Annotated in this window: 194 protein-coding genes, 2 pseudogenes and 1 riboswitch (2 of these 197 cut by a window edge); of the genes and pseudogenes, 111 read left to right on the top strand and 85 right to left on the bottom strand. The window is 33.8% G+C overall.

Translation table 11 applies throughout. The features are described from left to right. From HCQ94_RS02540 to uvrC, 32 genes are all read left to right on the top strand, one after another. A protein-coding gene (locus tag HCQ94_RS02540) for a phosphatidate cytidylyltransferase (protein ID WP_166977343.1) crosses the window boundary here: on the top strand, nt 1-447 show its 3' portion. 432 nt of this gene lie to the left of the window's left edge; 447 of the gene's 879 nt are visible here — the last part of the coding sequence; the start codon falls outside the window, past its left edge; the stop codon is at nt 445-447. A gap of 5 nt (nt 448-452) precedes the next feature. Next, nucleotides 453-1658: a dual-specificity RNA methyltransferase RlmN gene (gene rlmN / locus HCQ94_RS02545; RefSeq protein ID WP_166981580.1), complete on the top strand. Its 1206-nt coding sequence runs from the start codon at nt 453-455 to the stop codon at nt 1656-1658. Then, nucleotides 1655-2212, top strand: coding sequence for a DivIVA domain-containing protein (locus tag HCQ94_RS02550; protein WP_166977345.1), 558 nt, complete (start codon nt 1655-1657; stop codon nt 2210-2212). The genes rlmN and HCQ94_RS02550 overlap by 4 nt, the downstream gene beginning before the upstream one ends. A gap of 79 nt (nt 2213-2291) precedes the next feature. Continuing rightward, nucleotides 2292-3485 carry a 1-deoxy-D-xylulose-5-phosphate reductoisomerase gene (dxr, locus tag HCQ94_RS02555; protein WP_166981583.1) on the top strand — a complete coding sequence of 398 codons (1194 nt, stop codon included), beginning with the start codon at nt 2292-2294 and terminating at the stop codon, nt 3483-3485. Continuing rightward, nucleotides 3482-4720: a M50 family metallopeptidase gene (locus tag HCQ94_RS02560; RefSeq protein ID WP_166981585.1), complete on the top strand. Its 1239-nt coding sequence runs from the start codon at nt 3482-3484 to the stop codon at nt 4718-4720. The genes dxr and HCQ94_RS02560 overlap by 4 nt, the downstream gene beginning before the upstream one ends. A gap of 158 nt (nt 4721-4878) precedes the next feature. After that, nucleotides 4879-6093: a flavodoxin-dependent (E)-4-hydroxy-3-methylbut-2-enyl-diphosphate synthase gene (gene ispG / locus HCQ94_RS02565; RefSeq protein WP_166977348.1), complete on the top strand. Its 1215-nt coding sequence runs from the start codon at nt 4879-4881 to the stop codon at nt 6091-6093. Nucleotides 6094-6169: 76 nt separating this feature from the next. Then, the gene (locus tag HCQ94_RS02570; protein WP_166981588.1) at nt 6170-8269 is read left to right on the top strand and encodes a Cna B-type domain-containing protein; all 2100 of its coding nucleotides are present in this window, start codon (nt 6170-6172) and stop codon (nt 8267-8269) included. 406 nt (nt 8270-8675) lie between these two features. Then, nucleotides 8676-10496, top strand: coding sequence for a proline--tRNA ligase (locus HCQ94_RS02575; RefSeq protein WP_166981591.1), 1821 nt, complete (start codon nt 8676-8678; stop codon nt 10494-10496). Beyond that, nucleotides 10486-10971 carry a peptide deformylase gene (gene def / locus HCQ94_RS02580; RefSeq protein ID WP_166977352.1) on the top strand — a complete coding sequence of 162 codons (486 nt, stop codon included), beginning with the start codon at nt 10486-10488 and terminating at the stop codon, nt 10969-10971. Before HCQ94_RS02575 ends, def begins: the two co-directional genes overlap by 11 nt. Nucleotides 10972-11022: 51 nt before the next feature. Then, on the top strand, nt 11023-12357 hold the full coding sequence (locus HCQ94_RS02585) for a replication-associated recombination protein A (protein ID WP_166981594.1): 1335 nt from the start codon (nt 11023-11025) through the stop codon (nt 12355-12357). A 119-nt stretch (nt 12358-12476) separates the two neighbouring features. After that, nucleotides 12477-13100, top strand: coding sequence for a 30S ribosomal protein S4 (gene rpsD / locus HCQ94_RS02590; RefSeq protein ID WP_166977356.1), 624 nt, complete (start codon nt 12477-12479; stop codon nt 13098-13100). A 166-nt stretch (nt 13101-13266) separates the two neighbouring features. Continuing rightward, a complete protein-coding gene (locus tag HCQ94_RS02595; RefSeq protein ID WP_166977358.1) occupies nt 13267-13602 on the top strand; it encodes a DUF948 domain-containing protein in 336 nt (111 codons plus the stop codon). Further along, entirely contained in the window at nt 13602-13805 is a 204-nt protein-coding gene (locus tag HCQ94_RS02600) for a hypothetical protein (RefSeq protein ID WP_166977360.1), read from the top strand. Before HCQ94_RS02595 ends, HCQ94_RS02600 begins: the two co-directional genes overlap by 1 nt. A 49-nt stretch (nt 13806-13854) precedes the next feature. Continuing rightward, nucleotides 13855-16542, top strand: a complete 2688-nt coding sequence (gene alaS / locus HCQ94_RS02605) for an alanine--tRNA ligase (RefSeq protein WP_166977362.1) — start codon at nt 13855-13857, stop codon at nt 16540-16542. Nucleotide 16543: 1 nt separating this feature from the next. After that, entirely contained in the window at nt 16544-17014 is a 471-nt protein-coding gene (ruvX, locus tag HCQ94_RS02610; RefSeq protein WP_166981597.1) for a Holliday junction resolvase RuvX, read from the top strand. 10 nt (nt 17015-17024) lie between these two features. Continuing rightward, nucleotides 17025-18128, top strand: coding sequence for an endolytic transglycosylase MltG (mltG, locus tag HCQ94_RS02615; RefSeq protein ID WP_166981600.1), 1104 nt, complete (start codon nt 17025-17027; stop codon nt 18126-18128). Nucleotides 18129-18139: 11 nt separating this feature from the next. Beyond that, nucleotides 18140-19021, top strand: coding sequence for a hypothetical protein (locus HCQ94_RS02620; protein ID WP_166981603.1), 882 nt, complete (start codon nt 18140-18142; stop codon nt 19019-19021). 99 nt (nt 19022-19120) lie between these two features. Then, the gene (locus HCQ94_RS02625; protein WP_166981606.1) at nt 19121-19786 is read left to right on the top strand and encodes a prepilin peptidase; all 666 of its coding nucleotides are present in this window, start codon (nt 19121-19123) and stop codon (nt 19784-19786) included. Nucleotides 19787-19886: 100 nt separating this feature from the next. Further along, the gene (gene efp, locus HCQ94_RS02630; RefSeq protein ID WP_166977372.1) at nt 19887-20450 is read left to right on the top strand and encodes an elongation factor P; all 564 of its coding nucleotides are present in this window, start codon (nt 19887-19889) and stop codon (nt 20448-20450) included. Continuing rightward, nucleotides 20450-20884 (top strand): transcription antitermination factor NusB, encoded by a 435-nt coding sequence (gene nusB / locus HCQ94_RS02635; protein ID WP_166977374.1) that lies wholly within the window; start codon nt 20450-20452, stop codon nt 20882-20884. The genes efp and nusB overlap by 1 nt, the downstream gene beginning before the upstream one ends. Before the next feature lie 15 nt (nt 20885-20899). Beyond that, nucleotides 20900-21457: a guanylate kinase gene (gene gmk / locus HCQ94_RS02640; protein WP_166981609.1), complete on the top strand. Its 558-nt coding sequence runs from the start codon at nt 20900-20902 to the stop codon at nt 21455-21457. Between the two features lie 81 nt (nt 21458-21538). Beyond that, nucleotides 21539-21814, top strand: coding sequence for a DNA-directed RNA polymerase subunit omega (rpoZ, locus tag HCQ94_RS02645; protein ID WP_166977378.1), 276 nt, complete (start codon nt 21539-21541; stop codon nt 21812-21814). Nucleotides 21815-21827: 13 nt separating this feature from the next. Beyond that, nucleotides 21828-23045: a bifunctional phosphopantothenoylcysteine decarboxylase/phosphopantothenate--cysteine ligase CoaBC gene (gene coaBC / locus HCQ94_RS02650; protein ID WP_196373624.1), complete on the top strand. Its 1218-nt coding sequence runs from the start codon at nt 21828-21830 to the stop codon at nt 23043-23045. Between the two features lie 24 nt (nt 23046-23069). Continuing rightward, nucleotides 23070-25076 (top strand): primosomal protein N' family DNA-binding protein, encoded by a 2007-nt coding sequence (locus tag HCQ94_RS02655; RefSeq protein ID WP_166981615.1) that lies wholly within the window; start codon nt 23070-23072, stop codon nt 25074-25076. Nucleotides 25077-25112: 36 nt separating this feature from the next. Then, entirely contained in the window at nt 25113-26033 is a 921-nt protein-coding gene (gene fmt / locus HCQ94_RS02660) for a methionyl-tRNA formyltransferase (protein ID WP_166977384.1), read from the top strand. A 180-nt stretch (nt 26034-26213) separates the two neighbouring features. After that, nucleotides 26214-27641 (top strand): RsmB/NOP family class I SAM-dependent RNA methyltransferase, encoded by a 1428-nt coding sequence (locus tag HCQ94_RS02665; RefSeq protein ID WP_166977386.1) that lies wholly within the window; start codon nt 26214-26216, stop codon nt 27639-27641. A 306-nt stretch (nt 27642-27947) separates the two neighbouring features. Then, on the top strand, nt 27948-28616 hold the full coding sequence (gene rpe, locus HCQ94_RS02670) for a ribulose-phosphate 3-epimerase (protein WP_166977388.1): 669 nt from the start codon (nt 27948-27950) through the stop codon (nt 28614-28616). Nucleotides 28617-28797: 181 nt separating this feature from the next. Further along, nucleotides 28798-28935: riboswitch (FMN riboswitch) on the top strand. 77 nt (nt 28936-29012) lie between these two features. Continuing rightward, complete coding sequence (locus HCQ94_RS02675) at nt 29013-29807, top strand: ABC transporter permease (protein ID WP_166981618.1); 795 nt, start codon at nt 29013-29015, stop codon at nt 29805-29807. Between the two features lie 164 nt (nt 29808-29971). After that, nucleotides 29972-30910: an ABC transporter substrate-binding protein gene (locus HCQ94_RS02680; RefSeq protein WP_166977392.1), complete on the top strand. Its 939-nt coding sequence runs from the start codon at nt 29972-29974 to the stop codon at nt 30908-30910. A gap of 343 nt (nt 30911-31253) precedes the next feature. Then, the gene (locus tag HCQ94_RS02685) at nt 31254-32249 is read left to right on the top strand and encodes a TerC/Alx family metal homeostasis membrane protein (protein ID WP_166977394.1); all 996 of its coding nucleotides are present in this window, start codon (nt 31254-31256) and stop codon (nt 32247-32249) included. A gap of 49 nt (nt 32250-32298) precedes the next feature. Continuing rightward, entirely contained in the window at nt 32299-35133 is a 2835-nt protein-coding gene (gene uvrA / locus HCQ94_RS02690) for an excinuclease ABC subunit UvrA (RefSeq protein ID WP_166981621.1), read from the top strand. A gap of 50 nt (nt 35134-35183) precedes the next feature. Then, entirely contained in the window at nt 35184-37136 is a 1953-nt protein-coding gene (gene uvrC / locus HCQ94_RS02695) for an excinuclease ABC subunit UvrC (protein WP_166981624.1), read from the top strand. Between the two features lie 8 nt (nt 37137-37144). Here the strand turns inward: uvrC and HCQ94_RS02700 are convergent, their stop codons facing one another. Genes HCQ94_RS02700 through HCQ94_RS02720 form a run of 5 tightly spaced genes read right to left on the bottom strand, consistent with a single transcriptional unit; the run spans nt 37145 to nt 42311 of the window. Further along, on the bottom strand, nt 37145-38425 hold the full coding sequence (locus HCQ94_RS02700; RefSeq protein WP_166981627.1) for a DUF58 domain-containing protein: 1281 nt from the start codon (nt 38423-38425) through the stop codon (nt 37145-37147). Further along, nucleotides 38425-39405, bottom strand: a complete 981-nt coding sequence (locus HCQ94_RS02705; RefSeq protein ID WP_166977402.1) for an AAA family ATPase — start codon at nt 39403-39405, stop codon at nt 38425-38427. Before HCQ94_RS02705 ends, HCQ94_RS02700 begins: the two co-directional genes overlap by 1 nt. Then, nucleotides 39392-40543 (bottom strand): hypothetical protein, encoded by a 1152-nt coding sequence (locus HCQ94_RS02710; RefSeq protein WP_166977404.1) that lies wholly within the window; start codon nt 40541-40543, stop codon nt 39392-39394. Before HCQ94_RS02710 ends, HCQ94_RS02705 begins: the two co-directional genes overlap by 14 nt. After that, nucleotides 40543-41211: a DUF4129 domain-containing protein gene (locus HCQ94_RS02715; protein WP_166977406.1), complete on the bottom strand. Its 669-nt coding sequence runs from the start codon at nt 41209-41211 to the stop codon at nt 40543-40545. The genes HCQ94_RS02710 and HCQ94_RS02715 overlap by 1 nt, the downstream gene beginning before the upstream one ends. Next, a complete protein-coding gene (locus HCQ94_RS02720; protein WP_166977408.1) occupies nt 41208-42311 on the bottom strand; it encodes a hypothetical protein in 1104 nt (367 codons plus the stop codon). The genes HCQ94_RS02715 and HCQ94_RS02720 overlap by 4 nt, the downstream gene beginning before the upstream one ends. A gap of 213 nt (nt 42312-42524) precedes the next feature. Between HCQ94_RS02720 and mtrA the strand changes: the two genes are divergently transcribed. From mtrA to secA, 4 genes are all read left to right on the top strand, one after another. Then, nucleotides 42525-43202 carry an MtrAB system response regulator MtrA gene (gene mtrA / locus HCQ94_RS02725; protein WP_166977410.1) on the top strand — a complete coding sequence of 226 codons (678 nt, stop codon included), beginning with the start codon at nt 42525-42527 and terminating at the stop codon, nt 43200-43202. A 331-nt stretch (nt 43203-43533) separates the two neighbouring features. After that, nucleotides 43534-44268 (top strand): phosphoribosyltransferase, encoded by a 735-nt coding sequence (locus HCQ94_RS02730; protein WP_166981630.1) that lies wholly within the window; start codon nt 43534-43536, stop codon nt 44266-44268. Nucleotides 44269-44424: 156 nt separating this feature from the next. Further along, nucleotides 44425-45066, top strand: a complete 642-nt coding sequence (gene hpf / locus HCQ94_RS02735; RefSeq protein ID WP_166977414.1) for a ribosome hibernation-promoting factor, HPF/YfiA family — start codon at nt 44425-44427, stop codon at nt 45064-45066. A gap of 126 nt (nt 45067-45192) precedes the next feature. Further along, nucleotides 45193-47946: a preprotein translocase subunit SecA gene (secA, locus tag HCQ94_RS02740; RefSeq protein WP_166977416.1), complete on the top strand. Its 2754-nt coding sequence runs from the start codon at nt 45193-45195 to the stop codon at nt 47944-47946. A gap of 777 nt (nt 47947-48723) precedes the next feature. Here the strand turns inward: secA and HCQ94_RS02745 are convergent. The 3 genes from HCQ94_RS02745 to HCQ94_RS02755 form a co-directional block, all read right to left on the bottom strand. Beyond that, complete coding sequence (locus HCQ94_RS02745) at nt 48724-49362, bottom strand: superoxide dismutase (protein WP_166981633.1); 639 nt, start codon at nt 49360-49362, stop codon at nt 48724-48726. Nucleotides 49363-49533: 171 nt separating this feature from the next. After that, nucleotides 49534-54585 (bottom strand): DUF4132 domain-containing protein, encoded by a 5052-nt coding sequence (locus HCQ94_RS02750; RefSeq protein ID WP_166981636.1) that lies wholly within the window; start codon nt 54583-54585, stop codon nt 49534-49536. Nucleotides 54586-54587: 2 nt separating this feature from the next. Continuing rightward, a complete protein-coding gene (locus HCQ94_RS02755; RefSeq protein ID WP_166981639.1) occupies nt 54588-55019 on the bottom strand; it encodes a hypothetical protein in 432 nt (143 codons plus the stop codon). Nucleotides 55020-55249: 230 nt separating this feature from the next. Here HCQ94_RS02755 and HCQ94_RS02760 point away from each other — a divergent pair, with 230 nt between their 5' ends. From HCQ94_RS02760 to pknB, 5 genes are all read left to right on the top strand, one after another. Then, entirely contained in the window at nt 55250-55627 is a 378-nt protein-coding gene (locus HCQ94_RS02760) for a response regulator (RefSeq protein ID WP_166977423.1), read from the top strand. Continuing rightward, the gene (locus HCQ94_RS02765; RefSeq protein ID WP_166977425.1) at nt 55627-56559 is read left to right on the top strand and encodes an ROK family glucokinase; all 933 of its coding nucleotides are present in this window, start codon (nt 55627-55629) and stop codon (nt 56557-56559) included. The genes HCQ94_RS02760 and HCQ94_RS02765 overlap by 1 nt, the downstream gene beginning before the upstream one ends. Before the next feature lie 18 nt (nt 56560-56577). Then, on the top strand, nt 56578-57300 hold the full coding sequence (locus tag HCQ94_RS02770; RefSeq protein ID WP_196373625.1) for a lysophospholipid acyltransferase family protein: 723 nt from the start codon (nt 56578-56580) through the stop codon (nt 57298-57300). A gap of 42 nt (nt 57301-57342) precedes the next feature. Further along, the gene (locus tag HCQ94_RS02775; protein WP_166981642.1) at nt 57343-58551 is read left to right on the top strand and encodes a pyrophosphate--fructose-6-phosphate 1-phosphotransferase; all 1209 of its coding nucleotides are present in this window, start codon (nt 57343-57345) and stop codon (nt 58549-58551) included. An 817-nt stretch (nt 58552-59368) separates the two neighbouring features. After that, entirely contained in the window at nt 59369-61474 is a 2106-nt protein-coding gene (gene pknB / locus HCQ94_RS02780) for a Stk1 family PASTA domain-containing Ser/Thr kinase (protein ID WP_166981645.1), read from the top strand. Between the two features lie 67 nt (nt 61475-61541). Here the strand turns inward: pknB and HCQ94_RS02785 are convergent, their stop codons facing one another. Next, a complete protein-coding gene (locus HCQ94_RS02785; RefSeq protein ID WP_166981648.1) occupies nt 61542-62663 on the bottom strand; it encodes a polyprenyl synthetase family protein in 1122 nt (373 codons plus the stop codon). A gap of 70 nt (nt 62664-62733) precedes the next feature. Here HCQ94_RS02785 and HCQ94_RS02790 point away from each other — a divergent pair, with 70 nt between their 5' ends. From HCQ94_RS02790 to HCQ94_RS02810, 5 genes are all read left to right on the top strand, one after another. Beyond that, nucleotides 62734-63156: a universal stress protein gene (locus HCQ94_RS02790; protein WP_166977434.1), complete on the top strand. Its 423-nt coding sequence runs from the start codon at nt 62734-62736 to the stop codon at nt 63154-63156. 203 nt (nt 63157-63359) lie between these two features. After that, nucleotides 63360-64751: an RNA polymerase sigma factor gene (locus tag HCQ94_RS02795; protein WP_166977437.1), complete on the top strand. Its 1392-nt coding sequence runs from the start codon at nt 63360-63362 to the stop codon at nt 64749-64751. A gap of 8 nt (nt 64752-64759) precedes the next feature. Further along, on the top strand, nt 64760-66862 hold the full coding sequence (locus tag HCQ94_RS02800; protein WP_166981651.1) for a DNA gyrase/topoisomerase IV subunit B: 2103 nt from the start codon (nt 64760-64762) through the stop codon (nt 66860-66862). Nucleotides 66863-66986: 124 nt separating this feature from the next. Further along, complete coding sequence (locus HCQ94_RS02805) at nt 66987-68966, top strand: glycosyltransferase family 2 protein (RefSeq protein ID WP_166981654.1); 1980 nt, start codon at nt 66987-66989, stop codon at nt 68964-68966. Nucleotides 68967-69166: 200 nt separating this feature from the next. Then, nucleotides 69167-70171 (top strand): GNAT family N-acetyltransferase, encoded by a 1005-nt coding sequence (locus tag HCQ94_RS02810; RefSeq protein ID WP_166981657.1) that lies wholly within the window; start codon nt 69167-69169, stop codon nt 70169-70171. 114 nt (nt 70172-70285) lie between these two features. Here HCQ94_RS02810 and HCQ94_RS02815 read toward each other — a convergent pair whose 3' ends face one another. Further along, nucleotides 70286-72727, bottom strand: coding sequence for a DNA gyrase/topoisomerase IV subunit A (locus tag HCQ94_RS02815; protein ID WP_166981659.1), 2442 nt, complete (start codon nt 72725-72727; stop codon nt 70286-70288). Between the two features lie 68 nt (nt 72728-72795). Here HCQ94_RS02815 and HCQ94_RS02820 point away from each other — a divergent pair, with 68 nt between their 5' ends. Continuing rightward, nucleotides 72796-73950 (top strand): alkaline phosphatase family protein, encoded by a 1155-nt coding sequence (locus HCQ94_RS02820; RefSeq protein WP_166981662.1) that lies wholly within the window; start codon nt 72796-72798, stop codon nt 73948-73950. A gap of 212 nt (nt 73951-74162) precedes the next feature. On the opposite strand, the gene sepH is transcribed toward HCQ94_RS02820, so the two are convergent. Beyond that, nucleotides 74163-75173 carry a septation protein SepH gene (sepH, locus tag HCQ94_RS02825; protein ID WP_166981665.1) on the bottom strand — a complete coding sequence of 337 codons (1011 nt, stop codon included), beginning with the start codon at nt 75171-75173 and terminating at the stop codon, nt 74163-74165. Between the two features lie 164 nt (nt 75174-75337). On the opposite strand from sepH, the gene HCQ94_RS02830 reads away from it, so the two are divergent. From HCQ94_RS02830 to HCQ94_RS02845, 4 genes are read left to right on the top strand one after another with little or no spacing between them, the layout of a single operon-like run. After that, on the top strand, nt 75338-75637 hold the full coding sequence (locus HCQ94_RS02830; RefSeq protein WP_166977452.1) for a DUF4193 domain-containing protein: 300 nt from the start codon (nt 75338-75340) through the stop codon (nt 75635-75637). 17 nt (nt 75638-75654) lie between these two features. Further along, nucleotides 75655-76344: a DUF3710 domain-containing protein gene (locus HCQ94_RS02835; protein ID WP_166981668.1), complete on the top strand. Its 690-nt coding sequence runs from the start codon at nt 75655-75657 to the stop codon at nt 76342-76344. 2 nt (nt 76345-76346) lie between these two features. Beyond that, nucleotides 76347-76721: a single stranded DNA-binding domain-containing protein gene (locus HCQ94_RS02840; protein WP_166981671.1), complete on the top strand. Its 375-nt coding sequence runs from the start codon at nt 76347-76349 to the stop codon at nt 76719-76721. A 32-nt stretch (nt 76722-76753) separates the two neighbouring features. Then, entirely contained in the window at nt 76754-77395 is a 642-nt protein-coding gene (locus tag HCQ94_RS02845; RefSeq protein ID WP_166981674.1) for a DUF3159 domain-containing protein, read from the top strand. A 210-nt stretch (nt 77396-77605) separates the two neighbouring features. On the opposite strand, the gene HCQ94_RS02850 is transcribed toward HCQ94_RS02845, so the two are convergent. Together HCQ94_RS02850 and HCQ94_RS02855 are read right to left on the bottom strand one after the other, a co-directional pair. Then, nucleotides 77606-78328 (bottom strand): potassium channel family protein, encoded by a 723-nt coding sequence (locus HCQ94_RS02850; RefSeq protein WP_166981677.1) that lies wholly within the window; start codon nt 78326-78328, stop codon nt 77606-77608. Further along, entirely contained in the window at nt 78328-78999 is a 672-nt protein-coding gene (locus HCQ94_RS02855; RefSeq protein WP_198418110.1) for a potassium channel family protein, read from the bottom strand. The genes HCQ94_RS02850 and HCQ94_RS02855 overlap by 1 nt, the downstream gene beginning before the upstream one ends. A 282-nt stretch (nt 79000-79281) precedes the next feature. Here HCQ94_RS02855 and HCQ94_RS02860 point away from each other — a divergent pair, with 282 nt between their 5' ends. The 3 genes from HCQ94_RS02860 (at nt 79282) to HCQ94_RS02870 (ending at nt 84038) form a co-directional block, all read left to right on the top strand. Next, the gene (locus HCQ94_RS02860; protein ID WP_166981680.1) at nt 79282-81303 is read left to right on the top strand and encodes an APC family permease; all 2022 of its coding nucleotides are present in this window, start codon (nt 79282-79284) and stop codon (nt 81301-81303) included. Nucleotides 81304-81397: 94 nt separating this feature from the next. Then, nucleotides 81398-82150: a class I SAM-dependent methyltransferase gene (locus HCQ94_RS02865; RefSeq protein WP_166981683.1), complete on the top strand. Its 753-nt coding sequence runs from the start codon at nt 81398-81400 to the stop codon at nt 82148-82150. A gap of 508 nt (nt 82151-82658) precedes the next feature. Then, a complete protein-coding gene (locus HCQ94_RS02870; RefSeq protein ID WP_166981686.1) occupies nt 82659-84038 on the top strand; it encodes a class I SAM-dependent RNA methyltransferase in 1380 nt (459 codons plus the stop codon). A gap of 199 nt (nt 84039-84237) precedes the next feature. Here the strand turns inward: HCQ94_RS02870 and HCQ94_RS02875 are convergent, their stop codons facing one another. Continuing rightward, a complete protein-coding gene (locus HCQ94_RS02875) occupies nt 84238-84765 on the bottom strand; it encodes a TetR/AcrR family transcriptional regulator C-terminal domain-containing protein (protein WP_166981689.1) in 528 nt (175 codons plus the stop codon). 399 nt (nt 84766-85164) lie between these two features. Here HCQ94_RS02875 and HCQ94_RS02880 point away from each other — a divergent pair, with 399 nt between their 5' ends. The 3 genes from HCQ94_RS02880 (at nt 85165) to HCQ94_RS02890 (ending at nt 88704) form a co-directional block, all read left to right on the top strand. Beyond that, complete coding sequence (locus tag HCQ94_RS02880) at nt 85165-85977, top strand: alpha/beta fold hydrolase (protein ID WP_232525754.1); 813 nt, start codon at nt 85165-85167, stop codon at nt 85975-85977. Between the two features lie 261 nt (nt 85978-86238). Further along, nucleotides 86239-86745: an NUDIX hydrolase gene (locus tag HCQ94_RS02885; protein WP_198426298.1), complete on the top strand. Its 507-nt coding sequence runs from the start codon at nt 86239-86241 to the stop codon at nt 86743-86745. A 387-nt stretch (nt 86746-87132) separates the two neighbouring features. Further along, a complete protein-coding gene (locus HCQ94_RS02890; RefSeq protein WP_166981694.1) occupies nt 87133-88704 on the top strand; it encodes a hypothetical protein in 1572 nt (523 codons plus the stop codon). A 178-nt stretch (nt 88705-88882) separates the two neighbouring features. Here the strand turns inward: HCQ94_RS02890 and HCQ94_RS02895 are convergent, their stop codons facing one another. Then, nucleotides 88883-89473 carry a flavin reductase gene (locus HCQ94_RS02895; RefSeq protein ID WP_166977474.1) on the bottom strand — a complete coding sequence of 197 codons (591 nt, stop codon included), beginning with the start codon at nt 89471-89473 and terminating at the stop codon, nt 88883-88885. A 78-nt stretch (nt 89474-89551) separates the two neighbouring features. Between HCQ94_RS02895 and HCQ94_RS02900 the strand changes: the two genes are divergently transcribed. Then, a complete protein-coding gene (locus tag HCQ94_RS02900) occupies nt 89552-90238 on the top strand; it encodes an ArsR/SmtB family transcription factor (RefSeq protein WP_166981697.1) in 687 nt (228 codons plus the stop codon). 11 nt (nt 90239-90249) lie between these two features. On the opposite strand, the gene HCQ94_RS02905 is transcribed toward HCQ94_RS02900, so the two are convergent. Then, a complete protein-coding gene (locus HCQ94_RS02905; RefSeq protein ID WP_166981700.1) occupies nt 90250-91125 on the bottom strand; it encodes a LysR family transcriptional regulator in 876 nt (291 codons plus the stop codon). 593 nt (nt 91126-91718) lie between these two features. On the opposite strand from HCQ94_RS02905, the pseudogene HCQ94_RS06325 reads away from it, so the two are divergent. The 20 genes and pseudogenes from HCQ94_RS06325 to HCQ94_RS03005 all read left to right on the top strand — a co-directional run. Continuing rightward, nucleotides 91719-91871: pseudogene (locus tag HCQ94_RS06325) on the top strand (DapH/DapD/GlmU-related protein); the annotation flags it as partial. A gap of 33 nt (nt 91872-91904) precedes the next feature. Then, the gene (locus HCQ94_RS02915) at nt 91905-92888 is read left to right on the top strand and encodes an alpha/beta hydrolase (protein WP_166981703.1); all 984 of its coding nucleotides are present in this window, start codon (nt 91905-91907) and stop codon (nt 92886-92888) included. A 244-nt stretch (nt 92889-93132) separates the two neighbouring features. Further along, nucleotides 93133-96561: a MucBP domain-containing protein gene (locus HCQ94_RS02920; RefSeq protein ID WP_166981705.1), complete on the top strand. Its 3429-nt coding sequence runs from the start codon at nt 93133-93135 to the stop codon at nt 96559-96561. A 307-nt stretch (nt 96562-96868) separates the two neighbouring features. After that, nucleotides 96869-97372 carry a hypothetical protein gene (locus HCQ94_RS02925; protein WP_166977486.1) on the top strand — a complete coding sequence of 168 codons (504 nt, stop codon included), beginning with the start codon at nt 96869-96871 and terminating at the stop codon, nt 97370-97372. 382 nt (nt 97373-97754) lie between these two features. Continuing rightward, the gene (locus tag HCQ94_RS02930) at nt 97755-98402 is read left to right on the top strand and encodes an aspartate/glutamate racemase family protein (protein WP_166981708.1); all 648 of its coding nucleotides are present in this window, start codon (nt 97755-97757) and stop codon (nt 98400-98402) included. Between the two features lie 10 nt (nt 98403-98412). Continuing rightward, the gene (locus HCQ94_RS02935) at nt 98413-99117 is read left to right on the top strand and encodes a B3/B4 domain-containing protein (protein ID WP_166981710.1); all 705 of its coding nucleotides are present in this window, start codon (nt 98413-98415) and stop codon (nt 99115-99117) included. A gap of 164 nt (nt 99118-99281) precedes the next feature. After that, entirely contained in the window at nt 99282-100622 is a 1341-nt protein-coding gene (locus HCQ94_RS02940) for an exonuclease domain-containing protein (RefSeq protein ID WP_166981713.1), read from the top strand. Nucleotides 100623-100899: 277 nt separating this feature from the next. Further along, nucleotides 100900-101334 carry a MarR family winged helix-turn-helix transcriptional regulator gene (locus HCQ94_RS02945; RefSeq protein ID WP_166977504.1) on the top strand — a complete coding sequence of 145 codons (435 nt, stop codon included), beginning with the start codon at nt 100900-100902 and terminating at the stop codon, nt 101332-101334. 44 nt (nt 101335-101378) lie between these two features. Then, the gene (locus HCQ94_RS02950; RefSeq protein ID WP_198426299.1) at nt 101379-103151 is read left to right on the top strand and encodes an ABC transporter ATP-binding protein; all 1773 of its coding nucleotides are present in this window, start codon (nt 101379-101381) and stop codon (nt 103149-103151) included. Beyond that, nucleotides 103141-104910, top strand: coding sequence for an ABC transporter ATP-binding protein (locus HCQ94_RS02955; RefSeq protein WP_166981718.1), 1770 nt, complete (start codon nt 103141-103143; stop codon nt 104908-104910). Before HCQ94_RS02950 ends, HCQ94_RS02955 begins: the two co-directional genes overlap by 11 nt. A gap of 136 nt (nt 104911-105046) precedes the next feature. Continuing rightward, a pseudogene (locus tag HCQ94_RS06330) lies at nt 105047-105372 on the top strand (DUF1304 domain-containing protein). A 315-nt stretch (nt 105373-105687) separates the two neighbouring features. After that, nucleotides 105688-106716, top strand: coding sequence for an NAD(P)H-dependent glycerol-3-phosphate dehydrogenase (locus tag HCQ94_RS02965; protein WP_198426300.1), 1029 nt, complete (start codon nt 105688-105690; stop codon nt 106714-106716). Nucleotides 106717-106741: 25 nt separating this feature from the next. After that, the gene (locus HCQ94_RS02970) at nt 106742-107392 is read left to right on the top strand and encodes a YczE/YyaS/YitT family protein (protein WP_198426301.1); all 651 of its coding nucleotides are present in this window, start codon (nt 106742-106744) and stop codon (nt 107390-107392) included. Nucleotides 107393-107507: 115 nt separating this feature from the next. Next, nucleotides 107508-108518 carry a YdcF family protein gene (locus HCQ94_RS02975; RefSeq protein ID WP_166981721.1) on the top strand — a complete coding sequence of 337 codons (1011 nt, stop codon included), beginning with the start codon at nt 107508-107510 and terminating at the stop codon, nt 108516-108518. A gap of 333 nt (nt 108519-108851) precedes the next feature. Next, nucleotides 108852-110642: an aspartate--tRNA ligase gene (gene aspS / locus HCQ94_RS02980; protein WP_166977514.1), complete on the top strand. Its 1791-nt coding sequence runs from the start codon at nt 108852-108854 to the stop codon at nt 110640-110642. A 615-nt stretch (nt 110643-111257) separates the two neighbouring features. After that, nucleotides 111258-111737, top strand: coding sequence for a YraN family protein (locus HCQ94_RS02985; protein WP_166977516.1), 480 nt, complete (start codon nt 111258-111260; stop codon nt 111735-111737). After that, nucleotides 111727-113265: a YifB family Mg chelatase-like AAA ATPase gene (locus HCQ94_RS02990; protein ID WP_166981723.1), complete on the top strand. Its 1539-nt coding sequence runs from the start codon at nt 111727-111729 to the stop codon at nt 113263-113265. Before HCQ94_RS02985 ends, HCQ94_RS02990 begins: the two co-directional genes overlap by 11 nt. Before the next feature lie 18 nt (nt 113266-113283). Next, a complete protein-coding gene (gene dprA, locus HCQ94_RS02995) occupies nt 113284-114432 on the top strand; it encodes a DNA-processing protein DprA (RefSeq protein WP_166981726.1) in 1149 nt (382 codons plus the stop codon). Between the two features lie 54 nt (nt 114433-114486). Further along, nucleotides 114487-115422, top strand: coding sequence for a tyrosine recombinase XerC (locus HCQ94_RS03000; protein ID WP_166981728.1), 936 nt, complete (start codon nt 114487-114489; stop codon nt 115420-115422). 520 nt (nt 115423-115942) lie between these two features. Beyond that, nucleotides 115943-116422, top strand: coding sequence for a GNAT family N-acetyltransferase (locus HCQ94_RS03005; RefSeq protein WP_166981731.1), 480 nt, complete (start codon nt 115943-115945; stop codon nt 116420-116422). A gap of 671 nt (nt 116423-117093) precedes the next feature. On the opposite strand, the gene HCQ94_RS03010 is transcribed toward HCQ94_RS03005, so the two are convergent. Next, nucleotides 117094-117702 (bottom strand): M23 family metallopeptidase, encoded by a 609-nt coding sequence (locus HCQ94_RS03010; protein ID WP_166981733.1) that lies wholly within the window; start codon nt 117700-117702, stop codon nt 117094-117096. A gap of 339 nt (nt 117703-118041) precedes the next feature. Between HCQ94_RS03010 and HCQ94_RS03015 the strand changes: the two genes are divergently transcribed. From HCQ94_RS03015 to HCQ94_RS03050, 8 genes are all read left to right on the top strand, one after another. Continuing rightward, nucleotides 118042-118866 carry a ParA family protein gene (locus tag HCQ94_RS03015; protein ID WP_232525746.1) on the top strand — a complete coding sequence of 275 codons (825 nt, stop codon included), beginning with the start codon at nt 118042-118044 and terminating at the stop codon, nt 118864-118866. Between the two features lie 53 nt (nt 118867-118919). Continuing rightward, on the top strand, nt 118920-119666 hold the full coding sequence (locus HCQ94_RS03020; protein WP_166977530.1) for a pseudouridine synthase: 747 nt from the start codon (nt 118920-118922) through the stop codon (nt 119664-119666). Continuing rightward, nucleotides 119663-121777 carry a bifunctional cytidylate kinase/GTPase Der gene (gene der, locus HCQ94_RS03025; protein WP_166981736.1) on the top strand — a complete coding sequence of 705 codons (2115 nt, stop codon included), beginning with the start codon at nt 119663-119665 and terminating at the stop codon, nt 121775-121777. Before HCQ94_RS03020 ends, der begins: the two co-directional genes overlap by 4 nt. A gap of 201 nt (nt 121778-121978) precedes the next feature. Further along, nucleotides 121979-123814, top strand: a complete 1836-nt coding sequence (locus tag HCQ94_RS03030) for an ABC transporter ATP-binding protein/permease (protein WP_166981739.1) — start codon at nt 121979-121981, stop codon at nt 123812-123814. Next, nucleotides 123811-125541 carry an ABC transporter ATP-binding protein gene (locus HCQ94_RS03035; RefSeq protein ID WP_166981741.1) on the top strand — a complete coding sequence of 577 codons (1731 nt, stop codon included), beginning with the start codon at nt 123811-123813 and terminating at the stop codon, nt 125539-125541. Before HCQ94_RS03030 ends, HCQ94_RS03035 begins: the two co-directional genes overlap by 4 nt. Before the next feature lie 549 nt (nt 125542-126090). Continuing rightward, nucleotides 126091-126615, top strand: coding sequence for a helix-turn-helix domain-containing protein (locus tag HCQ94_RS03040; RefSeq protein ID WP_166981744.1), 525 nt, complete (start codon nt 126091-126093; stop codon nt 126613-126615). After that, nucleotides 126615-127196 carry a PIN domain-containing protein gene (locus HCQ94_RS03045; protein ID WP_166981746.1) on the top strand — a complete coding sequence of 194 codons (582 nt, stop codon included), beginning with the start codon at nt 126615-126617 and terminating at the stop codon, nt 127194-127196. Before HCQ94_RS03040 ends, HCQ94_RS03045 begins: the two co-directional genes overlap by 1 nt. Nucleotides 127197-127670: 474 nt before the next feature. After that, entirely contained in the window at nt 127671-128030 is a 360-nt protein-coding gene (locus HCQ94_RS03050; protein WP_166977540.1) for an RNA polymerase-binding protein RbpA, read from the top strand. Between the two features lie 156 nt (nt 128031-128186). Here HCQ94_RS03050 and HCQ94_RS03055 read toward each other — a convergent pair whose 3' ends face one another. The 10 genes from HCQ94_RS03055 to efeO all read right to left on the bottom strand — a co-directional run bounded on the left by HCQ94_RS03055 (nt 128187) and on the right by efeO (nt 138502). Further along, nucleotides 128187-128810 carry an alpha/beta fold hydrolase gene (locus tag HCQ94_RS03055; protein ID WP_166981749.1) on the bottom strand — a complete coding sequence of 208 codons (624 nt, stop codon included), beginning with the start codon at nt 128808-128810 and terminating at the stop codon, nt 128187-128189. Nucleotides 128811-128954: 144 nt separating this feature from the next. Further along, nucleotides 128955-129515, bottom strand: coding sequence for a MerR family transcriptional regulator (locus HCQ94_RS03060; RefSeq protein WP_166977544.1), 561 nt, complete (start codon nt 129513-129515; stop codon nt 128955-128957). Nucleotides 129516-129634: 119 nt separating this feature from the next. Then, on the bottom strand, nt 129635-130387 hold the full coding sequence (gene ftsR / locus HCQ94_RS03065) for a transcriptional regulator FtsR (RefSeq protein WP_166977546.1): 753 nt from the start codon (nt 130385-130387) through the stop codon (nt 129635-129637). Next, entirely contained in the window at nt 130380-130823 is a 444-nt protein-coding gene (locus HCQ94_RS03070) for an FHA domain-containing protein (RefSeq protein ID WP_166977548.1), read from the bottom strand. Before HCQ94_RS03070 ends, ftsR begins: the two co-directional genes overlap by 8 nt. A gap of 254 nt (nt 130824-131077) precedes the next feature. Next, a complete protein-coding gene (gene pepN / locus HCQ94_RS03075; protein ID WP_166981752.1) occupies nt 131078-133678 on the bottom strand; it encodes an aminopeptidase N in 2601 nt (866 codons plus the stop codon). Between the two features lie 123 nt (nt 133679-133801). Beyond that, nucleotides 133802-133996, bottom strand: coding sequence for a twin-arginine translocase TatA/TatE family subunit (gene tatA, locus HCQ94_RS03080; protein ID WP_166981754.1), 195 nt, complete (start codon nt 133994-133996; stop codon nt 133802-133804). 4 nt (nt 133997-134000) lie between these two features. Beyond that, complete coding sequence (gene tatC / locus HCQ94_RS03085; RefSeq protein WP_198426302.1) at nt 134001-134693, bottom strand: twin-arginine translocase subunit TatC; 693 nt, start codon at nt 134691-134693, stop codon at nt 134001-134003. A gap of 50 nt (nt 134694-134743) precedes the next feature. Then, nucleotides 134744-136441: an FTR1 family iron permease gene (locus HCQ94_RS03090; protein WP_166982218.1), complete on the bottom strand. Its 1698-nt coding sequence runs from the start codon at nt 136439-136441 to the stop codon at nt 134744-134746. Then, nucleotides 136419-137651 (bottom strand): iron uptake transporter deferrochelatase/peroxidase subunit, encoded by a 1233-nt coding sequence (gene efeB / locus HCQ94_RS03095; RefSeq protein WP_166977555.1) that lies wholly within the window; start codon nt 137649-137651, stop codon nt 136419-136421. Before efeB ends, HCQ94_RS03090 begins: the two co-directional genes overlap by 23 nt. Next, nucleotides 137651-138502, bottom strand: a complete 852-nt coding sequence (gene efeO, locus HCQ94_RS03100; protein WP_166981757.1) for an iron uptake system protein EfeO — start codon at nt 138500-138502, stop codon at nt 137651-137653. The genes efeB and efeO overlap by 1 nt, the downstream gene beginning before the upstream one ends. A 437-nt stretch (nt 138503-138939) precedes the next feature. Between efeO and HCQ94_RS03105 the strand changes: the two genes are divergently transcribed. Together HCQ94_RS03105 and HCQ94_RS03110 are read left to right on the top strand one after the other, a co-directional pair. Continuing rightward, nucleotides 138940-139707: an alpha/beta fold hydrolase gene (locus tag HCQ94_RS03105; RefSeq protein WP_166977559.1), complete on the top strand. Its 768-nt coding sequence runs from the start codon at nt 138940-138942 to the stop codon at nt 139705-139707. A 289-nt stretch (nt 139708-139996) separates the two neighbouring features. Further along, nucleotides 139997-140629 carry an SDR family oxidoreductase gene (locus tag HCQ94_RS03110; protein WP_166981760.1) on the top strand — a complete coding sequence of 211 codons (633 nt, stop codon included), beginning with the start codon at nt 139997-139999 and terminating at the stop codon, nt 140627-140629. Nucleotides 140630-140981: 352 nt separating this feature from the next. Here HCQ94_RS03110 and HCQ94_RS03115 read toward each other — a convergent pair whose 3' ends face one another. Both HCQ94_RS03115 and HCQ94_RS03120 read right to left on the bottom strand, forming a co-directional pair. Further along, nucleotides 140982-141656: an MmcQ/YjbR family DNA-binding protein gene (locus HCQ94_RS03115; protein WP_166981763.1), complete on the bottom strand. Its 675-nt coding sequence runs from the start codon at nt 141654-141656 to the stop codon at nt 140982-140984. An 83-nt stretch (nt 141657-141739) separates the two neighbouring features. Further along, on the bottom strand, nt 141740-142114 hold the full coding sequence (locus tag HCQ94_RS03120; RefSeq protein WP_166981766.1) for a DUF488 domain-containing protein: 375 nt from the start codon (nt 142112-142114) through the stop codon (nt 141740-141742). Between the two features lie 394 nt (nt 142115-142508). On the opposite strand from HCQ94_RS03120, the gene HCQ94_RS03125 reads away from it, so the two are divergent. Beyond that, nucleotides 142509-143540, top strand: coding sequence for an NADH:flavin oxidoreductase/NADH oxidase (locus tag HCQ94_RS03125; RefSeq protein ID WP_166981769.1), 1032 nt, complete (start codon nt 142509-142511; stop codon nt 143538-143540). A gap of 139 nt (nt 143541-143679) precedes the next feature. Here HCQ94_RS03125 and HCQ94_RS03130 read toward each other — a convergent pair whose 3' ends face one another. The 15 genes from HCQ94_RS03130 to HCQ94_RS06290 form a co-directional block, all read right to left on the bottom strand. Then, nucleotides 143680-144681: an NADP-dependent oxidoreductase gene (locus tag HCQ94_RS03130; protein WP_166981772.1), complete on the bottom strand. Its 1002-nt coding sequence runs from the start codon at nt 144679-144681 to the stop codon at nt 143680-143682. Nucleotides 144682-144870: 189 nt separating this feature from the next. Continuing rightward, on the bottom strand, nt 144871-145302 hold the full coding sequence (locus HCQ94_RS03135) for an Rrf2 family transcriptional regulator (protein ID WP_166981775.1): 432 nt from the start codon (nt 145300-145302) through the stop codon (nt 144871-144873). 145 nt (nt 145303-145447) lie between these two features. Further along, complete coding sequence (locus HCQ94_RS03140; protein WP_198426283.1) at nt 145448-146176, bottom strand: ATP-binding cassette domain-containing protein; 729 nt, start codon at nt 146174-146176, stop codon at nt 145448-145450. 8 nt (nt 146177-146184) lie between these two features. After that, nucleotides 146185-147714 (bottom strand): ABC transporter permease/substrate-binding protein, encoded by a 1530-nt coding sequence (locus HCQ94_RS03145; RefSeq protein ID WP_166981778.1) that lies wholly within the window; start codon nt 147712-147714, stop codon nt 146185-146187. A gap of 855 nt (nt 147715-148569) precedes the next feature. Continuing rightward, nucleotides 148570-149910: an ATP-binding protein gene (locus HCQ94_RS03150; RefSeq protein ID WP_196373595.1), complete on the bottom strand. Its 1341-nt coding sequence runs from the start codon at nt 149908-149910 to the stop codon at nt 148570-148572. A 267-nt stretch (nt 149911-150177) separates the two neighbouring features. Continuing rightward, nucleotides 150178-150369 (bottom strand): hypothetical protein, encoded by a 192-nt coding sequence (locus HCQ94_RS03155; RefSeq protein WP_166981784.1) that lies wholly within the window; start codon nt 150367-150369, stop codon nt 150178-150180. Nucleotides 150370-150474: 105 nt separating this feature from the next. Further along, nucleotides 150475-150891, bottom strand: coding sequence for a hypothetical protein (locus tag HCQ94_RS03160; protein ID WP_166981787.1), 417 nt, complete (start codon nt 150889-150891; stop codon nt 150475-150477). A 365-nt stretch (nt 150892-151256) separates the two neighbouring features. Continuing rightward, the gene (locus tag HCQ94_RS03165; RefSeq protein ID WP_166977578.1) at nt 151257-151898 is read right to left on the bottom strand and encodes an SDR family oxidoreductase; all 642 of its coding nucleotides are present in this window, start codon (nt 151896-151898) and stop codon (nt 151257-151259) included. Between the two features lie 268 nt (nt 151899-152166). Then, a complete protein-coding gene (locus HCQ94_RS03170) occupies nt 152167-152766 on the bottom strand; it encodes a response regulator transcription factor (RefSeq protein WP_166981790.1) in 600 nt (199 codons plus the stop codon). Nucleotide 152767: 1 nt separating this feature from the next. Beyond that, on the bottom strand, nt 152768-153580 hold the full coding sequence (locus HCQ94_RS03175) for a sensor histidine kinase (RefSeq protein ID WP_196373596.1): 813 nt from the start codon (nt 153578-153580) through the stop codon (nt 152768-152770). A 276-nt stretch (nt 153581-153856) separates the two neighbouring features. Beyond that, on the bottom strand, nt 153857-154591 hold the full coding sequence (locus tag HCQ94_RS03180; RefSeq protein ID WP_166981795.1) for an ABC transporter permease: 735 nt from the start codon (nt 154589-154591) through the stop codon (nt 153857-153859). Nucleotides 154592-154963: 372 nt separating this feature from the next. Continuing rightward, the gene (locus tag HCQ94_RS03185) at nt 154964-155860 is read right to left on the bottom strand and encodes an ABC transporter ATP-binding protein (protein WP_166981798.1); all 897 of its coding nucleotides are present in this window, start codon (nt 155858-155860) and stop codon (nt 154964-154966) included. A 523-nt stretch (nt 155861-156383) separates the two neighbouring features. Further along, entirely contained in the window at nt 156384-156791 is a 408-nt protein-coding gene (locus HCQ94_RS03190) for a helix-turn-helix domain-containing protein (RefSeq protein ID WP_166977588.1), read from the bottom strand. 220 nt (nt 156792-157011) lie between these two features. Continuing rightward, nucleotides 157012-157536, bottom strand: coding sequence for an Abi family protein (locus HCQ94_RS06285; protein WP_166981801.1), 525 nt, complete (start codon nt 157534-157536; stop codon nt 157012-157014). 37 nt (nt 157537-157573) lie between these two features. Then, nucleotides 157574-157921, bottom strand: a complete 348-nt coding sequence (locus HCQ94_RS06290) for an Abi family protein (protein ID WP_166981804.1) — start codon at nt 157919-157921, stop codon at nt 157574-157576. Between the two features lie 496 nt (nt 157922-158417). Here HCQ94_RS06290 and HCQ94_RS03205 point away from each other — a divergent pair, with 496 nt between their 5' ends. Continuing rightward, the gene (locus HCQ94_RS03205) at nt 158418-158753 is read left to right on the top strand and encodes a hypothetical protein (protein WP_198426284.1); all 336 of its coding nucleotides are present in this window, start codon (nt 158418-158420) and stop codon (nt 158751-158753) included. A 190-nt stretch (nt 158754-158943) separates the two neighbouring features. Here the strand turns inward: HCQ94_RS03205 and HCQ94_RS03210 are convergent, their stop codons facing one another. The 13 genes from HCQ94_RS03210 to rlmD all read right to left on the bottom strand — a co-directional run bounded on the left by HCQ94_RS03210 (nt 158944) and on the right by rlmD (nt 173541). Next, the gene (locus HCQ94_RS03210; protein ID WP_166981810.1) at nt 158944-159405 is read right to left on the bottom strand and encodes a GNAT family N-acetyltransferase; all 462 of its coding nucleotides are present in this window, start codon (nt 159403-159405) and stop codon (nt 158944-158946) included. Nucleotides 159406-159737: 332 nt separating this feature from the next. Further along, entirely contained in the window at nt 159738-160376 is a 639-nt protein-coding gene (locus HCQ94_RS03215; protein WP_166977594.1) for an ABC transporter ATP-binding protein, read from the bottom strand. A gap of 14 nt (nt 160377-160390) precedes the next feature. Beyond that, nucleotides 160391-161719: an ABC transporter permease gene (locus tag HCQ94_RS03220; protein WP_166981813.1), complete on the bottom strand. Its 1329-nt coding sequence runs from the start codon at nt 161717-161719 to the stop codon at nt 160391-160393. A gap of 382 nt (nt 161720-162101) precedes the next feature. Further along, on the bottom strand, nt 162102-163448 hold the full coding sequence (locus HCQ94_RS03225) for a HAMP domain-containing sensor histidine kinase (protein ID WP_166981816.1): 1347 nt from the start codon (nt 163446-163448) through the stop codon (nt 162102-162104). Nucleotides 163449-163495: 47 nt separating this feature from the next. Continuing rightward, nucleotides 163496-164161 carry a response regulator transcription factor gene (locus HCQ94_RS03230; protein WP_166977599.1) on the bottom strand — a complete coding sequence of 222 codons (666 nt, stop codon included), beginning with the start codon at nt 164159-164161 and terminating at the stop codon, nt 163496-163498. Nucleotides 164162-165580: 1419 nt separating this feature from the next. Continuing rightward, nucleotides 165581-165802: an SMODS-associated NUDIX domain-containing protein gene (locus HCQ94_RS06335; RefSeq protein WP_198426285.1), complete on the bottom strand. Its 222-nt coding sequence runs from the start codon at nt 165800-165802 to the stop codon at nt 165581-165583. A gap of 69 nt (nt 165803-165871) precedes the next feature. Continuing rightward, entirely contained in the window at nt 165872-168106 is a 2235-nt protein-coding gene (locus HCQ94_RS03245) for a S8 family peptidase (protein ID WP_166981819.1), read from the bottom strand. Next, nucleotides 168099-169166, bottom strand: coding sequence for an ATP-binding protein (locus HCQ94_RS03250; protein WP_166981822.1), 1068 nt, complete (start codon nt 169164-169166; stop codon nt 168099-168101). The genes HCQ94_RS03245 and HCQ94_RS03250 overlap by 8 nt, the downstream gene beginning before the upstream one ends. 815 nt (nt 169167-169981) lie before the next feature. Beyond that, nucleotides 169982-170215 (bottom strand): hypothetical protein, encoded by a 234-nt coding sequence (locus HCQ94_RS06215; RefSeq protein ID WP_198426286.1) that lies wholly within the window; start codon nt 170213-170215, stop codon nt 169982-169984. A gap of 284 nt (nt 170216-170499) precedes the next feature. Continuing rightward, the gene (locus HCQ94_RS03260; protein ID WP_232525699.1) at nt 170500-171102 is read right to left on the bottom strand and encodes a DNA alkylation repair protein; all 603 of its coding nucleotides are present in this window, start codon (nt 171100-171102) and stop codon (nt 170500-170502) included. 70 nt (nt 171103-171172) lie between these two features. After that, nucleotides 171173-171493: a TfoX/Sxy family protein gene (locus HCQ94_RS03265; protein ID WP_166981828.1), complete on the bottom strand. Its 321-nt coding sequence runs from the start codon at nt 171491-171493 to the stop codon at nt 171173-171175. Nucleotides 171494-171531: 38 nt separating this feature from the next. After that, nucleotides 171532-171696, bottom strand: a complete 165-nt coding sequence (locus HCQ94_RS06345; protein WP_232525700.1) for a CD1845 family protein — start codon at nt 171694-171696, stop codon at nt 171532-171534. A gap of 384 nt (nt 171697-172080) precedes the next feature. Continuing rightward, nucleotides 172081-173541, bottom strand: a complete 1461-nt coding sequence (rlmD, locus tag HCQ94_RS03270; protein ID WP_166981831.1) for a 23S rRNA (uracil(1939)-C(5))-methyltransferase RlmD — start codon at nt 173539-173541, stop codon at nt 172081-172083. Between the two features lie 531 nt (nt 173542-174072). Here rlmD and HCQ94_RS03275 point away from each other — a divergent pair. Continuing rightward, on the top strand, nt 174073-174798 hold the full coding sequence (locus HCQ94_RS03275; protein WP_166977604.1) for a MerR family transcriptional regulator: 726 nt from the start codon (nt 174073-174075) through the stop codon (nt 174796-174798). Nucleotides 174799-175073: 275 nt separating this feature from the next. On the opposite strand, the gene HCQ94_RS06350 is transcribed toward HCQ94_RS03275, so the two are convergent. From HCQ94_RS06350 to HCQ94_RS03290, 3 genes are all read right to left on the bottom strand, one after another. Then, nucleotides 175074-175256: a DUF1877 family protein gene (locus tag HCQ94_RS06350; RefSeq protein WP_166982222.1), complete on the bottom strand. Its 183-nt coding sequence runs from the start codon at nt 175254-175256 to the stop codon at nt 175074-175076. Between the two features lie 326 nt (nt 175257-175582). After that, nucleotides 175583-176092, bottom strand: coding sequence for an RDD family protein (locus HCQ94_RS03285; RefSeq protein WP_166981834.1), 510 nt, complete (start codon nt 176090-176092; stop codon nt 175583-175585). Nucleotides 176093-176553: 461 nt separating this feature from the next. Next, nucleotides 176554-176718: a hypothetical protein gene (locus HCQ94_RS03290; protein WP_166981837.1), complete on the bottom strand. Its 165-nt coding sequence runs from the start codon at nt 176716-176718 to the stop codon at nt 176554-176556. Nucleotides 176719-177167: 449 nt separating this feature from the next. On the opposite strand from HCQ94_RS03290, the gene HCQ94_RS03295 reads away from it, so the two are divergent. Both HCQ94_RS03295 and HCQ94_RS03300 read left to right on the top strand, forming a co-directional pair. Continuing rightward, nucleotides 177168-178553 (top strand): MFS transporter, encoded by a 1386-nt coding sequence (locus HCQ94_RS03295; protein ID WP_166977610.1) that lies wholly within the window; start codon nt 177168-177170, stop codon nt 178551-178553. Nucleotides 178554-178576: 23 nt separating this feature from the next. Then, nucleotides 178577-179125 carry a hypothetical protein gene (locus HCQ94_RS03300; RefSeq protein WP_166981840.1) on the top strand — a complete coding sequence of 183 codons (549 nt, stop codon included), beginning with the start codon at nt 178577-178579 and terminating at the stop codon, nt 179123-179125. A gap of 349 nt (nt 179126-179474) precedes the next feature. On the opposite strand, the gene pheT is transcribed toward HCQ94_RS03300, so the two are convergent. Then, entirely contained in the window at nt 179475-182051 is a 2577-nt protein-coding gene (gene pheT, locus HCQ94_RS03305) for a phenylalanine--tRNA ligase subunit beta (protein WP_166981842.1), read from the bottom strand. A 1-nt stretch (nt 182052) separates the two neighbouring features. Next, on the bottom strand, nt 182053-183135 hold the full coding sequence (gene pheS, locus HCQ94_RS03310) for a phenylalanine--tRNA ligase subunit alpha (protein ID WP_166981845.1): 1083 nt from the start codon (nt 183133-183135) through the stop codon (nt 182053-182055). Nucleotides 183136-183322: 187 nt separating this feature from the next. On the opposite strand from pheS, the gene HCQ94_RS03315 reads away from it, so the two are divergent. Then, the gene (locus HCQ94_RS03315) at nt 183323-183832 is read left to right on the top strand and encodes a GNAT family N-acetyltransferase (RefSeq protein ID WP_166981848.1); all 510 of its coding nucleotides are present in this window, start codon (nt 183323-183325) and stop codon (nt 183830-183832) included. Between the two features lie 139 nt (nt 183833-183971). Here the strand turns inward: HCQ94_RS03315 and HCQ94_RS03320 are convergent, their stop codons facing one another. Together HCQ94_RS03320 and HCQ94_RS03325 are read right to left on the bottom strand one after the other, a co-directional pair. Further along, a complete protein-coding gene (locus HCQ94_RS03320; protein WP_166981851.1) occupies nt 183972-185066 on the bottom strand; it encodes an ABC transporter permease in 1095 nt (364 codons plus the stop codon). After that, nucleotides 185066-185821 carry an ABC transporter ATP-binding protein gene (locus HCQ94_RS03325; RefSeq protein ID WP_166981854.1) on the bottom strand — a complete coding sequence of 252 codons (756 nt, stop codon included), beginning with the start codon at nt 185819-185821 and terminating at the stop codon, nt 185066-185068. The genes HCQ94_RS03320 and HCQ94_RS03325 overlap by 1 nt, the downstream gene beginning before the upstream one ends. A gap of 108 nt (nt 185822-185929) precedes the next feature. Between HCQ94_RS03325 and HCQ94_RS03330 the strand changes: the two genes are divergently transcribed. From HCQ94_RS03330 to msrC, 8 genes are all read left to right on the top strand, one after another. Further along, nucleotides 185930-186520: a TetR/AcrR family transcriptional regulator gene (locus HCQ94_RS03330; RefSeq protein ID WP_166981857.1), complete on the top strand. Its 591-nt coding sequence runs from the start codon at nt 185930-185932 to the stop codon at nt 186518-186520. A 124-nt stretch (nt 186521-186644) separates the two neighbouring features. Beyond that, complete coding sequence (nadE, locus tag HCQ94_RS03335; protein ID WP_166981860.1) at nt 186645-188225, top strand: NAD(+) synthase; 1581 nt, start codon at nt 186645-186647, stop codon at nt 188223-188225. A gap of 3 nt (nt 188226-188228) precedes the next feature. Beyond that, complete coding sequence (gene panB / locus HCQ94_RS03340; protein WP_166977630.1) at nt 188229-189035, top strand: 3-methyl-2-oxobutanoate hydroxymethyltransferase; 807 nt, start codon at nt 188229-188231, stop codon at nt 189033-189035. A 106-nt stretch (nt 189036-189141) separates the two neighbouring features. After that, nucleotides 189142-190002, top strand: a complete 861-nt coding sequence (map, locus tag HCQ94_RS03345) for a type I methionyl aminopeptidase (protein WP_166981863.1) — start codon at nt 189142-189144, stop codon at nt 190000-190002. Nucleotides 190003-190330: 328 nt separating this feature from the next. Then, nucleotides 190331-190660 carry a PadR family transcriptional regulator gene (locus tag HCQ94_RS03350; protein WP_166977634.1) on the top strand — a complete coding sequence of 110 codons (330 nt, stop codon included), beginning with the start codon at nt 190331-190333 and terminating at the stop codon, nt 190658-190660. A gap of 32 nt (nt 190661-190692) precedes the next feature. Further along, nucleotides 190693-190953, top strand: a complete 261-nt coding sequence (locus HCQ94_RS03355) for an HAAS signaling domain-containing protein (protein ID WP_166981866.1) — start codon at nt 190693-190695, stop codon at nt 190951-190953. Nucleotides 190954-191387: 434 nt separating this feature from the next. After that, nucleotides 191388-193328 carry an alpha/beta hydrolase family protein gene (locus tag HCQ94_RS03360; protein ID WP_166977638.1) on the top strand — a complete coding sequence of 647 codons (1941 nt, stop codon included), beginning with the start codon at nt 191388-191390 and terminating at the stop codon, nt 193326-193328. 62 nt (nt 193329-193390) lie between these two features. Next, nucleotides 193391-193840, top strand: coding sequence for a free L-methionine (R)-S-oxide reductase MsrC (gene msrC / locus HCQ94_RS03365; protein ID WP_166981869.1), 450 nt, complete (start codon nt 193391-193393; stop codon nt 193838-193840). A 113-nt stretch (nt 193841-193953) separates the two neighbouring features. On the opposite strand, the gene HCQ94_RS03370 is transcribed toward msrC, so the two are convergent. Then, nucleotides 193954-194886, bottom strand: coding sequence for a DMT family transporter (locus HCQ94_RS03370; RefSeq protein ID WP_166981872.1), 933 nt, complete (start codon nt 194884-194886; stop codon nt 193954-193956). 381 nt (nt 194887-195267) lie between these two features. Between HCQ94_RS03370 and asnB the strand changes: the two genes are divergently transcribed. The 3 genes from asnB (at nt 195268) to HCQ94_RS03385 (ending at nt 199031) form a co-directional block, all read left to right on the top strand. Then, complete coding sequence (asnB, locus tag HCQ94_RS03375; protein WP_166981875.1) at nt 195268-197097, top strand: asparagine synthase (glutamine-hydrolyzing); 1830 nt, start codon at nt 195268-195270, stop codon at nt 197095-197097. A 76-nt stretch (nt 197098-197173) separates the two neighbouring features. Next, complete coding sequence (locus HCQ94_RS03380) at nt 197174-198355, top strand: carboxylate--amine ligase (RefSeq protein WP_166981878.1); 1182 nt, start codon at nt 197174-197176, stop codon at nt 198353-198355. A 4-nt stretch (nt 198356-198359) separates the two neighbouring features. Then, nucleotides 198360-199031, top strand: coding sequence for an aspartate/glutamate racemase family protein (locus HCQ94_RS03385; protein ID WP_166981881.1), 672 nt, complete (start codon nt 198360-198362; stop codon nt 199029-199031). Between the two features lie 95 nt (nt 199032-199126). Here the strand turns inward: HCQ94_RS03385 and HCQ94_RS03390 are convergent, their stop codons facing one another. Then, nucleotides 199127-199660 carry a DUF6892 domain-containing protein gene (locus HCQ94_RS03390; RefSeq protein WP_198426287.1) on the bottom strand — a complete coding sequence of 178 codons (534 nt, stop codon included), beginning with the start codon at nt 199658-199660 and terminating at the stop codon, nt 199127-199129. Between the two features lie 96 nt (nt 199661-199756). Between HCQ94_RS03390 and HCQ94_RS03395 the strand changes: the two genes are divergently transcribed. Together HCQ94_RS03395 and HCQ94_RS03400 are read left to right on the top strand one after the other, a co-directional pair. After that, a complete protein-coding gene (locus HCQ94_RS03395) occupies nt 199757-201199 on the top strand; it encodes an MFS transporter (protein WP_232525701.1) in 1443 nt (480 codons plus the stop codon). A gap of 174 nt (nt 201200-201373) precedes the next feature. Beyond that, nucleotides 201374-203263, top strand: coding sequence for a DEAD/DEAH box helicase (locus HCQ94_RS03400; protein WP_166981887.1), 1890 nt, complete (start codon nt 201374-201376; stop codon nt 203261-203263). A gap of 276 nt (nt 203264-203539) precedes the next feature. Here the strand turns inward: HCQ94_RS03400 and HCQ94_RS03405 are convergent, their stop codons facing one another. From HCQ94_RS03405 to ilvA, 3 genes are all read right to left on the bottom strand, one after another. Continuing rightward, nucleotides 203540-204250 carry an MBL fold metallo-hydrolase gene (locus HCQ94_RS03405; RefSeq protein ID WP_166981890.1) on the bottom strand — a complete coding sequence of 237 codons (711 nt, stop codon included), beginning with the start codon at nt 204248-204250 and terminating at the stop codon, nt 203540-203542. 142 nt (nt 204251-204392) lie between these two features. Beyond that, nucleotides 204393-205922 carry an MFS transporter gene (locus HCQ94_RS03410; RefSeq protein WP_166981893.1) on the bottom strand — a complete coding sequence of 510 codons (1530 nt, stop codon included), beginning with the start codon at nt 205920-205922 and terminating at the stop codon, nt 204393-204395. Nucleotides 205923-206147: 225 nt separating this feature from the next. Further along, nucleotides 206148-207386, bottom strand: coding sequence for a threonine ammonia-lyase IlvA (gene ilvA / locus HCQ94_RS03415; protein WP_166977658.1), 1239 nt, complete (start codon nt 207384-207386; stop codon nt 206148-206150). 161 nt (nt 207387-207547) lie between these two features. Between ilvA and orn the strand changes: the two genes are divergently transcribed. After that, a complete protein-coding gene (gene orn, locus HCQ94_RS03420; protein ID WP_166977660.1) occupies nt 207548-208180 on the top strand; it encodes an oligoribonuclease in 633 nt (210 codons plus the stop codon). 130 nt (nt 208181-208310) lie between these two features. On the opposite strand, the gene dnaG is transcribed toward orn, so the two are convergent. Next, the gene (gene dnaG, locus HCQ94_RS03425; RefSeq protein ID WP_166981896.1) at nt 208311-210227 is read right to left on the bottom strand and encodes a DNA primase; all 1917 of its coding nucleotides are present in this window, start codon (nt 210225-210227) and stop codon (nt 208311-208313) included. A gap of 195 nt (nt 210228-210422) precedes the next feature. Here dnaG and HCQ94_RS03430 point away from each other — a divergent pair, with 195 nt between their 5' ends. Beyond that, complete coding sequence (locus tag HCQ94_RS03430; protein WP_166981899.1) at nt 210423-211730, top strand: DUF349 domain-containing protein; 1308 nt, start codon at nt 210423-210425, stop codon at nt 211728-211730. Between the two features lie 583 nt (nt 211731-212313). On the opposite strand, the gene HCQ94_RS03435 is transcribed toward HCQ94_RS03430, so the two are convergent. From HCQ94_RS03435 to coaE, 13 genes are all read right to left on the bottom strand, one after another. After that, complete coding sequence (locus HCQ94_RS03435; protein ID WP_166981902.1) at nt 212314-214614, bottom strand: RelA/SpoT family protein; 2301 nt, start codon at nt 214612-214614, stop codon at nt 212314-212316. 657 nt (nt 214615-215271) lie between these two features. Next, nucleotides 215272-215805 carry an adenine phosphoribosyltransferase gene (locus HCQ94_RS03440; protein ID WP_166981905.1) on the bottom strand — a complete coding sequence of 178 codons (534 nt, stop codon included), beginning with the start codon at nt 215803-215805 and terminating at the stop codon, nt 215272-215274. Next, nucleotides 215802-216890, bottom strand: coding sequence for a protein translocase subunit SecF (secF, locus tag HCQ94_RS03445; protein ID WP_166977670.1), 1089 nt, complete (start codon nt 216888-216890; stop codon nt 215802-215804). The genes HCQ94_RS03440 and secF overlap by 4 nt, the downstream gene beginning before the upstream one ends. Further along, nucleotides 216883-218664, bottom strand: a complete 1782-nt coding sequence (secD, locus tag HCQ94_RS03450) for a protein translocase subunit SecD (RefSeq protein WP_166981908.1) — start codon at nt 218662-218664, stop codon at nt 216883-216885. Before secD ends, secF begins: the two co-directional genes overlap by 8 nt. Nucleotides 218665-218708: 44 nt before the next feature. Continuing rightward, nucleotides 218709-219131, bottom strand: coding sequence for a preprotein translocase subunit YajC (locus HCQ94_RS03455; RefSeq protein WP_166977673.1), 423 nt, complete (start codon nt 219129-219131; stop codon nt 218709-218711). Nucleotides 219132-219600: 469 nt separating this feature from the next. After that, nucleotides 219601-220602, bottom strand: coding sequence for a Holliday junction branch migration DNA helicase RuvB (ruvB, locus tag HCQ94_RS03460; protein ID WP_166978027.1), 1002 nt, complete (start codon nt 220600-220602; stop codon nt 219601-219603). A 10-nt stretch (nt 220603-220612) separates the two neighbouring features. Beyond that, nucleotides 220613-221218 (bottom strand): Holliday junction branch migration protein RuvA, encoded by a 606-nt coding sequence (ruvA, locus tag HCQ94_RS03465; RefSeq protein WP_166981911.1) that lies wholly within the window; start codon nt 221216-221218, stop codon nt 220613-220615. A gap of 78 nt (nt 221219-221296) precedes the next feature. Continuing rightward, nucleotides 221297-221956, bottom strand: a complete 660-nt coding sequence (gene ruvC / locus HCQ94_RS03470; protein ID WP_166977676.1) for a crossover junction endodeoxyribonuclease RuvC — start codon at nt 221954-221956, stop codon at nt 221297-221299. A gap of 27 nt (nt 221957-221983) precedes the next feature. Then, nucleotides 221984-222739 carry a YebC/PmpR family DNA-binding transcriptional regulator gene (locus tag HCQ94_RS03475; RefSeq protein ID WP_166981914.1) on the bottom strand — a complete coding sequence of 252 codons (756 nt, stop codon included), beginning with the start codon at nt 222737-222739 and terminating at the stop codon, nt 221984-221986. A gap of 186 nt (nt 222740-222925) precedes the next feature. Then, nucleotides 222926-223387 (bottom strand): hypothetical protein, encoded by a 462-nt coding sequence (locus HCQ94_RS03480; protein ID WP_166981917.1) that lies wholly within the window; start codon nt 223385-223387, stop codon nt 222926-222928. 4 nt (nt 223388-223391) lie between these two features. Then, complete coding sequence (gene pdxT / locus HCQ94_RS03485) at nt 223392-223991, bottom strand: pyridoxal 5'-phosphate synthase glutaminase subunit PdxT (RefSeq protein ID WP_166981920.1); 600 nt, start codon at nt 223989-223991, stop codon at nt 223392-223394. 122 nt (nt 223992-224113) lie between these two features. After that, complete coding sequence (uvrB, locus tag HCQ94_RS03490; protein ID WP_166977682.1) at nt 224114-226153, bottom strand: excinuclease ABC subunit UvrB; 2040 nt, start codon at nt 226151-226153, stop codon at nt 224114-224116. A 177-nt stretch (nt 226154-226330) separates the two neighbouring features. Beyond that, on the bottom strand, nt 226331-226990 hold the full coding sequence (coaE, locus tag HCQ94_RS03495; RefSeq protein WP_166981923.1) for a dephospho-CoA kinase: 660 nt from the start codon (nt 226988-226990) through the stop codon (nt 226331-226333). A gap of 282 nt (nt 226991-227272) precedes the next feature. Here coaE and HCQ94_RS03500 point away from each other — a divergent pair, with 282 nt between their 5' ends. Beyond that, a complete protein-coding gene (locus HCQ94_RS03500; protein ID WP_166977685.1) occupies nt 227273-228709 on the top strand; it encodes a purine-cytosine permease family protein in 1437 nt (478 codons plus the stop codon). A 161-nt stretch (nt 228710-228870) separates the two neighbouring features. Further along, nucleotides 228871-229674 carry a purine-nucleoside phosphorylase gene (locus HCQ94_RS03505; RefSeq protein WP_166981926.1) on the top strand — a complete coding sequence of 268 codons (804 nt, stop codon included), beginning with the start codon at nt 228871-228873 and terminating at the stop codon, nt 229672-229674. Nucleotides 229675-229750: 76 nt separating this feature from the next. Here the strand turns inward: HCQ94_RS03505 and HCQ94_RS03510 are convergent, their stop codons facing one another. Together HCQ94_RS03510 and HCQ94_RS03515 are read right to left on the bottom strand one after the other, a co-directional pair. Beyond that, the gene (locus HCQ94_RS03510; RefSeq protein WP_166977687.1) at nt 229751-230071 is read right to left on the bottom strand and encodes an AzlD domain-containing protein; all 321 of its coding nucleotides are present in this window, start codon (nt 230069-230071) and stop codon (nt 229751-229753) included. Then, a protein-coding gene (locus tag HCQ94_RS03515) for an AzlC family ABC transporter permease (RefSeq protein WP_166981929.1) crosses the window boundary here: on the bottom strand, nt 230071-230686 show its 3' portion. It continues 212 nt past the right edge of the window; only the last 616 of its 828 coding nucleotides appear in the window; its start codon lies off the right edge, out of view — the gene reads right to left on this strand; it ends in the stop codon at nt 230071-230073. The genes HCQ94_RS03510 and HCQ94_RS03515 overlap by 1 nt, the downstream gene beginning before the upstream one ends.

Below are 230686 nucleotides of genomic sequence, written 5' to 3' on the forward strand. Positions count from 1 at the left end.
TGGATTAGTTTACTAGGATCTTTCTTAATTCTTTTCCTAATGCGTCCTTTAGGGAACTACTATGTTTTAGCTTTTATACTAATAGTTATTGCTAGCGACACAGGCGGATATGCTGTTGGTGTTTTGATAGGTAAACACCCAATGAGTAAGAAAATCAGCCCTAAAAAGTCATGGGAAGGCTTAATCGGATCTCTTACTTTTTCATCACTGGCAGCAGTTTCAACTATGCCATATTTAGGGTACTCATATAAAGAATCCGTTATTATCGGTATAATTACATCGATTGTGGCAGTAATAGGTGATTTGTGTGAATCACTGATTAAGCGTGACTTGAAGATGAAAGACATGGGGAACCTACTACCAGGACATGGCGGTGTACTAGACCGCACAGACGCAATATTAATTGCTACTATTCCGTATACAGCACTACTTTACTTTATGGGGTGAGAAAAATGGCTAAGAAGTACTTAACTAGTAGTGCATATATTCAGGTTCGTCCAACTGATCAACTTCCAGAAGGAGCAACTTCTCCAGACGCTAAGCCAACTATTAGCTTTGTGCCACAGAAAAAAGGTAAACCACCTGCACATTTAGTTGATTTTCCTATGAGTGAGAGGAAAAAATATGCTAAAGAGCAAGGATTTAAACCTTTCCGTATAGACCAGCTTTCAAGGCATTACTTTTCACACTATACTGCTGACGTAGAACAAATGACTGACTTTAACCGTGTTGAAGGACAAAAATTAGTCAATACGTTTTTACCTAAACTGATTACTCCTATTAGAGCTCTTTCTGCTGATAAAGGCAAAACGGTAAAACACTTGTGGGAAATGTATGACGGAGCTAGAGTTGAATCAGTATTGATGGGATATAAAGATAGAACTACTTTATGCATTTCTTCTCAAGCTGGCTGTGGTATGGGTTGTCCATTCTGTGCTACGGGTCAAATGGGATTAACTAGAAACTTATCCACTGCTGAAATCATTGAACAAGTGCGCTTAGCCAATCTTGCTTGTAAAAATGGTGAGTTACCAGGATCTGATAGAGTAACTAATATAGTTTTCATGGGAATGGGCGAACCTATGGCTAACTATAAAAATTTAATACAATCGTTACATTCTTTAATAGATGAACCACCCCATGGTTTTGGAATGAGTGCTAGAAATATTACAGTTTCAACTGTTGGCTTAGTGCCAGCAATAAATAAGTTAGCGGCAGAAAAAATACCAGTTACTTTAGCAGTTTCTTTGCATGCACCTGATGATGACTTACGTGACGAATTAATTCCAATTAACTCTAGATTCAAAGTTGGTCAACTATTAGATGCGGCTCGTAACTACTTTGAAGTTACAGGGCGTAGAGTTTCTATAGAATATGCTTTAATTAAGAATATGAACGACCATGCTTTTAGAGCACAGCTTTTAGCAGATGAATTGAATAAACGTGGTAAGGGGTGGGCCCACGTAAACCCTATTCCTTTGAACCCTACGCCTGGTTCAATTTGGACAGCTACAGAACCAGATGTTCAAGAGCTTTTCGTAAAAACATTGCGTAACAATGGAATATCAACGACAATTAGAGATACTCGTGGTAGTGATATTGATGGCGCTTGCGGTCAATTAGCTGCTGAAGTTTTACAACAGGAGCGTAAAGCATGACAAATAATATGTTTGGACGAGTCAGTTTCATTAAAATTGGCTACGATTGTGAACAAGTAGATGAGTTTTTTGCGCAAGCAAGAGCATCCTACGAAAACGCAGCCGGATCAAAAGAATTCACTGCAGAAAAAGTACGTGAAGCATCTTTTGATGAAAAATATCGCGGGTATGATCCTGATGAAGTAGATGCTGCATTAGATAGACTAGAATCAGCATTTTTGCAACGTGAAAGAGCTGACCATGTTTCAGTAAACGGACAGCAGGCTTGGCTTGACTTGGTGGCTGAACGAGCAACAACTCTTTACCCACGACTACGCCGTCCAAGTGGTGAAAAATTTGCTCACCCTCAAGGACGTGAAATTGGCTATAACATTGAAGAAGTTGATGCTTTTCTAGTAAAGATTGCTGATTTTTTTGATGATAAGAATGAACTAACTGTTGAAGAAGTACGAGCTGTAACTTTCTCACCAGCACGCAAAAATAAGGCTTATAAAGAAGGCCCAGTGGACGCTTATTTGTCACGTGCTATTGAAGTTTTGTTGGCAATACAATAATTTCTGTGTCACAAATACTGATAAATACTAGCGCACGACTTCTTATAGATGAGCTTTTGCTAGTCAAAATGGTGGAAAAATGCATAAAGTAATACTGTTAGGTTCTACAGGTTCAATTGGAACTCAAACTTTGCAAGTAATTGATAAGCATAGCGATAAATATGAAGTACTTGCGCTATCTGCTGGAAGTAATGTTGAACTACTGTATGAACAAGTCAGGAAATATAAACCCGAGTTTGTAGGTATTGCTGATGAAAACTCTGCCAGAAAATTTGAAAATTTGTTTCCTTGTAAGGACTATAAACCACAAGTATTTGTAGGAAATAAAGCAGCAAGTATTATTGCTGGACTAGATTCAAAGGCAATTGTTGTAAATGGTATTACAGGAGCTATAGGTCTTGAACCTACTATTGTTGCTTTAAAAAAAGGATCAAAGTTAGCATTAGCTAATAAAGAATCTTTAGTTGTCGGTGGGTCGTTAGTTAAACAAGCTCAAAAATTTCCAGCTCAAATAGTGCCAGTTGACTCTGAACATAGCGCAATTGCTCAATGTTTATCAGGTGGTAAGCATAATAGGGGAATGTGTGCTTTGAAAACAGATGGTAGCACTGAAGTTGACCATATTGTATTAACAGCTTCGGGTGGTCCATTTAGAGGTAAAACACGCAAAGAACTAGAAAACGTCAAAGCTGAACAAGCATTATCTCATCCTACTTGGAATATGGGAAATGTGGTTACAATTAACTCTTCTACACTAATGAATAAAGGGTTAGAGTTGATTGAAGCTCATCTTTTATTTGACATTCCTCCGGAGAAAATTGTTCCAGTAGTTCATCCTCAATCTATCATACATTCAATGGTCGCTTTTAAAGATGGATCTATTATAGCTCAAGCAAGTCCTCCTAACATGCAATTACCTATAGCTTTGGGGCTATCTTGGCCTGAAAGACTAGAGGGAATTTTACCAACTCTAGATTTTTCGTCACAAATGTCATGGGAATTTATGCCAGTTGACAATGACTCTTTTCCAGCCATAAACGTTTCTAAAGAATGCATTTTATCTTCACCTACTCATCCATGTGTTATGAATGCTAGTAATGAAGTATGTGTCGATTTATTCTTGAAAAATAAAATTAAATTTTTAGATATAGTAGATACTGTAATTAAAGTTTTAGATTCTTATAATCCAATTCTAAACATTGATTTAAAATCTTTGCAAAATATTGATATTTGGGCTAGAAATAAGACAAAACAAATCCTTGGAGTAGAATGAGTTTCATAATAGGTGTTTTCGTTTTCATAGTATTGATTTGTATATCTATATCGTTACATGAATTTGGACACTTTTTCTTCGCTAAAAAATTTAACGCATATATTAGTGAATATATGGTTGGATTTGGAAAAGTCTTATTATCTAAGAAAAAAGGTGAAACGACTTACGGTATAAAAGCCATATTACTAGGTGGATATGTAAAAATACTCGGTATGTTTGCCCCGGGGAAGGCTGACCGTAAAATCTATGATAAAAAAGGACGTATAACTCTTGCAGAACAGGCTCGTATTGCCAGCTTAGAAGAATTACCTAAAGATCATACGCATAGAGCTTTTTACCGTTTAAGCGTACCAAAGAAAATAATTGTTCTTATTGCTGGCCCTATGATGAACTTATTTTTATGCATTCTATCAGTAGTGGTAGCTGTAAATATTATCGGTATTAAACAGCCATCAACAGTTGTAGATAATGTTCATAAATGTATCGTAACTAATAGTAAAAATACTGATTCTAATAACTGTGAAAATAAATCACCAGCATATCTTGCTGGTATAAAATCTGGTGACAAGATTCTTAGCGTTGATAACCATTTAGTTAAATCTTGGAGCGACTTATCTAACAGTATTGCTAGAGATAAAGCAAAAGTAACTGAAATAGAGGTTGAAAGAAAAGGTAAAAAACTAAGATATAACCTTTCACCTATGAAAGTTGGCACTTCTTATAAAATAGGAGTAAGCCCACGTTTTGAGACTCAAAGATTAGACTTATTACACTCTGGTGAAGTTATTGCTGACATGGCAAAACAGACTTTTCAAATAGTAATGCGTTTACCACTTGCTGTATATGAAACAGGTAAAGATTGGTATGAGGGTAATAAACGTTCACCTAATTCTGTAACATCTATTATTGGAGTTGCTAAATTATCTGGAGACATAGCTAAAGTTGATGTCCCTTTTAATGAAAAAGTAGTTGCTAATTTGATGTTATTTGCTTCGTTAAACATGGCTTTGTTTATCTTTAACTTGTTGCCATTTACTCCTTTAGATGGGGGACACATACTTACATGTGTATGGGAAGCTATTATGCGTTTATACTACAAATATAGGTATAACAAAGAATTTGGATATGTGGATAATGCTAAAATGATGCCTTTGACCTATATTGTCGTAGGATTACTAGGAGCAATGACTATTTTTCTAATGATAGTTGATATTTTTAATCCTTTAAGTATTTAATATAAATTCTAGTTATTTATAAAACAGAGTGGGAGATATATTACTTATAGTTATGAGTGAGGAAAATATGAAACTTTATCGTTTGAATTTTGAATCACTAACCATTGAGAGTATATTTAGTTCTGTTAACTTTTTATAAGACGATAGTAGGTGCTACGATGACTGTTGATTTGGGAATTCCTCAGATAGTTCCTGTACCTGAAGTAATTTCACCTAGACGTAAAACTAGAAAAATTGCTGTAGGTAAGACATTCGTTGGTGGAGACGCTCCAATTACTGTTCAATCTATGACTACAACTAAGACCACAGACATTAACGGTACTTTGCAACAAATTGCACAGCTTACGGCTGCAGGGTGCGATATTGTACGTGTGGCTTGTCCGTCAGCTGACGATGCTGAAGCACTACCTATTATTGCTAAAAAGTCACCTATTCCTGTTATAGCCGATATACATTTTCAACCTAAATATGTCTTTGCCGCCATTGAAGGTGGCTGTGCTGGTGTACGCGTAAACCCTGGTAACATCCGAAAATTTGATGATCAGGTTAAAGAAATAGCTCAATGTGCTAAAGATCATGGGGTATCTATAAGAATTGGGGTAAATGCTGGGTCGTTGCATCCTTCGTTGCTTGAAAAATATGGCAGACCGACCCCTGAAGCTTTAGTAGAATCAGCTGTCTGGGAAGCGTCACTATTTGAAGAACACGATTTCCATGATTTCAAAATATCGGTTAAACATCACGATCCTGTAACAATGGTTCGAGCTTATCAACTACTGAGCGAAAAAGGGGACTGGCCATTGCACTTGGGAGTTACTGAAGCGGGACCAGCTTTCCAAGGAACTATAAAGTCTGCTACTGCTTTTGGGGCTTTACTATCTCAAGGTATTGGCGATACAATCCGTGTTTCGCTGTCTGCTGACCCCGTTGAAGAAGTTAAAGTTGGTATAGGTATTTTACAGTCTTTAGGGCTTCGTGAGAAAACTTTAGAAATTGTTTCTTGTCCTTCTTGTGGTCGTGCCCAAGTGGACGTATATACTTTGGCTGAAGAAGTAACTGAAGGGCTTAAAGGCATTACTTTTCCTTTGCGTGTAGCTGTTATGGGCTGTGTTGTAAACGGTCCTGGTGAAGCCAGGGAAGCTGACTTAGGTGTAGCGTCTGGTAACGGTAAGGGACAAATTTTTGTAAAAGGTAAAGTTGTTAAAACTGTTCCAGAAGAACAAATTGTTGATACCTTAATTGAACTTGCTGCCAAAGTTGCTGAAGAAGAAGGATTAGTAGAGGGCACTGGAAGTCCAACAGTTATTCCTGCTATAGCTACAAGTAAAAAAACTACAACTTTTAAAGCTTCTAGTTGGAGTAAAAAAGGGTAAATATGTAGAGCTTGCATACATATGATAAAATTTTATCGTTGTTGTGTATATTTTACACACGAAAAGGGGAAAATCGATGAAATTTTATAAAAATACTAGGTCGAAGGGGTTATATTTACTTACAATTGCAATACTATTTGCTTTAGTAATGCCTATTGTTAATTTGACTAGCCAACCTAAGGCCTATTCAGCTAATCCTAACCAATGTTCTTTTAAAAGTAATGCTTTTTGGTTAGATTTAGATGAAGACGATGACGATAACTATAAGGACTATGACGTTGTTTTGAAACGTAAAGCGGGTGATGGTCCTGTAGAAACTGTTGGTAGTAATAAAACTAACGGTCCGGAAGATCCTTATATTCTTGATGGAAATGATTATAAGTATTCTTTAATTTGGAAAAATCTTCCAGAAAAAAATGCTGACGGACTAAAATACAAATATTGGGTAGAATCAGAAAACGTTGATAGCATTTATAATGCAGGCAAGATTGATGATGCCAATATTTATGTACGTGAAAAGAAGAACACTAAACCATTAAAATTACCAGCAGGTTCTCATCTTGCTGAAGGCTTGAGTTGTCCAGGTTTTGCTTTTAGTGTCAGTACTTTTGGCATTAGAGACTCAGGAAACAAAATACCAAATCAAAGTGATTTACTATCTGGCGTAAAGACTAAACTTGTTTCCCAAAAAGATGGCACTGTATACAAAGAAATCGTGAATGGAGCTTCTCACACATATAAGAGCATACCGGCAGGTACCTATACTCTTACAGTTGAAAGTGTTCCAAATGAGTGGGTAAATGTAGTAAAGCCAATAACAGTTACTGTAACAGAAAAAGGAGAAGTATTTTTCAACGGTAAAAACGAAAATGGTGGGGATGGTCCTGCTCCTGGATCAACTGTACCTGGAAAAACTCCTTTCAAAATTTATATACCTAAAGTACCAAAGATTGTAAAAAGTATTGAGCACAATAATACTTCGCATACTACTTTGATAGCAGATCCATGTGATAACAAAACTTTATCTTTCAAGGTAAAAGCTCCAATCACAATGTATGCTAATTGGGGATTTAAAGCTGGAAAAGCTACTGATTTACATACGAATTTAGATTCATATTCTTTTAAAGATGTTATTGATCCAAAGTTGAAGATTCTATCTGTAACTGCTCGTGTTCTAAGTGAAGGAAAAGAATTATCTGTTCCGGTTGAAATAACTAATGTAAATAATGAGGTAACAGCTAAAATAACAGATTTCACTAATCTAAAAGTTGATGCTGCCGATTTTGCACACCCTAATTCTCCTATAAGAGAATTAGAATTAACTATTACTGTAAAACCAATTATTAATGACAGCGAAGAACTTGTATTTAAGAAACCTATTACAAATAGTGCTGACGTGTTGTTCAATGGTAAAAAGGTTAACACCTCTAATACTGTAACACTAAACCGAGAAGGTATTACAAAACAAGGTGTAAAGAAGTGGATAATAAGTGGGGATGTTAAAAAACCTAAAGTTAATTTGCAGCTCTTGAGAAATATTGAAGGACAAGAACCACAGCCAGTATCTTCAGCAGCACTTATGGATGTAAGTGGTTCTGATACTGTTACTGTTACGTGGAAAGATTTAGAAAAGACTAATAGTCAGTGTAAACCTTGGATATATTCAGTTAGAGAAGTTGATGAAAATGGTAAACCGTATGTGCCTAAAAACTTTACAAGCACTGTAAAAGGAATGGAAGTAACTAACACTTACGTTCCTCCAGCTCCTCCTGAGCCTCCAAAGCCACCTGCACCTCCAGTGCCACCAGTACCTCCAGTGCCACCAGTACCTCCAGTACCACCTGCACCTCCAGTACCTCCAGTACCACCTGTGCCACCTGCACCACCAGTACCTCCAGTACCACCTGCACCACCAGTACCTCCAGTACCACCTGTGCCACCAGTACCTCCAGTACCACCTGCACCACCAGTACCTCCAGTACCACCTGCGCCTCCGGTGACTCCGCCGTCTCCTCCTGAGACACCAAAGCCATCGGTACCATCAGTACCACCAAAGGTTGAAAAACCAAAATTGCCTGTTACAGGTATTTATATTGGAGACAACTTAGCATTGCTAGGTGCTATGGCCGCAATTGGTGCAGGAGCAGTTCTTGTGGCTCGTAAAAGAAAGAATTAATCTATTAATCTAATGTAGATTATGTAATTATTCTAAGAGCGTCTACTTTTAAATAGAGTGGGCGCTCTATCTTTTTAAAATTCAAATTTGCTGTAATAAAATGTGCATATAGAAAAGCTCATGTAACGACAAATACGTAAAGAAAAATCGAACTAAATGTGCACTTGAATACGCCTAATGTAGAAAGTAGTTTAAATTGGTTTGATAGTGTTCAATTTGCTTATACAAACTATGATTTATAAAAGTTTTAGTTTTACTAAACGAATAGATAAATTTAAAGCTGAAAGTACTATATCTTATTTTTCACTGAGCGAAACTCCCCATTTTAAACGGAAACATTGATAATACAGACGAATTGCTTGAAAATTAATGTGCCATTTTTAGTAAAAACATATAGAATAGCTTTATGTTAAAAAGTATGTCTAATATGTTTGTAAAGACTTTGCGTGAAGACCCAGCAGATGCTGAGGTCGCTAGTCATAAGTTGCTTGTCCGTGCTGGCTATATTCGCCGCGTTGCTCCAGGTATCTACACATGGTTACCGTTAGGATTGAGTGTTTTAGGTAAAATTGAAAATATTGTGCGTGAAGAAATGGCTTCTATCGGTGCACAAGAAGTACATTTCCCCGCTTTACTACCTCGCGAGCCTTATGAAGCAACTAATAGGTGGACAGAATACGGTCCTAATCTATTTAAGTTAAACGATCGCCGTGGTAACGACTATCTTCTAGCACCTACTCATGAAGAAATGTTTACTTTGCTAGTAAAAGATATGTATTCATCATATAAAGATTTGCCATGTACTTTATATCAAATACAGACAAAATATCGTGATGAAGCTCGCCCACGTGCTGGTTTATTACGTGGACGTGAATTTGTTATGAAAGACGCTTACTCTTTTGATATAGATGACGAAGGATTGAGTAAGTCATATGCGTCTGAGCGTGGTGCTTACGAGAAAATTTTTAAGCGTTTAGATTTGGAATACGTAATAGTTAAAGCGACATCTGGAGCTATGGGTGGTTCTCGTTCTGAAGAATTTTTACACCCAACAGAAATAGGTGAGGATACTTTTGTTCGTTCAGCAGGTGGCTACGTTGCCAACGTTGAAGCTGTCACAACTGTTGTCCCAGATGAAGTTGATGCTAGTAACATTGCTGAAGCTAAATGGCTAGAAACACCAAATGCTACCACAATCGATTTGCTAGTTGAACGATCAAATGAACTATATCCTAGGCAAGATCGTCCATGGGAAGCTAGCGATACCATGAAGGTATTGATAGTAGCTTTAAAGCACCCAGATGGTGAACGTGAACTTATAGCAGTTGGTATCCCAGGTAACCGTGAACTTGACTTGAAACGATTGGAAGCAAATGTTTCTCCAGCAGAAGTTGAGATGGCAACAGAGGAAGATATCAAAGCTCACCCTGAACTAGTAAAGGGCTATATTGGTTTTAAAAATGTTGGTCCAAACTCCCAAGAACGTACAGTTGATGAAAATGGCAACATTTGTGGTTCAATACGTTTCTTAGTTGATCCAAGAATTGTAAAAGGTACTTCTTGGATTATGGGTGGAGATAAAGCTGAACACCACGTTTACAATGCTGTTATGGGACGTGACTTTGAAGTTGACGGAACTATTGAAGCTAGTGAAGTCTTAGAAGGTGACTTAGCTCCAGATGGATCTGGACCTTTGTACCTAGACACAGGTATCGAAATTGGTCATATATTTGCTTTAGGTCGCAAATATGCTGAAGCTTTGGGTCTAACTGTTCTAGATCAAAATGGTAAGTCTCAAGTTGTTACTATGGGATCTTATGGTATTGGTATTTCACGTGTTCTAGCGGCTTTAGTTCAATCTCACCACGATGACAAGGGTATTATTTGGCCAGTTGCTGTTGCTCCTTTCAAAGTACACTTAGTTAGTGCTGGAAAAGGTGAAGAAATAGCGCAAGCTAGCGCTAAGCTGGCTGAATCTTTGGATAAAGCTGGACTAGATGTACTTGTAGACGATAGAGCTAAAGTTTCACCAGGTGTGAAATTTAAAGATGCTGAATTACTAGGAATTCCTTATATTCTAGTTGTTGGTCGTGGTCTAGAAAATGGCTTGGTAGAAATTAAAACTCGTGCAACTGGTGAGTCAATTGAAGTTCCAATTGAAGAAGCTGTATCTACTTTGGAAAAACTAGTTAATGATGCTTTAGAGGAGCTAGGTAATGGCAATTAGAGATATTCGTATAGTTGGAGATCCAGTATTACGCACACCTTGTGACTGGATTGAAAAAATTGATGAAAACATCGAATCACTAGTTACTGATTTGCTAGAAACCGTCGACATGGACGGTCGTGCAGGTCTTGCAGCTAACCAAATAGGTGTGGGTTTACGAGCATTTTCTTGGAATATTGATGGTGACATTGGCTACGTTTTGAATCCTCGCATGGTTGAGTTTTCTGAAGATGAATATCAAGACGGCGATGAGGGTTGCTTATCAGTCCCAGGTCTATGGTATCCAACTAAGCGTGCATGGTATGCAAAAGTAGTAGGTACTAACCTAAAGGGCGAAGAAGTTATTGTTGAAGGTGAAGAACTAATGGGTCGTTGCTTACAACACGAAATGGATCACCTAGAGGGTATGCTATATATTGATCGCCTAGATAAAGTTAATCGTAAGAATGCTATGCGAGCAATTCGTGATTTATAAAAACCACTCTTGATGTTTTAACTCAATATTTACATATAGTAGGCAGGTGCCATGGATTTATTTGATTCTTCCATATTGGATGATAAAGGTAGAGTTGACTACGATCCTATGGCGCCTCTTGCTGTACGTATGCGTCCTAAGAATATCGATGAAATAATTGGGCAAAAGCATATACTTGGGCCTTCTTCTGTAATGCGAAATCTCATAGAAGGCAACGTAAATCAGGCTTCTTCTGTTATCTTGTGGGGGCCTGCAGGGTGTGGAAAGACAACTTTAGCTTATCTAGTTGCTAATAACCCTATGCGAGAATTTGTTGAGTTATCAGCAGTTAGCTCTGGAGTAAAAGAAGTTCGTGACGTAATTGATAACGCTAAATATAAACTTATTGGTGAGAAAGTTCAGACAGTCTTATTTATAGATGAAATACACCGTTTTTCAAAAGCTCAGCAGGACGCGTTACTACCAGCTGTTGAAAATCATTGGGTAATTTTGATAGCTGCTACTACTGAAAATCCTCATTTTTCAATTAATTCACCTTTGCTATCGCGTTCAATATTACTTACTTTACAAGCACATACTGATGAGGATATTAAAACACTACTTCAGCGAGCTTTGGAAGATGAAAGAGGGCTGAATAAGACTATTCAGTATGAAGATGGTGCTTTAGAAATTATTGTGAGTTTGTCAGCAGGAGATTGCCGTAAAGCTTTGACTATTCTTGAGGCTTGTGCTGTTAAAGCTTCATCAGAAGCTAGCGTTTTGAATCGTGAGACTGTTTTATCTGTTTCAAATACTGCTGATGTTAAATACGATAAGGATCAGCATTACGACATTGTTTCAGCTTTTATAAAGTCCATTAGAGGTAGTGATGTAGATGCTGCTTTGCATTACTTAGCTAGAATGATTGAAGGTGGGGAAGATATAAGGTTTATCCTTAGGCGTATCATGATTTCAGCTAGTGAAGATATAGGTATGGCTAATCCTAACGCTTTGAATGTTGCTGTTTCAGCAGCTACTGCTTGTGACAAAGTAGGTTTTCCTGAAGCCCGTATTATTTTAACTCAAGCGGTTATTTATCTAACTTTGTCACCAAAATCTAATAGTGTTTACACTGCTATAGATAGCGCTATAAGTGATGTTCGTAAAGGGAAAGGTAAAACTGTTCCTTTACACTTAAAAGATGCACATTATAAAGGGGCTAAAGGTTTAGGACATGGTGTCGGATACAAATATCCGCATAGCTATCCAAATAATATTACTGATCAACAGTATTTGCCAGATGATTTACTCGGTACAGTTTATTATAGTCCTAGTGAAAACGGTGAAGAGAAAAAATTTAAGAATATAGTGTTTAATCTTCGAAATTTCTTGAAAAATAAGTTATAGTATATAAGTTGTGTTTACTATATCCGCAACCTGGGGTCTTGGCCTATAGGCTGACCCAATATTTTCCAAAATGGGAAATATGAACTTTTGTTAAGTACAGGAAGAATGAGGAAAAGAATATGGCATCAAGCCGTTCACGCCGTCAGGTGCGTATGTCTCGTGCTTTGGGTATTGCTTTGACACCTAAAGCTGTTCGTTATTTTGAAAAGCGTCCATATGGTCCAGGTGAACATGGTCGTGCTCGCAAGCGCAGTGAATCTGACTATGCTGTTCGTTTGAAGGAAAAGCAGCGTCTACGTGCACAGTACGGTATTCGTGAAGCACAAATGCGTCGTTACTTTGCTGAAGCTAACCGTACAACAGGTTTGACTGGTGAAGTTTTGGTTGAATTACTAGAGATGCGTTTGGATGCTCTTGTTCTACGCAGTGGTTTTGCTCGCACAATTGCACAGGCACGTCAGGCAGTTGTTCACCGTCACATTCTAGTTGATGGTAAACTTGTTGACCGCCCATCATTCCGCGTAAAGCCAGGACAGGTTATTCAGGTTAAAGCAAAGAGCCAGACAATGGTTCCATTCCAGGTTGCAGCAGCTGGTGCACACCGTGATGTTTTGCCAGATGTTCCTGAATATCTAGATGTTACTCTAGAAAAGCTTTCAGCTAAGCTAGTAGCTCGTCCAAAGCGTGTACAAGTTCCAGTAATTTGTGATGTTCAGCTTGTCGTTGAACACTATTCACGTTAATTCTTTTTTATAAAAAAGAGTCTCGAGAGTTACGAATGTGTTTTCTCGAGACTCTTTTCTTTTAAAGTATTTTCTTTGATGTTTGTAAAAACTCTAAAACCTATTAGAATAGTAGTAGAATTTCAGATAGATTCAATTTTACTGAATATTTAGAAAGAAAAGAGATATGTCTTTTTCAGAAATTGCACAGCTAATAGCTGCTATTGCATTTGCTATTTTTGTTATAGCTTGTGCTATACCTTTGATAAAACTTGGCAAAAGCATTGATGAGCTAACTATAGGTATTAGGAAAATATCTAATGAAGCCACTGAAACTATTGAGCTAGCAAATGGTCAGTTGGAAAATGTGGACGTTATTACACGTAGTGCTAGTGAAATTGCTCAAGATGCTTCTGCGATGTCAACTCTACTTTCGTCAACTGTGGGTAAACCTTTGATCAAAGTAGCTGCTTTTAGTTATGCAGTGCGTAAAACTATGCGTATTAACAAGGACGATAAGTAATGAAGAAATTAATTTTTTTAGGCGTATTGGTGGCTGGAGTTGGTGCAGTATTATCCACTCCGCAAGGTAGGAAATTTGTTAAGAAATATGCAGATGAGTTTAATCGTAACTACCATGAACATGAAGAAAAACTTTATGATGTATTTGCTCCCGTTGAACAATCAGTAGAAGAAGTAAATACTCGTATGAAATATACTGATTAATTTTAGTTTTATTTAGTAATTATCAATTTATTCTAGGACTAGAGGAACTATGCGTACAGCTGAGATTCGTAACAGATGGCTTGATTATTTTAAGAAAAATGGACACGAGATTTGCCCATCAGTACCCTTGATTTCACCGGATCCATCTATTTTATTCACTATTGCGGGCATGGTTCCGTTTATTCCTTACATTGTTGGCACACAGCCAGCTCCTTGGCCATGTGCTGCCAGCGTGCAAAAGTGTATTCGCACAAATGATATTGAAGAAGTTGGAAAAACTACACGCCACGGTACTTTCTTTCAAATGTGTGGTAACTTCTCATTTGGTGATTATTTCAAAGAAGGTGCTATTACCTATGCATGGGATTTGCTCACCGGTGATGTAAACGAAGGTAAATACGGTCTAGATGGCGATAAAATTTGGGTTACGATTTGGGAACAAGACGATGAAGCTGAATCCCTATGGTTGAATAAAATAGGATTAGATCCTGCTCACTTACAGAAACTACCGCGTGACGAAATTTTCTGGGATACAGGACAGCCCGGTCCTGCTGGTCCTTGTGCTGAATTACATTATGATCGTGGTCCTAGTTATGGTCCAGATGGGGGTCCACTTGTAGACAAAGCTGGTGATAGATTCCTAGAGGTCTGGAACCTAGTATTTGACCAGTATATGCGTGGTGAGGGAACTGGAAAAGACTATCCTTTGCTTGGCGAATTAGATGCAAAAGCTATTGATACAGGCTTAGGGCTTGAACGTTTAGCTTTCTTACTACAAGGCAAAGATAACATGTACGAAACTGATGAAGTTTTTCCTGTTATCGGAGCTGTTGAAGAAATTTCAGGTAAAAAATATGGCTTAGATACTTCATGCAAGAGTATAGATGATGTACGTATGCGTGTTGTAGCAGACCACGTACGTAGTGCTATGATGCTTATTAACGATGGTGTGCGTCCAGGCAATGATGGTCGTGGCTATGTTTTGCGTCGCCTAATACGTAGGGCAGTAAGGTCAATGAAACTACTTGGAGTAGATGCTGCTACATTACCAGATTTGCTACCAGTATCTATGAACTCCATGAAAGAGTCTTATCCTGAGCTTGAAACTAATTTTGAAACAATTTCAAATGTTGCTTTTGCTGAAGAAGAAGCATTCCGTAAGACTTTGAATGCTGGTACAACAATTCTGGATGTTGCTGTTGAAAAAGTTAAGAAAGACAACCAGACTTTGCTATCAGGTGAAGAAGCATTCCAATTGCACGATACTTATGGTTTCCCAATTGACTTGACTTTGGAAATGGCTGCTGAGCAGGGAGTAAAGGTTGACGAAAAGCGTTTCCGTGAGCTTATGACTGAGCAAAAAGAACGTGCTCGTGCTGATGCCTTGTCCAAGAAAACTGGTCACGTTGACTCTAGAGTTTACAACGAAATTATGCAAAATTTGGCTGAACCAGTTAAATTCCTAGGTTATACAGATAGTACAACTGAGAGCAAAGTTATCGCTATTTTAGTTGATGGAAAGCCAAGTCCGGTTGTTTCTGCTCCTGCTGAAGTAGAACTAGTACTAGATCAGACACCTTTCTATGCTGAGATGGGTGGACAGCTAGCAGACCAAGGTTATATCCGTTTTGCTGGTGGTGCTTTGGTTGAAGTTCACGATGTGCAAGCTCCAGTTAAAGGCGTTCCAGTACATCGCGGTACTTTGATTGAGGGAACTATTGCTTTGGATGAGAATGCTGTAGCCGAAATCGATACGAAGCGTCGTTTAGATATTGCTCGTGCACACACAGCCACACATATGGTACATGAAGTAATTATGGAGCACCTAGGTAAATCAGCAACACAGGCAGGTAGTGAAAACTCGCCATCACGTATGCGTTTTGACTTTAGGAATCCTAGTGCTTTAGGTACTTCTTTCGTAAATGATCTCGAAGAAGAAGTAAATGTTCGCTTAGCTGAAAACCTTGAAGTTACAGACGAAATTATGGATCTGGACGAAGCTAAAGCTCTAGGAGCACAGGCATTATTTGGTGAAAAATATGGCAAACGAGTACGTGTTGTCTCAATTGGTGGTGACTGGTCTAGAGAACTCTGTGGTGGTACACACGTAAAAAGAACTGGTGACATTGGTCGCATAACAGTGCTAGGCGAGTCTTCCATTGGTTCAGGTATACGTCGTATTGAAGCACTTGTTGGTGATGGAGCATACAGTTTCAATGCTAAAGAACACGCTCTAGTGTCCCAGCTTTCTTCCCTTCTTGGAGCAAGGCAAGATGAACTTGTATCACGTGTTGACAGCATAATGGCAAAGCTAAAAGAAACTGAAAAAGAACTTGACGCTTTACGTCAAAGCCAACTTTTGTCTCAAGTTGATTCAATAGTTGAAAAAGCTGTCAAAGTAAACGATGTTATTTGTGCTAGCTATAACGTAGGTAAAGTATCAAATATTGATGATTTACGTACGCTAGTTATGTCTTTGCGTGATAAGTTGCCAAATAGTGAAAAAACTGTTGTAGCTGTTGGTGGTGACTTGAATAATAAAGCAATGGTCGTTATAGCCACAAATGAAAATGCTCGTAAAGCTGGTATTAAAGCTGGTTTATTAGTCAAACAAGCAGCAACACGCCTAGGCGGCGGTGGCGGCGGTAAAGATGATATGGCACAAGGTGGAGGTCAAAACATAGGAGTTCTTGACCAAGCACTAGAAGCTGTATTGACTGACATAGCATCAATATAATATGACTGATATTCGTAAAGGTTGTCGTATCGGGCTTGATTTAGGTCAAGCCCGAATTGGCGTTGCTAAAACAGATATTGATGGAATTATGGCAGTACCTGTTGGAGTGATTAGACGATACGAATCTAATGAAGATGGTATCAAAACCATAGTAAAATATGTCAGAAAGTTTAACGCTTTTGAAATAGTAGTCGGTTACCCAGTATTATTAAGCGGTAAACAAGGGACTTCCGCTAAATCTGCTAAAAAATATGCAATAAAGTTGAAACAAGCTCTTCCTGAACTATCCGTCCGATTGGTGGATGAACGCCTAACTACTGTTAGTGCACACGCTAGTTTATTGGAAGCTGGAAAGCGTAGAAATACGCATAAGAGTATAATTGATCAAGTTGCTGCAACATATATTCTTGAAAATGCGTTAGAATATGAGAAGAAGAATAATCAGCCTGCAGGAATTGAAATATATTTGTAAGTGAGGAAAAGTGGATAATACTAATAGATATCCTTCACGTCGTGCTGCACATTCGGTACGTAAAAAAAAGAAGCACTCTAAGTTAGTTATACCTGTTGTATTTGTTTTTATACTATTTGCAGCGTTTTTCTCTTATACATTTTTAAAGGATTCGTTATTTGCTCCTTCTGACTATGCGGGACCTGGAACTGGTACTGTAAAAGTTACGATTCATAACAACGAAACTGGAACAGATATAGCTAATTCTTTGTATAATGCTAAGGTTGTTGCTTCCACAGATGTGTTTATTAAAGCTTTTACTTCTAATGCTGCTTCGGTTTCTATTCAACCTGGTGTTTATAAGTTAAAGAAACAAATGCGTGCAGTTGATGCTGTTGCAGCTTTGCTAGATCCAAAGAATAAGATTGACTTGAAAATTACTATTCCAGAAGGATTTGCTCTTGAACAAGTTATTAAACGCATTGTAAAAGTTGCTGGTTTTTCTGAAAAAGATATACGTGATGTAATTGCTAACCCTAACTCAATAGATCTTCCTGAAGAAGCTAATGGAAACCTTGAAGGTTGGATTGCTCCTAAGACTTATACTATTTCACCAGATGATAAGCCAGTTGATGTTTTGAAGAGCATGGTTGCAATTACTAAAAAGACTTTGGAAGATTTGAAAGTACCACATGACAAGTGGAAAGAAATTCTTACAAAAGCATCAATAATTGAACGTGAAGTAAACCAAGATAAGTACTATCCAATGGTTGCTCGAGTTATTGAGAATAGAATTTCAAGCGAGGACAATGAAGTACGTGGTAAGCTTCAGATGGATTCGACTGTTTTGTACGGTTTAGGCAAGTTTGGTGGTATACCTACAGCAGATGAAATTGCTAAGGACACTCCTTATAATACTTATATTCACACAGGTTTACCTCCTACACCTATCGGTGCTGTTAGTGAAAAAGCAATTAAAGCTGCTATGAGTCCATCCGATGGTAACTGGTTATACTTTGTAACAGTGGACTTGAATACAGGTGAAACTCTATTTGCTTCTACGCTTGATGAACAGAAAGCTAACACAGAAAAACTAAAAGAATTCTGTAAAACTCATGCAGATGTTTGTCAGTAGAAAATATTAAAATGTCTATTGAAAATAAAGATTGTTGTGTTCTAGTTACTTCATCTAGCTTGGAACACAACAATTTCTATAAGATACTAAAAGCTTTTTATGAGTTATATGATTTGAAAGTTCAGTTTAAAACTTTAACTTTGGACGAAGAATTTGAGTATAAATCTGATGATTTTTATAAGCAAGTCTTAGACAATATTGAACCAACTTGTAAAGCTTTACATATAGATTCTTGCCTTGCTGATAAGTTTATAAATTGTGTAGATTTTGCTGACGATTCAGTTAAACTTACACGTAATGCTAATTTGATTATAAATACTTCAGGTATGAAAACTGCTTTTAATACAAGTATTTACGGACTTAGCACTGCAATAGATCGAACTTGTGAGGAAAATAATAGGATTACTTCTTTTGATAAAGCTGTAATTATGGGAAATTCTGCTTGTATTTCTTCTGCTATAGTTAGTTGTGCTGAAAAACAAATAGGCAGTATTTATTTACTTTCAGAAAATTATGCTGGGAAAAATAACCCCTATGCTATAGCTAATAGAAATGGTATAGCTGTGGAGCCTTTACCTTATATTGCTCCTAATATTGTGAAAGACTTTCTAAATGAGGCTGACTTAATAATTAGTTATTTGAAAAATGATGAAAATACTTATTGGAAAAAACACTATAGCTCAAAGAAAAATAGTGTAGCTGTTCAGATAAGAACTGATACTTATCCTTCAGAGTTTATAGTCAAATCTATGCAAGATGGATCTAAAGTAGTTAGTCCATTTACAATTTTGTTTTACCAAACTTTAATGTCGTTAAAAGTAATATTTGGAGACATTTTTGAAGACGATATTAACGTAGTAAAAAAGAAAGTTTTTGAATTAGCCTTTAGATAGATTAGAATAAGAAAATTGTCAGAGTAGTATATCTGTTCTCGAATATGTACTATTTATATTTGTTACATTTGTAGACCCACCGCAGTTAAAGGAATGCCAATGAATGTTTTATTATCAATGTTATTAGTGACATTAATTGGTATAATTTCTTGCATATGTGGTGGAAACTATATTGATTCATATTTCAAGAAAAACGGCTTTCACAATCCCTTACCTAATCATAAATTTTTAATTGCTTTTTTCTTTTCTGTTTTTGCTAGCATATTTATAGCTTGGAGTTATGGGGATTACGCAAGTGTAATTGCAAGCGTTTTTCTTGGCATTTGTATACTTGTTAGCATAACTGATTTAAACATATACAAAGTACCTAATCTTTTATCTTATCTATCTATTATTACTGCTTTTATTAGTATTTTCATATACTCTTTTGTTCACCTAAGCACACACTATCTTATAAACGCTTTTATAGTATTTGTCATGTTGATAGTAATGACTTTAGTTGTAGTTTTTACGAAACTACATATTGGTATGGGGGATATAAAACTTTGTTTTGGCTACTTATTGTGGGTAGGTAGTTTTAGTTGGATATATGCAGTTTATGCTTATGGTTTTGCTCTTTTCTTGCTAATAATATATGTTATCTTGGCTAGTAAGTCTGTGAAAAAAGATATTGCTTTTGCTCCATTTATAACTGTTTCAGCGTTATGCGTTTGGCTTATAAATATTTCAAATACTTATACAATTTTAGAAATAGTTACACGATAATCCTGTTAAAAGCTTGGAAACTTTGATGTTGCAATTGAAAAAAAATGCTTAAAACTGTACCCTTTAATAGGTTAAATCTTGTATATAGTTAGGAAAAAAAGTGGCAACAACTAATGACTTGAAGAACGGTATGGTTCTAAATCTTGAAGGTCAACTATGGTCAGTAGTAGAATTTCAGCACGTAAAGCCAGGTAAAGGCCCAGCTTTCGTTCGTACAAAGATTAAGAATGTTCTTTCAGGAAAAATTGTAGATAAGACTTTCAATGCTGGTATCAAGGTCGAAACAGCAACAGTTGATCGTCGTGATATGACATACTTGTACCAAGATGGTAATGATTACGTATTCATGGATTCTGAGACTTTTGATCAGCTTTTGATTCCTTCTGATGTTATTGGTGACGCTCGTAACTTCTTGCTAGAAAATCAAGATGTTATTGTTGCAATGCACGAAGGTAATATTTTATTTGTTGACCTACCATCTTCTGTCGTAGTAGAAATTACTTACACAGAACCAGGTCTACAGGGTGACCGTTCATCAGCTGGTACAAAGCCTGCAACTATTTCAACAGGATACGAAATTCAGGTTCCTTTGTTCCTAGAAACAGGTACTAAGGTCAAAGTTGATACACGTACTGGCGAATATATCTCACGCGTAAACGACTAATGAGAAACACAAACTTTACATCTAGAACTAAAGCAAGGAAACGCGCTGTCGATATTATTTTTGAGGCTGATCAAAAAGGTATATGTGATAGTGCTGATTCAATCTTATCCTTGTTAGCAGAGCGCAAAATTTTGTCTCCAGCTATGAGTGACTTACCAGCTTTTGCTGAAGAAATCGTCTCAGGGGTTGCTGATAATATTTTGAAGATTGATGATACAATCTCAACTTATTTGATAAACCATGAGTTAGATCGTATAGCTAACGTAGATAGAGCTATTTTGCGTGTAGGTGTTTGGGAACTACTGTTTAATGACGATGTTGACGATGCTGTGGTGATTGACGAAGCAATTAGTATTGCCAAAGCAATTTCTACTGATCAGTCTCCAATCTTTATAAATGGTATCCTAGATGCTATAGCTAAAGCTGAAAAATAATTAATGGGGTAACTCGTGTCTGAAAAACTGTATGTTATTGCTGGTCCAAGTGGGGTTGGTAAAGGAACAATAGTAAGTAGGCTAATAGAGAGTTACCCTAATATTTTTCTCTCTATTTCAATGACTACTCGATTGCCTCGCCCTGGTGAACAAGACGGCGTACATTACTATTTTGTTGATAAAGAAAAGTTTGAGTTTTTAGTTAAAGAAAAGAAAATTTTAGAATACGCTTTTGTGCATGGACTAAACTATTATGGCACTCCTTTAGAGCCTGTTGAAAAAGCTTTAGAAAACGGTAAGCCTTGTATCCTCGAAATTGATTTAGATGGTGTTCGCCAAGTAAAAGAGATAATGGGTGAGCGTGCAACTTATATCTTTGTATCTCCACCTAGCTGGCAAGAGCTAGAAAAAAGACTAGTAGGGCGTGGGACTGAAGATATAGAAAATGTTACCAAACGTCTAGAAACAGCCAAAATTGAAATGGCAGCACAAGATGAGTTCGACTATGTAGTTGTCAATGATATCCTCGAAAACGCAGTGGACGAAATAGCAACTATTATGAATTTGAAATAGAACTTCATAGATTTTAATAAAGAAATATAGTAAAATAACCCAAGTAGAGTTATATAAAATAGAATAAATGAAGGCTGGGATATGTCGGGAGTACTACCTAAACCTGAAGGTGTTATTTATCCTCCAATTGACGATTTACTAAGAAACGTTGAGTCAAAGTATGCTTTAGTTGTGTACGCTGCAAAAAGAGCGCGTCAGATTAATACTTACAATCAGCAGCTTCAAGATGGCATGTTAGAAATGACAGGTCCTCTAGTACAAACAGATCCAGACTGCAAACCACTTTCGATCGCTTTGCGTGAAATTAATGAAGATAAACTAGAATTGATTTATCAAGAAGGTAATGCAGCTGAATAGAAAGAATTCTTTTATGGGTACCGCTCGAATAATACTTGGTGTTACGGGCGGTATTGCTGCGTTTAAAAGCTTAAATATTTTACGTCAGCTCAAAAAACAAGGTCATGAAGTAGTTGTAGTTCCAACTGAAAACGCTTTGAAAATGGTGGGGGAAACAAGTTTTAGGGCATTGTCTGATAATCCTGTTTCCCATGATATATTTGAGCATGTTCCTAATTATGGGCATATTGAACTAGCTAATTGGGCTGACTTAATTATAATTGCTCCAGCAACCGCTAACTTTATAGCGAAGATGGCTAGTGGTGTCGCTGACGATTTATTATCAGCAATACTATTAGCTACTAGCAAACCTATTAGTGTTGCGCCAGCTATGCATACAAATATGTATGAGCATCCTGCTACTAAACGAAATATAAAAACTTTGAAACAATTTGGAATCAATATTATTGATTCAGTAGTAGGTGAGCTTACCAATGGTGATATAGGTAAGGGTCGTTTAGCTGATGAGAACTATATAGTTGAGCAAAGTTTAGCTACTTTATACGACAAAGACTATACAGATAAAAGAATTCTTATAACTGCTGGAGGCACTAAAGAATACATCGATCCTGTTAGATTCATATCTAATAGTAGTAGCGGTAAACAAGGTATTGCTATAGCTAAGCAAGCACAAAAACGTGGCGCAAAAGTGACTTTGTTAGCTTGTAATATTAAAGATGATTTATTATCTGATATTTCAAATGATATTAGTATCTTAAAAGTTGAAACTGCAAGCGATTTGTATGATAGAGTTCTTGAACAATATGACGACCACGATATTATAGTGATGTGTGCTGCTGTTTCAGATTGGACTGTTAAATCTCCATCAGATACTAAAATAAAAAAGCAACATGACATAGATGAAATGAACTTAACTTTAGTAAAGACTAAGGACATTTTAAAAGAAGTTTCACTAAAAAATAGTTTAGATAAACAAAAAGTAATCGTTGGTTTTGCTGCAGAAACAGGGGACGAAGAAACGATTCTAAGCTATGGTAGGGAAAAAATTTCGCGTAAGAATTGTGATCTTTTAGTTATAAATCCTGTAGGTAAATCACAAGGCTTTGATAAAGATACCAATAGTGTATATATAATAAATAAAGAAGGCGAAGTGCTTTCACAAAATAATTCCACAAAAACAAATATTGCTACTACAATATTAGATACTTTACAAGATTACATTGAGGACTAAGAGTTTCATCGTTGTGAGGCGAGAATGTTTGATAAAGAAACAAACAATTTAAGTGCTGATACGATGGTGTCGCATACTTTATTTGACTATGCTCAAAACAAATCTAAACTGAAGAAATACGTAGTCAAAGTATTGTTAGATTTACCTATGCCACATATGGATAGGCTTTTCGATTATGAAGTCCCATCTGATAATGTAAATAGTATTGCTTTTGGAATTCCTGTTACTGTTCCTTTTTCTAATAGAAATTTGCAAGGCTGGATAATAGAACATGGATATACTTACGATTATCCAGAAAAACTTTTGCAAATAAAAAGTGTGGATTCAAAATACTCTTTACTCACACCTGAAATATATGAGTTAGCTAAAAAAACTGCTCAGCTGTATTTGACTAACACGAGTGAGATAGTAAAAATAGCTGTGCAAAACAGACAAATTAGAGTTGAAAAAAAATTTGCTCCTGACTTATCAGACTGTGAAGTAAATGTAGACGATATTCCTAAAGAAGCAATAACTCAGTATATAAATGGTGAAGTTTTGCTGAAAAACCTTGAAAATTCACTTCCTGTAAAAGCAACTATTACACTTAGATCTTATTATGGTACAGATTTGTTAAACTGGGTATATTCGATATTGCTACCGACTTTTATTACATTAAAGACTAATAAACAAGTAATCATATTGTTACCAACTAAAAAACAATCAGATCTAGTCCACTCTTTTTTGAAGAAATACATTTCAGATAAAAATATTGCAACAATATACTCAGAAGATACAGGTTCTGTAAAATATACGAACTTTTTAAAAGTTTTAACAGGGCAAGCTAGAGTAATTTTAGGCACGCAGAACGCTGTTTTTGCTCCTGCTCGAGATTTAGGCTTAATTATTTGTTTTGATGACGCTAACTTGAACTATCAAAGCCAAAAATCTCCTTATATAAATATTCGTCAAGTTGCAATTCAACGTAGTATAAATGAGAAACTAGCTTTAATACTTGCTGGTTTTAATAAGAGTATTTATATGCGTCAGCTTGAAAATTTAAAATGGGCTATTCCGCTAGAAATTACTCCGCAACACGCTAGGATGATAGCCCCAAAAATTGTATGTACACAACTACTCGACAATATAGAGCCTTACCATCGAATAAGCTCTTACTCATATGAAACTATAAAAAATGCTCTAGAAAAAGGTCCTGTATTAGTACAAGTTGGAACTAGAGGGTATTTTTCAAAAGTTGTGTGTAAAAAATGTTCTCTAGTACCTGTGTGTTCAAAATGTAAACATTTAGTATCAATGCAAAACGATAACTTATTTACCTGTATTAACTGTGGGAAAATTTACGATCACTATCAATGTAGTAAGTGTAAAAATGATGATTTTAAAGCCATTAGATCTGGTGATAATAAAACGATGCACGATTTAGGAAAAATGTTCCCATCTGTTCCAATCCTGCTTTCAAATGCAACTACTCCAATAACTGATTATATAGATGATAGAAGCAGAATAATAGTAGCAACACCAGGAGCAGAACCTATACCAATAAACGGCTATGCAGCTTCAATAATTTTAGATATAGAAACTATATATGAATTGCCAACATTTTGGGCACAAACAGAAAGTTTTAGGCGCTGGTATAACATTGTTGGACTAACTAGACAAAATGGTACAGTAGTTATTGATGGCAATATTGAAAATAATGTAGCTATAAACTTACAGACCTGGAACACAAATAAAATCTTAGATGAAATTTTGACTGAACGTAAAGAGCTACAATTACCGCCTCATAGCAAGTTTATTAGTTTATTCGGTAACCATCAGCAAATTACAGATTGTATTAAACATATTGAAGACAATGGTTTTGAAACCATAGGAGTGATTTCTAAACCTAATAATCAAGCTTTAACGATTTGTAAAAGCAGTATTGCTGAAAGTAAAAATTTACTTAACTTACTAAAAGAATATATAGCGTACAGAAGTTTGAAAAAATTACCTAGAATTAGGACTCAAGTAGACCCTATTCAGCTGTGGTAAATGTAAAAACCTAGTATTTTATGTTTTAATAGTTTAATGCGTATTTTATTTGCTGGAACACCAAAGAACGCAGTGCCTACTTTACAAGCGCTGATTGATAGTGAACATGAGATTGTTGCTGTTTTAACTAGACCACCTGCTCCTAGCGGTCGTGGTAGAAAACTTGTTGAATCAGAAGTTAGCATAAAGGCTAAAGAAAACAATATACCTGTACTCACATTAAAATCGTTAAAAGATGAACAGTCACAACAAATAATAAGTGATTTACACTGTGATGTAGCTGTAGTTGTGGCTTATGGTAATTTGATACCTAAAAAAGTTCTAGAAATGCCTAAATACGGCTGGATAAATCTGCATTTTTCTCTACTACCACGCTGGAGAGGAGCAGCTCCTGTGCAATACGCAGTTATGAATTCTGATACTGTAACTGGGGCTTGCGTTTTTCAACTTGAACAAGGGCTTGACACTGGACCTGTGTATGCTAGTTTACAAACGAGTGTGGGCGAGAAAACTTCTTCTGAGCTATTAGAAGAGTTGGGTAGTAGTGGAGCTGGGCTTGTGCTTGAGAGCCTAGATAAAATACTTGCTGGTCAAACACCACTTCCTCAACCAGAAGAAGGGGTTACTTTAGCTCCAAAAATTCCATCTAATATGGGAGAAATAGACTTTAATAAATCAGCTACAGAAATTGAAGCTTTAGTTAGGGCTGTTACTGACCAACCGGGAGCATATACTTTCATTGATAATAAACGCATAAAGATTGCCCCATTAACTTTGGCAGAAGAAAATGATTTAGCTCCTGGTGAATTAAAAATTACAAAGAGAAGTGTTTATGTTGGAACTAAAACTAATAATCTTCTTTTAACTAGGGTAGCACCTTCAGGAAAGTCTTGGATGAATGCCGCTGACTGGGCTAGAGGTCTTAGGGGAGAAAAGTACTTTGGAACTAATGACTAACTAACGTGTTGATAACTAGTAGTTTATTTGTTCCTAGCATTTGTGAAAGTAATCTAGAAATTTGATTAGCTCTTTTAGATTAGTTATATTTGTAGTTGACTCTATATTGTAAAGCTACTTGTGTAGAATTAATAGCAATAGGTTCTTGGAAAATTACATTTATTATAAATAAGGAAAAATATGGCAACAGCACCTAGGAAAAAATATTCAGATGGATATAGAGCTAAAGCTAAGGCTGTAGATAAAGCTAGGCTTGCTGCTTTTGAATGTTTAAGTGCTGTTCGTAAAGATGATGCATATGCGAATATAGTTTTACCAACAATTATTAAGAACAAATACTTAAATAAACGTGACGCCGCATTTGCCACAGAACTATCATATGGCACGATTAGAATGTTTGCTCTATACGATGAGATTATAAAAACAGCATATACTGGTAAAACTAAGCTCGATTCAACTGTTATAGATTTGCTTAGATTAGGGGCACATCAGCTATTTTCCATGCGTATTCCAACCCACGCTGCTGTTTCTGAGACAGTTGATTTAGCTAGACATATAACTACTGATGGTCCAGCTAGGACTATAAACGCTATAATGCGCAGAATGAGTGAGAGAACTCTACAAGAATGGGAAGAAATTGTCCTTAGTGGTAAACGTGAAGATGAAGTACTTAGCATTAAATACTCTCACCCTGCTTGGATAGTTAGAGCATTACAAGACAGCTTGGTGAAAAATGGTAGGCCAGCTGAAGAAGTAGTGGAATTGCTGGAAGCTAACTGTCAAAACCCATATGTTTGCTTAGTTGCTAGACCAAATCTTATACATCCTGCTGATTTAGCTGAACAAGCACAAAATATTTTACACACTAATGTTCGTCCCGGAATATTAAGCTATGACGCTGTAGTAATTGAAAACGGAACACCTGGGCGACTACCAGCAATCCGTGACGGGCTTGCTGCTGTTCAAGATGAGGGATCTCAGCTTTGCGCCCAGATTCTGGCAAATATCGAAACAGGGTCCGATGAAGGAAAATGGCTGGATATGTGTGCTGGACCAGGAGGAAAAGCGGCACTACTGGCTTGTTATGCTCAAGAACAAGGAATGTTCTTACTAGCAAATGAGTATTCAGCACATAGAGCTGAGCTTGTTGCTAAAACTTTGAAATCTGTAAATCCAAATACTTATGAAGTTGTTTGTAATGACGGCAGAGAGCTTGACGGACTGTATGACAAAATACTTGTTGATGCACCTTGTAGTGGATTAGGGGCTTTAAGACGCAGACCTGAGTCACGTTGGCGTAAAACTATAAAAGATTTAGCACAACTACGTATTTTGCAGCAAGAATTACTTGAAAATGCTTATAGATTACTAGCTCCTGGTGGGGTATTAGCATACGTTACTTGTTCTCCTCATATAGTTGAAACTCATGCACAGGTTAGTGCTTTTATGGAAAAACATGAGGACGCTATGGTTATTAATGCAGTTGAAGTTGCAAAAGACTTGATACCTGATAAAGAACTAGATTTAGGTGAGGGACCGTATTTGCAACTTTGGACACATATGCATGATAGTGACTGTATGTTTTTAGCGTTAATAGTCAAAAAATAAGCTTTACATTTCGTAAAACACATTTTCGTAAAACGTGACAGGTAGTAAATAAGTATTTAAAAATAATGAGCTGTATTTTAGCTAATTACTGACCAAATTTTGCTATTCTTCTATCTGCTTACGTTTGGTAGTGCATAAGTAAATTCTATCTATGGAAAGCACTTACCGTATTAAAACATATAGACCTAAGAGTTTACTAAAGTATATAAGCGCATATAACAACACTAGCTTGTAATTAGTGCTTATCCACTTTATGATAATTGTGTAACTTGTGGTTTAAATAACTAGTAAATAAAGGTGACAACGATGTCTGTAACTATTTCTCCATCAATTCTTAACTGTGATATAGCTAATTTACGTGGCGAGTTGGATAAAATTAGGAATGCTGATTTTGCGCATGTGGATGTAATGGATAATCATTTTGTGCCTAATTTATCATGGGGATTACCAGTAGTTGAAGCTGTAGTGAAAAGTAATATAATTCCAGTTGATGCTCATTTGATGATTGAAGATCCAGATCGTTGGGCTATAGAATATGCTGAGGTAGGTTGTGAATCTGTTACTTTCCACGCAGAAGCAGCAACAGCACCTATCAGATTGGCTCGTGAAATTCATAAAATCGGTTCCAAAGTTGGTTTAGCACTTAGACCAGCGACCCCTATAGAACCTTTCATCGATATTTTGCCTGAAATAGATATGTTACTAGTTATGACTGTTGAACCAGGATTTGGTGGACAAGCTTTCTTAGACTCAATGATGAATAAAGTACGTCGTACACGTAAAGCAATAAGCGAAGCAAACTTAGATGTAGTATTACAAGTTGATGGTGGAATAAATAGACAGACAATTGTTCAAGCTGCAGAAGCTGGAGCTAATGTATTTGTTGCTGGGTCTGCTGTTTATAAAGCAGAAGACGCATATAATGAAGTTGAAATTTTGCGTCAGCTTGGTAACAAACATTATTGTTGTAGCTAAAAACCATTATTATTGAATAACATATACTTATATAGATTTGTTGTTTTAAAACTTTCAGATAGAGTGTCTATTTTATAAAGTATTGCTACTTGTATAGTGTATGTATCTTAATATTTGTTTATAGTATTTTTATATAAAAGACCCTAGCTGTTTTTTAAAAAATAAATTAGTATTGATGTGTATAGATTTTCGGGGTCGGTGAAAGTCCGAACCGGTGGTTATAGTCCACGACCCGTAAGCTACTAATGCAAAGTAATTTACGGCTGATTTGGTGAAAATCCAAAACCGACGGTTAAAGTCCGGATGGGAGAAAATCATTATAAGACCACGTTTAAGTGTTATAACTTTTACGTGTGTTTTTGCTTACCCTGATTTTCTAACGAAAGGAGGGCAAGTATGACAAAACGTAAAGCTGTTACTAATAGCTTGAAATATAATATTTTTTATAAGTCAATTTCATTACTATCTATAACTGTTTCTTTACTAATCTGGTTTTTGATATCAAAACTTACAACTTTAGGTGAAATTTTTTTACCATCTCCCATAAAGGTATTTGAAAAATTTATTTCAGATATAACTAATCTGCAAACTCTGAATTATATTTTTGTGACTCTGGTAGAGTCAGCATTTGGTTCAATAATTGGGGCTTTTATAGGGGTAGCACTAGCGTTAACAGTGTATAAGAGTGTTATTGCTGATAAAGCAATTCATCCGTTCATTGCAATGAGCCAATCTATACCAGCAATTGCGCTTGCGCCTGTTTTAGTTCTATGGATAGGATATGGATTAATATCAATAATTATTTTATGTACACTGATAGTTTTCTTCCCAATATTTATCTCTACTTTGACTGGTTTTAAAACTATAGATAAAGAAGTCATAGAAGCAGCTAAACTAGACGGAGCTACAGGAATAAAACTAATAGCTGAAATTGAATTTCCTTTAGCTATTCCCAATTTCTTGAGTGGACTACGAAATGGTTTTACTTTGTCTATAACTGGGGCAATTGTTGGTGAAATGGTAATGGGAGGCAACGGTTTAGGCACACTTTTAACCGTATACAGAAATAATTTAGACATAGTTGGGATGTTCTCAACGATAATAATATTATGCGTACTATCGTTACTAATTTATCAGCTCTTATTATTCTTCGAAAGAAAAAGCAAAATAATGCTTTCGCTCATACCATAAAACTATAAAAATAGAATGAATTTACAGATTCTAGATACCTATTACGCAAATAAACAAATTCAAATTAGAAAAGGCACAATATAATGTATACAAATAAAGCAATTAAGAAATTACTTACAATATCGACTCTAATATTTGCCCTATTTACTTTAAGTTCTTGCAGCATGTCAACACAGAGTATAAACAAAAATGACTCTAAGACAAATACAACTGATACAGACATAACTCTAGGGTTAACGTACATTCCTAATATACAATTTGCTCCTTTTTATGTTGCTGAACAAAATAAATACTTCGGGTCAAACGTTAAACTACGTCACCATGGTGCTAGCGAAGGATTATTTGACGCTCTACTTGCTGGAAATGAAACTTTTGTGGTTGCTGGCGCAGATGAAACTTTAAAAGCAATGGATATGAACAAAAATCTAGATCTAGTAGTAGTATCTAACTACTATAAAAAATACCCTATTTCAATTTTTGCTTTAGAAGACAAAGGTATCAAAATCCCAGCTGATTTAAAAGGGAAAACAATAGGAATACCTGGAAAATTTGGGGAAAATTACTATGCACTACTACTATTCTTAAAAGAAAATAATATGCAAGAAAAAGACGTGCATATTAAAGAAGTAGGGTATACACAGTTAGCTGCAATGAAAACGCAGCAAGTTGATGCAGTTGTAGGATATACAAATAATGATTTGATACAACTTCAAGAAAATAATATAAAGGTTAAGACAATAGAAATTACGAATAAGGCTAATCCTTTGATCTCGGCTAGTTTAATAACTAAACGAGAATATGCTGAAAAAAATCCTAAACTAGTTGAAAAAATAAAAAAAGCTATGAAAAAGGGCATAGACTTTACTATAAAATCACCAGAAAAAGCCACAGATATAACAGCAAAACACTATGTTAAAGAGCTGGATAAAAGTAAAGACTTAGGATTAAAAATACTGAAAGCAACAAACATACTATTTGATCCTAAAGGACTAGGTAGTTTTGATACAACAATAGATAAAAATCAATGTGAAGCGATGAAAAAGTTTATGCTTGAAGAAAAAATATTGACACAGAGTACTGATAAGAAAATATGTCAACTATGACCGATATCTTCGATATCATACTTAAATACAAGAATAAACTATAAATAATATACTATATGGACAAAATATTTAGGAATAATATTTATAACTAAAATGTTTTAGTAAAATATATCCTATAAACGCAAAGTATCTAAGTAATAAATAAGAAAGTAGGGAGTGGATAATATTTATTTCTTGATTAGCATCAATGCGTAAATATTTAATGCTAAAAATAAAATGTTTTAGTATTATTTATTACTTAGAATAAAACTATTTGACTAGGTTTCTTACCAGAATATCAAAACTGACTTACAGTCGCTTAATTGCTAGAAAAGTACTTTCCACTAACACGGCGGGGGAATAAATGCACGTTACAACATTAGCTTGGTCTTTACTAATCGTTTTAGTTATAGGCTTATTAGTATTTGATTTCGTAGGACACGTAAGACATGCTCATACTCCTTCTCTAAAGGAAGCTACTATATGGTCAGTTGCTTATATATCATTAGCTGTTTGCTTCGGCTTTGTAATATACGGTGTATGGGGAATTGAATACGCAGCACAATACTGGGCAGGATGGGTAACAGAATGGAGCCTATCGATTGATAATTTATTCGTATTCCTCATAATTTTTAGTTCTTTTAGAGTACCTAGGCAATATCAACAAAAAGTACTACTAATTGGAATTACACTTGCACTTATATTCCGTGGAATATTCATTATATTGGGTAGTGCAATAATTTCACGTTTTTCTGCTATTTTCTATCTATTCGGATTCTTCCTAATATACACAGCAATAACACAGCTCAAACCGCATAAAGACAATGAAGATGAAGAATATAAAGAAACAACATTAACAAGGATTGTATGCAAAATTTTCCCAACAACACCAGGATATGTTGAAGGAAAAATGTTACATCGAAATGCTGGTAAAACATATATAACTCCTATGCTTATAGTTGTCATAGCTGTAGGAAGTGCTGACATAATGTTTGCTTTTGACTCAATACCAGCTATTTTTGGATTGACTAAAGAACCATACATTGTTTTTGCAGCCAACGCTTTTTCTTTGCTAGGATTACGTCAATTCTTCTTCTTAATTGATCGTCTAATGGAAAAACTTGTTTTCTTGAATTATGGTTTAGCTGCAATTTTAGGATTTATTGGTATAAAACTAATTATCCATGCAATGCATGAAAATAATCTTTCATTTATAAACGGTGGAGAAGGCGTGCATTGGATTAGTGAACCAAGTATTGCTTTTTCAATGATATATATTCTTAGCGTTTTAATTATTACAGCTGTTACATCAGTTATTTATGCAAAAAGAAAAGAAAAGCGCTTAGAAAGTAACAAATAACTATACTTATTACCAGTTCAAAACTGGTACCTACTAGTAAAAAGAAAATATGAGAGAAGAACTTATAGTAAAAGGTGCTAGAGAGCACAATCTAAAAAGTGTAGACATTAGTTTACCTAGAGAAAAATTTATTGTATTTACTGGATTATCAGGTTCAGGTAAATCGTCACTAGCATTTGACACAATATTTGCTGAAGGACAGAGAAGATACGTTGAATCTTTGTCTTCTTATGCACGTCAATTTTTAGGGCAAATGGATAAACCTGACGTGGATTTTATTGAAGGTCTATCTCCTGCAGTATCCATTGATCAGAAATCTACTTCTAAAAACCCTAGGTCAACTGTAGGAACTATAACAGAAATATATGACTATTTACGTTTACTATATGCTCGCGCAGGTAGCGCGTATTGTCCTATATGTGATGAAGAAGTTGTTGAACAGACAACTCAGCAAATTGTTGACAAAGTACTAGAACATCCACTTGGCACAAAACTTCAAGTTTTAGCTCCAGTTATTCGTGGACGCAAAGGGGAGTACATCGAGCTGTTTTCTCAGTTACTTACACAAGGATTTTCACGTGTAATGGTTGATGGACACCAATATAAGCTGGATAGTGTTCCGCCTTTAGAGAAAAAAGTCAAACATAACATTGAAGTAATTGTTGACAGAATAGTTCTAAAAGATAACTCCAAGACTCGTCTGACTGATTCAGTCGAAAGCTCTTTAAAACTTGCTGATGGTAGAGTAATAATAGATTACATTCAAGGTGAGACAAGCACTCAAACTCGTTTTTCTATACATAGAGCATGTCCAAATGAGCATGAACTAACTCTAGATGAAATAGAGCCAAGGACGTTTTCTTTCAATGCTCCACAAGGTGCTTGCTCTACTTGTTTGGGAATAGGAACTTATTTAGAAGTTGACCCTGAGTTAATACTGGGTGAGAGAACTTTGACTTTGCGTGAAAATGTAATTGGAATATGGGCAGGAAATGCTGATTATTTCCACAAACAACTAGCCTCTTTAGGAATAGAACATGGCTTCGATATTGACACGCCATGGAATGAGCTTTCAAAAGAAGCTAAAGAAATTATTTTGTATGGAAAAGACTATAAAGTAGAAGTTGAATACAGAAATAGATGGGGTAGACTACGTCAATATACTTCAGGTTTTGAAGGAGCTGTACAGTATTTAAAACGTAAGTATGCCGAAACTGAATCTGACATAATGCGTCAAAAATATGAAGCATATATGCGTGAAATTCCTTGTAAAGGCTGTAACGGTGCAAGACTGAAAAAAGAAGTTTTATCTGTAAAAATTGGTGGACTAAATATCGCACAATTCTGTGATCTGCCGATTAGTGAAGCTAAAGAATTTTTAGATAATCTAAGCTTGGATTCAAAGAGAGCCATTATAGCTAAAAGTGTGCTTGTTGAAATATTGGCACGCTTAAAATTCTTAGTAGATGTTGGTTTGACGTATTTAACTCTGTCACGTTCAGCTAAAACCCTCTCAGGTGGAGAAGCACAACGCATCCGCTTAGCTACACAAATAGGTTCAGGGCTTGTGGGAGTTTTATATGTACTAGACGAGCCTTCAATTGGTCTACATCAAAAAGATAACCAAAAACTTATTGAAGCATTAGTTGGGTTAAAAAATCTTGGTAATACACTTATTGTGGTTGAACATGATGAAGACACAATGAAAGCAGCTGATTGGATTGTAGATATAGGTCCAGGTGCTGGAGAATATGGCGGTAATATAATTCACAGCGGTACTTACGAAGAGCTGCTCAAAAATACAGACTCAATTACTGCTGACTACTTATCAGGACGTAAAGAAATCGCTATTCCATCTAAGCGTAGAAAAGTTGATATTGCTAACTCGGTTACTGTAGAAGGTGCCAAAGAAAATAACTTAAAGAATGTTAAAGCAACTATTCCTCTTGGAGTATTCACTGCTGTAACAGGGGTTAGCGGATCAGGTAAATCAACTTTAATAAACGGTATTTTATATCAAGCTCTGGTGAAAAAGTTGCATGGTGCTAGAACAGTGCCTGGAGCTCATAAAAAAGTTACTGGTATAGAAAATCTGGATAAAGTTGTGCACGTTGATCAATCTCCAATTGGACGTACCCCACGATCTAACCCAGCAACTTATACAGGTGTTTGGGATAATATTCGTAAGCTATTTGCACAAACTCCAGAAGCAAAAATGAGAGGGTATGGACCAGGTCGTTTTTCTTTCAACGTTGCTGGTGGACGCTGTGAGGCATGTAAGGGCGACGGAACTCTAAAAATTGAAATGAACTTTTTACCTGATGTATATGTGCCATGTGAACAATGTCATGGAGCTAGATACAATAGGGAAACCTTAGAAATAAGGTACAAAGGAAAAAATGTAGCTGATGTTTTAGATATGCCTATCAGCGCAGCTGTAGAATTTTTTGAACACATCCCTAGTATTGCTCGTCACCTAAGGACACTTACAGATGTAGGTCTGGGATACATAAGATTAGGGCAAAGTGCACCAACTCTATCAGGTGGTGAGGCACAAAGAGTAAAGCTTGCCTCTGAGCTACAAAAACGCTCTAATGGTAGAACAATTTACGTACTAGACGAACCTACTACTGGTCTACACATTGAAGATATCAACAAACTTTTAGTTGTATTGAATGGGCTGGTTGATAAGGGCAATACTGTGGTAGTAATTGAACATAACCTAGATGTTATTAAGTGTGCTGACTGGATAATAGATATGGGACCAGAAGGTGGAAGCCAAGGAGGTAAGATTGTCGCTAGCGGAGCACCAGAGAAAGTCGCCAAAACTAAAGGGTCATATACTGGAATGTTCTTGAAAGATATTTTAGCTAAGAAAAAATAAGTTTTTTGGTTAAAATATGAATAAATAATTTATTTCAAACGGTGAGGAAAATGAGCCAGCTTAGTTATAAACCTAAAACTAGTCAAATTCCAACTGACGCTGGCGTATACCGTTTTTTTGATAAAAATGGTGAAATTATATACGTAGGCAAAGCTAAAAGTTTACGTAATCGCCTCACTGATTATTTTCAAGATTTATCTAAACTTACTCCTAAAACTAGGGTAATGGTTACAACTGCTGTTCATGTAGACTGGACAGTGGTACAAAGTGAAATAGAAGCTTTAACTCTAGAGTACGCATGGATAAAAGAATATCAGCCACGTTTTAATATTATGTATCGTGATGATAAATCTTATCCTTATCTAGCTGTGACTATGAATGAAGAATTCCCTAGAGTAATGATAACCAGAGATGCTCATAAAAACGGAGTGAAATATTTTGGTCCGTATTCTAAAGTATGGGCTATACGTGAAACAATGGACAATTTATGCAAAGTATTTAAAACTAGGACTTGCTCTAATGCTGTTTTTAATAGTTCTAAATTGCGTAATCGTCCTTGTTTACTAGGGGATATAGGTAAATGTTCTGCACCGTGTGTGGGACGTATAAGTAAAGATAATTACTATAATGATGCTAAGAATTTGTGTTCTTTTGTATCAGGCAAAACAGGTAATTATTTTACTGAACGTAAAAAGGTAATGACTGAAGCAGCCAGTGAACTAAACTTTGAGAAAGCAGCCAGAATACGTGATGAAATCATTGCTCTTGAAAAAGTCTTAGAGAAAAATACTATTGTTTTATCAGATGAAACAGATGCTGATGTTTTTGCTATGAAATGTGATGAACTCACAGCTTCTATAGTGTTGTTTCACGTTCGTGCTGGCCGTATTCGAGCTACTAAGACTTGGATTGGTGAGCGTCTTGATGACAGTAATGAACATGAGCTATTATCAATGTTTTTAATTAATACTTACAGTGAGTATAACGAAAACGAAATTTCTAGATTACAGTCTACAAGTGTTGATGATAAAAATCATTACGGTATAGAAATTATTCCTAAAGAAATCTTAGTTTCTCATGAGTTAGAAGATAGTGCTTTGATAGAGTACTTATCTAATTTACGCAAAGCTAAAATACAAGTGCGTGTACCTGTACGCGGTGATAAGGCTACTTTGATGGACACTGCAATTAAAAATGCTTCACATACACTTGAAAGAGAAAAACTTAAACGATTAAATGACATAACTACGCGCTCTGTTGTATTAGAGCAGATGAGAGATATCTTTGAGATGGATACAGTGCCTTTGCGTATAGAATGCTATGATTCTTCACATATACAAGGTACAAACCATGTGGCTTCCATGGTAGTTTTTGAAGATGGGCTACCTAAGAAAAAAGATTATCGCTCTTATAGTATTTCTCTACAAGAAGACGGCAGTCTTAAAGATGACACTGCAGCTTTATATGAAGTGTTGTCTAGACGCTTTGCTAGATTACTAGAAGAAGAATCATCACCTATCGCCAGTATAGATGATAACGGTGTGAAAACTGTTAGAAGATTTTCTTATCGTCCAGACTTACTGGTAATAGATGGTGGATTGCCTCAAGTAAATACTGCTAAAAAAGTTCTTGATAACTTTGGTTTAGATATTCCAGTTATAGGTTTGGCTAAACGTCTAGAAGAAATATACTTTCCAAATGAAGATTTTCCTTTAATTCTTCCTCGCCGTAGTCAAATTCTTTATATGCTTCAGTATATACGTGACGAATCACATCGTTTTGCTATCACTCTGCACCGTAAAAAACGTACAAAAACAATGTTTTCTTCTGTACTAGACAACATAGATGGGGTAGGTAAAACTAGGAAAAAAGCTTTACTACAACATTTTGGTAGTATTTCAGCCATACGTAAAGCAAGTGTTAAAGAAATTGCTTCCGTAAAAGGTATTAGCGAGCAACTAGCTGAAAATATCTATTCTGTTTTGAAATCTCAGGATAAATAATAAAGGGTTTATATTAGACCTTTAGCCTTTATTTCTAAGTATTTATCGCAAACTTTTCCAGGTAAGGTTTCGCTATCTGCTTCAACTATATATATTTTATTCATCTGGAATTTTCGTTTTATTTCATTGCGTATTAGCTGGTTACTAGCAACAGCGGCTTTTTCATAAATATCAGATGTATTGTTAAGTAACTTAGATTCATCTATATAACAAGATGCAATAATTATAGAATTGCCTTTATTTAACATTAATGCGGTTTCTAATAGTCTATTAGTGTAAACAGTTTGATCTACAGGAGTTATAAATATTATTATTCCGCTGTTTTTCATTTTGGATTTTATAGTAGGTATGTGTTTGCTCCAAGTTACTTCTTTAAACTGTGCAAATACATCTGCAAACATATGTGCAATGTCTGAAATAATGTTTTGGCTATCATTTGGTACGTAGCTTTTATGGATTTGAGAGCTGACTAATAGAATTTCAACTTTGTCATGTGCATGATTAATTAGTGCTGATAAAAGCATACAAGTTTCGATATGAGAATCTAATCGTGGTTTATTGTTAGTTCGAATAGCGCTTAACCTAGAAACATCTACTACTATTAATACTTTTCTATACTGTTCTGGGTGCCAAGACTTTACAATTAAACTCTGTGTTTTAGCACTTGCACGCCAATCTATATCTCGTATATCGTCGCCTATGACATATTTCCTCATGCTGTCAAATTCTGAGCCTTTACCACGTAAATATGTAGCTGAAGTACCCTCAATATCTCTTAACTTTCTAAGCTTTGAAGGAAGCTGTTTGCGACTTTTAAATTCAGGTAGTATTGTTATTTTTGCTGGAGCATCGTAATTCGTTTGCTTTGCTATTAGTTTTAGTTTTCCAAAGAATCGGATTGTTACTTTTGCAGGACTTTTAGTTCCACGTCTGGTAGGGGTTAGAATAAAAGTTAAAACGGTTGTTTTTTCGGGTTCTATAATTGTGTTTTTTCGATCATTTTCACACCCTGCACTAGGTGACCAAGTATCACGCACTAATGCGAATATTTTAGTTTTAGTTGGATTTAGTATTCTAACCTCGCATATAAAACTTTCACCATTTCTAATACTGGAGGGAACGTGTCTAGTTACACTTATTTTTTTTGAAGAATACAAAGTGAAATAGTCAATTACGCATAATAATAAAACGCATAAAGTCCATATTGTTACAAAGTAATATGACTGAGTTATTATTGCGGGAATTATTCCTAATAGTATTAGTATTGCAGATCGAGGTGTTAGTATCATTATCTTGGTACCGTTATATTTTGGATAATTGATTGTATTACAGTGCTTGGCAAAACTCCTTCTATTTCTGCTTCAGAATGTAGTTTTATTCTGTGAGTTAGGGTAGGTTTAGCCATTATTTTTATGTCATCTGGAGTTACATAGTTTCTACCATTTAGCCAAGCCCAAGCTTTAGAGGCTTTTAATAATGTTATTGATCCACGAGGAGAAGCACCTAGTAAAATATTAGGGTTATTGCGTGTAGCTTGTATTATATCAACTATGTATCCTAGTAAATCAACACTTATTTTTACTGTTGACATTTGTGCTTTTGCTTCAGAAATCATATCTGCGTCAGCCAGTTTTAAAACCGCATTGAAGCTCTCACCATTTATAGATTTGTCTTGTTTAGATAATATTTCAAGCTCATCTTTTTTATTTGGTAATTGCATAGTGATTTTCATGGCAAAACGGTCAAGCTGTGCTTCAGGTAGCGCATATGTACCTTCATACTCTATTGGGTTTTGAGTAGCTATTACCATAAATGGTTTTGGAAGAGGAAGAGATTGTCCATTTACGCTCACTTGTCGTTCTTCCATTGCTTCAAGCAAAGCAGATTGTGTTTTTGCTGGTGTACGGTTTATTTCATCAGCTAAAACTATATTTGTAAAAATTGGTCCATGCTTTAAAACGAAGTCTTTTTCATTATCGTCATATAGTAAAGAGCCAGTTATGTCTGATGGCATTAAGTCGGGAGTAAATTGTATACGTTTAAAACTTAGGTTAAGAGTTTGAGCAAGTGTTTTAGCTAGCAAAGTTTTACCCACACCTGGTACGCCCTCGAGTAAAATATGTCCATCTATTAGTAGACCGATAACTAGACCAGTAAGAGCTGAATCTTGTCCAACAACTGTCTTTGATATTTGTGTGCGTATCTCTGAAAGTTGCTTACGTACATCAGTGTTTTGTTCTTGGGAGTTGTCTATATTATTGTTTTCCATCTTTTACCCTTTTTTCAATTGACTCTAAGTTTAATGATAGTATATTTAGTTCTTCATTTGATCTTATTGGCTGAGTGAAAAATATTTTTTCAAGATCTGTAATACTACTTCCGGTTTTCTTCGCCAAAGCATTTGTAAACTCTTCTAAAGAGGAACGTTCATTTATTATTAGTAGCTTCGATAATTTTTTCTTGTAGTATCTACGTAATATATTGGCTGTGTACTCTTGGTCGTTGCTCTTACGATACAAATTAGCTTTAGAGAAAATAATATCTTCGTGTTTTACAATTACTGGTAAATCTTCTTCAACAACTTTGCCTAAACGTATAGATTTACCTGATAAGTAAAATAATGTTGCTATGGCTAACAATATTACTAGTTGATATGTACCTGGAGGTAGTAGAGCATTAACACCTGTTTGTTTTTCCTCTGGTGAAGAAAAGTCTTCCAGATATGGTAAATACCAATATACAGTTTTGTATTTATTCAAGATATTCAAAGCAAGAGCAGCATTGCCTTCTTTAGTGATTTGTCCGTTTGTAAAAATCGAACCATCTGATATATAAGTAAGCGTATTATTGGCATTTTTCTTTTGAATTAAAGCGTAACTTGTTCCTTCTTTTCCCTTAATAGGAAAACAAACTGCAAGGTTAGTATTACTTACACTATCTGAAGAGTTTTTAGGTAGTAGACTGAATAAAGAGTGGGATATTTTAGTTTTATAGTTCAAGAAATCTAAAGTACAATCTGATGTGATTGGCTTAGTGCTGGAAGAGAAAGTTGTTTGAATATTGCTTAAATTTGCATTAGCAGTATTTATAAAAATAATGTCTTTTACTTTGTTATTTTCTATTGTTTTTAACTTTTTATCAGGTATCATATGTGGATTTAAAACAACTATTGCTGAATCTTCTTTAGATGATATATTTTTTATATTGGATACTCTGTTTATAGTTTTTATATATGTGCTTTTTTCTCGCAAAACTTCAGATAGTGCCATAGTCCCATTTTTACCTGGATTATCTATAGCATACGGTGTTGAAGACTTAGTATTATTGAAAATCATAGAAACGATAAATGCTATTATTAGTAACAAAGCAATTAGTATATATACATTTTTATCTTTTGAAGTTTTCATTAATGTATACCTCCATAGCCGAACCCTTCATAGGATTTTTCATATAGAGGATTTTTTTCCATAATGTCATTTAATAAATCATTTATAAAAATGTATTCTTCCCGATTTGCTAGTCTATTACCATACATAACTCTATTGAAAATTTGAGTTGCTTTATCTATGTTTTTAGCAAATTCAGGTTTTTCTGCTCCTATTTTTTCTGCTGCTTCATTTGGAGTCATATTTTTAGTGATAGTTAATACTTTTGACTCGTGAAGATACTTTATTATTGCCCTATATGTTTCTAAAACACCAATAGTGTAATCATTGTTATTTTTTACAGCATTTTTAGCTGAAAATATTAATTGTTGATAAGATCTATTATCTAGTAGGAACCCACCGCTTATTATCTTAGCTGGATAGTTTTTTCTAATCTTGTTAACCATATAAATAATGCCAGAAACTACTAAAACAAATAAGATTAACACGAGCCAATCAAGCAGACGTTGACTAGAGGTAGTGCTATTACCTAAAGAGAAACTAAAGAGTTGTCTTATATAGTCAATAATTATATCGAGTATATTCTTTTTCTCTTTATAAGTACTCTTAGATAGTTCCTGTTCTAATAGTTTCCTAGCATCATCGTCAGTAATGATGTCTTTAGGTACAAAAATACCTAAAATGTTCACATTTGTTCACTTTCGCTTTTACCAAGTGCTTCTCGAATATCTAAGTCTAAGGCTTCTTTTCTAATTCGTATATCAGTGTATATTAAGGAATAAATTATACCCCAAATTGGATATAACAAAGCCATGGTCATTGTGCTCAATATTTGTATTACAACGAAGAATATGTATGCATTAGACGAAAAAGCAGTAAGATAAAATATTATACCTGTAATGGCTGCAAGTGCCATATTGAGTACATATAGTAAAATTCCAGCAAGTATACTTATTCCTAATATTTTTAACAAAAAACCTTTGGAAAGAGTCCAAGATCTCTTTATAGCTTTTAGTATACCTATTTCTTCTAGTAACATTGCTTGTGTTGTAAGCCCCAACTTTAAGTATAAATAAAGTGAAAATATGACTATAAGCGGTGAACTTATAGCAACTACTGTAAAAATCATATCTAAATCGTAACTAAATAGCATAAAAGATATAAACGTAATTGTGATAATCCCAATAAAAACTACACTTAAAACTATGAGCGCAGATAGAATGTAAAGTATTACTATTTTATGCAGAGAACGTAACGTTTTTTTGAGATAGAATGCGGCAGGTTTCTTATCTCCCACTATCAAATCTGCGGTTACATATATTGCGGCACCCGTTATTATAGAAATACATAATAGAGTAATAAACGTTGCTATTAGTTGATTTCTGAACAATTCAAAAAGTGCAGATGTGGAGAGATTCTCTATAAGCGATGGGGTTGTAAGAAGACTTTCGTCAGCGGAGAATATAAATTGTATAATTCCAGCTATAACCGCAAATACTAAAGCAGATAAGAAATACGCTCTAGGGTTTTTCTTCAAAGCTTTAAAAGCACCATCTATTATATCTGATACGGAAAGTGGCTTTAGAGGAATAATTCCGTTTTCTATTTCAATAATAGAGTTAATTTCAGGTTTTGTAGGCGTTATATTGTATTGATTTAACTGGTTGTAAATTTTTTCTTTTTCTTCAGGTGAAGCCACACGACCATATTTTGGTTCAGGCTCTGGTTCTGTAGCAGGATTTTTTACTTGCGAATCATCCCAAACCCATTCGTTATTTTCATTGTTCATATGGTTATTCCTAAACTTAAAAGTATCTTAAATAGGGCATATAAAGTTAAAAAATAAATTTTAGCTTTGTCGCATATATTCAATATATTACCATTAATGGTTCGAAAACTTGCCATTTGAATATAACAATTAGTTTTAAAATATAAACACTGGTACACTGACACACGATACAAATGCAGTATCACTCTTTAATGCGGATCCTGAGGAAAAAATATGACTCATATACTTCTTATTGAGAGTGACGAAACATTGACTGAAATGTTCAGTGCGTTACTTGAATCCGTTGGATACACCACAACACTTTGTAACGATGGCGTTACAGCTATGTCTGTTTTTAATAGTACAAATCCAGACTTAGTCATTTTAGACGTTTCATTACCAGGGTTAAGTGGTTTGCAGATCTGTAAAAAGATCAGACTTATTAGTGACATTCCTATCATAATTGTCAGCGCTAAATGCAGTACTGATGATATTGTTACTGGACTTGAGGCAGGTGCTGATGACTATGTTATCAAACCTTTCAAGACTAAAGAATTGCTCGCTCGAATAAAAACTCGTTTGCGTACTTCTGATACGGTTGAAGAATCAATTATGTATGTTGCTAATATGGAAATTGATACGGTTGCTCATCAAGTTAAGAAACATGGTGAAATTATACAGCTAACTCCTCTAGAGTTTTTATTATTTTCTACACTTGCTTCTAAACCAGGTAAAGTTTTTACTCGTGAAGAATTACTTGAGATTGTTTGGGGATATAAGCATGTTGCAGATACAAGGTTAGTTAATGTTCACGTTCAAAGATTACGTTCAAAGATTGAAGATGACCCAGAAAATCCTAAGACTATTGTGACAATAAGAGGAATTGGGTATAGATGTGAGACTAGAAAATAATGTGTATAGACATATATAAGGTTGCTTTTTAAAAAGCAACCTTTTGTTATTTAAAGCTCTTTTATCATTAGGTTATAGTTTTATCGTTTCTAGAAAAATAGACGTATTCATCTTTATATAATTAATTACGGGAGAAGTAGTTAAGTTTTCCACAAAATTTATAATTCTTTAATTTATCTTATACTTTTAGAATTACTATGAATATATCTAAAGGAGGTGTAATGCATTTTATAGGTAAAAAGATACATTTTGCTAGGGAAATGGCAAAAGATTTTAGTCATACACTTTTTCTGACCTCGTGTTGTATATGTTCTAAAGAAGGAAATGCTATTTGCTCGACTTGTATGAGTCAAATATACGAGTCAGATTTTTTATTACCTATTTGCCTGAACAAGAATATGGGTTTAAAGCTTATAATCTAGCTCTTAGCAGTTATACCGATTTCTGGAGACAAATTATCCTTATTTTAAAACACAGCAAAATTTACAGTTATGATAATTTGATTCAAGTATTAGCAGAAGTTATATTCACTAATTTGTTAAAAATTGAAAATAAAAATATTTTATCATTTAGAAAAGGAAAAGTTATTTTAAGCTATATACCTTCAAGTTGGGGTAGACGTATTAAAGGTAGAAATAATAACTATTTTCTAGCTAAACAACTTTTACTTATGCTTAGAAAAGAAAGTGTTGATGTAGCTTTATCAAAGCTCATTGAGTTCAAATTTTTTACCCTATCTCAATCTGGGAAATCAGATGCACAAAGAAAAGAAAATCGTGAAAACTCTATGATTGTTTTAGAAGAAAACTTTCCTTTTCATAATTTGAATATATCGACTGATAAAGATACCAAAGCTCACTTTCTAGAAAAAATGGTATTTGCAGAAGAAAAAAGAGAACCTAGTTTTTCTGTACTGGAAGGCAAAACTTTTATTTTTATCGAAGATGTTATAACTACTGGAGCTACTACTAATGCTTTATTGAAAGAAATTGGTAAACATATAACTTGTAAAGATACAGTTTTAATTGTAAGCATTGCTAATGTAAATATTCAGTCACAAATGTGAATCATGGCACAGTGTTTTCACCTATGGCATAAATTATGGATAGTCTATATGAAAGATAGTATTATTGAAGTGTCAGTATATTTGCTGCACTTGTCCTTAAGGAGGTGGTAGTGAAAACGCTATCTTATCATTCTACTTATATTTTAGGAGGACAAAATGAAGGTTACTATTGTAGGTCGTCACAGTAATATTGATAATAAATTACGTGAATATATCGAAGAAAAAGTATCAAAAGTTGAACAACTTTATCCTAGAGCAGACTCTGTGAATGTTGAAGTAACTCATGAAAATAACCCGAGACGTGTAAATACTTCTGAAAAAGTTGAATTCACGGTATTAGGGAAAGGTCCAATTATTCGTGCTGAGGCAACTTCTTTTGATAAATATGCTGCTGTAGATATAGCTATCGGCAAGCTATTTGAACGTTTGCGCCGTATGCGTGATAAAGCTAAAGATCACCGCCGTTATGAAAGTGTATCTTTCAATATTCAGGGTATTGTTGATGAAATTAAAATACCGGAAAAAGAAAAAGCTGAGGAAAAAACTGTAAAAACACCAGCTGATTTGAAACCTGGTGAATATATTGAAGAACAAGTAGGGGATTCGCCAGTTACTATACGCCAAAAGGTATATGAAGCATCACAAATGACAGTTGATGAGGCATTAGACCAGATGGAATTAGTCGGACATCCATTTTTCTTGTTTATTGATAAGGAAACTAAACAGCCATGTGCGGTTTACCATCGACATGGTTGGACTTATGGTGTAATTCGCTTAGATACAACTGTAGTAGAATAAATATTTGTAAATAGGGTTGCTTTCCTAAAATGATTAGAAAGCAACCCTTATTCGTTCTTATTAATAACATTTTTATTGTAGAATTAGTTAGATAATTTTATTTTTTACATATAGTAGGAGTTCTGCGTGTCAATAGTAGATAAAATTCTTCGTATTGGTGAAGGCCGTCAACTAAGAAGACTAGAAGCAATAGCTAAAAAGGTTGATGCAATAGAAGAAAAATTCGTAGCCATGACTGATGAAGAGCTTAAAGGACAAACACAGCTTTTCAAAGATCGTTTGGCAAATGGTGAAACTCTTGACGACTTACTAGTTGAGGCATTTGCGACTGTACGTGAAGCATCACGTAGAACCCTAGGCATGCGTCATTTCCCAGTGCAGATAATGGGTGGAGCAGCCCTACACTGGGGAAATATTGCTGAAATGAAAACTGGTGAAGGTAAAACACTTGTAGCTACTTTGCCTTCATACTTACGTGCATTAACTGGAAAAGGTGTTCACGTTGTCACAGTAAACGATTATTTGGCTTCTTACCAGTCAGAGCTTATGGGACGTGTCTACCGTTTCTTAGGTATGACAACAGGCTGTATTTTAAACTCAATGACTCCTAAAGAACGTAGAGAAGAATATAACTGTGACATTACTTACGGAACCAACAACGAATTTGGTTTTGATTATCTACGTGACAATATGGCAGAACTACCAGAAGAAATGGTACAAAGAGGTCATAATTATGTGATTGTGGACGAGGTTGACTCAATTCTTATTGACGAAGCTCGTACTCCACTGATTATTTCTGGTCCTTCTACTGAGGATGTAAATAAATGGTACGCGGAGTTTGCAACTATTGCTAATAAACTTACTGTTGAACAAGACTATGAAGTTGATGAGAAAAAGAAAACAGTGGGTATCCTTGAAAGTGGTATAGAAAAAGTAGAAGACTACTTAGGAATAGATAACTTATATGAAGCTGAAAATACTCCGCTAATTGGTTTCTTGAATAACGCTATTAAGGCTAAAGAAATTTTCAAACGAGACATTGACTATATTGTTTCTAAAGACAACGAAATTCTAATTGTTGATGAGCATACTGGACGTGTTCTTCCCGGACGCCGTTATAGTGAGGGTATGCATCAGGCAATTGAAGCTAAAGAAAAAGTTAAAATTAATTCTGAGAACCAAACTCTAGCTACAATCACTTTGCAAAACTACTTCAGATTGTATCCAGAGGGTTCACGAGCAGGTATGACTGGTACTGCTGAAACTGAAGCAGCAGAATTCGCTTCAACCTACAAAATTGGTGTTATTCCTATTCCATCAAATAGACCGATGATTAGGAAAGACAATGACGATGTTGTCTACGTTACTGAAATAAGGAAACTACGTGCCATCGTGCAAGATATTGTTGAGCGACATGAAAAAGGCCAGCCTGTTCTAGTTGGTACTACTTCTGTTGAAAAATCCGAATTACTTTCTTCACTACTGAAGGAAGTTAGGGTTCCTCACGAAGTTCTAAACGCTAAGCAACACGAACGTGAAGCTGGTGTTATTGCTATGGCTGGACGCAAGGGTGCAGTAACCGTTGCTACTAATATGGCTGGTCGTGGTACTGACATTATGCTTGGTGGTAATGCTGAATTCATTGCTATTGCTAACATGAAAGCTAAAGGATATGACGTAAACGTTGATCCAGAAAGCTATGAAAAGGCTTGGCCAGAAGTGTTACAAGAAGCAAAGGAAGCAGTATCTGCTGAACATGATGAGGTAGTTAAACTGGGTGGTCTGTACGTGCTAGGTACTGAACGACACGAGTCTCGTCGTATAGATAACCAGTTGCGAGGTCGTTCCGGACGTCAAGGTGACCCAGGTGAATCTCGTTTCTATCTTTCAATGGAAGATGACTTGATGCGTTTGTTTAATAACTCATTAGCACAACGTATCATGAATTCTTCAGGATTTGATCAAGATACACCTTTGGAATATAAGATTGTTACAAGAGGTATTGCTTCAGCGCAGCGACAAGTTGAATCACGTAACTTTGAGATTCGTAAGAACGTTTTGAAGTACGATGACATTATGACTGAACAGCGTGAAAAAGTTTATAGTCAGCGCCGTAGAGTTCTTGAAGGTGAAGATTTACGTGAACAGATTGTATTTTTCGCTCAGTCTCTAATCTCTAATGTTGTTAATTTATACTGTTCAGCACCAAGTAAGTCTGATTGGGATTTAACATCTCTATGGTCAACTTTGCGTGAATTTTATCCTGTTTCAATCACTATTGAAGATTTCGTTGAAGAAACTGGCTCTGTTGAACTTATTACTCAAGCAATGCTTATAGAAGAATTGACAGAAGATATAAAGGTTGCTTACGAAAAAGCTGAACAAGATTTGTCTGAAAACGCTGTTGCTATTTCTCAGTTAGGTGAAGATCCAATGCGTCAGCTAGAGCGTAGAGTTTTGCTAGCAACTGTTGACCGTATGTGGCGTGAACATTTGTATGAGATGGATTATTTGAAAGAGGGTATAGGCCTTAGAGCTATGGCTCAGCGTGATCCATTAGTAGAATATGCTAATGAGGGTGCGCAAATGTTTGCTACCATGATGGAACGTATTCGTGAGGAAACCGTAACACATATATTTGGTTACTATGGTCACTTTACTCGTGTATATAATGAACTCGTAGAAAGTGGTGCAATTGAAAAGGTAGAAGAGCAGTCTGAATCTGTGATGGGTGATGTAGGTCAAGCAAAGACCACTGATAACTTGCAATATCATGCTCCTGATGAATCTGGTCAAGCTACTTCCTCGGATGATTCTAAGCCTAAAGAACAAGGTAATAGGCAAGAACGCCGTGCAGCTAAGAAAAAGAAGAAAAAGTAAATCTAACTTTTAGATAAGAGGAAGTAGGGAAGTTCTCTGCTTCCTCTTATTTTTTAACACAAATTAAGCTACTATATACCGGATTAATATACTGATTTTATTGCTCTTATTAGTTGCATTTATAAAAATATTCATTAGCTATGATTATGGTAAGAATCACAAAAATATTTTGAACCTATACTAAGAATTTAAAAGCGCAAAAGTAAATCTAACAGGGTAGGAATTATAGCTATATTTACCTATGGATAAGTACAGTGAGTGAATATAAGTCGACAGTAAAAAGATAAGATAAGTTTTAAATATTGAATATAGCAAGCAATGTTAAAACAGGTAAAGTGGTAAAAGTAAAAATATAAAAACGCTAAAAATATTTCTATAAGCAAAACTAAAAACTAAAACCAAAGTGTATAACCCTGTAATAAAACGCTAAATAGTGAAAATACCAATCGCTAACAAAACTAAACACTAAATTAAGTATCACAAAACAAGGATATATTGAAACAAAAGCTAAGTGAAACAATAAAGAGCAGTCAAATACAAGTAATAGCAAAATATTGAAAGGTAAAAATAGTAGTAACAATAATACTAGATAAGCAAAACGCTAAAACAATACAACAAGCAACCTAGACAGTATCCTAAGGAAATAAATAAAATGAATTCTGATATTTTTCTTTATAACAAAAAACAAATAACATATAAATATTTTATAAAGTAAAAGGGCCAAATACAGATGTAAATAGCCCTTTGGTAGTCTTTGTTAGTTTATTTATTGATAATCTACTTATTTTTGCAATCGCAACAGCACAATTTAACAGTATTTACTTTCTGAGCATTTAAGTAACGTTTGTTTACGTTTTCCCAATTGACAATATTCCAGAAAGCTTTTACATAGTTAGCTTTAACGTTTAAATAGTCTAAGTAGAAAGCGTGTTCCCACATATCAAGCATTAGTAGTGGAACTATGCCTGCTGGCATATTTGATTGTTGGTCAAATAGCTGGAAAATGTGCATACGCTTACCTAGAGAATCCCAACCTAGAATTGACCAGCCAGAACCTTGTATTCCCATAGCGTTGGCTTCAAAATGTGCTTGGAAAGCTCCAAATGAACCAAACTGTTCAACAATTGCTTCTTTGATTTCACCGTCTATTTTTCCGCCTTCTGGGCAAAGATTAGTCCAGAAAATGCTGTGGTTAATGTGTCCACCTAAGTTGAAAGCAAGGTTCTTTTCCCACAAATTTACTGCTGATAAGTCATTATTAGCACGTGCTTCTTCTAGTTTTTGTACAGCTGCATTTGCTCCGTCAACGTAAGCTTGATGGTGTTTTGTATGGTGTAAAGTCATAATTTCTTTAGAAATGTGTGGTTCTAAAGCATCATAGTCGTATGGTAGTTCAGGCAAAACATATTGAGTCATTTTTATTCCTTACAATCTGAATGTTTATTTTAATAAACAAATCTTTAAGTAAGAATATTTCAAATCTGCTTAATACCATAAAATTTTGCACTCACTGAAAGTAAATGGTAGGGCAGATGTAAAATAATCTGGAACTTATATTGTAAATGCATTATTCAAAGAATGCACCATTTACGGATTGTTGTTGTGTTTTATTTGTTCTAAAATACTAGGATCTTTAATCTTTGTATCTTGAGCGAATAAAACAATCTTGGATATTATCTCAGCAGTCTTTGGATCTTCATCAATGAATGGTAAGAATAATTTACCACGCTGTTGTGAATGCACTGGTAGAACATTTATTACAGATCCAGCTTTTTGGTGAATAATTCCACTGCCTAAATGTATAGTGTAATCTGCACGCCTACCATTGATGATAGCGAAATTATCACTAAAAGTTACATTTTCTAGCTTGAATAGTTCAAGGTTAAAGCTGATAATTGCTTTTCTCATTTGAACAGTAGAGTGGCTTGTTTGCGGGTCAACGCCACCTACATGAGCAACACTTACAGCTAAATCTACATCACGCATTACTTCAGAGAAAATAATGTCAGGTATATCATCTATTTTTATCTCTTTCAGAGTTTTACGTTCATAAAAACACACCCATTCTAAAGTAGGTGCTTCAATTTCTGATGGAGAGAACCAATCTGCTAAAGCATAAATTTTAGCTATTATATTTTCTTTATAATAGACTTTTTGTAAGCCTTCTTCTGGGTCTACAACCCAACGTCTTGTCTTTAGCAATCCAATAGTTTTTTGTGGCTGGATTTGGTGTCCAGCATACCTCAAAGAATTAGTCTTACCTAATTCATCAGCCGTTTTTAGATATAACTCTCTAAAGACTTGTTTGAAAGGCCGTTTAATTTGTCTGGTGAATAAGTCTTTCTGATAGATATGCCATTTGTCGCTATTATATAGATCCAGTGGATGAGCTATTTTTAGTGACGTATCTTTTGGAATATCAATGGTCTTGCGTTCATAATTACCGTTTTTATCACTAGCATACAAGACTATTAACTTCTCGTTTTCAAAGTAACCAACCTCTTCACCAGCTTTGAATACTAGGTTTCTTAGTAGCGGTGAAATAACGAGGTTATTTTCTAGCAGGTTGCTTATTTCTTCTGAATGGAAAGTAACTTCATCTTCCATTGCCTCTTCAAGCATTTTCTTAGAACGTACATATTGATCTTTAAGATTATTGTGGGTTTGCTTCAAATCTTCAATATATGTGTCTTTTTTATACTTAGCTGGTAGAGATTTTAGTTTTTTACCATCTTTTTCATAAACAATTTCGCTTTTACCGTTTTCATCTATTCGTATATAAACGGTTATGTCACCAATTTCTTTAGGTGCAAAAAAGCTAGCAGATTCTTGGATTAGTTTTGTTTCCATAGTCCAAGTTAGGCGTGTAGCATCACTGTACCCAGCATTTCTAGCTAAGTTTTCTAAAGCTATGCTAACACTTGTTGCTTCACTTGCTCTGCGTCCAGCTCCGAATTGTTTACTAGTTTTCAAGAAATCTTGTAAGAACTTATATCGATGTAAGATATCTTTCTCACCGTTCTTAGCAACAGGAATAAGCCCATAGCTTTTTACTAGGTCTTGGTTACGCTTATCTAAAATTGCTTTTTCAGTGTCCTCAATAGCTATACGACCTAGGGTGGCGTCAGCAAATTTCCTTGCTCTGGAATGTTTTGCGCCATCAGATATGTATTTTGCGCTTTCATATAGCAAGTTAAAGTTTTCTTGGCCTAACTGTGCATAAGATGATTTAAACCAATCGACATCAAAAGCCCCATTTTGCAAATCATCTACTGATATTGGAGTGTATTTAGCAAATAGTGACTCTTTCTTTTTGTCTATATCGCTGGTATGTGCTTGGAAATAGTAGCAACCACTTGCCAGTCCTTGCCAACCTAGATACTGTTCGATAATAGGTATCCACTGTGGCGCATACATTGCTACTTCAACTAGGCGCATAACAGGAATGTTTGTTGTGGCTAGTTTTTCCTTCAGAATATCTACACTGTCACTTTCTTTAGGGAAACTCACCTTTAACAAGTGGCTTAAAGTAGATTTCTTTGAATCATCTTTTGACCAATACCAAGTATTTCGATCAAGTTTCAATTTACCTAAGGCTTTTAATACTTTGACTAGATTTTCTATTCCTTCAATGCGTTTAATAGAGTGTATAGCACTAGAGTGTTGTAAAGGAATATCTCCACGCTCTAGTTCAAGTTCAACTAGAATATCTATAATTTTCTGTCCATGTATTTCTAGTATTTTCTCTGAATGCTCATTTTTGGAGTAGTAGTTATCAAATTGCTTATACATATAAGGCTTAGTTATAGAATATTTATCGTTGATTTGTATACTTATTATTTCCAAATTTGATTTAGAGTTTGCAAGAATATATTGATATAAGAAATCTACCTTGACTAACCCTAAATGCACAGCGTATGCAACTTCATATATGTTTAAAAATACTGTTTCCCATGAAATATTATTTTCCTTAGATAATTTTTGCATTTGAGAGTCGATGTAGTATTTTATTTCAAAAACTTTTATGAAGTCTTCGTCATTAGTATATTTGTCCAAATAATTGAATAACGTGGTCATGAAAGCTATAGAAGTAAAAATACTTTCATAAGATTTGTTTTTACCCCAATCTAAATAGGAATTAGATAGTTTAGTAATAGGATATTTATTTATTATTGTGTTAATTATGGATAAAGCTATTTCAAAATTATATTGGGTAAAACCGTGTTTTTTATCTGAGTATAGGGCCTCTATTACATCTTTACCTTGCTTATTTTTCCAAGTAGAACCAAAGTATTTTAAATCTTCTTTTTCTAGTAGGAAATTTAGCTCATCTAATGAAGTTTTTAATACTTTATTTATAATCTTGAAGTAGCATTCTTCTTCATCGTCATCATGGTCTAAATCAAAAGTGTTTAAAGCTAAATGCAAATGTAACAACGTATTGTAATCATCTATATGAGTGCTATAAAAATCTTCCCAGACTTTAGTCAAAGGATAGTAGGAAAGATCAACTTTATCACCACGATCACGATAATCTGTAGGTTTTGTTGTAGCAAAGGTATTTCCAAGTATTACTTCACCGTAGGAGGTTTTGTATTCGTAATCTTCATGCTGAGTGTATAACTCGTTCAAAGCTTTTACTATTTTTAGTAATTTTTTAGTTGGTGTGGAGAAGATGTTCTTTGCTTTGATTGGTATATCCAAACTTAGAGATACATTTGGTGTATAATCTTTGTCATACAAGTTATCTAGAGCTTTTTCTAAGTTATTTGAGCCAAGCAATTTGCCAATTAGAACTTCTTCGCTAGAAGAAATAGAGGTAATTTTTTGTATAAAATCTGAAATTTCTTGCTCAGATAGTTTTTTCTCCTCTTTAGCTTTAGACACCAACTCTAAGGCACCCAAACGCTTATTTTCATCTTTACTTTGAATAAGGTTATCTATTGTTATTTTCAAGTCATCTATATTTTGCTTATAGAGTAACTCAATGCTATATTGTCTAATTTCAGGAGTCTTTAGACGTAAGTATCCTTCAAAATCAGCTATATATTCAAAAGTAAGAGCATTATCTTTTATAATCTTATAAAGAAGTTTTGTAGGAAAGTTTCTATTACCAAAAAGTTTTACTAAGGTATATTTTTGTTTCTCAGTTTTAGGATTAGAGTATAAAGTACTTAGCACTTTACCGAAATCATAGTAGCTTGTTAGGTAATCTGTATACTCGTCAGTAATTAAATCATCTTTTAACAGGCAAGCAATATAACCTAACTCTTTCGACAAATCATCTTTAGAGATAGTAACTTTATACCATGGGAAAATACAAGGAGAGTAAGTTTTAGTTTTCTTTGTAAAAGAGTTAAAAGCTACTTTTAGGATATTAAAGAAAAGCTTTGCTTCTTCACAGCTTTCATAATAGTCATTGAAAGATACATCTTTAAAATCTCTATCGTAGTAACCATAAGTGATAGATATATGAGGTAAGAAACAAGCAACTATTTGTAAAGCTTCCTCCAAGAGAGCTTTATCATTAGTTTCACAGTAATTTCTAATAATGTTCTTAGCTATTTTTCTTGCCCTAATATCATCTTGCAAATCACTCAAAACATAAGAAACTAGCAAATGTGAGTGATGTTTACCACACTCAATGATTTGGTTAATGCCTTGTATTTTGCAACTTATATCTTTGCTACCTTCAAACCATAGCCCAATCAAAGCTTCAACATTATCATCACTAGTTATTAAAGTTTTAGAATCGATATTACCGTTTAGTAAATCGTAGATTAAAGCTACTTCTTTTTTAGTTACTCGGTCGTCTTCGTATTCACCAATACCAGTAAAAGTACCTATAGATCTTCTAATTGATGCAAAACGAACCATATTGTTATCGTGAATAATATTGAAAAGTTTCACAAAATTTTCATGTAGTCCACTATCCATGGACTCACAAATTGCTTGTCTTAAACCTTCTTGTAGCTTAGATGCTAGTAGGAGACCTGCAAGTAAATCATTTAGTTCTTTATTACTTGAAGCAACAATACCACCAATTACACTAGAGGTAAGCACACTTGTGTTCTTCTGGCTTAAAAGTAAATCTCTAATGAAATCAATTACTTCAACGTTGTTATTATCAATTTCAATAGCGCAGTACTCGTTAAAGAAAAAGGTAGAGTAGTAGGTATCTTTATCGTATTGTTCTTTCAATAAGCCCATTATGTCGATGTTCAGCAGATTAAATGCGATAAAATCGCCGAGTAAACCGCATATTTTATTGAATAGGTGAGCATAATTTTGCGAACGAACTGTTCTTCGATAATAACTTACAGTATATGGATATTGTGGAAGCCTTTGGCAAACTTGTAAAAATTTAACTCTAAGTTCTTTTCCCATCAACAAATCTAAAGCAGGATATATTGAAGAAGGGAAAATATCATCTAAATTAACATAATCTTTTCTATACAACGCATCAGAAGTGTCCGAAACCCACTTATTGCCCCAATCACCGTAATCTGAAGAATCAGTACCTTCAAATAAAGCATTTACAAAATTCTCACTTGGCTTATTGAGAGATTTTTTAGCAGACTTTACTCTTTCGATAAAAGAATCCCTCACATCAGATTTGAAAGCGTAGTACCTAAACATTTCTACCACATTCTCCCTGCTAGCATTGTCAATCGGATAATAGTTACCACGTCTTCTTCACGTAAAACTATATTTTCATCTAGCTCTGTGAACTGGGTATTATTGATAAATAAGCAGTAAATACCGTCTTTAAAACTTTCAATTGCATTATCTAGTGCGTATCCTAAATCTTGTTTATTAGTGTTATACAAAGCACCAAAACTAACTTTACCTGTTGAGCTTTTGTCTTTAATTTCACTTGCTGTAATGTAATCAAAAAGTTCAGGTCTATAAGTTTGTGAGTCGATTTGATTATTAAATTTCTCAACCTGTATTGTGACCAAGTTTTGTATTAAATCTTTTACCGATGAAATATTGTCATTAATGAAATAAGTTTCTTGTTTTATTCTAGGTTTTCTATTTGAAAGTTGCTTTAAATTAACATAAATTTTCAAAAAGACTCCATATACATCGTAGATATATAAATAACACTTAAATTATAATAAGAAACTATAAAATAAGCCATCTTGTTAATTTATGTACCTACTCTAAAAGTAACGAAAAAGTTATCTTTAAAACACGTATAAATAAATATATGAATAAGAACTTATAAAATGCCTATAAAACTTTAAAACTAATCTATAATTAACACTGAAATTAGCGGATTATTCACTCAGGAAGAAAAATGAAAACTCACCATGTACTAGTTTTTTCTGATGATTTATATAATAGGGAACATATCGTTTCATCACTAGAAGGCATTTTGAACGGTTGTATTTTAGAACTAAAAGAATGTGCAACCGCAGATATTGCTGTTGAAGAAGTTAAAAATAATAACTATGACGCAATAATTATGTATGGACAAACTTATAAAGAAGGAGCAATGGCTCTGGCTAAAAGAATACAAAATGAGCTTGGCTCATTGCCACCTACAATAATGTTAGTAGAAAGAGCTCAAGATGCTTGGCTATCAAAATGGGCTGGTGCTACAAAAATAGTGACTTTACCTGTAAAACCAAATGTTTTGAGGCAAGTAGTAGCTGATCTTCTAAAAGGAGAATAATGTTTTCTATCGGAATTGATATTGGTGGTACAAAAATAGCTGCAGGATTAGTAAATCAAGATGGTGAGATTTTAGAAAGTTATATTGAAGAAACTAGTAGTGCTAATCTGGAAAAAATTAATGACGATATCGTATTTTTGAGTGAAAAACTTGCTAAAGATAAGCAAATAGTTGGTATAGGTGTAGCTACCACGGGTTTCATCTCCAAAGATAGAGACAAAATACTATTTGGGACAAATATTGAACATAAGTCCTACAATCTAAAAAAAGTATTAGAAGAAAGGCTCCCTTATAAAATAGTAATAGAAAATGATGCTAATGCTGCTGGATGGGCAGAATATAAATTCGGAGCAGGCAAAGGCGCATCTTCGATGCTTATGATTACTTCAGGCACAGGAATTGGTGGAGCTAATATCATCGACAATAAGTTAGTCAGAGGTAATTACGGCAAAGGTGGCGAGGTTGGGCACATGAAAATTGTTCCTAATGGAGCCTGGTGTAGCTGTGGACTAAGTGGTTGTTTAGAAGCCTATGCCAGTGGTAGTGCCTTGGTTAGGAACGCAACTAACCTACTAAAAGCTAACCCGAGCAAAATGCAAAATATTTTGAAGCACTGTCCTGAAAATAAAATTATCGGTCCAGCAATTACCCTTGCTGCGCAAGAGGGCGATGAAACAGCTAAAGATTTGCTAGCTGAAATAGGATATTGGATTGGATACGGTGCAGCAAATCTTGCCACTATAAATGATCCTGAGATAATCGTCATAGGTGGAGGTGTATGTGCTGCTAAAGATTTGATACTAAAACACGTAAAATCTAGTTATTACGAAAACCTGTCTTCAGGTGCATACACTGACACGGCTGATATAGTTTTAGCGCAAATGCAAAATGATGCTGGTATGATAGGTTCAGCAGATTTGGCTCGAGTATAAGGTATAGGAAATAAAATAATGTTGTTATATAAGGTTATAAAAACTTGTGTTGGTCCAATAGCTAAAATACTGTATAAACCATACGTTGAAGGACTGGAAAATGTTCCAGAGACAGGATCAGCAATTTTAGCATCAAACCACTTAGCTGTAATTGATTCGTTTTTCCTACCTTTAGCTCTAAAACGCGAGATAGTATTTATTGGCAAAGCTGATTACTTTAAAGGCAAAGGTATAAAAGGTAAAATTGTTGCTAAATTCATGCGTTCTGTCGGGACGATACCTGTTGATAGAAGCGGCGGAAAAGCACATTCTGCTTTACAAGCAGGATTAAAACGTATTGAAAGTGGCGAACTTTTCGGTATATATCCTGAAGGAACACGTAGCCCAGATGGAAAGTTATATAAAGGAAAAGTGGGAGTTGCTCGCTTAGCCTTGTTATCTGGAGCTAAAGTAATACCAGTAGCTATGATAAATACTGATGTAGCACAACCTATAGGTAAAACTGTGCCTAAACGCGGTGTACCTATTGGAGTAGTATTTGGAGAACCATTAGATTTCTCACAATACGCTGGAGAAGAAAATAACAAAGAAGTTCTACGTTCTATAACAAATACGGTAATGCAAGAGCTACAAAAACTCTCAGGACAAGAATACGTGGATAGATACGCCTCAGATGTAAAAAATGAATTAGCTGAAAAAGGCTTATTCAAAGGTCCACTTCCTCCAAAATCTGGAAAATAAGTAATTCTTTAATAACAAAATAACTTCCTCAAAGGAGATAAAATGACACAAAAGCCAGTTCGCAAAGTTGCTTTTCTAACTGCTGGGGGATTTGCACCATGTTTATCATCAGCAGTTGCTTTCCTAATAAAACGTTATAACGAATTAGATCCACAAATCGAAATGATTGGGTACGAACATGGCTATCATGGATTACTAACAGGTACTAAAATTGTAATTGATGAACGAACGAGACAAAACTGCGATATTCTACATGAATATGGGGGAAGTCCGATTGGTAACTCTAGAGTAAAACTCACTAACGTAAAGAATCTTGTTCAACGTGGGCTTATTGAAGAAGGGGAGAATCCTCTAGAAAAAGCTGCTAAACAACTTGTAGCTGATGGAGTAGATGTACTACATACAATTGGTGGAGATGATACAAATACAACCGCAGCAGATTTAGCTGCATATTTAGCAGAAAACGACTACGATTTAACTGTTGTAGGTCTGCCTAAAACAATTGATAATGACATTATTCCTATCCGTCAGTCTCTTGGAGCTATAACAGCTTCTCATGAAGCAGCAAAATATGCTCATAATATTATTTCAGAACATCGTTCAAATCCTAGAATGTTGATTATACACGAAATTATGGGACGTAACTGTGGGTGGCTTACTGCAGCAGCAACTAAGAAATATCATGATGATCTAAAGACCAAAAAGTGGTTACCAAGCATTGGATTATGTAAAGAACGCTACGATGTTCATGCTGTTTTTGTGCCAGAACTACATATTGATATTGAAAAAGAAGCTGCTCGTTTGAAAGCAATTATGGATGAGCAGGGCAATGTTAATATTTTCTTGTCTGAGGGTGCAGGCGTTGCTGATATTGTAAAAGAGCTGGAAAATTCTGGCGAAGAGGTACAACGTGATCCATTTGGTCATGTGATGTTGGATAAGATTAATCCTGGACAATGGTTTGCTAAACAATTCGCTAAGCTCATTGGTGCTGAAAAAGTCATGGTACAAAAATCAGGATATTTCTCACGTTCAGCAGCAGCCAGCTCTGAAGATTTACGTTTGATACAGTCTATGACAACTCTAGCTGTTGAATCAGCATTAAAGAGGGTCTCAGGGGTAGTTGGGCATGATGAAGAAAACGGCTGTTTACTAAGTGTAATTGCTTTTGATCGTATAGCTGGTGGTAAGAAATTTAATGTCCAAGAAGACTGGTTCCAAGACTTACTAAAAGAAATTGGTCAAGAATAAGAAATAAATAGTTACTCTTGTATAGTTTAGGCGTAGGAAAGTTTCCTGCGCCTAAATTTTATGGTGCGTTTATAGTTGCAAGATACGATTTAACATGGATAAGTATATTTAGCGATTAGGTTTTTATGGAAAGATATACTAAATGTTTATTTAATTGATTATTATGAGTTCGTAATTGAAAAGCTGAATATAAGAGTTTTATATCTAAACTTTGCTGGCTGTTTTGAAAAATTATATATTTCTGCTATGAAGTTAGTTTTTGAAAGGCATAAAATGAGTTGTCCAACAAACTGTAGGAAAATATACTCTTTTAAATCCGACAAAATGTAGTATTCTCTAGCCTTGAAAGTTGGATTTATTATTGGAATTGAAAGCTTTCTGCTCCTTTATATCGCATAGTATTGTAGTAGTATATTTCAGTAATCATACACAGTAAAAATAACTTTAGAAAATGAAATATAGTTTTATACACTGAAATTACGTTTAAGTTCTGATAAATATGCTAGCTATACACTAAAGTATAGATATTATACATGCTACGTTTTATGACATTACGCGTATTACAATTTATATAAAAATACTAAATTGTTGAAAAACAAAAATTAATCTACAACATCTAAACTAATATATACGAAACTTGCAATAAAAAGATGTAGTATAAATATAGTAAGAAAACTCATGTGTTAACTAAATATTACAAAAACTTTTGTATAATGTTTACTTGAGTGACTAGCATAATTTTAAATTATCTAGCTTTTTTCTTAAAATACTTTGAAATAGTAGTGACAAGCACGACTAGTAACAAAAGAGAGAAAGCATGCCAGAGTTCGGCGATGAGACACGTGTAAATGTTGGTAAAACACCATCAACACTAGGTACCGTTGACAATTTTATTGGTGCGGTAATTGAGGACCGTTTTAAGATAAAGTCACGTATTGCACGCGGTGGTATGGCAACGGTATATCGAGCAGAAGATAGAAGACTTGATCGTTTGGTTGCTGTAAAAATAATGCACCCACATCTAGCTGATTCTGCTGATTTCGTAGCACGTTTTAGGCGTGAAGCTCGCGTTGCAGCTCAACTAACTCACCCTGGTGTTGTAGCAATACATGATCAGGGAATTATTGATGGATCTGGATACTTAGTTATGGAACTAGTTGAAGGACCTAATTTGAGGACTCAGCTAAAGCGCGAAGGCTCTTTCAACATAAAGCGTAGTTTGACGATTATTTTAGAAATTCTTCAGGCTCTATATGCTGCACATCAAACAGGACTTATACACCGAGATGTTAAACCAGAGAATGTTTTGATTACTCCTTACGGTCAAGTTAAAGTGGCTGATTTCGGTTTAGCTCGTGCTGTTTCTGAGACAACGGCTGCTACTACAAACAGTGTGCTTGGTACTGTTTCTTATATGGCGCCTGAAATTATTACAACTGGTAGTGCTGACTTGCGTACCGATATATATGCTACTGGTGTAATGTTGTATGAACTTATAGCCGGGCATCCACCGTTGGCTGGGTCTACACCTATTCAAATAGCTTATAAGCATGTGCATGAAGGTATTCCAAATATTTGTGATGAACTCGAATGGGTGCCAGAATCTGTTGCTAATCTTATTGCTAAATTTACAAATAGAGATTCACAGCAACGTCCTGCTGATGCGATGGTTGCTGCTCAGATGGTGCAAGAACTGCTTGATACAATACCTTCTGATTTACTTCTTAAAAGAGCTGATGTTGAGCCTTCAATTACTGAAGATGAAGACCAGGCGGATGAACAAATTGTAGAACATGACTCAGGTGCTACATCTGCTTTAACTTATCATCATGGAACTGTTGCTTTATCTATGGAAGATTCTTCCTATGGTCCAGTGGGTGCTGTTTCATCGTCTAAAGTAGAAAGTAAAGAACAGAATAAAATTTCTTATGATCTAACTCCTACTGACGGAGTAGACACTCAAGTGCCTGTTACTACAGAGCTTGTAAGCTCTGCAAATGAGGGCACCATGGTGAAAGAAAAGAAAAAGTCTAAGCTATTGTCAAAAATAAAACCTTTGTATATAGCAGTATTTTCTGTTGTTGTAGTTGCAGGGTTTGCTACTTGGTGGTTTACGCTAGGACCGGGAGCATATATAAATATTCCTAAGGTTGAAGGTAAAACTATCGATGAAGCTGTTAAAATGTTGAGTAACAGCAACATTAAATTTGATAAGAAGTACGTTTTCAGTGACACTATTGAGAAAGATAAAGTAGTTGGAACTAACCCTAAAGATAAGGTTTATAAGAGTTCTAAACTAATGCTACTTATTTCTAAAGGTGTCCAACAGATAAATATTCCTAATGTGTCTGGTTTGAGCGAAAAAGAGGCTACTAAAGTTTTGCTTGCAGCTAACTTACAGCTCAATAAAGAAAGCGTAGAAGTTTGGTCTGAAGATGTAGAAAAAGGTAAGGTAGCTGGTACTGATCCTACTGCTGATACAGTGATTCCTCATACTAAATTTGTGACAATACAGATTTCAAAGGGTCGTGAACCTATTCAAGTACCAAATGTTGTAGGAAAACAGTCGGCAGAGGCTCAAAAGATTATTTCTGATGCAGGACTCAAACCTGAAGTTTCTGAAGATTTCTCAGATAACGTAGCAAAAGGTTTGGTTATAAGCCAAAGTCCAAACGCAGATGGAACTACGATATTTAGAAATGATCCTGTAAAGATTGTTGTTTCCAAGGGACCAAGAACTGTTGCGGTTCCTAATGTATTTGGAAAATCAGTCAACGAAGCCACATCTATACTTCAACAAGCTGGTTTCAAAGTTAATATTGTAAAAGTCCTTGGTGGAGCTTTTGGAATAGTTCGCTCAACAACTCCAGGTGGGGGAGAACAAGCACTTCCTGGTTCAACAATCACTGTTACAGTTTTGTAGCACGCTAACTTTTATGAAATGCTACTGTGAGTAAAAGGCACGGTAGCATTTTGTTTTAATATTTATACTATCCTTCACGTTCTATTAAAGATTGCCCAAAGTCTAATAAGTACTTTTTTACTTCTTCGTTAATGTTTAAATCTTTTAGAATAGAATATCCTTTGTTGTAATAATCTTTCATTTTAGTTTCATGAATATAATATGCTCCAGAATTGACTATCTGTTTTTTGATGTTTTCAATTAATTCGGCTTGTTCTATAGGATTTTTTTCTTTCAATGTAGGTAATACTTTTATAACTTCTTTTCTATCTGCAATGCTCAAATTTTCTAGAGTAAATGCTAAAAGTAAAGTTTTCTTTTCTTCAATTAAATCAATTCCGGCTGGTTTTCCTGTTTTAGTTCGATTTCCAAATATTCCAAGCTCATCATCTTTCATCTGGAAAGCTATTCCCCATGAAACTAGTGCTTGAGTAATTTTTTCTATATTGGTATTAGAGTTGCCTGAGATTTTATTACCAAGTATAAAAGGCTTGGTAACAGTATAATGAGCTGTTTTAGAAATTAATATATTTTTTATTATATCTTTATTTAGTAGGTAATTTTTATCAGCTTGTTGGTTGCTAGCATATAAATCGTAGTACTGTCCTATGGCTACTTCTTTAGTAATTTCTGTAAAATATTGTATAACGTTTCTATAAGTATCTAGGTTCGATATATTTATTTTTTGTATGTGTTCGAAAGATTTTGACAGTAATAAATCTCCCAATAAAATTGCCGCATTTATTCCATATTTTTCAGCAGAAGTGTTTATAAAATTCTTTTTGTGAAAATTGGAAAAATAAATATGAGTTGCAGGATTGGAACGTCTAGTATCAGTATTATCGATGATGTCATCGTGTATCAGCGCTGACAAATGGTATAGTTCTATAGCAGTACATAAATGAGTTAATGAAAAATCACTTACGTAACTGTTAGAAAAACTACCATTAGTTATATTACTCATACTGCCCAGTAAACACATTTTAGGTCTTATAAATTTACCTTTTAATAAGTTATTCTTAGCTGGATACAAAAACTCTTCCAATAACTCAGAATTAGGATATGAATTTTGTACTTCCAACAAAGACTCTAATAAAAGCTCTTTAGTTGCGTTTAATCTATCTGTAATATAACTTTCTATTTGTTTCATACATTAAAGATACTATCTATTTAAACTACATGCTAACATTTATATATACTGTGACCTAAAAGGGGTAGATATGCCAATCGTAATTAGTTACCACGGAACACCTGAGTCTAATGTTGCTTTGCATGCTGCTTACAATGCTGCTAAGACCATGGAAACTGAATTAGTAGTAGTACTAGCTGCTAAAACTTCTGAAGATGACTCTCGTACTTTAGACACTGCTCAGGATACTCTTTGGGATTTGTTAAAAACTATGTCTGTGGCATACAAAGTTATTCGAGCAAAAGCTAACGTTGAGATTGCTGATAGCGTTCTTGAAGTTGCAAGAGAAGAAGATGCAAGTTTGATTTTTATTGGTTTGGCAGGTCGACAAGGCATAAAAGGTCAGATGGTTGGTGTAAACGCTCAAAAAATATTGTTAGAGTCAATTTGTCCTGTAGTAACTGTTACTCAGCATAGTAGTTATATTGAAGGAATGGACATTTCTCAAGAGTAAAATCTAAACGCTACTTTTACTTTATTGTTGCAATATTTTGTATTCGACTGTATAATGACGTGGTGTTTATTTTAACGCATTTCCACTGATTAAAGCAGATATAGTGATGAAATAGCATTTGATAGTAGTACTACATATATTGATCTGCAACTAGTGGTTTTAGAAAGTATTTGTAAGCTAACAAAGAAAAAATTGGTTAAACAGTGACAAATAAAACGACTTCTCGAACAAAAAAAACTACTAAAAAAATAGTGAATTCTAGTGAAAATGAACTAGATAGCAATCTAGTTTTAAATGATGAAGAGAAAACATCTAAAACCCCTAAAACCACAAAAGCTAAGACTGTATCTAAGAAAAAGACTGCTAAGAATACATCTAAAGAAGAGGTAAAAGAAGCTGACCAATCTACATTGGAAGAAATCGAAGAAGATGTTTTCAAAGACGATGTCGATGAGCAACTACCTAACGAAGATGAGATTGATTTAAACGATGAAGAAATCTTAGATCTAGATGACGAAGATTACGATTTAGATGATGAAACAGAAATAGAAGACACTGAAGAAGACTTTGAAGAAAACGAACGCGAAGAAAAAGAAGAAAAAGAAGAGAAATTTACAAACGGTTTCATTCTATCAGAACGAGATAATAGTGATGAGCCTGTACAACAAGTTACAGTAGCGGGTGCAACTGCTGATCCAGTTAAGGACTATTTAAAACAAATAGGTAAAGTTGCTCTTCTAAACGCTGATCAAGAAGTTGAATTAGCTAAAAGAGTTGAAGCTGGCTTGTATGCTGAAGAAAAATTACGTCGCGAAAGCAGCGAAATGCCTTCAAAGCTACGCCGTGAACTCACCATGATTGTTCAGGATGGACAAAGAGCTAAAAACCATTTACTAGAAGCTAACTTGCGTCTAGTTGTTTCTCTAGCTAAACGTTATACAGGACGAGGAATGCTTTTCCTAGACCTAATTCAAGAGGGAAACCTAGGTCTAATTCGTGCTGTTGAAAAATTCGACTACGTAAAAGGGTATAAGTTCTCAACGTATGCTACTTGGTGGATACGTCAAGCAATTACACGTGCGATGGCTGATCAGGCTCGTACGATTCGTATACCAGTACATATGGTTGAAGTTATCAACAAACTTGCTCGAGTTCAAAGACAAATGCTACAGGATTTAGGTCGTGAACCTACACCTGAGGAACTAGCTGAAGAACTAGATATGACACCTGAAAAGGTAGTTGAAGTACAAAAGTATGGGCGTGAACCAATTTCTCTACACACTCCACTGGGTGAAGATGGAGATAGTGAATTTGGTGACTTGATTGAGGATTCAGAGGCTGTAGTTCCAGCTGATGCAGTTTCTTTCAAATTATTGCAAGAACAGTTACACCGTGTTTTGGATACCTTATCAGAACGTGAAGCAGGCGTAGTTATGATGCGTTTTGGTCTAAACGATGGACAACCTAAGACTTTGGACGAAATTGGTAAAGTCTACGGTGTTACACGTGAACGTATCCGTCAGATTGAGTCAAAGACTATGTCTAAACTACGTCACCCATCAAGATCTCAAGTTTTGCGTGATTACTTAGAATAGGAATAAAAATGACCGATAAGCCTTCAGACTACTCAGCTAGACACTTACAGATTCTTGAAGGTTTAGAAGCTGTACGCAAAAGACCAGGAATGTATATTGGTTCCACAGATCAGCGTGGACTTATGCATTGCTTATGGGAAATTATTGATAATGCAGTTGATGAAGCCTTAGAAGGATATTGTAAGAATATACTAGTTACTCTGCATAAAGATCGTTCAGTAACTGTTGAAGACGACGGGCGTGGAATACCTATTGATATAGTTCCACAAGTTGGACTAACAGGTGTTGAAGTAGTATTCACTAAATTGCACGCAGGTGGTAAGTTTGGTGGAGGTACTTACGCTTCTTCCGGTGGTTTGCATGGCGTTGGTGCGTCTGTAGTAAATGCTTTGTCTACACGTTTAAACGTTGAAGTAGACAGGGGCGGAAAAACTTATGCTATGGCTTTTTGTAGGGGAGAGTCTGGAATATTTGACGATTCAAAAGGAATTTTGGCAAATAATCCATTTACACCTTTCATCGATGAAAGTGAACTTAATGTTGTAGGTAAAACCCCACGTAAAAAAACTGGTACTAGAATACGTTTTTGGGCAGATACTCAAATTTTTCCTGAAAATATAGATTTCTCTTACGAAGATTTGCTGGCTAGGGCCAGACAAACAACTTTCCTTATTCCTGGTTTATGTATATCTGTAGTTGATGATAGAAAAGAAGAACAACAAAGCGAATCGTTTAAATACGATGGTGGTGTTGTAGACTTTGTAGACTTTTTGAGTCACGACGGTCCAATCACAGATATCTGGAAAATTGAAGGTAACGGCACATATACTGAAACTGTTCAGCAACTAGATAAAAAAGGACATTTACAACCAGTAGAAGTTGAAAGAAACTGTGAAGTAGAATGTGCTTTAAGATGGACTAAAGGTTATGACACAGATATAAAGTCTTTTGTAAACATTATTGCAACGCCTAAAGGTGGCTCACATTTAACAGGATTTGAACTAGCTTTAACAAAGCACTTTAGAACATATATTGAAAAGAATGCTCGTAAATTCAAAGTAAGTCCTAAAGATCCTAAAATTGAAAAAGACGATGTGCTAGCAGGAATGGTAGCTGTTGTTACAGTTCGTATACCTGAGCCACAGTTTGAAGGACAAACTAAAGAAATATTAGGTACTCCTCAGGCTAGATCTGTTGTAAATAGTGTTGTAACTAGCTTTTTAAAAGAAAAATTTGCATCTAAATCTCGTGATGATAAACAACAAATTTCTGTTTTGGCTGAAAAAGTTGTTGGAGAGATGAAAGCTAGAGTCAGCGCTAGAATAAATAAAGAAATAACTAGGCGTAAAACAGCTCTTGAAACTTCTACTTTACCAGCAAAACTGGCTGATTGCTCTTCAAAGGATGTTAGTACATCTGAACTGTTTATTGTCGAAGGAGACTCAGCACTAGGTACTGCGAAGTCAGCAAGATCTTCCAAATTCCAAGCATTACTGCCTATACGAGGAAAAATATTGAATGTTCAGAAAGCCTCGATTAGTGATATGCTTTCAAACGCAGAATGTGCTTCTATTATACAAGTAATCGGAGCTGGTTCAGGGCGTTCATTTGAGATTGAAAACGCTAGATATGGAAAAGTCATTTTGATGACAGATGCTGATGTTGATGGAGCTCATATTCGAACGCTACTTTTGACTTTATTTTTCCGCTATATGCGTCCAATGATTGAGCAGGGAAGAGTCTATGCTGCTGTTCCTCCTTTACATAGAGTAGAAATAATGGCTTCTGGTCGTAAGAAAAAAGAAATCGTTTACACTTATTCTGAAGAAGAACTACATGCTGTATTGGCAAAGCTGAAAAAGAGTGGACGTAAGTACAAAGAACCTATTCAGCGATACAAAGGTTTAGGTGAAATGGATGCCGATCAGCTTGCTGAGACAACTATGGATCCAGCTCTTAGAACACTTCGTAGGATTACCATTGCTGATGAAGAGCAAGTTCGTAAAGCTGAAGAAGTGTTTGAGCTGCTTATGGGAACTACCGTTGCTCCACGTAAAGATTTTATTGTAGATAATTCACATAAGTTTGATCGTAATAAAATTGATGCATAGTTGTGGATATTGCAATCAAAGTGAAATAAAATAAGTAGCTTTAAAGTATGAAACCTCATATTAACTATCTAATTTGCTTAGTGTAAACTTGGTAGTGAGAGTCTAAGTAAAAATGGAGTGTTATATGGCTAAGGTTTCAATTCTTGTGCCTATTTTTAATGTTGAAAAGTATTTGTCAGAGTGCTTGGATAGCTTGCTGAATCAGACTTTAAAAGATATTGAAATTATATGTATAAATGATGGATCGACAGATAGTTCTAAACAAATTTTAGATGAGTATGCCAAGAAAGATTCACGAATATTTATTATAGATAAAGCTAATTCTGGCTATGGCGACTCTATGAATATTGGTTTGAAAAAAGCTACAGGTGAATACATCGGTGTAGTCGAATCTGATGACTGGGTAGAACCAACAATGTTTGAAGATATGTATGCTTTGGCAAAAGAACATGATGTAGAGGTTGTCAAAGGAAACTATTTTACTTATTACACTAGTGCAGAGAAAAAATATTTAAGCGATCAAAAAATACAACTAGTACTTGAAAATGAAACAAAAACTGTTATAAATCCGTTACATAATAATCATATTTTTTATCAAAATCCAGCAATATGGGCAGGGCTATATAACCGTAAGTTTTTGCAAGAAAATGGTATAGAATTTTTACCGACTCCTGGAGCTTCGTATCAAGACACTGGTTTTAACTTCAAAGTATGGGCTTGTGCTAGTAGAGTTTTTTATACCACGAATGCATATTTACACTACCGTAAAGACAATGAAGCATCTTCAGTAAACAGCGTAGCTAAAACTTTCTCAATACAAGAAGAATATGCAGAAATTGAACGTTTTTTGCGTGAAAAGAACAAATATGAAGACTTAATGCATGTGTACCATAAAGTAAAATTCCAAGGTTACTTTTGGAATATAAATAGGCTTACACCTGCTTTAGCTGAGGAATTTATAAATGCTATTAATATTGAGTATAAAAAACATTTAGAAAATGGGGAGCCAATTTATGAATTCTATGATCCAAATACTGCTCGTATCGTAAAAGAAATTGTGAGCAATCCAAAACTTTTTATACAAAGAAAATATGCTAAAGAAAAAGCTATAATTTCCATTATTATGCCTGTTCGTGATGCAAATGATTACTTAGAAAAGGCTATAAATTCAGTTTTATCTCAGACTTTTAAAGAATTTGAGCTAGTTATTATAGACTGTGGTTCAACTGATGGTTCTTTGAGAATAATCGACAAGTATTTGAGCTTAGATCCAAGAATCAGAATGTTACACTCTAACAATACTATTCCATTATTAGCTAGAAATGATGGAATATTTGAAGCAAATAGTAATTATATTACCTTTATAGACCCTCATGATTACTATGAAAAAGACGCAATAGAAAGTTTATATACATCAATTTTAGAAAATGACGTTGATATAGTAGTGGGACAAACTACTCCTGAAAACAATTACAATACAGTTGTATGTGATGAACAAACAATAAATACACAAGATTTATCTATTTGCCGAAAAAGTGGAAAGTACAATATTGATTCTTCCATCATTAAGAACTTTAATTACTGTCCATTTGCTAAAATTTATAAGAAAGATATGATTGTTAGAAACGATTCATTCTTTTTCATAGAAGATATTGAAGATAAGTTTTTTACTTATTTTTATATGCTACTTTCTGAAAAAGTTTATTTCATCGACTCTAGTAGACACATTTACAGCTGCGGATTACATAAAGTAAGTAATTCTGAAAAAAATATTTTAAAAGATAGTGCTGATAATAGAATAAACATTATCGACAGAGGATTTAAAATACTACAAAATAAAACTTTAATGGATAAGTATTATAAAACCTTTATAGTTTTTTACAAAGACAATTTTTCAAAGGCACTAGAAGCTGATAGCTCTAAGCGAGCACTGTACAAGTTAGAAACATGGCTGATTCAAAATGAAGATAAACTATCCTCTTACGACTTGCCACTATTACAAGAAATATTAGAAGTATTTCCGAAAAATATCAAAAATAGGAGTAAATATAATAAGTTATATCGTAAAATTATACGCAAATTTATTAGTGTTTTTCAAAAGTAAAAATATGTAGATATATAGAATGTTTATATGTTATGTAATATAACTTTTATACAAAAACTAATAAAAAACTTAATAAAACTAGCGTAAAATGTAGAATGTAGGCTATTTACCGAGCCAATAGTTATAGTAATCTATATTTTGACAAAATGTCTATATTCTGAAAATATACAAGTAAGAAATAGGTGGTGAATACTGATTTTATGTCTTTGCCCGTGGAAAATTTGAATATTACGTGGAAAACGCTAGATAATACTAGTGCTAAAAGTCTTCATTCACTTATACATAAAATTGAAGTATGCGATTGTGTAACTTACAACACTGAAGAATATGAAATTCAGGAAATATTTGAGTCCGAGCAAAAATACTGTATTGGTGGCTTTACTCCTGATAATGAACTAATTGCTTATGCAGTAATAAAGACTACTTTAGATAAAAAAACTGTTCACTGTTTAGGTGGAGTAGACCCACAGTACCGTGGAATAGGAATTGGTACGTATTTGCTGTCTACGTACGAACAAATAACCGTAGAAATGTTAAAAGATGACTTTGATAAAAATAATAAAGTTAAGTTTTTGAACCACAATCCTAAAAAAGAGGGCTATGTTGTAGTAGAAATAAATGATACGAAAAAGGAATTGAAACTAAAATTAGATGAATTAGGATTTCTTCCTAAAAATAGATTCTACGAGTTACGTAAAAAAATAGATAAGCCTTATAAACACATACTGTTGCCAACATATAAAAAGATAGTAGACTGGCAAGAAAATTTAGAAGAATTAGTGAGAAAAACTAATAATAATATTGGCGAACAATACCTAAATTTACCAACTTTAGATATCCAGCAATGGCAATATTATATGCGTAACGCTAATAAAAAATGGTGTAAAATACTTTTAGATAAGTCGACGGACAGAAGTAAAATCATAGGATATATAGTTTCTTCTAAATATGAGCAAGACTGGAAAGTGTTAAATCATAAAGAAGCTTATATTGATTTGATTACAGTTATACCTAAAAAAGAACAGAGTATTTTGGTAAAAGCTTTGATACAATCTTACATAAATACTTGTATTGATGATGGCTTAGATTACGTAGCTATAGGCTTAGAACCTGACAAGCAACCAGAACTGTACAATATATTAATGGAAATGGGATTTGAAGTATCTAATTCATCTACAGAATACGTAAAGTCGATACAAATCTAAGTAGCAATATAAAACAACCACTACAGTTAAAATCGTATAGTCATACTATATTGCTAAAACCATCTATGTTCGACAAAGTACATACTAAAGTTGTAAGTCTATAAGAACTCTTTATTACTTGCCTATTATTTCGATATTTTTATCTACTTTAACTCCTGATGCATCACGACGAGTATCAATATCAGGTAGGCGTATAGGTAAAAATTCTTTAGATAAAGCACGACCAGTACCTACACCAACCCAAGCAAGTTTCAAGAAATCTTCACCTTTTAAGAATTTATGAACACGAACACCTTGTCCAGCACGATTTTTTATAGGAAAAGCGTTGAAAGGTGAAGTTTTAACACCCATCTGATCAGTTCCAGGTAAAGCATTGTCACAAGCAGCTACTGTAATTACATTAGCATTATCAATTTCATCTTCAGGAATAATACCAGTAGCTATAACATAGGCTCCATCACGTAAACTCATACCAGCAACACCACGTGATACTCGTCCCTGAGGTCTAATCTTTGATAACTCTAAACGCAACAGCTGTGCGTCACTTGATATTATTGCTATTTGTGAGCTGTCATCACCATAGTCAACGCTTACCACTTCATCATATTTTTCTAAAATAATAATTTCAAATTCTTCTTTATTTTCTAAAAACTCAGGGCGCATACGTTTTATAACGCCACTCTTGGTAACTATACATAAAGGACTGGAATCATCGCTAAGATTTACCAAGCCAATAACTTTTCTATCAGTTTCAAGTAGCTTAGAAGCTTCAGTTGCCCCATTGAAAGATATAGGACCTTCAACTCTAGGAAGAGCAACTAAATCTACAATCTCAACTTTATGTAAAATACCGTCATCAGTTACTAAACCGACAACAGAACGCGTTGTTGAAGAAATAGTATGTGTTATAGCATCATTACTAGCTCTGTCAGTGCCACAGTATATTTCTTCCTCACCATTTACACGGGCAATTAGTCCAGAGGCTGATAAAACTACTTTACAAGGCTCGTCCTCAATCATAAGAGGAATAGTATTCTTAGAAGAAGTACTAAGTAGAGGCTGAGCATTATTTTCAGCTCCCGATTCGCTTATTAACACTGTACGCCTAGGATTTCCTAGCTTAGTAGATATTTCTTCTAGTTCTGACTGTACTAGTTTAATTAGCAACAAATTATTGTCTAGTAAGCTCTGTAAGTATGCTATAGCTTCCAGCAAATCTTTCTTTTCGTTCTCAAGCTCTATACGTGAAAACTTAGTTAATCTGCGAAGTTTTAGCTCTAAGATATATTCAGCTTGAATATCAGTTAAATTGAAAGTATCAATAAGTGTTGCTTTTGCACTAGCAGCGTCATCACTTTCACGAATTATACTTATAACTTTGTCAATATCTAAAATAGCGATTAACAAACCATCAACTAAATGTAAACGCTCTTGTTTTTTATTCAAACGGAAAATAGTGCGTTTGCGTACAACATCAACTCTATGTTCAATAAATACCTGCAATAAGTCTTTAAGCCCTAGAACTTTAGGAGCTCCATTTACTAAGCAAACAGTATTTATGGAAAAAGTTTCTTCCATAGGCGTGTACTTGAAAAGTGATGCTAAAACAGCTTGAGGATTAAAACCATTTTTTAGCTCAATTACTAAGCGTAAACCATGTTCCCTGTCTGTTAAGTTATTTACAGCTGAAATACCTTGTAATTTTCTTGAAGAAACAGCGTCTTTAATTTTTTCAATTACGCGTTCAGGACCAACCATATATGGCAATTGATCTACAACAATTGCTTGTTTTCTAGCACTTATACGTTCTATTTTAGCATTGGCTCTTATTTTGAAAGATCCTCGTCCTGACTCATAAGCTTGCTTTACACCGTCAAGACCTACTATAACTCCACCCTCTGGTAAATCAGGTCCAGGAATAAAACGCATTAATTCATCAACAGTTGCATCAGGATTATCTAATAAATAAATACAAGCATTAATAGATTCAGTTAGATTATGTGGAGCAATATTAGTTGCCATACCAACAGCGATACCACTAGCACCATTTACAAGCAGATTAGGAAAAGCGGCAGGCAAAACTTCAGGTTGCATATAGCGGTTATCGTAGTTTGGTACGAAATCAACTACTTCTTCGTCTAAGTTGTTTGTAAGTTCTAGTGCTGAGGAAGCTAATCTAGCTTCTGTGTAACGGTAAGCAGCAGGACCATCATCTAGAGTACCAAAGTTACCATGTCCGTCAACTAGTGGTAGGCGTAGTGAAAATGGTTGAGCCATTCTCACCAAAGCATCGTAAATAGCACTGTCACCGTGAGGGTGCAACTTACCCATCACGTCACCGACAATACCAGCAGATTTTACATGACCTCTATCAGGTAGAAGTCCCATTTGTTTCATTTGGAATAGAATTCTTCTTTGGACAGGTTTCAAACCGTCTCTAGCATCAGGCAGAGCTCTAGAATATATGACAGAATAAGCATATTCGAGAAAAGATGTTTCCATCTCATCACAAACATTAATATCAATAATATTTTCTTTTATTTTTTCTGTAGACATAAAGACAAAAACCTATTCTGGACGTAAAATCTTATCTAGAAACTATTCTAATACGGGAAAACGAAAAAATGACTATTTTTGAGCATATAGATGTAGAAAAAGATTATAAAAATATATTAATTACTGAAATTTTTGAGAATGTATTGAAAGTAACTAATATTATAAAACAATCTGATAATACGTTTTTGCCTGTTTTAGATAACATAAAAGATAAAAATATTAATAAAACTGTAATTGTTTTGGCTGATGGACTAGGGGCTAAACTTTTAAAATCTAAACAGTCGTATGCGCCTTTTTTGAGAAAACAAGAAGCACAAATACTTAAAACTTGTTTACCTTCAACTACAGTAAGTGCCATTACTGCTTTTACGACAGGTAAATTGCCTTCTGAAACAAACATGCTTGGGTGGAGTATAATAAATCCTGAAAATAGTAAGCTTTTAAAACTTTTGAGTTTTGAGGGGTACAACGGTGATCCTTCTGTTTTTCAGAAATCTAAGACTTGGTTTGAAAAACTCGCTGAAGAAAATGTACAATCTTATTATGTAGGGCTAGAAAAATTTGAGAATTCTGGTTTTACTCGAGCAAGTTTTAAAGGTAGCATTTTTCTTCCTGTAAAAGATGAAGAGTTTTTCATTGAAGAGACCGTGAAATTGAATAAAAAAGGTGAAAAAGTAATTTATTTACATTGGAAAGAAATTGATTACTTATCCCACAAATTAGGTACAAATAACTATGACTTAGAGCTAGCTATTGAGGGCTTTGATGCATTTATAAAACACCTATACTCAAAGCTAGATTCTAATACGCTGCTAGTAGTTTTAGCTGACCATGGGACAGTAAATGTCCAAGAAAAAGACCGCATATACATTGATACATTTAGCAAATATGACTTTATAGAAAATATTGCTGGTGAAGGACGTTCTTTACATATTCATCTAAAAAAGAGTGTTGATAAAAAAGCTTTTATTGCTGATTTGCAGGAGTTTTTAGGTGAAACAACGTACATACTTTCGAAAGAAAACTCTTTTATAAATGGGGAAAAAATTTTTGAAGATACTGCTTGGGAAATCTTGGGAGATATTGTACTTTTCCCTAAGGAAAACTACTTATTATGTGATAGAAATACTCAACCTGAAACGATGATAAATTTAAAAGGAGTACACGGCTCCATAACTAACGACGAAGTTTTAATTCCTTGTATCTATATGATAAAAAGCTAACTTATTTGAAAAATAGTATCAAAATATTCACTAAAACTTTATCTATAGAATATAAAATGGCTTTTTAAAACGTTGTTAATACTTATTTAATAAAAAAGTAATGAAAATTTTATTTATATCTATATGTATTATCTGGAATAAAAAATTATGCCTAGTAACAAATTAAGGTACTAGACATAACTCAAAGATAACTTTATTCCCTTTATAAGGGACTATTTGATTTTTCCTCCGAAAACAATTTCATCCCAAGTTGGCACAGATTGACGCTTATTGGTTTTCTTAGCCACAGGCTTAGGAGTTTGTATAGGAGCTTCCTCTTCTTGAATTACTGGTAAAGATAGCTGTGTTTCTTCTAATTCGTCATCGGATACAGAACTAGTACTTTCTTGGTTAGTAACTGCAGAAAAATCTCCGAACAAAGTGGAGTCAACTTTATCAGTATTACCAGTAATGCTCGAAATAGCGATAACGTTATCCACATCAGATGTTACGCTTTGTGGCAGTGATACAGAGTTGTCATCACCATAAATGTCAGCATTTTGTCTTGTTCCACGCACTGCTGATAATTGGTCAAGTAACTCATCAATGTTTTCAACTTGCTGAGGCTCTTGTAAATCTTCAGGCTTAGTTATAGGAACTACTATATCTGGAATAGTAGGAGGCATAGCTGTTTCGGTCAACCAATGTGCCTCTTCATCAATTGCATATATTCCATTTCCAGTTTCACTCATAGACCAGTGAGCTTGGCGTTCAGTCGTTCCCTGTACAAAAGTCAAAACTATTTCCCAAGGTTCGTCATTTTTCTTGATTGCTGTCCACTCCATAAAATTAGGATCTACACCACGAGCAGCAAGCCTATCAATAACAATATCGCCAAGTAGTGGAGAATCAGGATCACCGTTTACACGGCAAGAAAGAGCTCTTTCAGCAGCCCAAGTTCTTTCAGCAATAATAGGACGTTCATATTTACGCAAGCGGTCAATTGAAATGTCATACGTCATAGCTATTTCTTCTACAGATGCTCCAGCACGTATCAAAACTTGTATATCTTTGACACTAAGTGAAGAATTAGCAGCATGAATTGCTTCTAAATGTGGACGATCTTTACGTACAGCAGCACGCAAAGCATCATTAATCAGCAAAGTGTAACGTGAACCATCTTCAGCGGTTAAAACAAGATAGTTTCCATCACTGTGTAACCCTAGTAATTCTAGTTCAAGCACACTTCCTCCTATGTGTAATAGCCATTACGTAAGTATTAACTTATACTATATGCTACATCATATCTATATAAAATACATGAAATACAAATAAAAGATAGATTTTTTAATTTAATAATGTTATTATCCAACCGCAAATAAATTATTTTTGACTCGAAAGGGTATCTATGGCTAAAGATTACGATACGCCTCGCAAAGCGGACGATGATGTGCAAGAAGATTCTTTTGAGGAACTACAATCACGTCGTCAGAACGTTAGCACTTCTTCATTAGAAGATGATGAAACTGAAGTTGCTGATAGCTACGAGCTACCAGGTGCTGACCTTTCTGGTGAAGAACTATCTGTTCGTGTTTTGCCTAAACAAGACGATGAGTTTACATGCTCTGTTTGCTACCTAGTTCACCATGTATCTCAGATGTCACATGAAGAAGATGGGCAACCTGTTTGCTCTGACTGTGCCTTCTAAAAGAGTAAGGATAAAATATGGGAATCTTCGATCGCTTCAAGAAAAACAAAATAGAAGATCTCGACGTGCAAATCAAAGAAGATTTTAAGATAAAAGATAATTCTGATGTAGAAAAAGAAGTTGAGCAATTCGAACAAGTCGAGAACAATGTTATACACGGCCCATATGATATTTCTCAAGCACACGAAAAAAATAAGTATTTGAATATGGGAGCTTTAAGGATTCCCGCTATTCCTGATATGCAGGTAATTCCTGATCCGTCACCTCAAGAAGGCTACTATACGAGCGTAACTTTAGTACTTGAAGAATCTGCTTTGAATTTGATGGTACTTAGTGATAGTAAATCTGGTGGACTTTGGGCAGAACTATTAGAATTATTGTCAGAAGATTTTAATAGTCAGTCTGCAAATCCTATTGAAACAGCTGGACGCTACGGTAGAGAAATAGTTGCGACTGTAACTGCTTCTACTCCTGATGGTCGTAAAGGTACTGAAAAGATGCGTTTCATAGGTGTAGAAGGTCCTAGATGGGTTTTACGAGCAATTGTTACTGGTAAAGCAATGCATGATGAAGAAACCGAAAAAATAATTGAAAACGTATTTGAAAAAGTAATAGTTGATCGTGGTGAAAATCCAATTCCTCCTGGCGAAATATTACTTTTAGATTTGCCTGAAGAATTACCAGAAATGCTACAAGAAAAAGAATAAAAATGTTTCTCAAAGACTTCTTACTCAACTTACTTCGTACTAATAGGGAAGATATTGTTGCTATTGAAGAAAAAGAAGTGACATCAAAGTTGGGATTAACCTCCATCATCGATGTAAAAGAACGAGAAGAAGTAAAAGTTGGGGGAGTCTTAGAAGCAATTACTTACCATCCGTCCTCTTCGTCTTCAGCGTTAGGGGTTGGTGCTACTTTATATGATGGTACTTCTTCTATTGATATCATGTGGTTAGGTCGTAAAAAGATTCCTGGTATTGTAGTTGGAGTGCACATAATAGTTGAAGGTAGAGTTGTTAAGCAAAATGGTCGCTTAGCGATTATGAATCCTATATATGAGATTGTTTCAGACACTATTTTATAAGCGTGTAACAAAAACTGGAGAAAAGAAGTTTGATGGAAAATAAAGATGAGTTAATAAAAACTAAGTTCGCTTCTCAGATATTAGATGATAATTTCTCTTTTATGCAAGCAAGCGGCGGTTTGCTAGGTATACTGGGATCAGTACTGCCTAGTCTCATCTTTGTTATAGCTTATCTTATATTACATACTTTTTTACTTCCTATAGTCTTTGCAGTATCTTCCAGTATAGTTTTGGGTGCCTTGAGTTTTATGTACAAGAAACCTATTTCTCAGATATTTTTTGGGATAATTGGTGTTGTAATTTGTAGTTGGTGGGTTTATCAAACAGGGCGTGCTGAAAACTTTTTTGTATTAGGTCTTATAACAAATGCTGTTTATTTGTTCGTAATGCTAGTTAGTATTTTAGTGCGTATACCTTTGATTGGCTTATTGGTTGAACTGATCTCTTCTAGCCCTCTTTTGTGGAGAAAAAATCCACGTAAGTATAGCGTATATCGAAACGTAACATGGGTATGGGTAGGAATGTTTGCGCTTAGATTAGGGGTAAAATTACCTCTATATTTATCTGAAAACGTTGCTTGGCTTGCAACTGCTCATATAATTTTATCTGTGCCTTTATACGTTTTGGTTGTATACATTTCTTGGGTAATGATAAAGCCTATTTTGAAACTCTAATTTATAGGTGTTATGCAAGAAGTAGTAGGAAATAGTAAGCATTCGTAGTTGAATTTTTGTTTATTTTAGAATGAGAAGTGTAGATACGTGTTGCTACTGTAACTTTATATTAATAATGTAAGAAAGTATGCGTTTATAAAACTTTTAAATACAGGCAAAACTATAAAACAGTTTTGTTTATGCATAAGTAAAAACGATAAAGTTGTTACTTTAGCCTAGTGAGTCTTCGCTAGAATCTGAATCTAGGACTTGGATACGAACATTAGCTTCTAAAATCGCTTGTTCAATTAGTTCTAAATCATTTTCACCTTGCTCAGATACCAAAAGTAATAATTCATCTCCTGCTTCAAAAATATCATCTGTCCATGAAGGTACCATTGGTCTGTTATTACGTAAAATAGCTGATAGAATTGCTGTTTTTGGTAAGAACAATGTGCTGATTTTATTTCCTACTAGCGGTGAATTATTATCTAGAGCGTATGAATGCATAGAAGCTCCAGATTTTTGGAAGTTAAAGATTCTAACTAGTGAGTTTACAGATAATGCTTCTTCAACTAGGGCAGTCATAATTCTAGGGGTTGAAACTGGCACATCAACACCCCATGAATCGCCAAACATCCATTCGTTCTTAGGGTTATTTACACGAGCCACAGTTTTAGGTACGGCATATTCTGTCTTAGCTAATAGAGATATAACTAGGTTAGCTTTATCATCTCCAGTAGCTGAAATAGCCACATCACATTCTCGTATGCCAGCTTCTTCAAGAGTGGTTGGGGAACAAGCATCAGCTAAAATCCAGTCAGCTTCAGCCACAGAAGCAATACGCATAGCCTCAGGTGAGTTATCTATCAAGGTAACCTCGTGCCCTCGTTGCAACAACTCTCGGGCAATGGAACGTCCAACCGACCCAGCTCCAGCAATTAAAGCACGCATTAGAAATTTTCCTTTACAAATTCAGATGATAAAGCACGTTTTACTATTGAACTATTATCAGCACTTACGGAAAATACAATTTCGTCACTTTCTTGAAGAACCAAGTGTGGCGTTGGCATCATGCTTTTCGTAAATCTAGTTATAAATACTACTTTTATATTGAGTTTTTCTTCAATTGACTCAATTGTATTGCCTATCCAAGAGTAGTGAGGGTGGCAGCGATATATTCTTATTTCAGCACTATTTTGGTGGTAAATTTCTTGAGAAGATTCGCTAGGTAACATCCAATGCAACATGGCATTTGTTGTCCACTTTACCGGCCCAACTGTAGGTATACCGAGTTTTCTATATAAACTTGCACGCTCAGGATCATATATACGAGCTACAACATTTTCAACTCCAAATGTTTCACGCACAATTCTAGATGCAAGTATATTGGAGTTATCACCATTTGAAACAGCAGCAAAAGCGTATGCTTCTTCAATACCTGCTTGTATCAAAATATCTTTGTCAAAACCAATTCCTTTTACACGTTTTCCTGTAAAATTGGCAGGCAAACGTCTGAAAGCATCAGCTTTCTGGTCTATTACGGCAACTGAATGCCCTTGATCATGTAATACTGCGGCGAGTGTAGACCCAACACGTCCCGATCCCATAATTACGAAGTGCACAACAAAAAATTACGCCTAATTTTGTAAAATTTCATCTTTTACATACTGATTTCTTAAAAAATAGGCAATATTTTAATATTTCTTATACAAATTTACGTTATTTATATACAAACACTTAAAGTTACGTATTGGTAACACTTTGTAAAACTTATATATATGTAGAGTAAAAATGAATAATATACTTTAAAAATTTTTAGGTCAACTTCACTGATATGTGACAAATATATAAAACTTTATTACTCAAAAGTGTATTTTTGAATAGAAAAGAGTAATATTTGTAAAATGGATGATTTATTTGAGAAAGTAAAATTATTAGTTGTTGGCAAACCAATGCGTTCTCACTATAAAAATACGCATACTTTGTCCAAACGAATTGCTATACCTATTTTTGGTGCAGTAATGATATCAACTTTGGCTTACGCTCCTGATGAGATATTTATAGTTTTATCATCAAATAATATCGCCAGTATATCTTTAACTATGTTAATAGGGATAATGATTACACTTACTATGGTTGCAACAGCATTATCCTACCGTAAAACTTTATATGAATACCCTAAAGACAACAGCGATTACGAAGTTGTTTCATCTAATCTTCATCCAACTATTTCTCGAGTAGTTGTTGCTACATTATTGGTTAGCTACGTTTTAACCTTAACCGTTTCCATATCTGCAAGTGCCAGCTATATTTCCTTACTGTTTCCATCTTTCGATGGCAGAGAAAAATACATTGGTATCATACTTATTCTTTTGCTCGCTCTAATAAATTTACGTGGTATACATATAACACATAAAGTATTTTCATTTCCTGTTTACTTATTTTTAATTCTCGTATTTATAATGATTATAGTAGGATATTTCCAGTTCTTTACATCAAATCTTCCTATTTTACAAACGATACAATATGATGCTAGCTACACTAATATTAACAATACAAGTGAAATTAGCTTATTCAACTTCTATGTAAGCGTAGCTGCCTTTGCTGCAGGTTGCGTATTACTTGCTGGAATGACAACTGTATCTAATAGTGTTTACGTCATGAAACAACCATCAAGTAAAAACGCCTCTAAAACCATGTTCGCCCTGATAAGTATTGTTTCTGTGGCTATGCTCAATATCATATTCTTAGCTTCAGAAATAGGTGTAAAACGTTTCGCAACCACCAGCAAACAACTTTTATTCCATTCAGCTGAAATAAGAGAAGTAAAAGTGTCTCCTATTATTGGTCAGCTCAGCACAAGTATTTTTTCAAATACCTCACTTATTTTTACTTTTATTGTTTTTATAACTAGTATTGTCTTAATTATTGCTGGTAATGTAGCTTTTCATGACTTCCCTAATTTAGCTTCTTTGCTTTCAAGGGATAGTCTCTTGCCTAACTGGTTATATAAACGAGGAGATAGGCTAACTTATTCTAATGGAATAATTGTTTTATCAATTTTAGCTATATTCCTGATGGTAACTTTTGATGCTGATGTTTCTAGCCTTGTGCAACTTTATATTATTACCATTTTTGTTACACTTTCAGCTTCGCAAATAGCGATGGTACATTATTGGAATAAACAGTTACGACTTGAAACTCAAAGCGTTATACGTAGGAAGAATAAAATCTCTAGGGTTTTCAACCTAGTAGGTGCTTTTATTAGTTCATTTGTGTTAATCATGATAATTGCGACACGGAGTTTAGTAGCAACTCTAGTAGTTATAGCAATGATTCTGATTATTTTTAGCTTTATGGGAGCTGTTAAATCACACTATGAACGTATTTCAAAACAACTTGCTGTAAAAGATTATAACGATGCTAGAATTCTTCCATCAAGAGTTCACGCTATGATACTTGTCTCTAAGTTACATCAGCCTTCAATGCGTGCAATTTCTTATGCTAGAGCAACTAACCCATCTAGCTTGGAAATATTGACGGTGTGTGTAGACCAAGAAGAAGCCGACCAACTTCATAATCAGTGGCAGCAATCTGACTTGAAAGTTCCATTGACTTTTGTACACTCACCTTATCGTGACATAACAGGTCCAATTATCAAATATGTTCGCTCAGTTAGAAAGCGTTCTCCTAGGGACTTGGTTATGATTTTTATTCCAGAGTATCTATTACCTAACTGGTGGGCTAAACTACTACATAATAGGACAGCCATTCGTTTGAAGACTCGTCTCTTGTTTACTCCTGGTGTAGTTTTAGTTAATGTACCTTGGCGTATTGATAACGTTGAAGATAAAGAAGTTAGTGCTAAAGCTAGGGTTAAAGCACCTGAAGTTGTTATAAGACAAGATAAGCAAGATAATAAGTAATTTTACCTTTTATATTCGCGTTACTAAAAGTTACATCAAAAATAGTGTAATGTTGTGGTAAAAGTGGGTAAATTGAAAGTAAAGGTGACAAGTTGTGAAATCATATCAGGACATAAATAAAGAAACGATTGATAAATGGGCTGAAGAAGGATGGGAATGGGCAAAGCCTATCTCTCATGAAGAATATGTTAATGCAAAAAATGGTACTTGGAATGTTTTACTAACACCAACTGTATTCGTTCCTCATAGTTGGTTTGGAAACTTAAAAGGTAAGAAAATATTAGGATTGGCATCAGGCGGGGGACAGCAAATGCCAATATTCAACGCATTGGGTGCGATATGTAGCGTGATTGATTACTCTCCAAAACAAATTGAATCTGAGTTGAAAGTTGCAGAAAGACAAGGGTATGAAATAGATGCTATACAGGCAGATATGACAAAAACCTTTCCTTATGATGATGAGACTTTTGATATTGTTTTTCACCCTGTATCAAATTGTTATGTTGAAGATGTACAACATGTTTTTAATGAGACATATAGAGTCTTGAAAAAGGGAGGAATTTTTCTTGCAGGATTAAATAATGAAATCAACTATATTGTTGATGATGATGAAAAAGAAGTAATTTGGCAAATGCCGTTTAACCCTGTGAAAGATGAAAAAGCTAGAGAATACCTGATTAAATACGACGCAGGAATGCAGTTTTCTCATAACATGACGGAACAAATAGGTGGGCAGTTGAAAGCAGGCTTTACATTGCTTGACTTATACGAAGATACTAATGGCTCTGGAAGACTTCATGAATTGAACATCAAAACCTTTATAGCAACTAAATCAGTTAAACTATAAAGTTTATAGTTTGTTGAACATAGTTTCTTGACTGGATAAGTAAATATAGATTGCTTAGTTGTAGTGGAAATATTGTCTTTTGGTTGTATAAATCAATGATGTTTAGGGTAGAACATATATTCTTTAGGAGTTCAAAAACTAATTGAGGTTGTTATTTATAGTATTAGAAAACTCTTAGATTCTTAGTGAGTATTTTTAAAGTAGATAAGTACTATTTGGATAATAAATACGGTGAGTAGAAAATAAGTTCAAAAGTAAAGTATTCTTATTTCTTTGAATTATAAGACAGGGGTACGAAAGTTTCGCAACGCTTTATAAGAGAGCTTCATATATTAAAAAGAGTAAAACATATTTTGAATGTTATCTAAATAATATAGAATGTGTATGAACGTCTAGATTGTATCTGTTATTTCTTGCAAGAAAATCATCGATATGTGTGAAACAATTTCTTGGTAATGTGGTTATAATCTAAGGAAATAAAAATAGATATTTTAGAAATGGTGGAGTAATGTCACAAACCTTTGATTGCCTTCTTGTAAAGCCAGTTCATAAAGGTCAGTGTATTGCACGTGTAAATGGGAAAGTGTTACTTGTACAAGGTGGCATTCCTGGGGAAAAAGTTAGTGTTGAAATTGTTGAAGAAAAAAAGAGCTATTCGGTTGCACGTGTTGTGAAAGTTATTCTGCCTTCTCCTAGCAGAGTATCTGGAGTCTGGCGCGAAGGTGAAGAAAAAGGACTTGGGGGACTAGAATTATCTCATGTTGCTTATCCTGATCAGCTGAAGTGGAAAACTGACGTATTGAATGATAGCTTTTCACGTATTGCTGGAGAAAAAGTCTTAGCTCAGCTCAAAGAATTGCCTCCAATAAATGTTAGGGATGTAAATACTCGTTCAGGCTATGCAGTGCATGGTCTACCACCTGCGAAAGATCATACACATTGGCGTACACGTATGGTGTTTGTAGCTGATAAAGATTCTAATTTAGGGATGAGTAAATATCACACCAATGATATTCTTGCTGTTGAAACTATGCCTTTAGCATCTAAGAAAATTTTAGATAGTGGTATTTTAGGCAAAAACGGTATTTTAAAAAGTGTCTTATCACCTGGAGATATAGTTTATTGTGTAGTAGATAGTCAAGATGGTGTCTATTTTACAGTCAATGATGTTACTTATGATGTTAATGGTGAAATTATAAATAATCCTGTACTTATTGAAAGAGTAAAAACTTTTGCTTCAGATGTATATGAGTATAAGGTAAATCCTACATCTTTTTGGCAAATTCATGAAAAAGCACCAAATATTCTAGTTGATACTGTTTTGAAGGCTTCGAGTGGGCAAGACTTTTCTTCTTACAGTGATTTCAATCCTTTAGTTTTAAGGGATTCTGCTTTTAGTTTAGGGGAAAAAATTCGTCAGAGTCTTGCTGGTAAAAAGGTTTTAGAACTTTATAGCGGAAGTGGGCTTTTTACTAAACCTCTAGCTGATTACGTTGGTAAAAACGGTAAAATTGTAGCTATTGAAGGTGATAGGCAAGCTACGCAAAGTGCTAAGGAAAACTTGAAAGATAGCTTAAATGTAGAATGTTTCAAAGCCAATATTGACGGAAAGCTTATCTCTAAAGTGATTTCCAAATATGGACAATTTGATGTTGTTGTGGCTGACCCCTCACGTTCAGGTTGTGGTAAGGAAGTTGTGCAAAAGATTTGTGCTGAAAGTGGTGCTGAATACTTCGTTTATATAGCTTGTGATATTGCTTCGTTGAGCCGTGATATAAAAGTAGCTGTAGAAAATGGTTATAAGATTGCGCAGATAGTTTCTTATGATTTATTCCCGCATACTCATCACTTCGAGACGGTGGCTCTGCTTGAAAGAGTGCGAAAGTAAAGATTTGTAAGACTACATTTAGAGATGTTTTTTGTATTTTGTTGGGAGCTTTTACTATTTGTAATAAGCACTTAATCGAGATAAACGATTTTAATGTTAATTTGACAGTTGTGATTGGTACTTGATAGACAACAAAACTCTGAGGGTCTTAGTGTTAGTTATTTTACAAGGATATTCAAATAGTTAGTTTAGAGAGTTTTTATTCATGAAAAAATATTTTTCTTAAACTTTCTGGCATAGAAATAAACATCATTTCCACTACAGTTTCCGCCGGTATGCTACTGTCGCTAAGTAGCCATTCTTTTGTCATACCCACACCACCGTGGCAGTAAAGACGAATGCTATACATAGTTTGGGGATCTAATGTATCTGTGTCTAAAATTCTTTTTGCTTCTTCGGAATATCTGTGAACGAAGTACTCAACCATATATTTCCATAAAGAATATTTTGACGTATCTTCGTATGTTCGTTTGTAAAAAGTAAAGTCTTCTCTCATTTGATTCATACTTTTGGCTACTGATTCGATTGATATAATGTTCGTTTCAAAAGCGTTATGAAAAAATATCCATGCTAGAAGATCGTATTTATCTTTGAAATGATAATAAAAAGTCGGACGCTGTATTTCTGCTTCTTTACAGATTTCTGTTACACGGATTTTTTCTATCTTTTTCTTTACCATAAGTTTTTTCATAGCATTAGCTATCCATATTTTTGTTCGTTCAGCCATTTTTTTAAAACCCATTTCTTACAAAATAGTATATATGTAATAAAATATAACATAATTCTATTTTTGTATATAGGATTTTTTCAAGCTTCTAAATAGAATAATCTTGGAGAATAAATAGAAATAATTTAGGAAGTAGAAAAATAAGGTTTCATAAATTACAAATCTAAAGTACTTAAAATATTGCTGGGAAAGACCTACTAAAAGATTTTATTGTAGAAAGGTATAAGACAAAAGAGCTGTTATTACCTTATGATTACGAGGATAAATTGTTCATATAACGATTAATAGAGTTGAGCATCGCTGATAAAAACGAAAGCAAGCGTGGGCTAGATAGAAAATTTACAAGAATTTTATATTTGAACTTGAAGAAAAGGAGTGAAAAATATGTCGTATTTGACAATGAAAGACGGAACAAAAATATATTACGAGGATCATGGACAGGGAGAAACCCTTTTATTCAGCCATGGACTTAATTCTTCACATTTAGCACTTAGAGATTTTATTAATGAGTTCAAGGGAGAATATAGGGTTGTCTTTTATGACCAGCGCGGACATGAATCTTCTGATAGAGCAAAAATTCACATGAACGTAAAAACTCTCGGGCAGGATATGAACGAGTTAATTGAAGCATTAGATCTGAAAGATATAACCGTGATTGGGCATTCTATGGGAGCGGCATCTATTTTCAGCTATGTTGATCAGTTTGGCTGTGGAAAGCTAAAAAGAATCGTTGCTGCAGATATGTCTCCAAGAATTAGTAATGCTGACTGGCAAGGCGGAATTGGTCAGGGACAGTGGACAGACGAAGACTTCATGCAAGATTTAGAGAGAATCTTTGATAATATCGGATACGCTGGTTGGTATATTACGAAGAATATGATGAATCCCGCTCTTGCTGATTTCCCTGTAGAAATGGAAGAAGCGATGATAGTACTTTGCGGAAAAGGTTTTGATCCTCTTACAATGGCAAGCTTATGGTTCTCATTGTTTAGAGTAGATCAACGTCCTGTAATGGAAAAGATTACTGTTCCATTTCTTTATATTATGCCGGAAATTCCTCTCTATAACATGACAAATGTTGATTTTATGAGGAGTCACGTTAAAGGCTCTTTCACCTTGGAAAAAGATTTTCCAGGAACAACTCATAATATTTTTGAGCAGATGCCACATGAGGTGGCTGATAAAGTAAAGAGCTTTATTAATAAGAATTAAGAAGAAATACGTTTATAGGTATAGAAAATTCTTAGTTACGCCTCGATAATATCTGCTAGGATTTACGCCTCTTTTTACTGTTTAAGAGTGATAGGTGTAATACTAATCTTCTTGCTCTGTAATGCATATGTGATGAACAACGCATAAGTTTTGCTTGTAGTACCGATAAAATGACTAAATAGCCTATAGTAGTTAATATAGACTATGGGTAACCATAACTTATTGCGCAACCTTAATCTAAACAGAGCAGGAGGATTAATTATGCATAAAATAGGCGAAGAATCTGTTTATGAGGGGCGAATTTTAGATTTAAAAATCGAGCATTACGAATTAGATGGCAAGATTTTAAAAAGAGAATTGGTTGTTCATAAAGATGCCGTTGCTATTTTGCCGGTGGATAATCAGGGATATACCTATTTAGTAAAACAATATCGAAGCGCTATAAAAGATTATGTGTTAGAAGTCCCAGCGGGTCTTGTAGAAGATGGGGAAGACTATGAAGAAGCAGCCCTTAGAGAGCTACAGGAAGAAGTCGGATTTACGGCTAAGAATTTGGAAAAAGTTTTTCAAGGATACAATAGCGTCGGTTTTTGTACAAAGAAAACCACTGTTTATATAGCTAACGATTTATCTGTATCTAAACTTCCAGAAGATGATGATGAGGATATAGAAATTGTTAAAATCCATATTGATGATTTAAAACAGATGTATTATGAAGGAAAAATAAAGGATTTTAAGACAGCTATCGCAATATTAAACCATAATTAGTAGTAGGTTTAGGTGATATACGTTGAAGAACGTCTATATGCTAGGCAATACGTTTATGCATGAGTGTTGAATGATACGTATTTGTTATATATAGTTATTGTGTTACACGGAATTTTGCAGATAGTAGTCCACATTTATAACAATATTATTTCCGAGGAATAACTTTTTAACCTTTGATTTCTTAATATAAAATATCATAACTATCTTGTGAATAAATAATATGTTTATTGTAATTTCAAAGCTAAATGCATATTATTAATGGGTGTATTACAAAGAAGTCATATTACCAAATTAGTAACCATTTTACTTATTATAATGATTGTCTTTATAGTTTTACATTTTACGCCCCTTAGGGGAACGCTGATTTATAAAAATGGGTGAGGGGTTATGAAGTTAGTAAACTTTTTAACGAAGAAAAATATTTTATTTTTAAGTATAGCTATAGGTGCTTTGAGTTTAATTTCAGAAATACTAGTATTTCAAATACAAAACCCACTAGCAATATTATCGTACGGTGCAACCATTAGTGTTTTATATACTTTTGTGATGATATTACTAGTTGTGCAAATTATTGCTAGCGGCTTTGTAGTATATAGTACCAAAGAAAAATTTTATAAAATCAATTTGGGAGTTAATATATTAGCTTTCATTGTGCTTATATTTGCTAGAACTGTGACTGGGTTAGTGTCTAACCTAGATAGTGTGTCTGGTTTTCTTGATACAGCCGCTAATTACTCTTCTATTACGTTAGACGATATCACTAGAGCTGTTGTATCTTTAATTCTAGGATACGCAATTTTAATAGTATATGGTATTTATGCTTTAGTTTTGCTAGTAAAGGCTACAAATGCTGAAAGTAGTGGTGCTAGTGCAAATATTAGTGAAGTAAATCCTCAAGCTTCAGGTGAGACAGTTAATGAAGACTCAATTAACCAGCTTAATGAAAGTGCTGAAGAGCTTGCTGAAAAGACTAAAGCTATGGCTGGAATGATTGCAGATAAAACTAAAGTCATGGCTGAAGGCTTGGGTGAAAAAAGTAAAGAAACAGCTGAAGAGCTATCTAAAAAGACTAAGGAAGCACACAAAGAAGTTACATCTTTTATAAAATCGAAAAAAGGTAAAGCAATATTGATTCCAACTACTGTAGTTGTTGTTCTAGCACTTGCAGTTGGTGTTTATTTTGGATTTATACATAAAACTGAAGTAGATGTTAGACCATACTTTTCCATTGAATTTGAAGGAGAAAGTGGAAAAGGTGAGATTGTAAGCACCCTTGATACTCAAAAAATTGTTACTTTAGGAAACGATGAAGATAAGAAATCATTTATTAATAAGGTAAGTGTGGAATTTGATAAAACTAACAACCTAAAAAATGGTGATAAAGTTACAGCTACATATTCTTTGAGTACTGGCAATGACAGTTATAATGGTTACGTTATTGCAACTAAAACAAAGACTTTTATAGTAAAAGGTCTAGATGATTATATAAATGATGTTAAAGATATTTCATCTAAAGAAATGGCTACTTTAGACAATATAGTTAAAGAAAAACTAGATAAAATTACTAATAAAATAGAAACTACAGGATCAAACGGTGGATATCACCTTGATAGTAAAGAACCTATTAAAATTGATAAGGTTGATCAAGTTGGTAAAGTCCTAGTTAAATCTGAAGAAAATAACTGTAGCATCTATTACGTTTACCGCATTGTTATTAGTGGTAAAGAACGTAGTATATTCGGAGAAGAGAAGAAAGACGTTGTTGTACACGAGTACAGAATATTTAGTACTGATAGACTTCGTAAACCACTTCAAACAAAAGAAATATTGCGAGACTATAGTAGTAAACAAGAATACTTAGCAGATAAAGATGAATACAAAGATATGACAGCTGCTAAGATTATTAATAGATTTATGGGGATTGCTGATAGCGATGAGATTATACCTATAGATAAATGATACCGTTTATTTATGTAATAGATGATTAATGCTCTTAGCTTTGTACGTAAGCAAATTACAACTAACTCATAAAAGCCCTCTATATTCATTATAGAGGGCTTAAACCATGTTACGTATTATTCATTTAAAGCTAAGTTAGGGGAGTAATACACTAAAGTTACAGCTATTACGCAAGTATTTAATGCTCAGCAAATCTAAAGTTTTTACCCAAAGATTTTTCAGTAGTTACGTATTGCCTAAATTTATAAATTAGTGGTTGCCACTTTGATACGTCAATATGGGAATCATCGTGTAGTATTTTTTCGTCAACTAATATATTTACTATTTCACATTCTACAATCGCAAAACCTTCTCTTATGAATATTTCTGAAACAGTTGTTTCAATTTGTATAGGGCATTGCTGTATACGTGCTGTTTCTACTGATATTCCTCTCGCTTTAGAAAAATTGCCTAAAGTAAATTTATCTGCACAGAATTCATATCCCATTTTTTGCTTATAATCAGGGACATCTTTTTTGCCAGTAGTTTTTGCTATAGACTCGACTTTTTCCCACATACTTCCCTCAGCTATATTGAAAGTTACTTGTCGATTTAAAACTAGATTACTATAGCCTTGACTATTTACAGCTATACCAATTACTAAAGAGTTGTTTAAATTCCATGTTGAACTAATAACTGTAATATTATCTTCTCCTATCTCATTTTTCGTAGTCATAAGTACTACTGGAAAACCATAATATAGGCTATCTTTGTCAAGTTTTTTAAACATATTTTTACCTCCGAGTAAAGTATAATATTTGTATTAATCGATGTTCATAGATATGAATAAAACTGATTGTGGGATTTTATGAATGGTTTTCCTCAGTTACATGAAGTAACAAAAGTTCTGGCTGATAAATCGAGATTAGATATATTGACTATACTAATGGATAACAGATTTCATACTGTTAGTGAGCTAGCTAGAAAAGTTAAACTTAAAAGTCATACTGTTTCATATCATTTGAAAAAGCTTAATGAGATGGAATGGGTTTCTTATTATAAACAGGGGAAAAACTCTTACTATAAACTTACTTCAGACGAAGTTGCACACCTACTTGAAAATATGATGAATATTTCACCAATCAAAGAAGTAAACTCTCTACGCAAATATGAAGAATATAATAAATTGAAACATGGAAGAACCTGTTATAAACATTTGGCTGGAGTAATAGGCGTAGACTTTCTCAATAACCTCATAAAGTATGAATATATTACCCTTCAAATGAATGCAATACATCTTAGTGTAAAAGGAGAAGAATTTTTTGAAAATCTAGGTTTAGATATTGCTAGTATAAAGAAACAATCAGGAGAGTTTATAAAGCCTTGTTTAGATTGGACTGAAAGACTCTTTCATCTGAGTGGAAATCTTGGGAAAGCTTTCTTGAATTTATGTATAGACGGTGGATATATTTTGCAAAATTCTACTGATAGAAGTGTAACTTTGTCTAAAGATGGAGAAGAATTTTTCTCAAAACTATTTGCTGAATCTGCTTAGAAATAATACATTCACACTATTTGCTTAGTAAATTCTTCCAAAAATATTGAAGCGGCTTTAGAAAGTTGATCTGGTTTAGCCCATATTAATCGCATCGGTGACAAAATGGGAGGATTAATTGGCTTAAAACATAGCGAACTATCTCCATCAGTATTAATCAACTTATCGAAACTAAAGGCATATCCTAGTCCTTCTCGAACAAAAATAGAAGCATTATAAATCAAATCGTAGGTTGCAACGATATTAAGTTTTTCTTGCATATTTTTTATTTCGTTAGGCATTTCATCTGTAAAACCTTGTCTGGAAATAATTAGTGGTAGAGAGCAAAAATCGTCAAAGGATATATTTGTTTTACTAGCTAACGGGTCATCTTTTCTCATTAAAATTCCCCATTTATCTTCATAAGGCAAGGGGAGAGAATTATATAAGGAAGTGTCCATATTTTGCACAACAACAGCAAAGTCGAGAAGACCATTATTAAGATAACTTGTTAGCGATTGAAAGTTACCACTGTGCAGATTAAAACGTATATTGTGATATGTAGATTGTAATTTTTTAGCAACATTAGCGACTAAAGATATACCTTCAGATTCAGCGCAGCCGATGTTTATTTCACCACCATCAAAATCATTCATTGAACTAAACTCCAAGATTGTCTTATCTATTAAGGCTAGAATATCTATAGCACGTTTATAAAGAGTTTGTCCTTGCGGGGTTAGCTTAATGTGATAGTTGCTACGTAAGAATAATTTTTGCCCTACTTCTCGTTCCAGCTCTTTGAGTTGACGCGAAAGAGTTGGTTGGGTTATATGAAGTTTTTGAGCGGCTTTGGTAATGCTATTGTTTCTTGCAACTTCTACAAAGTATCGCAGTACTCTAGTTTCCATTTTTTCCTTTTTATTTGGTAAAAATCTATTAAGTAAAATTTATCAGATATTTATAAAAAGCATAACTAATTATAGAAAATAAGTATTTGATATTTCTGTTTTAGAAAAATATCTTTAAAAGTAAGAGAAATGAAATGCAAGAAATTTAAGATGTTATGAATTTGTGAAGAATAGGAGGAAAGAAGATGGAAACAGAGGTAAAAGAATTCTTAGAGTACGTAAAAGCTGGAAAAGAAATACAAAGTGGAACGCAAATACAAAAAACTGTTTCTAAACTCGCAGATGAAGCCATGAAACTCACATCAAAACTAAATAATAGTTACTGTACCAGAGAAGAAATTATTGATTTGATGAGTAAGATTACTGGAAGAAAAATAGATTCCAGCTTTTCATTATTTCCACCTTTTAACACAGACTGCGGTAAGAATATTGAAATAGGCAGGGAAGTTTTTATTAATTCAGGTTGTAAATTTCAAGATCAAGGTGGAATAACTATAGGAGATAGAGTTTTGATAGGTCACAACGTAGTACTAGCAACTTTAAACCATCCACAGCCCGTATCCAGACGTCAAAATCTTATCCCTAAACCAATAAAGATAGGAAATGATGTATGGATCGGAGCAAATGCGACGGTTTGTCCAGGAGTAAGTATAGGACAAGGCGCAATTGTTGCAGCTGGTGCTGTAGTTACAAAAGATGTTTTACCAAATACTGTTGTGGCTGGAGTTCCAGCAAAACTAATTAAAAATATAAGCGATAATTAATGTATAAGGAAAAAGATGCTTGAGATAGAAAAACTAGAATTAGTGACACAATGGGATAAAACTTTCGCTAAGAGCAAGCTAGTAGATCATGAAAAAGTCCTTTTCAAAAATAGGTACGGTATAACGCTGGTGGCAGATATGTATACTCCTAAGAATATTGATACCAAGATGCCAGCTCTAGCTATTAGTGGACCATTTGGTGCTGTAAAGGAACAATCTAGTGGGTTATACGCTCAAACTATAGCTGAAAAAGGATTTATAACGATTGCTTTTGATCCGTCTTTTACTGGGGAAAGTACAGGGATGCCACGTTTTGTTGCTTCTGCCGATATAAATACCGAAGATTTTCAAGCAGCGGTAGATTTTTTATCTTTGCATGAAAAAGTAGATCCTGAAAAAATTGGAATAGTTGGTATCTGTGGTTGGGGAGGAATGGCTATTAATGCAGCAGTAATTGACACTAGAATCAAAGCCACAGTAGCAGTAACTATGTATGATATGTCTAGAGTTAGCGCAAATGGTTATTTTGACATGGAAGATAGTGCAGAAAACAGGTATGAAAATAAAAAGAGGTTAAACGAGCAGAGAATAAAAGACTATGTAAACGGAAGCTATGCAAAAAACGGTGGAGTAGTAGACCCTCTTCCTCAAGATGCACCAGATTTTGTTAAAGATTACCACTCATATTATAAGACTGGCAGAGGTTATCACTCTCGTTCTTTAAATTCTAATGATGGATGGAATATAACTGGAACTATGTCCTTTATGAATCAGCCTATAATGAGACATAGTGATGAAATCAGGAATGCCGTTTTATTAGTGCATGGTGAAAAAGCACATTCGTATTACTTTAGTAAAGATACATTTGAAAAACTAAAAGGAGAAAATAAACACTTCATTACAATTCCAAATGCTGTACATGTAGATTTATATGATGATATAAACATCATACCTTTTGATGAAATAATAAAGTTTTTCAGAAAATATTTAGATAGTTAATATTGTATTAAGGTGTAGTTAGTTTTGTAATTACACCTTATTTTTTATATCGAAACTCTGTCTTTAAAATACTAGTTTTATTGAAGAATACTAGTAAACAAAACTCTTAAATAACTATTTTTAGCTTATACATTGGGAAGATTATAAAGTTTGTATAAATACTACTCCTATGACTTGTAACAGAGTGTATTACATAAATACTTTTCTGATACCATGTTTACGCAAGTTATTTATTAGGGGAGAAATGCATAAAAATAATTTTATTAAGAATAATATTAAGGTAGGTGTATCCTCATTATTGCTAGGATCACTACTTTTTGTTACTCCTCCAGTTTATGCAACTACAGATGTAAGTAGTACATCATCTGTATCAGATGCTACAGGAAGTTCTGTTGTATCTGCTTTTTCTGGAGGCGGAGCACTAAATGCAGTACCTACGGGAAGACAAGTAACACCTATAGTTACTGCTTCAGTCAATCCTACAACTTTACATGCTGTACCAACTTTGTATGGTAATCAGTTTAAATTTGATATGAGCTTTGAAGGACAAGAGCTACATAAGGGAGACTATTTCTATGTAGAGTCTCAAGATGTTCCAGTTGAGCTTCCTAGAACTTTTGTAGTATCAGCAGGCGATAAGAAAGAAGTTACTATTGCAACTGTTGAACGTGTAGGTTATGAAAGTGACTACTATAGAGGTCAAGATTCAACAGATTCGACTCGCTTTGACTTATCTACAAGTAAAGAATATGTTACAAAGAAAATTAAATATAAGGTAACCTTCAATGATAAAGTAGAAGGATTAAAAGACGTAAAAGCGTCCGTAACTAGAACTATGAATACACAAACTTTGGGTGTTACTAAAGAAAAACCAGTTAACCTCAAAGTATGGGTAAACGGACAAGTAGTTAAAGAGCAGACTTATACTTTAAAACCGTTTAATAATGCTACTGGTGGAGCTGGTGGATATGGACACCACGCTGTAAATGATGGTAAAAGTTCCTATGCCCGTATGAACTCAATGTTGTACGATTTCCGTCCTCTAGGCACTCCAGAAGATATTGCTTTTTCTAAAGATGTAAAAACTCAAGGCATATTGACCTTAAACGGTGAAATTGGCGGGTTGCCAGATGGATTTATAGCTAAGATTAGCGCAAAAGACACAAACCCCAACCCATACACCTGGGCAGATAACAATATGGTCGGTAAAAAACTACCTGTTTATTATATGCCTTACGATGAAAATGGTGTACCTCAGGCTAATTCTAAAGATAAAAGCGTTTATGTTACTCCAGATAATATGTACATGATTATTGAAAGCATAAGTCCGGATAAAAAAGAAGCAACTATACGTTTTTATGGAAACTACTCTAAGCCAGGCATAATTATTAATGGTACGCTTAACCCTACTAAAGAAGTAGGAAATGAGACCTCTAAATTTGGTGTTACGCTAAAGAATGAAAAGTGGGATCCTACAACTAAACTAGCAGAAAAATACGGTAATAAATATGGTCAAGCTGATAACTTGTATTACCATAACATTTTAATTACTGAGCCTAGTGGTAAAGCTTTAGATAAACCTCAAGCTATGGCAGGTGGTAACTATCGTTATGCAGATTCTGCTAAATTCTCAGCTCTTCTTGCAACTGTTTCAAATCCTGATCAAGTTTTAAAGGGAACTGTTATCGTAAACTATGTTGATGTTAATGGTAACTTAATCAAAGAAAAGGACCTTGTAAAAGATGTCGAGAACGCAGATGTTGATTCTGATTACGACACGATTGCTGACAGGCGTTTGCCTTCTATTGAAAAGAACGGCAAGAAGTACGTCCCAATTAAAGCAGGTAATTACACAGTTGGTACAGTTGGAAAAGAAAGTAATCTAACAACAAGTAGAATCAAAGGTCTAGTTGCTTCTGATGACCCAAATGGTGCTGAACCAAGCGGTAAAGTTGCACAAGGTACAAAGTATGTAACTTATGTTTATGAAGAAGAAAAACCAGAACCTGAGAAAGTTGGCTCAGTTGTTGTCAAGTATGTAAATACAAATGGCGATACAATTGCAACTGATGTACAAGATACTGTGAACAAGCCAGTTAACTCTGACTACGATACAACTGATTACAAGCCAGAACGAATTTATAAGAACGGTAAAGTATACGTTTATAAAGAACTTAAAACTGGTGATAAAGAAAAAGGCAAAGTTGCTGAAGGTACAACTGAAGTAACTTACATCTATGAAGAGCCTAAAGGCAATGTTCTTGTTCATTTTGTTGATATTGCTGGTAAAACAATTCGCCCTGATGAAAGTGATATTGAAAACGCTACTGTAGGTACAGATTACAACACAGAAGAAGATCACAAGCCAAAGACTATTACTTTCGAAAACAAGAAATACGAAATTGTTGAAACCTTAACTAAGGGACATGAAAAAGGTAAAGTTGCCGAAGGTACAACTCACGTCACTTATGTATATCGTGAAATTGTAACTCCTCCTCCAGCAGAAAAAGTTGGGTCAGTTACTGTTCACTATGTTGAAGAGGGAACTAACACTCCTATAGCAACTGATGTTAAAGACACAGTAAATGCTAAGGTCGGTACTACTTACGATACAACTGATTACAAGCCAGAACGAATTTACAAAAATGGTAAAGTATACGAATTTGTAAAGCTCAAAGAGGGTGACGTAGAAAAAGGTAATGTAGAAGAGAAACTAACTGAAGTAACTTATATTTATAAAGAAGTTAAAGGTAAGGTTCTTGTACACTATATTGATATCAAAGGTACTACAATCCGTCCTGATGAAGTATATACTGAAAGTGCTTCCGTGGGAACAGCTTACAATACAAGTGAAGATCACAAACCGGAAACTATTATTTTCCAAGGAAAAGAATATAAGATTGTTCCAGTCCTAACTAAGGGCAACGAGGAAGGCAAAGTTGTCGAAGGTACAACTCACGTTACCTATGTTTATGAGGAAATAAAGGGCTCTGTGATTGTTCACTACAAAGATAAACAAGGTAAAACTATTTCAGACGACGTAGAGGATGAAAAGAATTCTGAAGTTGGTAAAAAATACAATACTAAAGATCAGATAAAAGAAAAAATCACTACACCTGACGGAAAAGTATATAAGCGTGTGCCTGAACTAACTGAAGGTAAAGAAGAAGGTAAAGTTGCCAAGGAAACTACTCACGTAACTTATATTTATGAAGAAGTTAAAGGTAAGGTTGTTGTCCATTACGTTGATACTGCTGGTAAGACAATCCGTCCTGATGAAGTAGATACTGAAAGCGCTTCAGTAGGCACAGACTACAACACTGATGATCACAAACCAGAAACTATTACTTTCAAGGGAAAGAAATATAGGATTCTGCCAGCAATCATCATTGGAAAAGAAAAAGGAAAGGTTGCTGAAGGTACAACTAACGTAACTTATGTTTACGAAGAGATAAAGGAGCCAAGTGCTTCACCTAAGCCTCCAACTCCTACAGATCCTTCTAATATTCCTGCGCCTAAGCAAGGAAAACCTTCACAGCCAGGACCTAAAGCTAAGCAAGCTCCATTGGCAAGCACAGGTTATATTCCTGTAACAGACATTGCACTATACAGTCTATTTGTATTTTCTCTAACTGCTCTAATTAGAGTAATCAGAAAAAGAAAAGAAGACTAATAGTTAGTAGTGAAAGTTTATAATATCTGACAGATATTCACTTATAAGATAACTGAATAAGTATTTGTTAGGTGATAAGTTATCAGATACGGATATGGCGGGTAAAATATTACCCGTCATATTCTTTTTAAAGTAAAACTCTAAAGATAAAGGGAAATCGTTGTCATAATCACTAGTACTTTTAGTGGTTTTCTAAAGATTTTGCTGGGGAAAAATATTTATATATAGTAAATATCACGAGGGTTCGTTATATTGTAAATAATGTAAATGCGTTCTATATGATACTTGAGGTTTTAGGTGGGATAAAATGCAAGAAAAAATGGCAACTCCGTATAAGTCTGAGAAACGAAAAATACACGATGACGCTCTTAGTCCAGTTCCGCGTAAAAACTTAATTTTTCTTGAGGATGGTTTATTAGCCGGCGATATAATTCTTTTATGGAGAATACAGTTTGGTACTTTCACAAATCAAACAGTATTTCCAAAATACTTTGAATATACTTATGGTATTAATGCTCCTAAACATTTAGAAACTCTTATAGAAAAAGAGTATGTAATAGAAGAATCGGCATTTATGTCTCTTGACCATATTCGTGGAGAGGAAAAGAAAAAAATCTTAAAAGAAAAAGGTGTAAAAGGTTTATCAAAGTTAAAAGTGAAAGATTTAGACACCTTACTTGCTCAAAACTTTAGCGAATTGGAACTTAGTAAGTACTTTTCAATAAGGGGATATAAACTGACTTCAAAGGGGAAAAAAGCTCTAGAAAGTAACCAAGCAGTAGTAGATAAACATCCTAAGAAAAATATCTAATACTCTTATTTATAAATACTTTAGTGAGTTAAGATAATATTTATACTTTTAAATATTTGCTTTACAAGTTCTAAGGTAGTTTTGAAAACAAGATAAACTGAAGAGTCTCTACGCTACTTAACACAAGATGAAAGTTATTTGCGTGTCTGTGGATTATTATATTATGTAATCAAATTCTTAATTCTAATAGTGCCATGAGTGAGAAGCTAAGTAAAAGCGACCTGAATTTACAAAATATGCTTTTATGATATCTTACTTGAAAGATAGAGGAACTCTACTTTTTACGGATAAAACATACAAGTATTTTTCTTTTTGAAATAATATTTGGAAAGCTCTTGAAAAATTGTTTTCTGCAGTATATAAACTATTCAGGAGGTTTTTTATGAGAAAAATCGCAGTCATGGCTGGAACTATTCAAGATACTAATATGGGTAGAAAAGTTCTTGAAGAAAAGGGTTATATTTGCCACGGCGAAATTCCTGTTTCTAATACGCCTCTTGAACAGATGATTTTCCAGACAAAGAGTTCTGAATATAAAAAAGAAATAATATCTAAGCACATACGTAGTCTTGAAGATGAGGGATTTACACATCTTTTTGTATACTGTAACTCCCTTAGTGGTGCTGTAGATTTTGATGAGTTAGCTGGTGAAACTGGTATAAAAATAGTTACACCTTTACATGCATATAAAGAAGTGGCTGTTAGTGCTGATAAAATTATGGTTATTTCTGCCAATGCTCAAGGACTTGCTGGAATTGAAAAAGTGCTTTTTTCAGCTAATGAAAATCTTCAACTTATCGGTATTACTTTACTTGAAATGGTAAAAGCGATTGAAAACAACTTTCCACCAGAAAAAATATTAGAAGATTTCAAATTGGAGTCACTACTACAGTATGGTGAATACTTTGGAATTGAAAAAATAATTTTAGGATGTACACATTTTCCATATTTAGAAAATCAGCTGACAACTAAAACTCGTATCGAAGTAGTTAACCCTGCTAATAAGATGATTAGTTTACTTAACATATAGGAGGAAAATCATGAGTAAATTTATAGTTGAGAAGTCATTCTGGGAACTGTTTCCAGATGCAAAAATTGGTGTTGTATTGCTTAAAAACTATGAAAACGCTGAGGAATCCTCAGAGGAAATAGTATCTCTACTAGCAGAAAGTAACTCTTTAGCAAAAGAACATTTAACAGCTGAAGTATTTAGTGAAAATAAAGTTATTCAAGTTTACAGACAAGCTTATCAGAAGTTTAAAACTAAGAAAGGTGCACGTTCTAGTATTGAAGCTTTGCTTAAGCGTTCTATTAGTGACAGGCCAGTTGGCACTATAAATCCTTTAGTTGATATCTACAATTCAGCTAGCTTGAGATTTGCTTTGCCAGTTGGAGCTGAAGATATAGACACATTTGTAGGAGATTTGCGTCTGACCATTACTGATGGGGGAGATGAGTTTTACCTAATAGGTGATGAGGAAAATAATCCTACTCTAGAAAACGAACTTTGCTATAAAGACGATAAAGGTGCTGTTTGTCGTTGCTTTAACTGGCGTGATGGTGAACGTACAATGATTACTGAGAAAACTAAAAATGCTTTCTTAGTTATTGAGCTAGTTGATCCTGATCGAGTAGAAGCTTTGGAGAAAGCATTGAACTTTGTTGAAGAAAACGCTATGAAATTCTTGAAAGCTGAGACAAGTCAATACATTTTAGACAAAGATAACGCTCAGATGGATTTATAAGTATTAACTCTCTATTTTATTAGATGTGAGTAGGGCTTAAAGTTACATAAGAAAGCTTTAAGCCCTATACTTATATTGTGCAACACACGATGAAGTGTTGATGTGGCAAAAAGCTCTTAGAGTTACTTGTTTTATAGGACTTATGATTCACAGGAAGAATACGAATGTACGATTACATAGCTTTAGACATAGAAAATCCTAATAGAAGAGGTAATTCTATTTGCTCTATCGGTATTATTATGGTTAAAAATGGGCAAGTAGTAGATAAAATTTATAGCCTAATTAACCCTGAAGATCGTTTTGATAGAAAAAATATTGAAATAACTGGCATATCTGATGAGATGGTTATTTCTGCTCCTAATCTAGTAGAATATTGGAAAGAAATAGGTCACTTATTAGAAGAATATATAATTGTCGGTCATAATATTCAATACGATTTAAACGTTATTTCTAAATCTTTAGATAGATATAATTTGCCTATTCCATCTTTCAAATATGTTTGTACTTACTCTACTAGCAAATTTCTGTTATCTGAACAATCCTATGCTTTAGGCTACTTATGCAACAATATAGGGTACATTTATAACCAACACAACGCTTTAGAAGATGCTCAAGCAAGTGTACATTTATTTCAGTATCTACTTAGTAGTAACCCTGATTTTGTAGCTGTTCCTAGTGAATTTGTTTATAAGCAAAAACTACAAGAGAAATTAGATGAAAACTTGTTACGCAATATTAATGATTTGCATGGAATTATAAAAGGAATGGCGTTTGACAAGGTTATTTGTGATAAAGAAATAGAGTACTTGCGTGCTTGGGTTGAAGAAAATACTAAGTACAAGATTTATAGTGTATTTCATAGAATATTGTCCACACTAGAAGAAGTTCTTCAAGATGGAGTCATAACTAGCTATGAGTATCAGCTTTTAGTAAATCTTGTTGGCTGTGTTCGATCCTCAAATATTTATAGTGATACTACTTTAGGAATTCAAATACTTAAAGGGATTTTAAAAGCTATCATTAGCGATGATTATATTGCGGAAGAAGAAATAGTCGAACTTAAAAACTGGCTATATGAACATGAATATTTATCAGACGTATATCCTTACGATAAGGTATACTCACTTGTTACACAAGTATTAGAAGACGGAGAAGTTAGCGAAGATGAGAAAAAACAGCTATTTAGTAGTTTTGAAAAAATTCTAAACCCTATTAGTACTTCAGGAACAATAAGCTTACAAGGTAAAACCTTTTGTTTAACTGGTGATTTTCTAAACGGAAGCAAACGAGAAATTGAGAGTATTCTAACAGAAAAAGGTGGAGTTAAAAAGAGTGGGGTCTCAGCCAAACTCGACTATCTTTTTGTAGGAGCTTTAGGAAGTGGGGCTTGGAAGTACGGAAATGCTGGAGGGAAAATTTTAAAAGCTCAAGAGCTGCAAGAAAAAGGTAAAGCAATACAAATAATTTCAGAAAGTGACTTATCGAGCCTTTTTGAAAAGAGGTAGTTTATCTAAGCAAAACCTGCCACTTTCTTAGCGTTCACTAAGTGACTACAATATACAAAAACCAATAAAATTATTAGAAAAAGTATTGAATTATTCATTTTAAAGCGTAAACTAGTATAGTTACTTATAACAGTAGGTTAATCTTTGTTTTAGAATTTTACGGGCATGTAATTTGTCTCTACGATTTCAAGAAAATCTGGTTTTCCTACGTATTTCACTCTTTATATGGTTCTCATGAGAACTAAATTAGGGTGGTATACATGTACTAAGGAGAAGAATGCAGTCACCATTATGTGAATTTAAGAGTTTTGTAAATGAACTTGAGAACTATCTTAAAAAACTAGCAAAGAAACATAATGTTGAACATTTAAGCGGACCGCAAGGACACGCAGTAGTTTACCTTTACAAAAATGGAAATGAAGAAACTTGCGCAAGAGACATAATGGAGTATTTAAAAGTTTCCAAATCTGTAGCAAGTAATTTGTTGACAAGAATGGAAAAAAATAACTTTATTACAATACGTAGTTCTGATCTAGATAAAAGATGCAAAATTATTAAGCTAACAGAACTAGGTATTGAAAAAGCGAAACTAATGACTAATTTTTTCGATGAAATTTCTAATGAGTTACTGAAGGAAATTTCTTGTGAAGAAACCCAAATAGCTTTAAAAGTTGTAAAGCAGATAAACAAAAACTTGAAAAAGGATAAATAACTATGCTCAAATTATTCAAATATTTTTCCTTTAAAGAATGGTTTATGAGTTCTTTAGCAATTGTATTTGTAGTAATAAATGTCTGGTTAGAACTAAAAATTCCAGAGTATATGTCAGAGATTACTACACTTCTTAACACTAAGGGCACGCAAGCTAGTGAAATATTCTATTGGAATTTCACAAGCCCTGGCTCTAAAATGCTTCTGCTTTCACTTATAAGCTTTGCCTCATCAATTTTAACAGCATTTTTTGCTGCGCGTGTGGCTGCTGCTTTTTCTACCACTCTTAGATCAAAGATTTTTCACTCAGTTTTGGGTTATTCAAATGCTGAAGTTAAAGAATTTAGCGTGCCAAGTCTTTTGACTCGTACAACAAACGATATTACTCAAATACAAATGCTTATAACTATTGGTCTACAAGTAGTAACTAAAGGACCTATTATGGCAATTTGGGCTATGACTAAAATAGCAGATAAAGGTCATGAGTGGCTTTTAGCAACGCTAGTCGCTGTATCAGTAGTTGCACTGTTAATGCTTATACTGCTTGTTCTTGCCTTCCCTAAGCAAAAAATTATTCAAAAAATGACTGATAAATTGAATAGTGTTACACGCGAATCTCTAAATGGTATACGAGTAGTGCGTGCTTATAATGCGGAAAAATATCAGTACGATAAATTTGAAGTAGCTAATGATAGACTTACTAAACTTAATTTATTTGTGAATAGACTTATGGCCTTGATGACACCGGTAATTATGACAATTTCTGGTACATTATCACTATCTATATACTGGATAGGTGCACATTTGATAGAAGATGTTGCTATTGCTAAAAATCCAGCTCAAATACCACAAGCTATAGCTAAGAAAGTTGATATTTTCTCAGACATGGTTGTGTTTTCATCCTACGCCATGATGGTTGTCTTTGGATTCATGATGATGGTAATGCTATTCATGTTCTTACCTAGAGCAATTGTTTCAGCAAACCGTATAAATGAAGTTCTTGATAAGAAATCTTCAATAGAATACTTTCCACATACAACTCAAGAACCAATAGGAAAAGGGCATATTGAATTCGATAAAGTATCTTTCAAATATGCTGATACTTCTGAACCTGTATTAGAAAATGTTACTTTTAGTGCAAAACCGGGAGAGACGATTGCATTTATTGGATCTACAGGCTCAGGTAAATCTACATTAGTTAGCTTGGTTACTCGTTTTTATGATGTTACAAGCGGGTCAATAAAAATTGATGGTGTAGATATACGACAGTATTCAAATGAGGATTTACATAATAAAGTTGGATTTATTCCTCAAAAGCCTGTCTTATTCAGTGGCGATATTAAGTCAAATATTGACATGGGGATTAGTATTGAATCTCCTTTGAATGAAGAAAAAATTTGGGAAGCTTTGGAACTAGCCCAAGCGCGTAATTTTGTAGAAGAAAAAGAAGGCAAGATTAATTCTCATGTCGCTCAAAGTGGTAGTAATTTTTCAGGCGGACAAAAACAACGTCTGGCAATAGCTAGGGCATTGGCTCGTAAACCTGAGATATTAATATTCGATGATTCTTTCTCCGCTTTGGACTATAAGACAGACTATATTTTACGTAGTGAGCTGAAAGAAAAAACAGCTGATATGACAAAACTTATTGTTGCTCAACGTATATCTACAATTATGGATGCTGATCAGATTCTAGTGCTAGATGAAGGAAAAGTGGTAGGTAAAGGAACTCATAAACAGTTGCTGGAATCTAATGAAATTTATCAAGAAATTGCTTACTCACAGCTGTCTAAGAAGGAACTAGAAAATGAAAACTAAAAAGAAGCCTTCCTTATTTTTACGTCTGAAACCGCATACTAAAGGTTTTAGAATTCCGTTTGCGATTTCAGTAGTTGGTGCCATTGTTTCTTCTATAGTCACTGTAATTGGTCCAGATAAGTTAAAAGAAATAACTAACATTATCGTAGAAGGACTAAAGCCAACTAAAACAGGTCAGTTTTTAGGTATTGACTTAGAAAAAATTACTTCAATTGCTATCTTTTTAGTGATTCTGTATATCATTTCGGCACTAGCTGGATACATACAAGGATATACAATTGCTACAGTAGTGCAGAAGTTTAGTCAGAGATTACGCTCATCAATTGCGCGTAAAATCAATAATATCCCGTTGAACTATTACGATAGTCATTTACAAGGAGATACTCTTTCTAGAGTAACTAATGATGTTGATCTGACTTCTCAGTCTTTAAATAATAGCTTAGGTACTTTGATTAACTCTGTTATCTTGCTAATTGGATCTTTAATAATGATGTTCCTCGTAAATGTTACTATGGCTTTTACAACTGTAGGATCAGTGCTAGTTGGTTTCATTTTTGTAAGTATTATTATGAAGTTTTCTCAACCACTATTTGTTCAACAACAGTCAAATGTTGCCGCTGTGAATGGATACGTTGAAGAAATTTATTCAGGTCACAATGTTATCACTAGCTACAATGCTATAGAACAAGCAAGTAAAAAATTCGTGGAACTCAATAATAAGCTACATTCTTCAATGTGGAAATCTCAATTCTTCTCAGGAATAATGATGCCACTAATGATATTCATTGGTAACTTTGGATTCGTAATGGTATGTGTAGTAGGAGCAGTACTAGTTATTAAAGGACATATTACTATTGGTGACGTAGTTGCTTTTATGGCATATGTTCGAATTTTTTCTCAGCCACTTGGCCAAATAGCTCAAGGTATAACTCAGCTTCAAGCAGCTAGTGCAGCTATGAATAGGGTATTTGAGTTCTTGGCTGAAGAAGAAATGGAAGAAGAATCCCAAAAGAGCCAAAAGCTAGAAAATCTTGAAGGCAACGTTGATTTTAATAATGTGTATTTTGGCTATTCTGAAGATAAAACAATTATCAAAGATTTCTCAGCTTCAGCCAAATCTGGGCAAAAAATTGCTATTGTAGGACCAACAGGAGCTGGTAAAACAACAATAGTTAATTTACTAATGCGGTTCTATGAAATAGACAAAGGTGGAATTTTTATTGACGGTGTTAATATAACTGAGATGAAACGTAGCGAAATACATGATGCATTTTCAATGGTTCTACAAGATACCTGGTTATTTGAAGGAACTGTGAAAGAGAATTTGATTTACAACCGTAGAAATATTACTGATGAAGAAATAGTAAATGCTGCTAAAGCTGTTGGTGTACATCATTTTATTCAGACTTTGCCTGAAGGATATGATACTTACTTAGATGATTCAGTTACATTATCAGTTGGGCAAAAACAGCTACTTACGATAGCTCGTGCTTTGATAAAAGATTCTCCACTTTTGATTCTGGATGAAGCTACTTCATCAGTTGATACGCGTACTGAAGAAGTTATACAACGAGCAATGGATAAGTTAATGGAAGGACGTACTTCTTTTATTATTGCTCACCGTTTATCAACGATTAAAAACGCTGATCTAATCTTATTCATGAAAGATGGAAATATAGTTGAACAAGGTAATCATGACGAGCTTATGTTCAAGAATGGTTTATACGCAAACTTGTACAACTCTCAGTTTGTAAAATAAAAATTTACGCATGGCAGGGTAGGTTAGGTAAGTCTTAACTTACCCTGTAGTACTTTATTGTGTTCAAAGTAAGCATGTTTTTAGTAAAAGGAGAAAAATGTCTGTTATAACTACTGTATTATCTGTATTAGTTGCTATGGAATTCTTCTATATTTTTTATCTAGAAACTATTGCTACTACTTCTAAAACAACTTCACGCGTGTTTAAAATGCGAACGGATGAGCTTTGCCGTAAAAGTGTAAAAACGTTGTTTAAAATCAAGGTGTTTACAATGCTCTTATTGGAGTTGGGTTAATTTATGGGACTTTTTTCACCACCCATCCTAAAGAAATAGTAATTTTCTTACTCGTATATGTAATATTAGTGGCTTTTTATGGTGCAATTACTAGCGATAAAAGTATTTTATTGAAACAAGGTGGCATAGCTATTCTAACTTTAACGCTACTTTTACTGGGTATATAATATTACAATAGATAAGAATTTAAGCACGATATTTGGGTATAAAAACGTAAAGAAGTATGTTTTCTAAACTTTAGAATACTTTAGAAGTAAATAGAATAAACGCTATAAAACTTCTATATCAAAATGGCTAAGTATTGATATATTACAAATATAAAGAAAGTTTATTTTGTGGTTATATAAATAAACCTAGTTTTCATTCTGATAAACTATAACTAAAATAAGCATAAGCATATAAAACACCGACGTACTTCAAACAATTTATCCCTAAAATGTCGTAGAATGGCGTAATTGGAAAAATAATTAAGGGATAAGTATATGAGTAAAATGAATAAAGTATGTGTTATAGGGTCAGGTAGCTGGGGGAGTGCCTTATCTATAGTTCTTGCTCATAATGGATACGATGTCCACATATATGGTAGGTCTGCTGAACAAGTAAATGAGATTAATACTAATAAGACTAACTCCTCATACTTACCTGGAATTGTTTTTCCTGAAAACGTAGTTGCTTCAAATAGTTTGTCTGAAACTGTAAAAGACTGTGAATTAGTTGTACTAGCTGTCCCATCTCAACAAGTGCGTGGCATTATCGAAAAAATTGCACCTTTTACAAAACCTGAACAGATACTTGTAAACGTTGCTAAGGGTCTTGAAAAAGAAACAGGTTTACGTCTTTCACAAGTTGCAAAAAGTATTCTTCCAGATAACCCTTATGTTTTACTATCTGGTCCATCACATGCTGAAGAAGTTGCTAAGTCTATACCAACTATTGTTATAGCAGCTTGCGAAGATATGCATAATGCTCAAAAGGTGCGAAATTTTTTCATAACTGACACTTTTAAAGTATATTTGAACACTGATTTGGTTGGAATTGAAATTAGTGGTGCATTAAAAAATATAATTGCTTTTGGGGCAGGTATTGCTGATGGCATTGGTTTTGGAGATAATACCAAAGCAGCTTTGATTACTCGTGGTTTATACGAAATTACTAGACTAGGCTTAGCCATGGGGGCAAAATACTCAACTTTTAATGGTATGGGTGGTATTGGTGATTTAATTGTTACCTGTACTAGTAAACACTCTCGTAACTGGCAAGCTGGTTATCATATTGGTAGTGGAAAAACTTTAGAAGAGACTTTAGCTGAAGTTAAAATGGTAGTTGAAGGTATAACAATTACTGAAGTTGCTCATGAAATAGCTAAGACGTTACAAGTGAAAATGCCTATTGTTGAGTCAATTTATGGCGTAATCGAAGGACATATTTCGCCTAAAGAAGCAGCTTATAGCTTAATGAAACGTGTTAAAGAAGACGAATTTGATGGAATTGAGCTATTTTCAAACTTTTAGTATAACTAACTTTTGAGGAGGATACGTGAAAAATAAGACTAAGTTTGTGCTACGTTTTTTCAAACTAATGTTTGGATTATTTTTATTTGCTTTAGGCGTTATTGAATGTATTAATGCAAATATTGGTTATGCACCTTGGGACGTTTTTCACGTAGGTCTAAGTCAAACTACTGGTTTATCACTTGGAGTCGTATCTATAGTTACTGGACTATTTATAATAGTATTAGTAGTTTTTCTAAAAGAAATACTCGGTATAGGTACAATCTTGAATATGATTTTTATAGGCGTCTTTATTGATATAATTAACTACCTCAATTTTATTCCAGTTATGAGTAATTTCTGGTACGGATTCATTTTAATGCAGATAGGTTTGTTAACTTTATCTATAGCATCGTATTTTTATATTTCTGCCGGTTTTGGAGCAGGTCCTAGAGACAGTTTAATGGTTGCCTTAGCACGTAGAACGCCTTTACCAATTGGTATTTGTAGATCAATTGTTGAAGCAACTGCCGTTATAAGTGGTTTTTTCTTAGGCGGATATGTAAGAATTGGTACGGTTGTATATGTATTGTTAATCGGGGTGTATGTACAACTTGTGTTTATGATACTGAGATTTAACCCAGGTTATATAAAGCATGAAAGTATTAGACAGACTTTTAGTTCTTTTAAAAAATAATTCTACTTTTGCTGAAGATAATAAATAATGTATACACCTTACTTGACTGTTTATTAAATTTACTTACTGCTCTATCATATAAGGATGGGGAATTTTTTGAAAGCAAGTGCATAAAATGTTTACTTTAATTTTGTGGGTTTTATTTTTACTATCTGTTTATAGAGAACCTAGAAGTTTGTTAAATCCACCTTTATTTATTGTTACTTTATTTTCAACTTATTTTTGGGTTGGTGGACTTGTACAAGATGAAAACTTTCCAGTTTTACCTCAAATAGCTTTTATAGGAACTTTTATACTTGCACCTTTTATTGCTTTATTTATAGGTATCTTTCTTATTTACAATGGTGTTATTGTGATACGTAAAGAAGGAAAGTCTTTAGCTAATTGTCTATCTTTGCTTTTAGGAATAGCTATAATTGCTTTCTTTATAATAACTTTTATTTATCTTGTAAACGCAAATTCGGTTTTAAAAAATCACACATTTAGTAGTTACTTTTTTATAAGTTTTGCTGTTATAGTTTTCTCCTATTTTATTTTTGGGATGCTGTTTTTAGGTTTCTTCTTCTATTCAATTTTTTATCAGCATTTACCTAAGAGAAACAATTACGATTTCATTATTATTCACGGAGCAGGTTTAATTAACGGAAGAGAAATTAGTCCTCTTTTACAAGGCAGAATAGATACTGCATTGAAAGCATATTATAAATCTAATAATCCTGATATAAAAATAATTGCTAGTGGTGGAACAGGTGAAGATGAGAAAATTTCTGAAGCACAAGCTATAGCGAAATATCTTAAAACGCATTCAGTTCCTAGCAGTAAAATACTCCTTGAAGATGAGTCTACAAATACTTACGAAAATTTGTTCTTTTCAAAAGAAATAGCTGAAAAGTTAGTTGCTAATCCTAAATATTTGTTTGTAACAAGTGATTATCATGTTTTCCGTACTAGCTACTATGCCAAGAAAATAGGTATGAGAGGTGGGGGAGTTGGCAGTAAAACGGCTAAATATTATTTCCCTACAGCTTTTATTCGTGAATATATAGCGATTGTTATAAAAATGAGATGGGTTTTTGTTGTCTTATATGCTTTATTGGCTTTAGCTTTATTTTTAGCAACTCGTTAGGATACCAAAATATTTTTACTTATTTTTGCTGAAAACTATTTCAGTATGGGCAAGTTTTATATACAGCTTTAGGGAAGAACTGTCTAAACAAGTATTACCTAGTTTCATATACTTTATATGTTTGAAAGTTAACTTTTGAAAATTAAAGTATTTTTATTGCACTAAAAGAAAATGTGTAAATATATTTGGTTTTAAAAGTTATATGTGAGGAAAAATTTACTTTTCAATATGGAAAAATTTCCTATAAAGATTTAGAATTATAGCTATGTTCACGCTCGTTTCGTGTGAATTAGTTTCCCCGCTCGTTTAGCGGTTATTATGAAAGGTAAGTACATGTTACGTACACATAAGGCAGGCTCATTGCGAGCAAAAGATGCTGGTTCCATTGTTACTTTAGCAGGATGGGTCGACCGTCGTCGTGACCATGGTGGTATTACTTTTATTGATTTGCGTGATTCTTCAGGTATATCGCAAGTTGTTATTCGAGAAGAAGAAGTTGCCCACGATTTAAGAAATGAATTTGTTTTACAAGTTACTGGTGAGGTAAGCATTCGCCCAGAAGGAAACGAAAATCCATCAATTCCAACAGGTGAAATCGAAGTAATATCAACTAAAGTAGAAATATTAAATACATGTGCACCTTTGCCTTTCCAAGTATCTGCAAATGCTGAAGATAGCGGTCAAGTAGGCGAAGAAGCCCGTTTGCGTCATCGCTATTTGGATTTGAGACGAGAAAAAGCACAGTATGCTATTCGTTTACGTTCAAAAGTTGCACGTGCAGCACGTGAAGTTTTGAACTCGCATGAATTTGTAGAAATTGAAACACCTACTCTTACTCGTTCAACTCCAGAAGGTGCTAGAGACTTTTTAGTACCAGCACGTTTATCACCAGGTTCATGGTATGCGCTACCTCAGTCTCCTCAGCTTTTCAAACAGCTTTTGATGGTTGGTGGTATGGAACGTTACTACCAGATTGCTCGTTGTTACCGTGACGAAGATTTCCGCGCCGATAGGCAACCAGAATTTACTCAACTTGACTTGGAAATGTCTTTCGTAGATCAAGAAGATGTTATTGCTGTAACTGAAGATATTTTGAAAGCAATATGGAAAGAAATAGGGTACGAAATTCCTACACCGATCCAGCGTATGACTTATCATGAGGCTATGCGTCGTTTCGGTTCAGACAAACCTGATTTGCGTTTTGGTGTCGAAATAGTTGATTTAACTGAATATTTTAAAGATACACCTTTCCGTGTGTTCCAAAATGAATACGTTGGTGCTGTTGTAATGCCAGGTGGTGCTTCACAGCCTCGTCGTGCTTTTGATGGCTGGCAGGAATGGGCTAAGCAACGTGGTGCTAAAGGTTTGGCTTATGTGACGGTTGCTGAAGATGGAACACTTGGAGGTCCTGTAGCCAAGAACATTACAGATAGCGAACGTGATGGCTTGTGTGAAGTAACAGGAGCTAAACAGGGTGACTGTATTTTCTTTGCTGCTGGTGGAACTGATGAAGCACGTTCACTGCTTGGCGCTGCTCGTCTTGAAATTGGACGCCGTTGTAACCTTATTAATGAGGATGAATGGTCATTCTTATGGGTTGTTGATGCTCCTTTGTTCAAACCATCAGGTAGCGATGACGATGTTGACTTGGGTTCATCAGCTTGGACCGCAGTTCACCACGCTTTCACTTCACCTACACCTGAGTGGATTGATCGTTTTGAGGAAGATCCAGGTAATGCTTTAGCATACGCATACGATATTGTATGTAATGGTAATGAAATTGGTGGTGGATCTATACGTATCCATCGTCGTGATGTTCAAGAACGCGTTTTTGACGTTATGGGTATTGGTCCTGAAGAAGCACAGGAAAAGTTTGGTTTCTTGCTAGATGCTTTCAAATTTGGTGCACCTCCTCATGGTGGTTTAGCATTGGGTTGGGATCGTGTTTTGACTTTGTTAACTAAGTCTGATTCTATCCGTGATGTTATTGCTTTCCCTAAGTCTGGTGGAGGTTTTGATCCATTGACTCAAGCTCCAGCACCAATTACAGCTGAACAACGTGCTGAAGCTGGTGTTGATGCAGTATTTGAAGAAGATGAAGAATCTGAATCTGAAAAAGAATAACTAATATTTACGAGAATTGGCTCTAGCGTTTTGTTAGGGCCAATTTTTATTACTTGTTAGTACTGCGTAAATGCTAAGAACGGAAAGAGTTTTTATGCTACTGAAGGTAAGCTAATTTCTACTGCTTTAGGTGTGAATAGAATTAACAGGTTTTTAGTGTGAAAGCTTGAGAATAAGTATTGCTATGAGCACATAGAAAGTTGGGAAGCTAACTGCAAAACAGAATAAGTTTTAGTAAGAGAGGTTTTTGTTCCTAATACTACTTTGTAAATTGTTAAGTATTGATAAATATTTGATGCTTAGTTGTCGATGTCCTAGTGATTACAAAAGAAATAGCTGGGCGTATTGAAAACATAGGAGTTGGTGATTCTATATACAAGGTATCTTCTATGAATAATAGTATTTTTTAATTTTACTTCTTTTACTCGCTTAGAATATGACAAGATTATTTTTATACGAGAACTAGGTCAAAATAGTTAGCTATCTCAATAGAATATATGTTAATACTGGAAATTTTATATAGTTTCTTTCAATAGTTTTAATTACTAATTTATAGTTATCCACAATTTTAAAATTCTTTCTTCGCTAGCGTTTGATTTTTGTTTTACTAGATACATGACTAATGAAGAAAAAAGAGTTACGCAAAATAAACTGGAAAGTTTATCATCTGACCACATAAAAATAAGCAACAAGGTGAATGCTAAAACACGTAATGCTTCTTTTTATACTCGTAGTAAACTTGTGGGAATTATAGGTGAAAAAATAGCTCAACGTTACTTGAAAAATAATGGTTGGCATATAGTTGATTGCAATATTTATTATAGAAATGGCGAGTTAGATATCATTGCCTCTAAAAATGAAAATTTAGTGTTTTTTGAAGTTAAAACAAGAACAAACGACAAATATGGTGGCAGCGTAAACGCAATTACTGCTAAGAAAATAAGCACTATAGAATCTTTAGCAAATCAATGGTTATACGAAAACGATTTCCAAAGAGCTTATAAGAGTTATCGTATTGACGCAATTTTAATTGATATAAATTCTTCATTAAACGGAGTAATAAAGCATATTAAAGGAATTAGATATGGTGAATAAATACGGTTCAGCTATGTCTATAAGTTTGATAGGCATAAATGGAAAACCTGTAAAAGTTGAAACAGATATTAGTATGGGGTTACCTAGATTTACTATTATAGGCTTGCCTGATTTGTCTTTAAAAGAAGCTAAATACAGGGTGAATTCAGCTTTTAATTACTGTAACCTTGGCGTCCATGCAGGAAATATTACTGTAAATCTTTCACCTGCGTGTTTATATAAAACTGGTAGTGGATTTGATTTAGCGATTGCGATATCTATATTATGTGCTGATAAAAAGATTGACTTTGATAAAGTAAAAAATTGGATGTTCATTTCTGAATTAGGACTAGATGGGAAACTCTATCCTGTAAATGGCATACTACCGATGGTAAATGCTGCAGTGAAAAATGGTTACAAAAATATTGTAGTGGCAAAACAATGTGAATATGAAGCGAAATTAGTAGACGGTAGTAATATTTTTCCGGCTGATAATTTAGTTGAAGTTTTGAACTACTTTGGAGGTAGTTTTAAAGTTCCGCAATATGATTTAGAAAAGAACTCATATGATGGAATAGAAAAGTATAATTTATTTTCCCCAATTGATATGAGTGAAATTAAGGGTAATACTTTAGCCAAATATGGTTTGGAAGTTGCTGCTTGTGGTGGGCATAATGTTTTTATGCTTGGCACGGCTGGTAGTGGTAAAACAATGCTAGCTAAAAGTATGTGTAGTATTTTGCCTGAGTTATCTAAGAGTGACTCCCTTGATGTTTCTTCGATTTATTCAGTTGCTGGCAAAAATATTGGTGGGAGACTGATAAAAACTCCTCCTTTTTACGCGCCTCATCACAGTGCTACTTTACCTTCTTTAATTGGAGGTGGAACTAATATTAAACCAGGTGCAATTTCACTAGCTCATAAAGGTATTTTATTTATCGATGAAGCGGGAGAGTTTCCAGCTAGAGCTTTGGATAGTTTGCGTCAGCCATTAGAGGATAAGTATATAACTATTAGTAGAGTAAATTCTATAGCTGTTTATCCTGCTGACTTCCAACTATTACTTGCTAGCAATCCGTGTCCTTGTGGAAATTTTGCTTCCAAAACTCATGAATGTAAATGTAGTGCATATCAGGTTAATAAATATATGTCTAAAATTTCTGGACCTCTACTAGATAGGGTAGATATACAACTTCGTGTACAGACTCAAAAGAGGCAAACATTCGATATGGAAAGTGAAGAGAAATCAGAAACTATTTTATCTCGCGTTATTGAAGCTAGAAAGCGCATATTACTAAAGTATAAAGATATAAATGTAAGTATTTCTAAAGATTTATTACCGAAACATTTACGTTCTAGTGTAAGCAAAATAGATGGCGATGGATATTTACTTGTAGAGTCACAAATCTCTAAAGGGAAACTTTCAATGCGTGGAGCTGATAAGGTTTTACGACTCGGAGTATCTATTGCTGCTTTAGATGGGTGTGATGTTGTTAGCCAAGATCATATAGCACAAGCATTAATTTTACGTACAAACATCAACGAATAGTGAAATATAGGATAGAAAATGTATTCAGAAAAAGACTTACTTTGGATTAGTTTATCTATATGCAATAGTTATAGTACTTTACCTTTAACTCAAGCTTTAATAAAAAACTGTGGCATAGAAGACACATTAAAAATGATAAAAGAATATGATTCAACATCGTTGTTACTTCCAAATAGTGTTTATGACAGTTCTTATAGTAAAAGATTTAATAATACATATTTGCATAGAAGTTTTGGGTATTTAAAAGAAATACTAAGCGTAAAAAGTGTTGAGCAAATTCTTAATCAGTGTGAGAAATTAAAAGTTAAAGTCATAACGTCTGAGAGTGATTTTTGGCCTAGACAACTTGAATTTTTGGAGCTTGAAAAACCGTTGGCGTTATGGTGTCGTGGAGATAACTTAGAACTTTTGCCTAAAAATAATATGATTTCGGTTGTTGGCTCAAGAAAATGTTCAATCTATGGTAGAAATACTGCTATTGATTTTTCTTATGATTTGGCTGAGAAGAATTTTACTATAGTATCTGGTGGGGCTTATGGTATAGATATTTATTCTCATATAGGAGCGTTAAATTCTACTGGTAACACTATAAGTGTTTTAGCTGGTGGGGTAGATAGACTTTATCCTTCTTCTAATATTTCAGTTTTCAACTCTATATTAGAAAACGGGCTTATAATTAGTGAAAATCCGATAGGTGTTAGACCAGCGAAATGGAAATTTTTGGAAAGAAATAGGATAATTGCTGCTTTATCAAAAGTAGTGCTAGTTGTTGAGGCACCGGAAAAATCTGGTTCACTAAATACAGCTAGCTATGCCGTTGAGTATGGAAAAAATTTAGGAGTTATACCAGGGAACATAGATTCTAGTTTTTGTGCAGGAAGTAATGCTCTTCTAAAACAAGGAGCTTACCCTATTACTTGTGTAAACGATGTGCTAGAACTAATGGGAGAAAAGTACGTTCAAGAAGAGCTGTTTGAACACGCTGAGAATGAAAATACGGTTGCTCAAAAACGTATACTTTCCAGTCTTTATAAAACTAAATCTAAGACACTTGAAGAACTATTTTTAGAATGCGAATTAGATGTTAAACAAATGTTGAAAACACTTTCTTTTCTTGAGACTAAAGGTAAATGTTTACGCAAAAATAATGGATGGGTTTTGCTATAAAGAAATCATTTGTTAAAGTTATCCTATAAATTGCTTATATTTGTGAGGACTTTTATGCAAAATAACAGTATTGATACGCTCATTGAAGACTATAAAGTGTACTTACTTAAGAATGAAGGTTTGAGTGATAATACTGTTAAGGCTTATATTAGTGACTTGAAGATTCTTTTTGAATTACTAGCTATAAAAGAAAAACAAGATTTACAAACTATCGATTTGTATGTTTTGCGAGGTTATCTAGCTGAAATATCAAATAGCGTAAATAAATCATCAATTGCCCGGAAAAACGTTGCTATTAAAAAGTTTTCATCGTGGGCTTTAACAAAAGGATATATAGAAGTTGATTTTGCTAGTAAGATTCAAATACCTAAGTTTGAAAATAAATTGCCTGAAGTAATAGAAGAAAACTCTCTATCTTTAATGCTGGATACTCTAAAAGAAAAATCTAAAAGTACTGAAGGGATTTCTGAGGAAAAAATATTTATATCTAATGTTAGAGCGTGGGTAATTTTGGAAATATTTTATGGAAGTGGAATACGTATTTCTGAGTTAGTAAATATAGATTTACAAGATATAGATTTTTCCAATAGTACGCTAAGAGTTGTAGGTAAAGGTGATAAAACTAGAGTAGTGCCAATGAGTAAATCAAGTATTGAGGCAGTAAATTACTACTTAGATAAAGTGTATTATAAAATTGTAGACTCTAGCTCCTTAGAGAATGCTTTATTTTTAGGTGATAGGGGTAAGAGGATTAATCCTAGAATAGTTAGGAAAATCGTAAACGAAAATACTCTGCGATATACGGGTAGTAAAGTTTCTCCTCACGCTTTGCGTCACTCTTCAGCGACTCATATGCTATCAGGTGGTGCAGATTTGCGTGTTGTACAAGAAATGTTAGGACACGCAAGTTTACAGACTACACAACGTTATACACACGTTGACACTAAGCGATTGAAAAAAGTCTATAAGCAAGCACACCCTAGAGCATAACTAGCTTTTTCTTAAGGGAAATAGATTTATTTTTCTAAATACTTCGTGGTTGCTAGCTTTTTTGAAGTTTCTTTGTACTAAATTTTTCTTTTGCGACTCTCATCTCAATTATAGGAGTAAACTAAATATTTGAGCTATCTTAAATTTTTCTTTTGACGGTGTAGGTTGAGAATATACAGTAGAAGTTTAGATGTTTTGATAACTTTTAGATTTTAAAAGACAAATAGTGTCTTAAAATATTTTAAGGCTTATTTTGTACTACTAAGAAACTGCCAGTTAAACAACTTTGTATGGAGTTATGCTAAATAAACCCTATGTTATATTAGCATTTAACTCTATAAAGAGTTATTATTTATTTAATATTACTAGCAAGATTCGTATCAATACAAAAATCATATACGCATTAAATTAATAATACTTTTTACTAAAAGCAACAATTTTATCTGTGAATTCTAAGTTCTAGTACTTTTATAAAATAGGAAAGTTGCTGTAGTTTGCTTGTCGATATATAGGAGTAATTATGAAGTTACGTTTGTATAGTCAGCTAAAACACGTCCATCTCTTAAAAGCCTACTCTTTAAATGACGTTACACATACCGATTCTCCTCAGAGCATTATCAGTAAGACTCAGTCAGATAATGAAAGATATTCAGTTGTAATTACGGATAATGATGAAAGTAATATAATTGGATTCTTTTGCTTACATATAGGGTCAGGCCCAGAAGAATACGGTTTTTATCAAAAAGGTTATGCTTTAGTAAGAGGATTTTCAATTGACGACCGTTATAAAAATCAAGGATATGGTTCTAAAGCTTTAAATGATATTTTTGATTTTATGGACTCAAACTTGGATTTAAAGATAGATAACGTTATTTTGGCTGTTAACGAAAATAACATTTTTGCACAAAAAGCTTATAAAAAATCTGGGTTTACTGTAATTAAAAACAATATAGAAGGAAAACTAGGAAAATTACTTATCATGGAGAAAAGCAGAGCCTAATCAATACTAATAACAACTATTACTACAGATACTTTGGGTATAATACATAAAATTAGCGACTAAGCTGAGTAAAATATGAAAAATACTGTAGATTTTTTCGAACTAGAGTAGTCATTTAAATGCTTGAGCTTTACTGATTTGAATTTAGTAACCACTCCACTAACTATAAAAGCTGTTTCGTGGCATTTACAACTAATAAAAGTTATGCTCAGAAACACTTACCTTTTTAGATAGAATAAAACAAGTAATAGCTGTATAAGCCCAAGCAGCTTTCGTAACTTTGATAGTCCTACTTTTATTCTTAGTTATTAGCTAGGTAAAGTTATCTAAACTATACTTTGCTTAGTATTCTTGGTTGTACACTTTTATAAGGACAATGCCCATAAATACGCTTACGTAATACTTGCTTTATAATTGTAAAATTTGTAGTCAATACATGTGCAGTGCGCTTGTAGAGGAATTTATACAGTTCTCGAATATAAGGATTATGCTGAAATCTTAAGGAATTTTCATAGTATATTCTGAGCTAGATACTACATTTAGTTACTAAACTCTCAAAATATAAAGTACTTTTAAAATACTCTAAATGACTAGATAAACTACAAGCATACTTTCCAAACTAAACTATAGGTTTTGCTCAAAGCCTGTAAAAAGAAAAACTAAAAGCTTAGTTATAAAATATAGTTCCAGTTGTAGATAGGAAGTAAAACAATCTTTTCATAAAGAAAGTTTTTAGGATTTAAATACTCATCTTTGCCTGAAATAACGCCAAACTGTAAGGATTTTTCTTTCATATTATCGTAATTTGTTACACCTATAACTTCACCTTTGGCTATGGTAGTTCCAATTTTTAAAGAACTTTCCAACCCTACATAAGTTGTTCGAATATCATTTATATGTTTAATTGACAGAATGTTTTTTCCATCAATTTTTCCTCTATAAAAAACTACTCCATCAAAGGGAGCATAAATTTTTTCTCCTTCCGCAACTTCTAAGTCTAACCCTCGGTTCCCAGCTGAGTATTTAGGTAAATTATCGTCATAATCTTTTAAAATTTTACACTTTGGTTTACAAGGCCAATCAAAATGCATTTTATAATGTGTATTTTTAATTATGTAAGGATAAGTGTTTATAGAATCTAAAGTGAGAAAGTTCGATAACGAAAATATAACTGTTAGTAAAATTTGTAGAGATAAAACACTAGTTTTCAAAAGTACCTTTGTATAGTTTTTCCTCATTATATTAACAAAATGATTTGCTCCAAAAATTATTTTATACATTTGTTTTCCTAACTTTACGAAACTTACGTTATCAAAGAAGTAAAACGCTAAGTTATTACTGATAGCTAGTAGCCTAAAATATATCAATGGTTTTTCAAGCAGAATTGATGCGTTAAAATTTACTTCTATAAGAATATTACTAATGTATCGTGTTGCAGAGAGCTTAATTTAAAATATTGTGGATAAGTATACAGTTTATGAAAACAAGTTTGAAATATAATATAAAGTGGAAGATATTAAAATATGTATTAGTTTTAAGTAAACTCATATAAAATATGTAGTAAATAATGTTAGAATAGTTATTTGAAAATGAGCATAATATATGAAGTGGTTTTTGATATGAATGAAACAATTGATTTTCCATTACCACCAGCGTTGCATACACATGGTCCTGCAAGAGTTATTGCTATGTGTAATCAAAAAGGTGGAGTAGGTAAAACAACTACAACTATCAATTTAGCTGCTTCTTTAGCTGAATATGGACGTAAGGTTTTAATAGTTGACTTTGACCCTCAAGGTGCAGCCTCAGCAGGCTTAGGTATAAACGGTCACGAGTTAGATGAAACTATATACACACTTATGCTAAACCCTAAAATGGATATAAACACAGTTATTAGAAAAACTAGTGTTGAAAACTTAGATTTAATACCTGCTAATATCGATTTGTCTGCTGCTGAAGTACAACTAGTCAATGAAGTGGCTCGTGAAAACGTACTGAACCGCGTGTTATATCCAATTTTAGAAGACTACGATGTTATTTTCGTTGACTGTCAGCCATCTCTTGGATTACTTACAGTCAATGCGCTTACAGCTGCACATGGTGTTATCATACCTATGGAAGCTGAATTTTTTGCTTTGCGTGGGGTAGCACTTTTAGTTGAAACAGTAGAAAAAGTACATGACCGTTTGAATCCAAAGCTAAAAATTGATGGAATTTTATCTACTATGGTAGATAAAAGGACCTTACACGCACGTGAAGTGCTGGAAAGACTTGATGAAGCTTTTGGGGAAACGGTATTCAAAACTCAGATAGGCAGAACTGTTAAATTCCCTGATGCATCAGTAGCTACAGTTCCTATTACTATATATGCTCCTAATCATGCTGGTTCTCTAGCATATAAACAACTAGCTCGTGAGCTAATTGCACGAGGATGCGTAGCATAGCTGTATTGATTTTAAAATGTCGGTTTATTTAATATTTAATTGGATGGGATCTCTTGGAAAAAGAAAACACTACACAAACAGGAGTGCGTTTACAAAAAGTACTATCAAGTGCGGGGGTTGCCTCAAGACGTGCTAGTGAAATTTTGATATCTAAGGGTAGGGTGACAGTTAATAATAAAACTGTAACTCAACTAGGCACTAGAGTAGACCCTGAGAAAGATATTATTCATGTCGATGGAATGCGAATAGTAGTTGCTAAGAACCATTTAGTTCTCGCATTAAATAAGCCTAAAGGTGTGGTTTCTACAATGTTTGATCCACAAGGTCGCTACTGTTTAGCTGATTACATTGAAAAGTATGACGCACATCTACACCATGTGGGTAGGCTTGATACAGACACTGAAGGACTAATTTTACTTACAAATGATGGGGAGCTTTCTCATCGTTTATCTCATCCTTCACACAAAGTTAAAAAAACTTATGTGGCTACGGTTGAGGGTGTAGTTCCTAAAGGCTTAGGCCCAAAACTTAAAAAAGGTGTTGTGCTTGATGACGGTTTTGTAAGTGTAGATAGTTTTGTTCTAAAAGGCACAGATGGACAAACTAGCATTATTGAGCTTGTACTACACGAGGGTCGCAACCGTATAGTTAGAAGAATGTTAGATCATGTTGGTTTCCCAGTCATAAAGCTTATGCGTACAAAGATAGGTCCTATAAAGCTTGGACAACTTAAATCTGGTCGTACACGAGTAATTACAGGACCTGAATTATCGTCTCTTATGAAAGAGGTCGGGCTATGAAAAATATAGTTGTAGCTATTGATGGTCCAAGTGGGTCTGGGAAATCTTCTGTATCTAAACAAGTAGCCAAAACCCTAAATATGGCTTATCTTGACACTGGTGCTACTTATAGAGCAGCTACTTGGTGGTGTTTGCAAAACGATATTGACTTTACAAACGAAGAAGTAGTTGTATCAACTATTGAATCTATGCCATTGGAGATGCCTTTAGATCCTAGCGTGCAAAAAATTATATGTGCAGATACAGATATAACTGAAATTATTCGTACAGATGAGATTACTTCCAAAGTTTCTAAAGTTTCAACAATTTTAAAAGCACGTGAAGTACTAGTTCAGCTACAGAAACAAATTATTGAAGATGTTTTGCTTGAAAAATCAATTATAGTTGAAGGACGAGACATCACTACTGTCGTATACCCACAAGCTGATATAAAGTTACTAATAACTGCTGATGAAAGAACACGTGTAATTAGGCGTGCAAAAGAGCTATATGGTGATGAATACGAAAAGCATATTGATACTACTTTTGAAAATAGTATTGGCAGAGATAAAAAAGATAGTGTTGTAGTTGAGTTTATGAAAGCTAGTGAAGGTACTACGCTTGTCGATACAACTTTATTAGACTTTGACGAAACGGTTCAAACTGTTTTAGACATGGTTGAAGAAACTATCAGAGACATTCAGCTTGAATCTATGCTCCGAGAGAGTCTAAATGAATACGATTTAGAGGATACTGACTATTCACTACTAAATGATGAAGAATTCTGGGAAGAAGATTATCAAGATACACAAGCACTACCTGTTTTAGCTATTATTGGACGTCCTAACGTTGGAAAATCAACGTTAGTTAACCGTATTTTGGGTAGAAGAGAAGCTGTTGTACAAGATAAGCCGGGAGTTACCCGTGACCGTGTTAGCTATCCAGCCCAGTGGGGTAGACGTGAGTTTACACTTGTAGATACTGGTGGCTGGGAAGTAGACGTGGCTGGTATAGATAAAGCTGTGGCTTCGCAGGCTGAATTAGCTGTTCAGATGGCTGATGCTGTTGTTTTTGTAGTAGATGCAACGGTTGGGGCTACAGCCTCAGATGAACGGATAGTTCAAATGTTACGACGCAGTAAAAAACCAGTCATTTTGGCTGCTAATAAAGTAGATTCACAAATGCAAGAAGCTGACGTTGCCATGCTATGGAGTTTGGGACTCGGTGAACCACATCCTATTTCAGCTTTACACGGTCGTGGTTCTGGTGACTTACTTGACGCTGCTATGGAGATACTGCCAGAAGTATCCTCTGTGGCTGTGCCACTGCCTAAAGATGGACCTCGTCGAATTGCTTTGATTGGACGTCCTAACGTTGGAAAATCTTCTTTACTAAATACATTAGCAGGACAAGAACGTGTTGTTGTACATGATATGGATGGTACAACACGTGACCCTGTTGATGAAATGATTACTTTGGACGATAGAAATTGGTGGTTTGTTGACACTGCTGGTATTCGTCGTAGAGTGCATAAAACTTATGGAGCTGATTACTACGCATCTATTCGTACTGCTCAAGCCCTTGAAAAAGCTGAACTTGCTTTAGTTCTTTTTGATGCTTCATCACCTTTGGCTGAGCAAGATGTGCGTGTTGTTCAACAAGCTGTTGACGCTGGTAGAGCGCTAGTTATTATTAATAATAAATGGGATTTGGTGGACGAGGAACGTCAGAAGTTCTTGAAATATGAGCAAGAAAAAGATTTAGTTCAGATTTCTTGGGCTCCTCGAGTAAATATTTCAGCTAAAACAGGGTGGCATACTAACCGTTTGGTACGTGCCATAGATCAGGCTTTAGATGGCTGGGAAACTCGTATTTCAACCAGTAAGCTGAACTCTTTCCTAGGTGAACTCGTAGCTGAACATCCTCACCCAGTTAGAGGTGGAAAACAGCCACGTATCCTATTTGCAACCCAAGCTAGTGCCAAGCCTCCACGTTTTGTAATTTTTACTACGGGATTTTTAGATCCAGGATATAGGCGTTTTATTGAACGTCGTTTGCGTGAAACTTTTGGTTTCGTTGGTACGCCGATTCAAATCAGTGTTCGTGTGCGTGAAAAACGTAAACGTAAATAATTTATATATTAGGGTGTCGATAAAGTGTATTGTTTGTCGGCACCTATTTATTTAACTAATTATGATGAAAATATTTTAGAAAATATTCACGTAATTTCCCTAAAAAATTTAGTTACTTTGTTTTTAAAAACTTGTTATACTTAATGAACACTTACTAAGCTAAGGTAAACCATAGTTATATGTTGATAGAAAAAGAGATATATGCTACCACAAATTTTTTCCAAAAAAACTAAAAAAGAAAAGTTGTCGGAAGAAGATAAAATAAGGATTGCTGTTTCTAGTTCTAAAGGTAAAATTCATATCGTACAAAATTACATTCTTTCATCTTTAGGAACAATATGTACAGCATTAGCATTCATTTTCTCTGGAAAAACAATAGGTATATATATCCTAAACTATTATTCAAATGCCAAAGATTTAACTTTACCTACAGCGTTTTTAGGGAATACCTCGGCTGATGCATCTATAAAAATATACTTATATCTTGCCTTAGTGGTTTCAATTTTAGCTTTAGTGTTACCATTATTTCAGAACTTATCTGCTCGTAACCTAGCAGTACAAGAAGAAAGCTGGCTTAGAAAAAAGATACTGTCACACTTATTTGATTTAGGTGGAATGGAAATACCCGAAAATAAAACGGGAGCTATATTATCTACGATAGTGGATGGAAGTGAAAAAGTTTCCTACTATTTGCAGACTTTCTATGGACAAGTTTTTGCATCTTTTAGCGTACCAGTGTTCACAGTGGTGTTGATTAGTGTATTCATCGATCCTATTTCGGGTATAACTTTACTGTTATGTATACCGTTAATACCTCTTATAGTTGGTATGGCGCAAAAGTTATTTAGGAAAGTTTCATCTAAGTCCAGAAATGCTAGAGTTCGCCTAGCTGGACAATACTTAGAAGCAATACAAGGTATTGTCACTTTGCGTTTACTAAATGCTCATAAAGTAAAGGAAAGTGAACTTGCTGAATACGGAGAAAATAATAGAAAAGCAATTATGAGCCTATTGGCTTCTAATCAGTTAATTATTTTCGTTGTAGACGCCGTGTTTTCACTATTTTCGGTAACAATTACAACATTTTTAGCAACATATCGTTTATATACAGGTTCTATTGCTATTGACAGTGCAATAGCTTTGATATTAGTTTCTATTGTTTTCATGGAGCCTTTAGATCAAGCAGCCGCTTTCTTCTATGTCGGTATGGGAGGGATGGCAAGTAAACGCAAGATTCAAGAAATCTTCCGTATGAAAACTTATAAGGATTCAGACCACGAATCCAACTCATATATGATTTATAATATTATGTATCATAAAGATGATAATAAAGCTCTTTCTGTGAATAATTTATCGTTTAAATATAATGTTTTTTCTAATAAAAATATTCTAGATAACCTTACATTTGATGTATATAAAGGTGAAAAAATAGCTATTGTTGGACCTAGTGGTAATGGTAAATCAACTTTAATAAAAATATTGAAAGGCTATTTGTTACCTACTCAAGGTAGTGTAATAGTGAAAAATATACCTTTTGGTTTAGAAAATATAGATATAGTTAGACAAAACTCTGCTTTCGTTAGCCAGAGTACATGGCTCTTTAACATGAGCATTAAAGATAATTTGTTGCTTTCAAAACCCAACGCTAGCGAAGAACAAATTTGGGATGCTTTAGAAAAAGCTTATATAGCTTCTGAAATTAAGAGCTTGCCTATGGGATTAGACACAATAGTAGGGGAACAGGGGATAAGTATATCAGGTGGACAGGCACAGCGTTTATCAATTGCAAGAGCCTTTCTTTCAGATCGCGACATTTTGATATTTGATGAACCAACTTCGCAAATTGACCTTATTTCTGAAAAGAAAATATTAGAGTCCATACGAAACATTCCTCGTGATAAAACTCTAATCATGGTAACTCACCGTCCTAATAACTTAGGAAGTGTAAACCGTATATTTTATATTGAAAACGCAAAGCTTCGTATAGAAACTGTAGAGCTAAAAAATAGTGATGACATAAGCAGGGGTGAAGAATGATTCAAATAGTCAAGTGGCTTATAAGCATAACTCGTCACGTTTTGTCGCCTTTGTTTATTTCTACAATTTGTAGGATACTTGATCAATTTTTAGGCATTAGTCTATATCTGATTTCCGTATGGTCTATTTTTAAAATATACTCTTTTAGTCAAACTGATGGTCCAGATTATTCCTTCATTTTTAAAGTCCTTATTGCTCTTGTAATTATTGCTTTATCTAAGGCATTTTTGCGTTATGGAGAACAATTTTTTGGACACTATGTTGCTTTCAAATCTCTAGAGTTGCTTAGAAGAGAGCTATTTGCAAAGCTATGGCCACAAGCTCCAGCTGTAATGTATAAAGCCAATAGTGGAGATTTATTAGCAGTTGCTACAAAAGATATAGATCGTATTGAGGTATTTTTTGCTCATACTTTTGCTCCAGCTGTTTCTGCAATAGTGGTTTCAGCAACTGCTATCGGATTTGGATTTTATTTTACTAATTCCTCTGTTGCACTTGTTGCTTTATTCTTTGTGTTCTCATCATTAGTTGTAGTTCCTTTATATGGTCAACGTAAAATAATTTCTTTACAAAATGAGTACATTTCTAAACGTGGGGTAATGGCTGCTCACATGACTGACTCATTGCAAGGCATTAACGAAATCATAGGGTATGGTGCAGAAAATAAACGTTTAGATGAACTAGACAATCTTCATAAGGATATTTTATCTAGTATAAGCTACACGAATACAGTTTTTGCCGCTAGACGTGGTATAAATAATTTCATTTGGGTTATACAAATTCCTATTTTGTTTATCACAGGAATTCACACTCATGCTCAGATTGTAAACTTAGTATTATTTATAGTTGCTACTATACGTTTAAATGAAGTTTTGCGTGGGGTAGAGGGGTTTTCAACTGATTTGAACGCTTCGCTTGCTTGTGCTAAGCGCTTGTATGAAATATGTAATACTGAGCCCATAGTAAGTAATGATGGGGAAGAAGTTGAGCAAGCTGATTCGTATGGAATCAAAATCAATAATTTATATTTTACTTATCCAGGAACTGAACGTGAAGTTTTAAAGAATATAAACCTAAACTTTGCTCCGAATACTTGGTCTTGTATTGTTGGCTCAACAGGTTGTGGTAAATCTACGTTGATGAATTTAGTTCAACGTTTTTTTGAGCCCAAAACAGGGGAGATTTTGCTTAACGGAAAAAATATTAATGCTATAAGTGTTGATTCTTTGAGAACTTGTGTAAGTTTAGTGACGCAAAATACTTATCTTTTCAACGATACTATTTTAAATAATTTACGTTTAGCTAATCCTAATGCTAGTGAAGAAAAGATTTGGAACGCTTTGCGTATTGCTTGTTTGGACGAAGAGATAAAGGGATTTGATTTAGGTTTGCAAACGTTAGTGGGTGAAAAAGGTAAGTCTTTATCTGGTGGTCAAGTTCAGCGTTTATGTTTAGCTCGTGCTGTTTTATTGAACTCTAAAGTGCTGATATTGGATGAGTTTACTGCACATCTTAACACTGAATTAGAAGAAAAAGTGCGTTCTCGTATACGAAAGTATCTACCAAATACGACAATTATTGAGATAACTCACCGTTTGGATGCTATAAAAGACGCTGACCAAGTTGTTGTCATGGATAGTGGCAAAGTAATAGAACAGGAAAATCCAAGCGTATTATTACATAATGAATACAGTGCTTTAAATACTTTATTGCGCAGAGGAGTATAGATTCATATTTTCCCTTTTTTGTACTTACACTTTAAGTAAGTCTTGCAAAGCTGTATTTTCTATTTTTCAAAAGGGGAGTGAGCATAATGCTCAGAAAACGAAGAAAACAATGTTTTGTCTGTAACCCTGTTCTTTCAAGCTTCAGTAAAGTGTTTATCGTCACTCTCAATGTTGCTGTAGCTTCGATTTATGGTACTGTTAGTGTTTCAGCTTTAACATCGAAATTATGTATTACTGTTACATCCACACCAAACCAATACTTCACCTACAAATCACCTACATAACCAATATGCTAGTAATATAAACACTAATCAGTCTAGTGTTGAAGACTATATTAATGGTGAACACTAAATGTACTTTTTTACTAACCATGAAACTTATGTAGTGTTTCACAAAAACATTAAGAACACAACGCTAACAAACAGATAAGACTTTAGTTTATAACACAAAAATATTAATTTTCGTTTTTTTCGTTTTGGTTGTTGTTTTTGAGTATTCATTCTATATAAAATATTTTTATAACTAAACGGAAGTAAAAGGAATATAAGGATGGGTAATACTACAAAAAATAAGAATATGCTTAGAAATATACCTCCAAGTAAAGATGTAGAAAATAGGCAAAGGTTTGATGAAATAACACAAGGAATTTTCTTTCCTTCAGATAAAAATGTAAAAAATCTTGATGAAGTTATTGATATTTTAGATAAACAAATTAGCCTAAAGATAGTAACTAGTGAAAATGAAGAGATTGAATTACCTGAAAATGTATGTGATATTTTAATGTCTGTATTAAATGGAATGTCCGAAGGTAAAGCTATCCAAATACTACCATTAGACCAAAAATTAACCACAACTCAAGCCGCTGATTTTCTAGATATCTCACGTCCAACACTAGTAACGCTATTAGAAGAAGGGAAAATCCCTTACGAAAAACCGAGAAGGCATAGACAAGTATATCTTAGTGATCTTATAGCTTTCAAAGAAAAACAACGTGCAATACGCGAAGAAGTGCTAGTAAACCTTACGATACAGGCAGACAGAATAGGTGCATACGATTATATCGAGGAAAACTAATGTTATATAAAGTCGTGTTAGACACTAATGTACTTGTTCCTAGTATTCTACGAGATGTTTTACTATCGTTAGCTAACGAGGAAATATATAAACCTGTATGGAGTAACGAAATCTTAGAAGAACTAGAAAGAACTCTACTAGTAAAACTAGAAGTAGGGGAAGGGCAAATAAAATATTTATTTGAACAATTCAAAATATTTTTCCCAGACTCTTGTTATGACTTATCCCTTTATAGTCAAACTAAGCCTGTTGGGTTAAAAGATAAAAATGATGAACACGTAATAAGATTGGCACTCGTTAGTGGCTCCGAAACTATAGTTACAGAAAACCTGCAAGATTTCCCTAAAGAAAAATTACCAGAAGATATAGAGGTTATAAACTCTAAAGAATTCCTTTTAAATCAACTAGATTTAGAACCAAAAGAATTCTTCAAAGCACTAGAAAATGTTTCCTATCGTCAACAAAAAAGAGGAAAAAACTTATCCGTATTAGACATACTACAAATACTAGAAGAAAAACATAACTGTAAAGGAATAATCAAAGAAGTAAAACAATACGGATACACCTTTAATAATGAATAAACAAACGCTAAGAACACAACGCTAGCATTCTCCTTATTTAGAACGAAATAGTAAGTATATGGAAATGTATAAGAAAAATTGGGGAGACATGAAATATAGAAGAGAAAATACTTGTAGCTTCTTTTTAAAGTAAAATCTGACATAATATATATTATCGGATAACTATTATATGTTATTGGTGAAGTATGTACTTTTATAACTTATATACACTGACTTACTGTATTAAATAAATTATTATAAACTCTAGTAATAAATTCTTATTAAGAACATGTTTATAAAGCAGTCATTTTTAAATATAGCTTTTTGTGCCCATATTAATGTTATATAAACTCACTTATTATTTCCTTGCTTCTTACTATATTAAATACACCTACAAACCTTTATTTATTAGATATTCTTATGAACGTAATATTGAAAAAAATCGTAAAAAATATTATAATATGTGACTAGCGTTTTATTTTTTAAGGATTAAAATTGGCAAATCGTTCATTACGAGGCATGGGCCTTGGAAATCAAAGTTTAGAAACAGAAGACGGCGTTGTTTTAGCAAAACGTTATGATTGTGATTACTTATGTATAAATGGTCATGAATTTTCTATTACTTTTGCTCTAGATGTACAGCCTCCAAAGACTTGGGAATGTCATTGTAGTGCAAAAGCTTATCTAAAAGGTGGAGAAGATTTCGAAGCTGACTTGAAAGTAATGCATGCTCAGCGAACACATTGGGATATGCTTATTGAACGTCGCTCTGAAGAAGAACTTGAAGAGTTACTAGAACAACAGTTACAAGCTTTACGTAATGGTGATTTACGTCGTAGAAGCTTTACAATGTAGAATAAAGTTTTTATTTTGCCTCAAGATTCCCCTAAGAAACTGGGAGTTTTGAAGCATTTTATTTGCTAACAATAAGGCAAAGTTATCCGTCAGCTCAAAGTTTTTTAGGGAAAAGCCATTTGACCTGACTGTTTATTCAAATAAGTGTTTTCTCACCTACGCTATTTTATTTTCTTTATAAAAGTGATTGATTACTTCCGCTAGTTTTCGTGGGTTTTCCTCATTAATTACATGTCCAGCTTTTTCAATCATAACTAAGGTAGAATTAAGTAAAATACTGTTCATTTCTTTGGCAGCTTTTTTGTTAAAAGTATCTTTCTCACCAAAAATAATTAGAGATTTAGTTTCAACCTTTGATAAATCATTTGTGAAATTTATATTTTCCATACTTTTTAGTATGTTGATAAAGTTTTCTTTGGAAAATCCAGTCTTAGAAAACTTTGTTGCAGGTAAGAATTTGAATATTACACTTTGAAGCTTCAGTAGGAATCTAGGCATTTTATACTGCCCATTTACTATTACAATTGAATTAACTTTATTTGGAAAATCTATAGCATAATTTAATGCTAGTACTCCTCCAAGGGAAAGTCCAACTAGGTTTATCTTGGAATCATCTTTAGCGCATACTTCTTTTAGATTTTCATACAAAACCGAGTAATCTAGTACAGTATCATTAGCGGTAAAATCTATGTATTCAATATTAGTAGTAAGAAGATTATCTCTTACTTCATTCCAACTTTTGCTATCTTGACCTAAGCCATGTATAAAAATATTTCTCATAATTTCTTTTTCTAACCTATTTGAGTATAACGAGCACTTCCCTATTTACTATCTACACATCTATGGAATTTTCTGAGGATTTATAAATAACTCTAATAAAAAGTGCCTGCTTTAAAAAGAAGGCACAATTTAGAAAGTATAAAATTAAACGATATTTTTCTTTGCTCTGTATCTAGATAAGTCATCTTGACCATTAGCAAGTTCGTCTGCACGTTGTGAAGGAAATTTAACAAGAGTACCTTCTACTTCACGCCATACGCTACCTATAGCTATGCCAAAGACACCTTGTCCTCCTTGAACTAAGTCAAAGATTTCATCCGCACTAGTGCATTCATATACAGTAGCTCCGTCACTCATCAAAGTAATACTAGCTAAATCATCAACATTACGTGATTTTAAATGGTCAATAGCTTCTCGGATTTGTTGTAGTGAAACACCAGTATCTAAAAGGCGTTTAACAACTTTTAGTACCAAAATATCACGGAAAGAATAAAGCCTTTGTGAACCAGAGCCTTTAGCGCAACGAATAGTAGGCTCTACTAAACCTGTCCTAGCCCAGTAGTCTAATTGGCGGTAAGTAATGCCAACAGCCTTACTGGCTACAGGACCACGATATCCAGTTTCCATATCTAAATCAGGCAAACCATCATCGAATAAACGGCCTTGAGGACGTTGTAACTTAGGTTCGTTTTTGTTTGCGTCCATAAAAGTTATCCTTCAATAAATCTTGCTAACAGTAAAACTTTATAGCATAGATTTAAAACTTCAAGTATATAAACCCTAATGTTCAACTTTAAGTTTAAAAATAGTTTTACACAGGGTAATTACTGTAGTCTCTCAATCTGGTCATGCAATAATTCAGATTGCAATCGTACAATCAAATCACCTAATTCATGAGCCCTATTAGCACATCTTTCTTTAGCTATAGATGACTTATTCGTACGGATATGTGATGTCACTCTATCGATGCTGTCAGCAAAGTTCAAAGACGCTATGAAAAGAGGACGTAATTTACGAATATCTACACCAGCTCTAGTCAGTTCCTTGATAAAACCAACTATTTTTATAGAAGAAACACGGAATCTACCAACTACATCAGTTTGTAGGAAACCATATTTAACCATTTCATCAAGTTCATCTTTTTCTAGACCTGTGTAATCCAGTAGTTCCCTAGTAGTAATATATTCAACAGATGGTAGAACAGTATTTCCATCTCTAGAAATAACTTTTACCTTTGAAACTTCTTCAATCTTTTTACCTAGGTCAAGCATTTCTAGATTACTTAAAATAATATCTAAAGGTAAGAAAGAATCACGCTGAGCCGAGATAGCGTAACGCAAACGCTGATAATCAGCTTGAGAGAATTTTCTAAAGCCGCCCTCTGAACGAGAAGGATTTACGATTCCTTTTTCATTCCAATGTCTAATCTTAGATAAAGTAACTGATGGAAATTCTTTAGCTAATAAGTCACGAACTTCACCAATAGTCATAGTAGGTTCGTGAGAAACATTGTGAGGCCAATACCCTTTTTCTGTCCTATTTGTAGAAAAATTACGAACACTGCTAGTGTTAGTCAAGGTTTACTCCTTTTACACTAGTATGATAAGTCAAACGAAATTTGCCAATTTGTACTTCGTCCCCCACTGATAGTTCACATGTATCTACGAGTTCACGGTTAACATAAGTACCATTTAAGCTACCAGCATCACGAACCAAAAATCCTCCATTTGATGCTTCAAAAATTGCGTGCTTCCTAGATACAGTAACATCATCTAAAAAGATATCGCTATCAGGATGACGACCTACAGTAATTGTCTGGCTATTCAAAAGAAAACGTGAACCTACACTAGGACCACTTTTAACAATCAACAAAGCACTTCCAAATGGCAAAGCCACAACTGCTGCTTTATCCTCTTCTGAAAGAATAGCGATAGCAGAAGAATTCAAATCATCTGTTGAAATAGCACCAAATATTGCGGTCGAAGTAGGATCGATAACTTCATCATCAATCATGAGTCCTCCTTGAAGTGCTAGTAAAGTAAACAGATACCTTTAAGTTTAGAATTAAAATCTGAATAAATAAAGATGAAAAAATAAAAACTAAAATTTGAAAACTTTAAAATTTAGCTAAGAGTTACAATTTGATTAAAAAATCTTGCAATTTTTCTATATTTTCCTACAAAGAATAAACAGAAAAAACTGAAGCCAGTTCTACTTTTAATAATTCGTATATAGAACTGACTCCATATTTTAACATTTTATTTACATTAATTTACGCTCTGTGTTCTCAAAGATTTGAGAGCTAAATCGTAATTTTCAACTATTAGCTTTCGCAATACATGAGGAGCTGAAAGGTTAGTTGTCAACCAGTTACGAGTCTTCTCTAAAACTGGATTGTAATCAGGTAGTACATCTGCAACGTAAAATGTCTTAGGGAACAAACCGTGAGTTATATGACGTGCCATAACTATAGATCGCTCATTCCAAAGCTGCTCAATACGTTCAAAATACTTATCAGCATATACTAGCTTTTCTTCATCTGATAAATGAGTATTAAATCCATCTAGCAGAGCTAATAATTGCTCATTACTTAGGGTTTTATTTGTACATATTTCTTCAAATAGAGCTTGTTTTTTACCGTCACCTAAGATACTAGCTTTAGCTCTCATATATCCTATAATGCCCTCTCCACTTGGATCTTTTTCTTTCAAAGCATCCAAATCAGACAAATCATAGACATTATAAATAGCTAAAACTCTTGCTACTTGCCACATCAACTGTAAATCAGTTTCAAAATTATCTACGTTATTATTTACAAGTTCCAAAAGTTTTTCAGCATGGGTATCTTCAGCAAAATCAGCAGAATCTAATCTTGAAGCAAAGTTTAGATATGCTTTAGCCCAAGCCAGTTTTAGATCATAGCTAGGTGCATCTAAAATTATTGAATGAGTAAAACGAGCTAGCGAAGCAAGAGCTGTACGAGAATTTTCAGGTTTCATACATGATACAAGTGTTTGAGTCTGATCTAGAACACACTGCACAATCGCATCGTTTTCTTCCCTATGCAAGTTGTTTAAAACGATTTCTAAATAAGTATTTATTGGGAGTATACCATCTCGTGCCTGTGTAAATAGAGACAACCAAAGCACTGCTCTTGTTAATGAGCTTTCTATGGTATGCATTCCTTTAACTAAGTTTGATACAGAAGTATCATCTACTCGTGTAATCGCATAGGTCAAATCTTCATCATTTATGACCAAAACATCCGGCTTAGCAAGTCCTACAGCTGAGTCTATATCTACTGTCTCATCAGCTAGTTCCACATCTAGGCATTCATAACGAACAAGTTTAGGATTGGATGAGTTTTCCTCAGATATAAAGCGATACAAACCAAGTTTTAACTGATGAGGACGAATAACCTTTTCACCACTTACAGTTATGCATTCTTGCTTTAGAGATAAAGAAATAATCTCATCACCTTCACTAGCTATACGTGCTGTAATAACTGAAGCATTAGTTGTATTCAGCCACTTTTCAATCCAGTCATCAAAATCTTTATCAATAACTTTATTCAAAGACTTAGTTAAATCAACCAAAGTTGTAGCTTTATAAGCATTGTGTTTAAAGTAGTCAGCAGCTGCTTTAAAGAAGTTTTCCTCCCCTACCCACGCAACTAGCTGTTTCAAAACAGAAGCACCTTTAGCGTAAGTAATGCCATCGAAGTTTTCAGAAGCAGCATCAACATCTTTTATATCAGCAAGAATAGGGTGAGTTGTAGGCAAAGAGTCTTGCTGATATGCCCAAGCTTTGCGTCTACATGCAAAAGCAGACCAAGCCTGCTTATACTTCGTAGCAAAAGCTGTTGTAAAAGTACCTTGATGGTCAGCAAAAGATTCTTTCAACCATAAATCATCCCACCAAAGTGGAGTAACTAAGTCTCCAAACCACATATGACACATCTCATGCAAAATAGTATTGGCACGGCTTTGTCTATCAGCAATAGTTGGAGTGTTCTTAAATAAGAATTTCTTTTCACTATATGTAATACAACCTGGATTTTCCATAGCTCCTATATTGTATTCAGGAACTAAAATTTGATCATATTTACCCCATGGGTATGGATAATCATAGTTTTTATTGTAGAACTCTAAACCACACTTCGTTACATACAAGAAATCTTCATAGTCAAAGTACTTTGATAAACTTTGTCTACAGTAAACGCCCAAATCAATTTTTTGTCCACTATTAGGATCTACGTATTCTTCAGTGACTTTGAAATATTCACCAGCAACAATTGCTGTAATATATGAAGATAGTTTTGGAGTAGGTTTAAAAACATGCTTACTTGCATTACCTGTAGCTTCGCTACTATCTTCAGGACTATTTGACAATACAATCCAAGATTGTGGAGCAATTACTGTAAAGTTCCAATTAGCTTTTAAATCTGGCTGGTCAAAGCAGGCATAAACTTTTCTAGCAGCTGTTGGTTCATAGTGAGTATAAAGGTAACAACGTCCATCTTCTGGATCAAAATATCTGTGTAGTCCTTCACCGGTAATTGAATAATAGCATTTAGCACTAACTTTAACAGTATTAGTCTTATTAGGAGTTAGTCCTGAAATAAAAAGTTTACTACCGTCATATTCGAAATCTGCTATCTGTCCGTTGATAGCTACTGATTCGATGCTTTCGGCAATAATATCAAAAAAAGTCTCTTCTACTTTTGGTGTGAAAGTGAGTGAAGAATAAGAATCAAAAGTTTTATTATCTTTATTTTCAGCCTCTAATAGATCGAGTTCAACATCCATCGTTGCCAAATCTATTGTATTTGATCGTTCATGTGCTTCTATTTTAGTTAAAGTATTCATATAATAAAGTCTATTACATATTTGAATGTTAATAAAATATAAATTGATATATAGAGTAGTTTATTTATTTTAAACAATAGATAAACTAAGTATTTACTATCTCAATAGCCTAATACTACTTCCCTACTCCTCTTTATTTTCCTTCTTTTCTTTTTCTTCGTTAGAATCGCTAATATCAGAAACTGACTTTTTAAATTCCTTAATCATTTTTCCAATTGAGCTACCCAATTCAGGTAGTTTTTTAGGACCAAAAATAATTAATGCACCTAATACAATAAGTATTATTCCTGGTAGTCCGATATCATTTAGAAAACTCACTTTATTACTCCTCTTTTTGAATGGATACTTTTTTACGTCTATAAACTACTTTACTAATTATAACGCCTAACTCATATATTAATACTAATGGGATAGTAGTTATCAGATCACTAGCAAAATCTGGTGGAGTTATGCATACAGCTATAACTAATAAAATAAAGTAAGCGTATTTTCTATTTTTTATCAAGAATTTAGGTGTAAGTATTGATAAAGAAGTTAAGAAAGCAATTACTACTGGAAGTTCAAATAAAACTCCGAGTGGAACAGTTGTATGTATTACGAAAAGTAAATAGTTATAAGCTGTTATCTGTACATCGAAGATTCCCTTACCTAAACCCAACAATACACTTAGCAGTAAAGGACTAACTACTAGCAGACCAAATAAAAATCCGATAACAAAGCAAACGAAAACTGCTGGCACGTAGCCTAATAACACTTTTGCTTCATTACGTTTTAAACCTGGAGCTACAAAAGCCCAAATATGGTAAGCAATAAAAGGTAGGGAAAAAACAACTGATGACCACCCTGCTATTAGCAAATATATATGCAAAATTTCGCTTGGACTCAAAACTAAAAGTTTCTTATCAAAGCCTGATGTGAGTAGCTCATAAATATTTCCAGCAAATACTAGAGAAATAATAAACACACATACGAAAAAGACAAGAATATAGATTAGTCTTTTACGCAGTTCTCCCAAGTGGTCAACTATTGTTTCTTCATTTTCAGTTACATAAGCAACATCGCTACCTATGTAACTTTGAATGCTTTTTTTATTGAAATTACTCCTATTATAAATAGGAAAATCAACTGAGAAATTATGCCTTCTGCTGTTGGATATATACCAAGTAGCTCAACTGTTGGTATGAAGCTTAGAATATGGCTTGGGAATATATCTGTTAGTTGTAGTATATGTATGCTTACACCTAACATTTTGAAGGCTAAACCGTAAATTAGTATTGTTAAAACTAAGAAAACTAAATGTATAGGAATCTTAGCTGATAGTTTCAACATTATGAAAGCTAAAGCTAACAGCAATACGATTGCTAAAAATATGCCAAGTAGGAAAGCTGTAAGAGAAATTCTAGGGATAATTCCTACATAGAACATTATTGTTTCAGCGCCTTCCCTAAATACCGCTAGGAAAGACAAAGTAAACATTGATATAAAGCTACCAGTTGAGATAGCAACGTTTATTTTAGAATCTACGAATTTTTTCCAAGCAGATATGGAAGATTTGCTGTGTAACCACATACCGATACTAATCATGAAAACTACAGCAACAATACCTACTATACCTTCAATAACTTCTCTATTAGTTCCTGAAGTAAGTGTTGGGAATAGTAACTGTAATGTCACTGCTAATACGCAACTTGCTAATACTCCTACTGCAGCTCCTGCGTAAACCCATTTGAGTCCATTGCGTTGGTTAGCTGCTTTTAACGCACTTACTAAAGCAATAACAATCAATAATGCTTCTACACCTTCACGGATAAGAATTAGTGCAGAATCAACAAAAGTATACTGAGCTTTAGGGTTAATTTCAGATAACTGGCTTATTATTTCTTTTAATATTTTTTGGTTAGATTTATCTTTGCCCTTTACTGAAATAATAGGTATCTGAGTTTCTACTTGTGAATACAAAGAAGCATTTCTAGTCCTAACTTCACCTTCAAAAGTTGGCCAAGACTGAATAAATCTTTTTAAAAGCTGTTCGCCATCTTTATACTTTCCTTGTTCAAAAGCAGCTAATCCTTTTTCAAGTACGCTTATACCTTTTTCTAAAGTGCTTATATCACTAGAGTATGATACTTTTTTCCCACTCAAAAAATCTGTGATAGCTTGGGATAAATCCTCATAAGCACTTTTGACACTAGAATGAGAAAAAGGTTGCATTTCCATAGAACTTCTTAGGAATGAAAGCCCTGTCTCAATTTTTCCGTAGTGACTAATGCTACGAGCACGTACAAAGGACTCATTTCTTACCCAAAGAGAGTTGAAAGCAGAATACTGTGCTTTCATTTGGTCGAGGTCTGTACCTTCAACTACGGTTTTGAGTTCTTGCAAACCAGGTAAAACTTTTGATTCAAATTTAGCTTTTTCTGCCTTTTCATCAACTGGATTTTGCTCTTTTTCAAAAGATAACAAAGCAGAAGATACTTTTCTTATACTTTCTTTAGTAAGAGTATTTTGGGCTGAAAGTATTTCTTGTTTTACTTTCATTCCGGCTTTGGAATTAGAATTTGGTAATCCTTCAAAGCTAGTTTTTATATCAGCAAGCAAACTTTGTGCTTTCGAGTTATCTTTCTTATCAATAGCATCAGAAATATCTGTAATTTTAATAAAAAGATCACTATATTCATTTGTAGCGTAAGCTTGTAATCCGCTAAAGAGTATAAAAGCTACTACTAAACTCGCAAAGATTTTATTCAAATAAGTTTTTACCAATGTATTCACCTTTTTTAACTCCAGGGAAACAAGCAAACAAACCACTACCAATATGAGTTATGTACTCATTCATTTTATCTTCTGAACCCAAACTATTTTGTACATCTACAAACTGTTTAGGATCTTTTTGGAAAGAAATAAATAGTAGCCCTGAATCAAATTGTCCAGTTTCTTCTATTAAACCATCAGAGAAAGAATAGCCACGTCTAAATATTTCTTTTTTAGCTTTCTTAGCTAGATGAACGTGAGAATCTTCAGGTATAACGAAGTTACCATTTTTATCTTTCTTAGTGATATCAACCGTTGCAAATTCATCACTTTCTCCAAATGGTGCTCCGCTTTCTTTATATCTGCCAAAGGTATTTTCTTGTTCTTGTAAACTGGTTCTATCCCATGTTTCTAGATGCATTTGTATTTTACGTACTACCATATACGTGCCATCTTTTAACCAGTCGTTTTTGTCACGCCAAATTATTTGCTTGTATTTTTCTTCAGTGGAAACATTGGCTGTGCCATCTTTGAAACCGAATAAGTTTCTTGGGGTTTCGTTTTTCTTTCCTTTAGTAAATCCACTTTGTCCCCAACGCATAGTAACAGTGTTTCTAGCTTTTCTAACTAGGTTTCTGACAGCGTGAAAGGCAACTTGTGCATCATTTGCGCAAGCTTGTATACAGATGTCTCCTCCACTGTATTTTTCCTTAATCTGGTCACGTGGAAAGTGAGGTAAATCTTTGAATTCTGCTGGTTTTTTAGCATTTAAATTTAATTTAGATAGGAAAGAAGTACTTATACCAAAAGTAAGTGTTAGGTTATATGGGTTCATTCCCATAACTTCACCAGTATCTAATGGAGGTAAAAGACCATTTTCAAGTTCTTCACCGACTAATTTACCTGACATTAATTTTTCTGAATACTCAGTCCAATCTTTGAACATTTTCTTAACTTCTTTAATATCAGTTGAATGTAAATCTACTACCATTAGATACACATGACTTTGAGCAGGAGTGGTGATTCCGCTCTGGTGTTTACCGTATAGGGAATACTCATTACCGCCATCTATTTCATTAGCAAGACTATGATTTTTAGACCCTAATACTGCACCAACTACAGAACCACCCACTATAGTTCCTGCACCAGCAATTCCCGCTTTTTTTAGGAAGTCACGTCGAGTAATTTTTTTGTCAATCCATTGCTGGTTGTCATCACTCATTATTTTTTAGCTCCTACAATGATGCCCATTTGTGATAATGGTTCACCTAGTTTAGTTACTGCTTCGGCTAGTTTCTTTGTATCTTCCTTAGATAGATCTATATACAACTTGTAGTTTTCTTTGTCTGTCATATATGAATCCAGTAAACCGTTTACTGTTTTAAATTCTTTCTTCAAAGTTTCAACAAGTTTTGGATCTTTTTCTTTAATAGCTGGTGTGAATATTTCAAATATTTTTTCAGCACCTTGTATATTAGCTCTGAAGTCATATAGATCTGTATGGGAGTATACTTCTTCTTCTCCAGTGATTTTCTGAGTTGCTACTTCGTTTAGCAAGTCAACAGAACCTGTAAGCATTAATTCAGGGGTAACGTCTACAGTCAAAATTTTTGCTTTCAACTCTTTAATATCGTTTACTAACTGTTCAGCATAATTTTGAACACCATCTAGAGTATTTTTCTCCCATAGGATTTGTTCTATTTTGTGGTATCCAGCCCAGCCTTCTTCAGTTTTGAACTCTTCTTTGAAATCTGCAAGACGGAAGTCAATTTTCACGTCTAGTTCAGAAAAAGATTCAGCTATTGGTTCTGAGCGTTCGTAAGCCATACGGATAAGTGGATACTCAGCTTTTACTTTCGCAATATCGCCTGATTTTATAGTTTCTACCCATTTTTGTGTATCTAGCAATAATTTGTCAATTTGTTGTTCAACGAAATTTTTATATTCTTTAGTCTCTTTTTCAAAAGTAACTGCTGGCTTTGTGTCTTTTACTTCTTTTGAAGTATCTTGGCTACTACAGCCTGTTAAAAACAATAGTGATGATAGAGTTAGTACAGCAATTGTTTTTTTCATATTCTTCTCATTTCGTGAATTAACATTACCAGATACTAGTATAAATTAGGTTACCCTTACCTAAAAGTGATTTTAGTAAATTTTATAATTTTTATACTTATGTATCTTTTTCGAAATATTATAAACGTAAGTTAAAATAGCAAAACTATGTTTTCTCATTCCTTTACATTACTTTTATTATCAGAAAATATATAGTGAACTATAAAAGTATTGTTTTCCAAATAAGTATTATTAATAAGTGAAAGTTCGTTTTCCTAAAAGTTTAGGTTATATTACTATTTACAAGCTTTTATAAACACTCATCTAAATAAAATAAATCTTAGTTTTTCTTTAGAAAAAATTTTGTTATAGTGATGTAAATTCTTATTTTGCGTTAGTTATAAAACTAGTTACAAGTGACACAAAGAATTGTTCAAAGGAATTTAAAGGGGACTAAAATGGCTAAAAAACACATAGTTTTAATACACGGGACTTGGTGTAATGGAAAAGTATGGGGCGATTTCGCTACTAAAATTGAAGACATGGGAGTCAAAGTCCATACACCTAGTTTACGTTATCATGATTTGCCTTATGACGAGTGTTTTAAAAAAGTTGGAAATGTCGGTTTGAAAGACTATGTAAATGACTTAGTTTGCTACATAAAGAAATTAGACGGTGATGTTATTTTACTAGGTCATTCACTTGGTTGTTTGATTGCTCAACTTGTAGCAACACGTATAAAAGTTCAGGGAATGATATTAATGGGTCCAGCACCTGCTGCTGGTATATTTGCCTTCTACCCTACTATGGTTAGGTGTTTTATTAAGCATTTCTTGCGTTGGGGGTTCTGGAAGAAACCAATGCCTCCTTATAAAAAGGAATTCTTTAAATACTGTATGAATGAGCAAGAAGAATCAGGTAAAGAAATAGTTTTTGCTGATTTAGTTCCAGAGTCTGGCCGCGTGTATTTTCAGATGGCATTGCCTTTCTTAGATCCATCTAATAGTGCTAAAGTCAATTTTGCAAGAATAAAGTGCCCTGTGCTCACGATAACTGGTTCTAACGACAAAATGGTAGTTCCAGCAATAGCTAGAAAAACAGCCACTAAATATAAGGACTCTCTACTAGTTTCTATTACTGGTTCTGACCACATGTACGAGTATGGTAAATACCAAGCTCAAACTTTATCAATCATTGAAAACTGGTTGAAAGAAAAGATTCTGTAGTTTTATTTTATTATTTGACAGTTAAAAGTCAGTATAAGTAATGCTTTGGACGTAGTTATTTCGTGGTAGCTACGTCCATTTTCTTTCTGTGTTGTACTTAGCTAGAAAGTATTTATACTCTAAAACGTTTATTAAAATATAATCATACGTTTATAAAATAGTTAGAATCAAAATGTATCACTAGATTATTACGCAAGAATAACAAGTGTTTATAGTGCTTATTATAGATAACACCTTGTATATCGACGCAGTATACTAAGTAGTACAAGTATAAATAGTTGAGGTAAAAATGCATATACTGTTGCTGGGTGCTACAGGTCGCACTGGGAAAGAAATATTAAAACAATCTTTGGAAAAAGATTACTTAGTCACAGCTTATGTACGCAATCCTGATAAACTTTTGCCTCATAAGAATTTGAAAGTAATTAGAGGAAAACTAGACGATATCTCTTCGCTAAGCTTAGCTATGAAAAATGTAGATGTAGTGTTAGTTACCCTTGGAAACCCCAGTATAAGTACTAAAATCGCTTTGTTTGAAACAGCAATTCCCAACATTATTGAGGCTATGAAAAAAGCCAAAGTTAGCAGAATTATAGTTTTATCAGCTTTAGGGGTTGGGAAAACTATGAATAACGTACGTCCGTTTTTCCGAACTTTGCCTAAAATATTTCTAAGGAGAGTTTTTAATGATCACTACAAAGGTGAAGCGCTTTTAGTTAGCTCTAATCTAAAGTGGACTACCCTGCACCCTGGAATTTTAAGCAACAGGTGTAAGTCTAGCTTTCCTAAAGTCTATTTCACTGAAAGTGGTAAGAAAGTTAAACGTATACCGATAACTTACAGAAAAGATGTTGCTAAAGTAATGCTTGAAAAAATTTGTGATGAAAATACTTATGAGAAACAGCTTGTCATGACTTCGTAATCTAGCCTAAAACCTATAAATTATTACGCTACTTTATTCTATTTGTTTATATTGCTATCTAGGGGAAAACGTGTTTAGACACTTCTGCAAATTTTATATATCGTAAGCTAAGCTAATCTAGCAGTTAACGTCGCATAAAAACTTTCCTAAAAGGTAGTAGTATCTATAAGAAAACACGATTGAAAGCATAGTTTTATCAGTTTTAGTTAGAGCTTTTTGACGCCTTAGCTAAAATCTATCTTTGCGTTTTAGTTTATATATATCTAGATTTTACAAAACACTATGCACAGTTTGTAAATGGCTTTTACTGTAAGTACTTTTTATTTCTATGTCACTTCCAAAAATAGTTTATTCACTTTTTAGCCACTAACTCATAGCTTCTTCTTATTAACTCATAGATTTGCTCATTACTTATTCTGCCGTCTAAACAAATAGTAAACCAATGCTTCTTATTCATGTGATAGGCGGGGAAAAATACTTTCTTGTCAACAATTTCTTCTATTTCTTCAGGTAAAGCTTTCAAATTCATAATTTCTATTTCTTCTTCACCATCTAACCCTAGTTTTGTTTTAGAAATAGACACTACTATTGCAAACCACTTGTCATTTTCTTTAGCGTGAAAAGTGGCGTAGTTCGGATTTTTACTCCAAGGAAACTTAGGTTTTACTGATAAATTATTAGTTATATAGTCAACTACTTTTTGTGTTTGCTCACTCTTGAACAGCTGAAGATCAAAGCAATCATTCGAAATATCACTTAATAGCTTTTCGCATTCTTTTCTAACTTGAGTCACAAAACTACCATCAGCATTAGAAACATGAACTAAAACATATTCTTCATTTGTATCTATTTCATAAACTTTATAATCTACTAAGCCTGAACTACCAACTATAATTTCAACTCTAAAATTCTCTTCCAATATAAGGAAATTTTTTACATAGATACTACCTGTAGCTACAAAACCGTTTACCAAAAGCTTATCAACATTTAGAACTTTATATTTGAAAATACTATCTATATCAATCACAGTTACTCTCTAAATCCTATAGTTATTATGCTTTAAACATTTATTATTCATAAGTCTATACATACTATTTATGAATCTTCTACCTATTTATCAACATAAAGCATTTCTTCAAACCACTCTTTCAATATAAGTGCATGGTTACAACTAGGGTCTTTAGCGGCATACAGTAAAGTTAAATTCTGTGTCTTCAAAATTTGTCTGATACAAACTATATACTCGTTGATAAGCTTATTTTCATCTAATTCTTTACGATATAAATTCCTAAAATCAAGAAATTTTTGAGGGTCATGTCCAAACCATTTACGTAGCTGTGATGAGGGAGTAACTTCTTTCCACCAGTAGTCAAGACAAGCCTTTTCTTTTGAAATACCACGTGGCCATAAACGATCAACAAGAATACGTGTGCCATCTTCAGAGCTTATAGGCTCATATATTCGAGTAATCCTTATTTCTCCCATAGATGCCTCCACGCTAAAACGTACAGTTGCTAATTTATGATAGAACTTAATGATATACAAATACAGTAAGTAATACTTTAAAATTTCATACACTGTACAATCAACTAACTAAAGTAGATAGAAGTTATTACAAAATATACAAATAAGGAATCTTATAGATACATAAGTTTAGCATTCAACAACGTAGCTAGTGATATTTAGATTTTGAGTTTGCTGTTTTACTGTGTAATAAAACTTTCCTTTAGTCATTTATACACTTTTCTTAGCTAGATTTCTTTATACAAATAATATGGAAATATTTTTTAGTATAAAATTGTTAGAAATCTTATTATAAGTATCTCTCTTCAAAATGACATACTTTATAAAACCAGTTTATTCTTTTAGAAAGGCTAACATGTCCAAGTTGTTATCTTCTGCCAACATTGGTGGCTTAGAACTTAAAAATCGAGTAGTTATGTCTCCAATGTGTATGTATGAAGTCAAAAAACAGGACGGAATACCAACAACATTTCATTTTACTCATTATGGAGCTAGAGCAATCAGCGGAGTTGGACTAATTATTCAAGAAGCCACAGCTATTCACCCTGATGGACGTTTGACAAACTATGACTTAGGGCTTTGGAACGATGAACAAGCAATGGCTTTAAAAGATCTCGTGGATTCTATTCACTATTTAGGAGCAAAAATTGGCGTCCAAATTGTGCATTCTGGACGCAAAGCTTTAAATGTAGAAAATCCACTATCCCCTAGTAAAATTGCCTACGGTGAACCATACAATGCTCCAACAGTAATGACAACACAGCAAGTTAAAGCAACTATAAAAGACTTTATAGACAGTGCTAGACGAGCAGAACAAGCTGGATACGATATGATTGAACTGCACGCAGCCCACGGGTATTTAATCAATCAGTTTATTTCACCACTTTCAAATCAACGCAAAGACGAGTACGGTGGTAGCTTAGAAAATCGTTATCGTTTCTTACAAGAAATTATTGATGGCTGTAAAAAAGTTTTCACTAAACCAATTTGGGTGCGTATTTCTGCTACAGATTACGATGAGACTGGACAACAAAATACTTTACAAGACTGGCAACAAATGGCTAAGTGGATGGAAGAGCAACATGTTGAGTGTATTGACGTATCTACTGGAGGATTGCTAAATAAAAAGCCGAATATACCAGTACATGCAGCTTTTCAAACACCTTATGCTACTAAAATCAAAGAAGCTGTAAATATAGATGTTGCGACTGTTGGGCTGATAAATGATCCTGGCTTAGCTGAACACATTTTACAAACAAATCAAGCCGACATAATTTTGCTCGGACGAGTTCTTTTACGTAATGTGAATTGGGTAAACGAAGCTGCAAAAATCCTATATGATGAACAACACCAAGTGTTCAATAATTCATACTTACGTGGACAGTAAAACGAAGTTTAATACCCTTTATACATAGGTTGAAAGCTTTATAAACTACCTGTTTACAAGAATAAAGCAGAGATATTTGAAGTTCCACTATTTTTTATCTCTGCTTTATATTATGGTTTGTAAGAAATTGTTTCCCTATTTATTTAAAAACTATAAGAGTTTTTCCTCTAGAATTGCCGTTTGCAACCTTTTCAAGTGCTTTGTTAATATCTTTGAAATCATATACAGTATCTATAGATGGTTGTATGCGTAGCTGTGAGAAAATACCAGCTACTTCCTGTAACTGTTTACCATTAGACTCAACAAAAATAAAGTCGTATGTTGCATCTTTTTCTTCAGCCAACTTATCAAGTTTGCGTCCAACTAATCCAATCAAGAATTGTTTCCAAGCAGATAGTCCAAAACGCTTGGCAAACTTTTTATTAGGCACACCTTTAAGGCTAACTATATGCCCTCCAGCCTTTAGAATGGAGATTTGTTTTTGCGTATGACTACCGCCTAAAGTATCTAGAACGTAGTCAACATTAGATACTACTTCAGCATAATCTTGCGTTTTATAGTCAATAAACTGATCAGCACCAAGTGCTAAAACACGTTCTTTATTCGTCGCATTTCCATTAGTAATTACTTTTAATCCTTTCGCTTTAGCAATAGGAATAGCCATTGCACCTACCCCACCTGTGCCACCTGAAATGAAAATTGTTTTGCCAGCTTCTACCCGCATAAGATCCATTGCCTGCATAACTGTAAGTGCTGTAAGTGGCACACAAGCTGCTTGCTCATCGTTAAGATAAGACGGCACTAAAGCCAAAGCGTTTTCCTCCACTGCTACATATTCAGCAAATGCACCAATGCTTCTTAGTGGTAAACGAGCAAATACTCTGTCTCCAGCTTTGAAATCGCTGACTTTAGCACCTACTTCCTCAACGATACCAACTACTTCATTTCCAGCAGTAAGTGGCAAAGAATACGGCAGAAGTAGTTTTACTTCCCCGCGAGTAATCATATTATCAACAGGATTTACCCCTGCTGCATTAACTTTTATTAATACTTGAGTATCTGTAGGTACTGGTTTTGGAAGGTCTATTATTTCTAATTTTATATTTTCTTTGTTGTATTTTCTAAGCTGTGCTGCTTTCATTACTTTTCCTTTTGTACTTATAGTGCTTTAAAGTGTTTGTTTTGGGTATTTATTTTTCAAAGCAGTTAATAAACTGAGATTGATGATAAGAACTATTTATTTTGTTTCTGTAAAATATTTTCAAGTTTTTAACAGAGGAACTCTAGGAGTTATATTCTTGGATAAAACTGGCTTATGGTGATAGTTACTTTAGAAGCTTTGGTTATTTTCACTATCAAGCTCTTTTCGTATCTTATCTATAACTTTTTCCAAGGTCTGGTTTTCCAAATCTTTTTCAAGCTGTATTTCTGCATGTTCTATGATAGGGTCTAAAGCTTTATTTATATATGCACCAACAGGGCACTGTCTGTTAGCATTTTGGTGTGTATACAACAGTTTAGGAGTTTGTACTGCCCTATATATTTCTAGCAATGTTAAACTATCTTTACTTTTTCCTAACGAGTAATCAAAACTACCTTCTGCTCGTAGTAAAAGATTTGATTTTTTGAGCAAAGCAATTACCTTACGAATGTAGCTAGAATTTGTATTTACACTTTTAGCTATTTTTTCTGAAGTTAATTTTTCCTTAGTTTCAGAGAACATAATCAGTATATGCACTGCTACAGAAAATTTAGTATCCATTCACACAACCTACTTTGTATTTGTATCTGACACAAATACAATTATATTTGTTGCAGAAGCATTGTCAATATATAAAACTATAAATATAAGATTACCTCATACACGTAAGATATAAACTCAAGATAAAATTTAAAAAGTCTTATCCTCAACTTGCCATATCTATAAGCTTTCGCACAAAATCATTTTTAGGGCTTTCTAATACTTCTTTGGTAGTACCATATTGCTGTATTTGACCTTTGTCTAATACCAATACATGCGTTCCCATTGTAAAAGCTTCACGAATATCATGTGTAATAAAAATAATAGTACACTTCCTACGCTCATGAATCTTTTTTAAATCTTTTTGCAACTGATACCTTGTAATAGAGTCCACTGCCCCAAAAGGTTCATCCATTAGCAAAATAAGCGGAGAATTAGCATAGGCTCTGGCTAATCCTACACGTTGCTGTTGCCCTCCTGAAAGTTGGTCTGGATACTTGTTTTTTAACTCTCGCGGTAAGCCAACTAAATCTAGATTTTCATTTACAATGTGATCTAATTCATCTTCTTTTTTCTTTTCCAACCTAGGTACATACGATATATTTTCATAAACACTCATATGTGGAAATAAACCATTACCTTGAATTGCATAACCAATTTTTCTTCTAAGACTAATAATGTTTTCCTCATTTATGTTTTTACCGAATACTAGTACTTGTCCTTCATCTGGCTTAATCAAGCCATTTATCATTTTCATCAAAGTGGTTTTACCTGACCCAGATGTACCTACTATGCACAAAAAATCGCCACTATTTATTTCCAAACTAAAATCATTAATTATTGGTTTACCATTGTATGATTTGCAGATATTTTTATACTCAATAATCTTAGGCATTTTATTCCTTAAAATCCTTTTTCTTTCAAAAAGTTTACAGCTACATCTTTTGGATTTTCTTTTCCTATTTCAACTTTATTGTTCAACATAGCCATAGTTTTTTCATCTATAAGCCCAACAAACTTATTCAACACTTTATTTAATTCAGGGTGATTTTGTAGCGTGTCCATACGCAAAACTATTCCTGCTTTATATTGAGGATAAAAGTTACGGTCATCTTTCAAAACTAAAATTCTAGGATCTGATAACTGTCCATCTGTGGTAAAGACAGTCATCACATCTATTTTTTGATCAAATAAAGCTTGATATTTTAAACCATTATCTAAATCTACAGCTTTTTTAAAATTAAAATTATAAGCATTTGATAATACTTTATAACCATCTTCTCTTTCAAAAAAGTCGTATTCTGCACCGAATGTAAATTCTTTCGCATACTTTGAAAGATCGCTAAAAGTTTTTATATTGTACTTTTGCGCCAAATCTTTCCTTATCCCCAAACTATAAGTATTGTTGAAACCAAACAACCCTTTCCACGTTAACTTATAGTTATTCTCATACTCTTTATTTAACTCATCGAAGTTTTCTTCTCTGTAAGGTTCTTTTCTTTTCAAAACAATTTGCCAAGATGTACCTGTATATTCAGGATACAAGTCAAAATCACCTTTAAGAATACCTGGATGAATATTGGAAGTTCCACCCCCAACTCCATGTGTAATATTCACCTTTAAACCAGTATCTTTCCTTATAGCTTCAGCTACAATTTCAGCTAAAATATATCCTTCAGTCGTGGGCTTAGAAGCTATCTCAATCGTATTTGAGTTTTTGGTATGGTATAGGCTAAAAATTGAAAGTGACACAGCCAAAGCTAGAATAATAGACAAAAACTTTTTTGACTTCAACTTTTTAAATTTACGTTTTTCTACTATCTTACCTATTATTCCTAAAATACCATCAACTGTTAAAGCTAGTAGAGCTATTATAAAGCTTCCTATTAAAATTAGAACTTCATTATTTGTTGTAATACCTCTATAAATTGCAACACCTAATCCACCAGCACCAACAAAAGAAGCTATACCAGCTAAAGCAATAGTCATAATGACCATGTTTCTAATTGCGGCAAAAATTATAGGAAAAGCAAGAGGTAACTTTATTTTATATAACGTTTGGTACTCTTTACTTCCCATTGCTTTACTTGCTTCAACAATTTTAGGATCTATATTTGTTATTCCCACATAAGTATTTCTAACAATTGGAAGCAATGCATATACTGTTATTGCAATTATTGCAGTTATATTGCCTATTCCACTGAAAGAAACTAAAAATCCTAGTAGTGCAATAGACGGAATGGTATAGATAACATTTACAATTGAGATTATATAATTAGCAATCCTTGGATGGTAGGAAATCCATATACCTATTGATAGTCCGACTAATATTGCAATAGAAATTGATATTGAAGTAATGAAAATATGTTCAAATAGTAATCTGATATAAAAGAAAGCATTCATTGATAACTCACTAATAATACTATCTATCATTTACTTCCCCTTCTAAAATAGAAACCTTTTTTGATTTCATATATCAGCTATCAATAAGTATGAATTTCTATTTTTTATAGCTCTAACAAAGTAATATCGGCAGTCTTTCAGCTAGTAAAAATACTTTTCAGAGAAAAGAACCAAAATTTTATAGCACAATACCTCTTTGTAAATCTAAACTCTTACCTACTTATTAACTTTGATTTAGTGAAAATTATTCCTAAAAGACAAAAAGAAATTTGTTTATTTTATTATTTTTAGTAGTTCTAAATTTTCACTCATGTTACTTTTCACTTACTCACTATATTCCTATAAATATGGCTTGAATCAGGTTCTGATAATATTCCTGCTTATATATAAACCACTCAAATAATAATGTAAAAGATTTCGTACTATCTTTAAACTAAAAACTTGCTTTGATTTTATTATCCATAAAATTCGTTCCTTTTAAAACATAGAATTATGGAGAAAAAATCTGCTATCTCTTTTCATAAAACTGTATTTTTCAGTTTCTACTTATTAGTTGTTTTGTTACTTCGTTTTTATTGCATGTGTAAGAATTAGATTTTTATAACTAGCTTTTACAGTATAAAAATAAAAACCTCCATATAAACAAAATATATTTCATCGGTTTGCTTGGTAGTTTTACTTCTAATAGTTTCTAGGAAAATTTTCCTATCTTTTTACTTATACTCAGTAGTTAATCAATGTCTCTTTAATCAAATTTCTCTCATGAATATTTTATTTTCTATAACTAAACATTTATCAAAGTAAATATATTCTTATTCTCCTTATTAAAAAAATAGCAAGACAAGCAACCGTATCTACTTGTCTTTTAATAACTTATATTATGTTTTATTTTTTCCTATTAACCATCCAATATCCATTTTTTGAGCTTCCAACATATTCTAATCTATTTTCTTCTCTTAGTTTGGAAATATCACGCTCAATTGTTGCTTTAGATACCCCTAACATATCTTTGATAAGATTTGATGTTATATGTTTATTTTGGGTAATTAATTCTAAAATTTTCTCTCGTCTTTCGGAAATACCTAGTTTTAGAATTTGATTTTGACCATCATTTTGACCATCATTTTGACCATCATTTTGACCATCATAATTGCGGTTAAATAATGTAACAATAACTCCATTATTTGAAATATAGTATTCAGGCTGTTTTTTAAAATTAGCATAGTCTTCAAAAATTCTTCTAACTCCCGAAGCATAATTTTCAATGACATCAATTTTATCTAATGCATTTACGATTATTTTATTTCTCTTTGCTACCATTCCCATTTTAATATTTTCAAGGGTTAATCCGTCAGGCAAACTTCCTGGTGAGTAAATTTGTACTCTATTATCATAAAATTCAATTTTTATATCACCACTTAAAGTATAATCTCTATGACAATAACAATTTACAATTGCTTCTCTTAAAGCTCTTTCAGGAATATCTAGATACTCATCCCTACTTGGTTTACCTGAAAAAGTAATTCTTTTCCTATTTGATAAACTTGTAAAATACAGTATTTCATCGAGCTGTTTTAAGATTGAACCACTAAATTCTTTCTTGTCTAAAAATACACTAACATCTTTTCCTTGAAATACTGCAAACTTACTAATAGTTGGGTTTTGATCGCTTAGAAGAAATGCCGCATTATTATACTTACCATCTTTGCCTATTAATGACAAAGCATATTTATCAAACTTAATACCTTTTTCTTTAAACCTATTTTTAATATATTTAAAAGTCAAATTATCTTGAGTAATGCTGATTGATTCAAAATCATTTGAGGTGCGATGTCTAATCATTCTTTGGATTTCGTCAAAACTAGCTACTCTTTTTGTACTACCAACTCTTACATAAACACCTTTAGAATTAAACCCTTCTCCATCTTTATAAAAATATGGCTTGTCTGTACCTTTTGAAATTTTTATTTTAAAAGGTAAGTCATTTGGATAGATATAAATTAAATTTGTAACATCAGGACTAAAAGCATTAACAGCCCAATTAGATAAGGTTTGTTCCCATTCTTGTTTTTTGTTTTCTATCAGTGTTTTATCAATAAAGCCATCATTATTTACACCTAGATGAATCTCTCCGCCTTCGCTGTTTAGAAAAGAAACTATCTCAGCTTTTAGTTTATTTTGTTTTTCAGGAATATCTATTTTGTACTCAATACCATAATCTTCCATATAGTTTCCTTTTCATGGTTCTATGCGTTATTTATGATGATGTAAGCACTACAACTGTTTACTTTATCTTGTGTAAATTCTATAGAATATGTTTGTTAAATAGCTTACTTGTAAAGTGTATTCTTATACCTATTTTATAGCACAATACTTCTTTGTAAATCTAAGCTCTTACCTAATTGTTAACTTTGCTCTAGTAGGAATTATTCTTAAAATACTAAAAAATTGGGTTATGTTTAATACTTTTACTACCTCTAAAATTTACTCACATTACTTTTCTTCTAGTAATTTCAAACTTTCTTTATAACCTAAGTTTGCATCTAAGCCAAATAATTTAAAAATTTCTTCTTTGTCATCTTGGCTTTTTGGAAGTACCATTGTCTTATTTTCTGCTATCTCTACATAAAAATCACATTCAAAATAAGTAAAACCTTGTCTTTGAAATTCTGAATATTTAAGCATTTTCCGTCATAGCACTTCCCTCAAAAAACAAAGTAACGTGTTTTATATGTTCCCAATGTTCTGTAATAGGAGTAACTCCTAAATATTTTCTATACTCATTGGTTCTTATTCTGCTATTTCATAAATCATTCTTCCGTAATAGAAAATATTCATAACACAATCTACAGGCACATTACCTGTCCATAACCAACCTTGTAATACACCCCTACTCCAATTGTACGTTTCAATAATTACTTCAAATTCACTACTTTTATACTCTTTTTGATATTCTTCTAAATCTATTTTTTTACCAGAGAAATTTTCATTTATTACATCGTTAAAGACTAAAAAATCTACACATTCTAGATCCACTTTTTCAAAGATAATTTTTGCTTTATGAGTATTTTCTGTCTTATCTTTGTTATAAGAAAAAATATAGTCAAAATGTAGTATCAAATTCTCATCTACATAGTCTATTTTTAATATTCTTGCATCATGTAAAGAGTAGTCGAAATATTCTCCAAATTTTCTTTCTATTTTCATTTTCTTACTCCTGAACTTTTCTATAGTTATGTAAAAATTGTGTTAACTTATTAATACTATCAATTGGTTCTAAAAGTTGTTCCATCTTCTACATTTTTACTATATTTTGGAAGCTTATATCAACGCATAAAATGAACTTTATCTTTCGTAATAATTTCTATACGAAGCATCTACTGATACATATTTCAATAAAAATGGTAAGTTTACACAGCAAGTATTTCATCAAAAATGCTATAAGTAAAAGCAAAATCTAAATATCGTCTTTAAATACATTATGGCTAACTACTTAAAGCAAAACACACATTTTATAGAAAAGAATCAGTATTTATAAAATAGTTACGAGTTAGCCATATAAAATATATACATTAGCTTACATTCTTTAAAGCTTCGCTAATTAAAGTATCACCATCACTCATTTGAATTACCTTATTGTAGGTAGCTACTTCTTCTAAACATTCAGATAAAACTTTAGCAACATTAGGTATTGTATTTGAGGCAGATTTTGTCACATTTATGCAAATCTTACCAGAACCACTATCTGCTTCAACTAAATTACCTGGTTGCACAATCGTATACTCTAAATTTGTTTGATAAATCAAATAGTTATCTGCAAAAAATTTTGCAATATTGTAATCAGTAATATTTACTAAGTTAGGGTCAGACCATTTTTCAGGCTCTGTAGCAAATATCGAACTCAATAAAATGAAACGTGAAATACCGACTTTTTCACTTGCCTGCATTAGTTTTACAGCGCCGAAAGCGTCAGTTTGTAGTAAATCTTTTCCCCTAGATCCTGCTGTAAAGTAAACTGCATCGCAGCCTTTAATAACTTCAGCCAACTGGTTAACATCTTGGTATAAATCAAAAAATATACTCTCTACTTCATCTATTTTTGTTGCTTTTTCAAGATTTCTTACACCTGAAACTACGCTATGCCCTTTTGAAACCAGTTCTTTTATAAGCTGCTGCCCAACTCTTCCAGTTGCACCTGCAATAAATACTCTCATTTCTTCCCCTATATAAACTATTTACACAAACAACTATTTATATAAATAAGTAAAATACTTTTCTAAAACCTTTAAACTTTCTAATAATTCTTTAGCAAAAAATTTTATCTAATGAAGAAAGAATATACAATGCATAATTATCATTTCACGTTTTGCCTATGAATAAAACTAGTCTATATTTTTAGCTTAAACTAAATAAGATGTTGCAGTATTACTCAATACATACTTTTCATTCAAGTTGCTTATGCAAAGTTCATCACTATAAGTTTTATATCCAACCTTTTTCTTTAGCACTTTTAATCGCTTGGGTACGGTTATCAACATCAAGTTTTGTAAGTATTGCTGATACGTAATTTCTGACAGTACCATCTGATAGAAAAAGATGCTTAGCAATTTCCTTATTCGTATATCCCAATTCAATTTCTTTTAAAATCAACTGTTCTTGGCTGGTAAGCGGATTCTGATTAGCAAAAATGCTTTCCATTAGTTCTGGAGAATACTCTTTTTCCCCTTTTAAAACCCTATATATAGTTTTCATCAATTCTGAACTTGAACGCTCTTTGAGCACATAAGCATCAACATTATGTTTGACAGCGCGTTCAAAATAACCTGGACGTTTAAAAGTAGTAATAATAACAACTTTTGTATCAATATTATTTGTTCGTATCCATTCAAGTACATCCAGCCCAGTCATTTTAGGCATTTCAACATCTAAAATAACAACATCAAAACTGTTTTCTTTTAAAGATTGACAAGCACTAATACCATCGCAAACTTGTACTACACTATTTACTTCTTCTTCCATCAACAATAAAGTAGATAAGGCATCACGTAACATACTTTGATCTTCAGCTAGTAATATATTCATACTATTCTTTCTCAAATGGTATTGTAATAACTATATTTGTCGGATTTTTTATACTAGTAATTTTCACTTTTCCTTTTACTAATACTAACCTATCTTTAATTGACTTTAATTCGTTTCCAACTAAAGTTTCAAAACCAATACCATTATCACTAAAATCAACCACTGTATCAGTATCTGTTTCATAAAAACTAAGGCTACAGCTTTTAGCTTTAGAATGTTTTATGACATTATTTGACAGCTCACGCACAATCATTGAAATAGTAGATTGCATAGTTGGAGAAAGGATATTTGCTTTTTCCTCCCCTAAAACCTCTAAGGATATACCTGCTAGCTCCAGTGTTTGACTAATTGTTACCAGCTCAGATTCAACAGTTTGATATTTCAAACCAGATACAACTTGACGAACTTGTCCCATAGCATTTTTCGTCAAAGCATTTAAATCAACAAGTTCTTTTTCAGCTTTATCATATTGATTTTTCTCGAACAATTTTAGTGCTAACTCTGATTTCAAACTCATAGTTGCAAACAAGTGTCCAAGAGTGTCGTGTAAATCACGTCCTATACGGTTACGCTCATTCTCAGCAATAAGCTGATTAATATACATATTTTGTTGCCAAAGCTGTTTCTCAATTTTTTCTTTCCTAATTAGCCCACGTTGAATAAAAATCATAGCTATACAAATAAAATAAACAGCAATGATAAAGAAAGCGCTTTCAAGATTAGCTTTTAGAACCATATAAATCGTTATACTCGCACCTAAGACGAAAAAGACAATATAGCGAGGATGAGAAAGCTTATCTTTATAGTGCCACACTTGTAGGTTTGAAGTGTAGAATAAAAAGTAGAAAAAGTAAGGTGAATACCAGATAATACCACCAATAATATAAGCCCAAATATAAACTAAGCAAATACTACTGACTAAAGTGTTATCTGTGTGTAATATACATAAATAGCTAAAAGTGAAAATAAGTGACAGCCATATAAAATATGTTGGTAAAGTACCTAAGTAAACTTGTATAAAAGGTACTATATGAAAAACCATCCATATATAAAATAAAATATAATTTTCTCTTTTCTTGAAAAAAGCCACTTACCTCACCCTTTTGCGACGAGCAATTACTAGCGAAACTGCTACAAATAATACAGCATAAGCAGTCAAAATCATAAACGATTCTGTAGCAAAAGTATGCTTATCTATATATTTATTAGCCAGCTCAGCTAAATGGTAAGTTGGGGTTAGTTTTGAAATATTTTGTAACCACGATGGAAAAATACTCACAGGCATCCATAGCCCGCCAAGCATAGCTAATCCTAAGTAAATAATATTAGAAACAGCACTCATTGTTTCTTTAGAAGAAATCATACTAATTGCAAGACCAATTCCCAAAAATGTTGTGCTACCAATTGTTAGTAGCATACCACTAACTAGCCAGTCTGTAAGAGGCATTTGAACATTTTTTATGAAGTAACCAGTAGCAAATACAAGAATAATGGCAATAACAAAATATGCTAGTATACGTATAACTTTAGCAAGATAATACTTACTCATCGGAATAGGCGAATGTACAATAATTTTTTCCCAATTATTTTCTTTCGCTTCAACCATTGATATAGGGAAAGCAAAAAACGCAAAACTCAAGCAACTAAACGAAGTCATAGATATTAGAAAGTGACGCATTATATTTTCTGGCGCATTGTCTGAACCATTTATTGAAGAAAATATTAAGAAGAATGCGATAGGCATAAAGACCCCCAAGCCAAAAGCTATAAGAGATCGTTTAGTAAACAAATACTCGATTTTTAGTAGTGCAATAAGTGATTTCATTGTTTTATTCCCCTTTGTTTTCTTTTGTGTTATTGGTAAGTTTTATAATTATGCAAAAGTGAAGAAAGTATGTTTTTTAGGACATAGCAGATACGTAAAATACTCGTGAGCATAACTAGTGGAATTACTTATGAATACTGTAAAGATTTTGAGTTATATATCCTATACTTCTAATAGCTTTTATTCTCCAGCTCCACATACGCTATATAAAGCAAAGAACAACTCTATTGCTATTATTTAGTTTACGTAAACGGCTTATAACTTTATCTTATTCATAGTTTTTCCTTTGAAAATTCAAGATTTTAGACTAGTCTTAGGCTGTTTTTCCTCACCTTTAATGGAGTTTTTTATATATAATACTTTTCTTGTTTTCTACTCATCTTCTTCAATCTCACTAGGCTCACTTTGAAAAATACTAGAAAACAAACTACGATTTTTTACTTCTAACTCTTCAAAAGAAAGTCCTTTTTCTTGCAAGCGTTTCCAGACTTTTTCACCATCTTTAGTAACGAAACTAATAATGTCATTTTTAACTTCAAAATCGCTAACTTCTGGCATATTTTCAACAACTTCAGCATAATGCTTAGGAATAGTGAAGTGTTTTTCTATCTTCTCAGCTCGCATAGCATGAGGAGTTGTATCACGCAGAATTTTTCCGTTGTGTAAAACCAGAATACGATCAGCTGTATTTTCCACTTCCTCAATATAATGTGAAGAGTAGACAATAGTCATTCCCTGCTTTTTCAACTCAGCAATAATTTCCCAAAAACGCTGACGAGTTATAGTATCCATAGCGGTAGTTGGTTCGTCCATGAATAATAGCTTTGGTTTATTAACTAAGGTCAAAACAAAACTCAAGAAACGTTTTTGCCCACCAGAAAGCTTAGACATGAATTGTTTTTTCTGCTGAGGTGAAAAATTCAAGTAAGCGTCAATTTCTTTGACTGACAAATGTTCTTCATAAATAGTCTGATAAAACTTAATCAATTCGTTTGCTGTTAACAAATCAGGAACAATATTTGCCTGCTCAAGAACAGAAATTTCTCTCTTTTTAGCCACATCCATGGGACTAGACTGCAAAACACTAACTTTTCCACTGGTTTGCATTAAATCGCCGAGCAGTATTTTAAAAAGTGTTGTTTTGCCTGCGCCATTGGGACCTACTAATGCTACACATTCACCTGAGTGAATTGAAAAACTAATATCTTTTAAAGCGTTTTTATCTTTATACGATTTATAAATGTTATTTACTTTAATAACTGTTTCCATCTGAACTGTACCCTCCTTATAAAAGTAAGAATAAGGTAGGAGGGATAGCTTACAGTAGTGGATAGTGTCAAAAGTTATATATGACAAATGTCATCTGCCATCAATATGTAAATATAAGCTTTCGGAAATGTTTATCACTCTAAAGTTGATGAATATATGACTTGCTGAAATATTTTGAAGGAAATTTACTTTGCTCACGTTCTAGTATCTATACACACTAAAATTCTTACTTAGGTGTAAAGTCTCTAGCCTTTAATTCTTCTTCTATTTCTAGATTTTCGCTACATCATAGCAAGCAAAAGATAGGATTTACTCACGCTAAAGAAACAGTAAATACAGTGAATAGGCATTAATAAGTCTACAACCTTTAGTTTTGAATAAGTATTCATATGCGTTATCAAACACTTCCTTAGGATTATTCCTGTGTTTTAATATCTTGTACAATACGATTAGCTATAAACTTTATATACAACAAATTTTCCATACACACATTCAGCAACAAAAATTATTCTAATACAAAGGTTTATTTATTCGTAAGTTTTCTTATATCTTTAACAAATATGCTAATTTCAATTCCTAGCATGAAAATAGTTGCAATCATAAAACCAGCCATAAAAATTCTATGATAAACAACAAAATAAGCAATATAAACTAAAATAGCAGATAAATATAAGATAACAAGATAGTGCCACTTCTTTGTTTTACTATCAGCGACAACTTTCTTTTGAACAGCTTTATCTCCCCTAACAAGCTCGTCAAGTGAGATATCAAAAATATCACTTATTTGAATAAGATTAGCAATATCAGGTATACCTCTATTTGACTCCCACTTCGCTATAGCAGCTCTAGAAACCCCGATTTTATGAGCAAACTGTTCTTGTGTTAGCCCAGAGTTGTTTCTGAGTTCCCTAAGCAAAGAAGCAAAATTCACAGTAACCACCACTTCTATAAAATTTATATCTAATTGATACTATTTTGAAACCTATTAACAGTAAGCCAGCAACACTCGCGTTATTCAAGCGGAGCTTAGTAAATTTCATGTTACTTTGCGTAACACTAATGTTACTAGAGTATAAATTACCTTAAGTATCTATCGTATGGATACATTTTACGAAAATGATGTGTATGCTAATTTAACAAAGGAATAAAGTTTATTGTAGTATTTGCTGTATAATTTCTTTCCAGTCATTTGGTATTCCTGTAAAAAGAGTCATTTCTTCTGACGTTCCAGGAAAGTTTTCAATCAAAGAGTCAATCGGTTCAAAATTATTTAGTTCGAGTTTTTGGTGCAAATAATAAATCATAACTATAATTGCAAATAGTTTATGTGATTGATTTTTCACTATAGTCCATGCTTCATTCCGTGGTAATTTGGGCTTGATATCAAAGACTCTGTTATAGACTCTGCCATGGTGAGCAACATAATTACGAATAATATTTAAACTCTTTAACCAAGACTCTAGTTGCGGAGCAGAAAGATATACTTGTTCAGCGATTAAACGTCGTGTTTTCTCAGGAGAAATGCTATAGAGATTAGACATAAGCCCCCCCCAGTCCATTATCTCAACAGCTACCCAGATAGGAAGTTTTCCATCGTAATGAGTACGGTGGTGAAGTACAAAATCTTCACGTGATTTTTGCAAAGCTTTTTTTATATCTGTTATACCAAATTTCATAATTTGTTTTACTTTGATATGTCTTTATCTGATTAGCTCAAACTCCTAAATATTTGGTACTGAGATGAATATGAGGATTAATTTTTCCAAGTTCATACCCAAATAATGAACGAAGAGCGATTTCGATTTTTGACAAATTTTTGAAAAGCCAGTTTCTTAGTTGGTCGTCAAAATCATAGAAAGCAATGATACGTGAAAATACTGTGTTCTTTTTGAAACGAAGAGTTTCTTGATCTAAGAAAGGGTACCAATAACCACTTAACCGATAGTAGTTAAGTTTTGTTAAAGAATGATTACAACTGTCTATATTATCAACAATCATTCCTCTGGAAACAAGTAAACGAAACTGCTGATTGTATGTAAGAAATTTTTTATTTGGGTTCATAGATAAACGCGAAAATTCTTTCTTATAGATAGGACCGGCCCTGGGCTTTAGTTCTTAAAAAGTACTGAAGCGGTACCGGTCATGTTGCTATCACTCTAATTTATTTTAATGCATTCTGTCAATACATAGGTATATGTTTTGCATAAATGTAATCTTCCTACCTAGTGAAAAATAGCTATATAGGAAATAACATAACTATAACTTAATACAAATAAGTACTTTTACTTTCCAAGAAATATAATCAGAAATGTCTTTCATTTTTTATTTTTTATTTAAAAATATCTCTAGTTATTTATATCAGAGTTTTTAGACTTTTACTTTTATAATAGGAGAAGGTAAGAACTTTTATGAAGAAATAAGATGCTTTAACTACTAATCTACGAATACATTAATTATTCACTTTCAGAATAAAAATAAGATTTTCCACTAAAAGATGGCAATAAATTAGAATAAGGCATTGTGAGGGAAATTTTTAATCATCAAAAAATAAGTTAAAATGGTAGACGTTATGAAACCAAAGCTATTCATGTCAATGATTTTTCATATAGAAGCAAAATCAGAAAAATCAAAACAAAATATGAAAAATAAAATTCGTAAGCAACTAGAAAATAAATTAGGTTTGGAAAATATTTCTTTAAAGTATGACGCTTATACGAACTCTTTCGCTTACGTAGAAAAAGATGTTCAAGAAAAATTTGAAGACAAAGTAATCTTTTTACTATCAGCTTTGCAAAACTTTGGATACTTTTTTATTGTTTCAGGAAATTTAGAAAGTAAAAGTTTTGATATCTGTACCTCAAACACAAATACGGTCGGTATTCATTTTATATAAGGGTACTTAAATTATCATGACTTAGAAGAAAATAATTAATATGACTACATCACTATATAACTTAGGGAATTATTAGAGAGCACTATTAAAAAGAGAAAATGGCTATCCTAATTTTGTGGTTTTTGCAGCAAAAATCACTGCTATAGATACACAAATACTTATAAAATAAGTATTTGTCACTTCAAAAGTATTACTTATATAAAACAGAGGGTTCTCTCTCAAGCATAACAAGATATTCTATAGTTCCTTCTTCAAATTTTTTATTTTCTGTAACTTGAAAACCGTGTCTATCATAAAAACGAATTGCTTCAACATTCTTTTCAATAGCCCAAAGATGTGTTACAGGATAGTTTTCTTTCGCATATTCTATTAATGCTGCTCCTATTCCTTGGCTTTGGAAGAAATAATCTACATAAAGTTCAACAATTTCACTACCTTCAATATGTATAAGTCCTTTTACTACACCATCATCATAAACTAGTATATTTTCCAATATATCTGAACTCTTGTATTTTTCAGCAACACTAAGCACTTGTAATTCACCAAATGAGTAATTATCGTTTTGAAATATTGGTCTAAAATTCATACGTTTTACAAATACAAGAATTTCAGCAATCCTTGAAACATCATTTATAGTTGCTTTTCTAATCATTAGCTCTTCCAACAAAAATGGAGTTATTTGTTTTGATAATAACAACTATAACAAGAAGTAAATAGTTTTAATATTTTTCCATTTACAATAGAATTCTCTTGTAAAAATAGCGGAATTCTATGAAAAGTTTTTACAGTAACCTTATTATAAAATCAGAGGTTTATATGCTGAGCATACATTTTTATATACATTACTTTTGTAAATAAAGTATATTATTACACAATATTTATTATAGAAATATTTTTTGAAGTAAAGCATTTCAATGCTTACGAGAAAGCCGTCTTGGTAAAAACCACGAGTTTAGTTTTACCAAGACTCAACTTTCATTTTCCCTACTTAACTTTCATAAGCCTTCTGCCTTTTAGCTTAAAAACTATGTCGGCCTGACTTGAAAGCTGTTTACTATGAGTAACTACAATTACACATTTGTTTTGGTCATGCGCTGTAGACTTTAACAAACTTATAATTTCATCCGATGTATCTTCATCTAAGTTTCCAGTAGGTTCATCAGCCAAAACTAATGGCGCGCCAGATACTAAGGCTCTAGCAATTGCTACACGTTGCTGTTGACCTCCTGAAAGATGTAAAACATTTCTGCCAATCTGCTCATCTTGTAACCCTAGGCTCAAAAGTATATCTTTCTTAGCACTTCGTTTTACTAATTTTATGTTTTCTAGCGGAGTCAAGTAATCTAATAGGTTATAATTTTGGAACACTATTGAGATATCATTCTTTCTGTAAAATGTATATCCTATATCTTTTACATTTTTATCTTCGAATATTACATTTCCAGCTGTGGGTTCATCAAGCCCAGCAAGTATTGACAATAAAGTAGTTTTACCTGAACCTGATTCCCCAACTATTGCATAAAACTTTCCTCTTTGAAATTCACAACTCACATCGCTTAAAATTTTATTCTTTTTGCTATTTTTATATACATAGCTTACATTTTCTAGTCGAATAATACTCATATTTACGTCCTATTTTAGCTCATCTTAGATAGTATTTCTTTTGGCTTCAATTTAATTATGTGCATTGAAGAAATGCCTACTGATACTATGATGATTGCAATACCTATAATCCATACCCAAATAAACTCGTTAATTCCAATTGTAACGTTTAGACCATCAAGTGTTTTAGCGATCAAACTTGATTCAGCATCTGCTCCTAATGAAAGTCCTCCAAGATTTTCTCCAAGAGCTAATCTGCCAGCATCATTTGCCTGCTTTACTAAACTGTCACCCAACTTTTGCGCAATTAGAATTCCTGATCCTATTGAGGCTATAAAGCTAAATACAGCTATCATGAGTAGTTCAACTATGTATTGCAATACAATATTTCTTTTCGATATTCCTAGCGATAGCAAAACTCCTGTTTCGTGGATACGACCATTAATCCAAAAAGCTAATACAAGTGATAGGATTATTGAACTGATAATTATAGATCCAATAATTAACTGATTTATTAGCTTATCCATAGCGTCCAACGAAGTCGTTAAGGATAAGAAGTTTTTATCTGAACTTGTTACTGTATATTTTGACCAATCAATATTTAATTTTTTGACTTTATTTATTATTTCATTTAACTTTGCTGGATCTGAAACGTAAAATTTAGCATCCTGATATTGAAGGTTTTCTTTAGAGTCCCCACAAAGTTGAGTAGCTGTTTTTATATCTGCCATCAAAATATTTTCTATTAACTCTATTTCGTGAGTGGCTCTATTTTGATTACTACCAGAAAATAGTCCTACTATCTCAAGATCTACTTTAGTATTCAAATTTTTATTTAAGTTCACAGATCTATTTTTACTAGGCGTTACACTAATCTTATCGCCGATTTTTAGATTATTTAATTTAGCAAACTCTTCATGGACCAAAACTTTATTAACATCAGTTTTTTTAATATGCCTACCTGATGTGAGTTTTAAAGCACCGCCTACAAACTTATTATCTAATCTAGTGTCTTCGTTACCTTGAAGATCTCCCATTGTCTTTAAGATTTCCTCCTGTTCAGGAGTATAGGTGGATCTTTCCATTTTTAGTGGTACTTTTTTCAAGTTCATGAGATCAACTTCTGTAATAGTTCTCAAATCATTAGAAGAAATCCCACCAACTGACTTTACTTTTTCAACTATAGAACCTGGCACATTACCAAGCCCTCTACGACCTACTCCAAAATTATTTTGTAAATTGATACCTATTTCAAAACTTGCTCTAATTGAAGTATTTATATTTTTTCTAGTTTCTTTTGTAGCAGCTTTGATTGCAAAACCTGCTATCATGGAAGTGGCTATTCCAAATAAAATAAAAAACATTATTATGGATTTGACCCTCTTCCTTGTTACATATAGTAAAGATCTTTTTAAGACTGACATTTTATTATTACCTCCTCATCCGTATATAGTAAGTGCCCAATATGAAACCTATATGAAATTTATAAAAATAATTCAATTAGTTTTCGTATAAACGCATCAATGTATTTTCTAGTTATTCATAATTTATCTTTATGCAATGTGTAAAACCCTCAAAATAAAACTATACAAATTTATTTTGAGGGCTCACTTTGAGTTATTCTGCTGACTTTTCTAGTCCTACTGTTACTTACGTAATTAAAGTTTTCAAAATATATCTAAGTATTTTCTTCTTCACATAAATCTATTTTGTCAGCAATTTTCAAAATTAGTATATTTACTTTTATTAGCTTGTGAAATTAATAATAAATTTCATACCTAAATCACTTGGAATAAAATAAAAATCAAGATTGGCATCAGTTAAAATATTTCTGACAATGTACAGTCCTAGACCAGTTCCACCATCTTTTTTATCTCTACTAAAATCTGGTCTATAAAAAGCTTCAAATACATATTTTAGGTCATATTCAGAAAGTGGTTTGCATTCGTTCTCTACTACTAATACTCCATCTGATATTTGTATATTTATACGGTTACTCTGGTCAGTATAGTTAATAGCGTTTGAGATAATATTAGAAATTACTTTTTTCATAGATTCTTTGTTTATAAAACAATGACATGACTCTTGAAGTTGCAAGTTTATTTTCAGATCTTTTGCCTTTGCTAAAACCTTATATGATTCTATTATCTCAATTATAATTATCCTTATATCTAAGTCTTCTTTATGTTCTTTATTAACCACCTGTAATTTGCTTACATCTAATATACTTTGGACCATATCCGTCGATTCTATTACTATTTCCTGCGCCTTGGTTAAATAAAAATCTCGATCTTTATATTTACCAATCTTATAACGCATATTTTCTAATAAAATCCCTAGTGATGTTAAAGGTGTTTTAAGTTCATGCGAAGCTACTCGTAAAAATTCTACCTTGTCTTTTTCTACCTGACTAATATCATCAATTTTTTGTTCTAACGACTCAATTGTATTCCATACCGTATCATATAAAGAGTTAATATTTTCAGCTATCATTCCGATTTCATCTTCACTTTCTACTTTGCAATAGCTACCCTTTTTTAGCCTCTCCATATCTTTGGTAGATTTTAATATACTTTTTATAGGTTTAGTGATTTTTTTACTATAAATATACGCCGCAAAGAGAGAAATAATAAAGCTAATACCTATAGAATAAGGAATAACCTTAATCGTGACTTGTTTAGCTTCATCTATCGGTCCAGTACTTAAAATTAAGTAGAGATCACAGAGTTGGTTATCTTTATTCTTAAAAGTCTTTTTATTAATGGTAACCGAGTGGTTACCAAGTGATTCTAATTGTATATCAGAAGTATCTCTGCTTAGTATATCTTTTGCTCTAGTAGGATCAAGATGGATATTAACAGGTGTAAAACCATGATACTGATATGTATTATTTTCAATATTAAGAGTTATATTTACGTTATATATAGTAGCGTATTTCTCTGTTACTTCTAACGCTTCTAGTTCACTAGTTTTCTTTAAAATTTCAACTAGCTCCGTAGACCTATTTTTGACCTCTTCTTGCTTTTTATTAAAATAAAAACTAGGTAGAAGAAAATATATAAGACTATGAATCGTTATAGTAATAATAGTCATAATCACCATAGTGTATATGAAAGTCTTAGGAAATAGTTTTAATCTTTTCATACTTCACTCTCATATTTGTAGCCCACGCTTTTTACCGTCTTTATACAGTCTAGGTGAAGCTTTTTTCGTAAATTTTTTATGTATACATCTATCACCCTATCAAAAGGGATTTCATCAATCCATAACTTATCAAGTATCTGTTCACGTGAAAAAACTTGTCCCGGATGCTCAATTAGAAGATTTAATATTTTTATTTCCCTAGGTTTAATGTCTACATCCTGTCCCTTATATGTGGCACTAAATCCAGATAAATTTACTCTTGCTTCTCCATATACCCATTCTTCTTTATTATGTTGGATATGGCTTCTTCTAATCAAAGCTTCAATACGTTTTTCTAAAATTGCAAGTGAAAATGGTTTACTCATATAGTCATCTGCCTGTTCATCAAAACTCATAATCTGTGTACTATCATCAGCCATGGCTGTTAACATCAAGACGAATGTTTGGTTACACGATCTAATTTTTTTCAAAACTTCAAAACCATCTGCCTTGGGAAGCATGATATCTAAAATAACTAAATCAAAGACTTGATTTTGAAATATACTAATAGCTTTTTCTCCATCTTCAGCAGATACCACTTCGTAGTTTTTTACAGTAAGAAATTCGGCAACACCTTCACGCGTAACTTCATCATCTTCAACTAGTAGTATTCTCCCCTTCATTAACAGGCTCCTTTTTCTATAAAAGATATATAATTTTTCTTCTTAATCCAAAATTTCTATATTTTCTGTTGCAGTATATTTTATGCTCAGGAGAAATTTTACTAATTACATCGTAGCTTTCTTTCAGTAGATGCAATATATATACACGCCTGTCTTTTTTATCAGATAATCTTTCCACATAGTTAACTTTTACAGATTATCCACCATAGTCAGATATGTTTCCTCGTAACTAGTAAAATTCTTTCTTTTTCTTTCCACATTCATATCTTCCTTGGAGAAAATAGCTTATAAAAGCATAGGTTGACTAAGGTTAGTTATATTTTGGCACTATTTTAGATATTGTTTTATCTGAAGCATTTATATGTGTGAAGTCTTGTCAAAATATTTATTTCTTTTCTTCCTAAGAATAATTCATATCACCAAATAGTTTCATATCTAATCAACTAATATCGTGGATACTAGCTATATATTTTACAAATAGTCATTTAGTACTTATAAATATTTACTTCTTAAAAATTTACATAACTTGTTCAAGTAAAACATTCCTTTTCAACAGTAAGTAAGTTTAGTGCAGAAGCTATTATTCTCAGATTTATATATAAATACTGAACTATCTTTAATTATTTATATGTCTCTTAGAAAGTTTATATGTTTTTGCTTTAATATGTTGTTTTAAAATTTCAACACAACATAAAATATTGATTTAGTTTTACATCTTCTTTTCCTAAAGAAAAATAGCCGAATTATATTCTAGTCATCTTAAAGTCTGTATTCTATAGCTCAGCACAACTTAGATTTTTCCTACCAAACCTGATTTCACGGTTTGCAACTAATTCTTATTTTCCTCAGTCAATAGAGTTATCATGGCTCAACTTAGAGCTAGATTTCTCCTTACTTCTCTAAAACTTTTTATAGGGAATATCCTAATTATCTTTTGACAGCAAACACACCGTCTCAACGTGGGTTGTCTGTTGAATAGGAACATAATTTATTAACCTCGTTGCTTGACTGAGGATACAACTTATTATTGTCATTTTCCTCGACAACCTTTGCATCTCTTGCTTATAAATAATTGGCTATCCTGTGAATCTTGCTTTCCTGTCTTATATGTAATAGTAATCATCGCAGGGTCAATTTCTCCATCATCATTAACTCTTCCGATTATTATTTTATCCACTATACTTTCAAATATGGCTCTATTAAATTCTTCTAGATATTCTTCTGTATTCCTATTTCATTATATTTTTCTTGGTAAATATCAAAACTGATTGACTCACTCAATCTTAACTCTACTAAATCTTTTTCTTTCTTATTTATTCTATCAAGTTGGTTGCTTATTTTTTCAAATATTTTGATAAGCTATCATCCTTTGATTCTTCTTCTACCGTCTTTAAAAATTCATTTGTAATTTCAACATTGTTATGACAGACTTGGCGATAGCTTTCCATAAATGCTTTTTCTATAGCTTCTTCTGAAATAATAGGTTCGTTCTATTTTACTTACCTTATATAAAAGATATTTATCATCTATTTTTATTTTATATAAATACGCAATACTAAACCTAATATCTTCGCTCCAATGTATCAACGATTTTACAAATAACCCTATTCTCTTATAATTAGCTGCAAATATACCAATCAAAAAACAATGCCATTACTAATCAAATTAGTTCCTATATTTTCTAACACTTATATACCTACATTTTCATCATTACTCCCACTTAATTTCTTCATTAACTTTTTGATGAATATCTACTCTATTACCAACATCAATTACATTTACTAACCAACCATTAAAAATACAGTTATTTATAAATTCATCAATTCTGTTGACCCCATTCATTTCCTTAAGAGTTACAACAACACCAAATCTAACTCCTACACCATCTTGAGGTTTTAATCGGTTATTTGTTTTTACTTCCATGCCCCAATTCTTATTTCTATAAGAGTCTTTTGGTATCATTCTTTTTGTAGCACTCTCTGCGATATACTTTACATTATCCCATTTTCTAAAATGCTTTCTAACTTCACCTTCCAAAAGATAATTTCTTTCTCCATCTAATGTGTCTTCTGTATTCTGTTTATCACCTTTAATATCCTTAATTTTTTTATCATCTCCTATTCGACCAAAATGCAAATTCAATTCTGTATTTGTATAGTCAACACCTTGCGATCTATCGCACAATGGAAAATAACACATCGTAGCCTTTGCAATATACGGATACTTATTATTCTTTAGAGGAACTGGAAAATCGTAGATATAAGTATTCCATTTTTCACTAATATCTGATACCACAAATTTTATTTCGTCATCTTTTGTTTGAATAATATCATTTATATGAATTGGTACAACTCCATGCCCATATAAAGCAACTTCCTCAGGAGTCGGTTTTACATCCCAACCTCTTGCAGCATCAATAATCATGGCTTTTGCAACTTCTCTATTAAGCCCTAACACATCAATTAAATAAGATAATTTCCTCGCAATCCAAGGTGCAGCATAAGAAGTACCGGCAACACTAGCGAACTCTAAAGGTTTACAAACCCTAATGTACTCTTCTTCACTGCCACCATAATAGCTCACATCAGGCTTTGCAAAGAAAGATAATACTAATCCTTTACGAGCATATTTAGTAGACAGACCATTCTTACTAACTGAATTTACAACTATGCTATTAACAGAATCTGCCGGAGAGCCTATTTTTACTATATCTGCACTTGGTTTATTTGTTCCTGCCACAACAAATATTACATTGTTTTCATACTGAATTTTATCTAATGCTGCAGCTTCAGCAGAAATAAAGTTGTCATTAATTTCCTGATTACTACCAAGTGAAATATTCCAGACTTTTATATCTAAATTATTTACTACAATACTCTTTATTTTCTTTATTATTGAAAATGAAGAAAATTCAGCACCTACTGCTACTCCAAAATGCCTAACCTTAAACCTTCCACAGCCATCATCCAACCAAGGATTTAATCTTGCTCCATCAACAATAATGGAAGATACTGCTGTCCCATGATTATAATCTTTTGGGGTTTTTGATATATCTTCTGAAACCATATCATGATATTCAACCCAATTGCTAAAATAAACATTTTCATCGAATAAGGTATCTATCACCCCAATTGTCGGTTCAATAGTTGGAGATGGTATAGTTACCATTTTTGTTTGATACTCATTGATAAAATCATCAGGTGATAAACTTGACAAATCAACGGTTGCCATTGAAACAAGATAAGGTGCTTTTTCAAAAAGTACTTCTACCTGATTTTCATCTAAGTAAACAGTTTGATTATCTAAAATTCTGCTACTTAAAATATCTATCCCTAATCTTTCAAATAATAATTTTGTGTCTTTTCTTACATCATACAAAGTTATAATGCTCTGTTTTACATCTATCGTAGGTAACAATACCTCAAAAGAATCAATATATGATACATCTGCAATCACCTGTTTAAATATAGACATACTTACAGAAAAATCTTTAAAAACTGTTTGATTAACAATATTCTTATCTCCAAATACATCCTTACTAATCTTACCCGCAAATTTTTGAGACAATATATTTGAAGTATCTGTAATCAACTCTATGCTTTTAGTCAAATCATACTCATCAAGAAAATATGTGATAATGTGTTTACTCTTATCTATATTAAATTTTGCTCCAACAATTGCTTCATTAGAATCCATCCCTTTAAAAAGTCCAGCAATTCGATTACTTTTCGCAACAATCTTATTGTAATAAACACTAACCAAAATACCTTCAAACAACTTTGTTTCTTTATCCCAGAACTCTTTAATCTGGATTAGCTGAGATCTTAATCTTAATAAATGATCTGTATTGACTTCCACTTTTCCATTCATGGTTATACCTCCACGCCTACCATTTTTACTGGCTTGCACAAAGCGTTTACCTCTTAATTCCAAGACATTATTCACTGCCCACTCTCTCCTTCTTTAACTTTCTTGATACAGCACTTTTAGACTTCCCTTTTAATTTTTCTATTTCTCTTACAGTAAATCCTTCTTCATGAAGTTGGTTTATATCCTTTTGATCCAAACTCCCTATCAAGCTATTGTATAATCTTTTCAAATAATCGTACTCAGAACCAACATCGCTAAATGCAAGTGATGTTTTTATAATGTTTTTTAACTCTCCGGGATAAGGTATTTTCTTTGCTGTCTTCAATATTTTTTTAAATAATCTTGTATCCTTGGATATTCCTTTAAAATTCTTGATAAACGAAGAAAAATAATATTCAGCAACTTCTATTAAATCCTCACTACTATACCTATTGAAATTAATAATAGCATCAAATCTCCTAATTAATGCTTTATCAAAATTTGAATATAGATTAGTTGTTGCAATAAGTACAATCTCTTTATTAAGATCTGTCAATCTATCTAATTCTCTTAAAATCGTAGATGTTACTCTTCCCATCTCTCTAATATCATTAGAATTAATTCTATCCAACGCAATAACATCAATTTCATCAAATAAAACCACAATCTTATTTGCATTTGGAAGCATATTTATTTCTCTAAATACTTTTATTATGTTTTTATTAGTCTGTCCCAACTTACTATCTATCAAGTTCTCAAAATCCACCCTAAAAAGAGACCTATCCAATAATCTTGCAACGTTTTTGGCTACTTCTGTTTTTCCACTTCCCGGTAAACCTTCAAATAAAAATTTATTAATACCAACATTATGGTTTACAGCGTTAATAATACCTTTTATATCTTCTGTTATTTCAAGTGGTAAATTTAAACCCTCTAAATTTCTTATTTCTACTTGTCTTAAAAACTCACTTTCAAAATCACTACTTTGTGGTGAATATAAATTTGATTCAGATATTAACCCCATAATATATTCGGATAACTGATAATCTCCTATGCTATCAAAATATCTTGCTATTGCTATTGCCTCATTTCTAAAGGAATTTTCATTCCTTTCCACATGGTATTTTATTAAATTCAAAACATTTTGTTTTTTCATATTACCATACCTCCCACTTTCTTTATTACTATATCGTAAACCAGGACAAATTTCTACATTTATGGGACAGATATTTGCTTTTATTTTCTACAGTAAATGAAATTTTAGCAATTTTTCATAAATTTTAATCATAACTAATGGTTTGTTATACCCCTATAAGGAGCTCTATTACCAGCAACACTTATCGTACTATTAACATTCTTTCATACTTATTTACTCTGATAAGTAATCTTCTTTCATTTTTCTGTATATTATTTGTCTTCTATAATTTTAATACAAATACTACATAATATTTATAATTCCATGATGTGTAACAGACCAGCTTTATCCATTTAAATATCTCTCTTATATCAAAAATATAAGCCACTTTTTGTATGTGCCATAGTCCTCTAAAATGGAGATACCCTTTTAACCTCGCATAATGGTACGGTTAAATCGTCCTCGCCAATAGTCAAACTTAGCATAGGCTGTCGCTTCAGGATTTCTATCATAGATACTTAACTGACTTCTAAAGTCGTATCTCTAGTTTCCGACAACATTTAAGAGCTTCAGATATTCCGTTTCACCATGAAGCGCATCTTGTTTTACAAGCTCCAAAATGTTATGAAAATCATCTATTCGCATTTTTACCTCCTTCTTTTTCCAAACGAAAAAGGTGGTTAAATTTTATTTTAATCACCTTTTGATTCTGTGTATTGCAACTTACCACTACTTCACAATTATCCACTGACCTAATTTTGTTAAACCTTCATATCGAATAAGTCCAGCTTTTCTCATTTTAGTTAAATGATAACGCACACAGTCAATGGTAAGATTTAGTTTTCTGTTATTTCTTTCGCACTTATATAAGGATTTTCAGCAATTATTTTAATAATCTCTTCCTGTTTCATGGTAGTTTTAGTAATAGTTTTTTCATAATTACTACTATCAAAGTCTTTCAAAAATTCTTCATTCACGCCCATAACTGCATTAGTATAGTTATCTTCTTCATTTTCCGAATAAAACTTAGGCTCAGGAGAGCCATTTTCTAATAGTGTATCTTTTTGCACGCCTTATTCCTAATCCGTAAGACTCTATCAAATTAAGAGAAAAGAACATATCTTTAAGCTCTTTATTCAGATACTGCCTTCTATCAATACTTCTATCGCTATTAAGAGCTTCGATAGTTACAGGAGGAACTGGTCTGTTATGGTTTACAAAAGAAATTCTATCCTTGTGAATATATATTCCTACATATTCACGCGTAAAATTTGCAAAGAAAAAGACGATAGTTTTTCTCTATCGCCTTTGATAACTATCTATATGAAATTTTTATTTTACAAACTTGAATTTGTCATACAATCAGTTTGCTTGCCAGCTTGTAAACTTGTTTTATTTCTTTACTTTCTAAATTCCAACTATCAAGTTCAATTTTAATCAACTCTGGGAATTTCTTACTAATATCCCTTAAAGCATTTCCAACAGATTTTCTTACATATTCGCTTCCATCTTCTTTTAAGTTTGCAATTCTTTCAATCGCTTCATTCGGATTTTCCTTGAAATACGGTCTTCTCGTCCATATTCTCAAACCCTCTGTAACTGCTCTTCTTGTATTTGGATTGCTATTTTGTAACCATTCATCAATAATCGAAAGTGCGTTTTCATAGCCTGTTTTCTTACAAAATTCATCAAATGCCTTTGCTAATACTTCTTGAACTCTCCAATTATCGTCTTTAGAAACTTCATCTCTCATAAATCTTAGAATTTCTTCATCTGATGATAAATATCCAAATAGAAACACACCATACATTCTAACTTGATATACATTGGATTTATAAGCTAAAAATGCTAATTTTTTGCTATGCTCATTATTATTAGATTTATAATCAGCAAAGGCTCTTTTTTCTTCCTCTTTGAAGCCATTTTCTATCAAAGAAAATTCTTTTTCTAAACTCATAATATACTCTTTCAAATAGCCTCGCCTCCTCACAAAATTTAAACTCTCTCCTTTGAAAACAGAGAGTTGATTATTTCTTTTTCTTTGATTTTTGTTCAGGTAACTCATCATACATTGCGTTAACTAAACCAGTTAAAAAATCTTTGTTATCTACACCATCTACCAATAGCATTTCTTTTGCTCCATCATACGGCAATTCATATTCTGCATTTGGCATATATTCTATCGCAGATTTCACAGACTTTACCAAAAATCTATCATCATAAATTCCACCAATAATCTTCCCACGATAATAAATAATATATTCACACATCATCGATTTACATGTTATTTCTTCCAATTCAGAGAGCTGTTCTAAAGTGAAACTTAAATATTGGTTACTTGAAGCCATATCTTCACCTCCGCAACTTCAAATTTTTCAGTTTTGATTCAAATTGGTTTTATTCTCTCGTTTATACCTTGTAAAAAATCTATAGCTACTACTCCAACCATCGGTATTCCGTAAGGACTTAACAAGAAACCCAGTATCAAAGCTTCACAATGCCAAGTTATATACCTTTTTGCATAAATGAGCCTATTGCAGCAGCTATACACATCAGCATTAAGAAATACAATATTGTTGTTCTATGGTAAGTAAAAATGTAAGAAATACAGTGAGGATACTTAACACCAAACTAATTGGAAACAAGATTATTTTTAATATCCACCTCACCATTTCTTATTCTTCATTTCCTAAATCACTCTTTGTATCTCCACACACCATATCAATGCAAACATTCACATCAATATCCTTTTAAGGACTTTTTTTCGTCATCCATCGCCATCTTCATTAAACACATAATGTTTGTAAAACTGCTTAAAATACAGAATTTTACAGTTTGTAACTAATTCTTATTTTCCTCAGTCAATAGAGTTTTCATGGCTCAACTTAGAGCTAGATTTCTCCTTACTTCTCTAAAACTTTTTATAGGGAATATCCTAATTATCTTTTACCAGTAATACGACGCACTCAACATGGGTGCTGAGCGGGAACATATCCACAGGCTGAATACACTGAGCCCTAAATCCTATCTCGCTCAAAAGAGCCAAGTCTCTAGCTAAACTCTTGGGATTACAGCTAACGTAGATAAGCTTTTCACATTTAGATTGTACAACTGCATCTATAAAGCTTGTTTCTAATCCTTTTCTAGCAGGATCTACAACTATAACGTCCAGCTTTTCACCACGTTCCTTTAGTTCTTCAAGCAATACAGGAATCTGCTCTTGCACAGAACCGACTCTAAACTGAGCGTTTACTATACCGTTTCGCTTAGCATTCAACTTAGCCATATTTACAGCGTCTTCAACAATCTCAATTCCGTACACTTGCTTAGCTTTACCAGCCATGCACAAGCCAATAGTTCCAATCCCACAGTAAGCATCCAAAACTATTTCTGTTCCGTTTAAATCAGCTAAATCTATAACTTGTTTGTATAAAACCTCTGTTTGCTTAGTATTTACTTGGTAAAAAGATTTAGAAGAGATATTGAAAGATAAGCCTAGTATTTCATCTTCGTAACAATCTTGACCATATAAGATAACGTTACGACTTCCCATAACATTATTATTACGTTCTGTATGTATATTTTGCACAATTGAAACGACTTCTGGCAAAGCTGTCAAAATCTTATCCACAATTTTATCTGCTTGAAATAGTTTAGGCTTACGAGTTACCAAAACAACCATCATTTGCCCAGTCACATATCCACGCCTAACTATAACGTTACGTAAGTTTCCCTCGTGTTTTTCCTCGTCGTAAGGAACAACTTTAAAAGCTCTCAATATATCACGTATCTGAACAATAGCCTTATCTATTTTTGTATCTTGAATACAGTAGTTTTCAATAGGAATTAGCTCATGCGTATTTTTCCTAAACAGCCCAGTTTCTAAGTTTCCATCAACTCTACGTACAGGTATTTGTGCTTTGTTGCGATAAGCTAAAGGATACACACTTAGTTCTTCAGTATCCAAAATATCCATACCCAAAGTTGGTTTTACATGGACCTTTATTCCAAGCTCATTCATATAGTCTTGGACTACTTTTTGTTTGAACGCTAGTTGCGATGTGTAACTCATGTGTTGTAAAGGCATAGTACCAGTCTGATACCCTTTTACATCAAGTATATCTATACGTTCAGGACTTTTTTCAACAATTTCGACCAACTTAGCAAAAGCAAAATTTTTTAGTACTTTGATTATCTTTACTCTAACTTTTTCACCTACAATGGCGTTTTCAAAATGTATAGTGTAGTTGCCATAATGCGATACAGCCACAGCATTTGTAGTAAGACTTTGAACTTCTAACAACAAAATATCATTCTTTTTCAAAGGACAAGCCTCTTGTAACTGTATTTGTTCTGTTTGTAAAGGCTTGCTTGATTGTGAAAAAGTTTCATTCATTTTGTTTCCATAACTTGCTTTTGGTAGTCGTATTTATTTCACAATTATATATTATTAACTTTAAATTTCAGATTAATTACTATTGGTAATCGTTTATATTAGAGTAACTAAACAAATAAAAAGTTTTATATTTTCGTGTTAATAATTATATTCAATATAGTCGTTTACCATAATCTTGCTGATAGATAGAAAAAGAAAATACTTTGAAAGTAGGTTTTCGCATAGTATCTAGCTTTGAACAACCAAGTTACCTCTTTTTATTTTTTACTACTTTTACTTATTACTACTTTCAAAAAAATACTTGCTACTATTTCGAGGAATAAAAACAAAAGCCATTAGATAAGAAATAAAAAGAGTAAATTGAATCATACTTTCAAAACTGATACAAAAATAAAGACAAGTTTAAAGAAATACATTAGCGAAAGGTAAGCATATTTCAAAATAAAAAATATGTCTTATAGGCTTGTAAAATATGTTGACTCCTACCTTACGTAATAGTTTAGAGTAAGGGTATCGAGGAGGGAAATTAGTATGAGAACAGTAAACGAAATTAGCAAATTAACAGGTGTGAGTATACGCACCCTGCAATATTATGACAAAATAAATCTTTTGTCCCCTTCTAAGTACAGTAAAGCTGGATATCGTTTGTATAACGATACAGACTTAGAACTGCTACAACAAATTTTATTATTTCGTGAACTTGAATTTTCTTTAAAAGATATTAGAAGAATCATAAATAGCTCTAATTTTGATAAAGAAAAAGCATTGGAACAACAAATTAAACTTTTGTCATTAAAACGTGAACACATCAATAATTTGATTGCCCTTGCTCGTGATATAAAAACGAAAGGAATAAGAAAAATGGATTTTACAGCTTTTGATACCAAGAAAATTGATGAATATACAGCCAAAGCCAAGGAAATTTGGGGAGAGACATCACAATATAAGGAATTTGAGAAAAAGGACAAAAAACGAACTCCAGATGAAAGAAAAAGGATAAATCAAGGCTTAATGAATATTTTCATCGAATTTGGAGAAAAGAAGAATAAAAGCAAAGATTCAGATGAGATACAGCTATTAGTAAAGAAACTGCATAATTATATTTGTGAAAACTACTATTCTTGTTCAAAACAAATTTTTGCTGAACTAGGAAAAGCTTATGGAAATGGTAGTGAGTTTACAAAGAATATAAACGCTACTGCTGGTACAGGAGTTGCAGAGTTTGTCTCATCTGCAATTGAAACTTATTGTGAGTAACAAATATAAGTTACTTGAAAATGCATCTATCCCAATGTAGGTGCATTTTCTTTATAAATTACGAGGAATAAATTAGGTATACTACTCGCCTAGTTATCGGAGCAGAGATAAATCTAATAGTAAACAATTAGTAATTCGTATAGTTCCACTGGAAATCTGCTTTGAAAGGAAAGTAAGTAAACTCGTGCAAAAAACGACTACAATGTAGCTGTCTTTATATCCTTATCTAAAACAGCTACATTCGCACCACAAATTAGACTTTACTTATACCGGACTTAATAAATCGTAAGCATTACATTCCCATTTATTTCTAGTATTTCCTTATAAAACTCTTTCAAATTTTCAAAGCAATCCATTATATCTTCTATTATTTCATCAATTTCTTCTTCATAATCCCAAATATCTGGATATAAGTCTGCTTCTTTTAAGGCATTTAGCTTTTCGCTTGTTTCAGAGATTTCCTTTTAGAACAGTTGCTGTTTTTGAGCAAGTAATTTTGCATTGGAAGGATCAAGTTTTAATAGGCTGTTTATATCCTTAAAGAACTTTGTGTTGATTTAATTGTAGCGTTTACACTTTTTAAGGCTTTATCAAGACCAGTAGTATCTCCACTAATCTCAACTGTAATACCTTTATTCTATTAGCCACTTGACCACCTCCTTCCTAAAATGGGCATTAAAAACATATATTTTTTCGTAAATGTCTTAGTAATATATTTTATTCAGTTCAACAAACTCGTAATTTGTTGAAGTAAATTAAAGATTTGAACTCGAATAATTAAAATTTACTTTTCTATCAAAACTTGAGTTCTGGCGATTAAATCCCCTAAATGTCTTCTATCATTTCTTATGGTTCCCATTAAAAATAAAACTAACATGAGTCCAACTGATAATATCTCCAAAACTATACTAATAGTATCGAAGCCGGTATACATACCCCTGATAGTGCCCATATGCCCTAATTGCCATGGTAAAAACTTTATTGTGTTTCGAACTAAAGCAGAGGTATAGTTCTTATTTTTATAAGCCAGCTTTAGTCCCATCTTTCTTTTTCCAATACTTCCACCATTATAATCAAGATAAGTAAAAAGAAAGATTATCGGAATAACGGATGAAACAAAAACAATTATCTGAGACTGTATATGCGTATATGAGGGAATTCCTTTTAATACCAATGTGTAAAATAAAATACAAACAATAAATAGACATACCAGATATGCACTTATGACCAACCAGTCTATAAAAAGTTCTTTCACTCTAGTTGAAAAACCTATTTTATTATTTTCTTTATACATTCTCCCCTCCCCTCACAAATTCTATTTTATTTTTACTTGTTACCCTTTTTATAGAAAAAGTTCAAGTATTTATATTAAATATGTATCAAACTCAGCTTCTCCTACTATTTTACTATATTTGACACTATCACTTGCTTTTTCACTCCAAATATCAAGCACCATCCCGTTTTGTAAATAAATCCAGTTCACAAATACTTATCCTTATTTCCACACATCTTGCTAGAAATAGAGCTGTTGTCGTTTCCTTGCTACTTTTGGGAAGTTTTTTAGACTGAGCTTTCCGTCTCTAAATTTGCTCACTATCTCATTTAGTACTATTCTAATCCCCTCTATCCCTGTCAAAGTCTCATCATTTTTCTATGGCGTAGGATATGATAGAAATTAATTTGTATAATAACTTTCTTTCTTCCTCATACAAGTTTCTTTAAACAGTAATAACAATCTTTTCTGTAAGAAATCATCTATTCAATGCCATAAATATTTGTGGAATAATAATCTCTATTAATCTTTTCCAAAAACCTGCTACTGTATTGTGATAATGTATATAAGACTCTTTCTTCTTTACCATAGTTTATAGAGTCAACTAAAGTATTATAGTCTTTTGTTAGTACAAAGTCGTAAGTCATCTGTATTCCTTTTGTGAAGTTAGCATTTATTTCTCATTACTTTCTTAATACAACAACTTTCATATAACACGTAGTAAAAAATATTGATTTTAGGGATAAGTTCCTTTGTAACTTTTGAAGTTTGAACTTTATCTTGAAAAATTATGGTCTAATAAGAAGTCTTTTAGTTTTTAAACAGTTCACGACTATTTAATAAGATTAATAAGTCTTTCATAAAGTTATATATCCAAATATTAGTTTCAAGGACATTAAAGTCTTTACGAGTTTATATAAAATTAACCATATTGTTCATCAGTATTTCTCCTAAGGGTTTTCCCAACCACATTCCCAGCAATATACTCAGCTTTTGTTACTTGCATAACAAAAATAACAGTAAAAAATACTGGCAAATTAGAGTATAAAAATGTCACTAACCACACATAAAACTATTTTCCTGTAATATATATTGTATGAGTGATACTTTTCATACTAATAAAAACGCCAACTTACTTTTATTCGGGGCTAGTATTTCGATAGTTTTAGCTGGGTTCACAGCCTTATCTGTCTCCACAGCTATGCCTGACATTGCTAGAGTTTTGAATGGTATACACTTATACCCTGTTGCTTTCGGTATTCCAATTGTAGGGCAACTAATCGCAACACCAATTGCTGGTGCTATAACTGATTCGCGAGGAGCTAAGAAGCCGCTAATACTAGGGTTCTTACTTTTCGTTTCAGGATTACTCTTATGTGGATTCGCACCAGGAATTAACACATTTATCCTAGGCAGGGCTCTACAGGGCTTTGGAGGCGGCTTCCTAATGGTTCCCGTCTACGCTCTAGTAGGTTTGTTAGTTACTCCTAGTAGACGCCCACTATTTTTTGCTTCTTTTGCTTTAGCTTGGGTATTACCTGCTATTTTTGGTCCTGTTTTGGCTGGAAAGATTGTTGAAGCTGGACATTGGCGCTGGATTTTCTTAGGAATGACACCACTAGTCATTTTAGCTTCTACCATCATTATTCCGTTGCTTTTCAAATTACCTACATATAATAAACAAGTTCCTGAACGCACTCGTAGTATCATGTTTATGGCTACTGGAACTGGTCTTTCTATAGGTTTAATAATGTTAGTAGGAACCCTTCCACGCCATTTATATGCTCTAAAAACTATCGGCACTCTAATCGGTATTGCAATAGCAGTATATTGTGCACCTAGGCTATTCCCATCAGGTACCTTTAAACTAAAAAAAGGTATACCATCAGTTGTTGCTTGCCGTGGCGTATCAAACGGATTATTTGTAGCCCTCGAATCTTTTATTCCACTAGTATTGCAAAGTGGACGTGGATATTTGCCATCAAACTCAGGGATTTTACTTACAATTGGAACTTTAGCCTATGCTCTAGGATCAGTTGTGCAAGGAAAAATTATTCGTCCTGATTTAGCTAGAAAAGTTCCACAAGTTGGCGCTTATTTAGCATTAGTCGGTGCAATTTTGACCTCTACTATAGCTTTCGTCCAGCTGCCTGTATTCATAAGTGTAATTGGCTGGACTGTAACAGGTTTTGCTGTCGGATTAATATATCCTAGTATGTCAGTTTTAGTGTTATCTTGGACTCCACAAGCCCAGCACGGTGAAGCATCTTCCAGTTTACAAATAGCAGACACTATTGGTAGCGCTACAGCTATAGCAACAGTCACAGCTTTATTCTCAATAGTTTTCGTATTCCCACCACCATGGCCTTATGTACCAGTCGTGTCAATTGGAATAATACTAGCAATTCTTACCTTTGTTTCTTCAAAACGTTTATATGTAAACGATGATATCAATTATGAGGTTAAAGACTTTAAGTTCTAATTCATGTAAGAAGAGGTTCATAAATGGTAAAAAAGTTAGGTGTTATTTTAGCTTGTTTGATTTTAGCAATTTGTGTTTTCTTTATACCTGTAAAAGCTATATTACTTTACTCAGCCCTTATCGGCTTTTTATGTCTACTAGCAGTTTTAGGTATTTTTATCTATTACTCATTAATGCAAAAGAATCGTCCAATACCATATACAAGTTATATGAGTAGTTTGCTATTATGTTTTTTCATTTTAGTTTTACCATATCTAACTGTTACGTTTATAACTTGGGCTTTTATAACCGTATCAATACTTGCTAGTGGCTACTATTTTTATTATGTGACTTATAAGAAAGAAAAACTTAATGTTTTCTATTTCATTTTTTCATTGGTTGCGCTTATTTTTAGTGTACTAATGCTTTTTAATTACTCTTTAGTAAGCGAATTACTTGTAAAAGTCATCGTTATATTCACTATATGTTACATAGCTAATAACTTATTTGAAGCTGATAATGTAGGACAAAAATATTATAAACAAACCAATGTAAGAATCATAGAAAGCAAAAATCCATCAGAGGATAAATAATTTTTTCAAACCTCTTTAAGTAAGTGCCTATGATTATTAGTTTGAAACTAGCATTCATAGGCACTCATTTTATTTGTTGATTGTATTATCAAGGTACACTTGTTTATAGTATTTTGCAATTATTATTCCCAATATAAGTAAATTTATATAAGCAGTGTTTAGAAAGTGTGTCGAGATAAGCAACGCTTTTATAGAAGTAAATAAACTCGTAAAATTTTAAGCACGAAAATTTGAAAAACTTCAAAAGCAATCGTCATGCTAATAAAGTAACAACAAATAATAATGAGGGTAAGTAATCTGTGCAGTCACTTACCCTCATATTCAAAGAGAAAACCTCAAAATTTGCCCATTAGGAACGCAAAGTTGCTCCAAATAACTTACCTGTTTTCTTCACAATCTTCTTACGTAGTCCATGGCTTTCTTCAGATGTAATAGTGTGATCAGTACGCAAACGCAAAGCAAATGTCAAAGACTTCTTACCTTCATCTACTTGATCTCCACGATAAACATCAAATAGTTTCACGTCTTCAATTAAGTCTTTACCACATTGCAAAATTACATCTAAAATTTCACCAGCTGGAATTTGCTCATCAACTACTAAAGCAATATCTTCTTTAGCCAGTGGATAAGTTGACACTGCTTTTAGCTGAATAGGGTTATCGCTCTTTTGCTCAATCAAAGCTGATAAATTAAGCTCAAATATGCAAGTGTTTGTAGGCAAATTATAGTTTTTAGCTACTTTAGGGTGTAGCTGACCAGCATGGCCTATCAAAACTTCAGCATTGCCTTCTCCAATATAAACACCTGCACAGCGACCTGGGTGGTAAGGTTGATATGCAGCCTGCTTAACTTTTACGGCTACCTGCAAACTATCAGCAATGCGGTAAACATAGTCAAGAGCATCAGCCCAATCATATGGCCTTTCAGCACCCAAAATAGTACTTGGAACAGCATTGCCCACAAGCACTCCACCAACATGTGTTGGTTGCTTTGGTGTAGCTTTGTAAAGAGCTTGAATAGTTTCATCGCTTGGACGGTTTTCAGCTGATGGTAATTCCATAAACTCAACTTCGCTACCGTCGTATACCATGCCTATTTCGTATATAGCGAAATCAGTATTGCTACGAGAAACGTTACGCACTCCAATCTCAATCAAGCTATCCAAAATACTTGTACGTAAATACGGTTCGTTTTCTGCGAGCGGGTTGGAAAGTTTGATTGCTTTACGGCGTGTATCTTCTTCATCTAGCTCCATTTTATCCCAAACGTTTGAAACAAAAGGATAAGATAGAACTTCTGTCATAGCTCCATCAGATAAAGCATTAGAAACTTTCCTCACAGCTTTTTGAGACTTATTCAATCCGCTTTCAGCAAAGGTATTCAAAGGTATTGATGGAATTTCATCGTACCCAATAAGCCTTGCAATTTCTTCAATCAAACAAGCTGAGTTGTAGATGTCACTCCTCCAAGAAGCAGGACGAACACTAATGGCTTGATCAGTTTTTTCAACGATTTCACAGCCAATTTGTTCTAGAACACTGTCGATTTGTTCAGCAGTGTATTCAACACCAACTAGTTTTGCAGGTTCATCATATTTCATAGTAATCACAAGGGAAGGACAAACAGTGTTCACATCTGTAACACCTTCGTTTACTACCCCACTACCATATTCGACCAGATATTGAACAATTTTTTGAGCAGCAACATCGGCTAGCAGTGGATCAACTCCACGTTCAAAACGCTTCGAAGCTTGTGTTGGAAGCTTGTGACGACGAGATGTTCTAGCAACTGATACTGGGTCAAATTGTGCTGCTTCAACAAGAACGTTAACAGTTGTATCTGTTACTTCTGTTTCAGCGCCACCCATAACTCCAGCTATTCCTAGAACACGTTTTCCATCTTTTCCATCGCAAATCAATAAGTCTTCGTCCGTTAGAGTGCGCTCGACATCATCTAGTGTAGTTAGTTTTTCACCTTCATGAGCTCTGCGAACTACTATTTGAGAATCCAGTTTATCTAAATCATAAATATGGTTTGGCTGTCCTAAATCAAGCATTACATAGTTACTGATGTCAACAATGAAAGATATAGGGCGCATTCCAGCAAGGGTTAGACGTTCTTTCATCCAATCAGGAGTAGTAGCTTTAGGGTTTATATTATTTACTATGCGTGTAACAAAACGGTTACAACCAATATTTCCACGTATAGGATTTTTATCATCGACTACAACTTTGAAACCTTTATCGTTTGGTATAGGCAAAGGAGATGGCAAGTTTTTAGCAAGTCCATGATCAGTAAATTTAGCACCAGTAGAATGTGAGTATTCCCTAGCAACCCCTCTCATACTGAAACAGTAGCCACGGTCTGGAGTAATGTTTATTTCCAGAGCTTCTTTGTCTAAGCCCAATAGGGAAATAATGTTTGTTCCAACTGGTGGCACATTACCTTTGCCTAGTAATTCTTCCAGAAGAATGATTCCATCGTGTTCATCTGATAAACCAAGTTCCCTGCCAGAACAAATCATACCATCAGAAATATGTCCATAAGTTTTACGTGTAGCTATTTCAAAGCCACCTGGTAGCACTGTTCCAGGTAAACTAACTACTACATAATCGCCTTCAACAAAGTTATGAGCTCCGCAAATAATTGAACGTGAAGGTATATCAGATGGTTCTTTTCCTTCACCTGGCTGATCATTGTATTCACCAACGTCTACTCGACAGTAGTTTATAGTCTTACCATTTTTTTGTTCCTCTGGAATTCGTTTTACAACTTTACCAACCACTAGAGGACCAGTTACAGCCGGAGGCACAATTGACTCTTCTTCTAAACCAACTTTTACAAGATCTTTAGCTAGTTTTTCTACGTCTGTGTCAGGCAAAACTTCAACGTGGTCTTTTAGCCAATCTAACGATACAAAAGCCATTCTAGCGTCCCTCCTTAGCTGTTGAGAACTGATGCGTAAATCTTATGTCACCTTCAACAATGTCATGCATATCGTTGATTCCATGTCGTAACATCAAAGTTCTTTCTATTCCCATTCCAAAAGCAAAACCTGTATAAATTTCTGGATCTATTCCGCAGGCTTTCAAAACATTTGGGTTGACCATTCCACAGCCGCCCCATTCTATCCAACCTGGTCCACCTTTCTTTTGTGGGAACCAAAGATCCATTTCGGCACTAGGTTCAGTGAATGGGAAGAAAGAAGGGCGTAGACGTGTTTTTGCTTCTGGACCAAACATGGCTTTAGCAAAAGCGTCTAGTGTGCCTTTCAAGTTAGCCATTGTCAAGCCTTTATCAATAGCCAATCCTTCAACTTGATGGAAAACTGGAGTGTGAGTCGCGTCAAGTTCATCTGACCTAAAAACTTTACCTGGACACGCAATATATATTGGTGGCTGTTTCTCAAGCATTGTACGAGCTTGAACAGGTGAAGTGTGTGTACGCATAACAAGATTTGATTTTTCAGCTTTACCGTTACCTACACTCACTGGGTCAATATAGAAGGTATCTTGCATTTGTCTAGCAGGGTGATCAATGTCAAAGTTTAAAGCATCAAAGTTAAACCACTCGTGTTCGATTTCTGGACCTTCAGCAATTTGCCAACCGTATGAGGTGAAAAAGTCAGACACTTCTTCCATAAGAACTGTAAGAGGGTGTCTTCCCCCAATATTTCTGCGTCGTAAGTCTACTGTTACATCAACTTTTTCGTCCTCTAGCATTTTTAGTTCAGCTAGTTCTTGCACACGCTGTAAGTTTTCATTGTATGAAGCATTTAGTTTTTGCCTAGCTTGCCCCATAATTTTACCAGCTTTTGCTTTGTCTGCCGGGTCTAATTTACCAATTTGCTTATTAGCATTTACTACGATTGAATTGTCACCTAAATGTTTTATCTTAGCTTCTTTTAAGTCATCTAAAGTCATTGCAGCACTAAAGCTTGCACAGCCTTCTTCTATTTCCTGATTAATAGCTTGTTCATCTAGCGGTGAAACATTTGTATTTTCAGACATTTATCTCGGTCCTCTTATACTGATTTTTAACATACCTATATATGATACTATTTTCTATGTTTTTATATCTAGTTTGTATAAGAATTTTCACCACTTTATTACTATATTCTTATATATTTACTGCTTTTCTTCTCAACTAGTATCTAAACTGGTATGCTTTTAGAAATTTAAAGCACTAGGAGTAACTATGAAACTAAAGAGGATTGAAGAATGCTCATTGGAAATGGTAAGAGAGTATAAAGATGTCTTCACTAAAAACAGTGCTTCAATACATGGTGGTTTCTTCCTGGAAAAATTTGATGATTTGAATAAATGGGCTGAATATGAACGTTTAGTCGAGTTAGGACAAACTGAGTGGATACCAAGTACTACGTTGTTTTATGTTGATGAATCCTTGGGAAAAATAGTTGGCATTATATCTATTCGCCATAATATAGAGTTTGAACCTTTGAATAAGTATTATGGTCACATTGGTTACAGCATTCACCCTGATTTTAGGCGTTTAGGTCATGCTAAAGCAATGCTTGAGAAAACTTTACCTATTTGCAAAGAACTTGGTATTGAAAGAGTCTTGATTACGTGTGTAAAAGACAATGTTGCTAGCTATAAAACTATAGAAGCAAACGGTGGAGTTTTAGAATCGATAGTTGACGTACCTAATGATACCCCTCATAGGCGTTATTGGATAAATCTTTAACAACACTTAATTTTTATAACTATAGAAAACTTTTACTTTTTTCTTATTCCCTATATAACTTGTCATAGTATATGTTTTTTACTAAGAAAAATGGCTTTAGGACACACTTAATGCACTAAAGCCATTTTGTTTTTATGTATTATATTTTCCTATGTTTCTTTAGCACTATTACATTTAATACAATAAAGACTATTATGAATGTTAGTAATGGTAAGATATCAACGATTACTGTGTCTATTCCTTTTCCATATATAATTACTTCTTGTAAAGCATTAGCAGTATATTTTAGTGGTAGAATATAACTTACTTTTTCCCAAAAATCTGGTAAGTCGAATAATCCACATAAGAATAGTTGTGGAAGTATTACCATAGGAATGGATTGTATAAATTGGAATTCGTTTCTTGCTAAGTTTGACATAAGTAGCCCTAGTGATAAAGAAGTTAGAGCTGTCAAAAAGTTTATTCCAAATACTAATAATACATTTCCTTTATTATCTAGCCCTAATACGTATATTGAATATAAAACTAATATTAGAGTTTGTATAAAAGCTACAATAGAAAATCCAAAAACATAACCAAGAATTATTTCATATCTTTTTATTGGTGTTGTCAGTATCTTTTCCAGTGTTCCACTAGTGCGTTCACGTAAGAAATTAATTCCTCCGATTAGGTATACTAGGAAAAATACTAAAATTCCAATAATTGCACTTGCAAATTTTTCAAATAAACTTGTATTAGAGTTTCCAAATAAATACTTTACTTTTAGCGTGCTTTTACTGTTTTGTAAATTTTCCAAGAAAATCTTGCTTTCAGGACCTTTTAAAAGTTTAGTTATTTGAGTTTTTGCTTCGCTTTGGGCTTGTTTAGCTATAGATTTTTGAACTATTCCAGTAGCTATTTGAGATTTAGTATTATATGCGTTAGTGTACAATACAGCATTATACTTTTCATCTATTTTAATAGCTAAATCTATTTCGTTTTCCTCTGATAGCTTTTTTATCTCACTTTCTTTTAGTTTACTTACCTTGACTTTAGGATCTTTACTACTTGTTATATCTTCAATAATAGCTTTGGGAGAGGCAACTACACCTATTTTGATTTCATCGTAATTAACACTAGTAATTGAGTAGAGCAAAGATAAAATTAAAATTGGAGCGAAAAGTACTAACCCAATAGTTCTTTTATCGTTTTTAATCTCGTTTAATACTTTTAAACATACATTTATGGAGTTCATTATTTTCCATCCTTTTCGATGTAGTATATAAACATATCTTCTATTGAGTCTGTATTAGTTTTTTCTAGTAAGTTTTCAGGACTATCGTTAGCGACTAAATGTCCAGAATGTAGTAAAAGTAACTTTGAACAAGCATTTATTTCATCCATAACATGTGTTGTAACAATTATACTTTTACCTTCATTTTTAAGTCGTATGATTTCTTGCCAAATTCTTTTTCGTAAAACCGGGTCTATTCCAACAGTCGGCTCGTCTAGAATAATAATTTCAGGATCGTGTATAAGTGTTATCGCAAATGCTAACCGCTTTTTCATTCCACCTGAGTATGTTAATACTTGTTTTTCTAAATGCTGTGTCAAACCTAGTAAATCTGCTAAGTATTCAATTCTTTCTTCAAGTACTTTGGGAGATATTTTATAGAATTTCCCAAAAAATTTTAAATGCTGTCTACCGGTTAAATAATCATATAGGGATGAGGACTGTGCCATATAACCAATTTTTGAGAGCATGTTTAAATCATTTAACTCTTGAGAAAATACTTTTACACTGCCATAGTTAGGCTTTTCCATTCCTAATATGCTTCGAATAAGTGTAGTTTTACCACAACCAGACGGTCCGAGAATGCAAATAATTTCCCCACTGTCTAAATCAAAAGATATGTTTTCTAAAACTGGCACATCACCATATTTTTTAGTTATCTCTTTTACTTCCAAAACTTTATTCTGAAGATTTTTTTCAATATCTTTACTAAGCATATTGCATCCTTTAAATCAAACATAGTGTTGTATAATATTATTGTCTACTTATTAGGATTTTAATCAACCAACAAACTGTTGTATTTTTGTAGGTAAGAGAGCTAAGAAATGAAAAAGAAATCGAATATAACAGCACAAACTAAAGCAAAAATAGTTAAGACCTTCATTAAACTATGTTTGGAGGAAAAACCTAATAAAATAACTGTCACAAAAATTATCGCGAAAGCAAAATATAATAGATCAACTTTTTATGAGTATTTCCAAAGTATAGATGATTTATATTCACAGATTGAACAGGAATTACTTGAAAGAATAGAATTTCTTATAAAAGAAACCCATACAAATATTATAAATAATAAAGGTAGAGCCTTAAATGAAAGGCCTTATAAAACTATAGCTTTATACACTAACGCATTGATACGATACAGCGGGAACCCTGCTTTAGTAACTAAAATCAAAAAAATAGTAAAACGAGTTTTAATAGATACCTACGACACAAAAAGTATTAATAACATTTCAAATAACTATGTGATGGAATTTGTTATAAACGGAATGATTGGAGTATATATTCATTGGGCTAACAGTAAATTTGATTTGAAAGTACATGAATTAAAGAAAATAATGCTACCTTTCATAATGGTTCTGACAAACAGTTTATTGGAAGAAAAGAACCCTCATTATAAGGAAAGTGTTTTATAATTGTACAAGTACAAACATAACAATTTTGCATAAATATTCGATATATATTTACAAAAAGGAAGAAAATTTACATATTTTTCGCATATATGAAGAAAAGTTTACGTATTATGCATATAATTAGTGTATGACTTTACGAATAAATATTACTCAAATAGATTCTACGGTCGGTGATTTAAAAGGCAACATCGACTTGATTGTTAACTCTATCTCTAAAACGATAGATTTAAATACTCGTATTGTGCTACTGCCTTTTAACGCTATAACAGGTACTCCTTTAGGTAGTCTACTAAATGTAAAGTCTTTTACTGAATCATTCCATATATATTTGAGGAAATTGGCTTCTAAATTACTTGAGAATAATCTAGGCGGAATTCACGTAATATTTATAAGTAATAACTTCTACGAAAATCCTAAAGATAAATGCCTTATCGATATATGTATGGGTAAAGTCGAATTTGAAGTAATTGACCCATGTCTTGGCTATAAAATTTTTGAATATGAAAAGCATAAGATAGCTATTTGTCACTCAAGTGTTAGCAAAGAAATTTTAGAAGATTCACCAAATATAGTATTAGTTTCAAGTAACAGCGAATATGTTATAGATAAAGACTTTAATAATAAAAACTACTATTTAGCTTTATCTAAAAAACTAAAAGCAACAGTTCTAAAAGCTAATATGGCAGGAGCTAGTGACTATCATATTTTCCCAGGAGCATCTTATGTTGCGGTAAATGGACATTTACAAGCTGAAGCACTTTGGTTTGATGAAGACAATATATCAGTCTTGTTTGACGATAAGTATGTAGAAACTGACCAAATTAGCGCAAGTAGAGCAAATATGCAAATTTCTAAACCTGAACAAGCATATAGAGCATGTTTGACAGGTTTAAATTCCTATATGAAAAAAAATGGCTTTAAAAAAATTATTATAGGGCTTTCTGGCGGTATAGACTCAGCCTTGGTCGCTTCTATGGCTGCTGATTGTATCGGCGGAAAAAATGTATATGCACTATCATTGCCATCTAAATATTCTTCTCAGCATTCAATTGATGATGCTAAAGAAAGCGTAAAAGCTAATGGGTTCAACTACGATATAATAGACATTTGGCCTATAGTTGAAAGTTATGATCAAGTCTTAGAGCTAAACGGGTTAACTGAAGAAAACTTACAGTCTAGAGTTAGAGCTAATATATTGATGGCTCTAGCTAATGACATGAATGCTTTACTAGTTGCTAATGGCAACAAGTCTGAAGGGGCTGTAGGATACTTCACTATGTATGGAGATAGTGCTGGTGGATATGCTCCTATAAGAGACTGCTACAAAACTCTGGTATGGGAAATGGCAAAGTGGCGTAATAAACTAGCTGAAGAATACAATCAGCCCGTACCTATACCGCTTTCTTCTATAAATAAAGAGCCGTCTGCTGAGCTGAGCGAAAATCAAAAAGACAGCGATAGTTTGCCACAGTATGCTATCTTAGATTCTATACTTGAAAACTATATAGATAAAAATCTTTCAGCTAATCAAATAGCTGATTTAGGGTATGATATAAGCACAGTAAACTCCGTTCTAAAATTGGTAAAACAAAATGAATGGAAACGAAGCCAATATCCTACTGGGCCGCGTATTACCTCTACTTTTTTTGGAGTAGACAGAAAAATACCTATAACAAATAGGTGGAGTGAAGAAAATTCAGGAGTATAAACGATGACTATTAAAAAACCAATTAGATTAAGTTTATCTTGCCTAAAAAAAGCCAAAGAAGAGGGTCGCAAAATTACTATGCTAACCGCATACGACGCATTAACTGCTTCAATTTTTGATGATGCAGGCATCGATGGATTATTAGTTGGTGATTCAATAGGTAACGTTCATCTAGGCTACGACACAACCCTTGCTGTCACAGTTGAGGATATGGTACGTGCAACTGAAGCTGTTTTTAGAGGAACTAAGCGTTGTTTCATCGTTGCTGATTTGCCTTTCGGATCATATGAAAACACTCCGGAACAAGCTTTCGAGTCTGCTGTAGAACTAATTAAAGCTGGAGCAAGTGCTGTAAAGCTTGAAGGTGGTGCTCGTATGGCTGAGCATATCAAGAAGCTTACAACTTATGGCATTCCTGTTATTGCTCACATTGGTTTCACTCCACAATCTGAAAACGTCATTGGTGGTAAAAAAATCCAAGGTAAGACACAGCTAGAAGCTGAAGCTATCGTAAATGATGCTAAGGTCGCAGAAGATTCTGGAGCAAGTGCTATTTTGCTAGAAATGATTCCTTCATCGGTTACAAGCTGGATTCAAGAAGTAATTTCAATTCCAACAATAGGTATTGGAGCCGGTAGTGACACTGATGCGCAGATTCTAGTTTGGGCAGATATGGCAGGTATGACTGAGTGGAGTCCAAGTTTTGCTAAGCAATTCGGTGACTTGGGTGCTCAGCTACATCGTGCTACATCAAACTATATCGAGGAAGTTCGTGAAGGAACATTCCCATCTGAAAAATACAGCTTCTAATATAAAATATTCACTAATCGTAAGGTCAGGGTTATTTTAACTCTGACCTTAATTTTGCGTTACAATTATTACTAGAAACAAAAAAATAATATTTACTAGGAAGTATATGTCACATCCAAACCGCACAATATCTAAAGGAACAGTTTCCGATACCTTAACTGTACCTGGTCATATCCAACGTCCAGAATATCTTTTCCATGATGGTCCTGAAAACGTAACCACCTCAGACGTGAAAAGCCCTGAAACAATAGAATTGATAAGAAACGCTGGGCGTATAGCAGCACAAGCTCTAGTTGAGGTAGGTAAAGTTGCAAAGCCAGGAGTTACTACTGATTCTTTAGACAAATTAGCTCACGAGTTTATTCTCGACCATAATGCATATCCATCATGCCTAGGATATATGGGATTTCCTAAATCTATATGTACTTCTGTAAATGAAGTAATTTGCCACGGTATCCCTGATTCTTACGTTCTACAAGACGGTGATATTCTAAACGTAGATATCACAGCTTATAAAGATGGTGTGCATGGAGATACTTGTACAATGTTTGAGATTGGTGAAGTTGACGAGCAATCTCACCTGCTTATAGAACGTACTCATGAAGCCATGATGCGTGGAATAAAAGCTGCAAAACCTGGACGTAGTGTAAATATAATTGGACGAGTTATTGAAGTTTACGCTAACCGTTTTAACTATGGAATTGTGCGTGATTACACTGGTCATGGCGTTGGTGAGGCTTTCCACTCTGGTCTAATAATCCCTCACTACGATTCACCGCTCCACGATACTATAATTGAACCGGGAATGGTTTTCACAGTTGAACCTATGCTCACTTTAGGTACTCATGAGTGGGATTTATGGGAAGATGACTGGACTGTAGTTACAAAAGACAAGAGTTGGTGTGCACAGTTTGAACACACTATCGCAGTTACAGAAAACGGCTTTGATATTTTAACATTGCCATAAATAACTTATATTGGGGTGTCTTTAAAGACACCCTTTTCTTATTATTTTACAGTTTCTATTATCTATAAAATATTTATAAAAATTTAATTCAGTTTTGCTATTATCCCTATACTATTTATAAATCTATACCACTTTATTTTATTTGTATGTTCAAAAAGAACTACTTACATTTTTACAATATCTACATTAAAACTTTTTACCTATCTTTCAATTGGACAAATCAAAAAACACCTCTACCGTTTCATAAAAATACCTAAAGTAAACATAGTACTTAATTTGACACTATACTATGCAAGACGATATACTATATCTGATGTTAGGAGGTGTTATGACAAACAAGATCACTGAGTGGAACACTCAAATAAAACGAGGAACATTAGAACTATGCATATTAAAATCACTGAATAATTCACCAAAATATGGTTACGAGATAATTCAAGTTTTAAATCAACATCCACTAATTTCTTCAAAGGAAAGCACTGTATATCCCCTACTCAGACGACTCGAAAAAGAGGGGATTCTCTACTCCTATTGGGAAGAAAACACACAAGGCATTCCTCCAAGAAAATACTATTCACTAACGGAATCTGGACGTGAATATTTGCAAGAAATAACTAAGTTATGGCAAGAACTACAAGAAACTATAAGCAAAATTTAGTTTTAGAATCTATTTTCACACAAGGAGAAAAAATGAGTGTAGAAATTGAAAAATATCTAAATAAAGTAAACAAAAATTTAAAACCTCTTCCTCTGTCCATGAGAACAGACATAATAGCTGAAATTAAAAGCAACATAGCACAAATGCAAGCAAATAATATATCAAGTGAACAGATACTTGAAAATCTAGGAAACCCTAAAACCCTAGCAAAAGAATACTTAGCAAACCTTATAACTAGTAAAAAACTACTGGCATTAAACGAGTATTACTTGCCTGTGCTTTTTATAGTCTAGCTAGCCTATCCGGTATTATACTTATACCCACTTTAGGAATCCTCGCTCCTACTTTTATATTCTCAGGAGTCGTTACCATAATCGCTGTAACAGTTAATCTATTTTCATACTTACTTTTAGGATACGGTATCCCATATATACAGGTACTAGATTACTCTCCAGTTCCAGGATTCTTCATAGGACTAGCAGTAGGAATTATTTTAGCAACAGTCGGCTTAGCGTCTTGGAAAGCATTAAAGCTATATATACTAGGTATCACTAAAGTTAATGAGAAGATACAAGAGTAACTATATAAAGTTTTCACTTTAAAAATATTACAAAACAATCACTTGTATAACACGTTTACCTGTATAAGAAATATATTTTTACGCAAACAATATTAGGAGTATAATTGACTGTGTAGGTCTATAAGCAAAGTCTCCAAAGGAACAGACATGTCTAAGATAAAAGCACCGTATGGATTATGGGAGAGCTCTATATGCTCTTCTACCCTAACTCGTTCAACAGTTGCACTTGCACAGGTACGTGTTGACTCACAAGATACTTATTGGGTAGAAGAACGCCCTGAACAAGAAGGTAGAAATGCTTTACTACGTCGTCGTCCCACAGGACAAATAGGTGAATTTTTACCACTGACACCTGAAAACGAGTTACTAGATGTGAGAACTCGAGTACACGAATATGGTGGCAAAGCTTATGGCGTACAAAACGGAGTAATAGTAGTAACTAATGCTAAAAACGGCAGAGTCTATAAATATGATGTGAATAATGTTACTAAAGGCTTAATTCCTCTTACTCCAATATGTGATTTACGTTTTGGTGATTTTGAACTTAACCTACATAAAAACGTTGTATACGCAGTGTGTGAAAATCACGAAGATCCTGAAAATATAAGAAACTATCTTGTTTCCATTCCACTAGATGGCTCTGCTTCAAGAGACAAAGAAAAAATTGCCACTGTATTCGAAGGTACAGACTTTGTAAACTCTCCTACTATAAACTCTGATGGCGACTACATTGCATGGGTAAGTTGGAACCATCCAAATATGCCTTGGGACTATTCAAAACTTCATATCGCTAGAGTGGATGATTTTGGAAACTTATATGATCAAAAAGTTCTATTCGATACAGAAAATGTAAGCGTAACTCAGCCACGATGGACAATACATAATGACTTAATCCATGTAAATGATTCATCAGGTTTTGCTAATATATACCGCACAGAAGGATTCAACACTGATTACAATAACTTGCGTACACGTCATTTGAACCCCTCTGACAAAATCTTTACTCAGCCAGCTTGGGCTTTAGGCTTACACACCTACGATATATTCGATGAAAATCATATAGTTGCAACATGGTATCACGATGGTATCGCGCATCTTGGAACTATGAGAATAGATAATGGCGAATTAGAAGAATGGCATATTCCATATCAACCGCTTGGAAATGTTGCTTGTAGCGATGGTAGAGTAATTGCTCTTGTAAACTCCCCTACCATATCACCATGTATTATACAAATTCGAAACCAAAACCTTGAACTACTACGCACAAGTTTCAAGGAAGAACTAGATGTCGAAGATATAAGTATTGCTAAGCACATTTCTTGGGAAACTTCTGAATCTGACACAGCTTATGGATTCTTATACCTTCCTACTTCCAAGAACTATGAAAGTGACAGCAGCGAAAAGCCACCTTTGATAGTGGAAGTACATGGAGGTCCAACTTCTCAAGCTAACTCTGGTATGAAAATAAATAAGCAGTATTGGACCAACAGGGGGTTTGCATTACTGGATGTAAATTATAGAGGCTCAACAGCATACGGCCGTAAATACCAAGATAAGCTAAAAGGAAAATGGGGCGTATACGATATTGACGACTGTGTAACTGGTGTGAAATATCTGATAAATGAAGGTTTAGTTGATCCTAATCGTATAGCCATACACGGCTGGTCAGCTGGTGGCTACACTACTCTAGCTGCACTTGCTTTTACTGATGTATTCACAGCAGGAGCAAGCCATTTTGGTGTCTCAGATTTAAAACTTTTAGCTGCACATACTCATAAATTTGAATCTCAATACTTATTCGGATTACTAGGCAGCAATAACACTAAAGACAAAGTTTGGACAGATAGATCCCCTATGTTCTATATACAAGACATTTCAGCACCATTACTACTGTTACAAGGAGATGCTGATATGATTGTCCCGCTAGAACAAGCTGAAAATATGTATACCGAAATGAAACAAAATGGACAAGAAGTAGAACTAAAAGTCTACCAAAATGAAGGACATGGTTTCAGGCAAGATAAGAATATCAAAGACAGCATCGAACGTGAACTTGACTTCTATATTAGAACTTGGCAAATTCGCTAAATATACTATACAAGTTGCTGAATTGATTTTCATATTTACTACACACTATATAAGGATGGCATATGGATCACGATTTTCAATTAGAACAACTACAAGAAATTATTCAAGGTGAAGATAATCAAGTAGCAGTTATGGCTAACACTAGTGCTTTTCTGTATGAGTGTATAGAAAATCTAAATTGGTGTGGTTTTTATATAATGGAATCTGAAAACGAAATGGTTTTAGGACCATTTCAAGGGAAAATAGCTTGCTGGAGAATACAAGTAGGAAAAGGAGTTTGCGGTTATTCTGCACGGAATAAAACTAGTATTATCGTAGATAATGTGCACGAATTTGAAGGTCATATTGCCTGCGATGCTGCCAGCATGAGTGAGCTTGTTGTTCCAATTATTATAAGAAATGAAGTCTTTGGCGTAATAGATATTGATTCGTATAAAGAAAAAAATTTCACAGAAGATGACAAAATCTTTATAGAAAAAGTATCTGAAATCCTAGCAGAAAAATTTTCATAAACTTATTTCTTATTAAAATCATTTTCCTAAAACTAGAGTTTAGTTTACATAATAAAATAGCGTAAAACTATTAAGTAAAGTTTTACGCTATTTTTACGTTCTATCTAAAGATATTATTTTTCTTTTTCTACAGATTTCAAAATATTTTTGGTTTTATTTACTTCAGGCTTTCTAAAAGTTATCTCTGATAAAATCACAGCAATAAATATAACTATGAATCCTATTATAGTCTTTGCATTTAATACTTCTCCATAGAAAATTATTGAGAGCAACACAGCTATAGGAGCGTGAGTTGCTAAAATTATTGCTCCTGAAGTCGCATTTGAATGTTTGAAACCATAAACTTGGAAAATGAATGCTCCTGTCGTAGCAAATACTCCAAGATAAGCTGTTCCTAAAACAGAGGATATACTAATCGATTCTGGATAAGCATTAGTTGCAACACAAGTTATAACAGATAGTAACCACACGAAAAATACCTGTAGGAAAATTAATAGGTTTCCATCTTTACGATGACAAAATATTGCAACAAGTACCATATTTGTACCTAAAGCTACGCCAGTAACTAAAGTTAGAAAATCACCTGTTTTAATTGATAAATCACCAGATAGGGATATAATTCCTACACCAATTAAACATAATATTGACGCTATAACTTTAGTTTTCTCTGGCTTTATTCTAGTAAAAGCCCAATACAAAAATGGGACTATGATACAGTAGCTCGTGGTTATAAAAGCTGATTTACCAGGGGTTGTACCTAAATATATACCCGCAGTTTGAGTAATATTTGAAGCCCACATTGTAAAGCCCATCAAAAAGCCATACAACCATGTCTTTTTATCAAGCTTTTTCAAAGTTGGATAAGCTATAGGGAATATGGCAATCAGAGCGAAAGCATATCGAATAGATAATAAAAATGATGGAGAAAACTCTTGAGATACATTTTTTAAAACAACAAATGTAGTTCCCCATAAAATAGATGTCATAGAAAAAGCCAAAAGCCCTAGAGTGCGTTTACTCATTTTAGGGAATAAATCTTTAGTCAATTCACACCTTACTCAGTTTCAGAACAATTCCCAGGTTATTTACTGGTCAGATAATTTTATCATTGTCACTTGTAAGTGTCACCAAAGTCTTTACAAGATTTTTGTGTATATTATTAATAATTTTCTATCAAATTATGTTTAATAATTACTAATTTGCTCTTCGTAGTTTTAGCTTTTATTTGGTAAGTAACCTTTGAAATCAGAGCATTATACAATGTCTATAAGATTGATTTTAGATTTGTGTGTATATATACTTCTAGTTAGTAAAAGTTGTGCCTAAGTACTATAGTTGTTTTACCTGACACTACTTACTTTTACAAATAATTTGATGTGACTTGTGTACTAAATACTAATCACAACCATAGAAGATAGAGGAATGCTTTGTGCGGTTTTGTTGGATACTATAGCTCAAATAAATATGATGACTCTGTTATAAAAAATATGAATGACATGGTTTCTCATAGAGGTCCTGATGATGAAGGATACTATCAAAACGACCCTATCAACTTTGGTTTTAGACGACTAAGTATTATTGATTTATGTGCAGGACATCAACCTATTACTGATGCTGAAGATAAAACAGTAGTTATTTTTAATGGTGAGATTTACAACTACCAAGAAATAAGACAAGACTTGCTAGAAAAAGGCTATGCTTTCAAAACCAAAACTGATACTGAAGTAATTTTACATGGATACAAAGAATACGGTGAAGAAGGCATACTATCAAAACTACGTGGAATGTTTGCGTTTACAATTTGGGATAGCGAGAAACAAAAAATATTCGGCGCTAGAGACCATTTTGGTATCAAACCATATTACTATTCATACATAGGGGAAGAATTTATATTTGCCTCAGAAGCAAAGGCTATCCTAAAACACCCATCTGTTGAGAAAGAAATCAATAGAAAAGCTCTAAAAAACTATCTTGTTTTCCAATACAATCCTCTAGAAGAAACCTTTTTCAAGGGAATAAATAAGCTACGCCCTGGACACTATTTTACTATTGAAAACAATGAATTAACTATAAAAAGATATTTTAATCTCGAACTAGATTATGAAGATGTAGGCTTTGAACAAAGTGTAAAAAACATAGAAGACATTGTTGATAATTCAATTAAATACCATAAAATTAGCGATGTTGAAGTAGGTTCTTTCCTATCAGGTGGTGTTGATTCCAGTTACGTGGTTTCAAAAGCCATGGTTGATAAGACATTCTCAGTTGGGTTCAACAACGAGGGCTTTGACGAAACTACTTATGCTAAAGAACTTTCAGATATGCTAGGCATACAAAACTACTCAAAGATTATTACTCCAGATGAATTCTTTGAGGGAATTGAAAAAGTCCAGTACTACTCAGATGAACCACACGCTAATTTATCATCTGTACCTTTATATTTCCTCTCAAAGCTAGCTCGAGAACACGTAAAAGTTGTCCTATCTGGAGAAGGTGCTGATGAGCTGTTCGCTGGATACAACGAGTATGAATTGCCTTGGTTACAACGCACTTATGCTAAATTGCCATTCTTTATACGTAAGTTCTTATTCAATATAACCAGAAACACTAACCATTTCCACGGTAAAACTATTATTACTAAATTCGGACAAAAACTTGAAGATTCCTATATCGGTCAAGCTAAAATCATGTCTGATGAGCAAGCGAACGATATTTTGACTCCAGATTATAAAAATAATGTCCGTATGACTGATTTAACTAGGAAATACTACGAAGATGTAAAAGACATGGACGAAGTCTCTAAGCGTATTTACCTAGATATGAATATGTGGATTATTGACGATATTTTGTTAAAAGCAGATAAAATGACTATGGCGAACTCCATAGAGTTACGTGTGCCACTGCTAGATAAAGAAGTGTGGAATGTAGCTAGAAAAATACCTACAAAATACAAAGTACATAAGACAACCACAAAGTATGCGTTCAGAAAAGCTGCAGAAAAATCAATACCTGAGGCTTGGTCTAACAGAAAGAAAGTTGGATTCTTAGTACCATTCATCAATTTTATAAAAGAAGAAAAATACTACTCTATTGTCAAAGAAATGTTTAATAGGGACTTTGTGAGCGAGTTTTTCGATGTAAAAAAGATAAATACTTTACTTGATAACCATTACAATAATGTTGCTAATAATGGTCGAAAAGTATATACAATTTATGCTTTCTTGGTCTGGTATACACAATACTTTATAGAAGAGTAAGAAATAATTAATTAAACAAATAAATAAAGACTATTAATAAATATCGCAGTATTTTATCGTATCTTTGGGGGGAGATATGCATAAGGCAGTAGTATTGGGCTGTAACTATTATATCGGTCTAAGCATAATTAGGTGTCTAGGAAAAGAAGGCGTACACGTAGTTGCTTGTGACTATGACTTAAAAAACTCTTATGGAGCGAAATCTAAATACATATCTGAATTTTTAGAGATAAAAGAACTGGCTGAAGTTAATGAAGTAACTTTAACTAAACTATTGCAATTTGGTAAAGCTCAAGCTAAAAAACCTGTACTGTTACCTTCTCATGATAAATATGTAGAATTTATTGATAGGTATTATGATAAGCTTTCTGAATATTTTCTAATAAGCCAAGCTCCAAACTCGTTGAACAGCAAGCTTATGGATAAAGTAGTACTTCATAAAATTGCAAGTGAACACGGTGTGCTTGTACCTGAATCTTTTTCTGTAGATGAAGAAAACTTACTTGAAAAAGTAGAAAAAATTGGTTACCCATGCATAATAAAGCCGTCTGATACTGTTGAATTTACTAAAGTTTTCCGTTCAAAAGTATTTTTGTGTGAGAATCCTAAAAAGTTACAAGAAGGTATAGAAAAAGCTAAGAAACATAATGTTGAAGTATTTGTACAACAAATAATTCCAGGTTTCGATGACCATATGCTTACCTATGATTACTATATAAATAAGCAAGGAAAAACAACACATTACATGACAGCTCAAAAGCAACGTCAATGGCCTATTAATTTTGGTGCCTCAGTATTTACTCAGCAAAAGTACTTGCCTGAATTGGTTTCAAATAGCAAAAATTTCTTAGAGTCAATTGGCTATCAGGGATTTGGTGAAATCGAATATAAAAAACACGAAAAAACTGGTGAAGTTTACTTGATAGAAATTAATGTTAGAACTACTAATTTCAACAATCTTATTTATAAACTTGGTATAAATATGCCATACATTGCGTACTTAGAGTTAACAGGGCAAGAAAGTAAAATCAAAAATAAATATGTTGACTACGATACTAGATACGCTTTTATTTACGGCTATGAAGATTTGTTGTCAATACTAAAATATGCGAAAACAGGTCAGGTTTCATTATTCAAATCTTTCTTTAAGATTTTAGGTAAACGCCTAGCCCCAGCCATTTTTTCAGTAACAGATTTAAAACCATGGTTTAACTTCAACAAGAAATTATTTAGAAAATTTTTCAGAAAGATAAGGTAAAAACGTGTATAACCTAGGTGTTATAGGTGGTATGGGGTCACTAGCAACAGCTGAATATTTTAGAAAACTAGTTACTTCATCATCAGCTAAAAGTGATAGCGATCATATAAATGTAATTATCTTGAATCACGCTACCCTACCTGATCGTTCTGAATGCATACTAAATAACACTCCAGAAAAATTTCTTGACTGTATTAAAAGTGACTTTGAAATTTTAAATAACGCCAAAGTAAATGCTATTGCTATTCCTTGTAATACAAGCCATTACTACTATAATAATTTCCTTGATTTTACTAATATTCCAGTAATTAATATGGTAGAAAAAACGATTTTAGCAGTAAAATCGTCTAACTTTTCGAAAGCCTGCGTTTTTGGAACTAAAGGTACTTTATCGTCAAAAATATATAATAGATATGCAAATGAACACGGTATCGAACTAGTTAACTTACCTTCAGATATACAAAATGAAGTAATGAAGATAATATATGACATCAAAGAAAACGGTGACGTAACATCTAATAGTTTTAATGAGATTTTAAGTAACTACTGTGATGAAGAAACCATTGGTATTATAGCTTGTACAGAGCTTAGCTTAATACCTATAACTTCTGAAGTAAAAACTATAGATGCACTCGACGTATTAGTTAGAGAAAGCTTGAAATACAATATAAAGTAAAATGCTTATGAGTGTAAACTATCACTAATACTAGAACCAAAAATAAAACTTAAGTATACACAAAAGCCTTACTTTACGAGTGTTACAATAAAATGCTATCTAAAGTTTATGTTTGGACTTTGTTTCAAAGGTTGAAGAATATATTCATCACAATTCGATATGTAATGCACTTCCTTTAAAATGCTCAGTTTCTCATATCCACTTATAGATGTAACTAAAAACATATCATCTTCCCCATCCCAGTCAGGACAAATCTTGTGGTATATTTCCAAGCCTCCATCAAATACTAAAGTCTGAACTTTTAATAAATCTTCCTCAGTCAATTCTAAATTTTCGAAAAATTCCCAGTAATCCGATATGTAATCAGTACCTGAGTCATAAAAATCATAGTCAGCATATTTCTTGTCTAATATATCAAGATTGCTCAAAAAACTAGGGTTTTTATCTAAGATTTCTTCTATGACTACTAGTTTAAAACGGCAATCTTCAAACATATTACTTTTATCTTTCATAGGAAAGTAATTCCACAATTGGTTTTGGTTACCTAGAACTTTTTCTTCAAACTCATGTTCACTAATAGTATTTTCTGTATAACTTGACCTTCGAAAAATTCTGTCAAAAAATTTCATCTTCGATTCCTTTTACACAATTATCTAAAGTGCTATTCAATATCCTATACTAAGGTTTATAATTTTTTACATAAACTTATCTTATCTGTTACAAATATGATAAAATTTTATGCATTTCAATTAGCAAACACTATTAGCAGTAAAATAAGTATAGCCATGAGTAATAACACAAAAAAATATGTAAGTAGTAAACAACTTCTTGCTCTATTAGTCGGTATGACTTCTGTAATTCTTTTCCTAGGATTTGAAGGCATTGCTGTGACAGCAATTATGCCTGAAGTTACACGCGATTTGAAAGCTGTTACTTACTATCCTCTAGCTGCAGGTATGAGTATGGCTGTTCAAATTTTTTCTACAGCCCTATCAGGAATCTGGTGTGATAGCAAAGGCCCAAAGAAAGTAATAATAGTTGGAACTACTATCTTTACTTTCGGGCTAATACTTTCAGGAATAGCTTCAGAAATTGTACTGTTCATCATAGGTCGTGCAGTACAAGGCCTTGGAGCTGGTATGCTTATCGTGCCTTTTTATGTAATAGTTGGATCAGTAGTTGAACCAACTAAGAGACCAATGTTTTTTGTAGTATTTTCAGCCGCTTGGATTATTCCGGCTATAATTGGCCCTTATGGTGCTTCGATTATAAATAAGTATTATGGCTGGCGAATGGTATTCCTAGCTATTCCACCTTTCGTTATTTTGGCTATGCTACTACTAGTGCCTATGCTCATTATGTTAAAGCCAAAAAATCTACCAATAACTCCTAAAGCAAAGAAAGTTCTACTCGGAGCATTAGGTGGAGGATTTTTCATAGCTTTATCGCAAATTGCTGCTGTGCTTCCAACTAACCAAATGGTTCCAGCAGTATTGCTTTGCATTATTTTAGCCACATTTTCTATTCGCTTTGTCTTACCTGAAGGTACTTTTTCTTTACGAGAAGGAATATCTTCAATTATTGCTGTGCGTGGTTTAACTTTAGGAATAGTCATTGGTAGCGAAACCCTAATTCCTCTAATACTAGTCATTGGTAGAGGCTGGGATGTAGAAACTGTAGCTTTCCTTGTCAGCATAGGATCCATCGGTTGGTTTTTAGGATCTTTCATACAAGGACGCATAAAAGATAAAAACTCGCGTAAAAAACTAATTCCAATTGGTGGAATAATAACAATTTTTGGCACTGTACTGTCAATAATAGGTATGTTCGATAGCATAAACTTCATAGTATTACTGTCAGGTTGGGCATTATCTTCATTAGGGACTGGATTAATTGTTTCTACTTGTTCTGTGCTTGCTTTAGAAGTAACTCCAGAGGAAAATCATGGTGATATTTCTTCAGCATTACAAGTCGGCGATTCCTACGGCTCAGCACTACTATTAGCTTTAATTGGTGTGCTATATACACCTCTTTCTTCCAGCGCCCATCCTTGGCCATATTTACCAAGTGGATTCTTGATGTTTATAGTAGCTTTGATAGGATTTTATGCTGCTTGGAAAACATATACATTTACGACTAAATATTATGAGGAAAACAATTTAGTATAAATCTAGTTTTTGCAAAATCTACTTATAGTAAATATACAAGTGTTATTTACAATAATCTGTTAGTATTTAGGCAAAACAATAACAACTTATCCTTTTTACTATGTTTTAATCGTATTTTTCTCAAAAAACGTGTAAAATTTACTCTTGTTAATATTATTTAGTAGAAGTGTGTGAATGAACGAATATACAAGTATCGAAGATACTAATAAAGATATGAATGAAATTACGTTTGATAGTTTAGGTTTATCAGATCAAATTCTAAAATCAATTGAAAAAGTAGGATATGTTACTCCTACCCCTATTCAGGTGCAAACAATCCCGTTATTGTTAGAGGGAAAAGACGTTGTAGGTATAGCTCAAACAGGTACTGGTAAAACTGCTGCTTTCGCATTGCCTATCCTAGAGAAAATCAACCCTAATGCTAAAAATGTACAAGCTCTTATTCTAGCTCCTACACGTGAATTAGCAATGCAAAGCGCAAATGCAATGGACAGCTTTTTAGGCCCTAAATCAAAGGTAAAAGTTGTTGCTGTTTACGGAGGATCTTCTTATACACCACAGATAGAAGCACTTAAATCTGGTGCACAAATAGTGGTAGGTACCCCTGGTAGAATCATGGACCTTATGGAAAAGAAGGCATTAGATTTAACTAATGTTTCTTTCTTAGTCCTAGATGAAGCTGATGAAATGTTACGTATGGGCTTTGCTGAGGACGTTGAAAATATTGTTACTGATATTCCTAATACTAAACAAACAGCTTTATTCTCAGCAACTATGCCTGAAGATATAAGAAAAATTGCTAATAATCATTTGAATAATCCAACAGAAGTAAGCATTACTAAGCAATCTACTACGACAAAAAATATTCACCAGACTTATGCTGTGGTTCCTTTCAAGCATAAAGTAGGTGCTTTGTCACGAGTATTGTCAGTAAAAAATTATGGTGGTGCTATAGTTTTCGTTAGGACAAGAGCAACAGCTGAAGAAGTAGCAATTGAACTTGGCGCTAGAGGAATTATGGCTGCAACTATAAGTGGCGATGTTCCTCAAAGAGAGCGTGAAAGACTTGTTGAACGCATAAAAAATGGTAGCTTAAATATTCTAGTTGCAACAGATGTGGCTGCTCGCGGTATAGATATTGAGCGTGTTGGACTGGTCGTAAACTTTGATGTACCTCGTGAAAATGAAGCTTATGTACATCGTATTGGACGTACTGGTCGTGCTGGACGTAAAGGTGAAGCTTTAACTTTCCTAACTCCAAAAGAAAGCTACAAGCTACGTCAGATTGAAAAGCTTACAGGTGCAAAACTAGAAGAAGTAGCGATTCCTACTCCAAAAGATGTATCAGAACATAAAGCTAAAGTTCAAATGGAAAATATTTCACAACGAGTAACTAAACCTCGTTTAGAACTATATAAAGAAATATTTACATCTTTCTGCCAAAGTAACGATATTTCACCAGTTGATGCTGCTGCAGCAATGCTGGCATTAACTGTAGGTGACGAAGGACCTTCACTTAGGGAAGAAAAAAACAGAATACGTTATGAAGAGTCAGTTGATGAAAATGGAGAATTCATCAGTGCCGTATTTGAAGAAGGACGAGATAAATCTAGCCGTAAATCTTCACGAGGTACAGGTGGAGGTTATTCTTCTAGAGAACGAAGCCGTGCAGTTCAAGAAGGCTTTACTCGTTACCGTATTGAAGTAGGTCGTAAAGACAATGTCTCCCCTGGTGAAATTGTTGGTGCTATGGCTGGAGAATCGTCACTTAAAGGAAGCCAAATTGGCCGTATAGATATATTGCCTACTTTTACTTTAGTTGATGTAAATCAAGAAATATCTGGTAAAGATATGCGTCGCCTACAAAACACTCAAGTTCGGAATAGATCTTTACTAATTTCTTTAGATGAAGGTCCAAAAACTAGGAGTTCCAATAGAGGCGGACGAGGTAGAATTTCTTCTCCAAGTAAGCATTACGATAATATTCGTGTGAAAAGAAAAGGAAAAGATTTCATTCCTAAAGGGGCATCTAAAAAGGTAAAGAAAAACAAGAAAAAGAGGTAATTCCTCAAAGTATTCTTGAGAGCGTAGCCGTGTTTTGCAGTGAGCGTAATAAATACGGCTACTTTTTATTTAAACTGAGAATATCTTATCTTCGTGCACTGAACAAAGTTTATTCTTAGAAGAATTATTTACTGTATTACTTATAAATATGAGTATAAATATACCTTTTAAACATACTTTTACACATTTATTAAACAGCAAAAGTATTTAATACTTGCACCTATGATTTATAAAAAGGTTCATTTATGTAACGAGAAATTAGCTAATTTTTGTTACCTATCCCATTTTCATTGCGTATTTTATATGAGAATTATTTTCTTTTTCATACCATAATGCTGTTGGAATACCATGACCTGTTAAAAATATAGTACGAGGGTCAACTATATTGCATATAGTACGCAAAGACTGTAGCATTTGTGTGCGATCTCCTCCTGGTAGGTCAGTTCTTCCCACACTAGACGCAAATATTACATCTCCCCCAAAAGCATATAAGTTATGTTCATTTTTTATTCCGCGAGCTGTGTAGTCCTCAATCTCACAAGAGAATAAAAATATGCTTGATCCTTCAGTATGTCCAGGTGTTGGTATTCCTCGTAGGAAAAATCCATCGATTATTTCAAAAGCTGTAGTATAAGTTTCATCTGGCAAAGGCTGAATATTTTTTATAGGAACGAATTCTTCGTTAGCTAAAATTCTAAAATTTCTAGCAATTTCTTCACCAAAATGCTGGTACGGATCATCTAAACGGTACATATCAGGCTTAGGAATATAAGTTGGTATATTGAATTTACCAGCGTCCCAAATGTGATCAAGATGCCCATGAGTTAGAAGTATACTTTTAGGCTCAGCATTTATATCTTCCATCAGCATATCAATCATCTTTTTAGTATATGCGCCTGGATCTACTATTAAAGCTTGATTCTTATCGTTTACAACAATATAGCAATTCTCCTCAAAAACAGGTGATACAGTACAATAAATTTTCATAACCATGAATATACTCCTAATTTCATACTGTTTAATTATCTTATATCGCTAATTATTCTTCTACATTTTATCTAAAGTTACTTATAGTATTTTTATATATTTTTCATATACAAGTATCTTGCATAAAAAGTCTTAACGTTAACTAAGCTAAACTGTTATCATAACTTTCTTTACTTTTTCTAAATAAAATTTTCCAAGCTAAAATAACACTAATTACCATCAAAATAACGTTTATTATACCAACTATTGGAATCGCATACATAAATGCACTTTTAGCATTTTGAGCAAGATTACGAGCTAAATCTGGGTTCTTATAAACTAGTGAATTAACAACATCTATAGCACCACTGTAAGTTTCTTTAGCTACCTGTAAATCTTTGTCTGATAAACCATCAGGAATAAGTAGATGTAATTTATATCCCCAGTTCATTACTGATCCTATAACAGCAGCTCCCATAACCATGCCAAGTTCGTAAACTGACTCAGATATACCTGAGGCTGCACCAGATTTATTTATAGGCACAGTTTCAATTATCAAATCATAAGCTATAGTTTCTACAAATCCAATCCCAATACCTAAAAAGCACCAAATAATGTTTATAGTTATAGTTGTATTATTTGCACCTATTACAGCTAAAAACACGTAGGCAAAAAGATTTATAAACAGACTAGATATTACTATTATTTTCTTTGAAAAACGCTTAGCTAGTGGCACAACTATCATTCCAGCTATAAAGAAAGCAAAAGAAGAAGGCAACATCAACAGCCCAGCTGTCATAGGAGAAAATCCAGCAGCTAGTTGCAAAAACTGCGTTACAACGAATGTGAAGCCCATCAGAGAGAAAGCCCCAATAACATTTACTACAATTCCACCAGCAAAGTTAGAATTTTTAAAAAGCATAATGTCAAACATTGGGTTTTCTTTAGAGGACAAGTGTTTTACAAATGCATAACCAGAAACTATGCTCACCAATATAAGCATAACTGATGTGAAACTTATCCCCTCTGTTACAGAATACTTAATAACGTATACGAAGCTTGTTATTGCCACTATAGATAGCAAAATAGCAGTAAAATCTAAAGGTCCTGGGTTAGTGTCCTTAGTTTCTTTCAACAAAGAAGGTATTAACACAAGTGCTGGTATAGTAAACGGTAAAGTTACTAGAAATACTGATCCCCAATAAAAGTATTCTAGCAATACCCCACCAATTATTGGTCCTATTGCAGCTCCTACTGAAAAAGTAGATATCCAAATTGCGATAGCCATAGGAAGTTTATCTGATTTCTCGAACATAACTCTTATATTCGAAAGAGTCGTAGGTGCTATACCTGCACTAAAAAATCCGAGCAATCCCCTACATATCAGCAAGAGTGAAGCTGAGGTAGAAAATGCTGCTGCAACTGAAACTAAAGTAAAACCTACTGTACCGAGCAAAAGTAGTTTCTTTCTACCAATTCTATCAGCAAAATTTCCAGCAGCTACTAGAAAAGCTGACATGATAAGAGAGTACATATCAACTATCCACAGTTGCATTGTTGCTGATGGATGTAATGCGATAGAAATTTCAGGTAAAGCAAAGAGAAGGATAGTTGTATCCATCGCTACAACTAGCGTTGGCAGTAGTAAAATACATAAAGTTACCCAAGTCTTAACAGACACTTCTTTTTGCATATTTTCACCTATTTTATAAGTATTTTTATCTTCTATTAACAACATTAATGTGAATATTTATATGAGCACTTGTAACAAAAGGAATAATATTCACATTTTAAATCGAGTGCGTTTAGTATAATGGGAATTGTAAAATATCACTTCTTACTTATATTCGTAGGTTTTATATAAACTGCCCTTCACAAGATATATAATTATATATCTTTCTAAGAGTGGAAAGTCAATTTATATTAGCATTCTCAATATTTCTGAGTCTTGGTTGAGTTCTTCAATATGTAAAATAGATTCTTGCATCCTTTTTCGTAGCGAGGATATGTCTTGAGGGTCTTGTAAGTCTAATCCTACTAATGCTGGACCATTTTCCCTGTTATTTTTCTTTATATACTGGAAGTAAACAATATCTTCGCCTGCTTGCAAAACATCCTCCAAAAATAGACGTAATGCGCCTGGTTGCTGTGGAAAAGAAACTAAGAAGTAACGACGATATCCTTCGTATACAGCTGCTCTTTCCATTATTTCAGCATAACGAGATAAATCGTTATTCCCACCAGAAACAATGCATATAACATTTCCTTTAGGCTTGTTTTTAAGGAAAGGTATTGCTGCGCTTGCTAAAGCTCCTGCTGGTTCAGCAATAATGCCATCTGTCTGATACATCTCAAGCATTTCAGCACATACTGCACCCTCTGGTACAGCTACAAACTCATCTACGTATTCTTTTATTATTTCAAAAGGAATTTTTCCAACTTTACCTACTGCTGTACCATCAACGAATGTATCAACTTTATCAAGCTGCACTGGCTGTCCAGCTTCGATAGCTTTTTTGACACATGCTGCACCTTGCGGTTCCACAGCAACAACTCTAGTGTTTGGTCTATTATTTTTAATCCAAAAAGCTATTCCTGATAGCAGTCCCCCACCACCAGCTGGTATTAGCACAGTTTCTATATCTTCAGAGAAATATTTATCTATTTCATACCCTATAGTTGCCTGTCCATATATAGTTTTTTCGCTATCATACGGATGAACGTAAATCATTCCTTCTGATTCAGCTTTTTCAAAAGCACTTTTATTAGCTAAATCAAAGTTACCATCTACTACTATTGGTTCTACCCATTTACCCCCAATAGAGCTAATTCTTCTACGTTTTTGTTTAGGGGTATTACTTGGTAAGAAAATAGTTCCTTTAATTCCTAGTTTAGAACAAGCATAGGCTATACCTTGGGCGTGGTTTCCAGCAGAAGCACACACAACTCCAGCTTGTTTTTCAGCTTCGCTTAGTTGTGAGGCAGAGTTATAGGCGCCCCTAACTTTAAAAGATCTACATTTTTGAATATCTTCGCGCTTGAAAAAAACATTGCAATCATATTTTTCTGATAATCTCGTACTTATTTGAATAGGAGTTTTTTCGACTATTCCTTCAAGTGTAGCGACTGCTTTTTCTACTTTTTCTTTCTCAAGCATTATTACCTTCTTAAACGATTACGTAGTGTATAACTGGAACTATTTTACAATAATTATTTCTCTAGATTTAATATAAAATAATGTAAAAAGTGCATTTTTATTTTTTTTCGTTACAATTTTATAGTAGCTATTTTAAAAAACGTAAGTTAGAAAGTAATATTATGAACACTGTAACTACTAAGAATCCTCTAGTGTGGATTGACTGTGAAATGACTGGTTTAGATACAAATATAGATGAATTAGTCGAAGTAGCTGTTATCGTTACAGATGGAGATTTAAATATTATAGATGAAGGTTTTAACATTGTTATCAAACCTTCACAACTTGCTTTTAATAATATGAATGATTTTGTCACCAATATGCATACTACGTCCGGATTAATTGATGAATTACCTAATGGCGTTGATATAAAAGTTGCTCAGGAAATGGTTTTAGACTATATAAAACGTTTCGTTCCTGACGCTAAAAAGGCTCTACTCGCTGGTAATTCTATAGCTACTGATAAAATGTTTTTAGAAAAACAGATGCCTGATGTAGTTGAACATTTGCACTACCGTATTGTTGACGTTTCAACTATTAAAGAGTTATCTAAACGATGGTTCCCACGAGTCTTTTATAACAAGCCTGATAAAAACGGAGGACATCGTGCTCTTGCAGATATACGTGAGTCAATTATTGAGCTTTGCTATTATAAAGAAGTTCTTTTCCCTGAAGGAGAAGGTCCAAGTACTGCTAAATGTCTCGAAGTTAAAGCAAAGTTTTCACCAAAGACAGACTCTGAAACTTTAAAATAGTTATAGCTTTTGCATAAATTTAAGACTGTCATGCTCACAAACTAGGTGAGTATTTCACAATTTGTTATAAAATCGAAATTGAACCTTATTTTGTGTCTTATCAGCTCATATGTTTCAACTTTAGTATAAATTAGTAACGTTTAAGCATACGTTTTTCATTTTCGATATTCATTATTTCTTGAAATACACCAGCATATTCTGGATCTTTCACCCCTATACGGTTTAGCTTTGCATGGAGTATTTTAGCTTGCTCATCGTAATATCTATTTAATAGAAAAATTATTATATCGTTAGCATATTTTTGCAAATGTTCTTTTTTATTTTGTGGAATAGTGGTGACAGCTATTTTATAAACTAGATTTTTTATAGTTGGATCAACACTTTCAGCTATTTTTTCCACCCATATTTTAGTAGTAGTGTTGTGATTATTATTCTCAGTCTCAAGTATCTGACTATATAAATTAGATCCACCAATATTTTGTATAGTATTAAAAATTTGCCTATACGAAGGAGTCATAAAACACTCGACATTTATCCTGCTCCAAATTTCACTATCTATGTATTCTGGCAGTTGTAATAGTACTTCTAGTGCATTTTTTTCAGGAATAGATACTTTTGTGTTAGCAATTTGTCCTTGAACAGAACTAGTTGGCACAGGCTGAGTATTTTGATTAATACGTGGGTTAGAAGCATTGAAGTTTCTAGGTAAAGTAACATCTATCCCTATCCATCCTGAAACTATTCTCAAATATTCGTCACGTAAGCTTTTATCTTTTATTTTACCGATTATAGGTATACATATTTCTTTAGCCTGTGTTCTGCCTTCTCCCGTAGATAAATCTAAGTTTTTAATAGATGACTTTAATACAAATTCAACTAGAGGTATGCGGTTTTTAATTATCTCTTGTAATTGTTCTTCTCCTCGCAATAAACGTATATCGCATGGATCCATTCCTTGATTGTCTAAAGCAATAAAAGTCTGGGCTACAAAATTTTGGTTTTCATTAAAAGCTCTAAGCGCTGCTTTTTGTCCAGCTTCGTCACTATCGAAAGTAAAAATTACTTCCCCACCATAAGTTTTGCCACTAGACATAGTTACGCTTGAAGAAATAGATACGCCATCTCCCAATAAACGCTTTATTAGTTTAGTATGCTCACTACCAAAAGCAGTACCACAAGTAGCCACAGTGTTTTTCAAACCAGCTAAATGCGCAGCCATAACATCTGTGTACCCTTCAACTATAATCACTTGTTTCTTATTTACAATTTCTTTCTTAGCAATATCCAAACCGTATAAAACTTGATTCTTTTTATAAGCTATAGTTTCAGGGGTGTTTAAATATTTAGGTGTATTTTTATCTTCGTCATCTAAACGTCTAGCACCAAATCCAATTATCTGACCAGTTATATCTTTTATTGGCCAAATTGCCCTGTTTCTAAAACGATCATAGACCTTACCACTAGAAGACTTCGAAGCAATACCACTAGCTAAAAGTTGATCTTGTGTATAGCCTTTGTGCATTAGTATGCTAGTTATCTCATCCCATTTATCACTTGCATACCCGATAGAATAGGTCTTACAGTTTTCTTTTGTGAATCCTTTTGAAGCCAAAAATTTTCTTGCTTCAATTCCTTTAGGTTTTAAAAGGTTCTCTTCATATATACGGCTAGCAATTGTATTAATTTCTATTGTTGCTTTTCTAGCATTTAGATTAGTTTTATTATTAGGATTAACATTTCCCTTTTCATAGGTTAAAGATACTCCAACTTTATCTGCTAAAAATTCAACTGCATCTTGAAAGGGCATTTGGTTGATTTCTTGAATAAAAGCTATCGCATCCCCGCTTTTACCGCACCCAAAACAGTGCCATACACCCAAATGACTTCTAACACTAAAAGAAGGAGTTTTCTCGTCATGAAAAGGACATAATCCCTTGTAACTACCTATTCCGCTAGGACGTAAAGTTACGTAGGTTGAAATTATATCCTCAATTTTAACTCTATTTCTTATTTCTTCTATATCTTCACGTCTTATCATTCCTGCCATACTGCTATCTTACATTGTTTTGGTACATTTTAGCTATGTGTTAGAGTTTTTTGATATATTGTTACAAAATTCGCTATTTTATTTAAAAAAATATACATAAAATTGATAGAATGAATCTGGGTCTTTGTTATTTAAGATGTGAATTAATCGTGTACGGTGTTTCTACCCCGTCTTTTTCTCTGAAGGAGTTTTGATATGTCAGATGAAGTAAAAGCAAATGTTTCAACCCCTAAAGTTGAAGCTTCCATAACAGAAGCTGAGTATGCACAGTATTCAAAATTTGGTGCTATCGACGATGATGGTAATGTGTATGTATTACAAGGGGATGAAAAACGTTTGATAGGCCAGTTCCCAATTGATGTACCTGAACGTCCTTTCGAACTTTATATTCGTCGTTATTTAGATTTAAAAACACAAATAACTATTTTTTCTTCTCGTATTAGCAATTTGAGTTTAAAAGACTTAGAATCTCCTATGAAATCAATTGAAACATTGCTAGAAAATCCAGCAATTATTGGTGATATTGATGCTCTACACGCTAGCGTTGAAGCTTTGAAAGCAAAAGTTGAAGCAAGAAAAGAAGAACTAAAAGCTAACCGTATTGCTCAGCGCGAAAAAACTTTAGCCATTAGAACATCTATTGTTGAGAAAGCTGAAGAAATTGCACACAACTGTGGTCAGGCAACTAACTGGAAACAATCCGGTCAGACTCTACGAGACCTACTTGAAGAATGGAAAGATTCTCAACGTCACGGTCCACGTTTAGATCGTAAAACAGAAAATGCTTTGTGGAAGCGTTTCTCACAAGCTCGTACAATTTTTGATCGTCAACGTCGCCAGTTCTTTGCACAGCTTGATCAGGTTCAGTCCCAAGCTAAAGCTATCAAAGAAGAGCTAGTTGCCAAAGCTGAATCCTTAGCTTCATCAACAGAATGGGGAAAGACCACTACAGCTTTCCGTGATCTAATGGAAGAGTGGAAGAAAGCACCAAAGGCTAACCGTAAGCTAGATGATGAGCTATGGGAGCGTTTCAGAAATGCACAAGTAACATTCTTTGATGCAAAGAATGAACAAAATGCTCTTTTGAACGAAGAATTTTCAAAGAACTTAGAGCTAAAGTTGGCTTTGCTTGAGCGTGCTGAAAGCTTGCTACCTATAACAGATCTCGAAGTTGCTAAAAACTCTCTTCGTGACATTTTGCAGGAATGGGATGAAATTGGCCGTGTTCCACGTTCTGATGTAAAGAAAGTACAGTCACGTATTCGTGCAGTTGAAGATGCTGTTCGACGTGCTGAGGAAGAAGAATGGCAGCGTTCAAACCCTGAAACTAAAGTTCGTGCTCAAGGACTTGCAGGTCTACTTCAAGCTTCAATTCCAGAGCTAGAAGAAAAAATTGAAAAAGCCAAAGCTAAAGGTGATGACGCAGCAGTTGCTAAACTAACTGTTGAACTAGATTCAAAGAAACAATGGCTAGAACAGGCATTGAAAACTATAGAACAGTAATATTTGACTAGAATTTTTTCAATACAATTTTTTAGTTAACTAGTCCATTTCATGGAACTATATAGTTTTCTAAGACTAGTAAATAATGGTGTGATATATGTATATCACACCATTATTTTTCTAAAAACTGCATTTGTCTTTTATATTTACTTATCACTTTTTATAAGTTCAATAAGCTAGCTTTATCTATTTATCCTAAGAATATACTACTGTTACCATTAAATATGTTTCATTTACTTTCAAAACTTTAAGAGTTGATTTCCTTTACTCTTATTCTAAGAGTAAAATGAGTTTTTATTTATTGAAAGTTTTACAAATTTCCTATAGACATAAAAAGAATATTCTAGTGAAACACTATTTATGTAATAAAAAATATTTCGTTTTAGCAATAAAATACTAAGTTATCTCTTAGCTTAGCGAGGTAATTTTATAGTACTAAAAGTAATTTTACTCAAACATCACTATTAGAATTAATGTAGCTACTAAATAAAATACTTAAATACTGTTTTTCCATTAAAGCTAAGTAAATGTGTAGTCATTCTATGTTTTCCTAGCAAAAGTACTAGAAAGTATTCTATCTTTACTATCTAGAACCAGTAACACGATTAACCGAGTATACCCCATCTAGTCTACGTAAAGCTGACAAAACAGTATTCAAATGAGAAGGATCTACTGTATCAAAAGAAAAATATGAAATTGCTAAACAATCGCTAGTTGTATTCAAAGAAATATCAGTAATTTTTACATGATAATCAGCAAAAACTCTTGATATTTCAGCTAGCAACCCTTCACGGTCAATGGATTCAATCTTGATACGAACTCGGTAAACAGCTTTAGGGTTATGTTGCCATTCAACTTCAATAATGCGTTCAGATTCTTTAGCTAAATTTTGTAGATTAGCACAGTCTGTCCTATGAACAGAAATTCCTTGTCCCCTAGTTATAAAGCCTGAGATTCCATCTCCTGGTACTGGCAAACAACACTTAGCTAGTTTAATAAGCATTTCTGTATCAGTTATACCAGCAACACTAACTCCATTAGAAGAAGATTTCATAGGTTGGCGTACTTTAGTAGGGAAAATAGGTGTTTCGTTAGCTAAATCATCAGTTTCTGAATCTTCATCAATCAAAGCAATTAGCTTAGAAACAATGGTACCTGGAGCTAAATGATTTTCAGCTATAGCTAAGTAAATTCCAGAGATATCACTATATCCCATTTCTGTTGCTAAATCAGACAAAACACCTTGAGTTAAAAGACGCTGTAATGGCAGGTTTTGTCGCCTAATTGTTTTGGCAAGTTGCTCTTTGCCTTGTTCAATAGCTTCTTCTCGACGCTCTTTTGAAAACCAGTTTTTAATCTTATTTTTAGCGCGAGGAGTTGTTACAAACTTGAGCCAGTCTCTAGATGGAGCATAATTTTGCGCTTTTGAAGTAATTATCTCTATTCGATCACCATTTGATAACTTAGTATCTAAAGCAACCAACTTGCCATTTACCTTAGCTCCAATTGTTCTGTGCCCAACGTCAGTGTGAACAGCGTAAGCAAAGTCTACAGGTGAAGCTCCCCTAGTTAAAGATATGACATCTCCACGTGGAGTAAAAACATAGATTTCACTACCTGATACTTCATACCTGAGCGAATCTAAGAACTCTGAAGGATCATCTGTTTCTCTTTGCCACTCCACGAGTTGACGCAACCAACCCATCTCTTGGGCTGTAGACATTTTATCTGAGTTCTTAGCAGTAGCATTAGGATTTTCTTTATATTTCCAGTGGGCAGCAACACCATATTCAGCATCATAGTGCATTTTATGAGTTCTAATCTGAATTTCAACAGGCTTACCATTTTGCCCTATTACTGTAGTGTGTAAAGATTGATATAAGTTGAACTTTGGCATGGCGATGTAGTCTTTGAATTTACCTGGAATAGGTGTCCAGCGAGAGTGCATTGCTCCTAAAACAGCATAACAATCAGTTACAGTATCAACTAAAATCCTAACAGCAACTAAATCGTATATATCCTCAAAATCACGCCCACGCACAACCATTTTTTGATAGATAGAATAGTGATGTTTTGGCCTACCGCTAACTTTTCCTTTAACTTTTAACACGCGCAAATCTTCTTCGATTTGGTAAATAATTGCATTTAAATACTTTTCACGTTCAGGAGCACGGTCTAGTAGTAACCTATTTATTTCCTCATAAACATCAGGGTAAAGGATTTTAAAACTCTTGTCTTCAAGTTCTGATTTGACACTATTCATTCCAAGTCTGTTAGCTAGTGGAGCATATATTTCCAAAGTTTCTTTTGCTTTTTGTTTAGCTGATTCTGGTGAAACATACTTCCATGTTCTAGCGTTATGTAACCTATCTCCAAGTTTTATTACTAGTACTCGAATATCTTTAGACATAGCTACAATCATTTTACGTATAGTTTCAGCTTTTGCCGCTTGACCGTATTCGACCTTATCTAGTTTAGTTACACCATCAACCAATAAAGCTATTTCTTCGCCGAAATCTTGAGTAAGCTCTTCCAGAGTATATTCACAGTCTTCAACAGTATCATGTAATAAAGCAGCAACTAGAGTTATGGGAGTCATTCCGAGCTCAGCCAAAATTGTAGCCACAGCCACAGGGTGAGTTATATAAGGCTCACCAGATTTTCGCATCTGTCCTTCATGCAAATGACGAGCAGTATCATAAGCTTTTTCAATCAGTGAGGTATCAGCTTTGGGATGATTAGCTTTCATTGCCCTAATTAAAGGCTCAATCTCTGGACGAGTACTGCGTTTACGATTACCTAGCCATGAAAGACTTGTACGCACGAAAGAAGCATTTACTACTGGTATAGATCCCGTTATCTCGTTCTTATTGTCTTTCCCCATAGCAAACACCTCTATAGTAAAATACTGTATTAAAAACTAGTAGGTATACAATACAACACTATTTTGTTATTGTAAGATTTTTGTCTTAAACCTATAATTTTTACATAATTATAAGCTTATTCTTAGATTTTATCATTTATAACACAAAATTTTTTACTTTTATCTAATATTAGTTTACCTACATGATATTAATAACATATATGAGTGCATTATACAGATAAGTTCATGGTCTCTAATGAAAAAATACTATTCTTATTCTCTAGAAAGTGTGTTCTAGATGAATAGATGAAAAAAGTGAGGAGAATTATAAAGAGTTTACTAAGGAGCTTTCTAAGGATAGTATCAAGACGTCTTCTTTCCCTAAATCGGGCTTTATAGGGTTCACAGGAGTTTTGATAACTGGATTCAAGAAAAAGATTCTCTTTTCTCAAGCAGGCTTATAGCATTTCAAGTGAGTATTAATTAAAAAGACTTTTTCTCCTAGTAAACCAGACTATATCTTTCAAATGATTCTTGAGAAAAATACGTCAAAGAAAAAATTCCCCCAAGTATCTGTATCTCTGTTTATTTCTGCTAAGTGTTATATCAAAAATTTTTTACGTAAAGCTACTTAAATATTTTAGGGGTGATACAAGTATCACCCCTAAAAATAACTTATTAGCAGTCGTATTGTAAATACGATTTTACGTTCAATCCCTGAATCTTATCTCGACCATTTAGGCTAAGTAGTTCCATTATCACAAGGACTGTTTCTACTTTTGCTCCAGACTTTTCTATAAGCTCATTAGCTGCCCAAACTGTTCCACCTGTAGCTAATACATCGTCTACAAGTAAAACTCTTTGGTTTTCTTTAATCATTCCAGCTGATAACTCTAGTCTAGCTGATCCATATTCTAGATCGTAGTCCACACCAATTACTTCACCTGGCAGTTTTCCTGCTTTGCGTATAGGAACCATTCCAATTCCTAGTTCAATAGCTAACGGTGCAGCAAGAATAAAACCGCGTGATTCAATTCCAGCGACTACATCTACTTTTCCTCTATACTCTTCAGCCATGCCTTTGATTAAAGCAGTAAAAGCTTCAGGGTTATTCAATAGAGGAACAATATCGTGAAACAGTATTCCTTCGATTGGAAAATCAGGAATATCTCGGAGATTATTTTTGAGAAGCTCTACTAATTTTTCGCTCATCGTTTACTTTTCGCTTTCTTTTTAGGCTGAGAAGCATGCCCTAAATGCTTTCCTGCCTGTAGTGGCGAAACTGTTACTTCTGTAATAATCTCTTCACCATCTTCGTTTACTTTTTTACGAGAATTTATAACTTGCTTATTGTGTTCTTTTACCTTTGATTCTCTTTCACGTAGCCACAATAATAGTGGTGATGCTAGGAATATCGAAGACAATGTTCCCACTATCATACCTACTAGCAAAGCTAGAGAAATATCAAGTAAAGTTCCTGCACCTAGAAGGAAAGAACCAATGACAAAGATAGCAGCAACAGGCAAAATCGCCACAACTGAAGTATTTATAGAACGCACTAGGGTCTGGTTTACAGATAGGTTGACTAGTTCACCGTATGTAAACTTTCGTTGTGCCAAAAATTCATGAGTATTTTCACGTATCTTATCAAATACAACAACTGTGTCATATAGTGAGTAACCTAGAATTGTTAGGAAACCAATAACTGTTGCTGGTGATACTTCAACTTGAGTAAGAGCAAAGAAACCAGCAGTCAAAAATACGTCATGCATTAGTGCAAACAAAGCTGCAACAGCCATAGTCCAAGTTCTGAAGTATAGTGCCATTAGAATGGAAACTAAAACTAAGAAAATACCTAGTGACCACAATGCTTTAGATGTAACATCTTGTCCCCATGAAGGACCAATATAAGTTGAAGTGACATCTTTTTCTTGTACCCCATAAGCTTTAGCTAGTTTAGAATGTACATCGGTTGTTTGTTTGTCATTAAGTTTACCTGTCTGTACTCTAATTCCATCAGAACCAACTTGAGAAACACGGGTAGCAGCATCATTTACGTTTACTTCTTTCAAAACGTCATATGCTAACTGTTGATCTACTTTTTTAGCGTGTGTAACAGTAAATTCGCTACCACCTCTAAACTCTATACTAGGATTTATTCCTACAATTGCGATTAGTATCAGAGAAATAGCTACAAATATAGCGCCAATTGAGAAAAATATTTTACGGTTCTTAATGAAACCATATGAGCGTTTGCCAGAGTAAAGCTCATTACCCCACTGGGAATAACTAATCATGCTTAACTCCTTCTTCAGTTCCTTCTAGAGTTTCATCTAGATTTTTAGCCTGTTCTTTTTCCATAGCACGACGTCGAGCAATCGACATTTCTCCTGAACGCACCCTTCCACGTCCTGCATATATAGGAGCTTTGACTCCTAGGTTTTCAGGGCTTAGTCCCGAGAATTTATGACCTTTACTAAAGAAGTCTAGTTTTGTACACAAGATCATTGCTGGATGTGTGAACAAGAATAGTACAACTAAGTCAATCAATGTAGTCAAACCTAATGTGAAGGCAAAGCCTTGAACGCCACCCACAGCCAATAGATACAGAACAATAGCTGCTAAGATGTTTACGGCATCTGAGGCAATAATTGTACGTTTAGCTCTCTTCCAACCTTCTTCAAGAGCAACATCAGTAGTGTGGCCATCGCGAATTTCATCACGAATACGTTCAAAGTAAACGATAAATGAGTCAGCTGTAACACCCACTGCGATAATCAAACCGACAACACCAGCTAAGGACAATCTATATCCCATTGTCCATGAAAGAACTGTAATAGTTAGATAAGTTCCAGCAGCAGCAACTAGCAATGAGAAAATAGCTACAACACTCAAAGCTCTATACTGCAATATTAGGTATATCATGACTAGTACAAGACCAATTACACCAGCCCAAATACCCTTTTCTAAGTGGTTTGAACCATAGGTAGCACTAATTTGTTGTTCAGACTGAACTTTAAAGTTTAAAGGTAGTGAACCGAAGTTTAACTGGTTTGCTAGTGATGTAGCACTTTCATTGGTAAATTTACCAGAGATTTCTGCTCTACCAGCGTTGATAACTGAAGAAACACCAGGAGCTGAAACTACTTTTCCATCTAGCACGATAGCGAACTGATTCAAAACTGGGTTTACTTTACGTAAATCAACTAGACGCTGAGTAACTTTAGCAAATTTATCAGCACCAGCCTTATCAAATTCTAGGTTAACAACCCATTCATTGGTTGTCTGACCAGTTGAAGTTTGACGCAATCCGGAAGATGCACGAGCAATATGTACACCTTCAACATCTACTGGTCCAAGAATATATTTAGCTTTTCCATCAACATCACAAGCGGCTAAAGGCTTTTTCGGATCATCATTTGATGATACAGCACGATTTTTAGCATTAGTGCAGTCTAAGCTTAAGAAATCGTATTTAACTTTTTCGCTAATCCAAGCTACATCTGAATTATTCTTTGGTTTAGTTGCTGGTTCTTCAGATAAAACACCGTCTTGATTTGTGTCAGCGGCAACTTTTGGATCGATATTTTGCTTTACTTTTTTATCTTTACCATTTGCGTCCTTCTGAGTTAATTCCACAGAAGTTGTAGCATTAGGACCGCTTATACCTAGAACAGGTCTAAAGTTTAGCTGTGCTGATGACCTAACTAAATCTAAAGTTTCCTTTGACGGTTTTCCAGGTAGAGAAACTACAATGTTTACGCCACCTTGCTTAGATATTTCTGCTTCAGCAACACCAGAAGCATCAACACGTTGGCGAATAATATTTATAGCTTGGTCTATATCTTCAGTTGTAACATCTGAACGTTGACCAGCTTTCTTAGCTTGTTCGCTCGCAATAGGAGTCAATATTAACTGTGTACCACCTTCAAGATCCAAACCTAATTTTGGAGTATAAGAAGCGGTGGAAAAAATACTACCGGCAATTAGAGAAGCAATGCCTATTGAAAAAATAATCAATAAGACAACTAAATCTCTAACCGGTCTGGCTTTCTTAGGGCTACTTGCCACTTTTTATCCCTTCACCCGCATAGTAATGCAGATTACCTTAACAATTATTTTTCTTCTTTGATTTCTTCTTCAGAATTATTAGTTTCTTCTTCAGCTTTTATATCATCTGTAGAATCAACTTTTTCTTCAAGTATTTCCTCGTGGACTTGATTTTCTAGCTCAGAATTTTCATCGTTTTCAATATCAGACTCATTTTCATCGTCCACAATAGCAAATGGAGGTTCCTCAACACGAGCAATGGCTCTACGTAACCATAAAGATTCTTCTCCTGATGGAGTAGCTAAAACTACTACGTCACCATCAATTTCAACGACTTTACCACAGAATCCACCTATAGTTTGAACCCAAGCTCCCGGAACTAGACTCTCATCCATAGTTTTACGCTGTTCATTTTGTTTTTTCTTCGAAATGCTCGAAGTTAGAACTATGAACAAAACAAATACAGCTACCAGTATTAAAAGCTCCATTTTTCCTCCATAAAAGACAATAATCCACATAAAAGTTTATCTTGTTTGAAAGAAATATTCTATGTTTATTAATCAAGAGTAAAGAATAATTTACAATATTATTACCTATTAGCTATATTCTTAGTAAAGTAATGAAATTTTGGCTTTATAACCAAATTCCTAAGACACAATCCTACTTTCTTCCATATACAACATAAACCACTTTAATATACATAATGTAAAAGAGAAAATTATTGAATAATATTGATACCCAAATTTTATAATTTCAACAGTAAAAACCTAAATAGTAGTATTTAATTTTTGTTATAAAAGCTAAAAAAGTTGTGCTAACACTAACTCCCTAATTCCCTAGCTTAGAGTTTAGAAAATATACACAGTTAATATTGTTAACACTTATTTTTGAAAATAAATCCTAACTACTTTTTTCTTACTGCGCAAACAATGTTTACAGCAAAACTAAACTCAGTAATCAGAAAAGTATATTTTTATCATCAGGTACTTGTAAACCTAAATGTTCATAAGCTTTTCTAGTTGCACATCTACCTCTGGAGGTTCTAGTTATCATTGATTGACGTACAAGAAACGGTTCAACAACAGTTTCCACAGTTTCTGCTTCTTCACCGATGCTTACTGCTAAAGTAGATAATCCTACTGGTCCACCAGAAAAATTAGTACACAAAGAATAAAGTACACTTCTATCTAGTCTATCAAGACCTTTTGAATCCACCTCGAATAGTTCCAAAGTAGCTTTAGCAGATTCCATGTCACATATTCCATTACCACGTACCTGAGAGTAGTCAATAACTCTTCGTAACAATCTATTGGCAATACGTGGAGTGCCTCTAGATCTCATAGCAATTTCACTAGCAGCTTCTTTTGTTATTTCAATATTCAACAAATTTGCACTACGTTTTACAATAGTTTCTAAATCTTTAGGATTATAGTGATCTAAATGTCCCGTAAACCCAAAACGATCACGCAGTGGTGCTGGAAGCAATCCAGAACGTGTAGTAGCTCCAACAACTGTAAAATGAGGCAAAGTCAATGGAATAGAAGTTGCTCCAGGCCCTTTACCAACAACAACGTCTACACGGAAGTCTTCCATTGCTAAATAAAGCATTTCTTCTGCTGGACGAGCCAAACGGTGTATTTCATCAATAAATAAAACATCGTTTTCTTGCAAAGAGGACAAAATCGATGCTAAGTCACCAGCGTGAGCAATTGCTGGTCCTGATGTAAGACGCAAAGATGAACCCATCTCGCTAGCGATTATCATAGATAATGTGGTTTTTCCTAGCCCTGGAGGACCTGCCAACAAAACATGGTCAGGACTATTTCCCCTCATTTTAGCAGCATCAAGCAGTAAAGATAGCTGATCACATACTACTCTTTGCCCTACAAATTCATCCAGTTTCCTCGGACGTAAAGCTGATTCAGCAGCGCGTTCCAAATCATCAGCATCTGAAGACATAAACCTATCATCAGCCACGTTTTTCCCCTAAAAATACCAAAGTTGCTTTCAGTAGTGTAGCAACATCATCATAAGAATTAGCACTAGAGACTTCTTCAACAGCTTTTTCAGCAATACTAGACTGCCACCCCAGTTGAGTTAATGCCTGAATAACTTGCTCATTTACAACTCCACCAGAAGGTTTAGCCGTAGAGCTATCAGTCGTTGAAACCGCAACAGCCCCTAGTTTATCACCAATTTCAAGCAACATTCTTTGAGCAGATTTCTTTCCCACTCCTGGAATTTTTTCCAAAGCTTTTAAATCACCATTTCTTACAGCCTCAGCTAAAGAAACGCAAGTGTGCACATTCAAACAAGCAAGTGCAAGCTTAGGTCCTACCCCTGATACCCCTAATAAAATATTAAAAACATTGCGGTCAGCTTTATCAGTAAAACCATATAAAATCATAGAATCTTCACGTACTATTAAACTAGTATACAAAACAGCATTCTGACCAATGTGCAAGTCAAGCAAAACGGTAGAAGTTGTATAAATTAAATACCCTACACCGTTGGTATCTACTACTACATAGTCAATACCAATATCAGTTACTTCACCAGAGATGGAATAAATCATAAAACTACTTTCGAACAAATGTGCGATAAGAAAATTTTATATAAAAATGAAAAATAATACAACTATAAGCGCCTATATTTATGATTTATTTTTACGGCGAGCTTTCCAAGCAGCCCTAACACCAGCTTGACGACTTTGCGCCTCAGCCTTAGCCCACAAAACTTGAGCTGGAGTCAACTTCTCAGATTCACGCACACCACCAGAAGCACTAATACTAACGCTCCCATCTTCACCAACACCCTGAATACCAGTCCCACGCCATGCATGGCATATTGCAAGAGCTAAAGCATCAGCTGCATCAGCAGGCTTAGGCAAAGCTTTAAGACCCAAAATTTTGGCGACCATAGATTGAACTTGTACCTTATCAGCCCCACCAAAACCAGTCACAGCAGCTTTTATTTCCGTAGGCGTATGGATAGCTAAACCAATATTGTGATTAGCAGCTGATAGCATTGCTATCCCCATAGCTTGCATAGTAGTTGTAACTGTTTGCATGTTCTCGTATGAAAAAACTTTTTCAACGCAAAGTATATCTGGCTTTAACTCTGCTATCCATTCATCAATACCATCAGCGATTTTCTTGAGACGATGATGAACTGGTAACTCTTTATTAGTACGTATAACTCCAACTTTAACTAAGTTTACTCGGCGAGCCCCGTCTACCTCAACACAACCTAAACCGCATCGAGTAATACCAGGGTCAACACCGAGTATTCTTAGTTTTTCAGTATTTTTCAAGCAAATCCTTATATTTCAATGGAATAATTATCCCATTGCCTCTGCCATAACTTCTTCACTAGCATCAAAGTTAGCATATACGTTTTGTACATCGTCTGAGTCTTCTAGAGCATCAATTAGACGCAAAACTTTCTTTGCTCCCTCGACATCTACTTCAACTTGTGTAGCTGGAACGAACTGCACTTCAGCTGATTCATATTCAATACCAGCTTCCTGCAAAGCTGTACGAACTGCTACAACATCAGTTGCTTCACTCATAACTTCAAAAGCTTCACCTAAGTCATTAACCTCTTCAGCACCAGCATCTAAAACTGCATCTAAAATTGTATCTTCGTCCAGTTCATCTTCTTTAGGAACAATTACAACTCCGCGGCGAGAGAACAGATAAGCAACAGAACCTGGATCAGCCAAGTTACCACCGTTACGTGTAAAAGCAACACGTACATCGGAGGCAGCACGGTTACGGTTATCAGTCAAACATTCAACCAAGAATGCTACACCATTTGGACCATAGCCTTCATACATAATTGTTTCATAATCAGCACCACCAGCTTCAGCGCCACTACCACGCTTTACAGCTCTATCGATGTTGTCAGCAGGAACAGAGTTTTTCTTAGCTTTCTGAATAGCATCATACAAAGTAGGGTTACCAGCAGGATCTCCACCACCAGTGCGAGCAGCAACTTCAATGTTCTTAATCAAACGAGCGAATAACTTACCACGCTTAGCATCAATGGCAGCTTTTTTATGTTTGGTGGTAGCCCACTTGGAATGTCCTGACATATTTCCCTCTTTACATATTTATTTTAATCGTACTAACTAATTATATACGTTCTTACCAAGTTCTATTGTAAAATTCTAATTTTTATTTGTAAATACAAGCAATTTTTCCATAGATATATTATCGCAAGAAAGAATTAGTAATAGTTACTTATTTTACAGAATAAAGCTAAAGCAGTCACCAAAACTTTATTCGAAAGGAATGAGGTTAACAGGTGTCTGAACTATAGAAATTTGATGAAAAACAACTTTCATAGTGTTTAAATCTTTGAAGTACTGATACTCGTTATTATCACTTTCATCTATATCAATATCACTTAAATCAGCAAATGGAATATCGCTTTTTATCCATAGCGATGTGTGATATTCTTTTGCTTCACCAGTGTCAATTATGTAGTATAACAACCACGAATTTTCGCTAACCTGAACGTATTCAACATTATTTGGAACTAACTCGAGTTTTGTGTGACAATGACCCATTTTCTGTAAAACTTCATCTTTGAAAATAAGTCTCCCAGTGTCTGTAACTTCTCTAAAGCCATCATGGATAACATAGTTTACCCAGTCCTTATCAGCTAGTAAATCATTATTAAACAAAGATTTTTCAGCTTCAACAAGCATTCTTTTTATACGCTCATCTCTAGCACACATATTCTTATTCCTTCATACACATATTCACAAATAGTTCATGGAAACTGTTATCTTTGCCAACTTCAGGGTGAAAAGAGGTAGCTAACATATTCTTTTGACGTACAGCAACAATATTGCCCTCACTACTGCGTGAGTATGTACGTGATAAAACTTCAATCTCGTTACCAATTTCTTCAACCCAAGGTGCTCGTATAAAAATTCCTCTAAAAGGCTTTTCCAAACCTACAACCTCAAGATCTTCTTCATAAGAGTCAACCTGACGACCAAAAGCATTACGCCTAACAGTAACATTCATTACTCCAAGCCCCTCTTGTCCATCATTACCATCTAAGATTTTGTTAGCAAGCATTATCATACCTGCACACGTTCCATAAACAGGCATGCCATCAAGAATTTTTTTACGTAAAGGTTCAAATACCCCAAATAGTTTAGCTAGTTTTTCAATAACAAAAGACTCTCCACCTGGAATAATAATTCCATTAATAGTTTCTAAGTCCTCAGCTGATTTAACAAGTTTGGTTTTTACGCCTAATTCTTCAATCATACGTGCATGGTCAATAAAATCACCTTGTAACGCTAAAACTCCAATAGTTATATCTGACATAGATAACCACCAATTATAAGTAAAAACATTCTGTAGAATAAATATATTCTAACACTAGAGCAACATACAATATAAGTGTGTAACCTTTATATAACTTACAACTAGCTAAACAAGTAAACTACTTACATCGCATCTTTCATCTGACGTAGTTCTTTCTTTAAGTCAGCAATTTCATCACGTAATCTAGCAGCAACTTCAAACTGCAGCTGTGATGCTGCTGCTTGCATTTGATTAGTTAACTCAGAAATTAAATTCGTCAAATCTACTATGCTACTAGGCAGTTTTTTGCCTTTTTTCGTCTTAATAGATTGCTCAATTACCTGTTTAGTATCTTCATTTTCACGAGCAAGCATATCTGTAACATCAGCAATTTTCTTTTGCAAAGGTTTAGGATCAATTCCATGTTCTTTGTTATAAGCTATCTGTATATTTCGGCGACGATCAGTTTCTTCAATAGCCTGTTTCATCGAATCAGTAATCTTATCAGCATACATATGTACCTGCCCAGAAACGTTACGAGCAGCACGGCCGATTGTCTGAATTAGTGAAGTAGTTGAACGTAAAAATCCTTCTTTATCAGCATCCAAAATAGCAACAAGAGAAACTTCTGGTAAATCAAGCCCTTCTCTCAACAAGTTGATACCCACAAGTACATCAAACTCACCCATACGTAGCTGTCGCAGTAGCTCTACCCTGCGTAAAGTATCAACATCAGAGTGCAAATATTCTACACGTATACCAGCATTAACTAAGTAATCAGTAAGGTCTTCAGCCATTTTCTTCGTCAACGTAGTAACCAGCACACGCTCACTATTATCGACTCTAATTCTAATTTCATCTAGAAGATCATCTATTTGGTTCTTAGTTGGTTTAACAACGATTTGAGGATCTACTAAACCAGTAGGACGAATAATTTGTTCTACGAATCCATCAGATACACTTAACTCATATTTACCAGGAGTAGCTGACATATATACTGTTTGCCCTACTCTTTCTAGAAATTCTTCCCACTTAAGTGGACGGTTATCTAGAGCTGAAGGCAATCTAAAACCATGCTCTACTAAAGTAGTTTTACGTGATCTATCTCCCTCATACATAGCCCCAATTTGAGGAACAGTAACATGGGATTCATCAATGATTAACAAAAAATCATCAGGAAAATAGTCAAGCAAAGTGTTAGGAGCCTCGCCAACGCTACGTCCATCAATATGTCTGGAATAGTTTTCTATCCCCGGACACATACCTATTTCATGCATAGATTCTAAGTCATATTCTGTGCGTGATTTCAATCGCTGATATTCAAGTAACCGATCATTTTCCTTATAAAAAGCCAGGCGTTGCTGTAGTTCTTCTTCAATACTAGTCATAGCTCTTGCCATGCGATCGTGGCTAGCAACATAGTGGGAGGCTGGGAAAACATGTACACGATTTTTTTCCTCAATCAAATGTCCACTAACAGGATGTAATAAGCTCAGGGCTTCAATTTCATCTCCAAACATTTCAATTCGTATAGCGTATTCCTCGTAAACTGGAATAATTTCGATAGTGTCGCCTTTTACTCTAAAAGTTCCACGAGCAAACTCAATATCGTTACGAGTATATTGAATTGAAACGAAAGCCCGTAAAAGCTCGTCACGATCAATTTCTTGACCGACTTCTAAAACTATTCGACCTTTAACATATTCTTCTGGTGTACCCAAACCATATATGCATGAAACTGAAGCAACCACTACAACATCTCTACGAGTAAGCAAAGAATTTGTGGCACTGTGTCTTAGTCTTTCAACTTCTTGGTTAATTGAAGAATCTTTTTCTATGAATGTATCTGTTTGTGGCACATAAGCTTCTGGCTGATAATAATCATAGTAAGAAACAAAGTACTCTACAGCATTATTAGGAAGTAGTTGTCTAAATTCAGCAGCAAGCTGTGCAGCAAGAGTCTTATTAGGAGCAAGCACTAAAGTGGGTCTTTGCACTGATTCAACTAGCCAAGCAGCCGTTGCTGATTTACCAGTACCAGTGGCACCTAATAGAATAATGTCTTTTTCTCCCCCGTTTAAGCGTTCAGATAATTCAGCTATAGCTTTAGGTTGATCTCCTGATGGCTTATAAGGTGAAATTACTTCAAATTTTTCGTCAAATGTTTCTTTATTCTCTGCCACTTATGCCCCTAAAATTACTCTGTTTTTATACAGCAGTTATCAAATAATTATATACCTATTGGCAAATTTTTTTCTGTTCAAGTATATATAAATATGTTGTATTTTAGTTTTACAATTTGCTTTGCTTATAGTTAAGTAGTCAACAGCTTTATTTTGCAGTAACTCTAAACAATAACTTTATAACTTATCTGCTTTTAGTAAGGTCTTTTTAATTATTTGTAGTATTTCTATGACGTTTTTCTCAAGTAGCTGCAAGTCTTCATTGTTTTCTAAAACTATGTTAGCAATTTTCGCATTCTCCGTATCAGATTTTTGATTAGAAATACGCTCATACACTTCTTTTTCAGACATATTACGAGAATGTGCTAAACGGGATAACTGCTTTTCAATTTCAGATTGCACACAAATGATAATATCTAGCTTTTTATATATTCCTGTTTCAATTAGTTTAGTAGACTCATATAAACCAACTTTGCCATTAGGAATACTAGAGAGAAAATTTTCAGCAAAATTATTTATATCCTTATGCGTTACTTCTTCCAATAATGCAAGTTTTTCCTTATCACTAAAAACAATTTCTCCCAAAACTTTTCGATCTATATCGCCTTGGAAATTTAAAATCTTAGTTCCAAATTTTCGAACTATTTTCTCATAAGTAATAGAGTTTTTAACATATAGTTTTCTAGAAATATAATCAGCGTCAATACTCTTTACCCCATATTTAGAAAAAATTTCACGCACAGTAGTTTTTCCTGAACCTATGGTACCGATAAGCCCAATTGATACGCATTCAAAAGCGCTCTTTTTAGAAAAATCACGTAAAATCTTGTATCCCATAGTATAAACATTAAACATTTTTAATATATTTGTGAAGAAAAAAACTATATTTCTGTATAAAGCACTCTAAAAGATACTTCTTGAGAACACTTACCCTACTTTCAGATTTTATACACAAGATAAAACAAATATTGACTAAAATTGAACAATTTAGTTTTTATAATGAATATTTCTCAAAAAAAATTCAAATATACCACAGTGTTAGTTTTACAATGATAAATATGTTTCTAAAATATCTAAGGTAAGTATCACATCGACGATGATGATAATGATTGGAAAGAAATGTCAAATAAAGAAAATGTAGCGATTGAAGACATTGGTCTTGATGTTATCGCTGAAGCTGATCGTAAAGGTAAGCCAAGCGACCTATTTATGCCTTGGTTTGCTGCAAATATTTCAGTACTCGGTATGTCATGGGGAGCATGGGTACTAGGATTTGGCTTGTCATTTGTTCAAGCAGTTATAGTAACAATAGTGGGCGTTGCCCTATCATTCTTGTTCTGCGGTATTATTGCTACCCTTGGTAAAAAGGGTTCAGCTCCAACTCTAGCACTATCACGTGCAGCATTTGGATATAATGGTAACCGCATTTCAGCTCTAATCTCATGGATGCTAACTGTTGGTTGGGAAACAGTTCTATGTGTTCTAGCAACACTAGCAACTGCAACAGTAATGGAAGCATTGGGCTGGACTAACCACACTACAGCTCAAATTCTAGGTTTCGTAATTGTAGTAGGATGTTCAGCATTTGCTGGTATCTTTGGATTCGACACAATTATGCGTGTTCAAACTTGGATTACTTGGCTAACAGCAATCCTAACTATAATTTACCTAGCACTTACAATTCCATCAATTAACTGGACAAACATCATGGCAATGCCATCAGGATCACTAGTTTCAGTAATTGGCGCATTTGTAATGCTTCTTACTGGTTTTGGTCTAGGATGGGTAAACGCAGCTGCTGACTACTCACGTTACTTGCCACGTCAGGCTTCAACTAAAGGCGTAGTCTTCTGGACAACATTCAGCTCTTCATTGCCTTGTATCGTTTTAGCCATTTTCGGTGTTCTACTAGTTGGTTCAGATAAGAAACTAGGCGAACTAATCAATAATGACCCAATCGGCGCTTTGACAACAATTCTACCTACTTGGTTCCTAGTACCATTTGCTATCGTAGCAATTCTAGGTCTAGTCGGTGGTATTATCATGGACCTATACTCATCAGGTCTTTCACTACTAGCTACAGGTCTTCGTGTACCTCGTCCAGTTGCTACAGGTATCGATGCTGCTATCATGACAGTTGGTACAATTCTAGTAGTATTCTTCGCTAGTGACTTCCTAGCTCCATTCTCAGGATTCCTAACTACACTAGGCGCAATTATTGCTGCATGGGCAGGTATCATGATAGCTGAAGCCATTATGCGTAAGAAAGAATATGATGAAGAATCACTATTTACTCCTTCAGGTATCTATGGCTCAATCAACTGGGAAGCAATTGCTCTAGTTGTAGTAGGTACTTTCGTAGGTTGGGGTCTAGTTGTGAACTCAACTTCATGGCTATCATGGCAAGGTTACTTGCTAGACTTTGGTCTAGGTGGACGTGAAGGAGCATGGGCATACTCAAATATTGGTATCCTACTATCTCTAGCAATTGGTCTATTTGGTCACTTGTTGCTAGGTCGCTCACGTGTTGCAAAACAAGAAGCACAGCTTGACTAATTTTTCTTTTATGGCTGTGGAACATAAGTTTCACAGCCATATTTTTATTTTTAATATAAGAAAAACCAAATAAAATAAGAAATCAGTATTTCCTATATATTCTGTAATATTTATTCGATAAAATATGATTGGAATAACCTTTCTTAGCAAAAGAGATAAAAATGAAAGAAGCTTTTCAAACATACGCTAGCACCGATTTAAGCTATATGATGGACGGTGCTAATCAAATTGCTCAACGCACCGGCAAAAAAACACACGATTTGCTACTCGTCTTAGGCTCAGGTCTCATACAAGTAACTGATAATTGGGGTGAACCAGACTGCACTTTCCCTATATCTGACTTGATTGGTGTGAAAAAACCTATTGCTGATGGACACGTAGATATGGTTTCCAGTTACACAGTAAAGGGTAAAAACGTACTTGTATATCATGGTCGCTCTCACCTATATGAAGGAATAGATCCGAGTATCATTACTTTACCAGTGAGAATTGCTTGTGTAACTGGCATCAAAGCAGCAATACTAACAAATGCTAATGGTTGCTTAAAAGATTGGGAATTAGGTGACATAACTCTAATAACTGATCATATAAATATGACTGGTTTCTCACCATTTACTGGTCCTGTTTTCACTGATATATCACAAGTTTGGTCTAAGCAATTCTGGGACTTTGCCCGCAAGCATGTTCAGCGTGAAGGTGTTTACGCATTACTTCGAGGCCCTGAATACCAAACTATGGCTGAAACAAAAATGCTTGTGACTTTAGGTGCTGATATTGTTGGTATGTCAACTGTTCTTGAAGCAATAGCTCTGCACCAACTAGAAGTTCCAGTTCTAGGTTTAAGCGTTGTAAGTGATTTATCTTTCAGCGAAGAAATGACAACTTCTGAACAAGTTTTAGAAGCTGGAGCTAAAGCTTGCACACGCATACACAATCTTGTAGAAGAATTTGTTGAAGAACTTTAATCTAAAAATAATTTATGGCTACTGTTTTGTTACGGTAGCCATAAACTATTTAAAGTATTTATTTACTTATACAAACTTATACGAAGTAATTAGCTATTAATAGCTCTGAGATAAAAACTGTAGAACAACACAAAATAGCAACTTGAAATAAATTTGCACCAAACCAAGCAAGCACAAGCCCAATAACTAATGCTATAGCTCCAGCAATTGGACTATTAGTTGCCTCCATAATTGACGGAAATGTCATAACCGCCAATGTTACATAAGGAACATAATATAGGAAAGATTTCAAAAAAGTATTTGTAATTTCTTTCCTTATCAAAGTCAAAGGTAGAACTCGTGTAGCATAAGTAACTAATGCCATAATGAATATGTATATATAAATATCAATTCCCATTATTCTACCTCCTTAGTATTCTCGCAATCACGAAGTTCTTGTTTTACAGCATTACTTTCTTTTTCGTTAGACTCATCGGTAATTGATGAAACATTTTCTTTATCATCTTGCGGTGTATCTTTTACAGGGAATAAAATAGCAAAAACTGAAGAAATTACTACAGTTAGAATAATTATTCTTGTACCGCTTGATATTTGACTAAAAATACTAAGCTTAGCCATAGCAAAACTACCAGCAAAACTAATCAATATTGCTGGAACTAAGATAGGATTTTTCCTAGCAGGTGGCATAATAATCGCAATAAACATTCCATATAAGGCAACGCTCAAACTGCTAATAACGTTATCTGGAAGAATTGTCCCTGAAACTATACCTACTACTGTTCCACTTGCCCAAAATGGCATACATATAACCATTCCACCGTAGAAATAAAATGGATTTAGCTTATTTTCCTTAGCAATAGATAAAGCAAAAAGCTCATCAGTCAAATCAAAACCAATTATTAACCTATGATACCAAGGAGTATTTTCATCAAGCTTTTGACTCATAGCGCAACCCATCAACAAATATCTAGCATTAGTGATGAGAGTTACTATGACCATTTCAAGGTAAGTA

The sequence above is a fragment of the Actinomyces sp. zg-332 genome, from assembly GCF_011751945.2.
In the GTDB taxonomy this organism is placed as follows: domain Bacteria; phylum Actinomycetota; class Actinomycetes; order Actinomycetales; family Actinomycetaceae; genus ZJ293.

Bases quoted from the DNA above. Each gene is read 5' to 3' on its own strand.
- HCQ94_RS03395 (WP_232525701.1), top strand. From the start codon at position 199,757: ATGATAAAATTTTATGCATTTCAATTAGCAAACACTATTAGCAGTAAA.
- HCQ94_RS03510 (WP_166977687.1), bottom strand. From the start codon at position 230,071: ATGGGAATTGATATTTATATATACATATTCATTATGGCATTAGTTACT.
- HCQ94_RS03435 (WP_166981902.1), bottom strand. From the start codon at position 214,614: ATGGGGAAAGACAATAAGAACGAGATAACGGGATCTATACCAGTAGTA.
- HCQ94_RS03405 (WP_166981890.1), bottom strand. From the start codon at position 204,250: ATGAAAATTTATTGTACTGTATCACCTGTTTTTGAGGAGAATTGCTAT.
- HCQ94_RS02890 (WP_166981694.1), top strand. From the start codon at position 87,133: ATGAAGTTAGTAAACTTTTTAACGAAGAAAAATATTTTATTTTTAAGT.
- coaE (WP_166981923.1), bottom strand. From the start codon at position 226,990: ATGGGATACAAGATTTTACGTGATTTTTCTAAAAAGAGCGCTTTTGAA.
- HCQ94_RS03125 (WP_166981769.1), top strand. From the start codon at position 142,509: ATGTCCAAGTTGTTATCTTCTGCCAACATTGGTGGCTTAGAACTTAAA.
- HCQ94_RS03045 (WP_166981746.1), top strand. From the start codon at position 126,615: ATGTTATATAAAGTCGTGTTAGACACTAATGTACTTGTTCCTAGTATT.
- HCQ94_RS02925 (WP_166977486.1), top strand. From the start codon at position 96,869: ATGCAAGAAAAAATGGCAACTCCGTATAAGTCTGAGAAACGAAAAATA.
- HCQ94_RS02840 (WP_166981671.1), top strand. From the start codon at position 76,347: ATGTTTCTCAAAGACTTCTTACTCAACTTACTTCGTACTAATAGGGAA.
- HCQ94_RS03410 (WP_166981893.1), bottom strand. From the start codon at position 205,922: ATGCAAAAAGAAGTGTCTGTTAAGACTTGGGTAACTTTATGTATTTTA.
- rpoZ (WP_166977378.1), top strand. From the start codon at position 21,539: ATGTCGGGAGTACTACCTAAACCTGAAGGTGTTATTTATCCTCCAATT.
- HCQ94_RS03430 (WP_166981899.1), top strand. From the start codon at position 210,423: ATGTCAGATGAAGTAAAAGCAAATGTTTCAACCCCTAAAGTTGAAGCT.
- HCQ94_RS03325 (WP_166981854.1), bottom strand. From the start codon at position 185,821: ATGCTTAGTAAAGATATTGAAAAAAATCTTCAGAATAAAGTTTTGGAA.
- HCQ94_RS03455 (WP_166977673.1), bottom strand. From the start codon at position 219,131: ATGGAGCTTTTAATACTGGTAGCTGTATTTGTTTTGTTCATAGTTCTA.
- dnaG (WP_166981896.1), bottom strand. From the start codon at position 210,227: ATGGCAGGAATGATAAGACGTGAAGATATAGAAGAAATAAGAAATAGA.
- HCQ94_RS03295 (WP_166977610.1), top strand. From the start codon at position 177,168: ATGAGTGATACTTTTCATACTAATAAAAACGCCAACTTACTTTTATTC.
- HCQ94_RS03120 (WP_166981766.1), bottom strand. From the start codon at position 142,114: ATGGGAGAAATAAGGATTACTCGAATATATGAGCCTATAAGCTCTGAA.
- HCQ94_RS02745 (WP_166981633.1), bottom strand. From the start codon at position 49,362: ATGACTCAATATGTTTTGCCTGAACTACCATACGACTATGATGCTTTA.
- ispG (WP_166977348.1), top strand. From the start codon at position 4,879: ATGACTGTTGATTTGGGAATTCCTCAGATAGTTCCTGTACCTGAAGTA.
- hpf (WP_166977414.1), top strand. From the start codon at position 44,425: ATGAAGGTTACTATTGTAGGTCGTCACAGTAATATTGATAATAAATTA.
- HCQ94_RS03380 (WP_166981878.1), top strand. From the start codon at position 197,174: ATGCATAAGGCAGTAGTATTGGGCTGTAACTATTATATCGGTCTAAGC.
- alaS (WP_166977362.1), top strand. From the start codon at position 13,855: ATGCGTACAGCTGAGATTCGTAACAGATGGCTTGATTATTTTAAGAAA.
- rpe (WP_166977388.1), top strand. From the start codon at position 27,948: ATGTCTGTAACTATTTCTCCATCAATTCTTAACTGTGATATAGCTAAT.
- pheT (WP_166981842.1), bottom strand. From the start codon at position 182,051: ATGGCTTTTGTATCGTTAGATTGGCTAAAAGACCACGTTGAAGTTTTG.
- orn (WP_166977660.1), top strand. From the start codon at position 207,548: ATGAACACTGTAACTACTAAGAATCCTCTAGTGTGGATTGACTGTGAA.
- HCQ94_RS03140 (WP_198426283.1), bottom strand. From the start codon at position 146,176: ATGCCTAAGATTATTGAGTATAAAAATATCTGCAAATCATACAATGGT.
- HCQ94_RS02885 (WP_198426298.1), top strand. From the start codon at position 86,239: ATGCATAAAATAGGCGAAGAATCTGTTTATGAGGGGCGAATTTTAGAT.
- HCQ94_RS02655 (WP_166981615.1), top strand. From the start codon at position 23,070: ATGTTTGATAAAGAAACAAACAATTTAAGTGCTGATACGATGGTGTCG.
- HCQ94_RS02985 (WP_166977516.1), top strand. From the start codon at position 111,258: ATGACTAATGAAGAAAAAAGAGTTACGCAAAATAAACTGGAAAGTTTA.
- HCQ94_RS03180 (WP_166981795.1), bottom strand. From the start codon at position 154,591: ATGAAATCACTTATTGCACTACTAAAAATCGAGTATTTGTTTACTAAA.
- nusB (WP_166977374.1), top strand. From the start codon at position 20,450: ATGAGAAACACAAACTTTACATCTAGAACTAAAGCAAGGAAACGCGCT.
- HCQ94_RS02595 (WP_166977358.1), top strand. From the start codon at position 13,267: ATGTCTTTTTCAGAAATTGCACAGCTAATAGCTGCTATTGCATTTGCT.
- HCQ94_RS02805 (WP_166981654.1), top strand. From the start codon at position 66,987: ATGGCTAAGGTTTCAATTCTTGTGCCTATTTTTAATGTTGAAAAGTAT.
- rlmD (WP_166981831.1), bottom strand. From the start codon at position 173,541: ATGAATGAAACTTTTTCACAATCAAGCAAGCCTTTACAAACAGAACAA.
- HCQ94_RS03440 (WP_166981905.1), bottom strand. From the start codon at position 215,805: ATGAGCGAAAAATTAGTAGAGCTTCTCAAAAATAATCTCCGAGATATT.
- HCQ94_RS03035 (WP_166981741.1), top strand. From the start codon at position 123,811: ATGATTCAAATAGTCAAGTGGCTTATAAGCATAACTCGTCACGTTTTG.
- HCQ94_RS03135 (WP_166981775.1), bottom strand. From the start codon at position 145,302: ATGGATACTAAATTTTCTGTAGCAGTGCATATACTGATTATGTTCTCT.
- HCQ94_RS03000 (WP_166981728.1), top strand. From the start codon at position 114,487: ATGCAAAATAACAGTATTGATACGCTCATTGAAGACTATAAAGTGTAC.
- HCQ94_RS03145 (WP_166981778.1), bottom strand. From the start codon at position 147,714: ATGATAGATAGTATTATTAGTGAGTTATCAATGAATGCTTTCTTTTAT.
- HCQ94_RS03320 (WP_166981851.1), bottom strand. From the start codon at position 185,066: ATGAACTCCATAAATGTATGTTTAAAAGTATTAAACGAGATTAAAAAC.
- HCQ94_RS02575 (WP_166981591.1), top strand. From the start codon at position 8,676: ATGTTAAAAAGTATGTCTAATATGTTTGTAAAGACTTTGCGTGAAGAC.
- HCQ94_RS03315 (WP_166981848.1), top strand. From the start codon at position 183,323: ATGAAACTAAAGAGGATTGAAGAATGCTCATTGGAAATGGTAAGAGAG.
- HCQ94_RS02875 (WP_166981689.1), bottom strand. From the start codon at position 84,765: ATGGCTGAACGAACAAAAATATGGATAGCTAATGCTATGAAAAAACTT.
- dprA (WP_166981726.1), top strand. From the start codon at position 113,284: ATGTATTCAGAAAAAGACTTACTTTGGATTAGTTTATCTATATGCAAT.
- map (WP_166981863.1), top strand. From the start codon at position 189,142: ATGTCACATCCAAACCGCACAATATCTAAAGGAACAGTTTCCGATACC.
- HCQ94_RS02800 (WP_166981651.1), top strand. From the start codon at position 64,760: ATGACCGATAAGCCTTCAGACTACTCAGCTAGACACTTACAGATTCTT.
- rpsD (WP_166977356.1), top strand. From the start codon at position 12,477: ATGGCATCAAGCCGTTCACGCCGTCAGGTGCGTATGTCTCGTGCTTTG.
- rlmN (WP_166981580.1), top strand. From the start codon at position 453: ATGGCTAAGAAGTACTTAACTAGTAGTGCATATATTCAGGTTCGTCCA.
- HCQ94_RS02820 (WP_166981662.1), top strand. From the start codon at position 72,796: ATGACTATTTTTGAGCATATAGATGTAGAAAAAGATTATAAAAATATA.
- HCQ94_RS03350 (WP_166977634.1), top strand. From the start codon at position 190,331: ATGACAAACAAGATCACTGAGTGGAACACTCAAATAAAACGAGGAACA.
- HCQ94_RS03290 (WP_166981837.1), bottom strand. From the start codon at position 176,718: ATGACTTACGACTTTGTACTAACAAAAGACTATAATACTTTAGTTGAC.
- efeO (WP_166981757.1), bottom strand. From the start codon at position 138,502: ATGAAAAAAACAATTGCTGTACTAACTCTATCATCACTATTGTTTTTA.
- HCQ94_RS02710 (WP_166977404.1), bottom strand. From the start codon at position 40,543: ATGAAAACTTCAAAAGATAAAAATGTATATATACTAATTGCTTTGTTA.
- HCQ94_RS03170 (WP_166981790.1), bottom strand. From the start codon at position 152,766: ATGAATATATTACTAGCTGAAGATCAAAGTATGTTACGTGATGCCTTA.
- HCQ94_RS02600 (WP_166977360.1), top strand. From the start codon at position 13,602: ATGAAGAAATTAATTTTTTTAGGCGTATTGGTGGCTGGAGTTGGTGCA.
- pdxT (WP_166981920.1), bottom strand. From the start codon at position 223,991: ATGTCAGATATAACTATTGGAGTTTTAGCGTTACAAGGTGATTTTATT.
- HCQ94_RS02880 (WP_232525754.1), top strand. From the start codon at position 85,165: ATGAAAGACGGAACAAAAATATATTACGAGGATCATGGACAGGGAGAA.
- HCQ94_RS02915 (WP_166981703.1), top strand. From the start codon at position 91,905: ATGCTTGAGATAGAAAAACTAGAATTAGTGACACAATGGGATAAAACT.
- HCQ94_RS02965 (WP_198426300.1), top strand. From the start codon at position 105,688: ATGAGTAAAATGAATAAAGTATGTGTTATAGGGTCAGGTAGCTGGGGG.
- HCQ94_RS03160 (WP_166981787.1), bottom strand. From the start codon at position 150,891: ATGAAAATAGAAAGAAAATTTGGAGAATATTTCGACTACTCTTTACAT.
- HCQ94_RS02920 (WP_166981705.1), top strand. From the start codon at position 93,133: ATGCATAAAAATAATTTTATTAAGAATAATATTAAGGTAGGTGTATCC.
- HCQ94_RS02620 (WP_166981603.1), top strand. From the start codon at position 18,140: ATGTCTATTGAAAATAAAGATTGTTGTGTTCTAGTTACTTCATCTAGC.
- HCQ94_RS02750 (WP_166981636.1), bottom strand. From the start codon at position 54,585: ATGTTTAGGTACTACGCTTTCAAATCTGATGTGAGGGATTCTTTTATC.
- HCQ94_RS03040 (WP_166981744.1), top strand. From the start codon at position 126,091: ATGGGTAATACTACAAAAAATAAGAATATGCTTAGAAATATACCTCCA.
- HCQ94_RS02895 (WP_166977474.1), bottom strand. From the start codon at position 89,473: ATGTTTAAAAAACTTGACAAAGATAGCCTATATTATGGTTTTCCAGTA.
- ruvB (WP_166978027.1), bottom strand. From the start codon at position 220,602: ATGTCTTCAGATGCTGATGATTTGGAACGCGCTGCTGAATCAGCTTTA.
- uvrA (WP_166981621.1), top strand. From the start codon at position 32,299: ATGAGAGAAGAACTTATAGTAAAAGGTGCTAGAGAGCACAATCTAAAA.
- HCQ94_RS02675 (WP_166981618.1), top strand. From the start codon at position 29,013: ATGACAAAACGTAAAGCTGTTACTAATAGCTTGAAATATAATATTTTT.
- HCQ94_RS03210 (WP_166981810.1), bottom strand. From the start codon at position 159,405: ATGATTAGAAAAGCAACTATAAATGATGTTTCAAGGATTGCTGAAATT.
- HCQ94_RS02775 (WP_166981642.1), top strand. From the start codon at position 57,343: ATGACACAAAAGCCAGTTCGCAAAGTTGCTTTTCTAACTGCTGGGGGA.
- HCQ94_RS03400 (WP_166981887.1), top strand. From the start codon at position 201,374: ATGAACGAATATACAAGTATCGAAGATACTAATAAAGATATGAATGAA.
- pknB (WP_166981645.1), top strand. From the start codon at position 59,369: ATGCCAGAGTTCGGCGATGAGACACGTGTAAATGTTGGTAAAACACCA.
- HCQ94_RS02955 (WP_166981718.1), top strand. From the start codon at position 103,141: ATGAAAACTAAAAAGAAGCCTTCCTTATTTTTACGTCTGAAACCGCAT.
- efeB (WP_166977555.1), bottom strand. From the start codon at position 137,651: ATGAGTGATGACAACCAGCAATGGATTGACAAAAAAATTACTCGACGT.
- HCQ94_RS02905 (WP_166981700.1), bottom strand. From the start codon at position 91,125: ATGGAAACTAGAGTACTGCGATACTTTGTAGAAGTTGCAAGAAACAAT.
- HCQ94_RS02585 (WP_166981594.1), top strand. From the start codon at position 11,023: ATGGATTTATTTGATTCTTCCATATTGGATGATAAAGGTAGAGTTGAC.
- HCQ94_RS03070 (WP_166977548.1), bottom strand. From the start codon at position 130,823: ATGATTGATGATGAAGTTATCGATCCTACTTCGACCGCAATATTTGGT.
- fmt (WP_166977384.1), top strand. From the start codon at position 25,113: ATGCGTATTTTATTTGCTGGAACACCAAAGAACGCAGTGCCTACTTTA.
- HCQ94_RS03480 (WP_166981917.1), bottom strand. From the start codon at position 223,387: ATGTGTGCTAGAGATGAGCGTATAAAAAGAATGCTTGTTGAAGCTGAA.
- HCQ94_RS03185 (WP_166981798.1), bottom strand. From the start codon at position 155,860: ATGGAAACAGTTATTAAAGTAAATAACATTTATAAATCGTATAAAGAT.
- HCQ94_RS02720 (WP_166977408.1), bottom strand. From the start codon at position 42,311: ATGAACAATGAAAATAACGAATGGGTTTGGGATGATTCGCAAGTAAAA.
- HCQ94_RS02850 (WP_166981677.1), bottom strand. From the start codon at position 78,328: ATGCGTGCTTTAATTGCTGGAGCTGGGTCGGTTGGACGTTCCATTGCC.
- uvrC (WP_166981624.1), top strand. From the start codon at position 35,184: ATGAGCCAGCTTAGTTATAAACCTAAAACTAGTCAAATTCCAACTGAC.
- HCQ94_RS02935 (WP_166981710.1), top strand. From the start codon at position 98,413: ATGAGTAAATTTATAGTTGAGAAGTCATTCTGGGAACTGTTTCCAGAT.
- HCQ94_RS03015 (WP_232525746.1), top strand. From the start codon at position 118,042: ATGAATGAAACAATTGATTTTCCATTACCACCAGCGTTGCATACACAT.
- HCQ94_RS02770 (WP_196373625.1), top strand. From the start codon at position 56,578: ATGTTGTTATATAAGGTTATAAAAACTTGTGTTGGTCCAATAGCTAAA.
- ruvX (WP_166981597.1), top strand. From the start codon at position 16,544: ATGACTGATATTCGTAAAGGTTGTCGTATCGGGCTTGATTTAGGTCAA.
- HCQ94_RS02945 (WP_166977504.1), top strand. From the start codon at position 100,900: ATGCAGTCACCATTATGTGAATTTAAGAGTTTTGTAAATGAACTTGAG.
- secF (WP_166977670.1), bottom strand. From the start codon at position 216,890: ATGATTAGTTATTCCCAGTGGGGTAATGAGCTTTACTCTGGCAAACGC.
- HCQ94_RS02760 (WP_166977423.1), top strand. From the start codon at position 55,250: ATGAAAACTCACCATGTACTAGTTTTTTCTGATGATTTATATAATAGG.
- HCQ94_RS02765 (WP_166977425.1), top strand. From the start codon at position 55,627: ATGTTTTCTATCGGAATTGATATTGGTGGTACAAAAATAGCTGCAGGA.
- HCQ94_RS03110 (WP_166981760.1), top strand. From the start codon at position 139,997: ATGCATATACTGTTGCTGGGTGCTACAGGTCGCACTGGGAAAGAAATA.
- HCQ94_RS02940 (WP_166981713.1), top strand. From the start codon at position 99,282: ATGTACGATTACATAGCTTTAGACATAGAAAATCCTAATAGAAGAGGT.
- HCQ94_RS03150 (WP_196373595.1), bottom strand. From the start codon at position 149,910: ATGGAAGATTATGGTATTGAGTACAAAATAGATATTCCTGAAAAACAA.
- HCQ94_RS02815 (WP_166981659.1), bottom strand. From the start codon at position 72,727: ATGTCTACAGAAAAAATAAAAGAAAATATTATTGATATTAATGTTTGT.
- HCQ94_RS03360 (WP_166977638.1), top strand. From the start codon at position 191,388: ATGTCTAAGATAAAAGCACCGTATGGATTATGGGAGAGCTCTATATGC.
- pepN (WP_166981752.1), bottom strand. From the start codon at position 133,678: ATGAATACTTTAACTAAAATAGAAGCACATGAACGATCAAATACAATA.
- aspS (WP_166977514.1), top strand. From the start codon at position 108,852: ATGTTACGTACACATAAGGCAGGCTCATTGCGAGCAAAAGATGCTGGT.
- HCQ94_RS03260 (WP_232525699.1), bottom strand. From the start codon at position 171,102: ATGAGTTTAGAAAAAGAATTTTCTTTGATAGAAAATGGCTTCAAAGAG.
- HCQ94_RS03205 (WP_198426284.1), top strand. From the start codon at position 158,418: ATGGTAGACGTTATGAAACCAAAGCTATTCATGTCAATGATTTTTCAT.
- HCQ94_RS03230 (WP_166977599.1), bottom strand. From the start codon at position 164,161: ATGAAGGGGAGAATACTACTAGTTGAAGATGATGAAGTTACGCGTGAA.
- ilvA (WP_166977658.1), bottom strand. From the start codon at position 207,386: ATGCTTGAGAAAGAAAAAGTAGAAAAAGCAGTCGCTACACTTGAAGGA.
- HCQ94_RS03275 (WP_166977604.1), top strand. From the start codon at position 174,073: ATGAGAACAGTAAACGAAATTAGCAAATTAACAGGTGTGAGTATACGC.
- HCQ94_RS03215 (WP_166977594.1), bottom strand. From the start codon at position 160,376: ATGAGTATTATTCGACTAGAAAATGTAAGCTATGTATATAAAAATAGC.
- HCQ94_RS03355 (WP_166981866.1), top strand. From the start codon at position 190,693: ATGAGTGTAGAAATTGAAAAATATCTAAATAAAGTAAACAAAAATTTA.
- HCQ94_RS03060 (WP_166977544.1), bottom strand. From the start codon at position 129,515: ATGGACGCAAACAAAAACGAACCTAAGTTACAACGTCCTCAAGGCCGT.
- HCQ94_RS06290 (WP_166981804.1), bottom strand. From the start codon at position 157,921: ATGAACCCAAATAAAAAATTTCTTACATACAATCAGCAGTTTCGTTTA.
- HCQ94_RS02990 (WP_166981723.1), top strand. From the start codon at position 111,727: ATGGTGAATAAATACGGTTCAGCTATGTCTATAAGTTTGATAGGCATA.
- HCQ94_RS03475 (WP_166981914.1), bottom strand. From the start codon at position 222,739: ATGTCAGGACATTCCAAGTGGGCTACCACCAAACATAAAAAAGCTGCC.
- HCQ94_RS03220 (WP_166981813.1), bottom strand. From the start codon at position 161,719: ATGTTTTTTATTTTATTTGGAATAGCCACTTCCATGATAGCAGGTTTT.
- def (WP_166977352.1), top strand. From the start codon at position 10,486: ATGGCAATTAGAGATATTCGTATAGTTGGAGATCCAGTATTACGCACA.
- HCQ94_RS02570 (WP_166981588.1), top strand. From the start codon at position 6,170: ATGAAATTTTATAAAAATACTAGGTCGAAGGGGTTATATTTACTTACA.
- HCQ94_RS03130 (WP_166981772.1), bottom strand. From the start codon at position 144,681: ATGAAAGCAGCACAGCTTAGAAAATACAACAAAGAAAATATAAAATTA.
- nadE (WP_166981860.1), top strand. From the start codon at position 186,645: ATGACTTTACGAATAAATATTACTCAAATAGATTCTACGGTCGGTGAT.
- der (WP_166981736.1), top strand. From the start codon at position 119,663: ATGAAAAATATAGTTGTAGCTATTGATGGTCCAAGTGGGTCTGGGAAA.
- HCQ94_RS02810 (WP_166981657.1), top strand. From the start codon at position 69,167: ATGTCTTTGCCCGTGGAAAATTTGAATATTACGTGGAAAACGCTAGAT.
- HCQ94_RS03165 (WP_166977578.1), bottom strand. From the start codon at position 151,898: ATGAGAGTATTTATTGCAGGTGCAACTGGAAGAGTTGGGCAGCAGCTT.
- HCQ94_RS02785 (WP_166981648.1), bottom strand. From the start codon at position 62,663: ATGAAACAAATAGAAAGTTATATTACAGATAGATTAAACGCAACTAAA.
- HCQ94_RS03010 (WP_166981733.1), bottom strand. From the start codon at position 117,702: ATGTATAAAATAATTTTTGGAGCAAATCATTTTGTTAATATAATGAGG.
- HCQ94_RS02860 (WP_166981680.1), top strand. From the start codon at position 79,282: ATGGATGATTTATTTGAGAAAGTAAAATTATTAGTTGTTGGCAAACCA.
- HCQ94_RS02625 (WP_166981606.1), top strand. From the start codon at position 19,121: ATGAATGTTTTATTATCAATGTTATTAGTGACATTAATTGGTATAATT.
- msrC (WP_166981869.1), top strand. From the start codon at position 193,391: ATGGATCACGATTTTCAATTAGAACAACTACAAGAAATTATTCAAGGT.
- HCQ94_RS03030 (WP_166981739.1), top strand. From the start codon at position 121,979: ATGCTACCACAAATTTTTTCCAAAAAAACTAAAAAAGAAAAGTTGTCG.
- pheS (WP_166981845.1), bottom strand. From the start codon at position 183,135: ATGTCTGAAAATACAAATGTTTCACCGCTAGATGAACAAGCTATTAAT.
- HCQ94_RS03390 (WP_198426287.1), bottom strand. From the start codon at position 199,660: ATGAAATTTTTTGACAGAATTTTTCGAAGGTCAAGTTATACAGAAAAT.
- HCQ94_RS02830 (WP_166977452.1), top strand. From the start codon at position 75,338: ATGGCTAAAGATTACGATACGCCTCGCAAAGCGGACGATGATGTGCAA.
- HCQ94_RS02835 (WP_166981668.1), top strand. From the start codon at position 75,655: ATGGGAATCTTCGATCGCTTCAAGAAAAACAAAATAGAAGATCTCGAC.
- HCQ94_RS02705 (WP_166977402.1), bottom strand. From the start codon at position 39,405: ATGGAAAACAATAATATAGACAACTCCCAAGAACAAAACACTGATGTA.
- panB (WP_166977630.1), top strand. From the start codon at position 188,229: ATGACTATTAAAAAACCAATTAGATTAAGTTTATCTTGCCTAAAAAAA.
- HCQ94_RS03265 (WP_166981828.1), bottom strand. From the start codon at position 171,493: ATGGCTTCAAGTAACCAATATTTAAGTTTCACTTTAGAACAGCTCTCT.
- HCQ94_RS02790 (WP_166977434.1), top strand. From the start codon at position 62,734: ATGCCAATCGTAATTAGTTACCACGGAACACCTGAGTCTAATGTTGCT.
- HCQ94_RS03105 (WP_166977559.1), top strand. From the start codon at position 138,940: ATGGCTAAAAAACACATAGTTTTAATACACGGGACTTGGTGTAATGGA.
- HCQ94_RS06285 (WP_166981801.1), bottom strand. From the start codon at position 157,536: ATGAAATTTGGTATAACAGATATAAAAAAAGCTTTGCAAAAATCACGT.
- HCQ94_RS02930 (WP_166981708.1), top strand. From the start codon at position 97,755: ATGAGAAAAATCGCAGTCATGGCTGGAACTATTCAAGATACTAATATG.
- HCQ94_RS02950 (WP_198426299.1), top strand. From the start codon at position 101,379: ATGAGTTCTTTAGCAATTGTATTTGTAGTAATAAATGTCTGGTTAGAA.
- HCQ94_RS03225 (WP_166981816.1), bottom strand. From the start codon at position 163,448: ATGACTATTATTACTATAACGATTCATAGTCTTATATATTTTCTTCTA.
- HCQ94_RS03155 (WP_166981784.1), bottom strand. From the start codon at position 150,369: ATGCTTAAATATTCAGAATTTCAAAGACAAGGTTTTACTTATTTTGAA.
- HCQ94_RS02560 (WP_166981585.1), top strand. From the start codon at position 3,482: ATGAGTTTCATAATAGGTGTTTTCGTTTTCATAGTATTGATTTGTATA.
- mtrA (WP_166977410.1), top strand. From the start codon at position 42,525: ATGACTCATATACTTCTTATTGAGAGTGACGAAACATTGACTGAAATG.
- HCQ94_RS03285 (WP_166981834.1), bottom strand. From the start codon at position 176,092: ATGTATAAAGAAAATAATAAAATAGGTTTTTCAACTAGAGTGAAAGAA.
- HCQ94_RS02700 (WP_166981627.1), bottom strand. From the start codon at position 38,425: ATGATACTAACACCTCGATCTGCAATACTAATACTATTAGGAATAATT.
- ruvA (WP_166981911.1), bottom strand. From the start codon at position 221,218: ATGATTTATTCCATCTCTGGTGAAGTAACTGATATTGGTATTGACTAT.
- HCQ94_RS03005 (WP_166981731.1), top strand. From the start codon at position 115,943: ATGAAGTTACGTTTGTATAGTCAGCTAAAACACGTCCATCTCTTAAAA.
- HCQ94_RS02680 (WP_166977392.1), top strand. From the start codon at position 29,972: ATGTCAACACAGAGTATAAACAAAAATGACTCTAAGACAAATACAACT.
- HCQ94_RS02550 (WP_166977345.1), top strand. From the start codon at position 1,655: ATGACAAATAATATGTTTGGACGAGTCAGTTTCATTAAAATTGGCTAC.
- HCQ94_RS03250 (WP_166981822.1), bottom strand. From the start codon at position 169,166: ATGAAAAAACAAAATGTTTTGAATTTAATAAAATACCATGTGGAAAGG.
- HCQ94_RS02665 (WP_166977386.1), top strand. From the start codon at position 26,214: ATGGCAACAGCACCTAGGAAAAAATATTCAGATGGATATAGAGCTAAA.
- HCQ94_RS02845 (WP_166981674.1), top strand. From the start codon at position 76,754: ATGGAAAATAAAGATGAGTTAATAAAAACTAAGTTCGCTTCTCAGATA.
- coaBC (WP_196373624.1), top strand. From the start codon at position 21,828: ATGGGTACCGCTCGAATAATACTTGGTGTTACGGGCGGTATTGCTGCG.
- HCQ94_RS02975 (WP_166981721.1), top strand. From the start codon at position 107,508: ATGTTTACTTTAATTTTGTGGGTTTTATTTTTACTATCTGTTTATAGA.
- HCQ94_RS02900 (WP_166981697.1), top strand. From the start codon at position 89,552: ATGAATGGTTTTCCTCAGTTACATGAAGTAACAAAAGTTCTGGCTGAT.
- HCQ94_RS03330 (WP_166981857.1), top strand. From the start codon at position 185,930: ATGAAAAAGAAATCGAATATAACAGCACAAACTAAAGCAAAAATAGTT.
- HCQ94_RS03055 (WP_166981749.1), bottom strand. From the start codon at position 128,810: ATGAGAAATATTTTTATACATGGCTTAGGTCAAGATAGCAAAAGTTGG.
- dxr (WP_166981583.1), top strand. From the start codon at position 2,292: ATGCATAAAGTAATACTGTTAGGTTCTACAGGTTCAATTGGAACTCAA.
- HCQ94_RS03505 (WP_166981926.1), top strand. From the start codon at position 228,871: ATGAAAGAAGCTTTTCAAACATACGCTAGCACCGATTTAAGCTATATG.
- HCQ94_RS02870 (WP_166981686.1), top strand. From the start codon at position 82,659: ATGTCACAAACCTTTGATTGCCTTCTTGTAAAGCCAGTTCATAAAGGT.
- HCQ94_RS03500 (WP_166977685.1), top strand. From the start codon at position 227,273: ATGTCAAATAAAGAAAATGTAGCGATTGAAGACATTGGTCTTGATGTT.
- HCQ94_RS03300 (WP_166981840.1), top strand. From the start codon at position 178,577: ATGGTAAAAAAGTTAGGTGTTATTTTAGCTTGTTTGATTTTAGCAATT.
- HCQ94_RS02685 (WP_166977394.1), top strand. From the start codon at position 31,254: ATGCACGTTACAACATTAGCTTGGTCTTTACTAATCGTTTTAGTTATA.